Annotated in this window: 192 protein-coding genes, 2 tRNA genes and 4 pseudogenes (1 of these 198 cut by a window edge); 92 read left to right on the top strand and 106 right to left on the bottom strand. The window is 47.2% G+C overall.

Features of this window, described 5'->3' with window-relative positions:
- Positions 1-35 precede the first annotated feature (35 nt).
- Entirely contained in the window at positions 36-560 is a 525-nt protein-coding gene (locus KEF85_RS10900) for an RNA pyrophosphohydrolase (protein WP_215580437.1), read from the top strand.
- A gap of 25 nt (positions 561-585) precedes the next feature.
- On the opposite strand, the gene cpdA is transcribed toward KEF85_RS10900, so the two are convergent.
- Entirely contained in the window at positions 586-1,368 is a 783-nt protein-coding gene (cpdA, locus tag KEF85_RS10895; protein ID WP_246534882.1) for a 3',5'-cyclic-AMP phosphodiesterase, read from the bottom strand.
- Between the two features lie 239 nt (positions 1,369-1,607).
- On the opposite strand from cpdA, the gene KEF85_RS10890 reads away from it, so the two are divergent.
- The 4 genes from KEF85_RS10890 (at position 1,608) to KEF85_RS10875 (ending at position 5,436) form a co-directional block, all read left to right on the top strand.
- Positions 1,608-2,573, top strand: a complete 966-nt coding sequence (locus KEF85_RS10890) for a PQQ-dependent catabolism-associated beta-propeller protein (RefSeq protein ID WP_215580435.1) — start codon at positions 1,608-1,610, stop codon at positions 2,571-2,573.
- Positions 2,570-3,307, top strand: a complete 738-nt coding sequence (locus KEF85_RS10885) for an ABC transporter ATP-binding protein (RefSeq protein WP_215580433.1) — start codon at positions 2,570-2,572, stop codon at positions 3,305-3,307. The genes KEF85_RS10890 and KEF85_RS10885 overlap by 4 nt, the downstream gene beginning before the upstream one ends.
- Complete coding sequence (locus KEF85_RS10880; RefSeq protein ID WP_215580431.1) at positions 3,304-4,113, top strand: ABC transporter permease; 810 nt, start codon at positions 3,304-3,306, stop codon at positions 4,111-4,113. The genes KEF85_RS10885 and KEF85_RS10880 overlap by 4 nt, the downstream gene beginning before the upstream one ends.
- Positions 4,114-4,395: 282 nt before the next feature.
- Entirely contained in the window at positions 4,396-5,436 is a 1,041-nt protein-coding gene (locus KEF85_RS10875) for an OmpA family protein (protein WP_215580429.1), read from the top strand.
- Between the two features lie 622 nt (positions 5,437-6,058).
- Here KEF85_RS10875 and KEF85_RS10870 read toward each other — a convergent pair.
- The 4 genes from KEF85_RS10870 to KEF85_RS10855 all read right to left on the bottom strand — a co-directional run bounded on the left by KEF85_RS10870 (position 6,059) and on the right by KEF85_RS10855 (position 10,205).
- A complete protein-coding gene (locus tag KEF85_RS10870) occupies positions 6,059-7,765 on the bottom strand; it encodes an AAA family ATPase (RefSeq protein ID WP_215580427.1) in 1,707 nt (568 codons plus the stop codon).
- Positions 7,734-9,104, bottom strand: coding sequence for a (Fe-S)-binding protein (locus tag KEF85_RS10865; protein ID WP_215580425.1), 1,371 nt, complete (start codon positions 9,102-9,104; stop codon positions 7,734-7,736). Before KEF85_RS10865 ends, KEF85_RS10870 begins: the two co-directional genes overlap by 32 nt.
- A gap of 127 nt (positions 9,105-9,231) precedes the next feature.
- Positions 9,232-9,888, bottom strand: a complete 657-nt coding sequence (locus KEF85_RS10860; protein ID WP_246534880.1) for an alpha-ketoglutarate-dependent dioxygenase AlkB family protein — start codon at positions 9,886-9,888, stop codon at positions 9,232-9,234.
- Entirely contained in the window at positions 9,810-10,205 is a 396-nt protein-coding gene (locus KEF85_RS10855) for a bacteriohemerythrin (RefSeq protein ID WP_215580424.1), read from the bottom strand. Before KEF85_RS10855 ends, KEF85_RS10860 begins: the two co-directional genes overlap by 79 nt.
- A 173-nt stretch (positions 10,206-10,378) precedes the next feature.
- On the opposite strand from KEF85_RS10855, the gene KEF85_RS10850 reads away from it, so the two are divergent.
- The 3 genes from KEF85_RS10850 to KEF85_RS10840 all read left to right on the top strand — a co-directional run bounded on the left by KEF85_RS10850 (position 10,379) and on the right by KEF85_RS10840 (position 14,341).
- Positions 10,379-11,119 (top strand): hypothetical protein, encoded by a 741-nt coding sequence (locus tag KEF85_RS10850; protein WP_215580422.1) that lies wholly within the window; start codon positions 10,379-10,381, stop codon positions 11,117-11,119.
- A gap of 160 nt (positions 11,120-11,279) precedes the next feature.
- The gene (locus KEF85_RS10845) at positions 11,280-12,998 is read left to right on the top strand and encodes a L,D-transpeptidase family protein (protein ID WP_215580420.1); all 1,719 of its coding nucleotides are present in this window, start codon (positions 11,280-11,282) and stop codon (positions 12,996-12,998) included.
- An 89-nt stretch (positions 12,999-13,087) separates the two neighbouring features.
- Positions 13,088-14,341: a glutamate-5-semialdehyde dehydrogenase gene (locus KEF85_RS10840; protein WP_215580418.1), complete on the top strand. Its 1,254-nt coding sequence runs from the start codon at positions 13,088-13,090 to the stop codon at positions 14,339-14,341.
- 267 nt (positions 14,342-14,608) lie between these two features.
- Here KEF85_RS10840 and KEF85_RS10835 read toward each other — a convergent pair whose 3' ends face one another.
- From KEF85_RS10835 to KEF85_RS10825, 3 genes are all read right to left on the bottom strand, one after another.
- Positions 14,609-14,902 carry a hypothetical protein gene (locus tag KEF85_RS10835; protein ID WP_215580417.1) on the bottom strand — a complete coding sequence of 98 codons (294 nt, stop codon included), beginning with the start codon at positions 14,900-14,902 and terminating at the stop codon, positions 14,609-14,611.
- Positions 14,899-15,177: a BrnT family toxin gene (locus tag KEF85_RS10830; protein ID WP_215580415.1), complete on the bottom strand. Its 279-nt coding sequence runs from the start codon at positions 15,175-15,177 to the stop codon at positions 14,899-14,901. Before KEF85_RS10830 ends, KEF85_RS10835 begins: the two co-directional genes overlap by 4 nt.
- A gap of 144 nt (positions 15,178-15,321) precedes the next feature.
- Positions 15,322-15,912, bottom strand: a complete 591-nt coding sequence (locus tag KEF85_RS10825) for a TetR/AcrR family transcriptional regulator (RefSeq protein WP_215580413.1) — start codon at positions 15,910-15,912, stop codon at positions 15,322-15,324.
- 243 nt (positions 15,913-16,155) lie between these two features.
- On the opposite strand from KEF85_RS10825, the gene KEF85_RS10820 reads away from it, so the two are divergent.
- From KEF85_RS10820 to fae, 4 genes are all read left to right on the top strand, one after another.
- Entirely contained in the window at positions 16,156-16,416 is a 261-nt protein-coding gene (locus KEF85_RS10820) for a (2Fe-2S) ferredoxin domain-containing protein (protein ID WP_215580411.1), read from the top strand.
- Positions 16,417-16,453: 37 nt separating this feature from the next.
- Positions 16,454-16,843 carry a hypothetical protein gene (locus tag KEF85_RS10815; protein ID WP_343222196.1) on the top strand — a complete coding sequence of 130 codons (390 nt, stop codon included), beginning with the start codon at positions 16,454-16,456 and terminating at the stop codon, positions 16,841-16,843.
- 174 nt (positions 16,844-17,017) lie between these two features.
- A complete protein-coding gene (locus tag KEF85_RS10810; RefSeq protein WP_215580407.1) occupies positions 17,018-17,302 on the top strand; it encodes an SAM domain-containing protein in 285 nt (94 codons plus the stop codon).
- Between the two features lie 134 nt (positions 17,303-17,436).
- Positions 17,437-17,985, top strand: a complete 549-nt coding sequence (fae, locus tag KEF85_RS10805; RefSeq protein ID WP_215580405.1) for a formaldehyde-activating enzyme — start codon at positions 17,437-17,439, stop codon at positions 17,983-17,985.
- Between the two features lie 160 nt (positions 17,986-18,145).
- Here the strand turns inward: fae and KEF85_RS10800 are convergent, their stop codons facing one another.
- Entirely contained in the window at positions 18,146-22,231 is a 4,086-nt protein-coding gene (locus tag KEF85_RS10800; RefSeq protein WP_215580402.1) for a PAS domain S-box protein, read from the bottom strand.
- Between the two features lie 98 nt (positions 22,232-22,329).
- On the bottom strand, positions 22,330-22,893 hold the full coding sequence (locus KEF85_RS10795) for a biliverdin-producing heme oxygenase (RefSeq protein ID WP_215580401.1): 564 nt from the start codon (positions 22,891-22,893) through the stop codon (positions 22,330-22,332).
- Positions 22,894-23,129: 236 nt separating this feature from the next.
- On the opposite strand from KEF85_RS10795, the gene KEF85_RS10790 reads away from it, so the two are divergent.
- Positions 23,130-23,462 (top strand): DUF167 domain-containing protein, encoded by a 333-nt coding sequence (locus KEF85_RS10790; RefSeq protein WP_215580399.1) that lies wholly within the window; start codon positions 23,130-23,132, stop codon positions 23,460-23,462.
- A gap of 4 nt (positions 23,463-23,466) precedes the next feature.
- Here KEF85_RS10790 and KEF85_RS10785 read toward each other — a convergent pair whose 3' ends face one another.
- From KEF85_RS10785 to mepK, 4 genes are all read right to left on the bottom strand, one after another.
- Positions 23,467-23,775: a hypothetical protein gene (locus KEF85_RS10785; RefSeq protein ID WP_215580397.1), complete on the bottom strand. Its 309-nt coding sequence runs from the start codon at positions 23,773-23,775 to the stop codon at positions 23,467-23,469.
- A gap of 90 nt (positions 23,776-23,865) precedes the next feature.
- Entirely contained in the window at positions 23,866-24,111 is a 246-nt protein-coding gene (locus KEF85_RS10780; protein WP_215580395.1) for a hypothetical protein, read from the bottom strand.
- Positions 24,112-24,149: 38 nt separating this feature from the next.
- Positions 24,150-24,350, bottom strand: coding sequence for a hypothetical protein (locus tag KEF85_RS10775; RefSeq protein WP_215580393.1), 201 nt, complete (start codon positions 24,348-24,350; stop codon positions 24,150-24,152).
- Positions 24,351-24,640: 290 nt separating this feature from the next.
- Entirely contained in the window at positions 24,641-25,234 is a 594-nt protein-coding gene (gene mepK / locus KEF85_RS10770) for a peptidoglycan L,D-endopeptidase MepK (protein ID WP_215580390.1), read from the bottom strand.
- Between the two features lie 371 nt (positions 25,235-25,605).
- On the opposite strand from mepK, the gene KEF85_RS10765 reads away from it, so the two are divergent.
- A complete protein-coding gene (locus KEF85_RS10765; protein WP_215580388.1) occupies positions 25,606-26,013 on the top strand; it encodes a hypothetical protein in 408 nt (135 codons plus the stop codon).
- A 1,334-nt stretch (positions 26,014-27,347) separates the two neighbouring features.
- On the opposite strand, the pseudogene KEF85_RS10760 reads toward KEF85_RS10765, so the two are convergent.
- The 4 genes and pseudogenes from KEF85_RS10760 to dcd form a co-directional block, all read right to left on the bottom strand.
- Positions 27,348-28,918 (bottom strand): annotated as a pseudogene (locus tag KEF85_RS10760) (IS3 family transposase).
- A 510-nt stretch (positions 28,919-29,428) separates the two neighbouring features.
- Positions 29,429-30,412 (bottom strand): glucokinase, encoded by a 984-nt coding sequence (glk, locus tag KEF85_RS10755; protein WP_215580386.1) that lies wholly within the window; start codon positions 30,410-30,412, stop codon positions 29,429-29,431.
- 21 nt (positions 30,413-30,433) lie between these two features.
- On the bottom strand, positions 30,434-33,646 hold the full coding sequence (locus KEF85_RS10750; protein WP_215580384.1) for a phosphorylase b kinase regulatory subunit alpha/beta: 3,213 nt from the start codon (positions 33,644-33,646) through the stop codon (positions 30,434-30,436).
- Between the two features lie 174 nt (positions 33,647-33,820).
- Positions 33,821-34,387 (bottom strand): dCTP deaminase, encoded by a 567-nt coding sequence (gene dcd, locus KEF85_RS10745; RefSeq protein WP_215580382.1) that lies wholly within the window; start codon positions 34,385-34,387, stop codon positions 33,821-33,823.
- Positions 34,388-35,297: 910 nt separating this feature from the next.
- Here dcd and KEF85_RS10740 point away from each other — a divergent pair.
- Positions 35,298-35,825 (top strand): REP-associated tyrosine transposase, encoded by a 528-nt coding sequence (locus tag KEF85_RS10740; protein ID WP_215580380.1) that lies wholly within the window; start codon positions 35,298-35,300, stop codon positions 35,823-35,825.
- 416 nt (positions 35,826-36,241) lie between these two features.
- Here the strand turns inward: KEF85_RS10740 and KEF85_RS10735 are convergent, their stop codons facing one another.
- From KEF85_RS10735 to KEF85_RS10680, 12 genes are all read right to left on the bottom strand, one after another.
- The gene (locus tag KEF85_RS10735; protein ID WP_215580378.1) at positions 36,242-36,814 is read right to left on the bottom strand and encodes a hypothetical protein; all 573 of its coding nucleotides are present in this window, start codon (positions 36,812-36,814) and stop codon (positions 36,242-36,244) included.
- Between the two features lie 24 nt (positions 36,815-36,838).
- The gene (locus KEF85_RS10730; protein ID WP_215580376.1) at positions 36,839-39,433 is read right to left on the bottom strand and encodes a tetratricopeptide repeat protein; all 2,595 of its coding nucleotides are present in this window, start codon (positions 39,431-39,433) and stop codon (positions 36,839-36,841) included.
- A gap of 917 nt (positions 39,434-40,350) precedes the next feature.
- The gene (locus KEF85_RS10725; protein ID WP_215580374.1) at positions 40,351-40,725 is read right to left on the bottom strand and encodes an HVO_A0114 family putative DNA-binding protein; all 375 of its coding nucleotides are present in this window, start codon (positions 40,723-40,725) and stop codon (positions 40,351-40,353) included.
- A gap of 284 nt (positions 40,726-41,009) precedes the next feature.
- Complete coding sequence (locus KEF85_RS10720; RefSeq protein WP_215580372.1) at positions 41,010-42,233, bottom strand: VOC family protein; 1,224 nt, start codon at positions 42,231-42,233, stop codon at positions 41,010-41,012.
- 19 nt (positions 42,234-42,252) lie between these two features.
- Entirely contained in the window at positions 42,253-45,537 is a 3,285-nt protein-coding gene (locus tag KEF85_RS10715; RefSeq protein ID WP_215580370.1) for a transglutaminase family protein, read from the bottom strand.
- A gap of 34 nt (positions 45,538-45,571) precedes the next feature.
- Positions 45,572-46,336, bottom strand: a complete 765-nt coding sequence (locus tag KEF85_RS10710; protein ID WP_215580368.1) for a proteasome-type protease — start codon at positions 46,334-46,336, stop codon at positions 45,572-45,574.
- A gap of 7 nt (positions 46,337-46,343) precedes the next feature.
- Positions 46,344-47,348: an alpha-E domain-containing protein gene (locus tag KEF85_RS10705; protein ID WP_215580366.1), complete on the bottom strand. Its 1,005-nt coding sequence runs from the start codon at positions 47,346-47,348 to the stop codon at positions 46,344-46,346.
- A 2-nt stretch (positions 47,349-47,350) separates the two neighbouring features.
- The gene (locus KEF85_RS10700; RefSeq protein WP_215580364.1) at positions 47,351-48,778 is read right to left on the bottom strand and encodes a circularly permuted type 2 ATP-grasp protein; all 1,428 of its coding nucleotides are present in this window, start codon (positions 48,776-48,778) and stop codon (positions 47,351-47,353) included.
- Positions 48,779-48,916: 138 nt separating this feature from the next.
- Entirely contained in the window at positions 48,917-49,597 is a 681-nt protein-coding gene (locus KEF85_RS10695; RefSeq protein ID WP_343222076.1) for a proteasome-type protease, read from the bottom strand.
- Positions 49,598-49,972: 375 nt separating this feature from the next.
- On the bottom strand, positions 49,973-50,932 hold the full coding sequence (locus KEF85_RS10690; protein WP_215580360.1) for a DHH family phosphoesterase: 960 nt from the start codon (positions 50,930-50,932) through the stop codon (positions 49,973-49,975).
- Positions 50,932-51,552: an adenylyl-sulfate kinase gene (gene cysC / locus KEF85_RS10685; RefSeq protein WP_246534879.1), complete on the bottom strand. Its 621-nt coding sequence runs from the start codon at positions 51,550-51,552 to the stop codon at positions 50,932-50,934. Before cysC ends, KEF85_RS10690 begins: the two co-directional genes overlap by 1 nt.
- Positions 51,553-51,559: 7 nt before the next feature.
- Complete coding sequence (locus tag KEF85_RS10680) at positions 51,560-53,191, bottom strand: tetratricopeptide repeat-containing sulfotransferase family protein (RefSeq protein ID WP_425515600.1); 1,632 nt, start codon at positions 53,189-53,191, stop codon at positions 51,560-51,562.
- A gap of 966 nt (positions 53,192-54,157) precedes the next feature.
- Here KEF85_RS10680 and KEF85_RS10670 point away from each other — a divergent pair.
- From KEF85_RS10670 to KEF85_RS10655, 4 genes are all read left to right on the top strand, one after another.
- Positions 54,158-54,994 (top strand): hypothetical protein, encoded by an 837-nt coding sequence (locus KEF85_RS10670; protein ID WP_215580355.1) that lies wholly within the window; start codon positions 54,158-54,160, stop codon positions 54,992-54,994.
- Positions 54,995-55,271: 277 nt separating this feature from the next.
- Entirely contained in the window at positions 55,272-57,488 is a 2,217-nt protein-coding gene (locus KEF85_RS10665) for a cytochrome-c peroxidase (RefSeq protein ID WP_246534878.1), read from the top strand.
- Positions 57,489-57,532: 44 nt separating this feature from the next.
- Positions 57,533-59,782, top strand: a complete 2,250-nt coding sequence (locus KEF85_RS10660) for a cytochrome-c peroxidase (protein ID WP_215580353.1) — start codon at positions 57,533-57,535, stop codon at positions 59,780-59,782.
- 30 nt (positions 59,783-59,812) lie between these two features.
- Positions 59,813-60,550 carry a hypothetical protein gene (locus KEF85_RS10655; RefSeq protein ID WP_215580351.1) on the top strand — a complete coding sequence of 246 codons (738 nt, stop codon included), beginning with the start codon at positions 59,813-59,815 and terminating at the stop codon, positions 60,548-60,550.
- A 106-nt stretch (positions 60,551-60,656) separates the two neighbouring features.
- Here the strand turns inward: KEF85_RS10655 and KEF85_RS10650 are convergent, their stop codons facing one another.
- Positions 60,657-62,831, bottom strand: a complete 2,175-nt coding sequence (locus KEF85_RS10650; RefSeq protein WP_215580349.1) for a glutamine synthetase III family protein — start codon at positions 62,829-62,831, stop codon at positions 60,657-60,659.
- Positions 62,832-63,438: 607 nt separating this feature from the next.
- Between KEF85_RS10650 and KEF85_RS10645 the strand changes: the two genes are divergently transcribed.
- The 3 genes from KEF85_RS10645 to KEF85_RS10635 are packed head-to-tail and all read left to right on the top strand — an operon-like array spanning position 63,439 to position 65,819.
- Positions 63,439-64,143 carry a proteasome-type protease gene (locus KEF85_RS10645; protein WP_215585132.1) on the top strand — a complete coding sequence of 235 codons (705 nt, stop codon included), beginning with the start codon at positions 63,439-63,441 and terminating at the stop codon, positions 64,141-64,143.
- 5 nt (positions 64,144-64,148) lie between these two features.
- Complete coding sequence (locus tag KEF85_RS10640) at positions 64,149-64,931, top strand: N-formylglutamate amidohydrolase (protein WP_246534875.1); 783 nt, start codon at positions 64,149-64,151, stop codon at positions 64,929-64,931.
- 51 nt (positions 64,932-64,982) lie between these two features.
- Positions 64,983-65,819, top strand: coding sequence for a transglutaminase-like domain-containing protein (locus KEF85_RS10635; protein ID WP_215580347.1), 837 nt, complete (start codon positions 64,983-64,985; stop codon positions 65,817-65,819).
- A 127-nt stretch (positions 65,820-65,946) separates the two neighbouring features.
- On the opposite strand, the gene KEF85_RS10630 is transcribed toward KEF85_RS10635, so the two are convergent.
- Positions 65,947-66,381 (bottom strand): NUDIX domain-containing protein, encoded by a 435-nt coding sequence (locus tag KEF85_RS10630; protein ID WP_215580346.1) that lies wholly within the window; start codon positions 66,379-66,381, stop codon positions 65,947-65,949.
- Positions 66,382-66,577: 196 nt separating this feature from the next.
- On the opposite strand from KEF85_RS10630, the gene carA reads away from it, so the two are divergent.
- Genes carA through greA form a run of 3 tightly spaced genes read left to right on the top strand, consistent with a single transcriptional unit; the run spans position 66,578 to position 71,452 of the window.
- Positions 66,578-67,711, top strand: coding sequence for a glutamine-hydrolyzing carbamoyl-phosphate synthase small subunit (gene carA, locus KEF85_RS10625; RefSeq protein WP_215580344.1), 1,134 nt, complete (start codon positions 66,578-66,580; stop codon positions 67,709-67,711).
- A gap of 18 nt (positions 67,712-67,729) precedes the next feature.
- Positions 67,730-70,957, top strand: coding sequence for a carbamoyl-phosphate synthase large subunit (gene carB, locus KEF85_RS10620; protein ID WP_215580341.1), 3,228 nt, complete (start codon positions 67,730-67,732; stop codon positions 70,955-70,957).
- 18 nt (positions 70,958-70,975) lie between these two features.
- On the top strand, positions 70,976-71,452 hold the full coding sequence (gene greA / locus KEF85_RS10615; RefSeq protein ID WP_215580328.1) for a transcription elongation factor GreA: 477 nt from the start codon (positions 70,976-70,978) through the stop codon (positions 71,450-71,452).
- Positions 71,453-71,653: 201 nt separating this feature from the next.
- Here the strand turns inward: greA and KEF85_RS10610 are convergent, their stop codons facing one another.
- The gene (locus KEF85_RS10610; RefSeq protein WP_215580326.1) at positions 71,654-71,920 is read right to left on the bottom strand and encodes a YhbY family RNA-binding protein; all 267 of its coding nucleotides are present in this window, start codon (positions 71,918-71,920) and stop codon (positions 71,654-71,656) included.
- Between the two features lie 50 nt (positions 71,921-71,970).
- Here KEF85_RS10610 and rlmE point away from each other — a divergent pair, with 50 nt between their 5' ends.
- From rlmE to tnpC (KEF85_RS10550), 12 genes are all read left to right on the top strand, one after another.
- Positions 71,971-72,588, top strand: a complete 618-nt coding sequence (gene rlmE, locus KEF85_RS10605) for a 23S rRNA (uridine(2552)-2'-O)-methyltransferase RlmE (RefSeq protein WP_215580324.1) — start codon at positions 71,971-71,973, stop codon at positions 72,586-72,588.
- A 310-nt stretch (positions 72,589-72,898) separates the two neighbouring features.
- Positions 72,899-74,806, top strand: coding sequence for an ATP-dependent zinc metalloprotease FtsH (gene ftsH / locus KEF85_RS10600; RefSeq protein WP_215585128.1), 1,908 nt, complete (start codon positions 72,899-72,901; stop codon positions 74,804-74,806).
- 76 nt (positions 74,807-74,882) lie between these two features.
- On the top strand, positions 74,883-76,223 hold the full coding sequence (gene glmM / locus KEF85_RS10595; RefSeq protein ID WP_215585126.1) for a phosphoglucosamine mutase: 1,341 nt from the start codon (positions 74,883-74,885) through the stop codon (positions 76,221-76,223).
- Positions 76,224-76,277: 54 nt separating this feature from the next.
- Positions 76,278-77,024 carry a triose-phosphate isomerase gene (tpiA, locus tag KEF85_RS10590; RefSeq protein ID WP_215580322.1) on the top strand — a complete coding sequence of 249 codons (747 nt, stop codon included), beginning with the start codon at positions 76,278-76,280 and terminating at the stop codon, positions 77,022-77,024.
- 22 nt (positions 77,025-77,046) lie between these two features.
- A complete protein-coding gene (secG, locus tag KEF85_RS10585; RefSeq protein ID WP_246534873.1) occupies positions 77,047-77,469 on the top strand; it encodes a preprotein translocase subunit SecG in 423 nt (140 codons plus the stop codon).
- A 10-nt stretch (positions 77,470-77,479) separates the two neighbouring features.
- A tRNA-Leu gene (locus KEF85_RS10580) sits at positions 77,480-77,564 on the top strand.
- 187 nt (positions 77,565-77,751) lie between these two features.
- Complete coding sequence (locus KEF85_RS10575) at positions 77,752-79,005, top strand: tyrosine-type recombinase/integrase (RefSeq protein ID WP_215580320.1); 1,254 nt, start codon at positions 77,752-77,754, stop codon at positions 79,003-79,005.
- Between the two features lie 267 nt (positions 79,006-79,272).
- Positions 79,273-81,324: an AAA family ATPase gene (locus tag KEF85_RS10570; RefSeq protein WP_215580318.1), complete on the top strand. Its 2,052-nt coding sequence runs from the start codon at positions 79,273-79,275 to the stop codon at positions 81,322-81,324.
- 158 nt (positions 81,325-81,482) lie between these two features.
- Positions 81,483-81,869 carry a hypothetical protein gene (locus KEF85_RS10565; protein WP_215580316.1) on the top strand — a complete coding sequence of 129 codons (387 nt, stop codon included), beginning with the start codon at positions 81,483-81,485 and terminating at the stop codon, positions 81,867-81,869.
- 246 nt (positions 81,870-82,115) lie between these two features.
- Entirely contained in the window at positions 82,116-82,499 is a 384-nt protein-coding gene (gene tnpA / locus KEF85_RS10560; RefSeq protein ID WP_215579380.1) for an IS66 family insertion sequence element accessory protein TnpA, read from the top strand.
- The gene (tnpB, locus tag KEF85_RS10555) at positions 82,496-82,855 is read left to right on the top strand and encodes an IS66 family insertion sequence element accessory protein TnpB (protein WP_215579383.1); all 360 of its coding nucleotides are present in this window, start codon (positions 82,496-82,498) and stop codon (positions 82,853-82,855) included. The genes tnpA (KEF85_RS10560) and tnpB (KEF85_RS10555) overlap by 4 nt, the downstream gene beginning before the upstream one ends.
- Before the next feature lie 77 nt (positions 82,856-82,932).
- Positions 82,933-84,546, top strand: a complete 1,614-nt coding sequence (tnpC, locus tag KEF85_RS10550; RefSeq protein ID WP_215579386.1) for an IS66 family transposase — start codon at positions 82,933-82,935, stop codon at positions 84,544-84,546.
- A gap of 18 nt (positions 84,547-84,564) precedes the next feature.
- Here the strand turns inward: tnpC (KEF85_RS10550) and mobI (KEF85_RS10545) are convergent, their stop codons facing one another.
- Positions 84,565-84,906, bottom strand: a complete 342-nt coding sequence (gene mobI, locus KEF85_RS10545; RefSeq protein ID WP_215580314.1) for a conjugative transfer protein MobI(A/C) — start codon at positions 84,904-84,906, stop codon at positions 84,565-84,567.
- Positions 84,907-85,743: 837 nt separating this feature from the next.
- Between mobI (KEF85_RS10545) and KEF85_RS10540 the strand changes: the two genes are divergently transcribed.
- The 11 genes from KEF85_RS10540 (at position 85,744) to KEF85_RS10490 (ending at position 94,114) form a co-directional block, all read left to right on the top strand.
- Entirely contained in the window at positions 85,744-85,962 is a 219-nt protein-coding gene (locus tag KEF85_RS10540) for a helix-turn-helix transcriptional regulator (protein WP_215580306.1), read from the top strand.
- Positions 85,963-86,096: 134 nt separating this feature from the next.
- Complete coding sequence (locus KEF85_RS10535; RefSeq protein ID WP_215580299.1) at positions 86,097-86,408, top strand: hypothetical protein; 312 nt, start codon at positions 86,097-86,099, stop codon at positions 86,406-86,408.
- Positions 86,392-87,894, top strand: coding sequence for a DUF3631 domain-containing protein (locus KEF85_RS10530; protein WP_215580297.1), 1,503 nt, complete (start codon positions 86,392-86,394; stop codon positions 87,892-87,894). The genes KEF85_RS10535 and KEF85_RS10530 overlap by 17 nt, the downstream gene beginning before the upstream one ends.
- Before the next feature lie 134 nt (positions 87,895-88,028).
- Complete coding sequence (locus KEF85_RS10525; RefSeq protein WP_215580295.1) at positions 88,029-88,487, top strand: hypothetical protein; 459 nt, start codon at positions 88,029-88,031, stop codon at positions 88,485-88,487.
- Positions 88,488-88,682: 195 nt separating this feature from the next.
- On the top strand, positions 88,683-88,922 hold the full coding sequence (locus KEF85_RS10520) for an HTH-like domain-containing protein (RefSeq protein ID WP_215580285.1): 240 nt from the start codon (positions 88,683-88,685) through the stop codon (positions 88,920-88,922).
- A 28-nt stretch (positions 88,923-88,950) separates the two neighbouring features.
- On the top strand, positions 88,951-89,178 hold the full coding sequence (locus tag KEF85_RS10515; RefSeq protein ID WP_246534865.1) for a type I restriction-modification system subunit M N-terminal domain-containing protein: 228 nt from the start codon (positions 88,951-88,953) through the stop codon (positions 89,176-89,178).
- Positions 89,168-91,801 carry a TrlF family AAA-like ATPase gene (locus KEF85_RS10510; RefSeq protein WP_215580283.1) on the top strand — a complete coding sequence of 878 codons (2,634 nt, stop codon included), beginning with the start codon at positions 89,168-89,170 and terminating at the stop codon, positions 91,799-91,801. Before KEF85_RS10515 ends, KEF85_RS10510 begins: the two co-directional genes overlap by 11 nt.
- Entirely contained in the window at positions 91,780-92,949 is a 1,170-nt protein-coding gene (locus KEF85_RS10505; RefSeq protein ID WP_215580281.1) for an RNA-binding domain-containing protein, read from the top strand. Before KEF85_RS10510 ends, KEF85_RS10505 begins: the two co-directional genes overlap by 22 nt.
- Positions 92,949-93,125: a hypothetical protein gene (locus KEF85_RS10500; protein WP_215580279.1), complete on the top strand. Its 177-nt coding sequence runs from the start codon at positions 92,949-92,951 to the stop codon at positions 93,123-93,125. The genes KEF85_RS10505 and KEF85_RS10500 overlap by 1 nt, the downstream gene beginning before the upstream one ends.
- A 26-nt stretch (positions 93,126-93,151) precedes the next feature.
- Positions 93,152-93,331 carry a hypothetical protein gene (locus KEF85_RS10495; RefSeq protein WP_215580277.1) on the top strand — a complete coding sequence of 60 codons (180 nt, stop codon included), beginning with the start codon at positions 93,152-93,154 and terminating at the stop codon, positions 93,329-93,331.
- Positions 93,332-93,511: 180 nt separating this feature from the next.
- The gene (locus tag KEF85_RS10490) at positions 93,512-94,114 is read left to right on the top strand and encodes a group II intron maturase-specific domain-containing protein (RefSeq protein WP_215580275.1); all 603 of its coding nucleotides are present in this window, start codon (positions 93,512-93,514) and stop codon (positions 94,112-94,114) included.
- Positions 94,115-94,304: 190 nt separating this feature from the next.
- On the opposite strand, the gene KEF85_RS10485 is transcribed toward KEF85_RS10490, so the two are convergent.
- Positions 94,305-94,757 (bottom strand): type II toxin-antitoxin system YhaV family toxin, encoded by a 453-nt coding sequence (locus KEF85_RS10485; protein ID WP_215580273.1) that lies wholly within the window; start codon positions 94,755-94,757, stop codon positions 94,305-94,307.
- Complete coding sequence (locus tag KEF85_RS10480; RefSeq protein ID WP_215580271.1) at positions 94,757-95,077, bottom strand: type II toxin-antitoxin system PrlF family antitoxin; 321 nt, start codon at positions 95,075-95,077, stop codon at positions 94,757-94,759. Before KEF85_RS10480 ends, KEF85_RS10485 begins: the two co-directional genes overlap by 1 nt.
- Before the next feature lie 483 nt (positions 95,078-95,560).
- Between KEF85_RS10480 and KEF85_RS16945 the strand changes: the two genes are divergently transcribed.
- On the top strand, positions 95,561-95,689 hold the full coding sequence (locus KEF85_RS16945) for a hypothetical protein (protein WP_281413632.1): 129 nt from the start codon (positions 95,561-95,563) through the stop codon (positions 95,687-95,689).
- Positions 95,690-95,733: 44 nt separating this feature from the next.
- Here the strand turns inward: KEF85_RS16945 and KEF85_RS10475 are convergent, their stop codons facing one another.
- The 3 genes from KEF85_RS10475 to KEF85_RS10465 form a co-directional block, all read right to left on the bottom strand.
- Complete coding sequence (locus KEF85_RS10475) at positions 95,734-96,153, bottom strand: type II toxin-antitoxin system VapC family toxin (RefSeq protein ID WP_215580268.1); 420 nt, start codon at positions 96,151-96,153, stop codon at positions 95,734-95,736.
- Positions 96,150-96,395, bottom strand: a complete 246-nt coding sequence (locus tag KEF85_RS10470; RefSeq protein WP_215580266.1) for a type II toxin-antitoxin system Phd/YefM family antitoxin — start codon at positions 96,393-96,395, stop codon at positions 96,150-96,152. The genes KEF85_RS10475 and KEF85_RS10470 overlap by 4 nt, the downstream gene beginning before the upstream one ends.
- Before the next feature lie 401 nt (positions 96,396-96,796).
- Positions 96,797-96,946, bottom strand: coding sequence for a type II toxin-antitoxin system ParD family antitoxin (locus tag KEF85_RS10465; protein ID WP_215580264.1), 150 nt, complete (start codon positions 96,944-96,946; stop codon positions 96,797-96,799).
- A gap of 536 nt (positions 96,947-97,482) precedes the next feature.
- Here KEF85_RS10465 and KEF85_RS10460 point away from each other — a divergent pair.
- Entirely contained in the window at positions 97,483-98,250 is a 768-nt protein-coding gene (locus KEF85_RS10460) for an SDR family oxidoreductase (protein ID WP_215580262.1), read from the top strand.
- A gap of 403 nt (positions 98,251-98,653) precedes the next feature.
- On the opposite strand, the gene pqqA is transcribed toward KEF85_RS10460, so the two are convergent.
- The 4 genes and pseudogenes from pqqA to KEF85_RS10440 form a co-directional block, all read right to left on the bottom strand.
- The gene (gene pqqA, locus KEF85_RS10455; protein WP_215585123.1) at positions 98,654-98,728 is read right to left on the bottom strand and encodes a pyrroloquinoline quinone precursor peptide PqqA; all 75 of its coding nucleotides are present in this window, start codon (positions 98,726-98,728) and stop codon (positions 98,654-98,656) included.
- A 69-nt stretch (positions 98,729-98,797) separates the two neighbouring features.
- Positions 98,798-99,373: a c-type cytochrome gene (locus KEF85_RS10450; RefSeq protein ID WP_215580260.1), complete on the bottom strand. Its 576-nt coding sequence runs from the start codon at positions 99,371-99,373 to the stop codon at positions 98,798-98,800.
- Positions 99,374-99,452: 79 nt separating this feature from the next.
- Positions 99,453-100,208 carry a substrate-binding domain-containing protein gene (locus tag KEF85_RS10445; protein ID WP_246534864.1) on the bottom strand — a complete coding sequence of 252 codons (756 nt, stop codon included), beginning with the start codon at positions 100,206-100,208 and terminating at the stop codon, positions 99,453-99,455.
- A gap of 80 nt (positions 100,209-100,288) precedes the next feature.
- Positions 100,289-101,782, bottom strand: a pseudogene (locus KEF85_RS10440) (outer membrane protein assembly factor BamB family protein); the annotation flags it as partial.
- Positions 101,783-101,856: 74 nt separating this feature from the next.
- Here KEF85_RS10440 and KEF85_RS10435 point away from each other — a divergent pair.
- Positions 101,857-103,427, top strand: a pseudogene (locus tag KEF85_RS10435) (IS3 family transposase).
- Here the strand turns inward: KEF85_RS10435 and KEF85_RS10430 are convergent.
- On the bottom strand, positions 103,424-103,759 hold the full coding sequence (locus KEF85_RS10430) for a hypothetical protein (protein WP_215580256.1): 336 nt from the start codon (positions 103,757-103,759) through the stop codon (positions 103,424-103,426). The pseudogene KEF85_RS10435 and the gene KEF85_RS10430 sit on opposite strands and share 4 nt — an antisense overlap.
- 552 nt (positions 103,760-104,311) lie before the next feature.
- On the opposite strand from KEF85_RS10430, the gene KEF85_RS10425 reads away from it, so the two are divergent.
- The 4 genes from KEF85_RS10425 (at position 104,312) to KEF85_RS10410 (ending at position 109,222) form a co-directional block, all read left to right on the top strand.
- Positions 104,312-106,534 carry a spermidine synthase gene (locus KEF85_RS10425; RefSeq protein ID WP_215580254.1) on the top strand — a complete coding sequence of 741 codons (2,223 nt, stop codon included), beginning with the start codon at positions 104,312-104,314 and terminating at the stop codon, positions 106,532-106,534.
- A gap of 8 nt (positions 106,535-106,542) precedes the next feature.
- Positions 106,543-107,571, top strand: a complete 1,029-nt coding sequence (lpxD, locus tag KEF85_RS10420) for a UDP-3-O-(3-hydroxymyristoyl)glucosamine N-acyltransferase (RefSeq protein WP_215580252.1) — start codon at positions 106,543-106,545, stop codon at positions 107,569-107,571.
- A 268-nt stretch (positions 107,572-107,839) separates the two neighbouring features.
- The gene (gene rpiA / locus KEF85_RS10415; RefSeq protein WP_215580244.1) at positions 107,840-108,517 is read left to right on the top strand and encodes a ribose-5-phosphate isomerase RpiA; all 678 of its coding nucleotides are present in this window, start codon (positions 107,840-107,842) and stop codon (positions 108,515-108,517) included.
- A 228-nt stretch (positions 108,518-108,745) separates the two neighbouring features.
- Entirely contained in the window at positions 108,746-109,222 is a 477-nt protein-coding gene (locus tag KEF85_RS10410) for a peroxiredoxin (protein ID WP_215580242.1), read from the top strand.
- Between the two features lie 71 nt (positions 109,223-109,293).
- Here KEF85_RS10410 and KEF85_RS10405 read toward each other — a convergent pair whose 3' ends face one another.
- The 4 genes from KEF85_RS10405 to KEF85_RS10390 form a co-directional block, all read right to left on the bottom strand.
- Positions 109,294-109,863, bottom strand: coding sequence for a c-type cytochrome (locus KEF85_RS10405; RefSeq protein ID WP_215580239.1), 570 nt, complete (start codon positions 109,861-109,863; stop codon positions 109,294-109,296).
- A 72-nt stretch (positions 109,864-109,935) separates the two neighbouring features.
- Positions 109,936-110,466: a hypothetical protein gene (locus KEF85_RS10400; protein WP_215580237.1), complete on the bottom strand. Its 531-nt coding sequence runs from the start codon at positions 110,464-110,466 to the stop codon at positions 109,936-109,938.
- A gap of 32 nt (positions 110,467-110,498) precedes the next feature.
- Positions 110,499-110,906, bottom strand: a complete 408-nt coding sequence (locus tag KEF85_RS10395) for a hypothetical protein (protein WP_215580235.1) — start codon at positions 110,904-110,906, stop codon at positions 110,499-110,501.
- 36 nt (positions 110,907-110,942) lie between these two features.
- Entirely contained in the window at positions 110,943-111,401 is a 459-nt protein-coding gene (locus KEF85_RS10390; RefSeq protein WP_215585114.1) for a DUF302 domain-containing protein, read from the bottom strand.
- Positions 111,402-111,418: 17 nt separating this feature from the next.
- On the opposite strand from KEF85_RS10390, the gene mobA reads away from it, so the two are divergent.
- Positions 111,419-112,009: a molybdenum cofactor guanylyltransferase MobA gene (gene mobA / locus KEF85_RS10385; protein WP_215580233.1), complete on the top strand. Its 591-nt coding sequence runs from the start codon at positions 111,419-111,421 to the stop codon at positions 112,007-112,009.
- Here mobA and htpX read toward each other — a convergent pair.
- On the bottom strand, positions 112,006-112,881 hold the full coding sequence (gene htpX / locus KEF85_RS10380) for a protease HtpX (protein ID WP_215580231.1): 876 nt from the start codon (positions 112,879-112,881) through the stop codon (positions 112,006-112,008). The genes mobA and htpX overlap by 4 nt on opposite strands.
- Before the next feature lie 112 nt (positions 112,882-112,993).
- Between htpX and KEF85_RS10375 the strand changes: the two genes are divergently transcribed.
- From KEF85_RS10375 to KEF85_RS10355, 5 genes are all read left to right on the top strand, one after another.
- Entirely contained in the window at positions 112,994-114,109 is a 1,116-nt protein-coding gene (locus tag KEF85_RS10375) for a PQQ-dependent sugar dehydrogenase (protein WP_215580229.1), read from the top strand.
- Positions 114,106-114,711 (top strand): NUDIX domain-containing protein, encoded by a 606-nt coding sequence (locus tag KEF85_RS10370; RefSeq protein WP_215580227.1) that lies wholly within the window; start codon positions 114,106-114,108, stop codon positions 114,709-114,711. The genes KEF85_RS10375 and KEF85_RS10370 overlap by 4 nt, the downstream gene beginning before the upstream one ends.
- A gap of 212 nt (positions 114,712-114,923) precedes the next feature.
- Positions 114,924-116,642, top strand: a complete 1,719-nt coding sequence (locus KEF85_RS10365) for a multicopper oxidase domain-containing protein (RefSeq protein WP_215580225.1) — start codon at positions 114,924-114,926, stop codon at positions 116,640-116,642.
- 10 nt (positions 116,643-116,652) lie between these two features.
- Positions 116,653-117,486, top strand: coding sequence for a cupredoxin domain-containing protein (locus tag KEF85_RS10360; RefSeq protein ID WP_215580222.1), 834 nt, complete (start codon positions 116,653-116,655; stop codon positions 117,484-117,486).
- A gap of 5 nt (positions 117,487-117,491) precedes the next feature.
- Positions 117,492-118,922 (top strand): aminotransferase-like domain-containing protein, encoded by a 1,431-nt coding sequence (locus tag KEF85_RS10355; RefSeq protein WP_215580220.1) that lies wholly within the window; start codon positions 117,492-117,494, stop codon positions 118,920-118,922.
- A 94-nt stretch (positions 118,923-119,016) separates the two neighbouring features.
- Here KEF85_RS10355 and KEF85_RS10350 read toward each other — a convergent pair whose 3' ends face one another.
- The 8 genes from KEF85_RS10350 to KEF85_RS10315 all read right to left on the bottom strand — a co-directional run bounded on the left by KEF85_RS10350 (position 119,017) and on the right by KEF85_RS10315 (position 125,999).
- The gene (locus tag KEF85_RS10350; protein ID WP_215580218.1) at positions 119,017-120,276 is read right to left on the bottom strand and encodes an MSMEG_0569 family flavin-dependent oxidoreductase; all 1,260 of its coding nucleotides are present in this window, start codon (positions 120,274-120,276) and stop codon (positions 119,017-119,019) included.
- 90 nt (positions 120,277-120,366) lie between these two features.
- The gene (locus tag KEF85_RS10345; protein ID WP_215580211.1) at positions 120,367-120,654 is read right to left on the bottom strand and encodes an MSMEG_0570 family nitrogen starvation response protein; all 288 of its coding nucleotides are present in this window, start codon (positions 120,652-120,654) and stop codon (positions 120,367-120,369) included.
- Positions 120,647-121,822: an MSMEG_0565 family glycosyltransferase gene (locus tag KEF85_RS10340; protein ID WP_215580209.1), complete on the bottom strand. Its 1,176-nt coding sequence runs from the start codon at positions 121,820-121,822 to the stop codon at positions 120,647-120,649. Before KEF85_RS10340 ends, KEF85_RS10345 begins: the two co-directional genes overlap by 8 nt.
- Position 121,823: 1 nt before the next feature.
- On the bottom strand, positions 121,824-122,792 hold the full coding sequence (locus KEF85_RS10335; protein ID WP_215580207.1) for a sll0787 family AIR synthase-like protein: 969 nt from the start codon (positions 122,790-122,792) through the stop codon (positions 121,824-121,826).
- Positions 122,789-123,331, bottom strand: coding sequence for an MSMEG_0567/Sll0786 family nitrogen starvation N-acetyltransferase (locus KEF85_RS10330; protein WP_215580205.1), 543 nt, complete (start codon positions 123,329-123,331; stop codon positions 122,789-122,791). The genes KEF85_RS10335 and KEF85_RS10330 overlap by 4 nt, the downstream gene beginning before the upstream one ends.
- Position 123,332: 1 nt before the next feature.
- Positions 123,333-124,445 (bottom strand): MSMEG_0568 family radical SAM protein, encoded by a 1,113-nt coding sequence (locus tag KEF85_RS10325; RefSeq protein ID WP_215580203.1) that lies wholly within the window; start codon positions 124,443-124,445, stop codon positions 123,333-123,335.
- The gene (locus KEF85_RS10320) at positions 124,423-125,445 is read right to left on the bottom strand and encodes a Nit6803 family nitrilase (RefSeq protein ID WP_246534859.1); all 1,023 of its coding nucleotides are present in this window, start codon (positions 125,443-125,445) and stop codon (positions 124,423-124,425) included. The genes KEF85_RS10325 and KEF85_RS10320 overlap by 23 nt, the downstream gene beginning before the upstream one ends.
- 71 nt (positions 125,446-125,516) lie before the next feature.
- Positions 125,517-125,999 carry an MSMEG_0572/Sll0783 family nitrogen starvation response protein gene (locus KEF85_RS10315; RefSeq protein WP_215580201.1) on the bottom strand — a complete coding sequence of 161 codons (483 nt, stop codon included), beginning with the start codon at positions 125,997-125,999 and terminating at the stop codon, positions 125,517-125,519.
- A 465-nt stretch (positions 126,000-126,464) separates the two neighbouring features.
- Between KEF85_RS10315 and KEF85_RS10310 the strand changes: the two genes are divergently transcribed.
- Together KEF85_RS10310 and lnt are read left to right on the top strand one after the other, a co-directional pair.
- Complete coding sequence (locus KEF85_RS10310; protein ID WP_215580199.1) at positions 126,465-130,382, top strand: DUF3683 domain-containing protein; 3,918 nt, start codon at positions 126,465-126,467, stop codon at positions 130,380-130,382.
- A 90-nt stretch (positions 130,383-130,472) separates the two neighbouring features.
- On the top strand, positions 130,473-132,044 hold the full coding sequence (lnt, locus tag KEF85_RS10305; protein WP_215580197.1) for an apolipoprotein N-acyltransferase: 1,572 nt from the start codon (positions 130,473-130,475) through the stop codon (positions 132,042-132,044).
- Between the two features lie 50 nt (positions 132,045-132,094).
- Here lnt and KEF85_RS10300 read toward each other — a convergent pair whose 3' ends face one another.
- From KEF85_RS10300 to glgP, 5 genes are all read right to left on the bottom strand, one after another.
- Positions 132,095-132,823 carry a c-type cytochrome gene (locus tag KEF85_RS10300; RefSeq protein ID WP_215580195.1) on the bottom strand — a complete coding sequence of 243 codons (729 nt, stop codon included), beginning with the start codon at positions 132,821-132,823 and terminating at the stop codon, positions 132,095-132,097.
- Between the two features lie 222 nt (positions 132,824-133,045).
- Positions 133,046-133,948, bottom strand: coding sequence for an ornithine cyclodeaminase family protein (locus KEF85_RS10295; RefSeq protein ID WP_215580193.1), 903 nt, complete (start codon positions 133,946-133,948; stop codon positions 133,046-133,048).
- A gap of 282 nt (positions 133,949-134,230) precedes the next feature.
- Positions 134,231-135,403: a cation:proton antiporter gene (locus tag KEF85_RS10290; protein WP_215580191.1), complete on the bottom strand. Its 1,173-nt coding sequence runs from the start codon at positions 135,401-135,403 to the stop codon at positions 134,231-134,233.
- 22 nt (positions 135,404-135,425) lie between these two features.
- The gene (locus KEF85_RS10285; protein ID WP_215580189.1) at positions 135,426-136,016 is read right to left on the bottom strand and encodes a hypothetical protein; all 591 of its coding nucleotides are present in this window, start codon (positions 136,014-136,016) and stop codon (positions 135,426-135,428) included.
- A 457-nt stretch (positions 136,017-136,473) separates the two neighbouring features.
- Positions 136,474-139,023 (bottom strand): alpha-glucan family phosphorylase, encoded by a 2,550-nt coding sequence (gene glgP, locus KEF85_RS10280; protein ID WP_215580187.1) that lies wholly within the window; start codon positions 139,021-139,023, stop codon positions 136,474-136,476.
- 506 nt (positions 139,024-139,529) lie between these two features.
- On the opposite strand from glgP, the gene KEF85_RS10275 reads away from it, so the two are divergent.
- The 6 genes from KEF85_RS10275 to tnpC (KEF85_RS10250) all read left to right on the top strand — a co-directional run bounded on the left by KEF85_RS10275 (position 139,530) and on the right by tnpC (KEF85_RS10250) (position 143,861).
- Positions 139,530-140,447: a YfdX family protein gene (locus tag KEF85_RS10275; protein WP_215580185.1), complete on the top strand. Its 918-nt coding sequence runs from the start codon at positions 139,530-139,532 to the stop codon at positions 140,445-140,447.
- A 67-nt stretch (positions 140,448-140,514) separates the two neighbouring features.
- Complete coding sequence (locus KEF85_RS10270) at positions 140,515-141,099, top strand: HdeD family acid-resistance protein (RefSeq protein ID WP_215580183.1); 585 nt, start codon at positions 140,515-140,517, stop codon at positions 141,097-141,099.
- A gap of 132 nt (positions 141,100-141,231) precedes the next feature.
- Positions 141,232-141,390, top strand: a complete 159-nt coding sequence (locus tag KEF85_RS10265; protein ID WP_215580181.1) for a hypothetical protein — start codon at positions 141,232-141,234, stop codon at positions 141,388-141,390.
- Between the two features lie 78 nt (positions 141,391-141,468).
- Positions 141,469-141,798, top strand: coding sequence for an IS66 family insertion sequence element accessory protein TnpA (tnpA, locus tag KEF85_RS10260; RefSeq protein WP_215579477.1), 330 nt, complete (start codon positions 141,469-141,471; stop codon positions 141,796-141,798).
- An 8-nt stretch (positions 141,799-141,806) separates the two neighbouring features.
- Complete coding sequence (gene tnpB, locus KEF85_RS10255) at positions 141,807-142,160, top strand: IS66 family insertion sequence element accessory protein TnpB (protein WP_215579475.1); 354 nt, start codon at positions 141,807-141,809, stop codon at positions 142,158-142,160.
- A 45-nt stretch (positions 142,161-142,205) separates the two neighbouring features.
- Positions 142,206-143,861 carry an IS66 family transposase gene (gene tnpC / locus KEF85_RS10250; RefSeq protein ID WP_215580179.1) on the top strand — a complete coding sequence of 552 codons (1,656 nt, stop codon included), beginning with the start codon at positions 142,206-142,208 and terminating at the stop codon, positions 143,859-143,861.
- Between the two features lie 175 nt (positions 143,862-144,036).
- Here tnpC (KEF85_RS10250) and tnpB (KEF85_RS10245) read toward each other — a convergent pair whose 3' ends face one another.
- Together tnpB (KEF85_RS10245) and tnpA (KEF85_RS10240) are read right to left on the bottom strand one after the other, a co-directional pair.
- A complete protein-coding gene (gene tnpB, locus KEF85_RS10245) occupies positions 144,037-144,390 on the bottom strand; it encodes an IS66 family insertion sequence element accessory protein TnpB (protein WP_215579475.1) in 354 nt (117 codons plus the stop codon).
- 8 nt (positions 144,391-144,398) lie between these two features.
- Positions 144,399-144,728, bottom strand: coding sequence for an IS66 family insertion sequence element accessory protein TnpA (tnpA, locus tag KEF85_RS10240; RefSeq protein WP_215579477.1), 330 nt, complete (start codon positions 144,726-144,728; stop codon positions 144,399-144,401).
- Positions 144,729-144,798: 70 nt separating this feature from the next.
- Here tnpA (KEF85_RS10240) and KEF85_RS10235 point away from each other — a divergent pair, with 70 nt between their 5' ends.
- Positions 144,799-145,203 carry a ferritin-like domain-containing protein gene (locus KEF85_RS10235; RefSeq protein ID WP_281413630.1) on the top strand — a complete coding sequence of 135 codons (405 nt, stop codon included), beginning with the start codon at positions 144,799-144,801 and terminating at the stop codon, positions 145,201-145,203.
- Between the two features lie 149 nt (positions 145,204-145,352).
- Here KEF85_RS10235 and KEF85_RS10230 read toward each other — a convergent pair whose 3' ends face one another.
- The 20 genes from KEF85_RS10230 to leuS form a co-directional block, all read right to left on the bottom strand.
- A complete protein-coding gene (locus KEF85_RS10230) occupies positions 145,353-145,592 on the bottom strand; it encodes a DUF883 domain-containing protein (RefSeq protein WP_215580167.1) in 240 nt (79 codons plus the stop codon).
- A gap of 87 nt (positions 145,593-145,679) precedes the next feature.
- The gene (locus tag KEF85_RS10225) at positions 145,680-145,979 is read right to left on the bottom strand and encodes a four-helix bundle copper-binding protein (protein WP_246534858.1); all 300 of its coding nucleotides are present in this window, start codon (positions 145,977-145,979) and stop codon (positions 145,680-145,682) included.
- On the bottom strand, positions 145,972-147,585 hold the full coding sequence (gene tnpC, locus KEF85_RS10220) for an IS66 family transposase (protein WP_215579386.1): 1,614 nt from the start codon (positions 147,583-147,585) through the stop codon (positions 145,972-145,974). Before tnpC (KEF85_RS10220) ends, KEF85_RS10225 begins: the two co-directional genes overlap by 8 nt.
- Before the next feature lie 77 nt (positions 147,586-147,662).
- On the bottom strand, positions 147,663-148,022 hold the full coding sequence (gene tnpB, locus KEF85_RS10215; RefSeq protein ID WP_215579383.1) for an IS66 family insertion sequence element accessory protein TnpB: 360 nt from the start codon (positions 148,020-148,022) through the stop codon (positions 147,663-147,665).
- Complete coding sequence (gene tnpA, locus KEF85_RS10210; RefSeq protein ID WP_215579380.1) at positions 148,019-148,402, bottom strand: IS66 family insertion sequence element accessory protein TnpA; 384 nt, start codon at positions 148,400-148,402, stop codon at positions 148,019-148,021. Before tnpA (KEF85_RS10210) ends, tnpB (KEF85_RS10215) begins: the two co-directional genes overlap by 4 nt.
- Before the next feature lie 476 nt (positions 148,403-148,878).
- Complete coding sequence (locus KEF85_RS10205; RefSeq protein WP_215580165.1) at positions 148,879-149,079, bottom strand: hypothetical protein; 201 nt, start codon at positions 149,077-149,079, stop codon at positions 148,879-148,881.
- Positions 149,080-149,201: 122 nt separating this feature from the next.
- Positions 149,202-152,300, bottom strand: coding sequence for a type I restriction endonuclease subunit R (locus KEF85_RS10200; protein WP_215580162.1), 3,099 nt, complete (start codon positions 152,298-152,300; stop codon positions 149,202-149,204).
- Positions 152,300-153,316 (bottom strand): PDDEXK nuclease domain-containing protein, encoded by a 1,017-nt coding sequence (locus tag KEF85_RS10195; protein WP_215580160.1) that lies wholly within the window; start codon positions 153,314-153,316, stop codon positions 152,300-152,302. Before KEF85_RS10195 ends, KEF85_RS10200 begins: the two co-directional genes overlap by 1 nt.
- Entirely contained in the window at positions 153,300-154,439 is a 1,140-nt protein-coding gene (locus KEF85_RS10190) for an ATP-binding protein (RefSeq protein ID WP_215580158.1), read from the bottom strand. The genes KEF85_RS10195 and KEF85_RS10190 overlap by 17 nt, the downstream gene beginning before the upstream one ends.
- Position 154,440: 1 nt before the next feature.
- Entirely contained in the window at positions 154,441-155,580 is a 1,140-nt protein-coding gene (locus KEF85_RS10185) for a restriction endonuclease subunit S (protein WP_215580156.1), read from the bottom strand.
- A 2-nt stretch (positions 155,581-155,582) separates the two neighbouring features.
- Positions 155,583-156,188 carry a protein adenylyltransferase Fic gene (fic, locus tag KEF85_RS10180; RefSeq protein WP_215580154.1) on the bottom strand — a complete coding sequence of 202 codons (606 nt, stop codon included), beginning with the start codon at positions 156,186-156,188 and terminating at the stop codon, positions 155,583-155,585.
- Positions 156,185-157,735 (bottom strand): type I restriction-modification system subunit M, encoded by a 1,551-nt coding sequence (locus KEF85_RS10175; protein WP_215580152.1) that lies wholly within the window; start codon positions 157,733-157,735, stop codon positions 156,185-156,187. Before KEF85_RS10175 ends, fic begins: the two co-directional genes overlap by 4 nt.
- Positions 157,736-157,869: 134 nt before the next feature.
- Positions 157,870-157,946: transfer RNA gene (locus tag KEF85_RS10170), tRNA-Arg, on the bottom strand.
- A gap of 58 nt (positions 157,947-158,004) precedes the next feature.
- Positions 158,005-158,469, bottom strand: coding sequence for a HugZ family pyridoxamine 5'-phosphate oxidase (locus tag KEF85_RS10165; protein ID WP_215580150.1), 465 nt, complete (start codon positions 158,467-158,469; stop codon positions 158,005-158,007).
- Positions 158,466-159,026 (bottom strand): DNA-3-methyladenine glycosylase I, encoded by a 561-nt coding sequence (locus tag KEF85_RS10160; protein ID WP_215580147.1) that lies wholly within the window; start codon positions 159,024-159,026, stop codon positions 158,466-158,468. Before KEF85_RS10160 ends, KEF85_RS10165 begins: the two co-directional genes overlap by 4 nt.
- Complete coding sequence (locus tag KEF85_RS10155; protein ID WP_215580145.1) at positions 159,026-159,388, bottom strand: YajD family HNH nuclease; 363 nt, start codon at positions 159,386-159,388, stop codon at positions 159,026-159,028. The genes KEF85_RS10160 and KEF85_RS10155 overlap by 1 nt, the downstream gene beginning before the upstream one ends.
- Before the next feature lie 23 nt (positions 159,389-159,411).
- Positions 159,412-160,419, bottom strand: a complete 1,008-nt coding sequence (gene moaA, locus KEF85_RS10150) for a GTP 3',8-cyclase MoaA (RefSeq protein ID WP_215580143.1) — start codon at positions 160,417-160,419, stop codon at positions 159,412-159,414.
- Positions 160,420-160,583: 164 nt separating this feature from the next.
- The gene (holA, locus tag KEF85_RS10145; protein WP_215580141.1) at positions 160,584-161,609 is read right to left on the bottom strand and encodes a DNA polymerase III subunit delta; all 1,026 of its coding nucleotides are present in this window, start codon (positions 161,607-161,609) and stop codon (positions 160,584-160,586) included.
- Between the two features lie 2 nt (positions 161,610-161,611).
- Complete coding sequence (locus KEF85_RS10140) at positions 161,612-162,109, bottom strand: LPS-assembly lipoprotein LptE (RefSeq protein ID WP_215580139.1); 498 nt, start codon at positions 162,107-162,109, stop codon at positions 161,612-161,614.
- 24 nt (positions 162,110-162,133) lie between these two features.
- Positions 162,134-164,716: a leucine--tRNA ligase gene (gene leuS, locus KEF85_RS10135; protein ID WP_215580137.1), complete on the bottom strand. Its 2,583-nt coding sequence runs from the start codon at positions 164,714-164,716 to the stop codon at positions 162,134-162,136.
- Between the two features lie 84 nt (positions 164,717-164,800).
- Here leuS and KEF85_RS10130 point away from each other — a divergent pair, with 84 nt between their 5' ends.
- From KEF85_RS10130 to KEF85_RS10110, 5 genes are all read left to right on the top strand, one after another.
- On the top strand, positions 164,801-165,286 hold the full coding sequence (locus tag KEF85_RS10130) for a zinc ribbon-containing protein (protein ID WP_215580135.1): 486 nt from the start codon (positions 164,801-164,803) through the stop codon (positions 165,284-165,286).
- A 59-nt stretch (positions 165,287-165,345) separates the two neighbouring features.
- Entirely contained in the window at positions 165,346-166,119 is a 774-nt protein-coding gene (locus KEF85_RS10125) for a ParA family protein (RefSeq protein WP_215580134.1), read from the top strand.
- A gap of 124 nt (positions 166,120-166,243) precedes the next feature.
- Positions 166,244-167,632: an ethanolamine ammonia-lyase subunit EutB gene (locus KEF85_RS10120; RefSeq protein ID WP_215580132.1), complete on the top strand. Its 1,389-nt coding sequence runs from the start codon at positions 166,244-166,246 to the stop codon at positions 167,630-167,632.
- A complete protein-coding gene (gene eutC, locus KEF85_RS10115; RefSeq protein ID WP_215580130.1) occupies positions 167,629-168,372 on the top strand; it encodes an ethanolamine ammonia-lyase subunit EutC in 744 nt (247 codons plus the stop codon). Before KEF85_RS10120 ends, eutC begins: the two co-directional genes overlap by 4 nt.
- A gap of 168 nt (positions 168,373-168,540) precedes the next feature.
- Positions 168,541-168,942: a hypothetical protein gene (locus KEF85_RS10110; protein ID WP_215580128.1), complete on the top strand. Its 402-nt coding sequence runs from the start codon at positions 168,541-168,543 to the stop codon at positions 168,940-168,942.
- Between the two features lie 65 nt (positions 168,943-169,007).
- Here KEF85_RS10110 and KEF85_RS10105 read toward each other — a convergent pair whose 3' ends face one another.
- Positions 169,008-179,174 (bottom strand): filamentous haemagglutinin family protein, encoded by a 10,167-nt coding sequence (locus tag KEF85_RS10105; RefSeq protein ID WP_215580126.1) that lies wholly within the window; start codon positions 179,172-179,174, stop codon positions 169,008-169,010.
- A gap of 420 nt (positions 179,175-179,594) precedes the next feature.
- On the opposite strand from KEF85_RS10105, the gene KEF85_RS10100 reads away from it, so the two are divergent.
- From KEF85_RS10100 to KEF85_RS10090, 3 genes are all read left to right on the top strand, one after another.
- Positions 179,595-180,386 (top strand): hypothetical protein, encoded by a 792-nt coding sequence (locus KEF85_RS10100; RefSeq protein WP_215580124.1) that lies wholly within the window; start codon positions 179,595-179,597, stop codon positions 180,384-180,386.
- Positions 180,387-180,635: 249 nt separating this feature from the next.
- Entirely contained in the window at positions 180,636-182,270 is a 1,635-nt protein-coding gene (locus KEF85_RS10095; protein WP_215580122.1) for a hypothetical protein, read from the top strand.
- A 195-nt stretch (positions 182,271-182,465) separates the two neighbouring features.
- Complete coding sequence (locus KEF85_RS10090) at positions 182,466-183,479, top strand: molybdopterin-binding protein (protein ID WP_215580120.1); 1,014 nt, start codon at positions 182,466-182,468, stop codon at positions 183,477-183,479.
- A gap of 123 nt (positions 183,480-183,602) precedes the next feature.
- On the opposite strand, the gene KEF85_RS10085 is transcribed toward KEF85_RS10090, so the two are convergent.
- From KEF85_RS10085 to KEF85_RS10075, 3 genes are all read right to left on the bottom strand, one after another.
- Positions 183,603-184,565: a DUF4124 domain-containing protein gene (locus KEF85_RS10085; RefSeq protein WP_215580118.1), complete on the bottom strand. Its 963-nt coding sequence runs from the start codon at positions 184,563-184,565 to the stop codon at positions 183,603-183,605.
- 252 nt (positions 184,566-184,817) lie between these two features.
- A complete protein-coding gene (locus tag KEF85_RS10080; RefSeq protein ID WP_215580116.1) occupies positions 184,818-185,453 on the bottom strand; it encodes a hypothetical protein in 636 nt (211 codons plus the stop codon).
- Positions 185,454-185,575: 122 nt separating this feature from the next.
- A complete protein-coding gene (locus KEF85_RS10075) occupies positions 185,576-185,815 on the bottom strand; it encodes an EexN family lipoprotein (RefSeq protein ID WP_215580114.1) in 240 nt (79 codons plus the stop codon).
- Positions 185,816-186,711: 896 nt separating this feature from the next.
- Between KEF85_RS10075 and KEF85_RS10070 the strand changes: the two genes are divergently transcribed.
- Positions 186,712-187,500 (top strand): hypothetical protein, encoded by a 789-nt coding sequence (locus KEF85_RS10070; RefSeq protein WP_215580112.1) that lies wholly within the window; start codon positions 186,712-186,714, stop codon positions 187,498-187,500.
- Between the two features lie 146 nt (positions 187,501-187,646).
- Here the strand turns inward: KEF85_RS10070 and KEF85_RS10065 are convergent, their stop codons facing one another.
- Both KEF85_RS10065 and KEF85_RS10060 read right to left on the bottom strand, forming a co-directional pair.
- On the bottom strand, positions 187,647-187,883 hold the full coding sequence (locus KEF85_RS10065) for a toxin-antitoxin system HicB family antitoxin (RefSeq protein WP_215580110.1): 237 nt from the start codon (positions 187,881-187,883) through the stop codon (positions 187,647-187,649).
- Positions 187,880-188,290 carry a putative toxin-antitoxin system toxin component, PIN family gene (locus tag KEF85_RS10060; RefSeq protein WP_246534856.1) on the bottom strand — a complete coding sequence of 137 codons (411 nt, stop codon included), beginning with the start codon at positions 188,288-188,290 and terminating at the stop codon, positions 187,880-187,882. Before KEF85_RS10060 ends, KEF85_RS10065 begins: the two co-directional genes overlap by 4 nt.
- A gap of 467 nt (positions 188,291-188,757) precedes the next feature.
- Here KEF85_RS10060 and KEF85_RS10055 point away from each other — a divergent pair, with 467 nt between their 5' ends.
- On the top strand, positions 188,758-190,071 hold the full coding sequence (locus KEF85_RS10055) for a tyrosine-type recombinase/integrase (RefSeq protein ID WP_215580106.1): 1,314 nt from the start codon (positions 188,758-188,760) through the stop codon (positions 190,069-190,071).
- Positions 190,072-190,400: 329 nt separating this feature from the next.
- Here KEF85_RS10055 and KEF85_RS17120 read toward each other — a convergent pair whose 3' ends face one another.
- A complete protein-coding gene (locus tag KEF85_RS17120; RefSeq protein WP_425515599.1) occupies positions 190,401-190,817 on the bottom strand; it encodes an RloB family protein in 417 nt (138 codons plus the stop codon).
- A gap of 105 nt (positions 190,818-190,922) precedes the next feature.
- On the opposite strand from KEF85_RS17120, the gene KEF85_RS10045 reads away from it, so the two are divergent.
- Positions 190,923-192,287, top strand: coding sequence for an IS1380 family transposase (locus KEF85_RS10045; protein WP_215580104.1), 1,365 nt, complete (start codon positions 190,923-190,925; stop codon positions 192,285-192,287).
- 210 nt (positions 192,288-192,497) lie between these two features.
- On the opposite strand, the gene KEF85_RS10040 is transcribed toward KEF85_RS10045, so the two are convergent.
- The 6 genes from KEF85_RS10040 to KEF85_RS10015 all read right to left on the bottom strand — a co-directional run bounded on the left by KEF85_RS10040 (position 192,498) and on the right by KEF85_RS10015 (position 198,608).
- Positions 192,498-192,773, bottom strand: a complete 276-nt coding sequence (locus KEF85_RS10040) for an RloB family protein (RefSeq protein WP_215580102.1) — start codon at positions 192,771-192,773, stop codon at positions 192,498-192,500.
- A 26-nt stretch (positions 192,774-192,799) separates the two neighbouring features.
- Positions 192,800-194,047: an AAA family ATPase gene (locus KEF85_RS10035; RefSeq protein ID WP_215580100.1), complete on the bottom strand. Its 1,248-nt coding sequence runs from the start codon at positions 194,045-194,047 to the stop codon at positions 192,800-192,802.
- 177 nt (positions 194,048-194,224) lie between these two features.
- Positions 194,225-194,845 (bottom strand): hypothetical protein, encoded by a 621-nt coding sequence (locus KEF85_RS10030; protein ID WP_215580098.1) that lies wholly within the window; start codon positions 194,843-194,845, stop codon positions 194,225-194,227.
- Positions 194,846-194,970: 125 nt separating this feature from the next.
- Positions 194,971-195,834, bottom strand: a complete 864-nt coding sequence (locus KEF85_RS10025; RefSeq protein ID WP_215580096.1) for a hypothetical protein — start codon at positions 195,832-195,834, stop codon at positions 194,971-194,973.
- Positions 195,797-198,358 carry a RepB family DNA primase gene (locus KEF85_RS10020; RefSeq protein WP_215580094.1) on the bottom strand — a complete coding sequence of 854 codons (2,562 nt, stop codon included), beginning with the start codon at positions 198,356-198,358 and terminating at the stop codon, positions 195,797-195,799. The genes KEF85_RS10025 and KEF85_RS10020 overlap by 38 nt, the downstream gene beginning before the upstream one ends.
- 7 nt (positions 198,359-198,365) lie before the next feature.
- Positions 198,366-198,608: a helix-turn-helix transcriptional regulator gene (locus tag KEF85_RS10015; RefSeq protein WP_215580092.1), complete on the bottom strand. Its 243-nt coding sequence runs from the start codon at positions 198,606-198,608 to the stop codon at positions 198,366-198,368.
- Positions 198,609-199,218: 610 nt separating this feature from the next.
- On the opposite strand from KEF85_RS10015, the gene KEF85_RS10010 reads away from it, so the two are divergent.
- Together KEF85_RS10010 and KEF85_RS10005 are read left to right on the top strand one after the other, a co-directional pair.
- Positions 199,219-200,583, top strand: coding sequence for an IS1380 family transposase (locus KEF85_RS10010; RefSeq protein ID WP_215580090.1), 1,365 nt, complete (start codon positions 199,219-199,221; stop codon positions 200,581-200,583).
- Positions 200,584-201,104: 521 nt separating this feature from the next.
- On the top strand, positions 201,105-203,678 hold the full coding sequence (locus tag KEF85_RS10005; RefSeq protein WP_215580088.1) for an ATP-binding protein: 2,574 nt from the start codon (positions 201,105-201,107) through the stop codon (positions 203,676-203,678).
- A 237-nt stretch (positions 203,679-203,915) separates the two neighbouring features.
- On the opposite strand, the pseudogene KEF85_RS10000 reads toward KEF85_RS10005, so the two are convergent.
- Positions 203,916-205,271: pseudogene (locus KEF85_RS10000) on the bottom strand (IS1380 family transposase).
- 94 nt (positions 205,272-205,365) lie between these two features.
- Here KEF85_RS10000 and KEF85_RS09995 point away from each other — a divergent pair.
- Positions 205,366-206,973, top strand: coding sequence for a tetratricopeptide repeat protein (locus tag KEF85_RS09995; RefSeq protein ID WP_215580086.1), 1,608 nt, complete (start codon positions 205,366-205,368; stop codon positions 206,971-206,973).
- Between the two features lie 208 nt (positions 206,974-207,181).
- On the opposite strand, the gene KEF85_RS09990 is transcribed toward KEF85_RS09995, so the two are convergent.
- The 8 genes from KEF85_RS09990 to KEF85_RS09955 form a co-directional block, all read right to left on the bottom strand.
- Positions 207,182-209,281: a hypothetical protein gene (locus tag KEF85_RS09990; RefSeq protein WP_215580084.1), complete on the bottom strand. Its 2,100-nt coding sequence runs from the start codon at positions 209,279-209,281 to the stop codon at positions 207,182-207,184.
- A gap of 181 nt (positions 209,282-209,462) precedes the next feature.
- On the bottom strand, positions 209,463-210,251 hold the full coding sequence (locus tag KEF85_RS09985) for a hypothetical protein (protein WP_215580082.1): 789 nt from the start codon (positions 210,249-210,251) through the stop codon (positions 209,463-209,465).
- 2 nt (positions 210,252-210,253) lie between these two features.
- On the bottom strand, positions 210,254-211,468 hold the full coding sequence (locus KEF85_RS09980) for a hypothetical protein (protein ID WP_215580080.1): 1,215 nt from the start codon (positions 211,466-211,468) through the stop codon (positions 210,254-210,256).
- Positions 211,461-211,766 carry a hypothetical protein gene (locus tag KEF85_RS09975; RefSeq protein ID WP_215580078.1) on the bottom strand — a complete coding sequence of 102 codons (306 nt, stop codon included), beginning with the start codon at positions 211,764-211,766 and terminating at the stop codon, positions 211,461-211,463. Before KEF85_RS09975 ends, KEF85_RS09980 begins: the two co-directional genes overlap by 8 nt.
- Before the next feature lie 123 nt (positions 211,767-211,889).
- Complete coding sequence (locus KEF85_RS09970; protein ID WP_215580076.1) at positions 211,890-212,384, bottom strand: hypothetical protein; 495 nt, start codon at positions 212,382-212,384, stop codon at positions 211,890-211,892.
- Positions 212,374-214,470, bottom strand: a complete 2,097-nt coding sequence (locus tag KEF85_RS09965; protein WP_215580074.1) for a DUF927 domain-containing protein — start codon at positions 214,468-214,470, stop codon at positions 212,374-212,376. The genes KEF85_RS09970 and KEF85_RS09965 overlap by 11 nt, the downstream gene beginning before the upstream one ends.
- Positions 214,467-214,919: a hypothetical protein gene (locus KEF85_RS09960; RefSeq protein WP_215580072.1), complete on the bottom strand. Its 453-nt coding sequence runs from the start codon at positions 214,917-214,919 to the stop codon at positions 214,467-214,469. Before KEF85_RS09960 ends, KEF85_RS09965 begins: the two co-directional genes overlap by 4 nt.
- A gap of 17 nt (positions 214,920-214,936) precedes the next feature.
- On the bottom strand, positions 214,937-215,152 hold the full coding sequence (locus tag KEF85_RS09955) for a helix-turn-helix transcriptional regulator (RefSeq protein WP_215580070.1): 216 nt from the start codon (positions 215,150-215,152) through the stop codon (positions 214,937-214,939).
- A gap of 1,028 nt (positions 215,153-216,180) precedes the next feature.
- On the opposite strand from KEF85_RS09955, the gene mobI (KEF85_RS09950) reads away from it, so the two are divergent.
- From mobI (KEF85_RS09950) to drmB, 8 genes are all read left to right on the top strand, one after another.
- Positions 216,181-216,645, top strand: a complete 465-nt coding sequence (mobI, locus tag KEF85_RS09950; protein WP_215580068.1) for a conjugative transfer protein MobI(A/C) — start codon at positions 216,181-216,183, stop codon at positions 216,643-216,645.
- 157 nt (positions 216,646-216,802) lie between these two features.
- The gene (drmD, locus tag KEF85_RS09945; RefSeq protein WP_215580066.1) at positions 216,803-219,964 is read left to right on the top strand and encodes a DISARM system SNF2-like helicase DrmD; all 3,162 of its coding nucleotides are present in this window, start codon (positions 216,803-216,805) and stop codon (positions 219,962-219,964) included.
- The gene (locus KEF85_RS09940) at positions 219,961-224,103 is read left to right on the top strand and encodes an Eco57I restriction-modification methylase domain-containing protein (RefSeq protein ID WP_215580064.1); all 4,143 of its coding nucleotides are present in this window, start codon (positions 219,961-219,963) and stop codon (positions 224,101-224,103) included. The genes drmD and KEF85_RS09940 overlap by 4 nt, the downstream gene beginning before the upstream one ends.
- On the top strand, positions 224,015-226,261 hold the full coding sequence (locus KEF85_RS09935; RefSeq protein WP_215580062.1) for a KAP family P-loop NTPase fold protein: 2,247 nt from the start codon (positions 224,015-224,017) through the stop codon (positions 226,259-226,261). The genes KEF85_RS09940 and KEF85_RS09935 overlap by 89 nt, the downstream gene beginning before the upstream one ends.
- A 118-nt stretch (positions 226,262-226,379) precedes the next feature.
- On the top strand, positions 226,380-226,607 hold the full coding sequence (locus KEF85_RS09930; protein WP_215580060.1) for a DUF2281 domain-containing protein: 228 nt from the start codon (positions 226,380-226,382) through the stop codon (positions 226,605-226,607).
- Complete coding sequence (locus tag KEF85_RS09925) at positions 226,604-226,990, top strand: type II toxin-antitoxin system VapC family toxin (RefSeq protein ID WP_215580057.1); 387 nt, start codon at positions 226,604-226,606, stop codon at positions 226,988-226,990. Before KEF85_RS09930 ends, KEF85_RS09925 begins: the two co-directional genes overlap by 4 nt.
- Positions 226,987-230,463, top strand: a complete 3,477-nt coding sequence (gene drmA, locus KEF85_RS09920) for a DISARM system helicase DrmA (protein ID WP_215580055.1) — start codon at positions 226,987-226,989, stop codon at positions 230,461-230,463. The genes KEF85_RS09925 and drmA overlap by 4 nt, the downstream gene beginning before the upstream one ends.
- A gap of 10 nt (positions 230,464-230,473) precedes the next feature.
- Positions 230,474-230,686, top strand: partial view of a DUF1998 domain-containing protein gene (gene drmB / locus KEF85_RS09915; RefSeq protein ID WP_215580053.1) — the beginning only. Its footprint extends 1,635 nt past the window's final position; 213 of the gene's 1,848 nt are visible here — the first part of the coding sequence; the start codon lies at positions 230,474-230,476; its stop codon lies beyond the right edge, outside the window.

Here is a 230,686-nt window from a genome sequence, read left to right as displayed (position 1 = left end):
TTAAAACCAGCCGTAAGAATACAGGTTTTTTTGACATGATAGACTCGAAAGGATACCGGCCCAATGTCGGCATTATCCTTTGCAATGACCAGGGTCGGGTGTTTTGGGCCAAGCGCAAAGGCGCTAATTCATGGCAATTTCCGCAAGGCGGAATAGATTGCGATGAAGATCCGGAAACCGCGATGTATCGGGAGTTGTGGGAAGAAACTGGCTTACGCGCCGAGCATGTGCAAATGCTTGGCCGCACCCGCTACTGGTTGCGCTATAAGCTGCCGGATAAATACGTGCGCAAAAATTCCATGCCCTTGTGCATAGGCCAGAAACAAATCTGGTTTATCCTGCGCCTGTTAAGCGATGAAACCAATGTGCGTTTCGATTGCGGACACAAGCAGGAATTTGATAACTGGAAATGGGTGGAATACTGGTATCCCTTAAAAGACGTAGTGTATTTTAAGCGCCGGGTTTACCGCAAAGCCCTGGATGAATTAGGCATGTTGTTAGTGGACGACGAAGTGCAGGTCAATGCGGAAAGTTATCTGGCCGGTCGCCACCAGCTTTAAATTATGTAGGGCGGTTCACCGCTAATTAATAACCATGCATCCGGCAGTCTAAGCCTTGCAGCGGCTCCGTCAATCTAAAACAAGCCGATGTCAGCGTGCCATCACTTTTCAACTGGAAAACCCGGTAGCCGGGCGGCGTATCGGTCACCGCAAACGCCACCGATAGCGGTTTAAATTCAAAACAGGTAGCCGGTGCGGCAAAATACCAAATGCCGTCTATCTGCCGGGCCAGTTCCTGATGAATATGGCCAAAAGTCACGGCTTTTACCTGATGATGCTGTGCCAGCACGTCCAGCAGAACAGCGCTATTGCGGATTTGCATGGTATCCAGCCAGGTGCTGCCGCTGGCAATACAGGGATGATGTACCGCAATCAGACAGGGCAGTTGCGGATGGGCTGCCAGACTGTGCTGTAAAAAATCAAGTTGCTCATCAGCCAGCTCGCCTGCCGGGCTGTCCACAATCTGACTGTTCAGACAAATGATCTGCCAACCCTGTTTTTGCATAGCCTGCCGGCAACTGACCAAACCGGTATTGAGCTGAACTTGCATCAAGCCAAAATCATCATGGTTGCCGGGCAGGCACAGCGTTTCGGTGTCATAGCGCTGCAGAGTCTGGGCAATCCGTTGATAACTGGCCGCGCCGGGCTGCTGGGCCAGATCGCCGCTGACCAGAATCAAATCAAAGCGGCCATGCGCCAGATGCGCCTGTTTTAGCACTTGCTGAAAATAATACTGGGTATTCACCCCCAGCAAAGTATCATTTTCATCCGCCATAATATGCAGATCGGAAATTTGCAGAATTTTCAAAGCAGACCTGGGTAAGGTTTAAATATCAGACTATTATAACCGCCTACATCAGCTTTTTTGTATAGTTCCCATAGGCATAAATGCAACACAGCCACGTAGGGCGGATTCGCCGCCAGCAATCCGCCTGACGGTTTGGGCGCGACTCGCCAGAGCACGAAGTGAAAACGCCCTACATCAGGCAAACAGGTATAATTAGCGCCGGATTACAGACCCTTTCGCAACAGAATTTAGGCAACACCATGCAACTGATAAAAATGGCCGGATTCACTATGGCCGCTATGTATACCACCGTATTACCAGCCGAAACCGTATTTGTCAGCCTGGAAAAGGATAATGCCATTGCCGTTGTCCAGTCCCAGGATGGCGTATTGCAAAAAACCGTTAACGTAGGCCAGCGCCCCAGAGGCCTGGCGCTGAGCCCGGATGCCAAATTCCTGTATGTGGCCACCAGCGACGAAAACACCATTAAAATTCTGGATAGCAATAGTTTGCAGGAAATTGGCCGGCTGCCGTCCGGTGAAGATCCGGAAACCTTTGCCGTTAGCCCGGACGGCAAATTGATGTATGTCTCCAACGAGGATGACAGCGCCGTCACCGTCATAGATATTGCCGCCAAAAAAGCCCTGCAGCAAATCAAGGTTGGGGTAGAGCCGGAAGGTATTACCGTCAGCCCCGATAACCGCTGGTTGATCAGTGCATCGGAAACCACCAATATGCTGCACTGGATAGATATCAAAACCCGGCAAATCGTCGAAAACACCCTGGTCGACCCCCGGCCGCGTGCTGCCGCCTTTACTGCCGACAGCCAGCAACTGTGGGCCACCTCCGAAATGGCCGGCACCGTCATGGTGCTGGATACCGCCACCCGCCAGATCCAGCATAGCTTAAAGCTGGAAGTACCGGGGCTGAGTGCCGACCTGATCCAGCCGGTCGGAGTAGTGATAGACGCCGAGCGACATTATGCCTATGTAGCGCTGGGCCCGGCCAACCGGGTGGCGGTGATCAATGCCCAAACCTATCAGGTCGAAAAACTGCTGCTGGTTGGTCAACGAGTCTGGAATCTGGCGTTCTCGCCCGATCAAAAACGCCTGTATACCACCAATGGCGTCAGCAATGATATTTCCATCATTGATCTGACTGAACAAAAAGTGCTTAAATCCGTCGCGGTAGGCCGTTACCCCTGGGGTGTGGCGGTTAAACCATGAGCCGCTACGCATTGAATATAGCCGAGCTGAGTTTTGCCTATGGCCAGAAAAAAGCCTTGGACAACGTCAATATCCAGGTCGAGCCAGGCGAATGCACCATATTATTAGGCCCGAACGGGGCCGGCAAGAGCACCTTGTTTGCCTTGATCACCCGCTTGTACGACAGCCGCTTGGGCCGGATAGAACTGTGCGGCTATGATGTTAAAACCAATAGCCGCCAGGCCCTGGCCAAACTGGGTGTCGTGTTCCAGCAAACCACCCTGGACCCAGATTTAAGCGTCACCCAGAATTTACGCTACCATGCCGCCCTGCATGGCCTATCCCAAAAAACCGCTGATTTGCGCATCCAGGAAGAACTGGAACGCCTGGACATGTATGAACGCCGCCATGAAAAAGTCCGCCAATTGAACGGCGGCCATAAACGCCGGGTGGAAATTGCCAGAGCTTTGCTGCATAAACCCAGCTTGCTGCTGCTGGATGAGCCTAGCGTGGGGCTGGATGTGCCCAGCCGCGAAGTCATCGTCCGCCATGTCCACCAACTGGCTGGCCGGCAAAATCTGGCGGTATTATGGGCCACCCATCTGTTTGATGAAATCGGTGCGGATGACAGTCTGGTCGTACTGGATAAAGGCGTGGTCAAGGCCCAGGGTAAACTCAGCAGCGTCTTGTCAGCCACCGGCACCAGCAGCGCCGGACAGTTGTTCTCACAATTAACCCAGGGCAAAAGCTCATGAAAATTTTGCATTACTGGCGGGCGCTGTCCGGTATCGTCGGGCGGGAAATATTAAGATTTTTACACCAGCGCGAACGCTTTATTTCCGCACTGGTGCGGCCTTTAGTCTGGCTGTTTGTGTTTGCCGCCGGTTTTCGGGCCGCCTTGGGCGTAGCCATCAGCCCGCCTTATGAAACCTATATACTTTACGAAGTCTATATCACGCCGGGACTGATCGGCATGATCCAGTTATTCAACGGCATGCAGAGTTCATTATCAATGGTTTACGACCGGGAAATGGGCAGTATGCGCATGTTAATGGTGTGTCCCTTGCCGCGCTGGTTTTTATTGTGCAGCAAGCTCATCGCCGGCACCGCCGTATCGGTACTGCAGGCCTATGCCTTTTTGGCTATTGCCTGGGCCTATGACATCCGCGCCCCACTGGCCGGCTATCTCTATATATTACCGGCCCTGCTGATCTCCGGCATGATGCTGGGTGCCTTAGGTCTGCTGTTGTCCTCGTTCATCAAACAACTGGAAAACTTTGCCGGGGTAATGAATTTCGTGATTTTTCCGCTGTTTTTTATGTCCACCGCCCTGTATCCACTGTGGAAAATCAAGGAATCCAGCACTGTGTTGTACCAGTTGGCCCAGTACAATCCGTTTTCCCAGGCCGTAGAGTTAATCCGATTCGCCCTGTACGAACAATTCAACCTCACCGCCTTAATCTTTACCGCCGGCGCCTTCCTGATTTTTATGACCGCTGCGATCATGGGGTATAACCCATCAAAAGGCATGATGGTCCGTAAAGGCGGTGGCCCCGAATAATCCGCCATAAAATCCGCCTAACTAGCCGATTTTTAACTAATGTGTTATTTTTTGTAAATTATGTAGTGATAAAGCAACAAAATGCTATCGGTTTTGGTTTTTTTATTGTATAGTTTGAACTGTATCGATTAATAGCATGATCTTAAAGGTTTTGCTGTTGCCCAGACTTGAAATTCCTGATAGCGTAGCAGGTGACAGCTTGGGCAAACTAATCATTTTGCAACTGGTAGCCGGCAGTTGGTGCGATTAACTGAATTCAAACTTTTTATAGGGTAGGTAAATATGCAAAGAAATAAATTAATCCCGTTACTAGCCATTATTGGCGCCGGTGTACTGCCGTCAGCTCATGCTGATCAGTTTCTGGACAACCGCTGGTATGCAGCTCCATTTGCGTCATATATACGTGCCGGCGGCGACCGTGATTCCAAAGACGGTTTCGGCGGCGGTTTGGCTGTTGGTAAAATCCTTAACGAACAATTCAATGTGGAATTAAGAGGTTTTTATAACGGTTTAAACGGCAAGCAGGGCAATTGGAACCTGGAAGGCGGCACCGTTGATTTGCAATACTACTTTACCCGTAACAAATTTGCCCCTTATGCCGTGTTGGCAGCAGGTGGTCTGAATACCTGCGTATCCGCAACTTGCGGCGCCGGTATCCTGGCTGAAGGCGGTGTGGGTTTCACCTACGAAGTACACGATAACTTCCTGTTACGCAGTGATGTACGTTATCGTTACAACAACAACTATCATATCCAACCGGGCAACACCGACTACAACGATATGGTGGTCAACGTTGGTTTTGTAATTCCTTTCGGTGAAAAACCTAAAGCAGTTGCTAAATTGGACATTCCAGCCCCAGCGCCTGCCCCGGTTGTAGCAGACTGCTCAACTAAAGACAGCGATGCTGACGGCGTCAACGATTGCCTGGATAAATGCCCTAACACCCTTAAAGGCAGCAAAGTTGATTTCAACGGTTGCCCAGTCAGGCTGATCCTGAAAGGCCAAAACTTCAAACATGATTCAGCAGAATTGACGCCAGAGTCCAAACTGATCCTGGATGAAGTGGCTGCCAGCCTGAATTCATACCCAGAGAAAAATGAGATTGAAGTTCAAGGCCACACCAGCAGCGAAGGCAGCGATGCTTACAACCTGAAATTATCCCAAAAACGGGCTAACTCAGTGGTAGCGTATCTGAAATCCAAAGCAGTTACCAACAAACTGACTGCTAAAGGTTTTGGCGAATCTCAACCGATTGCCGACAACAAAACCGAAGCCGGCAGATCTGAAAACCGCCGTGTAGAGCTGATCTGGATCACCAACTAATCCCGATCACGCCGGTTTAATCGGCACAAAACAAAGGGGCGGTTCATCCGCCCCTTTTTTTTACCCAAAAAAAATGGGGTCAGGTACAATTTACAAATGTTTGCGTAATAGCGGATGCCTGCGCCCTCGATATTGTAGAATGTGCTAAACCCAGTGCAGCGCATCATTCAAAGCCAAGTACTCGTGTAAAAGAACAGCTGTTTTGTGTCGTTGTAGCCTCGATGTAACGCAGTGGAATCGAGGGATTCGCAGCGTAACCTTCCCCCCGCGAAGTTACCTGTAGAATGTGCTAAACCCAGTGCAGCGCATCATTCAAAGCCAAGTACTCGTTTAAAAGAACAGCTGTTTTGTGTCGTTGTAGCCTCGATGTAACGCAGTGGAATCGAGGGATTCGCAGCGTAACCTTCCCCCCCGCGAAGTTACCTGTAGGATGTGCTAAACCCAGTGCGGCGCATCATTCGAAGCCAAGTACTCGTTTAAAAGAACAGCTGTTTTGTGTCGTTGTAGCCTCGATGTAACGCAGTGGAATCGAGGGATTCGCAGCGTAACCTTCATCAAACGCAGCTTATAGCTATTTACAATGGCCTCTGAAAAAATGAAAAAATTTCCAACCCCCAAAACCCTAATCCGCAATATAAGCTATCTCCAGCCCCCGAAACACCGAACAGCGCTTAAATACTTCCAAATCCAGCGGCAACTGTTTTTGCTGGCAGAACTTGGCGACCAGTTTGGTCAGTCCCTTGATATCGCGCCCGGTGGCACCCGGAAAGCACACCGCCAGATCAGCAATCAGCTGTTCATCCAGCGCCAAACCAAATTGTTCCGCCATCACCCGCCAGATTTTGCGCCGGTCTTCGGCATTGGGCGCATGATATTTAATCATGGCGATACAGCGCGAGATAATGGCTTCGTCAATATCATCCACCCGATTGGTGGTCAGAAACAGCAGACCGTTGAAATATTCCAGCACCCGTAAAAACACCCCAACCACCGCATTGGTAGCCAGATTATCGTTGCGGCGCTTGATATAGACATCGGCTTCGTCAATCAGCATCACCGCCCCCCAGCGCTGGGCGCGGATCAGGGTGTCCTTCAGCACTTTTTCCATCTCCGCCACATTCAAACCCAGTTGCCCGGAATGCACCCGGTATAAAGGTCGTTTAATGATTTCCGAATAAACCTCGGCAGTCAGGGTTTTACCCACCCCCGCCGGTCCGGCGCATAACACCGTAGTGCCACCGGATTTACCGGCCACAATATCGTCCATCAGCATATCCATTTCCGCCGTCAAAATGTCGATCAAATCGGTTTGTTCCGGCGGCAGAATCAGCTTCTGCTTCAGTTCCGGCTGATACCGGTAAGGCTCAATATCATCCACATGCACCCAGACATGATGATGCAATTCCAGATGAAACATCAGGATATAGCCATGCACCGGCAACTCAGTAAATGCGCCGGCGGGAATATCAGCCTTGCTGGCGGCCACCGCATCTTCGGCTTTGCAGTCATAGCGCATACTATTGCCGGCTTTACGCAAATACTTGCCCAGAATATCCCCGGACGCCTCCAGACTCAGCGCCCGGTCATTGATGATATTCTCATCATTCACCAGCCGGCAGGCCCCGCCGCCGGAAGACAGCACCACCGTGTTTTTGCGGGTCCAGTCGCTGCTGCGGTGGCTGGCGCTGGGGTCTTCGGCATAAATCCCGGTACCCCAGCCGGAAAACTGCTCACCGTAACGGCCCCGCCAGTCGAAATAGCGCTGCGCCACCTCGGCGTAACCGCCAATCAACTCTGGCGTTTCGCGTAAAAACCCCTTGGCGGCAAACATTTCCGCAATCGTCACCCCGGCAATATCTTTACCGCGTATCAGCAGCTGTTCCACCTGGATCTTGCCTTTGGAGTTGGCTTTCAACTCCACGATAATCCGCCCGGCTTCTTCCTCGCCCGGCGGCGTATAGTCCAGCCGAGTGATCAGATAGGCGCTGGTGCGGCCTTTAGCATCAGCCTGAAACAGCCAGCCGCGTATGGCAGAGTCGATCAGATACCGGGCCAGGGCCGGCAGAAACTGTTCCAGCTGCTCGGCTGTCCAGCGCTGGGTATCGGCAGTCATGGCCTGCTGTAAACTACCCAGCAGCGTAGCCTGATGCTGCATACCGGTGTCGGGCTGAGCATACAACTCCTGCAGAAAAGTCCATTCGTTGGCAGCCAGCTGCCGATAACTGACTTCAGCCTTATTACCCAAACGCAGCTGTTCCTGCAGTGGGCTCAGATGCGGAAATTCCGTCAGCAGGGCGTTAACGTAGCGGCGTTCTATCTGTAATTTCATCAGCTCTCTCCGGGGGTTGGGCAATGGCGGCGTACAACAGTTCGGCAATGTGTCGGGCCGGGCCGAAACCGCCGTGGTCAATTTGTAACTGGCAGGAAAAACCATTAGCGATAATGCCGGCCTCTGGTTCGGCACGCAGCGCCGGAAACAAAGCTTGTTCGGCCATTTCCTGAGCCTGGGCATAATGTTCGCTTTCCAGACCAAAATGGCCGGCCATCCCGCAGCAGGACGTTTCCACCAATTCAAAATCCAGACCGGCCACACTTTTCAGCACTTTGCGCATCGACTTCATCGCCCCCACCGCTTTTTGATGGCAATGGCCATGCACCAGCAGGCGCTGGCCGTTACTGGTAAAGGCCAGCGGCCAGCGTTGGGCGGTTTGCTCACGGGCGATGAACTCTTCCAGCAGAAACACCCGTTCCGCCAGTTTCGGCGCATTTGGCCCCAGGCCCAGTTTCAGATATTCATCGCGTAAACTTAAAATACAGGACGGCTCCAGGCCGATAATCCAGCGCCCGGCCTCGATATGCGGTTGCAGCGCCGCCAATAATTGGTGCGCCTGGTGACGGGCTTCCGGGATCATGCCGTTGGCAAAATAGGTACGGCCACAGCACAGCGCCTGCTGTTCCCCCGCAGGATTGCTCAGCGTAAACACCGTATATTGAGCGGCACTGAGCAAATCCAGAGCCGCCTGGGCGGCCTGAGGGTGAAAATGGCGATTAAAAGTATCGACAAACAACACCACTTCCGGACGTGATTCAGCGCCGGCCAGCGTCACCGCTGCGGCGCGAAACGCCGCTTGCGGGCTGGGCAAGCGCATTTGCGGGGCAATGCCCAGCCTGCGCCCGGCGCTGCTGATCAGACGACTGCGATTGCGCCAGCTAATCAAGGTAGCAGTCAGCGGCCAGTTTAATAATTTGGGCAAATTGGCAAACAGCCGGCTGCGGAGCGACAGGCCGTTTTTTTTCCGAACCTGGGCCAGATATTCAGCTTTAATAGTGGCCATATCAACCGCATTTTCACATTCGCGCTGGCAGCCTTTGCAACTAACGCATAAGCTCATGGCTTCGGCCAGTTCCGGGCTGAACAGGGCAGGGCTGTCACTATCGGCATTCAAGGCGGATTTCAGCAGTTTTACCCGGCCACCCGGAGACAGCAAAGGATTTTGACTGATACGGAAGCTGGGACACATCACGCCTTTGCCATCGCGTTCGCACTGGCGGCTGGCAATGCACACCGCCACGGCTTTACCGAAATCGCCGCCCTGTTTGGGGATATCGGCATAAGCATCACCCATGCCGGCATTTTCGTAAGCAGACCAGTCCAGTTGCAGTTTCATGAGCTCAGCTAAAATCCAAATATCAAACATCAAGCAAAATTAACGCCAGTGCTTAACTAATTGAATTTAATAGCAGGGTAATGCTAAAACTGTGTCGCAAAGCCGACAATCGCTCTGGGGTAGTGGCTTAGCCTGTGGCCGGGCCGGGCAATACTTTGCGAAACGTTAAATTGATTCTGCCGCCAACCGGCTCGGCGCTGCCGGGTACACTATGCAGCCAGTGGTGCTGAAATTCAGGCTGCATCACCAGCAGGCTGCCGTCGCTCAATAGCAGCGAGCCGTGGCGGGCAGATTTTTTCTGCCGGTAAGCAAACTGACGGCTGGCGCCGAAACTCAGCGAAGCGATCAGCGGCTGGGGGCCTAGTTCCGGCTCGTCATCAGCGTGCCAGCCCACATAATCATCACCGTCCCGGTAATAATTGACCAGCACCGCATTAAAACCGGCTTGCAGATAATCCTCAAGCTGCTGTCTAAGTTCAGTCAGCAACGGACTCCAGGGCCGGGTTTCCAGCAAATTATTACTATAGCTGTAAACGATGCCGGGATCAGCATGCCAGGTCTGTAAGCGCGGCAGGGTAAACTGGCGGCCGGCCACCAGATAATGATTGTCCGGCCAATTCTGTTCCGTTACCAGGCGCTGATAAATCTGCCGACACTGTGCCGCCGGGTAAAACCCTGCAATTAAACTCAGCGCAGAACCCGGCATTAACGGGGCGATCTGGTTTTGATATGGCTGACCAAAGCGCTGTCCATAGTGCTGATGTGCAACACAAACCACTGGCACAGGCGTTCTCTGGCAAAAACCCGGCCAAAGCTGATCAGGCCTTTATTGACTCTGAGCTGAAATTGTTTGAATTCGCCCAGCACCCGCTGATGTTCTGCCTGATGATCGGCGGCTCCCGGATATTCATGGCTGGTCATCAAATCATCCTCCATCTCAAAATGCGCTTCGGTTAACCGGTATAATTCCTGAAAATGCGCCGGAAAATCGGCATTATCCACCTGTTCCAGTGACTTTAATAAATCGTAAAACTGCTGATGATCCTGATCAATTTCGCTGTGATCAAGCTGGTCGAGGTTGTCATGGGTAAACCAGTTCATAAATCCCTAAATAATCAATTATTAAAATCCAGTCCGCATAGAACCTTTTCACTGCAAGCTCAAGCGATTCGCTGTACCGCCACCCGTAGCCTCGATGCAACGCAGTGGAATCGAGGACTTCGCAGCACAACCTCAATCAAATCAGCATCAGCACAATTCAACCACACCACGCAATGGTCTACCATAACCAATATCACCGCCCCCGTAGCCTCGATGCAACGCAGTGGAATCGAGGAGTTCACCGCACAACCTCAATCAAACCAGCATCAGCGCAATTCAACCACACCACGCAACGGTCTACCATAACCAATATCATCACCACCCGTAGCCTCGATGCAACGCAGTGGAATCGAGGAATTCACCGCACAACCCCAATCAAACCAGCATCAGCACAATTCAACCACACCACGCAATGGTCTACCATAACCTACATCAGCGCCACCCGTAGCCTCGATGCAACGCAGTGGAATCGAGGAATTCACCGCACAACCTCAATCAAACCAGCATCAGCGCAATTCAACCACACCACGCAACGGTCTACCATAACCAATATCACCGCCATCCGTAGCCTCGATGCAACGCAGTGGAATCGAGGAATTCACCGCACAACCTCAATCAAACCAGCATCAGCACAATTCAACCACGCCACGCAATGGTCTACCATAACCAATATCACCGCCATCCGTAGCCTCGATGCAACGCAGTGGAATCGAGGAATTCACCGCACAACCTCAATCAAACCAGCATCAGCGCAATTCAACCACACCACGCAATGGTCTACCATAACCTACATCACCGCCACCCGTAGCCTCGATGCAACGCAGTGGAATCGAGGAATTCGCAGCGCAGCCTCAATCAAACCAGCATCAGTACAATTCAACAATGCTTCAACCATTAGCCCAAACATACCCTAAATTATCGGAATTACCAGGTCAAGTATAGTGCCTGACCGGCAAATATTGATTCCTTAATTGGGCAACTGGCTAAAATTTGCATTGCAAAACAAGCCTAGCAGTGTTTTCATAGTCACCATTGACTGCCATATCCGTTAATTTGCCAACCCAGGCTAGCGAAATGCCTATTTCCAAAATATCCCGCGACCGGAAGTTTTTCTGGTTATCCGTGTCCTGCCTATTGTTATGGCTGGCGGCTGCGCCTGGCGTTCAGGCCGGTGCCGATGCCAATCTGAGCCGGGCGCTCAGCAACCTGCTCAGCGGTAAACAGCCGCCCCTATTGCAGGATATGGATTTCCCCCGTTATCAAAAAGAGCTGGGCCTGCTGTATCGCAGCAATGCCATGCAATTGGTCTGGGTCGGGCCGGGCGGATCGCAAACCAATTTGCAGGACGCCCTGCAGGTGCTGCAAAATGCCGAAGCCGATGGCTTAAATCCCTTAAATTATGCCGCCGAACGCCTGCAGCATTATTTTCAGGACCTGGCCGTGCAGCCCAATACCGATCTGCAAACCCTGGCCAGCTATGATATGGCCTTGTCACTGGCCTTATTGAGCTATCTTCACGATGTGCACCAAGGCCGGGTAGACCCGCGCGGTTTTAACTATCCGGAAACATTCGGCGTTAACAGCCTGTTTGACGCGGTACGGGTGTTAAAAACCCATATCGACCAGCAAACCCTGCACCGCTTACCCGACGATGTGGCACCAAAAACCTATCAATACCAACAATTGAAACAGGCCCTGGCTTATTATCGCCACCAAGCCGAGGCCGAGCCGCCGGCGGATTTGCAGTTTACCAAAACCCTGCATCCCGGAGAAGAAGACGAACATTTGCCGGAATTGCGCCTGCGCCTGCAGGAACTGGGTGAACTGTCCGCCGCCCAGCTTGCCGACATCGCGGCAAATGTCAGCCGTTACGACGAAGCCACCACCGCTGCGGTGATGCGCCTCCAGCAACAGCAAGGCCTGCATGCCGATGGCGTCATCGGCAGACAAACCCAGGCCTTGCTCAATCTCAAACCCAAACAAAAAATCGCCCTGATCAAATTGGCACTGGAGCGCTTGCGCTGGTTGCCCAAACAACCCGATGGTCGTTTGATCGTGGTGAATATTCCGGCTTTTCAATTATGGGCGTTTAATTCCCCGGAAGATCAAAATGCTTTAACCATGAAAGTCATCGTGGGCAAGACCGGCGACACCCAAACCCCCATACTGTGGGAGCAAATGAATGCGCTGGAATTCATGCCGTACTGGAATATTCCCAAAAGCATCATGGACAAAGAGATTCTGCCCAAACTCAAATCCGACAAACGCTATCTGGCGGCTCAAGACATCGAACTGGTGGAGCGCTTTGCTGAAGACGACAGCGATCTCACCCTGGACCCGCTGGATCATTTACAACACGGCTTGCTGCGCGCCAGACAACGGCCCGGCGACAAAAACCCCCTGGGTAAAGTCAAGTTTATTTTCCCCAATAAAGCCGATATCTATATGCACGACACCCCAGGCCGTGGCGCTTTCAACCGGGACCGGCGGGATTTGAGCCACGGCTGTGTGCGAGTTGCCGAGCCGGCCAAGCTGGCCGAATTTGTGCTGGGCAATCAAACCGGCTGGGATAAACAAACCATAGAACAGGCCATGTCCGGGCCAAAAACCCAGCGCGTCACCCTTAAAAAAACCGTACCGGTGCTGTTTTTTTATAACACCGCTTACGCCGGCCAGGACAACAAACTGCGCTTTTATCCCGATATTTACGGCTATGACGAGCAACTGCAGTCAGCCATTAACAAATCCAATCTGGCAGTCAAGATCGAAAAGTCTGTGGCAAGTGACGGCTGAAGGCCAGTGATTTTAAGATTAGCTTAGCGGGTTTGACGCTGTATAGTGATGGTTTTTTCTGGCAAACCCCCATCCCCATTTAGAAAGTGATGAGTATTAACCAAGTACACAGCATTGCCCAACAAAGCCGTCTTGCCGCACGCCGGTTAGCCTTTGCACCGGAGTCGGTGCGTAATCGGGCTTTACTGGAAATGGTGGCGGCGTTGGAGTCTGTCAAACCACAGGTTTTGGCGGTCAACGCCGAGGAAGTCGGCACAGCCCGCGATCAAGGCCAGTCGGATGCACTGCTTAAGCGCTTGACCATCGATGACAAAACCTTCGAATATATGCTGTCACGCTTAAAGAAGGTAGCACAATTACCTGATCCGCTGAATCGGGTACTGGCGGGACATACCAATCCTGCCGGGCTGCGCGTCTACAAAAAGTCAACACCACTGGGAGTGATCGGCATTATTTATGAATCACGACCCAATGTCACCACCGATGCAGCCGGCGTCTGTATTAAAAGTGGCAATGCGGTTATTCTGCGGGGCGGATCGGAAGCCCTTAAAACCAACACCTTGCTCACCGATGCCATGATAGCCGGCGCGGTCAAAGCAGGATTGCCGCAACACGCCATACAAATCATCCGTACCCCAGGTCACGAAGCCGTGGGTGAATTGCTGAAAATGGATGAATATATCGATGTACTGATTCCGCGTGGCGGTAAAAGCCTGATCAAACGTATCGCCGAAGGTACCCGGATTCCGGTCATCAAGCATTACGACGGTATCTGCCACCTCTATATCGCCGCCGATGCCGACCCTGCCCAGGCCATCGCCATAGCTGTTAACTCCAAATGCCAAAGCGTGCAGGTTTGTAACGCCTTGGAAACCCTGTTAATCGATCAACACTGCTCCGCAGCACTGTTAGCACAATTGCAATCGGCATTTGCCGCCAACAATATAGCGCTGCGCGGCTGCCAGCAAATCCAAGCCCGCTGGCCCAATATCGCCGCTGCCGGCGAAACCGATTGGCAGAGTGAATATCTGGCGCCGATCTTGGCAGTCAAAATGGTCGATGGTATCGATCAGGCCATAGCCCATATCAATCATTACGGTTCCGGCCATACCGATGGCATTGTCACCAGTAGCCTGAGTCTGGCAGGACAATTTGAAGCCCAGGTCGATTCGGCTTCCGTGATGATAAACGCCTCAACCCGATTATCCGGCGGCGGCGATTATGGTCTGGGATCGGTAGTGGGCATCAGCACCGATAAACTGCATGTGCGTGGCCCGGTTGGCCCCAACGAACTCACCAGCTATAAATGGGTAGCCTATGGGGAAGGGCATTTGCGCAGTTAAGGCCGTCAGGCAAGCCACCAAACTTTTTTAGCTATCGGCATTTTGCAATCGCAACTCGCCAGAGCACCAAGTTCAAAACACCCTGTGGCCTGGATGCAGCGTAGCGGCATCCGGGATTCGAAGCCAAATGCCGTAATTGTGCAGATTTCTAATTAAGCCCATAAGCCTGGTAGGGTGGATTCGCCGCCAGGCAATCCACCAAGCTTTTGTTAGCTGGTCCAGCGTTTTCCTAGCCCTAAAACGCCCTGCGCAGCCAAGCGACTCCCATCACCCGGTATTTTTCACTGCCGACACATCGCGCAAACTACCCGAAACATATTTGTATAACACACTGGCCACCAGTGTTTGATAAGGCAAGCCTTCTTCCAAAGCGCGACGCTGTAATGCCGCTAAATCCCTGGACGAAATTCTGATATTGATACGCTGGTCTTTTTTAAACACCGCCGTGGCGGCGTCTGCCAAATAGGCCTTACGCTCATTGCTCAAATCCGATTCAAATTCACCGGCTTCAAATGCCTCTAACAAAGCTTGTTCATCTTGATCTAGTTCTTGCTTATTCATTCGCCACCCCTTAAATATTTTTTGGTCGCTTTTCGACTGGGAATAATGGTTTTCAGAAAAATATCGGTGCTGGTTTCCACATAAGGCACCAAATAGGCGTAATCATTAACATTAACCACAAATACCCGTTGATGGGCATATTTCCCATTATTAGGATGATAAACATCATCCAGTACAGCGCCTGACTGTAGTGCAAACAAAATATCTTCAAACGAGACGCCCCATTCTGATATTAAAAGCTGATTTTTCTCAGCATTCCAATTAATGATCTTCATGCTGTAAAGACTAGCATAATGGATGCTAATGTCATCAACCACAAGCCTGGTAGGGCAGATACACCGCAAGCAATCCACCATGCTTTTGTTAACTGTCCGGCGCGATTCGCCAAAACACAAAGTGAAACCACCCCCCACCAAAAATTATTGCCCACCGGCAAGCCGGCTTGATCCCGGCACCGCGACATTAATCAAAATTTCGGCCGCCTGACGCGCGCTAACGCTGGCCCCACCGCCTCTTTTCATTTGTTCCGACACAATCGCGCCTTCGATCAGCAAAGCCAGTTGTTGCGCCAGATTATCGGGATGTTCCGCCCCGGCCTGCCGGGCCAGATCGGCAATATAATCTCTAAACTTTTGATAAAATTCGGCAGACACCTGTTGCACCGGATTATTTTCCACTGGAAACTCTGCCGAAGCATTAATAAAAGCACAGCCACGGAATTGCGGGATATCCAGCCATAGGCCAATGATGTCAAAAATGGCCAGTAACTGGTCTTTGGGCTGCTGCGCCTTACTATTGACCTGCTCGACAAACCAACTGGTAAAATCCGCATCGCGCTTGCGCAAAAAGGCAATGATTAAGTCATCCTTGGCTGGAAAATGTTTGTACAGCGTCATCTTGGTGGTACCCGCCGCCTTGACGATAGTTTCCACGCCGGTGGCCTTAATGCCCTGGCTGTAAAACAGTTCGGAAGCGGTTTCCAGGATTTTGGCTTTCAGATTGTGCGACATAAATACCATGAGTGCCTATAAGATCTAACAGTATGCCGACAGCGACATTCATGAGCAACCGGATTTAGCGATAGCCGCAAATGACGGGAAAAACTGGTATATCGGCACTGCTGATCAGCAAATCCGCCAACACCGGTTCCGTCAGCAACAGCACTGATTATGACATAGATAAGCCTATAAACTTGCAAAAACTATACTGACCGGTTAGTGTATGACCCGTTCAACTTTTCAAAGGCCGTGCAAATGAAGTTAAGTGTATGCACCCTGCAACGCTATGCGCCTAATCCACATTCGTGTGGTAACAGCGGTAGTGTTGAGATAGCCAAAAAACTGGAGCAAGCCCTTGCTGAGAACCGGCTGGATGTCGCCCTGGAGCGGATCGGCTGCTTTGGTGCGTGCCTGAAAGGGCCCAATGTCAAGTTAATGCCGGCAGGCAAAAACTGGCATGGGGTCAGTATCGATGATGTAGATCAAATCATTGCCTACATCAAACACCAACCATAAAAATTAACAATAATAGAGGAGTAACACCTTGGAAATTATGCTGAAAATGGGCGTGATCTTGATTTTCTGTTCACTTACCTGCGCCTGGTTGGGCACGTTTAGCCGCTGGTTCCCGATCAAGGGTTTGGAAGGCGGCTTTATTAAAGATTACGGCCTGCTGATTAAAGCCCATATTGACTACATCCTCATGGCCGGCCTTAATCTGACCATATACGCGGTGGCTAAAGTAGCCAATATCGCCTTGCCTATCGAAGCCTGCTGGCTGATCGCCATCGGCGGCTTTACCAACCCTACCGTATTTACCATTGCCATGCTCAAACCGGATTTCTGGCAATATCAATGGGCCAAAATCTATACAGCCGCCACGTTTGCCCTGTCAACCATCGGCTTCGTCTGGGCCGGTGTGGTGATGTTCAACGCCGCTTAGGCTGTGCGGTGATGCTGCAAAACCAGCATCACCGGCGTTTATCTATCCATCTGTGCCTGCAGCTGCCAAAGCTGATATCCATCTTTATATAGATGGTACCAGCTTGCTGCGGAAGCACCATTAAAAAGCGCGTTACCGAGTGGCTTAGAAATCCAACACATTTCCGCTCCTTTATTGATAGCAACAAAAATTGAATCATTCTATGGTCGTGGTGCCGGCGATTACCTTCATCATGATGTTGAAGATATCATTAATCTTGTCGCTGGCCGGCCAGAATTGATAAATGAACTACAGCAAGCACCTCAACAGCTACGTGACTTCGTTGAACAGGAAATTGATGATCTACTCGCGGATGAGAACTTCGTTGACAGTATTTCAATGCATCTCGGTCCTAGTCAATCAGAGCAGGCGAGGGTGAATATAGTGATAGCACGACTGCGGCAAATTGCAGGTCTGTAAGTGGGATACACCGCAGGCCATCTACCAAAACCTCCCAGCCTCCCCAACATTACCATCGCAAAAACACCCCACATCGGCTAAATAAAGCTAATATAGCCTTTTCCAACCACTTTTTACCTGAAGAGGAAACCACAATGAGTGAAAGAATCGTGTTGCGCAGCGGAGAAGCCCTGGTTGCCGGCGGCCCGCCCGGTACCGCTGCAGAACCTGAAGTGATAATTGGCGAACTTGACGGGCCGGTCGGCACCGCGATTGCTTCCCTGACCGGCGACCAGGTTAAAGGCCACACCAGGGTATTTGCGCTGTTAAACACCGATATTCAGGTCAGGCCACTCACCCTGATGGTCAGCAAAGTCACCGTCAACAACAGCCGCTACACCAATATCCTGATGGGTACCGTACAAGCCGCCATAGCCAACGGCGTATTGGATGCGGTGCGGGCGGGCGACATCCCCAAAGAAAAAGCCAACGACCTGGGCATCATCGTCTCGGTTTGGCTCAACCCCAGTGTGATTACCACCGAAAATCTGGATCACAAAATCCTGTTTGATCTGCACCGCAAAGCCACGGCAACCGCCATCCACAAAGCCATGCACAACCAGCCGGATATCGACTGGTTATTGGAAAATCAGGACAAAATCACCCACAAATATTATCAACTGGGTCTGGATGGTAAAATTTAGGCTGAGCGGCGTTTTGCATCGCGAAAACACCCTACTGGTAGGGTAGGGTGGATTCGCCGTCAGGCAATCCGCCGTAAACCTTTAAGGCTGTCTGGCGTTTTGCTATCGCGAAAACACCCTACTGGTAGGGTGGATACACCTCCGGCAATCCACCCAGCACTTACAAATTCTGCAAAATATCGGCAAACTTGGCAAAATTCAGCGGCTTAAGCAAATGATGGTTAAAGCCCGCAGCATAGGCCTGCGACCGGTCATTTTCCTGGCCAAAGCCCGTCAAGGCGATCAGGATGGCACCCTGGATTTCTGGAATGCTGCGTAGCTGTTTGGCTACCTCATACCCCGAAATATCAGGCAGGCCAATATCGATCAGCGCTACCTGCGGCCGGAAAACCAGCGCCTGCTTAATTCCCGCCAAGCCGCAATCGGCAATCTCCACCTGATGCCCTTGCAACCTCAAATTCATCGCCAGCCCATCCGCCACTTCCGGATAATCATCCACAATCAAAATCCGGAGTTTATGAGGCGCTAGTTCAGAATTAGCGCTGCCGGATCCATTATCGGCAATCGGAGTAGCCAATATCGGCAAGCGTACACTAAAGGTACTACCCAGACCGATACCATCACTGGCCGCGCTTATCGCGCCGTCATGCATTTTTACCAGCCGGTTCACCAGCGCCAGCCCCAGGCCTAAACCGCTAGGCGCATCGGCTTGATTATGTCTGATCTGAAAAAACAGGTCGAAGATATCATTTATGTCATTAGGTGCAATACCAATGCCGTTGTCTTTGACATCAATCACGGCCTCGGCCTGATCCCGTCGGGTAGTCAAAGTGATTTTCCCTTGTTTAGCGGTGTACTTGGCGGCGTTATTCAACAGATTTGATATCACCTGAGTCAGGCGGGCCGGGTCGCCTTTAATCCATAATGGTGTGGCGTCAAGATCAATTATCAGCACTTGCTCGCGCTCCAGGATCAGCGGACGGCAGGCATCTATGGCATTATTCACCACATCGTTCAGCAGCACAGGCTCCTTTTTCAGCGTAATTTTACCCTGGGTAATCCGGGCCGTATCCAGCAAGTCATCAATTAAGCGGGTAATATGATCAACCTGACGATCAATAATATCGTAATTCCGGGTAATCAAAGGATCACTGACATCCTGATTTTTTAACCAATACACTGCGTAGCGAATCGGTGCCAGCGGGTTACGTAATTCATGCCCCAGCATGGCCAAAAACTCATCTTTACGCCGGTCACGCAGCTCCAACTGGGTTTCAATACGCTTACGTTCGGTAATGTCATGCAGCACAGAACGGCTCATCAGGAAATTTCCGTCCGCATCTCTGATCGCCGTGGCGTTCAAGATAATATTACGCACCATGCCGTTTTTGCCGACCAGCTCAAATTCCAGATCGCCGATATGACCATCCTCCAACAGCCCGGCAAAAGTGTTATGGTATTGATTGGGATTGCTGGATGTCAAAAACTCGCCGGATTTTCGCTTGCCCTCAATTTCTTCCCGTTCATAGCCCAGCCATTTCAGTTCGGTATTGTTAATACGCAGGATAGTGCCGTTGCTATCCACAGAATGGTAACCGCACGGTGCATTATCATAAAGATCCTGGATTTCCTGAGCCGATTCCTGCAGTTTTCTTTCCAGTAATTTCCGCTTTGTGATGTCTCGCGCAGAGTTATATAAGCAGCGCAAACCATCAATGACTATGCCCCTGGCATGAATCTCTACATCGAACACCGAACCGTCTTTACGCCGATGCCTGGTCTCAAACCTGCGGCTTTCTTTGAATAAATCTTTAATAAGTTCAGAAAGTTCCGTATGCGGTATCTCAACATCCCAATCAAATACACTCAAGTTGGCCGTTTCTGCTCGGCTATAACCCAACATCTCGGCAAAAGAATCACTAAACTCAAGGAGTTTGCCGTGTTCATCCAATATATGAATGCCGTCACTAGCGGCGTTGAGCAAATTGACATATTTTTGGCTTTCATTAAGAATGCGTTGCTTGGCTATCTTGCGCGCGGTGACATCGTGGCCTATGGCCAGAATACCCAATAAATTGCCCTGAACATCGCGCATCGCTGAGCGGGTGGTTTCCAATACAATCTGGCGACCATCAATAGCATTGATTATCGATTCATTATTATGCTCAATGGCATTCAAGCGATTAGTGACCAGTATCTCACTACGGAAAAAATCAGATTTGGCTTTAAGCATAAAATCCGTATCGGTCTTGCCAACTATTTCAGCTTCAGAAACGCCGGTTAATTGTTCAAAAGCCCGATTGCAAGTCATATAGACACCGTCCGGATCTTTTAACCAGACCAGATCCGGTATGGTTTCCAGCAGGGTGCGTAACTGAGTATGCTCATATTCAAGCTGTAATTCAGCAAGCTTGTTGTGAGTAATGTTTTCATGCAATACCGCCACGCCTTCACAAGGCGGGCGCATCGGATAAACATGCATGCGAAACCAGCGCGGCTTGGTTTGCAAGTGGCAAGGATAATCCAGTGAAAAATAGCTCAGTTCACCGTTCAATACTGCTTTAATACCGAGTAAGGCATCAAAGGGATCAATCTCTCCCGAATAATAGTCCTTGGTATCGCAGATATGCTGGTAATTTTTACCCACTGGGTTAATATTTAACTCCGGCATTTCATCCACTGCCGCGGCTCGTTTCCAGGCTTCATTTACCAGCACGATAATGCCTTGCTTATCGAGAATAGCGATTTTTTCCGGACTGGAATTAAGCAGGGTAAGGGCAAAAGCCTGTTCTTTACGGATCTCCTCAATTTCAATTAAAGTACCCAACTCTTGGGCGGAGCTTAATTCTGCTTCCTGCCAGGGTAAGCTTGTTCCGGAAATATTCTGCAAAAACTGGGCGAAGGATTTTCTGGGCGAAATCTGACCGCTTTCGTCTATCAGATGGGCATGCGCCGGGTCGCCGCCCCAGCGTATCGAATAGGATCTTTCGCGGCGAAACCAGATCAGATGGCTACGAGGATATTTGAAAATCGTCACAAATACCGCCCCGGCTATGCCGCTGTCATCATCAAAGCCAAGATCGGTGTGCAGGTTAGAAGATGCATACAGGCTGGTGTTTTTTTCAGCTTCAAAGCGACGCAGCAGCAACGCTTTGATCTGGTGGGGTTCAGGGGTAATACCACAGCTATAAATGTTGTCATCGGTTACTAAGGCCAGACCATCTGCACTAATGACTGCCAATATCTCGTCACAATCTTCCTGCTGCATTAACACCGTTAAGTCGATTTCCCGTACCGTATTGAGCAGTTTTTGCCGATGATAGGCTAGACTATCCAGCATTTCCCGGTGTAGCCGGCTTTGTGTGGTTTCGATTAACAAGGAGAGATCTTCGCAAAACCAGCTCAGTACCTCCCGCTCAGCGAGATCAAAATACTTTGGTGTATTGAGTTGATGACAGGCCACCAGCCCCCACAGCCGGTCAGCTACCACCAGGGAGCCAACCAAACTGCCTCTAACCTGCATATTAGCCAGATACTGGATATGCATGGGTGAAACACTGCGCAGGCTGGATAGCCCCAGGTCGATAGAGCGGCTGTCCTGGCGGGCCAGCAAAGCCGATGGGGTATAAAGGGCGTCAGAAATCAGCCGGATTTTACTGGACTGGAACAAATCGCGGGCCTGTTTGGGGATATCGCTGGCCGGAAAGTGCAAACCCAGAAACGGCTCAGTGTCTGAGTCACAGGCTTCGGCAATCACCTCGCCGTTCCAGTCCGCGTCAAAACGATAAATCATCACCCGGTCATAGCCGGTGAACTGGCGAATCTGCTGCACAGCTTCCTGACTAATCGCACTCAGATCAGTCAAAGCCCGCAACTGTTTCAGCGCTAAGCGCAAGCCATACTGCATATCCAGTGCCGCATTAGCCTGATTTTGCACTTCGATATCCAGCAACAGCTGACCATTGCTATTCACATGCTGTCTGCACAGGAATTGGCGGCCATTCAGCGCCAAGGGCACCAGGGCCGATTGGCCGGCCAGGCGGGCGGCATCGTCCCCCAAAATCAGCGTCAGACTTTGCCCCAGCAAACTTTCTGCGCTAAAGCCAAACAACCCCTGACAGGATTCACTGGCCGCTTCGATAATCCCGGAGTCGGGCGCTACCACCAATAATACACCATGCGGCTGAACACTGCCAGGAAAGCGGATCGGCTCGGATTCACAATTGGTGATATCAACATTCATCATATTAGCGCAGGACAGTTGGCAAAAGTAACCCGTATGCCACAATAAATTCAAGTGTCAACATGGTTTCAGATAAAAACAGTCACGGCTATCTGTCGGGCTCATAAGATATCAACTGTTGAAAACTGCTTAAGGTAAGCTGAAAATACTGCACAAGCAGCATTTTCAGCCTCTGGTCTGGATTCAACCGCAATCCTGTCCAGGCGTTCCACAAAAACCTGCCAGTTATTAGGGGTTTTTTGCCCATATACGCTTATAAAGCGGCTGGCTTGTGCTAAATCATGGTCTTCAGGATTTAAACGCTTTTTAAGTAGCATCAGGCCTAAAGTGCTGCCCTCAAGCACATACTGAACACCCAAAGCCTGAGCCGGAGACGAGATAGAGGGAACATCGGCAGCCAATAGCGGCTCATCGCAACCCAAGGCCTTAAGATCGGCCAATAACCATTCCGACTTGACCAGCCGCAGTGCCGACCAATCAGCGGATTCCCACAAACGCAATTGCGCTTCTAAAGGTGCAATCAGGGCTAACTGCGCAGACAGATACTGCCGATATTGCTGCCGGGTAGGGGTGCCGGCGGCCATGATTTTCAGCAAAGCTGTCTGTTCCAGCGCTTTATGCAATGAGGCAGTGCTATGCTGTAGTTGCTGCCTGAAACTTACCATCAAAATTAATCCTGCCAAAATGAAGCGATAAAAATTTTAACATTCATATTTTGACGGATATCACGTAGGATGCGCTGAACGCAGTGATGCGCATCAGTCGCGCACCATACCCCCCAAGAGACAGCACATCCTCTAGCACTTCCGTCAAAGTAATGTTGGGCAACCACTGGCTATACTAAGTGAAAGTGATTTACCAATCTGATAACTTTAATATATCATCAATTATTTCAATCAAAATGTCACGCAGCGCATCATCAAGCAAATCATTTTGTAGTTGGGAAGGCGAGATACTGGTTCTCAATATACTCGGCACACCCAGCGCCAAAAAAGACGCCATAGGCAAGCCCAAAGGTCATCAGCTAAAAGTCAGCGTCACAGCAGCGCCTGTGGCAGGCAAAGCCACCGATCACATGGTCAAATTTCTGGCCCAGGAGTTTGGCGTCACCCCCAAGGACATTGAAGTGGTATTTGGCCGTTATAACATCAATAAACAATTGCGTATCACCTCACCCAAGCACCTGCCGGTTGTGATCAGCAAACAGCTGGCGCTGCAGGCCGCAGACGCTTAGCCTTTCAGGCCTCAAAGCCGATCTGGAAAGAACCAAGATCAGCGGCATCCCCGCTGATCAATGTCAAACCGGCCGGGTCCGGCATCTCAGTCTGATGCGCCGAATAAGCGTCCAATAAGGGGATAATATGGCGTACTGATTTAGGTGTGGTATACACCAGATAGCGGGTGCCATCCTCATTCCAGCAGCCAAACATCGCCATGCCCTCCGGCCCGTTTCTGGCAATATAAGCTGCCCGAAATGCGCCCAGCAGCACATTTAGTTCCCCGGACAGGTATTCCTGGCGCGAGAGCGAGATACGGTGCCAACTCATGCTTTTGATCATTTCCTGTTTGCCCTCACTAAAAAATCACCTTGGCTGTAGTGGGTCGGGTGGATACGCCTAGCCAATCCACCAAAACGGCTAATTCAGCCTATGGGCAGATTTAAGCACATTAAATTCCTGATGCCGAGTTTTTTCCTTTTCATCCACCCGAACCCGGTTGGCCGCTTCGGTCAACGTATCCGCCAGCCCTAAAAACTCCCGCACTTCCAAACGCATAGCCAGATTTTGGATATGCAGATGCACAATACCGCATTCCTTGCAGATTAACACTCTGGCAGATTCTGTAGCCGCTAAATATTCATGGGTACAAGGTTTCTTACGCATGGGATTACTCACTTAAAGGTTGAGGAGAGATGGCTGGACTAACCGCTGATCAGGTTATTGAGTTTTGCTTTTGCCAGGGTCAGGAATATCTTGCCGACGATATGTTTTGAACCTAAATCCAGGCATTTAAAATCCGTGGCATGAAGCTGGCCTTTTTCAATCAGCTCAGCCAGCACATCCGGCGTAATCGCCAGCTTTACCACTAAAGGACCACGCAAAAAACCGAATAAATTTTTCATAATAAGCGTCGGCAGTATTGATTTGTTGTTAATGATAATCATTATCATTTAAAAAGTAAAGCCCAGGCTAGCTAAAAATTTGTCTAATTATTCAGCGTCCAAGCATTTCTTTAAAAAATTACCGGCGATTTATGATGGATGCGTAAAAATTACGCCAAGTCATGACCAAATTTATAAATTCAGACAGAAAATTAAGCACTAAAGCCGGAACGGCAAGACTTTACAGCAAACAGGGAGTTTAGCCCCAAAGCAACTGATAGCGCTTGGAGCTTAAGCAGGGGAGTACTAACTTACCAGGTTCTGGGCTTACCGGTGTCCAGGTGCACGAAGTCAGAGTCAGGATAATAACCGACACCGCCGCGATTCATGGCCAGAGCCGCATGGCGGATGCGGCGGCTGTCTATGCCTTCGACGCGGATATCGATGGCGCGGCCCTGCATATGCAGGCTGTTGGTAGCAACGCCGGAAGTTTCATTGTGCAGCCAGCTATTGGTCTCAGGCGAGCGGTAGCCGGAAATGATGTGAAAGGGCCGGTTGCCCACGCCCAGCATGGCTTTAATATCGTGTAACTGGTCGATTAAATCAATATCGATGGGGTAGATATCGCCGGAGCGGAAATCACGGAGGATGTAATCTATTTCGCGTAAAGCCGATTTAATATAACGGCCTTTTTCAAAATAAGTCAGTTTCAGTTTGTCGCCGGTGTGGGTATGTTCAAATGCCAGAGTCTTGTGCATCGGCAGTCGCGATCGGGCCGCTTCGGCGATAGCCGGGGTCGCCATAGTCAGCAGCGTGCCGCAGGCCAATTGCCGCATGAAACGGCGCTTGGATAGCACAATATCATTGTCGCCTTGGTCAGGCTGTTCAAAAAAACGCTTTAACATGAATCTTTCCTCAGTTCGGACTCAATCCTGTGGGGTTGAGACTGGCAATAGCAGAATCTGTAATGCTGCCTAAAACACAAATCCCGAATTTTACCAATAAATTTCAGTTAGCAGAATGTTATAACAATTCTCCGGATTTGTCATGTCCAGCCGGCTTATCCGGGCAAAATGCTCAAACTGGGTTAAAATAAAACCATATCCCGGATAGCTGCTAGTAGTGTACCAATCAATTTTGACGGATACGGCATAGGATGTGCGGAACGCAGTGATGAGCATCAATCGCGCCGCAAAGATAGTAAAGACTGTACCGATTATCAAGCCAAGTCTGAATAACAACCCAAATTAAGCTCAATACCAAAAGGAGAATTCTCGTGCGGATCAGTAAAATCTTAGCCTGCCTGTTAAGTCTGGTTTTTTCCGGCGCACTATGGGCGCAGGCGGCGCCCAGTCATGGTGGACATGGCGGCGGCAGTGGCGGCGATGATGCCTGCATCAAAGCCAAAATCACCCGCTTCAAACCCGAACATCTCAGCACAGTGGCACCCGGCGCCGAATTTCAGTTCACCGTATCCGGCAGCAACGGCCCCGGCCATATCCACGTCACCATCAGACAGCAAGCCATCCCGCTGACAGTAGAAGACAAAGACAGCTTCTATCTGGTAAAAGGCAAACTGCCGGACACCATCAAAAACGAAACCGTGCGAATTTCGGTCAAAGCCAAAACCAAAACCACAAAATGTGATGCCGACGAAGGCATTCTGTTAAAAGTCACAGAATAAAAAATGGGGTCAGGTTACATTTCCAGGGCTAGGGTGGCTCGCCGCCAGGCAAGCCACCAAAACACCTATCACCGCAACCCGTAGCCTCGATGCAACGCAGTGGAATCGAGGAATTCGCAGCGCAACCTAAATCAAACCAGCGTCAGCGCAATTCAACAATACCCACTGCAACCAGAATAAACTATCACCGCAACCCGTAGCCTCGATGCAACGCAGTGGAATCGAGGAATTCGCAGCGCGCCTAAATCAAACCAGCGTCAGCGCAATTCAACAATACCCACTACCACAGCAACCAGAACCAACTCTCACCGCAACCCGTAGCCTCGATGCAACGCAGTGGAATCGAGGAATTCGCAGCGCAGCCTAAATCAAACCAGCGTCAGCGCAATTCAACAATGCCCACTACCACTGCAACCAAAATCAACTCTCACCGCAACCCGTAGCCTCGATGCAACGCAGTGGAATCGAGGAATTCGCAGCGCGCCTAAATCAAACCAGCGTCAGCGCAATTCAACAATACCCACTACCACAGCAACCAGAACCAACTCTCACCGCAACCCGTAGCCTCGATGCAACGCAGTGGAATCGAGGAATTCGCAGCGCAGCCTAAATCAAACCAGCGTCAGCGCAATTCAACAATGCCCACTACCACTGCAACCAAAATCAACTCTCACCGCAACCCGTAGCCTCGATGCAACGCAGTGGAATCGAGGACTTCGCAGCGTAGCCTAAATCAAACCAGCATCAGCGCAATTCAACAATACCCACTGCAACCAGAATAAACTATCACCGCAACCCGTAGCCTCGATGCAACGCAGTGGAATCGAGGACTTCGCAGCGCAACCTTAATCAAACCAGCATCAGCGCAATTCAACAATGCCCACTTCAACCAAAATCAACTATCACCGCAACCCGTAGCCTCGATGCAACGCAGTGGAATCGAGGAATTCGCAGCGCAACCTTAATCAAACCAGCGTCAGCGCAATTCAACAATGCCCACTACCACTTCAACCAAAATCAACTCTCACCGCAACCCGTAGCCTCAATGCAACGCAGTGGAATCGAGGACTTCGCAGCGTAGCCTAAATCAAACCAGCATCAGCGCAATTCAACAATACCCACTGCAACCAGAATAAACTATCACCGCAACCCGTAGCCTCGATGCAACGCAGTGGAATCGAGGACTTCGCAGCGCAGCCTAAATCAAACCAGCATCAGCGCAATTCAACAATGCCCACTTCAACCAAAATCAACTATCACCGCAACCCGTAGCCTCGATGCAACGCAGTGGAATCGGAAATTGTCAATGTAGTTGTCGCCTCGACGTTTAAATCTTAAGCGGCATTTTTGTTCTGAGTTGTCTCCTCTGTATTAGGTTTACTGTTAGTCACTGGCTTATCAGGATTAAGGTGGACTGCTTGGATGCAATCCCAATTCCGCGTGTTACCAGTCCATCGCTTCGGGTTTCGATCACGGGCAGCCTCATAAACGGCTTTACGCTTAACCAGTAGGCCTTGATCTAAGCCTTCATGGCGTTGCGCTGGCGTGACAAACCGGATGGCGCTGTGGCGATGCTCGTGGTTGTACCATTCCACCAGTCTCGTTACCCAGTCACGAGCATCCGTCACCTTTGCAAACGGCTTTAACGGATAGTTTGGCCGGTATTTTAAGGTCTTAAAGAGCGATTCTGAGTAAGGATTGTCGTTGCTAACCGAAGGCCGACTTAACGAGGGCATGACACCGAGTTGTTGCAAGGTTGCCAGCATGGTAGCGCCTTTCATGGGGCTACCGTTATCAGAGTGCAGTATCAGCTGTTTGGGCTGTATCCCCTCACGATGGCACAGGTCACGTAACAATTCGCCTGCCAAGGTACTGCTTTCCTCTTCAAACACCTGCCAACCCACGATCTTTCGGCTGAAAATATCCACAAACAGGTAAAGATAGAAAAACTGTCCACGGATTGCTGATGGCAGATAGGTAATATCCCAGCTATAAAGTTGGTTAGGTACGGTGGCACAGAGGGCACGCGGTTTAGTGCGGGATTGAGCAGGGCGTTCACTGCGACGGTGTGCCAATTGGTTTTCTGCTCGCAGTACGCGATAGAATGTCGATTCAGAAGCCAGATAGCGGCCTTGATCGGCCAGCCGAGGTACGATCTGACTCGGCGGCAGATGCCCAAATTCATCGGAATTGGCAACAGCCAACACCTCGGCTCGCTCCATGACGGTAAGCTTATGCGGCGGTTGATATTCACGTAATGGACGTTGATCACAATGAACGGTCTCACCGGTCTGCCAGCGCTGCAAGGTGCGTTCGCTTAAACCCAGCACTTCACAAGCTTGGGCTTGCCGCGCACCCGCTATTATCGATTCATTCAGTAAAACAATTACTTGCTTGCGCTCTTCGTGGGCAGTCATTCGACCTCTCCCCCCAAGAGCGCTCGGAACTTTTTTTGCAGAACCAACAGCGCGGCGGCTTCTGCTAAGGCTTTGTCTTTGCGTAACAACTCTCGCTCCAGGGTATGAATTTCCGCTTTTAGGGTATGCACTTCACCTTTTTCAGATACGCCACCCTGACGACAGAATTCAGCTTTCCACTGCTCAAGCTGATGAACGAATAACCCTTGTTCACGGCACCAGGCATTCAAGTCTTCCCCGTTCAAGCCATAAGATTTCTGTAACGCTGAGAGACGTTCTTCAGGACGCCAATCATCAGGGCGTTTCGATTTCGACGGTAGATCTCGGGAGTTATGCAATTTAGCTTTTTTCATCCATGTTTTTAGGGTTTGCCAGCAAACGTTCAAGTCCTTCGCAATATCCTGAATCGATTGGTCGTTTCCACGGTTGTAAACTTTTCTCAGAGCTTGCTCTTTGAAGTCTTCAGAATACCTTGTATATGTTTTCATCTCTAATCTCAAATTTTATTGGCTTTAAAAATTTGAGACGACAACTAGTCTGACGCGGGGGGGAATCGAGGAATTCGCAGCGCAACCTAAATCAAACCAGCATCAGCGCAATTCAACAATACCCACTGCAACCAGAATAAACTATCACCGCAACCCGTAGCCTCGATGCAACGCAGTGGAATCGAGGACTTCGCAGCGCAGCCTAAATCAAACCAGCGTCAGCGCAATTCAACAATACCCACTACCACAGCAACCAGAACCAACTCTCACCGCAACCCGTAGCCTCGATGCAACGCAGTGGAATCGAGGACTTCGCAGCGCAGCCTAAATCAAACCAGCATCAGCGCAATTCAACAATGCCCACTTCAACCAAAATCAACTATCACCGCAACCCGTAGCCTCGATGCAACGCAGTGGAATCGAGGAATTCGCAGCGCAGCCTAAATCAAACCAGCGTCAGCGCAATTCAACAACACCTACTTCAACCAAAATCAATCATTTACCCAAACATTAGGCATAGTAATACATCGCCCCCAATAACGGCGTTTTCGGATTTAAAGCCAGCCTGACCGGCACTTTTTCCAACATGGTTTTAAACCGGCCTTTAGCGGTAAAAGCCAGCATAAATTCCTCAGTCGCCAGCGCCGAGCGGATTTTCGGGCCGATGCCGCCGCCGATATAAACCCCGCCGGTGGTAAAACCTTTCAGGGCCAGATTGCCGGCTTCACCGCCATAAATTTCCGCGAACAGCCGCACCACTTCCTGACACAGCACATCTTCACCGTCTACGCCCAGCCGGGAAATCACCGCATTGCGGTCTATACCGGTGGTTTTGGCATATTCCAGGCTAGGTACCGCCAGACAGGCCGGGCCGAAACCACTCTCGACCAGAAAATCGTAAAGATTACTAAAGCCCAGGCCAGACAACAGCCGCTCATAACTCACATGCTCCGGATAGCGCTGACGCAAAAACGCCAGTAATTGATCCTGCTGACTGTTTTGCGGGGCAAAATCACTGTGACCGCCCTCGGTGGCCAGCGCATGATGCTTTTCCCCATCCCAATACAGCAAGGCTTCACCCAAACCAGTCCCGGCGGCAATCACTCCAATGTTACCGGCTTGCGGCTCGGCTCCCGGATTGAGTTCAATAAAATCATCCGCCTCCAAATGCAACATACCAATAGCCATAGCTTCCAGGTCATTCAGCAACTTCACCCGCTGGGTGCCGAGTCGGATTTTCAGGCGTTCGCCATCCAGAATCCAGGGTAAATTGGTGGTTTGGCAGCGTTGATTAATCACCGGCCCGGCAATCCCGAAACAAGCCGCACTGATCTGGGGACTATTACTCAAAAACAGTTCCAGAATATCATCAAATTCGGCAAATTCGCCGCTGGCAAAGGTTTGTTCAGTGATGCTGATCAGCGCGCCGCTGCTGTCGGTATCAATTAGGGCCAACACAGTTTTGGTGCCGCCAATATCGCCTGCTAAAATCATATGCTTTCCCGGTTGTTATTATTAGTGGTTGTTGAGCAAATAGATCAAGGCATCCAAAATACCGTTAGCCACGGCATGCGGAGGCAGTTGGTAGAAGGCCTGCCACGCCAGCGATACATAATTTTCGTATTCCTGCTGATGCTCGGGATACATTTGCAGCCAGCATAACCGCACCGCATGACCAATCAGAATATCGGTAAAAATAGTATCGTCCAGGCGCAGCTCAGGGTTATCCTGGAAAATCATGGCCAGAGCCCGTAAGGCTTCCACCGTCAACTGCCGGTACACCGGCGCCTGGATTTTATTCAGCAAATGATTAACGTGCAATTTAAAAGTCTGTTCGCCCGGCGTCATCTGCGACAGCGTGGTTTCACTGTCAATCCGGCGCTTGCTATTAATTTTTTCGCCTATCATCAAACCGTGGCAATGCGGCAGCAAAGACCACACCCCAGCGTAAAAAGCATCATTTTCCCGGCCGATATTACCCTGCTGTTCGCGCCATTCATGCCAGTCATCGGCACCGCCGCGATCCTGGGGGTTCAGACTGCTGGGGAAGCGCGCCGAACTCAATTCGCGCTGCTGACCATCGTAATGCAGGCTTTCCACCGCACCCAGCTGATTTTTACTGCTGGCGTAGTCTTCCAGCGTTTCTTCCAGCAACTGCGAGAGCTGAAACGGTGCCAAAGCCAGAATCTCATTAAAAGCCTTATCCAGCGGACTGCCGGTGCGGCGTTTTTGGCGGGCAATAATCAACTGCAGAATATGTCCAACCCGGATGGTATGCATATCGGCAAACAGTTCCGGTTTTAGCTTGATCAGCATACCCAGGTAAATAATCAACTCCTGAATAATAATATGCTGGCTGGTATCGGCACTATTGAAATTGCGGATGGTTTTCAGAATTTCCCAAGAGTCGGTAGGCCGACGCAAAGTGGCTTTACCGCTATAAGCATGCCCCACCGTCAAACTATGCTGGCGCACCAGAATTTCCGTAGCCGCCTGTTCCAGATTAATATCATATTTACCCAGCAGACCGGCGCAGCGCCGCACAATTTGCCATAAATGCAAATCCCCGGCCCTGGCATACACCTCTTCCAGCAAATCCTGCACTCGGCAGGGCAGGCCGTCTTCAGTCAGTAGGCCGGTCACATATTCCAGGCCGTGGCGCTGGCCCAATAGACTTAGCGCTTCCATTTGCGCATACAGATTACCATTGTGCTGCAGCGTATAAATCAGCCCGGCCTCAGAGCCGATTTCCCATTCAGTCAGGGTATAAGCATTAATCGGCACCAGTTCGGCAGAATTATCGGGCAACACCTTGGCGTAAGCCCGTTCAGTTTCGTCCCAACCGTGTTCCGGAAACTTGAAATCATGCAGATAATTAATTTTTTCCCGGCAGGCAATCTTAATAAACTCGCTCAACACCCCCAGTTTCACCGCAACGCCATTGACGCTATTGGCACTCAGCTGGGCGATAAAGTCCAGCAACACCTGACGGCTCTCGCCGTCCAGCATATTTTGCTTGATATTGATCACCAGCAAGGGCGGCTCGGCGCTGTCCCAATGCCGGCTGATATAAGTCAGCTCCAGGCGTAAACGCTGGATCAGCAAACGGTTATCCATAGCAATATAAAAACCCTTCTGGTTCATAAATTGCGGTAAAAAAATCAGATATTCACCGGCCAGTTGATACAAACGCGAGGTGGACAAAGTGCGCAGCTGTCTAAGCGGCCGGCCGCTTAAGCCCATCCGGTCATTACGGCCCACATGGGTATAAGCTTCGGCCAACTCACCGGCATCGCGTACCTGCAGCGGGGCAATTTCGCTATGAGTCTGGCTGGAAATGCCCAGATCCTGCAATTGCTGCTGCACGGCTTCATCTTCAGCCAGCAGCGCAATCTGCAGCGTAGTGGCCGTACTCTGGCGCAGGGTTTGGCGGTGCTGGTAACGGCCCAGCGGATCGATATCTTCGGCAGTAATCAAACCTTCCTGCAGCAGGCTGCCCAAAATAAACAGACTTTGCGCCCATACCAGCGGCACGTTTTCATTGGCAATCCGGGTCTGGCTTTTCGGGTGCTGCTTCTCGGCGGCAATCGCCTCGTGCGGCACAATATACAGCTCCGGCAGCAAATCCTGGCCGTTTTGCTGCACCAGCAGACTATGCAGGCGTTGGCTGTATTCCGCAGCGGCTTCCTTATTACCGGCCAGCAAATGATTCAGCAACAAATAGCAGAAAAACAGCGGCCATTCACATTCAATATCCATAAACTGCTTTAATTCATGGGGTTCGTAATGCAGGCGCTGATGATCTTCCAGCACGGTTTGATGACCGTCCAGCAAAAAGCGTTTACAGCCGTAACGGCCTTGCAGTTTAGTCACGATCGCGGCTTCGGTTTTTTCCCGGAGCAGGGCATTATCCACCGCAAAAGCCGGGAAACCGGTAATACTCAGCAGCGCCGCATCCACCTCTTTGGAAATCGATTCCCTGGGCAACAGCGATTCCAGCGTTATTCGGGTGCGGGCAATATCGTCGCGGATCACATGAATCACCGCCGCCTGACCACTGTTATTACCAAACAGATTACAGCCGGCCATGGCTTCCAGCGCCGCTTTGGCCATGCCGATGGAACTGGCGTTCAGCTCAGCGACACCGTGATTCATCTTATTGCCGCGTTCCCAAATCCCGTAATCCGGGGTGCGGTAAGCGCGGCTGATATAATGCACCAGATTCTGCACAAAATTCACTTCCTCGTTACTGAACACAATACGCAACCCGGAAGCCGTCATCTGCGCCAACATCAGCAAAAACAGCGAAGTGGCATCCAACTGCAAATGCCCCCATTCCTTATCACCCACCACCACTTCCCCGGTCTGGGTATTATATTTGGCGTGCAGCGCATCCAGCGGATCCTGAGTATGCTTAAATTTTTCCACCTTAGGTGTCTGACGCATCATCGCCGTTAACAAACCGCGCATCAGCTTAACCACGCTTTGCTCCAGCAGATAAGTCCGATCCGGCTGATCCTGAGTTTTCCGGTAAGCCAGCGCCAAACCCCAGGCCGCCAGAATACTGTATACATTGTCCCGCACCCAGGCATCGGTGTAATTGCCGTGGGTATTAACCGCCGTACTGGCCGGCAGCAAGCCGCTGATCCAGTCCTGACGTTTAAGAATAATATCGTTTACTTCCTGATAGAAATAGTCTAACTGCTCGGCTTTGGTTTTGGTGGTCATCTATGGTTTTAAATAGTGCTGTTCGGCAATCTAAAAAAATGGTTTTAGGTTGCGGCCGGACTAATAGTCGCCGCGACATTCCCTGTGACTGACTGATTCCAATTAAACGCTGACATCAAAAAACGCTACAAAGCTGATTATTCCCGGATATGCACACCCAGTGCAACCGATATTTTATGCTTTAGGCAAAGTAACGCCCAATTGGCCCTGATATTTACCGCCCCGGTCTTTATAAGAAGTTTCGCAAACCTCATCACCGCCAAAGAACAGCATCTGCGCCACCCCTTCATTAGCGTAAATTCGCGCCGGTAACGGCGTGGTATTAGAAAACTCCAACGTCACATGGCCCTCCCATTCCGGCTCCAGCGGCGTAACATTAACAATAATGCCGCAACGCGCATAAGTGGATTTGCCTAGGCAAATCACCAGCACATCGCGCGGAATTCGAAAATACTCCACCGTGCGGGCCAGTGCGAAAGAATTGGGCGGAATAATGCAAACATCGGATTTCACATCCACAAAACTGCCTTCATCAAAATCCTTAGGATCAACGATAGTAGAATTAATATTGGTAAAGATCTTAAACTCATTGGAACAACGCACATCATAGCCATAACTGGAAGTACCATAAGAGATAATCCGGCCCTGAGCCGATTCCCGCACCTGCCCGGCCTGAAACGGCTCTATCATCCCTTGCTGCTCGGCCATCCGCCGTATCCATTTGTCTGATTTAATACTCATGCTTTAACTTAACCGGATAAAAAAATTTTGGCTTCAACCATAGCACAACTGGCCCATGCTCGAAAGAGGCTGGCCGCATTAATTTAAACAGTCCAACATTGCGCCTGCCACGCAAACCGCATGGGTAGGGTGAATTCGCCGCTAGGCAATCCATCAAAACTTCTGCATCAAGGTAACTTTTATTGTTTAGAGTTGTTTAGAGCTAGAAAATCGGCTAGATGGAGGCCCGTAGCTTCGATGCAACGCAGTGGAGGATCGTACGGTGGATTCGCCGCAGGCAATCCACCGCAAACCTCCAAGCCTGCCCAGCGTTTTGCTGCGCGACCCGTTACATTACAAAGTGAAAACGTCCACACCCTGCCGATATTGCCTTGGATCGTAGGGTGGATTCGCCGCAGGCAATCCACCGTAAACCTCCAAGTCTGCCCAGCGTTTTGCTGCACGACCCGTTATATCTCAGTGAGTCGCTATTTTTGCGAAAGCTTGTTTAGGGGCATCCCAGCCCCAACAAGCGGCAAAAATTACGCGACCGCTAATGCCTCCGGCGGCCCCGATTCGTCCTCCTCACCTCGTTCCGACCCAACAAGGGGATCGGAACTTCGGCTCCAAGTGACTGGACGGCGTTTCGCGATGCCTTGCAGGTTTTCTCCGCTTCGCTTCGAAAACCCGCCCGGCGCTACGCCTATCGGGGACTAAAAATCTTCGCTCCACTTACGTTCCGCTTCCAAGATTTTCAGCGACAAAGTGAAAACGTCCACGCCCTGCCGATATTGCCTTGGATCGTACGGTGGATTCGCCGCAGGCAATCCACCGTAAACCTCCAAAGCCCGCCCCGGCGTTTTGCTATCGCTAAACCCCCCTACGTTCTGCTATTATTTTCCTTGGTTTATATGCAGATACCGGGGTTATCATGCCAAATTACCGACGAAACTTTGTGGATGGCGGTTGTTATTTTTTTACCGTCAATTTACATGATCGGCAAACCACATTGCTGACCGACCATATCGATTTATTAAGAGATTCGGTAAGAACGGTAAAACGTACATATCCCTTCCATATCGATGCATGGGTAGTATTGCCTGAACATATCCACTGCATATGGACACTACCGTCCCATACCAATGATTTTCCACTACGCTGGCGCCTGATCAAACTAATGTTTTCCAAAAGCTTACCGCGTACCGAACGGCTTACCGCAACTCGGCGTAAACGCGCCGAACGCGGAATATGGCAACGCCGCTATTGGGAACATACAATCACCACCGAATTGGATTACGCCAGACATATTGATTATATCCACGTCAACCCGGTAAAACATGGCTATGTAAGCCGGGTACAGGATTGGCCATATTCCACATTCCACCGCTATGTCCATGACGGCATTCTCACCGCAGATTGGTGTGGCGATACCAGCGACTTGTCAACAGCACAAGATTAAAAACCCACGAACAGTGGATTACCTTGGATCGTAGGGTGGATTCGCCGCTAGGCAATCCACCGCAAACCCCCAAGTCTGCCCAGCGTTTTGCTGCACGACTCCGTAAGAGCACGAAGTGAAAACGTCCACGCCCTGCGGATATTGCCTTGGATCGTAGGGTGGATTCGCCGCTAGGCAATCCACCGTAAACCTCCAAGCCTGCCCAGCGTTTTGCTGCAAGACCCGTTATATCACAAAGTGAAACGTTCACGCCCTGCGGTCATTGCCTTGGATCGTAGGGTGGATTCGCCGCAGGCAATCCACCATAAACTCCCCAGACTATCCGATGACTTTAGACCAAGAAGTGAAAACACCCTACAGACAAACGTATTCTCCCGCGCCAAAGCCAGAATGCATTTCTTTACACCGGCATTTGCTTATTTAATCGTCAGCCGTACGTCCTTAGCGTTTTCTATATAAACAGATTTATCACCTTGTATTATGCTTCTGCTGTTTCCTGATGCCGTGCGATGTACATTTAACTTAAATCCCGCCAATTCCAGCCTATCCAGCTCCAGATTGAACTGCCGCCATAAATCATCAAACCCGATATATTGGGTATAAAAATGATCCAGAGATATAAGCCGTTCTTTAAACGCCTGTAAACTAGCGTCGCTTGTGGCCTGTGTGTCTTTAAAGTAAGTAAAAATAAACGGCTTTCGGGTTTCTTGAAACCGACCAAAAGCCTGTTCAAACTCCTCTGCAGTATACATGCCCACTTTGTTGTAAGCTAAAAGTACAAAAATATCGCTCTCGGCTATTTTTCGATTATATTCATCCTGGGATCGGGTAGCCGACATGCGCGCAGACAAATCCTCCCAAATCTCCAGATGCAGAAAAATACCTCGATCTATCCAGGCCTTACATTTTCGGTAGATTTGAATTTCAAATTGCTCACGTTCAAATTGCAATTCGTTTGAGGAAGCCAGAAAAATAGTAATTTTATTCACAGTCTTTCATTGAATAGTTAATCATCATAATCCTGATAATCTCTGTACAACCCAGTCATTGAGCTGCTTGAACTTGACATACAAAGGTGAGCTATTAACTAACTCGTCCAGAAACAGCTTTGCTGTTTGGTAATACTCTTTAGCTTGCTGATTAAGGCCGGCTCTTTCAAAAAGTCTACCCAAATTTGTGTAAGAAATAGCCAAACCGTTTTTAATGGACACATCACTAGGGTGGGCCTCATACAGTTCTTTGCTTAGACCAAATTGTTCTTCAAAAAAGTCCAAGGCCTGCTCCCAATTTTCAAGTGCGAAGTGTACTTTACCCAGTTTCTCGTAGGAAATCGCCAATCCGCGTTTGAAGGCTACGTTGGTAGGGTAGGCATCATACAGTTCTTTGGTTAATTGAGTATCAGCTGTAAAAAAGATCAAGGCCAGTGCCAAATTGCCCAGCGCGGCGTGCGCAGTGCCCAATTTTTCGTAGGAAATCGCCAAATTGTTTTTTAAGGATACATTGTTGGGGTGGGCCTCATACAGCTCATTACTTAATCTAAAATACTCATCAAAAAAAACTAAAGCCTGATTTAAATTGTCCAGCGCGGCGTGCGCAGTGCCCAATTTTTCGTAGGAAATCGCCAAGCTGCTTTTAAAAGATACATTATCGGGGGTGGCCTCATACAGCTCGTTACTTAATCTAAAATACTCATCAAAAAAAACTAAAGCCTGATTTAAATTGCCCAGCGCGGCGTGCGCAGTGCCCAATTTTTCGTAGGAAATCGCCAAGCTGCTTTTAAAAGATACATTATCGGGGGCGGCCTCATACAGCTCGTTACTTAATCTAAAATACGCATCAAAAAAAACTAAAGCCTGATTTAAATTGCCCAACGCTGTGTATGTGTTACCCAATTTTTCGTAGGAAATCGCTAAGCCACGTTTAAAGGGCAAGTTGTTGGGGTTGGCCACATACAATTCTTTGAACAAATCAGTTTCATTTTTATAAAAATACAAGCACTGAGTTAAATTACTTAATATAGTGTGTGTATCGCCCAGTTTCGAGTAGCAAATCGCCAGACCATTTTTAAAGCTCACATCGTAGGAGTAGTTTGCATGGAGTTCTTGGAATAACAGAATTTCAGCTTCAAAAAGACCTAATGCCTGTTCCAAATTGCCCAGCATAGCATGCGTATCGCCCAATTTTTCGTAGGAAATCGCTAAGCAGTTTTTAACGGACACTTTGTTGGGGTAGGCCTGATACAGAGCTTTATAGGATCTAAAATAAGCTTCAAAACAGTTCAATGCATTAACTAGATTACCAGTGGTCTTGTGAAAATTTCCCAGTCTGTCACATAGCAAAGCTAGATATTCGTCAGGTTCAATCAAGCGCTGGATAATCTGTTCGCCATAATGCGTAAGCACAGCAGCTTCTGTATAACTGATTTGAACCGGGTGTCCAATACCAGGTTCGTAAATAAGTTGATCTATCAGTGAGGCTATCAACTGCCGGCAATCAGCCAACAAGCGCCGCCGGTTTTTGTCCAAGGTAATTTCCTGCACTACCGGGCTGATTTTAAAATTGCTATCGGCCTGGTTTGCCAACCAGCCTTTTTGAGCTAAGTCCAGCAGTACGGTATCCAAATTTTCCTTGTCTGGCAGCAATGTTTCCAGTACAGCATAGTCAATATTTTCCGCCGGCAGCACGGCAAACACAGACAGCAAAGCGGTTTCTTGATCATTAAGCTCCCCCATATCGTACATGGCGGAGATAATCGCCGCCGGGCTTGCCGCGCGTAACGCTTGGCCATCGCTGTGGTAAGCCGTGTTGACTACTTGACTCTGTATCGCCAGCAGGCCTTTTTGTTGCAGATCGGCCAGCAGCTCAGCCAGGCGATAGCGGGTTTTCAGCCGATTGCTGATCGCCAGATTTTTCGCCAGCAGTTCAATCACCAAAGTGTTGTAGCCCACTGCCGCCAGGATGCTGTGCAATAAGGGATTTTCTGCGCGCTGATGTTGCGGATAATGTTCAACAAACAACTGAGTGGCTAGCTCAACCGGCAATGGGGAAATGGCATATCGGGCTGCCTGCTCAAATTCAGTAATGCGAGTGGTCAGTAGAATATGAAAATTTGGGCAACTGGATAACGCCAGATAATAATCATTAAGCTCAGCTAAATTATTGGCGTTATCAATCACCAGCAAACAGGGGGACGCCAAATTAGCCATACCGGCCAATAAGGCATTAAGCCGTTGTTGTGAAGAGCATTGCGGAGCAAATTCCAGTTGTAGAGGGCTAGCCAAGCTTAATAAAGCCTCTAGCAGACTGCTTTCAGCGAAAACCCAGGCCACATGCTGATAATCATGAGCATATTGCTGATAATAATGCGCCGTCAGTGTGGTTTTGCCGATACCGCCTTCGCCATTGACCAGCAGTAACAAATGACCATTCTGCAACTGCTGACGTACAGCCTTAATTTCAGCTTCCCTGCCGATAAACACCTTGGAAATAAATGGCGGCGCGGTCAGGTTTTTGGGTATCGGCTGGTTGCCGTGATTTATGTTAATGTTGCCGCTTTCAGCATAAATTCCATAGTTTGCTTGGCTAATTTCGCGGTGGTGTTGATTCATGAAATTGGATTTAATGATTAAACGTCGGGCTTCAAATTCGGATTTTGCTGCGCACTCATGCAGTATCCTTATAATATCTATGCCTTAAGTTCACGGCATAAAGACAACTTTTCCAACCATAGCACATAGTTATCAATGCTAGAAAGAGCTTATCTCATTAAAGTGGATTTTAATTTCAAGTATGGTCGATTCCCCACCTGCAATCCACTACAGACATCCAAAACTGCCTGGCGTTTTGTCACTCGACTCGTTAGAGCACGAAGTGAAAGCGCCCAGCTCTGCAGTTATTTTTGTTGGATTGTCGGGATCGGGTCGGGATGATAGCGATAGCGCACAAGGCCCTGCAAACAGCCACGAGTAAAGCCACAGTCCCTGATGTTCCGAGACACCGAGACAAGACGCTAGAAGCCAGTCTGAAGACGATTAATGAATGGTATATAGGCTGGTCGAACTACTATAGTTTGACCCACTCTACTATCAAACAAAGGGTTCGGGGATTTTACTATGACTTCTACCTTATTCTGCCCAAATCAACTATTAACGCCAACATAGCTTTAAAAAACAGTTAGTTGTTGAGAGCATTATCAAGATGCGCCAATGTCAGGGGCAGTATAGCCTTCATCAAAGTGCGTAAGGTGGCTTCGCCGCTAGGCAATCCACCAAAACTTCAGCATCAAGGTAACTTTTACTGTTTAGAGTTGTTTAGAGCAAGAAAATCAGCCACATGGCGGCCCGTAGCCTCGAAGCCAACTACTTGTTCATAAAGGATCATCCAGCGTTATGCTGAATAAATTACAAAAGATAAAAAAGACAATGCAAAAATTGGGCTGCGTAATTGGAAAATGCAATCGTAATTTATCGACTTATTTATCTTTGATGCCAATTACCGATATCGGGCATGGATTCATGCTCGAAGTTTAAGCCAAAGTAGCCGTAATCTCAATTTTGTTGGCCACAGCCTGGACTAATTTGTGTACGCCGTGACCGGGATTGGCTTCAACTTTTGAAACCAGCAAGCCGGCTTTTTCAAGTAAATTAACATCTTTGCTGATTGCCGAGCGATTTCGATTCAATTTAATCGATAATTCGTTAATAGTTTTAGGTTGTTGTATCAATTCATGCATTAAATTGCGTCTGGCCTTGGTCAATACACTAAACATGCGTTGCGGGTCTGCAAAAGACAGTGTTATGCTTCCATCAAACTGGTCGCCTTGATCTGCACGTTTGGCGGCAGCTTTTGCGCGGGTAAAAAAATCATCAGGCTCACTGCTGCGAATCACAACTTTATTCATTTTTGTTTGCCGCTTTGCTTGGCTTTAGGCTATAAGCGTCATTATTCCAACCGTGCTTCCGAGATCATGTTTGACATTTCAGCACCAATTTCAGGTGTGACTCATCGTAAAATAGCTGAGAATACTTGGTAAGTTGAGCATACAGTCAACCTCGCTTTAAATAACTACGAGGCAAAGCGAAGGCAGGGATGTTCGTGTTATGAAAGTGACAGGAATGATCCGCCAAGTCATTCAGAAACATTACCCCCCAGCCGGATCCCCCGGCTGGAGGCTGAAGACAGAATTTATTCCACCTGACTCCGCACGCCTTCATCCATGCCGGCCGCAAAAGTCAGCTGGGCGACATTGTCTTTAGCGAAAAAGCCTTCAAAATCGCCGAATCTTTGTACATATTCGATGATCAATGAAGAATAATCCGAGGCGGAGGAGAAGATTTGTTTCAAACCTTCTTCGCGGGAACCAATGGTGTCCAGCAAAAAGCCTTTACCTTGCGCGGTAATGGCATCCACCACCACATCGATATTTTCCTTGCCGTTGGTCTGGCCGTCTTTAACATCGACTGCCATATGGTGTAAACGCGGGCCAAAGTTGCGCACAAAGGTTTCGGTAGGGCTGGGCAGCTGGTCTAGATGATTCACGCAATAAGGGTGGTTATTGGCGGTAAATACTTTGGCCGGACTGTTGGATTCCGGCGTGCCGCGAACGTTTTTGGTGACGTTGGTCGACGAGTTCTGATCTTTAATATCATAACTGCCCCAGTAGTAATAACTGGATAAGGCCAGATATTCCAGAATAGCGGCTTCGCGGTTTTGGCTATATACCCTGGTAGCCAGATGGTCGATAGGCAGAATCAGGTCTTTAATGCCCAAACGCTCCTGCATTTCTTTTCCTCTGTCGTTTGCCGCTTGAGCAGTGGGCAGGATAACACAGGTGCCGTGATGGTAAACCCGGATGCCGTCTACCGGGCGTTCCATATAACCGATCACATTTTGAGTGTAAGGCGAGGGTTTGGAAATACTCACATTCAGGGGTAAATCCAGTTCGGACAGCTGGCCGATCGGGAAAAAACGAAATTCGCGTTGCTGTTGCAAAGCCACCACTTGATGACGGTCAGTACTGAGCAGGATTTCACCCAGATAACGGCTGTGCGGACGTCTGGCGCCCACCGGGTACAGGTCGTTAAGGCTGCGAAAAATGTCGTTATGTTCAGGTTGCTTGACTTCGCGGAGCAGGATGTCCGGCGAATTCATGTCGATACGCAATACATGAGTCAGATGCTTTTCGCTGTCCAGCGTCACCAGATACTGATAAGGCGTCATCAGCGCCAGTTCGGTAATGTATTCCACCGAGTTACCGGGCTCTACGCTGATCATCAGCGCTTCGATGCCGCCTATCATATCGGTCAGGCCGCTGCGGTCCCGCTCTTCCAGCAGGCGATACACATACTCCTCAAAAAAAGGCGAGTTTTGTTTATCCCCAAAGCGGGGATGATTGGTTGAGCACAACATAGGGTTTAGTCCTTAAATTTTATGGTGTTTGCCAACGTAAATCCAGGGTCAATGGAAAGCGCGGATTGAGAGCTTCCGGTTTGACTTGCAACGATCCGGCACTATGGCCATGTTCCCAAAAACGGGCACGGCGGCGGGCTTCGGCTTCGTTGGCGTTGACGGGGAATGTCTCGTAATTGCGACCGCCCGGATGGCTGACATGATAAGTACAACCGCCAATGGAACGGCCATTCCAACTGTCGAGCAAATCAAACACTAAGGGTGCATGAATGCCGATGCTGGGGTGTAGGGCAGAAGGTGGGGCCCAGGCTTTAAAACGCACGCCGGCGACAAATTCGCCGGGGATACCGGTTGGATGTAGCGGTAAGGCTCTGCCGTTGCAAATCACTTGATGGCGGCTGCCTATCATATTGCTGACTTTGATTTGCAGACGCTCTACAGAGGAGTCGACATAACGCGACATACCGGAACCGCTGATTTCTTCGCCCAGTACATGCCAGGGTTCGATAGCCTGTCTAAGTTCAATTAGCACGCCTTCGTAAGCAACTGAACCGTAATGCGGAAAGCGGAACTCCAGAAATGGGGCAAACCAGTTATAGTCAACCGGGAAGCCGGCACTATGCAAATCACGGCAGATGTCACGCAAATCCTGTTCAATGAAATGCGGCAGCATGAAACGGTCATGCAGCGAGGTATCCCAATACACCAGTTTGCCGTGGTAAGGGTCATTCCAGAATCGTGCAACCAGCGCCCGCAGCAATAAGGATTGCACCAAACTCATGCGGTAATGCGGCGGCATTTCAAAAGCGCGCAGTTCCACAAGGCCTAGCCGTCCAGTAGCGGAATCGGGCGAATAGAGCTTGTCGATACAAAACTCGGCACGGTGAGTGTTGCCGGTTAAGTCGATCAACAGGTTACGCAGCAGCCTGTCAACCAGCCAGGGCTGCAGGCTTTCCTGACCGATGCCGATTTTTTGCTCGATTTGCTGAAAAGCAATTTCCAGTTCGTACAGGTTATCGTCTCTCGCCTCATCGACACGCGGTGCCTGACTGGTGGGGCCGATAAACTGACCGGAAAACAGATAAGATAAAGCCGGATGCTGTTGCCAGTAAGTAATCAGGCTTTTCAACAAATCGGGACGGCGTAAAAAAGGGCTGTCAGCCGGGGTTGCACCGCCTAAAGTGATATGGTTGCCGCCGCCGGTGCCGGTATGGCGGCCATCAAGCATAAATTTTTCGGTGGCCAGCCGGGTGAGGCGGGCTTCGGCATATAAGGCTTCAGTTCTGGCTTCCAGGGTTTCCCAGTTTTCAGAAGGATGAATATTCACTTCAATTACGCCGGGGTCTGGTGTCACCGACAGTGACTGCAGGCGCGGATCATAAGGCGGTTGATAGCCTTCCAGACGTATGGTTTGGTTTAAGCCGGCAGCGGTGTATTCAATGGCGGCCAGCAGTTCCAGCCAGGCTTCCAGGCTGGTGGTCGGCGGCATGAATACGTATAAAATACCTTCGCGAACTTCCAGCGTCAGCGCGGTATGGATGATCTCTTTTGCCTCTGGGCTGTCGATAAACGCTGCTGGCACACTGGTTTTGGCGTTACGCGGGAAATCGCTCAAATTTTCGCGGCTGGCAAACGGATCGACCGGTACTTCGGCCTGCTGTTTTTGGGCAGGCGCAACCCAGGGTAGGCTGCTCAGCGGCAATCTTAATCCCAGTGGTGAATCGCCGGGCAGCAGATACAGACGGTCATGTCTAAGCGGCCATAGGCTGGATTGCCAGCTGAGATTGGTATCGCCGACCGATTTGATCGGCAATACATAACCAACCACCGAGTTTAAGCCGGCCCGCAGAATTTTGGATAAACCTTTGCGAACTTCAGCCTTGTTCAAATCAGCTTGGTGTGGATCAACATTGGCCGGTAAACGGCTTTCTTCATCAAGGGCCAGCCAGGGGTCTTCAAAGGCGGGTATCAGATATTGGGGGTTGACACTCAGCCGCTTGGTCAGCGTTTCGGCAAATTTTTGCAAATCTGCACTGTTGATAATGGTCGGTTCTTCGGCGATTAAGTTTAAATCCTGCCAGACAGGTACGCCGTCTTTACGCCAGTACACATTCAGCGCCCAACGGGGCAAGGGTTCACCGGGGTACCATTTGCCTTGGCCGAAGTGCAATACGCCGCCGGTGGCGAATAGTTTCTGCAAACGCCGTACCAAGTCATTGGCCAATTGCCATTTTTCCGGGCCTAGCGCGGTAATATTCCATTCCTGGCCGTCCATATTATCAACCGAGACAAAAGTGGGCTCTCCCCCCTGAGTCAGGCGCACATCGGAATTCTGCAGCACTTTGTCGATATTCAGACCCAAGCTGCGGATGGCTTGCCACTGTTCTTCGGTATACGGTTTAGTCACGCGCGGGTCTTCGTGGATGCGGGTAACGCGCATCTCCACATTCAGATCCGATTCGCAAACGCTGGTCATGCCGCTGATCGGCGCGGCAGAAGCCGGGATGGCTGTTACGGCCAGTGGGATATGACCTTCACCGGCCAGCAAGCCGGAGGTGGCGTCCAGTCCAATCCAGCCTGCGCCGGGAACATAGGCTTCGCACCAGGCATGTAAATCGGTAAAATCGGCGCTGGGTCCAGATGGACCATCCAAAGGCTTTTCGTCTGCCGCTAACTGGATCAGATACCCGGATACAAAGCGGGCGGCTATACCTAGGTTGCGCAGGATTTGCACCAATAACCAGGCACTGTCACGGCAGGAGCCGGATTGATTGTGCAGGGTTTCTTCCGGGCTTTGCACACCTGGTTCCAGCCTGATCAGATAACCAACCAGACTCTGCACTTTTTGATTGGCCTGCACCAGAAAATTGGTGGTGGTAATTTTTTTGGGGGTTTCCTGCTTAATTTCTTTAAGCAGCGCTTCCAACAATGGCCCAACCGGTGTAGTTTCCAGAAAGGGTGCCAGTTCAACCTTCAGACTGGGTGGATAGCTGAACGGATATTGCTCTACCGCTTCTTCCACAAAAAAGTCAAAGGGATTAACCACCGTCATATCGGCCAGCAAATCCACGGTCACTTCCAGTTCGCGGGTTGGCTCAGGGAAGGTTAAGCGAGCGACAAAATTGCCATAGGCATCCTGCTGCCAGTGGACAAAGTGTTTTTCAGGTTTAACGGTTAAGGAATAGCCGGTAACCGGAGTGCGGCTGTGGGCGGTCGGGCGCAGACGGATTTCGTGCGGCGCAGCAACGACTGGCCGGTCAAAAACATAATGCGATTTATGGTGTAAGGCAACGCGGATTGTCATGGCTGGCGGCTCTGCTGTGTTACTGATTCAATGGTTAACTCGGCGGAATAGGATCTGAGTCATGAATTTCGGTTAGCCAGTCGGGATTGGGTAAAGAGGCAAACACACCGCGTAAGCCTTCACTCCAGCGTCGACTGATCTGGGAAAAATAGGGGTCATCCTGAGTAATATGTTGCTGTAAATCCAGGCAAAAACTGGAATGTTTGTAGCAGGCCAAGTCGATAGGCAGGCCAACTGACAGGTTACTGCGCATCGTAGAGTCAAAGGATACCAGAATGCATTTCACCGCATCAATTAAAGCGGTATCCGGTTTTATCACACGATCGATAATCGGCTTGCCGTATTTGGTTTCGCCGGTTTGAAAATACGGGGTTTCGTCGCTGGCTTCAATGAAGTTGCCTTCGCTATAAACCAGAAACAGGCGCTGGCGCTCATTCTGAATCTGGCCGCCGACAATAAAATTGGCGTTGCAGTCCACATTACTTTGTTGCAGAAATTGGCCATCATGTTCGCGAACTTCGCGCAAGCATTCGCCGAGTAACTGGGCAACGTCGAACAGTGATTCGGCATTCCATACATTACGCACTGCTGGATTACGGCCATAATGTTCCAGACGGTTAACGGCATTTTGGGTAATGGAGAGATTGCCCGAGCTTAAAATCACGATGGCTCTGTCTCCCGCATTTACAAAAGTGCGCATTTTTTTGAAGCTGGAAATTTGGTCTATGCCGGCATTGGTGCGGGAGTCGGACGCAAACACCATGCCGGCATTCAGTTTTAGGGCAACACAATATGTCATAAGGATTTTAATTAACAAAAGCGATCTGCTGGGTTTGTGACTGTTTTTTTATCGGAGCAGAGATAATGTAATCACGTCTGGATAAATAAGCATCACGAATTTCCTGGCCCAACAGGCTGGCATCATTTAGAAAATCGGTCAGATAATCATGCAGGCCTTGTTCAAACACATCTTCTATCCGGCCAAAATGCAGGGCGGCATGGATTTCTCCCGCTCGGCGCCGGGCTTCACGGCCGGATGAACCGTTTATGTCTATGATGGCGGCCTCGACTTCGTTCATGCAGTTATGCAGAGAGCGCGGCATATCATCACGTAATATCATGATTTCCGCTACTTTAATAGGCGTAATCACATCCCGATAAATTTTGCGGTAAGCTTCAAAAGCACTGACCGATTTGAGCAAAGCTCCCCATTGATAGAAGTCGGCTGCACTCATCACCGAATTATTCTCGGAAAACAGAATATGATATTTTACATCTAATATGCGGGCAGTGTTGTCTGCCCGTTCCAAAAATGTGCCGAGTTTGATGAAGCTTAAGGCGATATCTTTGATGATGGTACCCAAAGTTACGCCGCGAAACAGATGAGAACGGTCTTTTACCCAGTCGAAGAAGTCGGTGAATCTTTCGTTATCCAGATCGCGTGAAACTCGGTTAAGTTCCAGCCAGGTGGCATTGATCACTTCCCACATCTCCGAGGTAATGGCCCCCCGTGCGGCTCTGGCATTTTCGCGGGCCAGGCGCAGGCAGTTATAAATACTGGCCGGGTTTTCCGGGTCTAATGCCAAATAGCGGTTTACTGTGCTGCCCCGCGCTAAACCGTGTTTAAGTTCGTAACCGTTGGCACAACCGGTAATGTTTAAGGGGGCATACCATAAATAGGCTTCGGGGCCTTCTATGTCCAGGGGGAGTAAAGATGTACGGTGGGCAACATCCAAAACCCGGGCGGTATTTTCGGCGCGTTCGATATGACGCGCCATCCAGAATAAATTGTCGGCAGTTCTAGAAAGCATTTTTAGTCCTCCAGTACCCAAGTGTCTTTTGTGCCGCCACCCTGTGATGAGTTAACCACCAGCGAACCTTCGCTGAGGGCTACCCGGGTCAAACCGCCGGGGACTAAACGCACTTCTTTGCCGGATAACACAAATGGCCGTAAATCGACATGGCGCGGCGCTACCCCGGATTCGACCAGAGTAGGGCAGGTTGATAAGGCAAGGGTAGGCTGAGCAATAAAATTGGCTGGTTCGGAGAGAATGCGTTGCCGGTATGCCTCTATTTCAGCTTTTGAGCTGGTTGGGCCAACCAGCATGCCGTAGCCGCCGGAGCCTTGTACTTCTTTGACCACCAGTTCCGGCAGATTGGCCAGCACATATTTCAGGTCGTCTTTATCACTTAAGCGCCAGGTTGGCACATTGGATAGCAGGGGTTGTTCATCCAGATAAAACCGGATCATATCCGGAACATGCAAATAAGTGGATTTGTCGTCGGCAACCCCAGTACCCACGCCATTGGCCAATACCACGTTACCGCTGCAATAAGCATCCAGCAGGCCGCGTACGCCTAAGGTGGAATCGGGGCGGAACGCCAGCGGGTCGAGATAATCGTCATCAACCCGGCGGTAGATAACATGGACTTGTTGCGGGCCTTCCGTGGTGTGCATATAGACTTTTTGCTGATGCACAAATAAATCCTGACCTTCCACCAGTTCCACGCCCATCTGACTGGCCAGAAAAGCATGTTCAAAGTAGGCGCTGTTATAAGCGCCTGGGGTCATAACCACAATGACAGGGTCAGATACATAAGCTGGCGCCGCCTCACGCAAGGTATCCAGCAGCATTTGCGGATAGTGTTCCACCGGCTCCACAGTGTGATTGGCAAACAATTCCGGGAATAAGCGCATCATGGCCTTGCGGTTTTCCAGCATATAAGAAACACCGGATGGCGTGCGCAGATTGTCTTCCAGAACATAAAACTCGTTTTCGGAAACTCTGACCAAGTCTATGCCGGCAATGTGGGCATAAACCTGATTAGGCAGGTCTACGCCCTGCATTTCCGGTCGATACATGGCATTGTCCAGCACCTGATGGGCGCTGATGATGCCGGCTTTGATGATATTTTGCTCGTGATAAATATCATGCAGAAACGCGTTTAGGGCTTTGACTCGCTGTTTAATACCTAGCTCCAGACGCTGCCATTCGGCCGCACCAAAGATACGCGGCACAATGTCAAACGGAATCAGCCGTTCGGCTCCATCCGCTTCGCCATATACGGCAAAAGTAATGCCCATGCGTCGGAACAGCAATTCTGCTTCTGCACTTTTTCGCTCCAGCGTGCTGTTGGGCAGGCCCTGTTGCCATTGCATATACTGCTGGTAAATATCCCGCACATCACCACTATTGGTGAGCATTTCGTTAAAGTATTTTGGGGTAGGCTGTGTATTCATATAGTTAGTCCAGCAAGAGATATGCCATAGGTATTTGAACCGTTTTTGGCAGAATTTGGACTAGGTTGAGCGTTGTTTGCACTAATTTGGGTAGTTATGGGGTGCATTAGTGCTTTAATGGTGCGCTCGCTCGTCTGGTTAATCCTGATAGTAGGGTAATGTGTGCATTTCATTATTGCCAATGTGCGGCAGCGCTGCAAAGCTTTCCTTGAGTTTTTCATGCCAAAGTCGGCGTAACTGAAGCAGATAATCATCATCTTCCTGAAAGCAGTAATATTCCTGCAGATGATAACTGTCTTTGCGGTAGATTAATAGGTCTACCGGTGCGCCAACGCTGACATTGCTGCGCATCGTGGAATCCATTGAGATCAGGCAGCAGCGTCCGGCTTCGTGCAGGCTGGTGTCGACTTTTAGAAATCGATCCAGAACCGGCTTCCCGTACTTGATTTCGCCGATTTGCAGATAGGGGGTATGGCTAGAAGTGGTAATAAAATTACCTTCCGGATAAATCAGATAAGCACCATGAGCGGCGGGGGCAATCTGGCCGGCCAATATAAAAGTGGCCGCTGGGAAAAAGCCATTTTGACCGGCATTGGCATTAGTATGGCGATTCTGTTTACAGACGCTGATCTGACCCAGATATTCCGCTGCTTCTGCCAAACTGGCGACAGTGTTCAGATTAACGGCGGCATTTTCCTTCATGTCACGCGCCAGCTGATCCACCACCGCTTGAGTGGTCGCCAGATTGCCGGCACTCAACAGCACGATGGTGCGATTGGTATGAGTGGGCAGTGCGTGCATTTTTCGGTGAATGCTCACGTTGTCTATGCCGGCATTCGTCCTGGAATCCGATGTTAAAACTAAGCCTTCCTTGACTGATACAACAATACAATAAGTCATGGTGTATGCTACCTAACCAACTATTTTGAGCTTTTTACGGCCTGAACATTGAATAAACATATTACCCTGCTGGTAATTGCGCTTATCATAGCAACCACTTATTGTGATACCTAACGTTTTTAATCCTTTTTGTGCAGTTAAATGTGATTCGGTTTAGGTAAATATATAGTTATCATTATGTTATGAAAACTATTTAATTTTGATTATTAAGTGTCGATCAGCTGTAATTTATGCTGTTTTTTCCCGGGTTTTTTGAAATTTTGGCGTATGTTCAGTTGCTTATCGTCGCAATTTCTAACCGTAAGCCAATTCCAAAGCCTGTATCAACTCATCCAGGCGATGTCTTTCCAAATGATTGATCCCGGCAGCGGCTTGGCGGCCACCGCCTTCAGCAAATCCCGCACAAACGGCATCAGCACCGGTTCTATTGCTTAACGGTGCCCGCACACTAATCTGATAACCACCGCGCTGATTATGGCTAATAACGGCGTGCGCTCTGTCTGGATATTGATTGGCCAACTGATTACCCCAAACGCCATTAACCCTTCTGGCCCATTTCTGATCCGGCAGAATATAAACAGCAATACGCCCGGTTTGATACTCAGGTTTAATAGTTTGGGTGAGAGCCATATCTTCCTGGTAAGCACTTTGCAATAGATTGAAAACCCCTGGATTGTCGGCAATAAAATCCAGCGGCGAAGCATAGCCAGTCAGCAACTGATACAAATGATCCGGAGCCATATGCAAATCGGCCAGACTTTCGCCGTAGGCATTATAGTTAATGTATATCCCTAATTGCTGGAGTTGCACGAGCTGTCGGTCAGTTAATCCCAGCGGCTGGGCAGCACTGATGGCGCTGTCGATAAGATTGTCGCCAAACGCCCCGGTCACTGCCCAGCCTATCCAACACTGTCGGACATACTGGTTGATAAGTAAGCTGGTGCAGATATTGGCATCGGTGTTGATAATAGGGCTGAATCCGGCATGATGCGGTATCTCACCCGGCGCATGATGATCGACATAAAATATTTCAGCTTGCTTGTCCAGCAGATCCATCAGCGCCGGACGATTTTTCGGTAGCGCAATATCCAGGACGCTGAGTTGATCTCCCGCGCCGCCAGGCACTCGTTGCAATAATTCAATATCACGTTTGCAGCCGGTAATCAGTTGGGCTTTGCGCGGAAATGCCTGACGCAATTGGATCAGGGCGCAAATGCCGTCGGCATCGCCATTAAAGATGTCGAAATAAGCCATCAATCGCTCACTATGCCCTTGCGTTTCAGCAGCACCATGATTTGCTCAACACATTCCCCTAGATCCAGCCTGTCAGTTTCCAATACCAACTCTGGATTAATCGGAGCCTCGTAAGGTGAAGAAATGCCGGTGAACTTTAAAATCTCACCGTTACGAGCTTTTTGATACAGGCCTTTTACATCGCGTTGTTCGCAAACATCAAGTGCGCATCGACAATAGATTTCGATAAAATCCCCAGGCTGAACTAACTGTCTGGCCAGTTTTCGTTCTGCCAGGAACGGAGAAATAAAGGCGGTGAGGGTAATAAGGCCGGCTTCCAGCATTAATTTGGACAGCTCGGCGATGCGCCGGATGTTTTCCCGGCGGTCTTGATCGCTAAACCCCAAATCACCACACAAGCCTTGGCGTACATTATCACCATCCAGCACAAAAGTGCGGTAGCCTTGGCAATGCAAGCGTTCTTCAAGTGCATGAGCCAGTGTGGATTTGCCGGCTCCGGATAAACCGGTGAACCATAAAATAACCGCTGGATGACCATTAAGCAGTTGTCGGCAGCCACGAGTGACGGTGGCGTGATGCCATGCAGTGTTTGCCGATGCGCTTATGGTTGGTAATGCCATGCTTAAATTAGCTGGGTTGATAGTCATAAGCTTTGATGAAAGGTTCAAGTATGGGCAGAATGGCAGCAAAATGCTTTTGATAGTGCCGCCAGCGATATGCTGAGGAATGATACAAAGGTTGGGTTACCTGAGAAAAACTGGGGGTTTTAATGATTTTGCGCTGAGACTTAAGATAAAACTCTTCGCATTCAGCCGACCATTCCAGACCGATTTTAGCGAATATCGGTGAGAATTGGCCTGCCAAATCGGCCAATAAATCTTCGTAACGCAGTTCGATCCAGTTCAGAGACAGCTGGTCACGAATTGATAGCCAGTAGGCCATGATCAAGGCATAAAAACGGGCGCAGTCTGTCCAGTTCAGAAAATGAATGGTTAATGTCGACAAACCGAAAGACTGCATAAAGCAGCTTAGGCATACATCGCGCGGATCGCGTACGGCAAATATCACCACGGCCTCCGGAAACAAAGCGTTGATCAGTTCAATATTCAGGGTATTCAGGGCGGTTTTATCAACCAATACCTTGTGCTGGATTTGTTTCCCCAAAGCGGCTTGGGCGGTTTGCCAATACAGTTTGCGTAACCGGCTGATATCGGTATGGCTTAGTGATTTAATGCGTTCCGGCAGAGTTATACCCGGTTCCCCCAATTTGCTTAATTCAGCTAGAACGGCCGATAGTAAAGGGGCCTCGTCGCTACTAATAATCTGCCGGTGAGCAGCCAAAATTTGTTCAATCAGCGTGGTACCGGATCGATAAAAACCCAGGATAAAAACCGGTGTCGGTAATCCATCATCCGCTTTAAGGTTGGCGCTGGATTGTAAAAACGTCGGATCATAAGCTTGTTGGTATAGATTGATATCACGGTAAACCGCAGTCTTGTCCAGTGCTTGGGTTGCGGAACACTTTAAATTCTCCGCTCCAGCCAAACTCAACTGTTGGAATGCCGAATCATATTCCCCTATTTTATCCAGTATCACGCCAAGTTCTGTGTGGGCGCGGGCCATATTCGGCTGGCCGGTTGCCAGCAAATTTTCCAGGCGTTGTCTGGCGCGACTGAGTTCCCCTTGTTTTGCCTCCAGCACTGCCAGAAGAATAATGGCATTGGCTTCCCGTGGTGCCAGTTCGACAGCTCTTACAGAAAACGCCAAGGCTTCGGTATGCCGGTTCAGGCCATGTAGGCAAAGGGCAATTATATGGTTGGCGTTGGCAGAATTACCGTCAATGGCTAAAGCCAGTTGCGCCAGATCTAGGGCCGGTTCCAGAGCGTGCCAGTGTGATAACTGAAAAGCCAGATCAAGCACATATTTTATGTCTTTGCTTAGTTTTGCCTGTTTAAGTAGTACTTTTCCGGCTTGTAGCAGAAAAACGATGCCTTCATTGATCCGGTTTAACCGACATAAGCTTTGGCCTAAACCAGCGAGCGCTTGAGCTGAGTTTTTTTGCCGGCTCAACGCCCGACGAAAGTGGGCGGCTGCACCGGCAAAGTCTTGCTTAAATACAGCTTGTTGCGCAAAGTTTAAATCAGTCTGAAATGCATTGCTTGCCGATACCTGAGGATGATTCGGGCTATCTAGACAACATTTTTTAAATTTCTTGCCGCTGCCGCATGGGCATGGTTCATTTCGGTGAGGGCGAGTAATAATCTTGTTCTCCTATCAATTAACACTTTGTTTCGCAATGCATTTATTAAGCCAAAATTCTTAAACAGAAACATGGTCAATTTAAAAGTATTGCAGGCAATGTGCTAAGGCCTTTATTTCATGATGTTTGTCTGAAAATCTGATCGGAAATCGGCGATAAATCTGCCGAGAATAAACAGAAAAATTGGTTATACCCGAACTATCTATAGGTGATTTAACCTATATATGACATTAAATAACACAGTTTAATTAATGTTCAGGGTGATAGTTACCATGTGATGTAAGGTATTTTTTTAAAAATTTAACTTTAAAATTGATTGCGTGCTGTGGTCGTTGTTTAATAATTATTCTGGTCGTTGAGGTGAAATAGCGTTTTTACTGTATTGTTATTCCTATGTTGTCGCCTTGTTTTTCATTTAGATAAAGTCTGTATGATTAATGGTTTTATAATCTGTCTGTGGGTTTTAGGTAGTGATATACCTGGCTTGTCATGCTTTATAACTAATTGAAATTAAAAATAAATTATTTTTAGTTTTCTATTGTCTTTATTTGTTATTAAGTTGTTAATAAGGAAATATACTTGTGGTTTTTAATATTATGATGTGATTAATTTTTTAGGCTTTATAAGCAGAAATATAAAATTAGCCTGCTAAACGTATTTAACTAATTTATATTTTTTACTGAATACATGATATGTAATTTTTCTATTGGCATGCTGTTTGCTTACGATGTTGTGCCGCCAAAAAATCATGATGCATAGCCACATCTGGTCAAAGCATTTTGTATTCTGCTCGGCAAAAGAGCCATATCTGACGTGAAACATACTAGCAAATCAATGTTAATCTTCCTGTATGTCGATTGTTTCCGGTGTACAGGCCGCTTACCAGTTTTTGTGTTAATTATTCTAAATCAGAGGTGGTTTATCGTTAAATACTTAGTGGTGCGCAAGCACAATGGAGATTAGGAATGAGTTTGAAATTAAAAACTGCTATTAATTCAATACTGGCAGGAACCGTATTATCGGTAGTCAGCAGCACTTCTTTTGCGTCTGGGGCCGTTGGTGTTCAAGCGCTGTCAGCTTGGATAGGCAGCAATAATGTGTTGGGTGCCAATAGTGAAATTCAGACTATTAATACCTTAGGCCTGAACAAAAATGCATTCACCGACAATGCCGCCTTATTGGATTCATCCTGGGGACACACCGGTAAGTGGTTTACCTTTGATGTCACAGCGGCTAATCAAACCGTAGATATTAATGCCACTGTATTAACCGGCAATGCCAGTGTGGCTTTTACGGTATGGGCTAGCGGCAATAGTGCTTTTAATGGTGGAACGACGGCGCCCGGTGAGCTTAGTGCCGTGGGCAATGCCCCGCATGTGTTTAATTCAGTTGGTCAACTCGGCAGTGCCGGTACCGTTTGGGCAACCGATCCTTCAGTTAATGCTGCAGGTGGCGGCAATTTGTTGGAAACCCTGGCTTATGTCAATACCGGTATTGCTCATGCTAGTGGTTCCTGGGGAGAAGTCATCAATGCAGGAGTTAATCAGGTGGCTGCAGACAATACTTATTTCTCCGGTACTGTGGCTGGCGGCACTACCAGTAATTCGGCTGATCTGGTGTTCCAGAATTTGGCGCAGGGTTTTTACGCAATTTATGTCGGCGGAGCGGATAGCAGTAAGACCCTGGCATCGACTTATCAACTCAGTATTTCTGCAGTGCCAGTACCTGGCGCAGTTTATTTGTTCGGTTCAGCGCTGGCCGGAATGCTTGCTTGCGGTCGCAAAAAGTTGAGAGCGGTTTAAGTAAGTTACTGTGAGCGCTTATTATCTGAAGTTCTTGCTGTCAAAGCCATAGTATCAATTATGCCAACATAATTTTAGGGAATGAAATTATCGGTACGAGACAATTCGTCATAGGGGGGATGTTTGAATGAACATCTGGGTAAAACACAGGTATCACAAAAGCCGTTTTATCTGCTTTGGGTGTGTGTCTCACTGCAATGGTGAGGCACATCCTGTTTGGTCAGATCATCGATCTGGCAAATCTAGCGCTACACATTAGAAAATCCGGAGTCTTAGTATGTTTTTTCGTTTAATCAACCCAATTATGCTGGTTGGTCTGATGCTGCTTGGCATTGAAACCTCTGTACTGGCAGACGGTTTTGGTCCTTTGCCGATCAGTCTTAAAGGCACACCTTTGCCTGCCGTACCGGGTTTGCTGGATGGGCCTGATCCGATTGTGGTTGATAAAGATTCAGCAATTGCCTTGGGTAAGGCCTTGTTTTGGGATACCAATGTCGGTAGTGATGGTATGGCTTGTGCAAGTTGCCATTATCATGCCGGCGCTGATGGAAGAACCAAAAATCAATTGGCGCCAGGCGGCAAATTTTCTACTCTGGCCACTGCGCAAACCTTTACCCACACCGCCAGTAATGGTGTCGGAGGGCCGAATGCCTCACTCAAACAAGCTGACTTTCCGTTCTATCAACTGGCCGATCCTTTGGATCCCGGTTCAACTATTAACTTTCAGAGTGATGATGTATTCGGATCGTCCGGCACATTTGCCGGCAAGTTTTTGTCAGTAACGCCAAGAGATTTTTCTTTGTCGGTGCAAACCGGCAGCAACGACACCTGTAATCGCGCAGCCGATCCGGTATTTCATGTCGGGGCCATTGGTACCCGCAAAGTCACCCCGCGTAATGCCCCTACGGTAATCAATGCCGTATTTAACTTCCGTAATTTTTGGGATGGTCGGGCTAACAATATATTTAACGGCAGCAGTCCTTGGGGTGATCGTGATCCAAACGCCGGTATTTGGGTAAGAACCGGTGCCACGACAATTGCAAAGCAACGTCTAACACTCATCAACTCTTCGCTGGCATCGCTGGCGGTTTCACCACCACTAAACGATTCCGAAATGAGCTGTAGTCAGCGCACCTTTAAAGATCTGGCCCGCAAGATTCTGAATCGTGCCCCGTTGGAACAACAAATTGTGCATTATCAGGACAGTGTACTCGGCGCTTTAAGTCTTAGCTCACCGGGTAATCTCCAGCCCGGTCTGAATACTTATTATCGGGCGCTGGTAATGGATGCGTTTAATTCAAAATATTGGTCTTATCCTTTGCGGGATAAGTTTGGTGCTCCCGCAACCCCTGGAGCAATGCCTTATGCCCAGATTGAAGCAAATTTTTCCATGTTTTTTGGCTTGGCCATCCAATTGTACGAATCTACTTTGGTTTCCGATGACTCACCTTTCGATCGAAGTGGCCGCAATGCCCAAGGCTTGCCGACAGATTTAAGTGCAACTGAATTAAGTGGTCTGGATCAGTTTAGAAACAGCAATTGCGCAATGTGTCATATCGGCCCAGCTTTTACCAGCGCGGCTATTGCTATTAATGCTCAATTGGTGAAAACGCATCCCGAAGCCTTTGGTAGTCCGGACATTATCATTAAAACCTCAAATAATGTTGTGACCCGCTCTCTGAGTAATGCCGGTAATACCCTGATCGATACCGGTTTTGGTTCGACTGGTGTTACTCCTATTGAAGCAGATATAGGTTTGGCTGGGGTTGATGATTTGGGTCTGCCATTGTCATTCAGTCAGCAATATTTGCAGTATTTGGCAGGTAATAATGCCGCTGTTTACGATGCTGTCGTCAAAACTATCAGACCATGTGATTTTCAGGTAGCGTTGGCCCTGAATGTACCCACAGCCATTCCCCGATTTTTCACCCAGGCCGATGGCGTAATCCCTCAAGCACAAAGCACAATTGATTGCGCAACCCCAAGCTATGCCTATCAGCCCACAGCCGCCGCCACAAAGACGGAATTAGCTAAAACCAATAGCGGTAAAACACTGGCGGTAGTATCCGGGGTATTAAAAATACCGAGTTTGCGTAATATCGAATTGACCGGCCCATATATGCATAATGGCAGCATGTCAACTCTGGATCAGGTTTTGGAGTTTTATGCCAGAGGCGGAAATTTTGAGACTCCGGCCAAAAACTTTGGTTTTATCTTTGAGCAGGCTGATTTAGCCACTAATGCCGGCAATCGGGCTGCCATCGTGGCGTTTTTGAAAACTTTGACAGATGAACGGGTGCGCTATGAAAAAGCCCCGTTTGACCATCCGCAAATCAATATAACCCATGGCCATCCAGGTGATGATATTGCTGTGAGTAAAACCAATCCATTATCTGCTGCATTAGGCGCTGACCAATATCTGGTCATAGACGCGGTGGGAGCCAATGGCAGGGCGACAGCGGTGAAAGCGTTTGATCAAACTTTGCCGCATTAAGTTGGCAGCTAATCAGTTATTCATATTTTCAGGTAGTTTAAGTCATGCAAATCACTAAACTGATTTTTCAAGCTATTTTGCTTATACCGGTAATAGCATCGGCACACGGCCCACAACCGACGCCATTACAAAATGTGCCTATCCCGTCAGTACCGGGGTTGTTGGATAGCAATGATCCTATTGTGGTAGATAAGGCCAAAGCTATAGTGTTGGGTAAGGCGCTGTTTTGGGATGTTAATGTCGGCAGTGACGGTATGGCTTGCGCATCATGTCATTTTCATGCCGGTGCTGATCGGCGGGTAAAAAATCAACTGAATCCAGGCCAGAAAGGTTTGGATACCAATAGCCAGACATTCCAGCCATTAGCGTCAGGAGTGGTCGGCGGCCCAAATTACACTCTATCCGCTGCTGATTTCCCCAGCTTTGACTATCATGACCCTTTGCTTCAGTCTAGTGGGATCAGTTTTACCAGTGATGATGTAGTGGGTTCGGCGGGAACCTTCAGTGGCGAATATGCCAGCGTTAATCAATTTAGCGGCATGAATGATCAGTGTAAACGTGCTGCTGATCCAATATTTCATATCGGTGCAGTCGGCAGCAGGCGGGTAGAACCTAGAAATGCACCTTCTGTGATCAATGCTGTATTCAATCATCGTAATTTTTGGGATGGTCGGGCTAATAATATTTATAACGGTTTCAGTCCCTGGGGTGAGCGCGATCCCAATAATGGACTTTGGTTAAAAACCGGTGCTCGTAGTGTGATTCCGTATCGCTTGCATTTAGAAAATTCCTCTCTAGCTTCTCAGGCGATGGCTCCGGCACTGAATAATGTGGAAATGTCTTGTAATCAGCGTAACTGGCCAGAGATTGGTCGCAAATTATTGCTGAGACAACCTCTACAGAATCAGGCCGTACATCATGCAGACAGTGTGTTGGGTGTATATAGCTTAAGCAGTCTCGACAAGCAGCGACCGGGGTTGAATACCACTTATAAAAATTTGATCATGCAGGCATTTAATACCAAATTCTGGTCTTTCAGTGGCTCAGTCCCTATTCAGGTGCCCAGTGGTCATACGCCCTACAATCAAATGGAAGCCAATTTCTCCATGTTCTTTGGCTTGGCCCTGCAACTTTATCAAAGTACGCTGATATCTGATCAGTCGGAATTTGATCTTAGTCCGCGCGACCCCATTACGCTGGAGCCTACTTGGCAGGGGTTGGGTAAGACAGCGGATGAAATTAGTGCTTTGACAGATGGCTACGAAACCTTTTCTGCCGTGCATTGTAATCTTTGCCATTCCGGTCCGGCTTTTACTAAAGCGGCCATCGTTTTAAACAGCACACTGGTCACACCAAAGGCCAACTCCTACTACGGTTCGGCGGATTCACCAATTGCTTATGGATTGAACGCATTTGGTGATGGCTTGGCTGGGCAGGCTGCCGGCATTAGTCAAAATATCAGCCTGATCACGCGTGATACGGTGACGGCAGGCAGTCGGCTGCTGGATTTTGGCTTTGCCAATTCTGGCGTAAATGACCCCAACACAGATCCAGGGATTGCCGGTATCGATGATTTTGGTCATCCATTATCATTTGCCGATCAATACGTCGATTATTTGTTGGGTCAGTATGCTGCCGTGTTGGACCCAGGCGTTAAGACTGTACGAAGCTGCGATTTTATTGTGCCGCTCTCGGTTAATATCCCTGCAAGTTTTCCCGATAAATTCAGCAGTAGCGATGGTATTCAATTGGACGGTAGCCGGGAAAACAATTTGAGACAGCAAAACTGTAACTACAGCGCATATATTCCAACCATAGCAGCAGCCAATGCCGCGCTCATCTCCGCTCCGGCAAAACTGGCCGTGTCTAAGCAAGGTGTGTTCAAGGTGCCGAGTTTACGCAACGTGGAACTTACCGGCCCGTATATGCACAACGGCGGTATGGCGACACTGGAACAAGTTGTGGAGTTTTATACTAGAAAAGGCAATTTTAATAATCCTGACAAGCATTTAACTGTTAATCAGGTGCTTTTGCAGTTTGATGCCGGGCAGCGTGCGGATCTGGTGGCGTTTTTGAAGTCATTGACCGACAACCGGGTTCGATATGAAAAAGCACCATTTGATCACCCAGCGATTGCTGTACCGAACGGTCAAGTTGGCGATAATCGAGCGTTGATAGCTGGTAATGCCATGGCTGCGGGCTTGGCTAAAGATGAATATTTGCTGATTCCGGCGGTGGGTGCAGATGGGTCGCCAACTCCCTTGCTGGGCTTTGATACTTATCTGGCTCAATAATCACCAGCCTTAACCATTAGGTAGCTATATATGAACTTGAATTTTATTAACCCTAAATTTACCGGTGCGCTGCTGATATTTTATCTGCTCCATCCCGGTTTCAGCCAAGCCAGCAGCGCATTTGATTCTCAGGTTGCGTTAAATTTTTATGTAGACAGCATAACCAATCATAATGCATCCGGCGATCTAAGCGGTTTGACCATCCAGGCATCATTTCAGCAGGCAGATGCACCTGCGTCTTATGCATTGGTCAGTGGTGATGGCGAACTGACTGCGAACAATCCTAGTATAAATCCTACAGTACTCTCGCTTAGCAATCCTTTTCAAAACACATTTTCGGTTATAGGTAATGCAACCGATGGGGCAATTCAGTCCAGTACTGTTGGTTGGTATAGTGTGTTGTTGACCAATACCAGTTTGACCGATGTTTATAGCGTTGATTTATCGCTTGGCTATCATATTTCAGCTAATACTGGCGGTGAATTTGCGGATAGCGATGTGATTCTGGATGTGTATAGCGATACTAATCCCGACTTGGGGCAAGTATTTATCAACGCCAATACTATCAATCCATTGAATGCCCTTGCTGATGATGTATTTTCACCGTACCAACTTGATATTCCAACAAATTCATCGTTGGGTTTTTATGTGGATGTCACTATCAATGCAACGCTGCAAGCAAGTCCGGTACCTTTGCCGACAGTAACTTGGTGTTTTTTGTTGGGTGTACTTGGGTTTTTGGGTTTAGCCAAGCGAAACAGAACCTGAAAGATTAGTTTGTGATTGAGACCAGCAGTATAAGCCAGGCCAGCTATTATTGCTGGCCTGGCCTGGTTGGCTATGGTTAGCCTAGACAAATGCTTTGAGACAGCTGTTATTTAATAAACAGCATTTCCTGATAGGTTGGGAAAGGCCATAACTCATCAGAAATTTCACTTTCCAGCGCATCGGCGTACACGCGCACCTCGTCCATTAGCCGTCGGATGGTTTGTGCGCAGAATTGCAAGTGCTCCTCAATCGTAGCAAAATCATGCTGTTTCAATACAGCGCTTAATTTTGCCGAACTATCGGTCAATGAGCTTACCAGACTTGAAATTTGCACCAGACTGGCATTATCCAACTCCACTCCATTGCTTTTCAGGCTGGTCAGGGTAGTAGACAGATCAGACAAGTATTTAACCGCCGCCGGATAAATACCGGTTTTAGTCATGCTCACAACCAGTTTGGCTTCCACTTCTATTGCCAGGATATATTGCTCAGCGTAGATTTCAAAACGGCTGGCTAGTTCGACTGGTGATAACACGCCTAGTTTGTCGAATAAAGCTTCAATGTACGGTTCTTTGAGAATAGGCAGCGCATCCGCGGCGGTTTTCAAGTTTAATAAGCCGCGCTCTTCAACTGCTTTTTTATGCCATTCGGCAGAATAACCGTTACCGCCGAAGACTACCGCGCCGTGTTCATCGATAATGATTTTCAGTGTTTCCAAAATGGCAGTATCCAGTTCGGTACCGGCGGCCAATTTGCTTTCCAGGGTATCGGCAACCCAGCCCAGCGAATCAGCCAGAATGGTGTTCATGGTTACCAATGGGCCGGCTACTGATTGACCGGAACCCACAGCGCGAAACTCGAAGCGGTTGCCGGTAAAGGCAAAAGGTGAAGTCCGGTTGCGGTCGCCGGCATCTTTGCTGAATACCGGCAGGGTGGTGATGCCCAAATTCATCTGACCAGCATTGAGTGAGCCGGTAATCTTGCCATTGCTGATTTGTTCAAAAACGTTATCAAGCTGAGTACCCAGATAGACCGACATAATGGCTGGCGGAGCTTCATTAGCACCCAAACGATGGTCGTTGCTGGCGGTGGCGACCGCAGCACGCAATAATGGGCCGTATTTGTGTACGCCGCGTATAACTGCGCCGCAGAACAGCAGAAACTGAGTGTTGGAATGCGGGGTATGGCCGGGGTCAAGCAAATTGCCTTGCGTGGCGTTGCCCACCGACCAATTCACATGTTTGCCAGATCCATTAATGCCTTTAAACGGTTTTTCATGCAGCAGACAGACCAAACCGTGTTTTTTGGCGGTATTTTTTAAAACCGTCATTAACAATTGTTGATGGTCAGTGGCGACATTGGCAGATTCAAAAAACGGGGCTATTTCAAACTGACCAGGTGCAACTTCGTTATGGCGGGTTTTGGCAGGTATTCCCAGACGATATAGTTGCTCTTCCACATCTTGCATAAACACTTGGACGCGTTCTGGAATGGCGCCGAAATAATGGTCGTCAAATTGCTGGCCTTTAGCAGCAGGGGTACCAAACAGCGTGCGGCCAGCCAATAACAGGTCAGGACGATTGTTGACAAAATTAGCATCAACCAGAAAATATTCCTGTTCGGCACCACAGCTGGAATTAACCGGGGCAATGTCGGTATGACCCAGCAGCGATAGCACACGTTTTGCGGCTTTGTTCATTGCGGCATTGGAGCGCAGCAATGGTGTTTTCTTGTCCAGGGCTTCGCCGGTCCAGGAAATAAACACCGTAGGGATGCAAAGAGTTGCACCGTTATCGGTGGTCATAATATAGGCTGGGCTGGTGACATCCCATGCGGTATAACCGCGCGCCTCAAAAGTAGAGCGGATGCCGCCGTTAGGGAAAGATGAGCCGTCTGGCTCACCTTGAACCAGGACTTTGCCGCTGAATTCTGAAATGGTGGAACCATCGCTTTGCACGGAGATAAAACCATCATGTTTTTCCGCTGTAGCATTGGTCAAGGGATAAAATACATGAGCGTAATACAGTGCGCCTTTGGAGAGCGCCCAATCTTTCATGGCCAGAGCGACTACGTCTGCAATAGACACATCAAGCTCGGCACCGGCCTCTATGGTTTTCTTGACCGATTTAAAAACTTCTTTTGGTAAACTTTCCTTCATCTTGCTTAAGGTAAACACATCGCTCGACCATAAGCTGCTCAATGGCTCAGGCGCTTTGGGGGGCATGGGTTTACGATTGGTGATGTTTTGTACTGCTTGAACCCGCACTAAATTTCCAGTCATTTTTTTACCCTTAGTACTAAACTTTGATAATTAAGAATTAATTCCAACAGTTAGTATGCAATATTCGAACCTATTTTTTTGAGTTGTATCAACTTGTTCGCTATCATGCGCCAGCGCGTCATTGCTGGGGGTGTGTGAAATTATCGATGTCAATTAACGGGCATAATGGTGGTCTTTTTTAGTGCAAAAAATAAATTAATACTCATTTTGGTGCGTATGCTGGTTAAGCGGGAGGGCAGTGCCGGCTAAAAATATGTGTAATCAATGTAAATTGGCTGATTGGCCGGTATTGTCGAAGATAAGAGATTATAGGGCTATTGGTAGCCAATAAATCAATTCAGGAAAGTCGGTAGCCTGGTAAGCTTTAGCCGGGATATATGTGCGATAACGTACAGATTGGCTGCCGGCAAAACGGTAGACTCTTGCTAAGTCTTAAGTTCATATTATTGCCACCCCCTGGACGTTTGGGCGGGCATACTGAAAGATAATGCAATTTAGCAGGCTTGCTTATTTCGCCTGCTGATTTTTAGTTTTGGGTAAATGCCATAGGTTTAATTTTGATGAATCTGCACGCAGAACTGCGGTTTTGACCTACTGTATAGGTGTGATGTTAGATACTGGTCTGGTGTTCGCTTCGGATTCACGTACCCATGCCGGGGTGGATAATATTGCAAAATTTTGCAAAATGACCGTATTTTCACAAACGGATCAGCGCGTTATCGTACTGTTAAGCTCCGGTAATCTGGCGGGAACCCAAGCCGTTATCAGTGTGCTGAAACAGCGCAACGCCAAGCCTGGCGTGGCCAATCTGAGCAATGCCGAGTCTATGTTCGATGCGGTCACGCTGGTATCGGATGCTATGCGGGATGTTGATCGGCGTGACGGTCATTATCTGCAAGCCAGTGATTTGCATTTTAACGCTTCATTTATCATGGGTGGACAGATAGCAGGAGAAGTGCCGCGCTTGTTCAGGATTTACGCTCAAGGCAATTTTATTGAAGCCAGTCTGGAGACACCCTATTTGCAAACTGGGGAAACCAAATACGGCAAACCTATCATGGATAGAGTAATTACTCGTTCTACCTCCTTAAACGATGCGGCAAAATGTGTGCTGGTTTCTTTTGATTCCACAATGTGCAGCAATTTATCGGTGGGGATGCCGATAGATTTACTGGTCTATCAGCGTGACAGTCTGCAAGTGCGGATGTGCCGTCGTTTTGAGGAGAGAGATGAATATTTTATGGCACTGGGTAAGCAATGGACCGAAGGTACTCGCCAGGTGTTTAGGCACTTGCCCGATTTGGACTGGTAATTGTTTTGTCCAGTCCCGCTAATCCTTTGGCGTTTGCTCAACCGGATCGTCGGCAGCAGCGCCCTGGTTTGGTGATTAGTTGTGAGCATGGCGGCAATCAGATTCCGGCTCAATATCGTGAACTGTTTTCAGATCAGCAGGCACTGCTGGATAGTCATTGCGGTTTTGATGCTGGAGCGCTTTGCATAGCCAAGGACTTTGCAAAATCCTGTGCAGCGCCGTTGTTGAGCTCTACCACCAGTCGTTTATTGGTTGATCTAAATCGTTCTATTGGTCATCGCCGGCTACATGGTAAAACCATTGCAGAACTGCCGCCGACACCACGTCAGCAAATTTTAAGGCAATATTATCAGCCGTATCGAGAGCAAGTCGAGCGCTTGGTCAGGCAGGCCGTGCTTGAACATGGCCAAGTGCTGCATTTGTCCGTACACAGCTTTACCCCGGAACTGGAAGGTAAAGTCAGAAACGCCGACATCGGTTTGTTGTATGACCCTTGCCGGGTCGGCGAACTGGCCTTCTGCGCGCGTTGGCAGGCCGATTTGCACAACTGCCTACCTCATTTTCAGATTAGACGCAATTATCCTTATGCTGGTAAAAACGATGGTTTAACCACCTGGTTGCGGCGGCAGTTCTTAGCCGATGTTTATATTGGTATAGAACTGGAAATCAACCAAAAACATATTGTCAAGGCAGGCAGGCGCTGGAATGCTCTGCGTAAAGTGTTAACCGCATCACTATGCAGGGTGCTGGTCAACTCGTGTCTAGAGAATACCCATACCTCACAATAATTCAACTGTCAGAGTCTGCCGCAACGGCAGTGCTGGCTAAGGAGCATCACTATGAAAATACGCATTGGTTACGAATTGATTTATCATTGCCCCAAGCCCACTCCCATGATCTTAACCCTGAGTTTGCACTATACCCGCTTATCAGACATTATTATTCCGGACTATCTGGTTACGGATCCGCCGGTTGCGTTATCGGCTTATCGGGACAATTTTGGTAACTGGTGCAGCCGTATTGTTGCGCCGCAGGGGCGGTTGAAAATTTCTACGGATGCCTTGATTCGTGATACCGGTTTGGCGGATCAGGTGGCGCCGCAAGCCAGACAAATACCCATAGAAAATTTACCGGACGATACCCTGGTCTTTCTGTTAGGCAGTCGGTATTGTGAGACCGACCGGCTGTCTGAGATTGCCTGGCAGTTATTTGACAGAGCACCAACCGGATGGCAACGGGTACAGGCTATTTGTAACTTTGTTAATCAGCATATTACCTTCGGTTATCAATATGCCCGGAATACCAAAACGGCTTGGGAGGCCTATCAAGAGCGCAATGGGGTTTGTCGTGACTATGCGCATTTAGCCATTGCTTTTTGTCGCTGCATGAACATACCGGCCAGATATTGCAGCGGGTATTTAGGTGATATGGGTATCCCGCCTCCCTATGGTGTAATGGATTTTGCCGGTTGGTTTGAAGCTTATCTGGATGGTCATTGGTACACTTTTGATCCGCGCAATAACATACCTCGTATCGGCCGAGTGTTAATTGCCAGAGGCCGAGATGCTGCCGATGTGGCTATCAGTTGTAGCTTTGGTCCTAATACCCTAGAAAGCTTTACGGTTAGAACTGATGAGGTGCTTGAATTTGGCACTGGCTTAAAAGCAGTTGGATAAATTTAACACCCTAAATTTCTTGGCAGTGATAAATGTTAAGGTTTGGGCTGGTGGGCTGGAGCGTATACCATTGACTCGGCTTTCAATTTTTTGATTGAGGTCGGCAAAACCGCTAGTAAAACGGACATTATACTCGCAACGGGGTTAAGGCTCCGGTTTCCCGATAACGCCGGTAATCTGCCAAGACCAGGGCGTGGTCAAAGGCTAATGCCGGCAGATTGTCAAAAGTGAACAATCCGTAGTTTTTGGCATCATCAGCGGCCAGTGGCGTACCATGGGCCTGAGCAACATACACCGCAGTAGCGGTATGATTGCGCGGATCGCGAGCTGGATTGGAGTAAATGCCCAGCAAAGCTGTTAAGTTAACTGTCAATCCGGTTTCTTCCCGCATTTCCCGGATCGCCGCATGTTCTACCGTTTCGCCGACATCAACAAAGCCGCCCGGAATCGCCCAACCCAGTGGCGGATAGGCTCGTTCAATCAGTACAAAAGGCCGGTTAGGGTAGTCCAGTAATTCGATAATGGCATCGGCAGCTAATAAAGGTGTAATCGGTTTCGACATAAAGACCTTGAGATGAACGTTAAAACTGCCAATAATAGTAACCCGGATGCCAACTTGTCGGAAAGAGATTTCCCCGGCAAAAAATTGTTAGTGACCTGATGGCTATTATTTCGTAAAATTAGCGGCGTATATATCTTACCAGAACGGGATTAGTCGTCAGGCTTGTCCCGTTTTCTACATCTAAAGGTGACCAATTTTGAATAAACCCGCATTACTGGTATTGGAAGATGGGACAGTTTTTCACGGCAAAGCCATTGGTGCCGATGGCTGTTCTGTTGGGGAAGTCGTCTTTAACACGGCATTGACCGGCTATCAGGAAATTCTCAGCGATCCTTCTTACGCTCGGCAAATCATCACGCTTACTTATCCGCATATCGGCAATGTCGGCACTAATCCCGAGGATGATGAGTCAATTGGGGTATTTGCCAGTGGTTTGGTGATCCGAGATTTACCGTTATTAGCCCAAAATTGGCGCAATCGCCAAAATCTGCCGGAATATCTGCGCCAACGCAATGTAGTGGCCATCGCTGATATTGATACCCGTCAGTTAACCCGTATCCTACGCGATAAAGGTGCACAACGCGGCTGTATCATGGCTGGGGATTATGTTGATGTTGATGCCGCCCTGCAATCTATTGCCGGTTTTTCCGGACTTCAGGGCCTGGATTTGGCCAAGGAAGTGACTACCTCAACTCAGTATGAATGGACAGAAAATGTTTGGGATTTGACTGATGGTTACAGTCAGGCCAGTAATCTGCCCAGACATGTGGTGGCTTACGATTTTGGCATCAAGCGCAATATTTTGCGCCTGCTGGTTAATCGGGGCTGCCGGGTTACCGTAGTGCCTGCCACCACGTCGGCTGCAGATGTGCTGGCTTTAAAGCCGGACGGTGTATTTCTCTCAAATGGCCCAGGGGATCCAGAGCCGTGTACTTATGCTATCGAGGCCATCAAAACCATTCTGGCCGAAAAAGTACCGGTGTTTGGCATTTGTTTGGGGCATCAATTGCTGGCATTGGCCAGTGGTGCAAAAACGCTGAAAATGAAATTCGGCCATCATGGTGCCAACCATCCTGTGCAGCATATCGACTCTGGCCGGGTCATGATCAGTAGCCAGAATCATGGCTTTGCTGTGAATGCCGATTCACTGCCTGCCAATGTTCGCGCCACCTACATTTCCCTGTTTGACGGCAGTTTGCAAGGCATAGAACGTACCGATTGCCCAGCCTTCAGTTTTCAAGGCCATCCAGAGGCCAGCCCAGGGCCGCATGATGTTGAATCCTTATTCGATGATTTCGTGGCTTTGATCAACTCATCGCCTTCCGCCTAGTTTGACAGACAGAGTAATATGCCAAAAAGAACTGACATAAAATCGATTTTATTAATAGGTGCCGGGCCCATCGTTATTGGACAGGCCTGCGAATTCGACTACTCCGGTACTCAGGCCTGTAAGGCCTTGCGTGAAGAGGGTTACCGGGTGATTCTGGTCAACTCCAATCCGGCCACTATTATGACTGACCCCGATATGGCCGATGTGATCTACATTGAGCCTATCAATTGGCAAACCGTCGAAAAAATTATCGCCAAAGAAAGACCGGATGCGATTTTGCCCACCATGGGTGGCCAAACTGCACTGAATTGTGCGCTGGCGCTGGATAAGCACGGTGTGCTGGAAAAATACGGCGTGGAAATGATAGGCGCAACCAAGGAAGCCATCAACAAAGCCGAAGACCGCGCCCTGTTTAATGTGGCTATGCGTAAAATCGGTTTGAATGTTGCCAAATCCAATGTTGCCCACAATATGGAAGAGGCCTTTGCTGCGCAGGAACAAGTCGGTTATCCCACCATTATCCGTCCATCATTCACCATGGGCGGCAGCGGCGGCGGGATTGCCTATAATCGTGAAGAATTTATTGAAATTTGCGAACGCGGCCTGTCCTTGTCGCCTACCAATGAGTTACTCATTGAAGAGTCGGTACTGGGCTGGAAAGAGTTTGAAATGGAAGTGGTGCGTGATCACAAAGACAATTGCATCATTGTCTGCGCCATCGAAAACTTTGACCCTATGGGGGTTCATACCGGTGACTCCATCACTGTGGCGCCGGCTCAAACCCTTACCGATAAAGAATATCAAATCCTGCGTGATGCTTCATTGGCAGTGTTACGCGAAATTGGGGTCGATACTGGTGGTTCCAACGTCCAGTTTGCCGTCAATCCCGACGATGGCCGGTTGATCGTGATTGAAATGAACCCCAGGGTATCACGCTCTTCAGCGTTGGCCTCCAAAGCCACCGGTTTCCCTATTGCCAAAGTTGCTGCCAAACTGGCAGTCGGCTATACCCTAGACGAACTGCGTAACGAAATTACCGACGGTAAAACCCCTGCTTCATTCGAGCCATCGATAGACTATGTGGTAACCAAAGTGCCGCGTTTTGCATTTGAAAAATTCCCGCAAGCTAACGACAGACTGACCACTCAAATGAAGTCTGTGGGTGAAGTCATGGCTATAGGCCGCACCTTTCAGGAGTCCTTGCAAAAAGCCTTGCGTGGTCTCGAAGTCGGCGTATTTGGTTTGGACGAAATCACCGATTTAAACGATGAGGGCAGTCAGGACACCATACTCAGGGAGCTGCGTTATCCTGGTCCCCAACGTATCTGGTATCTGGCCGATGCTTTTCGCAGTGGTCTCAGTTTTGAGGAAATTCATCAGGCTTGCAAAATTGATCCCTGGTTTTTAGCCCAAGTCGAAGATTTGATACTCACCGAACAAGGCTTGGCCAGCAAAACCCTGGCTACTCTGGAAGTAGGCGAATTATACCAATTAAAACGTAAAGGCTTTGCCGATGCCCGGCTGGCCAAATTGCTGGGTACCCAGGAATCTGATGTGCGGAACAGTCGCCACAAACAGGGAATTCGTCCGGTATATAAACGTATTGATTCCTGTGCGGCCGAATTCAGTTCAGATACCGCCTACATGTATTCAACCTACGAACAGGAATGTGAAGCCAACCCTTCAGATCGGGAAAAAATCATCATTCTAGGTGGCGGCCCCAACCGTATTGGTCAGGGTATAGAATTTGATTATTGCTGCGTACATGCTGCATTGGCTTTGCGTGAAGATGGTTATGAAACTATCATGATCAACTGCAATCCAGAAACCGTTTCCACCGATTTTGATACGTCTGACCGGCTGTATTTTGAATCATTAACACTTGAAGACGTGCTGGAGATTGTCGATCTGGAAAAGCCCAAAGGTGTTATCGTCCAGTATGGTGGCCAAACGCCGCTGAAACTGGCCAGAGCCTTGGAAGCTGCCGGCGCACCGATTATCGGTACTTCGCCCGACTCCATTGATTTGGCTGAAGATCGCGAACGCTTCCAGAAATTGCTGGAACGTCTGAATTTATTGCAACCGCCCAACGCCACTGCCCGATCAGTAGAGCAAGCCCTGGTTGCGGCCAAAGAAATCGGTTTTCCCTTGGTTGTGCGACCCTCCTATGTTTTGGGTGGTCGAGCGATGGAAATCGTTATCAACGAAGAAGGCTTGCGGCGCTATATGAAAGAAGCCGTCAGCGTTTCCAATGATTCACCAGTGTTACTGGATCGTTTTCTGGATGATGCAGTGGAAATGGATGTCGACGCCATATATGATGGCGAAACAGTGCTGATTGGCGGCTTGATGGAACATATTGAGCAGGCTGGCGTGCATTCCGGTGACTCGGCTTGCTCCATTCCGCCCTATGATTTACCGGCCCATATTCAGGATGTTTTGCGCACCCAGGTGGCTAAAATGGCAGAAGCCTTGGGTGTGCGCGGCTTAATGAATACCCAGTTTGCCATTCAAGGCGAAACTGTCTACGTACTGGAAGTGAATCCACGTGCTTCCAGAACGGTGCCGTTTGTTTCTAAAGCCACTGGTTACCCATTGGCCAAAATTGCCGCACGCTGCATGGCGGGGCAGACCCTAAAGCAACAGGGTGTTACCAAAGAGCGAATCCCCAGCTTTTACTCCGTGAAAGAAGCGGTATTTCCATTTATTAAATTCCCTGGTGTTGATCCATTGCTGGGTCCAGAAATGAAATCCACCGGTGAAGTCATGGGCGTGGGTAAAACCTTCGGCGAAGCATTTGCCAAATCCCAATTTGCTGCTGGCGTGGAATTGAATCATACCGGTAAAGCTTTAATCAGTATCCGCGATGCCGATAAGGCCAAATTGCCCGAACTGGCGCGGATGCTGATTGCTAAAAACTATGAAATTGTGGCGACTCCAGGTACAGCCAAGGTATTAAAAGAAGCTGGAATAGCCTGCCAGGAAGTGTACAAGGTTAATCAAGGTAGGCCACATGTGGTTGATATGATTAAAAATGGCGAAATACACCTGGTGTTAAATACCACTGAAGGCGTTAAAGCTGTGGCGGATTCCTTTACCATGCGCCGTGAAGCCTTACAACGCAAAGTAAGTTATTACACCACCATGGCCGGGGCTAAAGCAGCTTGCTTTGCCTTGGGTGAGCTTTCTGCCGGTGATGTAAATCGCTTGCATGATTTGCACGCTACATTTTTGACGGAAGAATAAAGTTTTCAGGAGTTGTATATGATCAAGGTACCGTTAACCGTGGCTGGAGCCAATAAATTACGGGCAGAACTCGATGAATTGAAATCTGTGGTCAGACCCAGAATCATTCAGGCTATTTCTACCGCACGTGAACACGGCGATTTAAAGGAAAATGCCGAATATCATGCTGCCCGGGAACAACAAAGTTTTGCCGAAGGTCGAATTGCCGAAATTGAAAGCAAGTTGTCCAATGCCCATATCATCGATGTCACCAAAACCGATGCCAATGGTAAGGTGGTATTTGGGGCGACTGTGGAAATAGAGGCTGTAGATAGTGGTAAAGTCGTTATCTATCAGATCGTTGGTGAAGATGAAGCCAGTATCAAAGAGGGGCGGATTTCGGTAGGTTCGCCGATAGCAAGGGCGCTGATCGGTAAACGGGTTGAAGACAGCGTTATCGTCAAGGCACCTGGCGGCGATGTGGAGTATGAAATCATTTCCATCCAGTATATTTAACTGCTAACACAGCAATAGCCTGTTACATACCATATAGCAGGCTATTGAATGCAAAAATATAGGTACTGAACAGTGGTTTGTTGGTAAAGCAGGTACGAGAACAATCATCGCTTACTAAGATCAAAAGATTTCAGCCCCTTAGGTTACATCAACCATGCAAATGCAGCGGCAGATATAACCGGTACAGCTTGATATTGCGGCTTATTTCTGCGGATTTTTCCGGTACAACACTGCTATTTGGCCGATAGCCTGAATCTGTTCAGCCAGAGTCTGACTGCAAATTTCTGCTGATATCAGTTGACGATCCACTTTTTCGGCACGAATTTTCACTTTTATAAGTTCGTGTGTATCCAGTGCCAGATTAATTTCCTTTAACACTGCATCAGTCAAACCCGCCTGACCGATCATCACTACCGGGTTTAAAGCATGGGCCAAGGCTTTTAATTTTTTCTTTTCAATAGGACTCACTCTGTTTCCTTAAACGTAATTAACTCGACAATTTTACACCAATCGAAAATATGGCACGCAGCAAAAGCAGTCCACAATGGTTGCAGGAACATTTTCACGACGAATATGTCAAAAAAGCCCAAGCTTTGGGATACCGTTCAAGAGCTGTATTCAAACTTATTGAAATTCAGGAAAAAGACAAAATTATCCGGCCAGGCATGAATGTAGTCGATTTGGGTGCTGCACCGGGGGGTTGGTCGGAATATGCCAGCAAGATAGTCGGTAAAAATGCCAAAGTGGTCGCGCTGGATTTGCTGGATATAGAGCCAATTCCCGGTGTCGATTTTATCCAGGGCGATTTTCGCGAACAGGAAGTACTGGATCAACTCTATAAAGTTTTGGACAATCAACCGGTGGACTTGTTATTGTCGGACATGGCCCCCAATATAAGTGGTAACCGGGAAATGGATCAACCAAAATCCATTTATCTTGGCGAGCTGGCATTGGATGCTGCGCAAGCAATTTTGCACAAAGGCGGTACGTTTTTGATCAAAATGTTTCAGGGTGCTGGTTTCGATGCCTATCATCAGCAGGTGAAGCAACAGTTCAACAGTGTAGTGATTCGTAAACCTAAAGCCTCCCGACCCCGCAGTAATGAAGTATATATATTGGCAAAAGGCTATAAATAATACGCCACAGTCCATAATCAGGAATTTTTGCTAATACGTGGTATGTTATAAATTAGTGGGTGTTCTATTAGCGGTATAGGCTGGGTTAAATTTGATTGATGGCTTAACTGGTGTGTTTGGTGTTTTTGTGCGCCAAATTGGGCTGCACGGCTTGAAGTGTAACGGGTTTAAGAGTATCTTTGCTCGATATAAGAGCAAGTCGCTTGTCATAGTGTTTGGATGCCAGGCTGGAACGCAAGTAATCCTGATATAATTACTTGGTTTTTAAAATCTAGGGCCAATTAAGGCCGGAGCGCGTAACTTGAGCGATATGTTAAAAAATGTGGTGTTGTGGGTGGTCATCGCCGTGGTATTAATGGCGGTGTTCAATAATTTCGGTTCCAGAACCGTCAGAACCGACTCAACCTTGTCTTATTCGCAACTGATAGACGCGGTCAAAGCTGGACAGGTACAGCAAGTACAGATCGCCGACAATACTGTCAAGGGTCGTATGCAGACCGGCGAAAAGTTTAAAACCTATATGCCGAATGATCCGCACCTGATCGACGATTTATTGGGCAATGGTGTGGAAATTAATGTCCAGCCGCCTGAAGAACCGTCCATGCTTATGCAGATTTTCGTCTCGTTTGGGCCGATCTTGCTGCTGATAGCGGTATGGGTGTTTTTTATGCGCCAAATGCAGGGTGGTGGTGTTGGTGGTCGTGGCGGTGCAATGGGTTTTGGCAAAAGCAAAGCTCGCATGCTGGATATGGATCAAAACAAAGTCACCTTTGCCGATGTTGCCGGTTGTGATGAGGCCAAAGAAGAAGTCGAAGAAATGGTCGATTTCTTGAAAGATCCGGCCAAATATCAAAAACTTGGCGGTAAAGTACCGCGTGGCGCACTGATGGTTGGTCCTCCTGGAACAGGTAAAACCTTGTTGGCCCGGGCTATTGCCGGCGAAGCCAAAGTACCGTTTTTTACCATATCCGGTTCGGATTTTGTGGAAATGTTTGTTGGTGTGGGCGCATCGCGGGTTCGGGACATGTTCGAACAAGCTAAAAAACATGCCCCCTGCATCATATTTATTGACGAAATAGACGCAGTAGGCCGCTCACGTGGCGCTGGTCTGGGTGGCGGCAACGACGAACGAGAACAAACGCTTAACCAGTTGCTGGTGGAAATGGACGGCTTTGAAGGTCACGAAGGCATTATCGTTATCGCAGCCACTAACCGTGCAGATGTGCTGGATAAAGCTTTGTTACGTCCGGGCCGTTTCGACCGTCAAGTGGTAGTCGGTTTACCGGATGTGCGGGGTCGTGAACAAATTCTTAATGTGCATTTGAAAAAAGTGCCTGCATCAGACGATGTTAAAATTAAATATATCGCTCAAGGCACACCAGGTTTTTCCGGTGCCGATTTAGCCAATCTGGTTAATGAGGCTGCTTTGTTTGCTGCGCGTTTGAATAAACGTCTGGTCAGTATGGTGGATTTGGAAAAAGCCAAAGACAAACTGATTATGGGTGCGGAAAGACGCTCCATGGTGATGGACGAAAAAGAAAAACGCATGACCGCTTACCATGAAGCTGGTCATGCCATCGTCGGTCGTCTGGTGCCGGAACATGATCCAGTATACAAAGTCAGCATCATGCCGCGTGGCCGCGCTCTGGGTGTGACCATGTTCTTGCCTGAGCGTGATCAATACAGCGCCAGCAAATGCAAGTTGGACAGCATGATCTCCAGCCTCTACGGTGGTCGGATTGCCGAAGAACTGATATTCGGCTGGGAGCAGGTATCTACCGGAGCCTCCAACGATATCGAACGGGCCACCGAACTGGCACGCAATATGGTTACCAAATGGGGCTTGTCGCAACGCCTGGGGCCATTGGCGTATAGCGAAGAAGAAGGAGAGGTGTTCCTGGGCCGTTCCGTAACTCAGCATAAATCAGTGGCTGAAGAAACTTCGCATACCATAGATGAAGAAATTCGCTCTATCATTGACAGAAACTATGAAAGAGCGGAAAAAATTCTCAAAGAAAATGAAGATATTCTTCACGCTATGTCAGCGGCTTTGATGAAATATGAAACCATAGATAAATATCAAATTGATGATTTGATGAATCGCATTCCAGTGCGTGACCCTAAAGGTTGGGACGACACTCCATCCTCTAGCGGTGGTGTTACCGTTGATCATTGGGATCAAGGTGCGCCATTGGGTGGAGCCACTGAACAAGGTTAAGATTTAGTATTAAACTGAATCGAGAGAGGCTTAGGCCTCTCTTTTTTTTGTGCAGGAAACGTAGTAATAAATGAGTATGGCTAAAAAGTATTTTGGAACCGATGGGATACGCGGCAAAGTTGGTGAATATCCCATCACTGTTGATTTTATGTTAAAACTGGGCTGGGCTGCCGGACGGGTATTTGCCAAAGAAGGCAGCGGCTTTGTGCTGGTGGGTAAAGATACCCGTATTTCCGGCTATATGTTTGAATCGGCACTGGAAGCCGGTTTATCGGCGGCTGGTGTGGATACCCGCATGTTAGGGCCTATGCCCACCCCGGCTATTGCCTATCTGACCCGTACCCTAAGGGCCCGGGCCGGTATAGTGATTAGTGCTTCGCATAATCCTTATTACGATAACGGCATCAAATTTTTCTCGATTAACGGCACCAAGCTACCGGATGAAATTGAGAAAAAAATAGAACATTATCTGGATGCACCAATGACGACTGTTGAGTCGGCCAGACTGGGCAAAGTCAAGCGTATTACTGATGCCGCGGGCCGTTACATCGAATTTTGTAAGGCCACCGTACCTACCCAGCTGGATTTTAAAGGCATGCGACTAGTCATCGATTGTGCCAACGGCGCCACCTATCATATAGCGCCTCATGTGTTCCGCGAAGTCGGCGCAGAAGTGGTAGCCATTTCTGCTGAGCCTAATGGTCTGAATATTAATGATGAATGCGGTGCTACCAAACCCGAAACACTGGCGCAAAAGGTGCTGGAATTTCGGGCAGACTTGGGTATAGCCCTGGATGGTGATGGCGACCGGGTGATTATGGTAGATGACAAGGGCGAAATTGTCGATGGTGACGAATTAATCTATATCATCGCCAAATCCCTGATAGATCAAGGCAAATTAACCGGCCCGGTGGTCGGTACGCTGATGTCCAATCTGGGGATGGAGCATGCCCTGGGCAAACTGGGCATCCCCCTGCTGCGCGCCAATGTTGGCGATCGTTATGTCATGGAAATGCTGCTGGAACACGGCGGCAAACTGGGTGGCGAAGGTTCTGGGCATATTATCTGCCTGGATAAAACCACCACCGGCGATGGAATTGTTGCCGCCCTGCAGGTGCTGGCGGAAATGCAGCGTACCGGTAAAAGTCTGCACGAACTGAAGTCGGGCATGAGTAAATATCCGCAGGTACTACTCAACATCAAAACCGACAGAAAAGTCCAGATTGATAAACTGACCGGCATGAAAGCCGCTGTGGCCGATGTCGAGAAAAAACTGGGTGACAAGGGCAGGGTATTGCTCAGATCATCTGGTACCGAGCCTTTGGTCAGAGTTATGGTGGAAGGCGTGGATGCCGATGATGTGAAAAAATATGCTCAGCAACTGGCGAACGATGTTAAAACCGCAATCGCATCTTGAACAGAAACGCTGCAGCGTATATCATAGTCTGCTTTATTCAGTTTGGAGTAAGTAATGCGCCGGTCTTTGATAATGGGGAATTGGAAAATGAATGGCTCTCGTGAAGAGGGAATTCAACTTGCTACCGCCTTAGCAGAAGGCTTGGGTACGGTAGAGCAGGAAGTTGCTGTTTGTGTTCCTTTCATCTACCTGACAGATATTCGTAACGCTTTAGCCGGTTCTGCCATCGCAGTCGGCGCGCAAAACGTTGCTGATCAAGCTGCCGGCGCTTACACTGGTGAAGTTTCTGCTGCCATGCTGGCTGACTCTGGCATCAAATATGCGCTGGTTGGCCACTCAGAAAGACGCAGCTATTACGGCGACACCAACCAGTCTGTTGCCAACCGCTTTGCCCAAGCGCTTAAACAAAACATCATCCCAGTATTGTGTGTTGGTGAAACCTTGGCAGAACGTGAAGCTGATCAAACTTTCAGCGTTATCGACGCCCAACTGGATGCCGTGATCAACACCACCGGCATTGAAGCATTTGCCAATGCTGTTATCGCTTACGAACCCGTGTGGGCCATCGGCACCGGCAAAACCGCTACCGACGAGCAAGCTCAGGAAGTGCATGCCTACATCCGTAGCCGCATTGCTGCGCTGAATCCGGAAATTGCCGCCAAGCTGCAAATTTTATACGGCGGTAGTGTTAAAGCAGACAACGCCAAAGGCTTGTTTGCCCAGCCCGACATCGACGGTGGCCTGGTAGGCGGAGCCTCACTGGATGCCAAAGGCTTTTTGCAAATTAGTCATTCAGTCTAGTTTTTTACAGTTTAGGATTTATATGTTGTACCAAATTATTATTGTTATTCACATCCTGTTGGGCATAGGCATAATCGGCCTGGTGCTGATCCAGCATGGTAAAGGCGCAGACGCCGGAGCTGCCTTTGGTAGCGGTTCATCCGGTTCCGTGTTTGGTGCCCAAGGCTCTGCCTCTTTCCTGTCCAGAACCACTGCCATTTTTGCCGGTCTATTCTTTGTGACCAGCCTGGGTTTGGCGTTTTTAAGCGGTTATCACAGCAAAAAAACTGATTTGATCGATACCATCAGCGTCGAACAATCTGCTTCCGATGTGCCTTTATCAAGCGTAAAGCCCGCTGAAGATGCGGCACCTACTGCTGCCGCGCTGCCGGAAACTGCTGTGCCTGCCGCACCGGCCTTAAAACAGGTAGAACCTGCTCCGGCTGAACAACCCAAGGCCAACTAAACAGTTTTAAGCCGATGTGGTGAAATTGGTAGACACGCCATCTTGAGGGGGTGGTGACGCAAGTCGTGCCGGTTCAAATCCGGCCATCGGTACCATTTCAGCATCCAGTGTGATGCAATAAAGTCCAAAAACCCGCAAGCTGTCTGGCTTGGCGGGTTTTTTGTTGTCCAATGGAATCCGGTAAAAACCAGTGCAATGCAGTCAAAATCGTGCCATTTATTGTTACAACTCTTAAAATGTGTTTAAAATTGGCATAATAATTGGCACGATTTGGGTGGATACATGGCATTAAAACTCAATAAAGACGTGGTTTACAGGGCTGCAAAGCCTGACACAAAAGATCGGATGATCAACGATGGTGGCGGTCTTTACTTGCTCGTTAAAGTGAATGGCTCCAAGTGGTGGCATTTCATTTACACCTTTCAGGGCAAGCGCAAAAAAGTTTCCTTGGGCGTGTATCCAAACGTTTCTTTGGAGACAGCTAGACGCAAAGCAGAAGAAGCTCGCGAAAACATAGCCAACGGCATTGATCCAGGCGAAATCAGAAAAGTAAGCCGGCAAACAAAACAGCTTGATAAATTAAATGAAGAACGGGTTAGCGATGGCCTGCCAATTCTAAACAGCTTTGCTGATGTCGCCAGAAAATGGCTGGACTCAATCGCCCATCTCACCACCGCTACCACGCATATCAAAAAAACCAGCCGGATCGAGCGCTTGGCATTTCCAACGCTTGGCGACAAAGCCATCAATGCCATTAAGTCAGCAGAAGTTTTGGCAGCTCTCAAACCCTTAATCGATAAAGGTCAGCTGGAAACAGCACATCGCCTGCATGCCGAAATTAGCGCCATATTTGCCTACGCGGTAGTGCATAACTATACGGAATACGATCCAGCCCATCCGGTGGCCAAACAGATTCCCGCCCAAAAAGTTAAGCATCGCGCAGCAATTATCGATCCTAAACAGGTCGCACAATTACTGCGAGATATTAGCAATTACCAAGGCACTTTTGTTGTCCAGTCAGCATTTAGGCTGTCGCCATTGCTGTTTCAAAGACCAGGTGAAATCAGGCAAATGCTTTGGGAGGATGTCGACCTGACAGTTCGGGAATGGCGACCCTATATTTCTAAAACGGATTTTCACCATATCGTGCCGCTATCTACCCAGGCAGTAGCAATACTGGAAGCCATCCATCCGCTAACTGGTAACGGTCAATATGTATTTCCATCCAGTAGAGGCGATGGCAGGCCAATGTCCGATAATACCATCAGAACGGCACTAAAATCTTTAGGTTACGATAGTGATGTTATGACTGCCCACGGTTTTAGAACCACTGCCTCAACCTTGCTAAATGAGCAAGGCTGGAATCCAGACGCGATTGAGCGGCAATTGGCCCATGCGCCACGGGATCAGGTTAGAGCAGCTTATAATCGGGCGCAGTATTTAGATGAGCATCGGCGCATGATGCAGTCTTGGGCGGATTATCTGGATGGTTTGAAGTCAGGGGCTCAGGTGATACCGTTTAGGAAATTGGTGTGAGATATTGGATGTTAGCAAAGCAAAAGTAACTGAATAGAATTAGCATTCTAGTAATTTTTGAAAGGCAAGGTAATTACCTGTTGCCCGCAAGCTCTATGGCAAGTTTGTGTGGCTTAAGCCGTCGATAGCAACTCTTGCTTTGTTTGATAGAATATGCATGAATTCTAGAGTATGCCATTGTTACCATTTGTGGTTTCATGTCACTAAGTTATTTGATAAGTGTGAGAAAACTATTTTCAAATTTAACAAACTAAGGAAAAAGGCCAAATGAAATTAAAAAAAATTTATATAAACAATTTCAGACGGTTGGCGGAGATTGAGTTTGAACTAAGTAAAAATATCGCTGTGGTTGTCGGCCCAAATGCAGTTGGGAAAAGTTCAATATTTGAAGCAATTCGTCTAGCAAAAGCAATTCTGTTCCCAAGAATGCAAGATGAATTGCGGAACGTCCTAATTAATCTTGGAGCTACAAGCGCTCACTTCTTTCAGAACACATTTCAATTTGATATTTCTGCTTTGGCGGGTGACCCTAATCAATCCTTGAAAATTTCATTGTTCATAAGTTTTTCAGCTGAAGAAATTGAAATGCTTAGGCAAGCCAAACCTCAAATTGCTCGGAGTCTTACTACTATTTTACTTGGACGAACGCCCGATGATCCTCAGTTTGATCTTAGAGCGTATTTTTCTACTTCTCAAGGGAAGGAAGCTCTGCAATCTGCAACTAATGAAGTTGACAGGGCTTGGGAACAGTTAAACCCAGACAAAGCTATCGAAATGTCAGTTGATATATCTGCCCAACAAATGAACAGCTCATCTGCTGTGAATAATTTGTTCGCTGGCTTCTTAGAGCAAAGATTACAACCCGATCGAGCAATTTTAAGCTATTTTCCAGCCGATAGATCGATGCCTCAGGGTGAGATTGCTATACAAGTAGGAGCACAAGATTTCAAAGCCCAGGCTGATAGTCATCTTGCTCATGCAACGTCCAAATATGGACGATTAAAACAAACAGTTGTTAATCAAGCAGTATTGGCAGGAATTGAGCATCGTGACTTAAAAAAAGACTTTGACTCAATATTTGAAACGCTCTTACCTGGTAAAGAGTTTGTTGGATTAAGACAAAAACAAACAGGACTCGTTTCTGTTCTAATACGCGATACTAAATCAGATCGAGTTTTTGACATAGATAGCTTAAGTAGTGGTGAAAAAGGTTTAATATTAAGCTTTCTTCTATATAGAACCGCATCTGTACCGGGCAGTATAATTCTAGTAGACGAGCCAGAATTGCATTTAAACCCTGCGGTTTGCAAAAAAATTCTTCCATATCTTGTAGATTACATAATTAGAGAAACCGATTGTCAGTTTTTGATTTCAACTCATAGCGTAGAAATTCTTAAAGATGCATATGAGAATCATAATTCTGAATTATTTCATCTTCGCAACGATCGTGATATATCTCCGGTATTATTACAAGATACTGATGAAATGCGCGAGGCAATGAGTAGATTGGGGGTTAGTGCAGAACAAGCACTCACATCAAAAGGTACTATCTTTGTTGAAGGTGATACTGATGTTGCTATTCTTGAAGTTGGATTTCAAAAAATTCTTTCTGGAATATTGGTCAAACCATTAAATGGCAGAACTGAAATTGAAAAATCAATTCGTGATTTACAAGCCGCAGAAAAAAAAGGGGGCGTAAAAGAGCGACATGCATTTCTTTTTGATCATGATTCGAAACCATCTGGTTTACCAAGCACAGCTCTTGTAAAAGTTGAGCAACTTCAAAAATACTGTATTGAAAATTATTTAATCGATGAAACTTGTTTATTCAATCTAATTAATATGCATGGTAAAACACCTCCAGAATCAAGAGGCGCGTTTGCTCGTGAGCTTAAGCAATTAGCATTAGACCAATTGGATGAGGTAGTTCAGCAAAAGCACTTAAATCCATTTAGATCTCTTAGGGTTGGCCTATTAAAGAAAGATATTAATCGTAAAACAAACATTGAGATTGCTGAATTACAGTATAACCAACTTAATGAAACGCTTTCTGAAATAAAAAATATTCTGAACCAAGAAAATTGGGAGGAAAATTTTGTTGAGAGATGCAATACCACAAGAACAGAACTCGAACCCATTTGGGAAAATGACTGGAAGAAACTTTGCAGCGGCAAACGTCTATTTGATGATCTTCAACGAAAATATCAAATAAACTTTGATCTTGTCCGATTCAAAAAAACACTTATTCAAGAGCTAGTGAAACATGAGACAGATGACATTACAGCCTTACAAGGAATTTTGGATCGCTTATTAGCATAAGTTGTATTACCGGTAAGGCCATCTATTTGCTGAAGGGATGTTAAAAATGCTCAAACAATCAAGCATACTTTATGTAATTTATATTCCTCCAGAAATTTAGAATAAAACTTGACCCTATCCCGATTACCCAAAGCATCCATCCTCATTAGGAGTTATCTATGCAAGAATATATGCCAATATTCGCAGCTATTTTAGGCGGGTTAGTAGTCTCTTTTGGTTGGTATCGAACCGGGAAACTAAACCGCGAAAACAATATACATTTGAAACGCCTTGACTTTAGGATTAAGGCTCTTGAATCATTTTTGCCAGTTTGGCGCGAAATTCAGAAAAATGGTAATGCGTTTGCTAATCCAGACGTAGTAGAGAAACTTGCCGCCGCACGAGAATCCTTCCATCTATACGGTACACAAAATGACATTGATTTGATAGAGAAACTCGTTAACGCAATTGAGACTAAAGACTTGGAAGCAGCAAACAAAGCACTTCCAGCTCTAGTGAATCTTATCAAGCAAGGTGTTCGAAACGAGCTTCAAATCGATGCATAACAAGGCGAATACAACTTAATTTAATCCAATTTGTTTTCCTCCATCAATTTGGAATAAAACTTGACCCTATCCCGAATTTTACCCAAAGCATCCATACTCTTACGGATTTTGGCAAATTCCGGCTCGTACTCCTCAACCAAAGTTGCCTCCCAACCTGGCTCGTTGTAAGCGCTTAACAAACCCCATCTACCCATAATTAATTGAATTTGGGAAAGTATCGTCACCGTCAATTGATGAGGATACCCGATGAACCAGCCCCTTTCAGAAAATACCCAGCCAACGGATGCTGTAAGTCTAACCGATACGCAGCGCTTTTGGTTTGCCCATGTCGAGCAATGCCTGGCGTCAGGTTTGAGTATTGCCGTGTATGCCCGGCAACACCAATTGGCCGATAAATCTTTATATCACTGGATCAAGCGTAAGCGTGAGTGGCCAAGCCGTGCTGTGCAGACCGGCGCTGGCACAGCGACTTTTCATCCTGTGCAGATGGTACAGCCGGTGACGAGTGGCTCACTTGAACGGCCAACGCTGTGGCTGCGCCTACCCAATGGCATTGAATGTCAATTTCAAGCCATTGATACCGAGCATTGCCTGGCGGTGCTGACCGGGTTGTCGAGGTTGCCAGCATGATGCGGCCCCTTTCCGTCGATTGGGCAGTTTATTTATGCGAACAACCGGTTGATTTCAGGAAGGGCGCTGCCAGTTTGGCGGTCCTGGTGGAAGCGCAGTTGAGTTTAAATCCGTTTGCTGATTGTTTGTATGTGTTTAGAAATCGGTCAGCCACGGCTATCAAGTTGCTGTATTGGGAGCGTAATGGTTTTTGTCTATGGCAGAAGCGTTTGGAGAAAGCACGGTTTTTCTGGCCAAAACCCAGCGAGTCTGGCACGGTGACGTTAAGCGTACAGCAACTGAACTGGTTGTTGGAAGGTTATGATATTAATCGCATGAAGCCGCATCCGGTGCTGGATTATCAGTCGGTTTTATAATCTTTTGCCGGCTTTGAAGCGTCTATTTTCTGAATTTTCAATGGCTTATTATGGCGTAAGTTGCTATAATAAGCCTTATGGAACAAGAGCTTGAATTGCCTTCAGATGTCGACAGCCTGCAGAAAATGCTACGTACGCTGACGCGTGATTATCGGCAATTACAATCAAAACACGATATTCTGCAAGAGCAAATCAATCTCTTGCTACATAAACGCTTTGGCGCCAATAGCGAGAAATACCGGGCAGAGCAAGCGGATATGTTCAATGAGGCGGAAGCCTATGCCGAAGAGTCGGATGAAACGACCGCTGAAACGGCGACGGCCACCTCTGAAGTGGTGGCCGCCACCGAAAATGCATCAGCGCCTATCGCTTCCGCAGCCCAGCCCGGCCAAACTGTACCGGTCAAGCCTGGCCGTAAAGCCCTGCCTGCTGCACTCCCCCGCGTTGAGATCATCCACGACCTACCGGAAGCGCAACGCCGTTGCTCAGCCGGCCATGCGCTAAAAGAAATCGGTACTGAAGTGTCCGAACAACTGGACATCATTCCAGCCAAGGTGCAGGTGTTACGCCATATCCGCATCAAGTATGCCTGCCCTTGCTGTCAGGCCGAGGTGAAAACCGCGCCACTGCCGCCGCAACCGCTGCCTAAAAGCAATGCTTCGCCCGGTTTACTGGCTTATCTGATCACCAGCAAATTCCTGGATGCCTTGCCGTTTTACCGGCAAAGTAAACAGTTTCAGCGTATCGGCGTTGAGCTATCACGCGGCACCCTGTCTTTATGGGCGATTCGTTGCGGCGAGCTGATTCAAGCTTTGTGCAATTTGATGCAGGAACACCTGCATCAGTACCCCATTCTGCAAATGGATGAAACCACGCTACAAGTCTTGAAAGAAGAGGGCAAAGCCGCTAGCAGTCAGTCTTATCTGTGGGTACAGCGCGGTGGCCCACCTGATCAACCAGTCGTGCTGTTTCACTATGCACCCACCCGCAGCCAGGCCGTGGCAGACCAACTGCTACAAGGTTACAGCGGTACGCTGCAAACCGACGGCTACGCCGCTTACCCGACCGTGTGCGCTAAAAACGGCTTGCGCCATGCCGGGTGTTGGGCACACGCCAGACGTAAATTCGATGAAGCCTTAAAAGCCCAAGGCAAAGCTCAGCCTAAAGCCGGCAAAGTCAGTAAGGCCTTAATCATGATCCAGAAACTGTACCGGATTGAGACGCAAATCAAATATCTGTCGGTCGATGAAAAATACCGGATTCGCCAACAGCAGGCCGTGCCGATCCTGCATGAAATCAAAGCTTGGTTGGATATCTCCTTAACCCAAGTGGCCCCCACCAGCTTAACCGGCAAAGCCTTGGGCTATCTGGCTAACCAGTGGTCAACACTCACCGTCTATTGCCAAGATGGGCGGTTAGACATTGATAACAATGCCGTGGAACGCGCCATCCGGCCCTTTGTCATTGGTCGTAATAACTGGCTATTCGCCGATACCATAAAAGGCGCCAAAGCCAGTGCCAATCTCTATAGCCTGATTGAAACCGCCAAACTCAATGGACTGGAGCCGTATCGCTATCTGCATCATATTTTTAAAGAACTGCCCAAGGCTCAGACTCTGGAAGATATTGAATCACTGCTGCCCTGGCAAGTGGATAGGGAGCATATTAACAGCGGATGGAAAAATGGCTAGATGGGGTTTGATAACCGCTTACGGCTCGTTTTGCAGAAAACGCCCTAGTGGGTAACTGAAGCCTGCGCCTTTGCGGACATACTCGGCTATCGTTTTGTTTTTGCCGTTGATCATGATCGAGGAAATGCGAAACCACTCGATGCTAAAGGAAAGCGATTTTTCTCTGGTCCTGATTCTGACGCCAATCCGGCCTTGTTTAAACCGTCGGTTTTCTTTCTGCCCGCGTTTAAACATACGCCAGTAATCATCGACCAACATTCTGGCGACATTATATTGCTTATGGGTTTCTACTTCTATCCACTGTAGAAGATCGGCTTCGGTCAGTTGGCTGTCAAGATCATTTCTATCATTTTCAAACATGCTGTTTTCCTAGTTTTAAGTATAGGGATTTAGTTAGTTCGTCCCTAGTTGATTTTTTAAAGACATTTTTTGGATATAAAAAATTAATCGCTTTCGTTTGCAAATTAGGTTTTGTAGACAGCAATTCCTATATTTATTAGGGATTCATTTTTAATAAATCCATCACCTTTGTAACCAGTCATCCTATTTATTCAAAACAAACAAAACTCACTAATTAGGCTTACTTATATCTGCATGTTTTCTGGTTCTGAATTCACAATCCCTAATAAATATAGGAAGTGGCAAGGCTATCCCCTAATTTGTGCCACATAACGCAGTTATTCCGGAGTCCTGCGTTTAGTCGGTATCACATTTTGACTGAAAATATTTCCACCTCTTCTGCTAAAAATCGCAAATTCGCGATTTTTTGCGAGCATGCCTTAAAAATTTTCAAGGACAATTTCATGCAGAGATAGCGATATTGAAAAACCGATCCAGAGTTAAAAATGCGACAGTTTTCAGCTCATCCGTATTCTAAATTGAATTTTTTTTAATCATGTTGCAGCTAATGTCAAATACGACATTTGCTGCAACACACTTACAAATTAATTTATGCAAAATAAGGCACTGACAAAAAACGCATTATTTGCCTGGCATGAAGCCATAAGTTCTCAGTTTCGTAACTCTCGATGCGCTCAAGTCGAATAACAATTGAAACGGTTTGATAACAAGTTGCGACGTGCATTTTCCTGACGCAGATGGCCGTTTTGGCTAGCTGCGGCGGATAAATGGCATTTTGATTTAGGCAAAATAACGGATACGTCAAATTTTCAAACTTTTGGATTTAGGAGAATGTCTATGCCCCAACTGCCAGAAACCGGTTATCTGCGTTTGGCGCAGATTATCGGTAACCCCAAAGCCAATCCGCCGATACCGGCTCTTATTCCGGTCAGTAAATCCACTTGGTGGGCGGGGGTTAAATCAGGTCGCTTCCCGGCACCAGTCAAACTCGGGCCAAGAATCACCGTTTGGCGTGTTGAAGACATTCGCGCTCTGATCAATAACGGGGTGTGGTAGTGCAATCGGGTTCTAGCAAAAAGCTCCCGCCCTTTGGCAGAGCACTGGCGGACAAATTGCATTCAGAAAATCCACCGTGGCTGGTGATAGTTTGTTTTGGACATGATTGCTGGCGACGTGCCAGACACTGGCAGATGAACACTTCTGTTTGGGCTTTAGTGATGCCTCAATATGATTCGGTTGCCGGTTTTATTTGGCTGGTGAATGAACTGTGTGTGTTGATAGACTGGGACAAAGGCCCAAGTACAGAGCAGGTTATGCAGCTTGTCAAAGTCCTATTGGCTTCAGGTGCTTACCAAGTCACGGTTCGGCCATGCTGGGTAGATTGCAGCGAGCCTGCTTTTACTTATGATGTATCAAAAACGCCAGGAAAACGCTGGGTCCAGATAAGAGAGCAAATCGTCACTTATCCAGGTAAGGGAGGCCGGTATGGAGTTTCTGCCTGAAACACTGGATGACTTTGATGAGCTGTTGCCGACAGAAGTTGCAAAATGCCTCGAAAATAATGAAACAACTGAAGTACAAAACCGACCAGCAAAACCCCATATAGACGATGCCGCCACGCTACGTTATTTAGCATCTATTTCGCCAATAGAATATGACCGGGTTAGAAAGGAATATGCCAAAACCTTGGGAGTGCGTCCTGTTACGCTGGATAAGTTAATCCAGGCAGAACGTAAAGGCCAGGATAGGCAGAGTATCGATTTTGAAGCCATTGATGCCTGGCCGGAACCAGTTAATCCTGCTGAACTATTAACCGAAATCCGAGACAGTATTCAGCGTTTTATCGTATGCGATGCGGAAATAGCCATTACCGCCAGCTTATGGATAGCCATGACCTGGTTCATCGACGTCATTCAGATCGCGCCACTGGCAATCATTACCGCGCCGGAAAAACGTTGCGGAAAATCGCAATTGCTATTCTTGTTGGGACGGATGGTTTGTCGGCCATTGATGGCGGCCAATATTTCTCCGGCAGCTTTGTTTCGGGCAATTGATGCCTGGCAGCCAACTTTGCTGGTCGATGAAGCCGATGCCTTCATGCGCGAAAACGACGAATTGCGCGGGCTGATTAATTGCGGACATACCCGCGAGAGCGCTTATATCATACGGGTGGTTGGCGAAAACTTTATACCCACCCGTTTTAACGTTTGGGGCGCAAAAGTTATTTCCGGTATCGGACATCTGGCCGATACATTGATGGACAGAGCCGTGATATTGGAGCTGCGCCGCAAGTTGCCACATGAACAGGTTGAGCGCTTACGCCATGCCGAACCGGAATTATTCAGCACACTGTCCGCTAAGCTGGCAAGGTTTGCTGAAGATTATCATGAGCAAATCAGAACCGCCCGGCCACATTTACCGGAAGCCCTGAATGACCGGGCGCAAGATAACTGGGAAGCCTTGCTTGCTATCGCCGATGTCGCCGCAGGACAGTGGCCGGAACTAGCCAGAACAGCCGCCTTAAAACTTGCCGGAGCCGAGGACGCGCAAATGAGCCGGAATCAGGAACTGCTGGCTGATATCCAGGCCATATTTTCCAGCCTGCATACGGATAGGATTTTTACAGTCGACCTGATTACCGCATTATGTCTGGATGAGGCGAAAGGCTGGGCCAGTTGCAATAAAAATCAGCCTATCACAGCTAAACAAATTGCAGACAATCTCAAAGGTTATAAAATTCAACCCAAGGATGTCCGCATCGGCCACCAGGTAAAAAAGGGCTATAGTCTGGAAGAATTTACCGATGCCTTTAATCGCTATTTATCCAACAAAATAATTCCGGACGATATTCCCCTTTCTGCCGCTACAACGCTACAAGCCAATGCAGACAAGGCTTGCAGTGTAGCGGATGAAAATCTCCAAACGCTACATCCCGCTTCAGCCAGCATTAGCGCTACACAAAACCTAGGACAAGGTTTTTCAGAATGATGCCACCCGTTGCGGCAACAACCTATCAGGGGCAACACTCAAACCCGCAGTGGTTAAGACTTGTAGCGCTGTAGCGGATAAAACTGCCGAAACCGTTACTCAACTTCTACAGGATGATGTGGAGTGGTTCTGATATGGGCGCACTGCAAAAAATCCGTGAAGCCGGTTTTAACATTGCACTGAAGGGCGATGCTCTAGCCATCAGTCCGGCCAGCGCTCTGACACAAAATCAGCGGGAATTTTTAAAGCAGCATAAAGCCGAAATTGTTTATGAACTCCAAGTTGAATCTACTCACTTGTTTCAATTAGACAAGGCAAAAATCCTGGCTTATATGGAGGCCATAGGCGAATCTGATAAGGAAATCATAGCAGAAGTGCTATATGAATGCGCCCGTAACCCAGACAAACTTTATTGGCTATTGAATTGGGTGGACAAGCAACTACAATCCAAATTGCCGGTTAAATTTCCGGACGATAGGCGTTTTTGCACTGAATGCCGGCACCTGCGAAATAGCTATTGTACTAAACAGCAATTTAGGCCATTGGACGATATTCCAAGAAGATGTAATGACTACGGCGATAGAATTTTCTAATTGCGGCTAATTACAAAAATTTAATTTCTTATACTTGTTTTTAACGATATGTATAGAAATTAGCAGTTTTATATATATCAATCACTTATGTGCTCTGAAAAAACTGAGAACAAAAATTTCTACGGTTTCTTGCTATATGAATCAAATTTAGCTAAATTAGCTAAGTTAGCTATTCATTAGTCTGATTAATCACCAATGGTTGAAATAGAAATTTACGACAACATAAAACGCGCCTTGGCTGAAGCCCAACGCAATCAATATACCGTTGAACTTCATCTGCAAATGATCAAATATGCCGATGAACTCCAGCATATTACGGCTAAGGAATTTTGTGAAGGTGTTGGCCTGCGGCAAAGTTTTGGAACTGAATTCAGCAAAATGCGTAATTTGACTCAACGGCTTAAGGCTGCCGGCCTAAACACCGATTTGCTGTAACGGACGATGAGTTAACGGAAAACCAAAAATGGCGCTTAAAAATACCGAATTTTATTCTTCTTTGTGGACCAGTTGTGATGAACTGCGCGGTGGCATGGACGTCAGCCAGTACAAGGACTATGTGCTGACCCTGTTATTTATGAAGTATGTGTCCGACAAATACAAAGGCGACCCGTACGGCATGATTGTCATTCCGCCAAAACCGCAATTAAACTTGGGGGTAATTAAGAATAAGGAGTTTGCAAGTGACCGATGAATTTTTCTTATATGGTAGTCGTTGGCTGAAAGCCGATTTTCATCTTCATACCCATGCCGATAAAGAATTTAGATATCAGGGTGCGGATAATGATTATTTAAAAGCTTATGTTGGTGCGCTGGTTGAGGCAGACATAGGATTAGGCGTGATTACCAATCATAATAAATTCGATTTGCAAGAGTTCAAATCTCTTCGAAAAGCGGCACGTAAGGCGGGTATTGGTTTATTGCCCGGTATCGAGCTGTCGATAAAAGACGGTCAGGCTGGAGTTCACACCTTGGTGGTGTTTTCTAGCGACTGGATAGACAATTTGCAGCAAGGGAATTATATCCAGAGCTTTCTCAGTGTGACTTTTGCTGGACAAGCAAATTTTGAACAAGAAAACGCCCGCTCAAATCATGATATTGTAGAAACGATTCGCGAACTGGATAAGTTTCATAAAGAGTATTTTTTGATATTTGCGCATGTGGAAGCTCCAAACGGTTTGTGGGGTAGTTTGTTGCCGGGGCGAATTAAGGAATTATTTGCTAATGAAACGGTAAGCCGCAGAGTGCTTGGATTCCAAAAAGTTCGCACTCATAACGAGCGGCAGAAAATAAAGCAGGAATTGGGTTGTGATTACCCCGCCGAGGTTGAAGGCTGTGATGCAAAGCAGTTTTCCGATATGTCTGCAAGAAAAGATGCATGCTACCTGAAGTTGGGTGCTTTCAATTTTGAGGCAGTTAAATTTGCGTTGATTGATCATGTTAATCGTGTTCGCAAGGAAAAGCCTAGTTATAGCCACTCATATATTTCAAAGATTTATTTTGAAGGGGTAGGCGCTTTGGGTGGTACCGAAGTATGCCTGTCTCCAGAGCTAAATACATTAATCGGCATTAGGGGCAGTGGCAAATCTTCTGTATTAGAGGGAATTCGTTACGCGTTAAATATTCCTTTTGGAGATAAGGCATCGGATATTGAATATAAGGAAGGATTGGTTAAGCACCTATTGCGTAGTGGCGGTAAAATTACCATTGATGCTGTAGATCGTCGTGGTCAGCCTTATCAAATACGCCGAATATTGAACGAACGCCCAGATGTTTATGTTAATGGCCAGCTTCAACCGGGTGTATCTATACGCGAAACGGTATTGCATAAGCCCATCTACTTTGGGCAGAAAGACCTTTCTAGTACTGGTGCTGGCTTTGAAAAAGATTTAATCGAAAAGCTGGTCGGTGAATCATTGGCTCCGATAAGGCAAAAAATCGAAGCTGGAAAATTATCGGTATTGGATGCCATTGCTCATATCAAGCGGCTTAAACGCGCCTCCGAACAAAAGCAGGAATGGGCCCAAAAAAAACAGGATGCCGAATTCAAGCTAAGGTTTTATCAACAGCATGGCGTTGAGGAAAAACTTCAAAAGCAGATTGACTTTGATCGCGACGAACGTAAAGCCGGTCAGGTGATACAAGAAACACAGAATTATTTAGAGCAACTGGTTGGTTTTATAGCTAGCAACGAAGACGAATTAAAAAATCAGCTCAGCTATAAATCAGCTAATAATCAGGCCTTTTTCGATGATTTTTTTGCGACCTTTAAGCAGGTATTGCAAGGCTTAGAAACTATCAAACATGTTTCAGCTCAAGGGAAGCCGTTGCTAACAGAGCTGCGACAAAAGTTAGCTCAGTTCAACCAGAAAAAGCAGGCGCTCAAGGAAGAGTTCGCGGAAATTGAGCGAAAACTGGCGGGTGAATTGCAGCAAGCTGGCGCACAAGCAATCAGTCCACAGGAATTTAAGCAATTAAAAACACTGTTGGATCAAGCAGATCAAATGCTGGCTGTGCTGGATAAAAGCGAGAAACAATATGCCGACTTGAAAAAGATGCTCGAAATCGAGCTGAGTAAATTAAATGAGCTTTGGCTTGAAGAATATCGGGTTATTGAAAAAGTTTTAGCAAGCATCAATCGAAACGATTCACCTTTGCGGATAGTGCCTCAATTCAAAGCGAATAAGGACGCCATGCTTAAGCACATGCAAGACCTTTTTCGGGGCAGCCGTATTAGAGAAGCTACGTTACAGGGTATGATTGATCAATACAGCGATTTTGGTGCAATGTGGCGTGATTATGATTCGGTTGACGCCGCTATAGCGTTAATAAATTCAGCGGAAACGTTTTGGCGATACTTTGAAGACAATATTGAGGCATTGTTAACGTGGCAAGTGCCCAATACTTTTACCATCGAATTTCACGGTAAGGCTTTAGCGCATCATTCCCTTGGTCAACGGGCCTCGGCACTTATGTTGTTTGTTTTAAGTCAGCGAGACAATGATGTCGTTATTATCGATCAACCCGAAGACGATTTGGATAATCAGACCATATACGACGATGTGATTAAGCTTGTCCGTACACTTAAACCGGAAACACAATTCATCTTTGCGACTCACAATGCCAATATTCCTGTTTTGGGGGATGCTGAACAAGTGATTGCATGCCAGTATATTGATGAACGGATTTCTACTGTCAGCGGAAGTATAGATTGCGTAGAAATTCAAAAAAATATCGTCGGCATTATGGAAGGTGGTGCAGAAGCCTTTGAGAGACGCAAACAGGTATATGAAGCATGGAAACCCAAGAATTATTAAGCATTATCGCCAACGGCGAGGATAGTAGGCACCAGTTTAAGGCAGATTTAACCAACGCAAACGCAGTTGCTGCGGAAATGGTCGCCTTTAGTAATTCTAAGGGCGGTATTTTACTTATCGGTGTTAACGATGATGGAAGTATTGCGGGATTAGATGCTGGTGATATGAGAAGGCTCAATCAGTTAATTTCGAATGCGGCAAGTCAATCGGTGCGCCCGCCCATCAATCCCATTACTGAAAATATTGCCCTACCAGATGGTATGGTCATGGTCGTTACGATAGATCAGGGTATCAGTAAACCTTACATGGACAATCAGGGTTTTATTTGGGTAAAAAACAGTGGAGACAAAAGAAAAGTCACTGTCAGGGAAGAATTGCAGCGTATGTACCAGGAAGCAGCCTTAGTACATGCTGATGAAATCCCTGTTCAAGGTACGTCTGTTGCTGATGTTGACATGGATTTCTTCGCATCGTTTTTTGAGAAATTTGTTGGAGAGCCTTTAGTTGAACAAGCAATCTCATTGCCGCAACTGATGGAGAATATGAATTTAATGAGGTCGGGTCAGCTCAATCTTTGCGGGGCTCTTTTATTTTCCCAAAGACCGCAGCTTCGTTTACCAGTTTTTATTGTCAAAGCAGTAGCGTTTCCGGGAGAAGATATTGCCGATACTATTTATAGCGATAGTCAGGATATTCTCGGTAAATTGTCCGATATTTTCCAAAAAACCTTAAGTTTTGTACTGGGTAATATTCACCACCAACAGCGAGAACAAGGGGTAAATTCATTAGGTGAGCCGGAAATCCCAAGGATTGTTTTGGAAGAATTAATTGCTAATGCACTTATTCATCGGGATTATTTCGTTTCGGCTCCAGTAAAAGTATTAGTGTTTTCTAATCGTATGGAAATCATCAGCCCAGGTCATTTACCCAATAATTTAACTGTCGAAAATATTAAATTGGGCAATTCAAATGTTAGAAATCCTATTCTTGCTTCGTTTGCACCGCGAGTTTTGCCATATCGCGGGTTGGGAAGTGGTATTTTGCGAGCGCTAAAGGCTTACCCGGATATTGAATTCATTGATGATCGTGATGGTAATGTATTCAAGGCAGTGATTTTACGGAAAGCGATCTTGAGAGGAGTTAAATAGTGTCAGCTGAAAACGAACATTTATTCATATTGAAAATTTCCAAGCCCAGGAAGCCTCAAGGCATTACAGAGTCTGTAAAGGATTGGAAACAATTTGTCGGGGTGCTTAGATCCTCGCCTAATTTGAATGGTGACCCGTTGCTTATTCAACAGGAAATGCGCAATGAGTGGGATTAAATACCTTCTAGACACCAATATGGTTATTGGTTTACATAAAAGGACATGATGCCGCGATTGAGCTTGCTGAACAAGCAGAGCTGGTTATTGAAAAAACCGGCATTAGTCAGATCACCCGGATGGAACTGCTTGGACAAAGTGAGGCAAAACCCAAATTTATGCCGATTATCGTTACAACTTTTAAACTTCAAAAAATAAGACCATAAAAATCATATTACTACAGTCAATTCAAATCCGGCCATCGTACCAATTCAAGGTTCTAAGCAAGCCGAATAAGTCCAGAAACCCGTAAGCTGTAAGGCTTGGCGGGTTTTTTGTTGTTTGGGGTAATACCAGGAAATGCGGTAACACTCGACAAGTTTTGCTGTAAGTTTTAGAGTAAGCGCATGCTAGGGGTAAAAGGTGACTGTAGGGGATGTGCCTCCTTTGATTTTGTCGTCTTGTGTAAACAGGATGTAGAGGAGCCGTTAAAAGTAGTGCGCCACGTACTGGAACGACTGGGTCTCAGCCTCAATGAGACCAAGACCCATAGGGTGGACGCCAAGCAAGCCAGCTTCAACTTCCTAGGTTTTACGATTCAGATGAGTCAAGGGGCACGCACCGGAAAACCGTATCCGAATGTCAGACCGGCAGATAAATCGCTAAAGAAAATCAAGGCGAGATTAACGGAGCTGACAGCCAGGAATCTAACCGCTATCCCACTGGAGGATGTGGTGGGAAGAATGAACCGTAGCCTGAGAGGGTGGGCGAATTACTTCCATTACCGCAATTCAAGTCAAATAATGGGTAAGGCTAGGCAACATGCGGAAGACCGACTGCGAACCCACTTGCTGAAACGCTACAAGGTCAAAAACAGGAAAGCGGCTTTAATCCGATTTCCACGCCGCGATCTTTACGAGCAATACGGGCTATATAAAGTTCCGACAGTTGCAGGTTGGAACTCAGCGCATCCCTCGGTATCAAGAGCATCGGAAAGCCGTGTGCGTTAATAGCGCAAGCACGGTTTGATGAGGAGGGGCAGGCGTAAGCCTGTTCCTTACTCTACCCTGTTTATGTAGGCAATTTTGATTGGGTGGCGATTTTTCATATCTTGTGCTTCGTATCCAATTCTAGCTATATGTTCTCCATCAGTGGGCCTTAAAGTCATTTTTTGATCTAGTTATTAAGTTAATCGTTCAATTAATCTAAAAAATCTTCCTGACATGCCGCAACCAAATTTTTCCAATCATTCGGAGGATTGCCCCGTTCCAGCATTTTTTGAAACACAGTATAGGGATCGGTCTTGCTGCCGGCTGAGCGCAGGGTTTGTTCATCATTAACCCAGGCATAAATAATCAATTTTGCTTTAGAGTCATACCGAAAAAACAATCTGAATCGCCGACCGATTTTTGCGCGCCGCCAATGGCGGTAATTGGCGCCCATTGTATTCCCTTGGCGATATTCCTCCCGCGCCGGGTCGCTGGGTATGGTTTCTAAAATAAGCTGGCTTAAAGCTCGTAACAGCTTGACGTTGGCATTACTTTCAAAACCTTCAGGATCAGATTCGATAGCCCGATTAGCGGCAGCATTCAGTTTTTGTAGTTGCTCGATCAAACAGGCGTGAAAGAGCAGTGTCCATCCCTGTTTCTGCATTATAGTTCGACATCGCCCAAAATTTCCTCATCAAGATCGATACTGTGATCTTGATGATTAAGCATCGCTAATTTTAAATCATCCGGCAGAGAGCTTAGGTGGCTTCCTGATTGAATGTCTTGCTCCAGCAAGGATAAAAAAGCCACGATGGCAGGGTCTACATGTTCGGATTCTTCTGCCTTGCTTACGATGACCTCTGTTCCTCTCAAATCAAAGGCAATCCTTTCGCCGACTGAAATACCTAATGCCTGGCGGATAGGTTTGGGCAGGGTGATCTGGCCTTTTGATGTGACGGTAGCGGTTTCATGAATGTGCGGCATCTTTGTGTTTCCATAAACTGTAGATTGATAATGTAAGGAAAAAATCTTACCTTGTCAATCTAATTGCACTATTCCTAAGCGTAGATCTTAGGATGCTATTCAAGAACGTCTTTAGGAATTGAACCGGCTCGATAAATAATGCTGAGTGTTGGCAGTCAAATAATTGCTGTCGTTCATGTCAAAAATGCAGCATGATGATTTTTTTAATTGCATCAGAATTGCATCAATACTTATATAACTATATGAAAGTAAAAGATTGTTAAAATCCGGCCATCGGTACCAATTCAAGGTTCTAAGCAAGCCGAATAACTCCAGAAACCCGTAAGCTGTAAGGCTTGGCGGGTTTTTTGTTGTCCAGAGAAGTACAAGGAAATGCAGCAACACTCGGCAAATTTTGCAGTAAGTTTTACAGTAATGCCATGCCAGTGATAAAAAGGTTACTGCATTTGTACTGCTCAGTTACTATAAATCGAGGGATTCTGCATGGCAAAACATCTACTTAACGATGCAGGCTTACGCAAGGCGAAGCCGGAAGCGAAAGATAAACACCTGAATGCTGGGACGGCCTTTATCTGTTGGTTAAGCCCAACGGCTCAAGGAAAAGGGACGTAACACGTTTTAGCATGCATTCATGCAAAAAATATGTTCTGTAGAGCTTATAGCCATGGATTATTCAAATTGATCGGCAGATTTTTGAAGTCTTCCAAATTTCTTGTTACAAGCGTCAAGTTATGACATTTTGCGGTTGCTGCGATCAGGCTATCTATGACTGGTAATGTCGTTCCTGAGCGAATCGCTTGTCCTTGCATGTTTCCCCATTCAAGTGAGATTTCAGCATCTACAGACAAGATTCTGCCCGAAAATCGGGCGGCCAAATCTTGTTCCAGCCAAATTTGGAGTGATTGTTTCTTTTTTGAATTCTCCAGTCTAGAGATTCCCTTTTGAATTTCGCCCATAGTCAGAGCGCTGATGTACAAATGGCACTCCTGAATTTTTTCAATCCAGGTGGCGACATTCTGGTTGGGCTGTGGTTTTATTAATTCGGATAAGACACAGGTATCCAAAAGGTAATTCATAGCTCGATATCTCTGCCACTCTCCTTGGATCGCGTCAAATCAAGCTCTACATCAGTCAAGGGTGATTCCTGGAAGAATTTGAGTAATGAGTCTTTTTTATCTGTCAATTTTTGATAGTCTGCAGCCGAAATTACAACTGCGGTCTCTTTTCCGCGTACGGTTATGGTCTGTGGACCTGTGGTTTGTGCCTCGTGGATGACCTGGCTCAGCTTGTTTTTTGCTTCTTGTAATTGCCAATGCATAATTTTCTCCCATATCTGTCTAGACTGTCTAGGTATTATACGCACAAAATTTGATTATTCTGTTTTTGGTTTTACTGAAGGCTTAAGAGATGGATGGCTTTGCTTGATGGATAGATTGGTAATCAGTTGTCCGTATTTTGTTCAAAATAACTGGTGCTGTCCATGCTTTAGTGAGGTACGCCAATAGTAACAATACTATTTTCTGCTATGGTATAGAAAATTAAGTGTTTCCCTTCTGGGAAGCAATGGTATCCAGATTTGCTCCAGATCGTTGGTCGCATATTGGCGAATCCTGTACGGCGCAGTCATTTAATGTATTTTTTATGCATTGCGGCAATAAATTCCTCGCCGTCAAACTTGCTTACAATTGGGCTATCTTCACCGGCTTGTAGCTGCATTCTTTATGCTCGTAATTTGGTATCATCCTCTTCAAGCTTCCTCAAGCCGGCTCGCACAATTTCACTGACAGATTGAAAGCGGCCTTCTTTGATTTTGTCAGAGACGAATCGATCAAAATGCTCGCCCAGTGTGACCGAGGTATTTCTTGGCATAACGCTGTCCTCATTTGATGATTGTATTAGATATTAATACATTTGAGAGGAAGGCTGTAATGGTTTTAGGTTTCTGTCGGCATAGACCAGTGTTGTCATGAGTAACCAAATTTATGCCAATTATTGTTACAACTTTTAAACATCAGAAAATAAGCCATTAAATATCAAAATATTACAACCATTTCAAATCCGGCCATCGTGCCAACTTAAAGTAATGTCATTTAATCAATATGTTATGTGGCTAATTCAAGTCCTAGTATAACAAAATGAGGCTGGTCGTATAAATATTACAGCCTGTTTTTACAGGGTTTTTTATCTCAGTATGCTGAATTTTTTTTAAAATTGCATCATAATGCATTATGTGTGCTTAAAGGTAATCAACATAAATTAAGCCCTTTTGTTGGTTTAAAAAGCTGCTCTGGCAATAAAATCATCCAAACTACTGACATTCAAGCGTTGAATTCATCAATTTTATTACCACTGAAACTATGGTTTTTATGGTCGTATCTCATTAATATCTGAATTTGGAGAGCATTATGAAATTAACCGGCAATACGATTTTAATTACCGGAGGCGGGAGTGGTATTGGCCGAGGGCTGGCTGAAGCTTTTCACCACAGAGGCAATAAAGTCATCATTACTGGGCGGCGGCTAGCCTTACTGGAGGAAACGGTAAGGGCTAATCCCGGAATCAGTTATCTGACGCTGGATGTGACTGACTCAGCAGCCATTAGCCAATTTACCGTACAGCTTTTAGATCAGTATCCAGATGTGAATGTACTGGTTAACAATGCCGGGATTATGGAGCCTGAAAATTTACTGGCATCCGAAGTGGATCTTAATGTGGCCGAGAATACCATTGCCACCAACTTGCTTGGGCCGATCCGGCTAAGCGCCGCATTGTTACCCCATTTACAAAGCAAAGAAAATCCGGCCATTATCAATGTTACCTCTGGACTGGCGTTTTTGCCGCTGGCCATGACGCCGACTTATTGTGCAACCAAAGCAGCTATTCATTCCTATACCCAATCGCTGCGTTACCAACTCAGAGAGACTCCAGTGCAAGTGATTGAAATAGCACCTCCTTACGTGCAGACGGAATTGATGGGTGCGCAACAGGCAAGCGACCCGATGGCCATGCCTTTGCATGATTTCATATCGGAAACATTGGAGTTGCTGGAAGAAAATCCGGCAATAATCGAGGTCTTGGTGGACAGGGTCAAACCGTTACGCTTTGCCGAAGCTAATGGCGGTTATAACGAATTTTTCATTCAATTCAATCGCTTGATTGAGGCGGCGCATTAACCGTCGGTAACGATTCTTTGTTGTCTCGCACATCGTGCTCCGCCGGGAAAAATGCATAAACTTCAGCCGTACTTTTGAAAGTGGCAGGTATTTTTTCGATTAAATCAGTTAAGAAAGCATCATCGTTGTGTTTTTGTTGGAAACAAGTACACAAACCTTGAAATCATTCTCGCCTTGATCAAGTTGATAGGCGATATTGAAGAAGAAACTCGCGTTATGCGCGAGCAGTTAACCCAGGAAACCCTGGTGCTGTTTGATCTGTTGCATAAACCTGAGTTGAACAAAAAAGAAACTGATCCAATAAAAAAGTTGCGGTCGAGCTACTGGAAGTCTTTAAAGCCGAGCGCCTTAAAATTGCCAAAACGGGGCAGTCTCTCAACATAACCCCGTTCTAAATTTAGCGTTAACGGTTATAGATATACATGGTTACTTCAAAACCAAAACGCAGATCGGTAAAGCTAGGTGTTTCCCAATTCATAAATATTTCCTCAAAAACAGATTTAAAAGATTTGCTGAAAGCGCCAAACAGTCGGTTATTAACCGGCTACTAAGGGGCGCTGTCCACAAAAGGGGCCGGAGGGTTGGTGACCCACCAGTCCGTGAAGTCCGGCGAAGCTTTGGAGCCCAGTGTATTAATATAAGCGGTAAGATCGGCAATATCATTAGGGCATAAATATTTTTTGAATGATGGCATACCGCCTTCTTGACCCTGGGTGACCGCTTCGGCCACATCGCCACCAGCGTCAACCAGACTTGGCCCCATAGTACCGCCATGACCGGTGCTTGAGTGGCAAACGGTACAATTCAGTCGTACATAAGCTCTGCGGCCATTTTCGATCGCATCAGCCTTAGGATTTCTAGTGCTGCAATTAAAATTGAAATTACTGGGAATAGTGTAAGTTGTAGCAGCTTTGTTAGCACTACCAGTAGCAGTAGTACTGTTACTGGTAGTTCCAGTATTTCCGGAGCTGCCGGTGTTTCCACCTGAACCATCTTCGGTTTCCGCAGAATTCCGGGCTTTATAGGTACTGATTATTTTTGGGTCGGCATTTGCCGCACTAACCATCAATATTAGGGTCATTGCCCCTAACACATGTTTAAAAGATTTAGGTAGAGCTCTCATAATGATTTGCCTCTTAATTTTAAATTTGAGCGGTCATTCAATCTGTATTGATATCTGATACAACTGGTTCCTTAACAGCTTAAATAAGCGGAACGTTGTATGTAGAAAGTATGTTTTGGATATGGCTTTGCTGCTTTTCCAGTATTTTTTCCAATTTTTCCGCAAATGCTTGATCGGTTTTTCTAACACCCAAAGCAATTTCATAATCAAATGGCATATCAGGCAGCTTTGGGTCATGTGGTGCCAGTGTCAACTCCAGGTCATTGCCGTATTTCTTGGCGTAATAACCTGCAATTGGCCCCCACACAATCGCAACATCAATATCACCTTTAGCCACTGCATCAATCACTTGTGCCTGTGGGTTTTTCTGCGTGGTATCGCCCCACATGGAATAACCAACAATATTTTCGGTAATACCACGCACGGCAAGCGCACTGGCCGGCGGGGAATTTGAGCCGTCGTTACCGATACCATGCAGCCCAATTTTCAACTGGCGCAGTATCGGATCGTCAAAAGACGCGATAGACAAATGACGATTCCGTGCCGTGACAAATACATAGCCGGACCAATAATAAGGTTGGGTAGAAAGCACCCGTTCATAACCATAAGGGACTCCCATTACCACATCACATCGGTTGGCCCCCAGGGTTTGCCGAATAAAGCCATTTTTTTGTCGCTGCCAGGTATAACTCAGTTTGGCGTGCAATTCCTTGGCTAAAAGCGCAGCAATTTTGTTTTCAAAACCCTCTTGTTTACGATTGGAATACGGTAAATTATCAGGATCGGCACAAACACGCAGTTCCTGTTTGGCAATCACAGCTTGGCTATGGGACATAAGCAATGGCCAAAAAGCCAGAAATAGCCATACATTACAATTATGAAACTTGGTGAACATGCCGAGACCTTTTTTACTTGTTACGGAAGTTTATAGACATGAACTTTACCGCCATTCTTGCCTGTACAAGCACCACCACCAAAACCACCAGCCATTGCCCCTACACCGCTGAAAACGGCAACTCGTTGTTTGTTATCTGGGCCAGTAAAGGTGATAGGATTGCCGACTGTGCTACATTCCATTTTGGTTGACCACAACAGCTTGGGTACCCCATTAACGGCCTTATCAGGGCGGGCATCAATTGCTTTAATGACTTTGTCCTGAGTACCATAGAACACCAAGCCGCCGGCTGTACTAAGTACTCCGCCGTATATGGCGCTTGGTTCTTTTAAACCGAATACTTTTTGTCCTTTGGTGGCATCCCAGGCCACTAATTCGCTGGTATAAGTTGGATCAGTCAGTGCACCTGTAATCGCCATGTCCATCGCCATATAAGGTGCGCCATAAACATATTCAGCTCTTAACATGTGTTGTTTCATGCATAAGTTAAAAGTAGGCATATAGAACAGACCGGTACTTGGCGAGAAGGAGCCAGGCTCCCAACCTTTAGCACCCAGTGCCGAGGGGCAAATGTCATAAGTTGTTTTGCCGGTATGGGTAAGTTTGTCTGCATTTACCAATGGCCGTCCGGTAGTTAAATTAATTTGGCTGGCCCAATTCACATCGGTGACAAATTGATTCGCACTAATGATTTCACCTAATTCACGATCGAATGCATAAGCAAAGCCATTCTTGTCAAAATGTACCAGCAGCTTACGGGAAACGCCGTTGATGGTTTGATCAACTGGAATACTTTCACTAATGGCATCATAGTCCCAGTTATCATGCGGGGTAACCTGATATACCCATTTCACCGCACCGGTATTGGGATCTCTGGCAAAAATCGATGCGCCCCATTTATTATCGCCAGGACTACGAATTTCCGGATTCCATACCCCAGGCTGACTGGTACCATAAAACACGGTATCAGTTTCCTTATCGTAAGTCAGGTAGGCCCAGGCGGAGCTGCCACCTTGTTGCCAAGTATTGCCAGGCCAACTGGTTTGACCCAAATTGGTATTTTGACCCGATGTGGTATACGGCAGTTTGGTCTGACTGTTAATCAATACATCTTTATCGGGTCCGGTGTGATAACCACGCCATAATTCCTTGCCGGTAACCAGATCAAGTGCCAGCACCCAGCCGCGCACGCCCATCTCGCCGCTAACCGTGCCCACAATGACTTTGCCGTTGACAATAATTGGTGCGCCTGCCGTTGTTACGCCAGAATGTACGTCCGCTGTGGTATTGCGCCATATTTCAGTACCTTTGACCGCATCAACAGCGACAGTGGTATTGTCCAATAAATTAAACACTATCTTGCCATTGGCATATGCAGCGCCTCGATTGATGGCATCGCAACAATTCACCCCTTTGGCATAGCTGTTAACACCTGGGTTATAAGTCCAGCGTTTGGCACCTTTATTCGCCAAATCATAAGCAATTAACTTATTTGGAAAAGGCGTGACAACATATAATGTTGATCCCCCCCCGCGTCAGACTAGTTGTCGTCTCAAATTTTTAAAGCCAATAAAATTTGAGATTAGAGATGAAAACATATACAAGGTATTCTGAAGACTTCAAAGAGCAAGCTCTGAGAAAAGTTTACAACCGTGGAAACGACCAATCGATTCAGGATATTGCGAAGGACTTGAACGTTTGCTGGCAAACCCTAAAAACATGGATGAAAAAAGCTAAATTGCATAACTCCCGAGATCTACCGTCGAAATCGAAACGCCCTGATGATTGGCGTCCTGAAGAACGTCTCTCAGCGTTACAGAAATCTTATGGCTTGAACGGGGAAGACTTGAATGCCTGGTGCCGTGAACAAGGGTTATTCGTTCATCAGCTTGAGCAGTGGAAAGCTGAATTCTGTCGTCAGGGTGGCGTATCTGAAAAAGGTGAAGTGCATACCCTAAAAGCGGAAATTCATACCCTGGAGCGAGAGTTGTTACGCAAAGACAAAGCCTTAGCAGAAGCCGCCGCGCTGTTGGTTCTGCAAAAAAAGTTCCGAGCGCTCTTGGGGGGAGAGGTCGAATGACTGCCCACGAAGAGCGCAAGCAAGTAATTGTTTTACTGAATGAATCGATAATAGCGGGTGCGCGGCAAGCCCAAGCTTGTGAAGTGCTGGGTTTAAGCGAACGCACCTTGCAGCGCTGGCAGACCGGTGAGACCGTTCATTGTGATCAACGTCCATTACGTGAATATCAACCGCCGCATAAGCTTACCGTCATGGAGCGAGCCGAGGTGTTGGCTGTTGCCAATTCCGATGAATTTGGGCATCTGCCGCCGAGTCAGATCGTACCTCGGCTGGCCGATCAAGGCCGCTATCTGGCTTCTGAATCGACATTCTATCGCGTACTGCGAGCAGAAAACCAATTGGCACACCGTCGCAGTGAACGCCCTGCTCAATCCCGCACTAAACCGCGTGCCCTCTGTGCCACCGTACCTAACCAACTTTATAGCTGGGATATTACCTATCTGCCATCAGCAATCCGTGGACAGTTTTTCTATCTTTACCTGTTTGTGGATATTTTCAGCCGAAAGATCGTGGGTTGGCAGGTGTTTGAAGAGGAAAGCAGTACCTTGGCAGGCGAATTGTTACGTGACCTGTGCCATCGTGAGGGGATACAGCCCAAACAGCTGATACTGCACTCTGATAACGGTAGCCCCATGAAAGGCGCTACCATGCTGGCAACCTTGCAACAACTCGGTGTCATGCCCTCGTTAAGTCGGCCTTCGGTTAGCAACGACAATCCTTACTCAGAATCGCTCTTTAAGACCTTAAAATACCGGCCAAACTATCCGTTAAAGCCGTTTGCAAAGGTGACGGATGCTCGTGACTGGGTAACGAGACTGGTGGAATGGTACAACCACGAGCATCGCCACAGCGCCATCCGGTTTGTCACGCCAGCGCAACGCCATGAAGGCTTAGATCAAGGCCTACTGGTTAAGCGTAAAGCCGTTTATGAGGCTGCCCGTGATCGAAACCCGAAGCGATGGACTGGTAACACGCGGAATTGGGATTGCATCCAAGCAGTCCACCTTAATCCTGATAAGCCAGTGACTAACAGTAAACCTAATACAGAGGAGACAACTCAGAACAAAAATGCCGCTTAAGATTTAAACGTCGAGGCGACAACTACATTGACAATTTCCGATCCCACCACTAATGGTTCACCCATGTGACTGCCCTTGGTTCCGGTATCGACTGAGAAGTCCTCGGTCAGGGTGCCCACATTGGTGGTGTTAATTTGGTTAAGCGCACTATAACGTTGGCCGTCTAATGTACCGCCAGTGGTGGCCCAATCTGTTGCTAAAGCGGCTTCAGATAATAAGCTTGTAGATCCCAGCAAAATTGTTGCTAGTATGCCGGCACGGGATTTGGCAAACCCCGGTTTTAAAAAACAAGGCTGTATTCTGTTTTCAGTAAGCCTTTTTTTGATATACATCTAAACCTCCGCAGAGTATAAAAATAACATTAAGGATTTCTCTGAATAAAAATAAGGAAATCCGGTCAAATCAATAAAATTTTATTAATACGAATTCTTTGATGGTCATGGAGCCTATTTGAATTAGCATTGTTTTAATCAAGTAAATTATTTGTCATGCAAAGTGGTTTACACCTAAAAATATTGGCTCATTAAACTGAAATATTGGCAGGTAGAAAACATGGCAAAAGTAGCAAAAGCAATGCAACTATTCGCTATGTTGGTGAAAATTATAATTAACTAAAGAAATCGTTTCTGAGAGGAGGGTCTCATTTTCCGCATAAGGCAAATGGATTTAGCTAACACCAGAAAATGATGGTCTGTAACCTTAAAGGCGCTTCGCTAGAAAATTTAAATCTTACAACTGCTGCTTGTAGCGGTGATGTTTGATTAGAAACCCACCATACCCAGCAATGGTGGGCTGGAAACGTAGCCGGGTTTCCGAAAAAGCCACAAGGTGCATTAAATGTTTTATCATTGCACCTAGTCACTATAGCTATAATCATAATAATAATGAACATTACGTTGCAATCACCCGACAAAGCCAGGTTTTCGCCGGTTTTATTGTTTTCCGGCACCTTGTTTGCCAGTGCTGGTTTAATGTTTGTTCTACAACCGTTATTCGGTAAGTTGTTGTTGCCATTGTTGGGCGGCACGCCGGCGGTGTGGAATACCTGCATGGTGTTTTATCAAACCCTGCTTTTTCTTGGTTATTTATATGCCCACTGGCTTAGCAGTCATCACTCTGGGCAGCGTCAGGTAATGATACATTTAGCCATACTGGCTATCAGCTTGATTGCCTTGCCGGTGGCTCTGCCTACCGATCTGGCACCACCAAACGAAGGTAACCCCGCTCTTTGGTTGGTCAAAACCCTGTTTCTGGCAATTGGTTTGCCGTTTTTCATAATTTCCACCACCGCGCCCTTGCTGCAAAACTGGTTTGCGCATTGCGGTCATCATAGCAGTCATGATCCGTATTTTTTGTATGCTGCCAGCAATGCCGGTAGTTTGCTGGCCCTACTCAGCTATCCCTTTGTGCTGGAACCAAATGTCGGTTTGGCTGACCAGCGCCTATTTTGGAGTTTAGGCTATGGTGGCTTATGTTTGCTGGTGGGTTTATGTGCCTGGCTGCTATGGCGCTCACAGGCCAATCAAAATAGTCAGGCTGCCAATGACGAAGTTGAGCCACTTCCGGTTCTCGACCAACTGCACTGGTTGGCTCTGGCGTTTGTACCATCTAGTTTGCTATTAGGTTTAACCCAATTCATCAGCACCGATATCGCCTCTGTACCCCTACTGTGGATAGTGCCGCTGACTTTGTATCTGTTGACGTTCATTTTGGTGTTTTCCAAATGGGGTGATGCGCTGCACCCAGCCATGTTGGCGGCACAGCCGGCATTATTGCTGATATTTATTGCTTATTCCTTTATTAATCCAGCCTTATTACCGTATTGGCTGGATTTGATTTTACATTCTGCGGCATTTTTTCTAGCCAGTATGGTCTGTCACGGCGAACTGGCAAAACGCCGTCCGCATACCCGCCATTTGACTCGGTTTTATCTGATCATGTCGGCCGGCGGCATGTTGGGCGGTTTGTTCAACACCTTTGTGGCTCCGTTTATTTTTAATGCGGTTTACGAGTATCCAATTATGATAGTCGCCGCTTTGTTGCTGAGACCAGGTTTTTTTCAGCCTGGCTGGTATTTACAAGCCATATTTCCAGCATTGCTGCTGATAGGTGGTTTTGGCATTTATTTTAATACCGATGAATTATTCGATTATCTGGATGTGATCGGTGGGGCATTGATATTACTGGCCGGACTTTGCTATGCGTTACGCCAGTCACCGCTGGGACTGGGTATGCTGACGGCGGTGATTCTGATCTTTACCTTTGGTTTGCACAGCTTGGCATCCAACACTTTATATCAGGAGCGTAGTTTTTTTGGTGTTTTATCGGTACGAGAAACCGTGATTGCCGATGAAAACCAACATCCTGAAAAAGTCCACGAACTGTATCACGGTACTACTAAACACGGTGCCGAGCGGCTTACTGCCGCCAATATCACTACGCCCTTAACCTATTACAGCCGTCCGGGGCCAATTGGACAATTATTTAGCGAATATGATGCTGAAAATCAATACTGGCAAATTGGTGCGGTAGGCTTGGGAGCAGGAGCATTGGCCTGTTATGCCAAAGATCAGCAGCAATGGCAGTTTTATGAAATTGACCCCAGAGTGGTGTCAATCGCCAAAAATCCTGCTTGGTTTAATTACTTGCAACGCTGTAACAATCGGGCGGAAATGGTGATAGGCGATGCCCGGCTATCTTTGCAAAAAGCCCCGGATCATAGTTTTAATTTATTGATCATGGATGCCTTTAGCTCTGATGCAGTGCCCACCCATTTATTGACCCGCGAAGCCTTAGAGCTGTATTTAAGCAAGCTTACCGATGATGGCCTGTTGGCTTTTCATATCACCAATCGACACTTGGCTTTAAAGCAAGTCTTGGCTGATCACGTCAACCAATTGCATTTATCCGGGTTATTGCAGGAATTTAAACCTGATCACGTTGTCCCTTTAGTGGTTGCTACTGATTGGGTGGTAATAAGCAAACACCCAGAACGCTTGTTGCGTTTGGAGCAAAGCCAGCTTGGCCATTGGCAAAAATTGCCGCTAACCTTCGGTTTGAGATCTTGGACCGATGATTTCACTAATATATTTGGAATTTGGAAATAGGAAATATCATGCTGATTACGGAACTTGCAAAACTCTGTCAGGCTCAGGTGCAAGGTGGCAATGCTGAGCAGGAAGTTAGCTCGGCTGCTGACATTATGTCTGCTCTGGCGCATCAGGTTACCGTGTTAAGCGACAGCAAATACAAAAAATATCTTAAAGACACACAAGCGACAGCCTGCTTCATATCCGTAAAACTGGCTGATGAGCAGATACCAGATGGTTTGACTTTGCTGATTTGCGATGATCCTGAAATCAGTTTTCTTGATGCCGTTAAACTTCTGCATCCAGAACCGGCATATACCAGACAAGTATCCACCCAAGCCGTGCTGGCAGAGCAGGTTGAACTGGGTGAAGACGTGCATATTGGTCCGTTTGTCAGTATAGGTGCTGTTACCCGTATTGGTGCCGGTGCCACTATTGATGCCGGAGTCAGAATCGGCAATCATGTCAGCATTGGTAAATACAGTCGTATTCATGCCAATGCCGTCATATATGATCATTGCGTGATAGGTGATCATGTGATTATTCATGCTGGAGCTATTATTGGTGCTGATGGTTTTGGTTATAAATTTCGGAATAATCAGCATATCAAAGTGCCTCATGTCGGCAATGTGGAAATTGCTGACTTTGTGGAAATCGGTGCAAATACCTGTATAGATCGTGGGGCGCTGGGGGCAACGCGCATTGGTGCCGGGAGTAAAATCGACAATCTGGTGCAACTGGGCCATAACAATATTGTTGGGCGTAACGTCATCATTTGCGGTCAGTCCGGTATTTCCGGATCTTGCACCATAGGTGATGGTGCCATACTTGCTGGTAGCGCTGGGGTTGCCGATCATGTCAATATCGGCTCACGGGCAGTGATTATGGCGCGCAGCGGAATTTCAGCCGATGTCGAGCCTGGTGCTCAGGTGTTTGGCAGTCCAGCCAAAGACCGTAAATTGGCATGGCGGGAACTGGCGGCTCTAAGCAAATTGCCGGAGCTGTTACAAAAGTTTAAAAACCTGGAAACCAGAGTAAGTGATCTGGAACAATAAGCATAGATAATCGGATAGTTGTTTTCAAACAGTTCGGGTGCTTGGCACTGATGGTATTTTTATAGCTTAAAGCTTAATGCAACAAATTAACGGCATACTTAGCCATTAAGAAACAAGGAAATAGGTGGCCTTAGTTTTTCACCATTGCAGGTGACATTGCCATAATAAATGATGAGCTAAGATTTAAAAATAAGATAAGCCATCGACTGGGTTGTTTTGATGCGCTAGGCTTCCCCAGTTAATTGTTAAGCGCCAAAGAGGGATGTATATGAATGATAAGCAAAGAGTTGCCCATTTTGCGGCGCAACGCATAAAAAACGGAATGACTGTTGGCTTGGGTACCGGTTCTACCGCCAATTATTTCATCGAAGCTCTAGCTACTCGGGTGGTAACAGAAGGTTTGCAAGTTAAGGCCGTCTCAAGTTCAGTGGTCAGCAGTCTCAAAGCCCAGCAGTATGGTTTGCCCTTATTGGGTATAGAACACATAAGTGTGCTTGATGTTTATGTTGATGGAGCCGATGAAGTCAGCCCGGATTTAAGTCTGTTAAAAGGACGGGGTGCCGATTTGGTGCGGGAAAAACTTTTGGCTAAAGCCGGCACTGAGTTTTGGGTACTTATTGATCAAAGTAAACGTGTACAGCATATAGGCCAAAATTTCCCCATACCATTGGAAGTTATCCCGTTTGCCTGGCAAATGGTGCAGCGCGAAGTTAGCCAACTAGGCGGGCAGGGTAGATTGAGACCCAGTGGCAATGGCGATGGCTTAGCCGTTACCAGTCACGGCAGTCTGGTACTGGATGTGATATTTCCACCAGAGTTGGACACTCGCACTCTCAATGATAAACTCAACAGTATTTCCGGTATTGTCGAACACGGGATTTTTTTCGGCTTAACAACAACTTTGTTCACCGGGCATGATGGCCGGATAATTGAACAAAATCCTTAGCGTTATGTGAATTCAGCGCTAATTGAGATGACCTAAGTTTAAAAGAACTATTTTTGTGACTACTCAGGGTTCAAGTATCCCTTTAAAAAACAATTAGTTGTACGATGGGCTAAACGCAGTGCAGTGCATCGTTCGAAGCTAAGTAATTGTTTAAAAAGGGTCACGCCACGTTGAACTGAGTAAGTACCTATTTTTTAGATATTTAATGCTAGTGTTACGGAGATCACCATGTCAGAACTTTTAAAAAAAAACCAGAAAGCCCCTGATTTCAGTGTATTAAACCAAAACGATGAATTGCTGTCATTATCAGCTTATCAGGGTGAGAAAAATGTTGTATTGTATTTTTATCCTAAAGACGATACCCCGGGCTGCACCATAGAAGCCAGAGACTTTACCGCGCTGGCCGGCGAATTTGCCGCACTGGATACAGTTATACTGGGGGTCAGTAAAGACGATTGCGAAAGCCACCGCGCATTCATCGAAAAATACGACTTGACCGTACAGTTATTGGCTGATGTTAGCGGTGAGTTAACCGAAAGCTATGGGGTTTGGCAGGAAGTCGAAAAAGACGGAGTCAAAAAATGGAAGATTGTGCGATCCACCTTTATTATCAATAAGCAAGGCATATTGGTAGAAGCTTGGTACGGTGTCAATCATGATGGCCACGCCCAATTAGTGCTGGATACCCTAAAAGCACTGGCCTAATCCTCAGGCTACAACCAGTCTGGCCTTTTGGCAAACTGGTTGTAGCCACCCTTACTGTTTGTTGTGAAGGTTTAATGATTGAGATTGGCTAAATAAGCACTTAGTGTGCTGATATCCTCATCACTTAATGATTGCGCAAAAGCATTCATCGCTCCGGCTTTACGATTACCGCTCTTAAAATCGTGTAATTGTTTACTCAAATAGGCAGCCTGTTGCCCGGCCAGACTGGGAAATTGCCCGCGTCCGCTCAGTTTTTCACCGTGACAGCCCATACACATAGTCGCTTTGCCCTGACCCTGCTTGGCCAAATTTACCTCACCGCCGCTCGATTTAGCCGGTAAACCGGCATAGTATGCGGCCAGGTTTTGGATATCAGCATCACTTAAAACTGCGGCCTGTGCCTGCATGGTGGGATTAATCCGGGCGCCCGATTTAAAGTGTTGTAGCTGAGTTTCCAGATAGGCGCTAGTTTGACCAGCCAGACTGGGGTGTAGCGGAATTGTGCTGTTACCATCAGCACCGTGACAAGCCTGACAGGCGACTGCCCGGCTTTTACCGGCACTGATGTCGGCTGCATGGCCGGCAAAGCTAAATAAATATAATAGTATGATAAAACTGATTTTATAATTTTTGATGTTCATATCAATACCTCATTATTATACAAACTACTGGGCTGACTTTAGGGCAAAGCCAGCAGAGAAAACTTGGCTTGATTACTGTTTTTTCAATTTCAAAAATTGAAAAAAATCCACTTCAATAAAAGCAAATGCCGCTATCCATAACACCCCATCATAAGCATCCAGCCATGCCCCTTGCCATAACCAGGCGAATACCATTGCGATCAGACAGGCAAACACCAATATAGTTGCCAGCCAAAAGTTGTTTTGATGGGTTTTTACCCAATCCGGGGCACGAATTTCCAGTTCCAGCAAGCCGATCAACACAAACCAGAATAATGCATTTAAAGTATCCAGCCATTCACTGGTATTGACATAACTGAAAAATACCAGAGTGATTGCTACAATCAACACGTTGCGGATATGCCGCAGACGCTCAGCAGTCAACGCTGTCCAGAATTTAGTTGCCTCCAGCTCATATATTATCAGCAAGGCCAGCCAGACCAGCGCGTCTATCGTGCTGGTCAGCGTGTCGGTCAATGCATATAGAAATACATTTACAAACAGTAATGCCACGATAGCCAGTTTAAATTTTGGGTATTGCACAGTAGCTAGTGGCTTGAACATAAACACCATCGGAATAAGAGTTGAAAAATGAGTTATTTCACAAAACAGGCTTTTTCGGCCAGAGCCTCAGCTTCTTTCAAACGGGTTTTTAAATCTTTAGATTGAGCCGGGTCACGGAATGGTGCGCCCGCTTCACCTGGGGTTTTTTGCATCTGACCAAAGGTTTTGGCGGCTTCAAAATCGGCAAAACTCAACTGGTCGGCAATCTTATCCAGTTTACAGCCGCAAGCATATTGATTGATATAACTCAGACCGCCGTGTTTGGCAACGCATTCCAGTACATAATCCACTCGGTCACGGGTAGGGTATTCATTCAGAAACGTCACTGCCGGGGCAGTATCTGCAGCAGCTTGCTCAGCTACGGCAGGCGTTTCTGGGGTGCTGGCGCATCCAGACAGCAGAGTGAGCACTAAAAATGGCAAAGGCAAAAATTTATTCATGGTGTTTTAATCACTTTGTTGTTAATGTTATTAAAATTATGGTTGTGCGGCAAAATCGACTATTTGTTGCAATTGCGGATTCATGTCCCGGGCAAATTGGTTTAATTTGGCATTATCGCTATCTTCCGGCAGCAAATGGGTCTTGATGATGGTTTTACCGGCAAACTGATAGGCCACCACATTACAGGGCATAAAACCTATGGCTTGAGGGCTGATTTCCAGTACAGTTTGCGCCAGGGTCAGATTACAAAATTGAATGGTGTCATACTCCGGAAAATTCACTGCGCCACGCTCACGTATCACTTTACCGACTCGGCTATGGCCGGTGATGCGAAAATTATGTTCGGCTATTGCCACTTCAAGTTCTGCCAAAACCTCATCATAAGGTTTAAGGGTTTCCACCTGGTAAAACGGCACCAACTCGCTGGGTGGTCCTGGTGTGGCACAACTGCTCAGCAAAAACAGCCACACCGGCCAAATCAAATTCTTCAACATCATCAAAGCTTACCATTATGAGCGGGCAAAACAAAGTCAGTGGTGTAGTGCTGGCCGGCGGTCAGGCCAGACGTATGCACCGGCAGGATAAAGGCTTGGTACTGTTTAAGCGGCGGCCACTCATCAGTTCGGCTCTGGCGGCCATGTCGCCACTGGTTGATGAATTATTCATTAGCGCCAATCGCAATCAGCAAACATATCAGCAATTGGGCTATCCGGTGATCAGTGACCTTACTCAGAGCTTCGATGGTCCGCTGGCCGGTATTCTGGCAGCCATGCAAACTGCACAGTATCCGGTTTTACTGGTCATGCCCTGCGATTCACCGTTTATCGAAACCCGGCATCTCCAGCGTTTACTGGCTGCATTGACAATCGGGTATGACATCAGTGTTGCCGATGATGGAGAACGCCTGCATCCGGTGTTTTTGGCGGTGCGTAGTCAGTTGCAAACCAGCCTGCATCACTATCTCGCCGGCGGCGAACGCAAACTGCAAAACTGGCTACAGCAGCATTCTGTCCAACGGGTTGATTTTAGTGCCGAGCCGCAAATATTTGCCAACATTAATACCCTGACCGAATTAGCGGCCTGGCAGCAAAAACCTGATTAACGGCTATTTTGTAAAGCGGTAATCCGTTCCTCTAATGGTGGATGGCTCATAAACAAACGTTGCACGCCGGTACCGGTTATGCCAAAAGCGGCCAGTTGCCCCGGTAATTCAGCGGGTTCATTAACACGTTGCAAAGCTTGCAATGCCGAAATCATTTTCTGCCGACCGGCTAGATTTGCCCCACCGGCATCGGCGCGAAATTCGCGGTATCTGGAGAACCACATGACCAGCATGGAAGCCAGAATCGATAGCGCAATTTGCGCAATCATCTGGGTTACATAATAAGCCGGACCATAGCCTCGTTCGGTCTTGAACACCGTTCTGTCTACCACGTATCCAATCACAGAGGCAAAAAAGTACACAAAAGTGTTAATCACGCCTTGCATCAGTGTCATGGTTACCATATCGCCATTGGCCACATGGCTAATCTCATGACCCAATACCGCCTCCACTTCGTCAGCACTCATGCGCTGTAATAAACCGGTACTGACCGCTACCAGGGCATTATTGCGATTTGCACCAGTGGCAAAAGCATTCGGTTCCGGGCTATCAAAAATACCTACTTCCGGCATACCAATACCGGCTTGGTGTGCCAAACGCCCAACTATACTTACCAGCCATTGCTCAGTTTGGTTATGTGGATGATCGATCACCAGCACGCCCATCGCGTTTTTAGCTGTCCATTTTGACATCAACAGTGAAATGACCGAGCCGGTCATACCAATCACTGCCGAGATAGCCAGTAAGCCCTCCAGATTAATATTCACGCCTTGGGCGTCAAGTGCCCCCTTTAAACCTAATACATTGAATATGATGCTGATTGCAATCATAATCGCGATATTGGTCGCTAAAAATAAAAATATTCGTTTCATATCAAAAATCCTGTGGTGTGGATGGGTTTATACAAACACTGGGGGTGAAACCCTTAAAGTCAAGGCTATAGAGTGATAATATGCCGATAAGTTTATTGCAGAGAATCAAGAAATGAAAGTCATCAAACTCCTCACCTGCTTGTTGCTAGCCGGTTTTAGCTGTCAGGCCTTTGCCGTCAGCGCCCCAAGTCAGGCCGTATTACAGCAGTTAAAATTGCCGCCCGGTTTTCATATTTCCATCTTTGCCGATAAATTGCCCACTGCCCGCAGCCTGGCTTTAGGGGATAATGGCGTCATCTATCTGGGCAGTCGCAACGGTCAGGTTTATGCCTTGCAAGACCAGGATGGTGATGGCTATGCCGAACAGCGCCATCTACTTGCCGATCATTTAAACATGCCTAACGGTGTTGCCTACCAAGACGGCGCACTTTATGTTGTGGAAGTGCAGCGCATTATCCGCTTCGATGCCATCAGCACACAATTGGCACATCCGCCCGAACCGGTTGTGGTTTATGACAAATTTCCCAGTGATAAACATCATGGCTGGAAATATCTGCGTTTTGGTCCGGACGGCAAACTCTACACTGCTGTGGGTGTACCCTGCAATATTTGTAATCCCGAAAACCCGATCTTCGGCTCTCTGCTGCGCATGAATGCCGATGGCAGCCATCTGGAAATTCTGGCGCGTGGTATTCGCAACAGTGTCGGTTTTGACTGGCAACCCAAAACTCATCAATTATTCTTTCATGACAATGGCCGGGATTACCTGGGTGACAATCTGCCGCCAGAGGAATTGAACCATTGGACGGAAACCGGCCAGCATTTCGGTTACCCCTATTGTCATGCTGGCAGCATCTCTGATCCCGAATTTGGTGTGCAAAAACACTGTACGGACTATACCGCTCCCGTCTGGAAATATACTGCCCATATTGCTCCGCTGGGTATGCGTTTTTACACTGGTAGCCAATTCCCGGAAATTTATCGTAACCAGTTACTGGTGGCGCAACACGGCTCCTGGAATCGGAGCGACCCGCAAGGCTATCAAGTAGCGTTGGTGCGCTTTAAAAACAGCCTGCCTTATGCCGAACAAGTTTTCATCAGCGGCTGGCTGAAGCCGGACGGCGAAGTATTGGGTCGTCCGGTCGATATTTTGCAATTGCCCGATGGCAGTGTGTTGATCAGTGACGACAAGCTTGGTGCTGTTTACAAGGTGGATTATCGACCATGACAGCCAAACAGTTTGAAGTCCTGCAACACGAAACGGTTTACCAGGGTTTTTTCAGCCTGGAACGATACAAATTGAAACACACATTGTTTAATGGCGGCTGGAGTGCCGATATTAGCCGGGAATTATTTCGCCGCAACAACTGTGTGGCAGTATTGCTTTACGATCCTGAGCGAGATGAAGTCGTTATTTTGGAACAATTTCGGGTGGGAGCTATCGCTGATCCGCAGCGGGCATGGTTGTTGGAAATTGTTGCCGGAGCTATTGAAGTAGGTGAAACCGCCATAAACGTGGCCTACCGCGAAGCTCAGGAAGAAGCCGGTTGCGAAATAGTCGATTTGTTTGAAATTATGCAGTTTTACACCACACCTGGCGGCTCCTCGGAGCGTATCACTTTGTTCTGCGGTAGAGTGGACTGCAGCCGCATCGGCGGTGTGCATGGACTGGCCGAAGAAGGCGAGGATATTTTGGTTAGGGCAGTGAAAGCCGAGCAGGTGTTTCAGATGCTGGAAGACGGCAGCATCGAATCGGGTATTCCCATTGTTGCCATCCAGTGGCTATATATCCATCGCGATAGTTTACGCCGGCGCTGGTTGGCGGCGTAATGACCCAGCCATAATTGGGGGGGGGCATTTTGCCATCAGCATGTGCCTGTCCCGGCGCCAACACCATAACAGTTTTCCCGATAAATCCTCAGTACAGATCATAAGATAGTCAATCTGTTATTGGAAAAATACAAATTTCTGAATCTGTATTCAAAGTTGCCAAACACCTAAAGTAGTCACCGTCGTAACTAGCATTAAACGAGGTGATTATTATGTGGGACTTGCAATGTGGTGCGGAACAAAATTCATATAGCCTTAACTCTGCCCAACTACAGTTGCTCTGCTCCGGCTTGCTGATATTAGTTGCAAGTACGGTGCAGGCTGTTACGCCTTTACCACCAGCCAAAAAAGTCGGAATAGGCCAATCCGAGCCTTTCTGTAACAGCGGTTCGCCGCCGGAATGGCGGGAAGCGGGTAATTTGGATGGTGTCAACTATCAGGAGTCTCGACTCTGTAACCCTGATAATCCGGCCGACATAGCGGCCTTTGTCAAGGGTACTAACAATATCTCCATGGAAACCCTGATGGCGACCAATCTGGCGCCGGATGCCGTCACCATGAGCGATGATATGGATGGCGATGGTGATCCGGATCGCATCGTTATTAAACTGGAAATCATGGAAATCAACGGCCATTCTCCAGATACCCCGGAAAATGTTACAACCTTTGATATCGCCCCGGGGATACAACCGGCTTTCTGGGTTTTCGTGCCGAAAATGCGTGACATGTCCACCAAAGGCTTTGGCAGCCCGGAAGCCAATGCACTATTACGTTTGCCGTCGCCGACCATACGCATTGAACAAGGCGATACTGTCTGGCTGGAGCTGGAAAATACTCATTATTTTCCACATGCCATACATTTACACGGTGTTGATCATCCCTTCAAGGATAGAAGCGGGGAAGGTAATGATGGGGTGGGGCAAACCAGCGGCATGGATATTATGCCCGGACAAAGCAAAACCTATGTGATCAATTCCCGGCAACCCGGCACCATGTATTACCATTGCCATGTGCAGTCGCATACCCATATTGCCATGGGTATGGCCGGTCTGTTTGTCATTGAAGAAAACCGGCCCAATAATTGGGTGCAAACCTTTAATATCGGCGACGGTCAGGTGCGCCATCCCTCTGTGGCCGTGTTAGAGAAATACGCACGGGAATATGATCTGCATTTTCAGTCTTTTGACAAAGAATTACACGAAATTCCCCAGTCAGCCAATGATCCGCGACTGATTGCGCAAGCCATGAATCAGGAATATGACATTACCGAAGCCAGCGATGATTATTTTGTCCTCAATGGTCGGGCCTTTCCCTACACCTTAAGGGAATCCCTGATCGTGGTGGATAAAGACGAAAGGATCAAACTAAGAGTTCTGAATGGTCATAGTGAGAGCATGGCGCTACACATCCACGGCCACAAGGCAACCGAGACCCATTACGATGGTGTTGAGCAAAATCCTGTGGCGCAGGTAACCAGGGATGTTTACGCACTGGCACCCGCGCAACGGGTCGATCTTGAACTCAATACACATGATGACGGCTTACACAGTTATGGTTCGGGTTTATGGCTGTTTCACGACCATGTCGAAACCGCCTTTACCACAAACGGCATCGGTGATGGCGGTAATATCAGCATGGTGGCTTATCGGGAATATCTCGACCCCCAAGGCATGCCAAAAACGTTGGGCATGGACTTAACCCCTTTTTTTACCAAAGAGTATTGGGCGCGTCAGTATCCGGTATGGCAGGACTGGGATCAGGGCAGTTTTAATCAGCCGGAATCCATGCCTTCAAACCAGTTGAAAGCCGCGCAGCCGCAAACTGCCGGCGGATTTAGCTTGGGCCTGATACTGGGGAGTTTGGTTTATCTGGGCATCATGCAGCGTAACCGCGTGATTGCAATGTTAACAAGCTTGAAAAGCCACTTCTGAGAGCGTAGCCATGAAATATATTATTATTTATGCTATTTCATTATTGATGTCTGCCGCCAGTCTGGCCGGGCAAAGCAATGTTGATCACAATCCACTTTTAATGGATCATGGTTACGGTCATCTGATGGATATGGATGGCGGCATGGTGATGGGAGAAAATAAAGACCGCTTGCCGGCAGGTTGCGAAAAAATCTCTGAAGAAAAGCTTTTTACCGTGCGTGCCGGACGCCAATATGCCAAAAAATATTCCGGCACGATATTTGGATTTGATCAGCATGAGTGGCGGGTAAAACCTTGCTCCAGGGTAAGTGTTGAATTTATCAATGAAGATAAGGTACGCCACCAATGGATGTTACATGGTTTGCCAAAAAATCTGTATAACCAAGGCATGTTTCATTTGGAAATCACTGGCCCGGCTAAAATCACTGGTAGTTTCATTGCTCCCAGCGATGACAAAACCTATCTGGTGCATTGCGACATAGCCCAACACATGGAAAAGGGCATGAAAGGGCAATTAGTGGTAGGTAAGGGCAGTCTTACATTTTCATCCATACCTGGTATTAGCGATCCGCTCATTGCTGATAATTATGCAGGTAAAGCTGCGCAGGCTGTGGAGTTAACCGCAAGCCATACCCAGCAAGAATTGGGTTTTGTCAGAGTATTATCCGGGGCATTCCTGGGCTTGGTATTAATTCCGATCCTAATCTGGATTTATCGCAAGTATGCCACCCTCGAAAATATTAAATGGGGTGCTACTAAACTACTTGAGCTGGCGGCATGGGCAGGCCGGCGCATGATGCGTGTGATGAATGGCGCGGCAAAAAACCAAGACTACCCTGGATAAGCAATATGAAACACTTATATGAAACCGTTGCCGAAACGGTGATTGCCCATATCGAACAGGGTGTCTATAAACCCGGAGAAAAACTGCCCGGTGTACGACGTTTGAGCCAGCAATTAAATATCAGCATCTCAACCGCCTTGGAAGCCTACCGATTGCTGGAAGACAGTGGGCGCATCCAGGCTCGGTTACGCTCAGGTTACTACGTCAGCAGCTTTCATCGCCAAGCGGTAATAGAGCCTGAAATCTCTCTCGCTCCGGTTGTACCTGCCAAAGTTAGTGGCCAGACCTTGACCCGGCAAATATTGCGTGCTGCCAAAGATCCATATCAGATTAATCTAGGCTCATCGGTGCCGCATGCCGACTTTTTACCGGCCCATGCCCTACAACAAGCCACCGGCAAAGTGGCGCGCACCTTTGGCAAGCGCTGCTTTGATACCGATGAATTACTGGGTAATCAGGAATTGCGCCGGCAAATTGCTAAACGCATGGTGGAATTGCAGTGTGCCGACCATCCCGATGACATCGTGATCACCCACGGCGCACGTGAAGCCGTGCGTCTGGCACTAATGGCCATTTGCCAGCCGGGCGATTTAATCGCCATTGAATCACCTACTTTTTATGGCTTGTTGCAAGTCATCGAATCCTGCGGCATGGAGGCCCTGGAAATCCCTACCCACCCCCGTAATGGCCTGTCACTGGATGCTCTGCAATTGGCTATTGAACAATGGCCCATCAAAGCCTGCCTGATTGTTTCCAACTACAATAATCCGCTGGGTTCCTGCATGACGGATCAGCATAAACAGGCCTTGGTTGATTTATTAGAAAAACAGCAGATTCCGTTGGTTGAGGACGATGTCTACGGCGACCTGTATTTTGGGGGACGGCGACCTTCGGTTGCCAAGGCCTGGAGTCGAAACGGCCAAGTACTGTATTGCAACTCATTCGCCAAAACCCTGTCTCCGGGTTTGCGGGTAGGATGGCTGGTACCAGGACGATACAAGCAGAAAGTTGAAAATCTCAAATACATGCTGCATCAGGCCGTACCCACCCTAAACCAGCTCATTGTTGCCCACATGCTGGAGCAGGGCGGTTACGACCGCTATCTGCGTCAAGTACGTCAAGACTATGCGCGTAACATCGCTCTAACCGTCAAGGCCGTTAGTCTGCTGTTTCCGGAAGGCACTCGCGTGACCCAGCCGGAAGGCGGATTCGCACTGTGGGTGGAACTGCCGGCTGGTGTGGATGGCATGGAATTGCATCGCCGTGCCAGCCAGGAAAGCATTATCATCGCCCCCGGTTCGCTGTTTTCCGCAACCCAAAAAAAATATGCCAACTATATTCGTCTAAGCTGTGCTGTGCCGTGGAATGACAGACTGGAAAAAGCTTTAAAGAAATTGGGCGATATGACACGGGATTTGTTGCTGGAAAATCGCTAACTACTCAGCATCCAATTATCCCTTTCAAAAAAGGGATAATTAAGAATTTACAATTGATCAAGTCCCGCCTGTTCTGTCAACAGCCTGTCACCGCTTAGGATTTAACCAATAATTTGTCATGAATGAGGCCGGATAGATACTCAGCATCATCGGCAATGCCCAGAAAACGCCCCGATCCCCAGGTATGTAACCAGGGCAAGCCGATGAAATACAGGCCTTCGACATGAGTGACGCCGCGATCGAATTGCGGGTAGCCACGGCCATCAAATGCCGGTAGTTCTATCCAGCGGTAATTGGGCCTGAAACCGATTGCCCAGACGATGCTGGTAATGTTCTCGGCGTCAGCGTCGATGCTGACAGGATCAAATTCGGGTTCCCATGCTTTGCGGAACGGTGCTTCAACAGGTGCACTGATATTATTGCTGGCAATATAACGATCTATATCGTTGCGAATGTTGACATAGATTTCGTCGGCATCGTCCAGATTTTTGGTCAAATCTGTTTGAAACTCCAGCCGGGTGCCTTGTATATTGGCCATGCTGCCGTAAAGTTTGACGCCTGACAAGGCAAACTTGCGTAGATCGATTTCATGCCCACCGTCCCGCCCGGTCAGAAAATGATTGGTCTTATGTTTGGCCTCATCGCCTAGCGGATGGCGGTCTATGGTCAGTTCGTAGAAGCCCAGATCGTACAACCATTCAGTGGTTTCCCGGCCGCGATACATACGCGGCGAACGCGGAGCATTTCCAACGGCCAGATGGACTTTGCGTCCCGCCAAATGCAAATCCTCCATAATCTGCACACCTGATTGACCACTACCCACCACCAGCACTTCACCTTCGGGTAATTGCTTCGGGTTGCGATAATTCACAGAGTGAATTTGCTTGATATGACCGGGCAAGCTGTGAGCATAATCCGGCACGATAGGTATGTCGTAACCACCGGTAGCAATGATCAAGTGATCGGCTGTGAATTCACCGGCACTGGTCGTGACATTAAAACCGCCATTTTTACCACGGTAAACCCGGCTAACAGATACCCCTTCCATAATAGGCGGGTTAACCTTGCTGCGAAAGGCTTCGATATATTCCACGATTTCGTCTTTAAGCATAAAGCCCTGGGGATCATTACCCGGATATGGAAAATCCGGCAGTCGGCATTGCCAGTTCGGTGTCACCAGGCAGAAGCTGTCCCAGCGCTGATTACGCCAGGAATGGCCGATCCGGTGTTTTTCAAAGATCATATGATCTATACCGTGTTTTTGCAGGTAATGGCTCACCGATAAACCGGCTTGTCCACCACCAACGATAATCACCTCATAGTGCAGGCGGGTATGTTCGCGTTTTTCTTTCATAGCTTCCTCTTGTTTATTTTATGGTGGGGTAATGCTTTAAATCAGCTTGATAGGTAATAGTGGTCTGGCCGGCTCCCTGGGTAACGGTGGCTATTCAATAAATTCCTTGATAAACACTTGCGGATTTTTCCTATCCCAAAATTGGGTTGCGGTCGCTTCGATTTCGCTGAGCTGGCTCATCGCGCTGGAACAGGTATAGCCGTATTTTTGGCGCACCCGTTCGCTGGCGATTTCCAAAGCCTCCCTACTGAGGTTAACAAACTCATGGAGCGGGTAACTTTGGCCGAGGACTAAAAAATCTTTGATCACCAATGAGGGCGAATAACAGAGGCTTTCGCTTTGATCGGGCCAGCACACGCGAAAATGCATTTCAGGCATAACTGCTTCCTTGGATTTTTATGATGGATTGATAAATATTCAGATGCTGCTTGGCTGAGCTATGCCAGGAGAATTCAGCTGTCAAGCGTTGGGCAATGTCTGCTAAACGCTGCTTCGGGAAGGCCTGGATAACGGTCAGCATGGCAATAGCAATAGAGGCACTGTTTTCGGGATGGGTCCAGACACAGTCCTGAGCTTGGAGGTATTCGGTAAATGGTGGCCGCCGTGAGACCACCACCGGGGTGCCGGAGGCAATGGCTTCCAAAACCACCAAGCCAAAGCCTTCGCTTAACGATGGAAATATCAGTGCATCGGCTAGACGAAATAGTCGCGGCATATCGCAGTCGGATAATGAACCGGTTATCAGCAGTGGCTGGCTTGGTCCATTCTTGATGCCGCTAGCAGTCACAACAGCATCAAACTGTTGCCGATATTCGCTATGATCAAGCAGACTGGCGCCGCCGACGATGAGTAATTGAGCATTTGATTGCTGTTGCAGTACCGCGCAAAAGGCCGTGAAAATGCGTAAAGTATTCTTACGGGGTTCGATACCGCCGACTGCCAAAAATACCGGACCATTGCGAGTTAAGCCTAGCATCTTAGCTAATTCGTCATCCCCCGCTTGTGGTATGGGCGTGTAACGTTGGGCATCAATGCCATTGCTGACTTTAAGTGCAGCAATGGCGTAATCCCTGCTCAATTTGTCCTGCCAGTCACGACTGACGCACAGTACCTGCCTGGCCGCCTGGAACGATATTTTTTGCCAGTGCATCAGGCGGATATCGTCGAAATTATCCAGATGATGTACGGTACGCACAAAACCCGCGATCACACCTCGTTCGCTCAGTGTGGCCAAAGCGCAAGCACTGATGGCATCCTGTGCATGGTAAACATGGTAAGTGTCGGTGTTGGGGGCTGCAAAATGCTGGACATAAGCCTGAATGCGTTGTGCGATTGTATTGGTCAAATCGCCACTCAATGTCGGTAACGGTATCAAGATAGTGTTGCAACCTACCGGCCGGAAAAAACTTTTGCCTGTTTCCGCCGCCGCGATCAAAGTCACCTCGTGACCTAAGTCTTGCAGCGCCTCGGCCAGTTGCATGGCATGTACCACGCCGCCGCGAGGGTTAACGGAATGGGTTAGTATGGCTATGCGTAGTGTTTGCATGTTAAAACTGTTTTGCTACGATAGGGCCGCAAGAAGTCAGTGGAGTGACGTGCAAATCCCAGAGCAGTTGTTCGTTAGTGCCATCATTAAGCCGGAGTTGGCCGGTATCATCAGTCGCGCCGATTGGCGCGCAAACGATATCGCGTTGCCTAAACAGAGCTATTACTGTACTGGTGTGGGCAGGTTCAACGCTGAGCACGAAGCCGTAGCTGGGAAAACAGCGCAACCAGGATGATAAATCCATATCTGGTGGGCGCGGTATGGCCGTAATGTCGATCACGCCGCCCAGGCCGGATGCTTCCAGCAGCATCAGTACCGAGCCTATCACACCGGCATTGCTGATATCCTTGGCTGCAGCGCACAGGCCAGCTTCAGCAAGCTGCGGCAATATTTCCAGATCCAGGCGCAAGCGCTCTGGCGCTGCATTGCTGCTGGCATCCCACCATAAATAAGGTTCACGGAAATGGCCGCGCAAATCGATGGCGGCCAGCAAAAGCTGGCCGGGTTGCGCAGCAAAACTGCTCAGTAGCCGATTGGCCCGGCCCAGGATAGCTACCGACAATTGGGGGCGGTCATTGCGCAAATTACTGTGACCACCCACTACCGGCACGCTGTAAACCGCAGAAGCAGCGCTCAGGCCGGCTAAAATTGGTTTTGCCTGAGCTACGCCCTCACTCCACAGTGCATCCACAACTGCAATCGGCCGGCCGCCCATCGCATAAATATCACTGACATTGACCATTACCCCGCAATATCCGGCAAACCAGGGCTGGCTGGCGACAAAATCGTTCAGATAAGCTTCGGTTGCCAGTAATAAAAAACCATCACCGTCTGGAATAGCCGCACAGTCGTCGCCTATAGCTATGTCATGAATAGTGGGTAACATGCCCATTACCTGGGCAATATCGCGTTTATGCGCCAGTTCCATACTTTGCCGGATTTGGTCTGTTAATTCTGCGAGTGCATTCATGCCGCAATCCGGCCGGTCGCAACAAATCCCGTGGCACCATCAGCATAAGGTGGATACCAATCCAGATCAGCCTGCATCAGATAGTGTGGCCGGTTATGTATCGATAGTTCTTGTAAAGACTTCCAGTGCAGGCGGCGGAATAATAGCTGGTTGCGGCTTTGCACCTGGGCCAGGAAGGTGTTGCAACCCCTGGCGTGAGCGCTGCAGACCGCCAGGCGGATCAGCGCAGCACCCAGGCTGCCTTGCTTGCGATAGTCTTGATCCACTGCCAAACGCGAACCCCACCATACCCCAGGTTTTTCTGTATGAATGCGCACGGTTCCAACCACGCGATCAGGTAGACCGGCAATACAGGCAATGGCGACGATATGGGTCGCAGTGTTGTCGATATTATCAACGTCGTCGCCGGCAAAAATGCCTTGTTCCGCGCAGAACACCGCCTGACGCAGCGCCAGCATTTGTCGATACTCCCAATCCTGAGTGATGTATTTGATCAGGTATTCGTTGGCAAAAAACGGCTTAAAGTTTTCGAGCAACATTTCACACCTCATAACTGGCTAGCGCGGAACAGGCTCCGCATTTAGCGCAGCCGGCCTTGATGTCATGAGACATTAAATTAGCTTTTTTCAACATAGACCCAAGCTGTGGCAATATTTTGACCATAAATTCCGCTGTCGGCGCCGGATGCTGGGCTAACGGTGTGCCGCCTAACGGCACAAATGGCACTACAAAGGGGTAAACTCCCTTGTTGATCAATTGTTGCGAGATAGACAAGATGGCCTCAGGGGTATCGCCCAGTCCGGCCAATATATAAGTGCTGACCTGACCACGACCGAACACCACCACGGCAGCATCGAAGGCATCCATATATCGTTGGATGGAGATCCGTGCTTTACCAGGCATTATGCGGCTGCGTACTTCCGTTGTGACCGCCTCCAGATGCATACCTAAGCTGTCAATGCCGGCATCTCGCATACGCATAAACCAGCTATCGTCGTCTGGAGGCTCGCACTGTCCCTGAATAGGCAGATCGACGGCGGCTTTAACAGCGCTGGCGCTTTCGCACAGAATTTTCGCGCCTCTATCAGTCAGATTTGGTGTGCCGGTAGTCATCACCATGTGTTTGATGTGATCCAGCGCTACTGCAGCTGCAGCTACCTCGGCCAATTGTTCCGGCGTTTTGCGCAATATGGTCTGACCGGCTTCCAGCGATTGACCTATGGCGCAAAACTGGCAGGCAGTCTGGCGATTGCCATAGCGAATGCAGGATTGCAACAAAGTCGTGGCCAGTACGTCTTTGGAATGTAAGGTGGCTATGTGTGAATACGGCACACCATCTTTGGTTTGTAAACCGTAAAAACGCGGTTGGCGCGGGAATACTATCTCAGCAATCGCCTTGCCGGCGCGATGAACCACGCTGATACCATGTTGGTCCGGTGGACTGGCGATGAATGGAGATGCATAAGCCGAAGTCGTGGCGATGGGTATCATCACGGTGCGACCGGCAACTGTGACGGCCTTGTGGTCGGTAGGGCCGGCACCTCCCCGCCGGGCACTCACCCCCGCTGTGCAATCTTCCAGGCGCAGGCCTAATGATTGCAGTTCGGCAATCAGCCTGGCAGACCCGGTTTCAGATAGTCTTGATGGATTCATAAGCACCGCCTTCATGTTCAGGTTGGGAAAAAATAGTTTGTGGGTTTATAGCTGCAGGGTTTGCCGTTAAGTGCTTAAACATCGGTACAGCCGGACGGTCATCAATACGCAGGCTCAACAGTTCAGGCCGGGCATAATGTCCTACCGCATCCATCATGCGTTTGCGTTTGGTAATCAGAGTCATATCCATATCCGCAATCACAATCCCTTCACCCTCGCGCAAAGGTTCAGTCACATGCTGACCTTCCGGCGAGATAATGGCAGTACAACACCCTCCGCGCAGGGCTTTTTGTAAGCCCGGATCGCTGCTAACTGAATCAATTTGTTCATCGCTCAGCCAGCCGGTGGCGTTGATCACAAAACAGCCGGATTCCAGGGCATGGTGGCGTATCGTTACTTCGATCTGCTCGGCAAAAATAGGGCCGACCAATGATCCCGGAAACTGACTGCAATGAATTTGTTCATGCTGGGCCATAAGAGCGTAGCGGGCCAACGGGTTATAATGTTCCCAGCATGCCAGTGCGCCAATACGGCCAATGCCGGTTTCCACCACCTTTAAACCGGCAGCGTCTCCCTGGCCCCAGATCATGCGTTCGTGATAGGTGGGGGTAATTTTGCGGCGCTTCAGTGCCAGTCGGCCGGTTTCGTCGAAAATCAGCTGGGTGTTATATAGACTGCCGTGATCCCGCTCGTTAACCCCCAAAACCACTACCACGCCATGAGCTTTGGCCTGCGCTGCCACAGCATCGGTGATCGGCCCAGGTACTGTCGGTGCATAATCGTATAGTTTTAAATGCTCACGTCCAGCGGCTACCGGCGGCAGCACGAAGGAAAAATAAGGGTAGTAGGGCACAAAGGTTTCCGGAAACACCACAATTTGTGCGCCACGGGCCGCGGCATCGCTAATGGCCTGGCATACCTTGTCGCCGGTGGCGGTTGCAGAATCAAATACTGGGCTAATCTGTACTGCTGCCGCTGTAACGATATTAGAGGTAGTCACAATTGGTCTCCCGTTGCAGGTCGAAAAAGGCCCGAACATCAAGCCGGGCACAGGCTGACGATGGTTGTGGCTTACAAAGTCCAGGTATCCAGAATGAAAGCGTTGTCGCGTTGATGCAGCAGTACAATATCTAACACATCAAGTGGGCTGATTGGGCGAATGCCCGGCAACAAACTGGGTTCACCGTGCCCATACAAGGCTTGTAAAGCAAACCGGCAGGCGTAGACCTTGCCGCCTTCTTCAATGAATTTGCCAATCTGGTTGGCATAATTTTGATGTCCGGGAAACGATTCGTCGCCCAGGCGCGGAAAGCCGCGTTGAATACCCAGCGTCACCCCCGGCCCATATAGCAGAATAGAGGTTTCAAAGCCTTTGCGTTGCAAACGCAGGGCCTGTAACAGATTAACAAAGCCAATCGAACCTTCGAATGCCACGGTATGAAATTTAACCAAAGCTTTTTGGCCGGCTTGGGCCTTAACGTCTTCGAAGACTTTTTCTTCATAATCGACAAAAAAATCGCCTTTTTGGTGAGCTGGCGCTTGAACTACGGGCATGAAAATCTCCAGATGAATAAGTAAAAAAACTGCATCGCAGTGCGATGCAGTGAGAGGAATGAGCGTCAATACTTAATGTGGCTGACGGTGCATACTTTACTCACCAGTGTATTTTTAAAACAGAATCAGTCAGAGGATAAAATCCAGAATACAGTTTTACAAAATGACTGACTGTTATGATGCAAAATAATCAAAACTGTTATGTCGTTAAAGAAAACGCAGAAAGCCGGGATAATTCTCTAGAGTTGATAAAAATTCGAGACTACCCGCTATAGCCTTAATAAATAATCGTCACTTATCTATTTTTTAGATTAAATTGATCGAGAACCATTTTTAGTTGACCAGGAATTAACTAACCCAGTCACTTCTAAGGAAATCCTGCCATAAATACCAAAAGCTTTTAAGGTATTTTCACGCTAGCCGGAATGGTACAATCCACCCATTTTAACCAACGTCTAACCTCGAATGCCCGTGGATTTAAGCTCTTTGCCTCAAGTTGCCGAAACCGCCCCGCTGCGGTTGCGCGAAATTCCTTACAACTACACCTCTTTCTCAGACCGGGAAATTGTGATTCGGCTATTGGGTGAAGAAAACTGGCAAATCATAGAATCCTTGCGTGCCGAGCGGGTCACTGGCCGTTCAGCACGGATGCTTTACGAAGTATTGGGCGATATCTGGGCCGTGCGCCGCAACCCCTATCTGGAAGATGATCTGCTAGATAACCGCAAACGCCGCAAAGCCTTGCTGGATGCTTTGAAACATCGACTCAAACAAATGGAAAAACGCCAGGCTGAACTGGAAAGCCAGCAATCGGAACGGGCGCCGCGCGTGGCACAACTGATAGCCGCCGCCCACCAGGCCATCCAGGATTTTGCCAATTTTTTTGAAACCACCGAAGAAGTACGTCGTAAATCTTTAGCCTTATTATCAAAACATACCCGTAAAGATAATATTCGCTTTGATGGCTTTGCCAGGGTATCTCATGTGACCGATGCCACTGACTGGCGGGTTGAATATCCATTTGTAGTGCTATATCCCAATACCGAAGCCGAAGTCGGTTTGTTGGTAAGAGATTGCATCAAGCTGGGCTTAACCATTATCCCGCGCGGCGGCGGTACCGGATATACCGGCGGCGCAGTACCACTGACGCCTTATGCGGCAGTGATCAACACGGAAAAATTACTGGAAATCAGTCCGGTACAAACTGAGACACTCTTGCCTGGGGTTGCCGAACCCTACGCCACCATTTTTACCGGTGCCGGCGTGGTGACCCGCCGAGTGATGGATGTGGCCGAAAATGCCGGATTGGTGTTTGCCTGCGACCCCACCTCGGCTGACGCTTCCTGCATAGGCGGTAATATTGCCATGAACGCCGGCGGTAAAAAAGCCGTATTGTGGGGTACTGCCCTGGACAATTTATTGTCCTGGCGCATGGTGACACCGGACGGCAACTGGTTGGAAGTACAGCGTATCAAGCACAATCTCGGCAAAATTCACGATCAGGAGCAGGCCGAATTTTTGCTGCGCCGTTTTGCTGCCGATGGCAAACAATTACTGTCCGAACAGCCTTTGATTATCCCCGGCAGCTTTTTCCGCAAAGGCGAGTTGGGCAAGGACGTCACCGACAAATTCCTGGGCGGCTTGCCCGGTATCCAGAAAGAAGGCTGTGACGGCATCATTACCTCTGCGCACTGGATACTGCATAAAATGCCGCCGCATACCCGCACCGTGTGCCTGGAGTTTTTTGGTCAGGTGCGCGAAGCCGTACCCGCCATCGTTGAAATTCGTGATTATCTGGCAGCCCTACCCAAACAGGGTCCGGATCGGGTGATGCTGGCCGGTCTGGAGCATCTGGATGAGCGCTATGTCAAAGCCGTGGGTTATGCCACCAAAGCCAAACGCCACGGCCGCCCGAAAATGGTGTTGATCGGCGATATCGTTGGTGACGATGAAACCCAGGTAGCGCTGGCAGCTTCGGAAGTGGTTCGGCTGTGTAACGCTCGTAGTGCCGAAGGCTTTATTGCCGTCAGCCCGGACACCCGCAAAAAATTCTGGCTGGACCGAGCCCGTACTGCCGCGATAGCGAAACACACCAACGCCTTTAAAATCAATGAAGATGTGGTCATCCCGCTACCGCGTATGGGAGATTATTGTGACGGCATCGAACGTATCAATGTCGAACTGTCCATCCGCAACAAACTGCGCCTGTGTGATGCGTTAATTATATTTTTGCAAGGCGATTTGCCGTTACGCAGCTATGAAGAAAGTGTCAATCATGCTGAATTAATCGGCGACCGGCGTAATATGGCGCTAGAAGCCGTTATCCAGGTGCGTGAATACTGGCAATGGCTTTATGATAATCTGGATTTACCACTGGCTGCTGCCGAATTGGCGCTGCATGAACGCGGTATAGTGCTGGGCGAGCTGAGCAACCGTACCATTGAGCCCACATTGTTTCATCGCATTCAGGATTATTCCTTGCGCATTTCCTGGAAACAGGAATTGCTGCCCAAATTGCAGCTGATTTTCGAAGGCGACAACTTCCGGCAAATTCTGGAGCGTATCGATGCTGTGCATAAACAAATCCTGCGCGGCAGAGTGTTTGTGGCCTTGCACATGCATGCCGGTGACGGCAACGTCCACACCAATCTGCCGGTAAATTCCGACGATTACGCCATGCTCGGCGAAGCCAATGCGGCAGTAGCCCGTATTATGGCGTTGGCGCGGTCACTAGATGGGGTGATTTCCGGCGAACACGGTATAGGCATTACCAAATACGAGTTTTTAACCGCACAGGAACTAGCCGGTTTCCACGACTACAAACAGCGTGTCGATCCGGAAGGCCGTTTTAATAGCGGCAAACTGATGCCGGGCGGTGACCTGCGTGCGGCTTACACCACCTCGTTTAGCTTGATGGGCTTTGAATCACTGATTTTGCAACAAAGCGATATCGGTGCCATCTCGGAATCCGTTAAAGACTGCTTACGCTGCGGTAAATGTAAACCGGTCTGTTCAACCCATGTGCCCAAAGCTAATTTGCTGTACTCACCACGGAATAAAATTCTGGCGACTTCGCTGTTGATCGAAGCATTTTTATACGAAGAGCAAACCCGGCGTGGCATTTCCATCACCCACTGGAACGAATTTGAAGATGTGGCCGACCATTGCACAGTCTGCCACAAATGCTTCAATCCTTGTCCGGTCGATATTGATTTTGGCGATGTGTCCATGAATATGCGCAATCTGTTGCGCAAAATGGGCAAACAAAGCTTTAACCCGGTAAAAACGGCGGCGATTGCCTTTTTAACCACCAGCCACCCCAATACCGTCAAGTTTATGCGCATGACCATGATCGAATGGGCATACAAAGCGCAAAGACTGGCCAATGTGTTATTAAAACCCTGGGGGAGGGCGCAGCTCAAACAACCGCCATCCACTACTGGTAAAGGCCCGTTGCGCGAGCAAGTGATCCATTTTACCAACCGCAAAATGCCAGGCAAATTGCCCAGCAAAACCGCTAGAGCCTTGCTGGATATAGAAGATGATCATATCGTACCGATTATCCGCGATCGTCATAAAACCCGCACTGATTCGGAAGCGGTATTTTATTTCCCCGGTTGTGGTTCAGAGCGCTTGTTTTCTCAGGTAGGTCTGGCCACCCAGGCCATGCTGTATGACATTGGTGTGCAAACCGTGCTGCCGCCCGGTTATTTGTGCTGCGGATATCCACAGCGCGCCGCCGGCCAATTCGACAGCGCCCAGAAAATTACCACAGACAACCGTGTGCTGTTTCACCGGGTGGCCAATACCTTGAATTATTTGGATATCAAAACCGTAGTGGTTAGTTGCGGTACCTGTCTCGACCAATTGGCCGATTACGAGTTTGACAAAATTTTCCCCGGCTGTCGCTTGATAGACATCCATGAATATCTGCTGGAAAAAGGCATTAAACTGTCCGGTTTGAACGGAGTACCTTATGTATACCATGATCCTTGTCACAGCCCGTTAAAACAGCAGGATGCCATTAAAACCGTCAGCGAACTGGTCGGCAGTACCGTTATAAAATCTGATCGCTGCTGCGGGGAATCCGGTACCCTGGCGGTGGCCCGTCCGGATATATCCACCCAGATACGCTACCGCAAGTCATCAGAACTTCAGGAAAATACCGCCAAACTCAAGGCCGGTGGTTACGATGGGCCGGTGAAAATGCTCACCTCTTGCCCATCCTGTGTGCAAGGCTTGCAACGCTATGGCGATGAAGTGGAACAACTGGAAGTGGATTACATTGTCGTGGAAATGGCCAGACACATACTCGGTGAAAACTGGATGAAAAGCTATGTCAAACAAGTCACTAATGGTGGTATCGAACGAGTGCTGGTTTAAATTGGTAAAGTTTGTCCTCACGCTTCAGGATTGCCGGCTTAAGCAATCAGGTACAATTAGGTTTTGTATCTTAGCGTGAGACAACTGAGCATGAACCGTTTGTGGCGGACTAAAAACTCTCAATGGCTGTTGCCGATTTGGTCCGGAATCTTTATCGGCACCAGTTATATCCCTTTTCCGCCCTGGGCATCCTTATTCTGCTTTGTGCCCTTGTGGCTGTTTTGGCAAGAGCAGCATAAACTAAAATCCGTGCTGTTAAGTGGGGTGCTGACCAGCTTTATCTATACTTTGATCGGTTTCAACTGGGTGACTTATACCCTGCATGAATTTGCCAAAGTCAACTGGTTGGTATCGGGCCTGGGTATGATTTTGTTTGGGCTGCTGGGTCATCTGTTTGTGCCGGTTGCCGGGATATTGTGGTTCTGGAGTCGCAAGTATTGCCTCGGTTCTGCTGGTTTATCGTTTGGTTTGATGGCTGTATTGACGGCTTTAACCGAACTCTATACCCCAATGTTATTCAAATGGAATTTTGGCTATAGCTGGTATGGTGCCGGATTGCCTATATACCAATGGGCTGAATTTATCGGATTTACCGGTTTGAGCATGTTGACCATTCTCACCAATTTGGCGGTTTTGCTGGCTTGGCGGCAACGCAGCCAACTCACCGGCAAACTTGGCCTGGCCAGCGTGCTGATCGTTTTTCTGATCTTGAATGGCGGTGGCATCTGCTTAAAAAATCGACTGCCGATTCCCGATGCCTCTGTAACAGCATTGTTGGTTCAGGCCAATATCGGCAATGTTGAAAAAGAAGCCATGGAACATGGCAAAGGCTTTAGAGCTGAGATTTTAAAAAAATACCTGCAGGTAACCGATCAAGGTCTGGTGCAAAATCCCCACATTGATTTTGCCATGTGGTCGGAAACCGCTTTTCCGGGTCGATTGGGCGGCGATTATAACCAGTCAGAATATGCACTGGCGGTTCAGCGATTTTTGCAATCTCGGCAAATCGCCTTGATTACCGGGGCTTATGCCAAGGATCAGCAATCCGGTTTAATTACCAACTCGCTATTTGCAATCGATAAGCAGGGTATAGTAACCGAACCTCATTACAGTAAAACCAATCTGCTGGCTTTGGGCGAGTATATCCCCGGTGAACAGACATTTCCCTGGTTGAGAAACCTGTTTCCCATGGTGGCGCATTTTGGTCGTGGCCCAGGGCCAACGGTGTTATTAAGCATTAATGGTTATGCAATAGGGCCGCAAGTTTGTTATGAAAGTTTGTTTCCAGAGTTTTCCAAAGGACTGGCCGATCTGGGGGCGCAATTTATGGTTAATGCCACCAATGATTCCTGGTATGGCAACTGGCAGGAACCGTATCAACATTTATATATGACACTGGCCCGTGGTATAGAATTCAGGCGTCCGATTATACGCGCCACCAATACCGGGATTTCGACAGTATCCTTGGCAAACGGTGATGTTTTAAGCTTATCCCCACTGGATACCAGTTGGGCGGGTATTTATGCCATCCCTTATCAAACTAAACCGCAGGCAACTTTTTATCAGCGTCATTTCGACTTGATGCCTGGCTTATTGTGGAGTGCATTAGTAGCGTTGCTGGGTGTCGGCTTAGTCGGAAAATTTCGGGGTAAAGTATTTTGATGTGCTTAACCTTCAGTCTACAGGTTTTGCAGAGCCAATACTGGCAAAACCTATTCGCGATGCAACGGTTTACTGCTTGCCATCACTTTTAAATATTCGATAATATCTGCAATCAGTGCCTCGCGGTGATCGGAATTGCCCTCAAATGCTATCATCTTGCTATTAGCCCGCACGCTTTGCGGATCGGCTATAAATTTAGTAAGCCATGCCGGCTGCCAATACTCGGTAACGCTGACTGGATAATTGAGTTCCGGCCCCATCGTGCCGCCGTTACCATTAATGGCATGACATTTCATACAATGTTGTCGAAATCCTAAAAAGCCATTTTTAACGGATTCAGGGCTGGAGGCCGGTGGTGTCGACTGCGGATATTCCCGCTCGAACGAAGTTAATTCAATAGACGTCAACTGCCAGGGCCAACTCAGCCAGGGATCTGTTTGGGCAGCGTTATCCTGGATATTTTCCCAGACCAGATAAAACGGCCCCGGATCGACAGTTTCGGTATTTTTTCGCAGCAGCGGCGTAAACCTGCTTACACCATTTTCACCTATGGCAATCAAGCCCTGGTGCTTGATAATCGCTTGCACAGGTATAATGGACTGATACCCGTCCAAGGCGGTAAATTTAATGGCATCGCGGCCTTGCCATTCTGAATTGAAAACCGCATTCAATAGCAAATTTAACCCAAAGCCCTGATAATTTTTGCTTATCGAATCGGTCGGATTATTGACAGCTAATGTTATTAATTCGCTGCCTCGTACCAGTTCTTCGATTGCCATTGTTTTCACCAGATGACCATTGTCTAAGAATGACAGAGTAGCGGAATGAGCCGAAAATCCAATTAAATAAAGCAGCAAACTCCAGAGTGGCAAAACCTTTGAGTAATTATTTAGCTTGTTAAACATGATCTTGGCTCATAAATTATCCAGATTGGTCGGAATAATGCAGTATAAGTAGCCACTTTTAACACGGGGTGACAATTAGCGGCTGATACCTGAGGCCTATCGAGTTTTGCCCTGCAGTTTTTCGTACACCAGCGTTGCCGCAGCTATGTCCTCGCAAGCCATGCCGATTGAATCGAAGACAACGGTAGCCTCTGGGTTTAATCGTCGGGTTCCGTCGAGGATTTCGCCCAGTTCGGCATAAATTTGGGCGTTGAAGCGGCGTATATTGCCTGATTCTGCCAACGTGCCTTCCCGAGAGTCTACAATAATCACATTTGCCATCGTTGCCCCATCAACCTCTGCGCTGTCGGCACCCGCCCAACCGACGGTCACAACTTTCGCACCAGGGCGCAGCCATTTTCCTTCCAGCACCGGTTCGGTTGCGGATGTCGCCACGACAACCACATCCGCATCCCGCACCACTGCTTCGCGCGACATCACCCGGCCACCAACGTGGGTAGCAAGTTCTTCTGCCTGCCGTAGCGTGCGACTCCAAATGCGGATATCTTTAAACTGGCGTACATGTGATAAAGCTTCAATATGCCGCCTGCCTTGCGCACCTGCCCCCAAAACGGCGAGAGTATTTACCTTGGCTGCCGCAACAGCGTCGATATAGGCCGCCGAGACAGCAGCAGTTCGCATCTCGGTAATTAAGCGCCCATCAAGCATAACCAATGGCTCACCGGTTTCCGGCCTAAACAGCACTATCATTGCCATAACGGCAGGAAGATTTTTCTCGGCATTATCAGGGTAGAATGTCACGAGCTTGGCACCCAAAGCATGGGCACTGGTTGCCGGCATGCTCCCAAAAAAGCCATCGTGCGATTGAACGGCAGACATTTGGCGGGGCGGCTGAGCAATGCGACCTTGTGAGAAATCAATCATGGTCTGGCGCATCACTGGAATCAGATCCTGCATACACAGAACGCTGGCAACCATTGATTCATCAACAAAATGCATCTGTATGCTTCCGTATCTTGTTTCTAAGATTAAATTAAAGGTATGCGCGTTTTAGCGCTATCCTGCATGAGTTAGATATTGGCAACAAAGAATACACAGGATTTTCTGAATATTGAAGGGCTTAAGGCAGTTTATTCTCGGACGGTAGCCCACAATTAATAATCACTGTTTTGTATGGCTGAGCCTCAGATAACCCAATGATAGACAGATCGCCATTATGATCTCGGCAAATTACAACTCAAATTTTGAATTAAACTCACTAATTTCCAGCGCTGCAATTATTCAAAGCTTATCATTATTCTTCGGCAATAAGTTTTCTGCAAGAATGGGGAATAGAAATACAGAAATCATGCCTGTACAAACCAGCACTGCGCCTTTATCGGCCGCCATAAGTCCAGAAGAAATTCCAAGTTCTGTAATGATAACGATTAAAGGTAACCCCGTGGCAGAATAAAGAGCAAATGGCAATTTATGATTTGCACAAAGAACTCGATTGTATAGTAAAACCGGTGCCCCCCTAACCAAAATCAAAAGAACTAATAGACAGATAATTTGCACTGGAACTAAAGGCGAAGCCCATAACGCGCTAAGATCAAACTTCATACCGGCTACGATGAAAAAAAATGGGATCAGGAATCCGTAACCAATCGCATCAAGCTTTTGCCGAAGCATCGCGCCACCTTCACCCGTGGAAGCGAGGCTCACCACCATGCCGGCAGCAAATGCGCCGATCACAACGTTGAAGCCAAATTCTGCGGCAAGCACCACCAATAGCGTCTGTAAAACGATACAAATTCTCACGGGTAATTGACCGCTGCTTTGCATGGTTTGTGCTAGCAAATCAATGATTTTTGAAGATCGAACCTGAGTTGCCGTGTAGGCCGAGAGCAAAATTATTCCTGCAAAAATGATCATAAACAGCGTATGTAATACTGGCGAATGTTCGGGGATAATCAGGAAAGAAATCGCCACTAGCGGGCCGAGTTCGCCTATCGCGGCGGCGGAAAGTAGTAGTTTACCAAACTTGGTTTCCAGAATCCCTTTATCACGCAGAATGGGGGCCAGAACACCGAGGGCAGTAGTTGATAAGGCCACAGCCGCTAATAACGGGGTTTTTATCAAGCCTAGCGAATTCGCAATGAACATAAAGACCATTGCTACTGTCAACGATAAAAACCAACCGCCAACGGCTAATGCTAACGGTTTTCCCCGGATTTCATTAAAGTTGATTTCCAGTCCGACCATGAACAGTAAAAAGGTTAAACCCAATTCACCCATTGTCCCCACCAAACCATCCGCATTCACCAGATTAAGGATATGAGGGCCAATAAAAATACCCAATAACAATTCAACGGCAACTATCGGCAGCCGAAAGCGATTCGGCAGTTGAGCCAAAAATGGCGCCAGAGCAGCAGCCAGGGCAATGAAAAAAAGCTCTATGCGGTATGATTCCATTTTCGTTACTTCTTAACGTCTTCTAAGATTCCTGGATTTCATTTTCTTTTGCAGTCAGATATTTTTCCAAATAAGTGGAGAACACAATGCTGGCAATTGCGATGACTAGTAAAATCCACATGTACTCTTCGACGAAAGCCGCCAAAATGGAAGTAATGGCTAAGAAAATACCGGCAAGATAAAAACGCCAACCGACGTGAAATCCATCCAGAAAGGTCGACAATGACAGTATAAGCAGAATAACCAGACCAGAACCCTCGTAAGTCATGCGGCCGGTTTTAACGAAAGCAAAGCTGAGAATAATCACAATTAGCGTCGCCCCCCAATGCAACAACTGTGTTACCCATAATTTGGTAAAGCTAACGTCTTTTCGGTGTAACAAGGTCTTTTCTATCACCACCGCAGAGGCAGCCAATGCCGTAACCATAAACATCCAATAAGCCCAGCTTTCCATAGGTGCGTAGTCGGTAATGCCTACACCGATAACCGAAAGCAGAATTATCATGAAAAATATGATTTCTTCAGTCTTGAATTCTTTTAAAAGTTCAACTGCACGGTTAGGAACCTTAACAGTAAAAGATTTATCGTCAATAAGAGGTTTGTCATCAGACATAGTATTTTTCCTTCAGAACAATTAACGGCTGAATTTTGTGCTGGGACAGTCTATATGTTGTCAACGACAGACCACGCAGATTCAATAATTCCTTTCGAGACACAATGAGGCGGATTTATCTGTAGAGCCATTATTTCCCTTCCAGGTAAATCAGTCTGTTCGTCAGCGCACAAATCTGCCAAGGTGTCATTAAATTGCCATGGCAACTCTGCTGGCTATATCTGTAGATTCTTTAGCGTTGGTCATGGTGTCTATCATAGAGCGAAGAACAGGCTTGTATGCGCAGACTAGATTTTGACTATGACCGTACTTATATCCATGTTTTTTCAGCTATTTGTGGTTTGGTGTTGTGTTCGTCATTTGAAATCATCTGGATATCAGAGCCGTTTACGGATGGATTTCAATTCCCGATGACGTTTTTCGGTAACTCTTGGATTCCTAAACCTTTTAAAACGGATCACCGCTGCCAGAGGATTAGCCGGGCCTCCTGTGGAACCGCCACGTCATCGTGGTGTGGGATAAGGCGCACCGTATAGTTGGTGGGCGAGCGAGTCGCTGAAACGGTTGTGCTGTATAGGTAATAGCTGGACAAAGTGTCGACCGGTAGACCAACTTGCTTCATTTCCAAGCGTATTGGAGTCCCGCCTGCAACGCCTTCGGCATATAACTCCACCCGCACCGCAACGGGATCAAGATCATTGAGATAGACCTGAATTTCAAATAGGTGTTGTTCGCCGTGCGTTTCAATTTTCATCTTGCCGAAGTGCAGAGTGGTCCATTTTTGTTCCAGATGCTGCTGCCATTCAGCTATTTGTTTACCGATTGCGCCTTTATCGGCAATTCGCAAGTTATAGGCTGCAGCCGCCGGCAGGTAATGTTGTTCTGTGTATTCGCACACCGCACGATTCGCAGAAAAACGCGGTGTTAACCTCGCCATGCTTTCCCGCATTCTGCTAAGCCATCGGTTGGGGATATTAGTTTCATCCCGGTCATAAAACTCTGGAATCACTTCCCGTTCCAACAGATCGTAAAGCGCGTTGGCATCGGCGGCCTCCAAAAAAGCATCGTCGCCATGTTCTAATCCATCCCCTAATGCCCAGCCCACTTCAGGTTTATAGGCTTCTGCCCACCAGCCATCCAGTTCCGACAAGTTGATGCCGCCATTGACCAGCACTTTCATGCCACTGGTGCCGCATGCTTCCCAGGGTCTTAGTGGCGTGTTCAGCCAGACGTCGATTCCTTGTACTAATTCTCCGGTTAACTGCATGTCGTAATCGCTCAGAAAGATCACATGCGCGCGAGCTTCTGGCCTGCTGATAAAATGCACCCATTGCTGAATTAGAGCCTGTCCGGCTTGGTCAGCCGGGTGGGCCTTGCCTGCCAAAATTAGTTGCACTGGCCGTTGGGTATTGGTTAACAGGCGTAATAAGCGATCCGGGTCATACAGCAGCAGATTAGGCCTCTTGTAAGTTGCGAAGCGCCGCGCAAAACCCAGTGTCAAGGTTTTTGGATTAAATAGTTGCTTGGCTTCGGCAATCGCCTCTGCCGTTGATCCACAGGCTGATAGTTGTCGGGATAAACGTTTGCGAGTGAAATCAACCAGAGACTGACTAGCTTCGTTGCGAAATTGCCAGAGTCTGGCATCGCAGATATGGCGAATGTCTTGTTCCAGGTTTTTCGCCGACCCCAGCCAGCGATCTTTGCCACAAACTTCCGTCCAAAGATCATCGGCAGCTGCCGAGTCCCAAGTTGGCATATGGACGCCGTTTGTTACGTATCCAACCGGGATTTCATCCTGCGGCCAACCTGGAAACAGCGGTTCAAACAGGCGTCGGCTGACTTCGCCATGCAAACGGCTAACGCCGTTTACGGCCCCACTTCCCCGGATTGCCAGATAGGCCATGTTGAAAGGCTCCGACAAGTCGTTCGGGTTTTGGCGGCCCATGGCCAATAAATCATGGACTGTGATGCCGAGCTTCTGCTTAGCATATGCACCGAGATATTGCTCAATAAGTGGTGGTGCGAAACGATCAAAACCGGCCGCTACAGCCGTGTGAGTAGTGAAAAGATTCCCGGCACGGGTGATCGCCAATGCTACTTCGAAACACTGAGCTGTCTCTTGCATGTAACTGCGAGCGCGTTCCAATACTGCAAAGGCGGCATGGCCTTCATTCAGATGACAGACTTCCGGACGGAGACCCAACGCAACCAGCAATCGCCAGCCGCCGAGTCCAAGCAGCATTTCCTGTTTGAGGCGTAACTCCGATCCGCCGCCATACAACTCGCTGGTAATCCCTCGGTGCTCTGGATAGTTCACTGCATCATTACTGTCCAGCAGATAAAGTTTCACTCTGCCGACCTGTACTTGCCAGGCGCGTAGCCATACCGTGTAACCGGGTAAGGCAATCTCCAATCGTAACCATTCGCCGTTTTCTTGTCGCAAAGGCATGATCGGCAACTGTCCTGGGTCGTTATAGGGGTAGAGAGCCTGTTGTATACCGTCCTTATCGATCAATTGGCGAAAATAGCCTTGCTGGTACAGTAATCCCACGCCGACTACCGGTATACCCAGATCGCTGGCGGCTTTAAGTTGGTCGCCGGCTACATTTCCCAGCCCACCGGAATAGATCGGCAAAGCTTCGCTCAGCATATATTCCATACTGAAATAGGCGACACAGTTCAGGGCACTCTGTGAATGCTGCTTTTGAAACCACGCAGGCGCCTCCAGTAATTGCCGCTTGGTATGAACCAACGCATCAACATGTTTGCGAAAAGCGGTATCGGCCAATACGCACTCAATACGGTCACGCGATACTGTCTGCAAAACGACCCACGGATTTTGGGTAATTTCCCACAGCTCAGGATCAAGCATCCGCCATACGCCATCGGTTGCATGATTCCACGACCAACGCATATCCAGCGCCAGCTCAGCCAAGGAATCAACGCCATCGATTTCCATGGGTAAATAACTGTATATAGGGTGGCTTACGCGAGGTTTTTTGCTCATAAAACCGTCCTAATTTAAATTTCAGTGGGTCTGGGTACAGCAGTCAGTGTAATGAGGGAAAACACACTACCAGCACTAAGCTGCTTATTTAGACAGGGATATTTTTGTCGCTGTTGATTCGGTTTTTCATTTGCGCTTTAAAAACAATACTCACAAAACCAAAATAGGTCTGTGCGGCAACGAACATCGATTAAATGGCTCGCTCAGCATATTAATCAAAGCCTTAGCAAGGTTTGCGGGCAGTAAGCCCCGAGGTGAAATCAATAATTATTGCAAAGCTGTAAGGTTTACTGCGATTTTAAGGCGTCAGCAATAGACAGAGACTTGGTGCATTGGGGCGTTTCATTCACGCTATGTTCGTTAATGCACTGATAAATTCTAGCGATTAACTTATTTTGTAAACCGTTAGCCATAGGTAGATCGGTGTAAGCGTTACGGCTTCTGTGCTGTTAATTGCCGCCGTGATTGGCTTGGTTCAATAAATCTCACAAAATATGGAAATGATAATGAAAATTCAAAAGTTAAAAATCAGGGCCGTTATTGGGTCTACAGTGATGCCTTTGATTTTATCTCTGCCGTTAACGGCCTTTGCGGTAGATGCGGCAAAAAATCCGCCGGCCGCAACCGCAGCGACTCCCGATCTGACGACCAGTATCAAAGATAGCTCGACCGGAAAGCAACTCGCCAAAGAAGCAGTCGATGCGGCAATTGCTACGCAAACCGCACTAAAAGCTCTGGCAAATAACCAGCCCAAAGAAGCCCTGGCGGCATTACAAGTCGCTTCCGGCGATTTACATTTACTGTTAGCTCGTGAACCGGCTTTAGAGCTGGTTCCCATTGATATTCAAGTCCAGGTCTTGGAAGGGCCTACCGATTTGAAAGTAATCAAAAGCTTGAAAAATCAATTATCCGGTTTAATTAATGATGAAAAGTTTCAGGATGCCCGGCCCATACTCGATAGTTTAGTTGATGAAATTCGGGTGACGGTGGCCTCTCTGCCGCTGGGAACCTACCTTGCCACCATTGATCAAGTGGTGCCGTTGATAGCGGCAGGAAATCTTTCCGAAGCCAAACGGGAATTAATTAAAGCACTTGATACCTTGGTTTACGAACAAGATATCACACCGCTTTCAATTTTTAGGGCGGAAGATAAATTAAATCAGGCGTTTCAAATTGAACATAAGGAAGACTTATCCAAGCAAGAAAACAAAGATAAGATTTCCCAGTTGGTCATAGAAACAAACCAGGATATCAATGTGGCAGAAGCCTTAGGTTACGGTATTAAAAAAGATTTTGAACCACTTTACAACGAAATGGACACCTTAAAAAAATCGATAGGCACTGCAGGATTTAAAGGTGAATGGCAAAAAATTAAAAATGCCCTGTCGACGTTTAAAAATAAAATCATCCACCCTCATGGCTAAAAGTAGCAAAACCAACATTGTTTGAAATAACTTAATGGTTTTAATTTAATCCGGAAAATGTTTAGTCATGAATATAAATGCACAATTTAAATCCAGTGGCGGGATCAGGCCGCTACAACTTCAAGTGCTCAGTTATTTGCAACAGCATTGGAAATGGTTTGCAGCGGAAGGCCTGTTTTTGATCACCATGGGAACAACTGCCATTATCGTTCCCAGCGTTTTTACTTTAGGTATTACCCTGTTTCTGGGTTGGCTGTTGTTGGTGTGCGGAGTATTTCAAACCGTCAGAGTTATTAGTATCAGCAATATGCCAGGGTTTGGTTTATGGCTATTTTCCGGCGTTTTACAAATTATAATCGGTTATTTCCTGGTGGCGGATCCCACGGAAGGCAGAATGACCTTAACCCTGTTACTCAGCATATTTTTCGCTATGGATGGTCTGGCAAAAGTTTCTTTGGCTGTCATGCTGCGTCCACTGGCGCGTTGGGGCTGGACAATTTTTAGCGGTCTAACATCTTTGTTTTTGGCTATTATCGTTTGGGCTGGTTGGCCTGGAACTGCAGTATGGATACCGGGTTTACTATTAGGCATTAACCTGATCTTTGCCGGATGGTCATTACTCTATATTAGCTTGCATCATAAATCACAGTAAATCCGCAGTGTTGGGCTTTGATCGCCTTGCCGCTAGAAATACTAAAAGCGGGACTTCGATTTTTCTGTCAGTAAATAAGCCCATCAATTGCAAAACACCACAGGTAAAAAAATGAATACGTCTACAAACGAAATGTCCAAAGATAATGAATCGGTTCTATCGAACATTAAGGCCTTGCGCAAGCACGCCCGCCATAATATTGAGAACGGCGCCGTCACTAAAGGCTACTCGGCGGACCGTAAAGAAGTCATCAGGCTTTTAAATGAAGCGCTTGCCACTGAGTTAGTGTAAGCGCTCAATTATCCGCGTAATTCACAACCCTTATGGGCCCTGTCAGACTATCCCCACGCTATAAACTTGGGATTTACGATGGCATCAACCGAAAGCAATACCGATCACGAATTCTGGCAACGCCATATCGAGCAATGGCACACCTCCGGGTTATCTCAAGCCAGTTACTGCCGCCAGCAAGCGCTACTTGTCCATCGATTTAGTTATTGGAAGCGCAAGTTCCTGGCAGAGTGCGAACCGATTTCGCCTGATCCAAAAAGCGGCTTTGCCCGAGTGCAAGTAGCGGCACCTGTCGCCACACCTTCCTCGCCGGGCTTGTCCTTGTGCTTTCGGGATGGCATCCGGTTGACCGGGATTACGCAGACTAATCTGGCTTTGATTAAACCCTTGCTTGAGGTATTGCGGTGACTTATATCATGCGCCCCGCCTTGGAACTGACAGAGGTCTATCTTTACCGGCAAGCCATTGATTTTCGCAAATCCCATCGTGGCCTGGCGGCGATTATTGAGTGTGAGCTCGGCCATAATCCGTTTGATGGTGGGCTGTATGCGTTCACCAATCAGCAGCGAACTAAAATCAAATGTTTGTTCTGGGAAAACACGGGCTTTGTCCTTTATTACAAGGCTTTGGTCGAGGATAAGTTCAAGTGGCCGAAGGGTGATGAGGCACTGTTAACGTTAACCGGTCAGCAGTTGAATTGGCTTTTGGATGGCTATGACATTAGCGTCATGAAAGGCCATAAAAACCGGCATTATGAATCTGTTTTTTAAGGGAAATATCAGTATTTACGGAGTGAAATCGCGTATAATATCAGCATGATTTCACCTCACTTTCCTGCCTTAGAACACGATGATTACTCGGCTGTCTTGTTGCCGGGGATGCTCGCTGAATTACTTGAAAAAGCACAACGCGTGGATGAGTTAACGCAAACCGTTGAACTTAAATCCGAAGTCATTGCCTCGCTCAAACAACGGATTGAGTTACTCGAAGAAGCGCTACGGTTATCCAAAGTCAAACGCTTTGCACCTTCGAGTGAACAGTCGGGGCAAATCTCGTTATTTGATGATGCTGAAATTGAAGCCACGGTGGATTTTGAAACCGCAACGGATGAAGCGGTCGACGAAGTCGAGGCGATTGCGTCCGGCATTGCGTCCGAATCCCCTGAGGCCGGTCAAACTAAGCAAAAACCGGGACGTAAACCGTTTGCCGACAACTTACCCCGCGAGCAAATCTTTATCAAGCTGAGCGATGAAGAAAAAGCCGGTGCCATTACGACCTTCTTTACTAAAGTCAAAGAAGAACTGGACATTATCCCCGCACAAGTACGGGTTTTAGAATACATGCAAGAAAAAGCCGTGTTTCTGGAACCGAGTCAAGATGAGATGCAACGCCGGATTATAGCTGCCGTTCTGCCCAAGCATCCTGTTCCGGGTGCAATGGGTAGCATTGACCTGATGTGCTCTGTACTCATCTATAAATACTGCGATGGCTTACCGCTTTATCGACTTGAAAACATCTTAGCCCGTTATGGCGGCGAACTCTCAAGGGCCACGCTAGCCAACTGGGTCATCGCGCTGGCCAGACCCTTGCAACCTTTGATTAATCTCCTCCGGGATCATCAACAGGCCGGCAACCTCATCATGGCCGACGAAACACGGGTGCAGGTCCTCAAAGAACCGGGGCGACCGGCGACCTCGGATAAATTCATGTGGGTGACACTGGGCGGTCCGCCTGGACAACCTAGCGTGTTGTTTGAATACGATCCGTCCCGCAGCCAGGACGTGCCGTTGCGCCTGCTTGATGGTTTTCAGGGTTATCTGCAAACCGATGGCTTTGCTGGCTACAATGCCGCGTGCCTTATTAACAACATTACCCAACTAGGTTGTTGGGATCATGTGCGCCGCAAATTTAAAGAGGCTCAAGATGCGCAACCCAAACCGAAGAAAGGTAAACCGTATAAGGCGAGCAAAGCGGATCACATCCTGGGTTTAATCAATACACTCTATATGATAGAGCGGCAGATCAAAACACTGAGCGCCGCAGAAAAATTTCAGCAACGCTGCAAAAGAAGCCTGCCTGTTTTGAAAAAACTGAAAACGTACCTGGATGACAATCAACACAAAGTGCCGAAGGACGGTTTAACCGGCAAGGCCATGACTTACCTCAGTAATCAATGGGATAAGCTGATGGTGTATTGCTCGAATGGGGAATTGAACATCAGCAATATTCTTGCTGAAAACGCTATTCGTCCCTTTGTGATTGGTCGCAAAGCATGGTTATTCAGTGATAGCCCCAAAGGCGCACAAGCCAGCGCAATCCATTACAGTTTGATTGAAACGGCTAAAGCTAATGGAATAGAACCCTACGCCTATTTAACCCAAGTCCTCAAAGCACTGCCTTATGCCGATACGGTTGAAAAAATTGAAGCCTTGTTGCCCTGGAATTTTAAAAATCAGAATTTTGCCAGATAGGGGTACTACGTGCTTTATTAAGCGCTTACTCCACGCGTTGTGCTTTTTCAAGTAATTCAGCGAGCATCCCCGGCAACAAGACAGCCGAGTAATCATCGTGTTCTAAGGCAGGAAAGTGAGGTGAAATCATGCTGATATTATACGCGATTTCACTCCGTAAATACTGATATTTCCCTTAAAAAACAGATTCATAATGCCGGTTTTTATGGCCTTTCATGACGCTAATGTCATAGCCATCCAAAAGCCAATTCAACTGCTGACCGGTTAACGTTAACAGTGCCTCATCACCCTTCGGCCACTTGAACTTATCCTCGACCAAAGCCTTGTAATAAAGGACAAAGCCCGTGTTTTCCCAGAACAAACATTTGATTTTAGTTCGCTGCTGATTGGTGAACGCATACAGCCCACCATCAAACGGATTATGGCCGAGCTCACACTCAATAATCGCCGCCAGGCCACGATGGGATTTGCGAAAATCAATGGCTTGCCGGTAAAGATAGACCTCTGTCAGTTCCAAGGCGGGGCGCATGATATAAGTCACCGCAATACCTCAAGCAAGGGTTTAATCAAAGCCAGATTAGTCTGCGTAATCCCGGTCAACCGGATGCCATCCCGAAAGCACAAGGACAAGCCCGGCGAGGAAGGTGTGGCGACAGGTGCCGCTACTTGCACTCGGGCAAAGCCGCTTTTTGGATCAGGCGAAATCGGTTCGCACTCTGCCAGGAACTTGCGCTTCCAATAACTAAATCGATGGACAAGTAGCGCTTGCTGGCGGCAGTAACTGGCTTGAGATAACCCGGAGGTGTGCCATTGCTCGATATGGCGTTGCCAGAATTCGTGATCGGTATTGCTTTCGGTTGATGCCATCGTAAATCCCAAGTTTATAGCGTGGGGATAGTCTGACAGGGCCCATAAGGGTTGTGAATTACGCGGATAATTGAGCGCTTACGAGTTAGTCTGCGTTCTACGTTATAAACGTCATTTCTTTATGGCCAAGGGAATACATTCCGAGCCGGTAAAAACCGAGTTTTTGGCCCACGCCAATGAAGAGATGCTGCATGCGGACCGTCTGGCAAAACGCATTGTCGAATTGGGGGGCGAACCCAATTATTCTCCAGATGGGTTGAGCGAGCGTAGCCACGCCGAGTACATTGAAGGCGATACGCTCAAATCGATGATCAAGGAAGATCTTATAGCTGAAAGGATCGCCATCGAAAGCTATCGGGAGATGATAGCCTATTTGGCTGAGCATGATTCAACAACACAAATCATGCTCAAAGAGATACTGGCCAGTGAAGAAGAACATGCCGAAGATCTTGCTTCGCTCATAGATGACCTATAGACCAAAAGCCGATTCGCTGGGGACGGAGAACCCCCCCCCAGCAAGGGGGTCGGCACTTTCATGCAGCGATGCCTGTAACCTTGCTCTATAGCAATAAAACTAAGTACACCAACTGCATGGGGCTACCAGCGCACCCGAATACATGATTTTTAACGGTTTAACGTACTTTTAAGTAGCTGGCTCAACAAAAAGCCTGCTGTTGCTGCAATACCCAATGCTGTAATCGGATTATCACGCACATATCTGCGGCATTGCTTTCTCAATATTTGCTCGGCAATTTTCAAGTCCTCGCCTTTATCGTAAAGTACCTCGGATGCCTTACTGCTTGCACCGGCAATTTTATCAAAAGCCTCATGTGCGTAATGAGATGCTTTATCCTTATTTTTCATGGTTGCGCTCCATTTACTATTTTGCCCAAGGGTAGAGTTATTTAGGAATTTAATAAATCCCCTCTTTTTGAAATCGGCAGATTTTTCTCAGGCTTTATTCTCGCAGCCGTCATGATGCCCAAGCGTGTTACTTGCCATGTGCCGACAACTCTCGGCGCAAGCTAGGCACGCCTTCACGCATTCATCCATACCGCCAATTTTTTCGCAACTCACCGCACAGGCTTCGCAGATTTCGGCACAAACCCCGCAAACACGCTGATGAAAAACAGAGCCACCCAGTTGCAAATTAGCCGAGGCTTGGCAAATTTCGGCACAGCTCATCATCAGTCGAAAATGTTCCGCCTCAACATGTTTACCGTAAGCGGTTATCAAACCCCATCTAGCCATTTTTCCATCCGCTGTTAATATGCTCCCTATCCACTTGCCAGGGCAGCAGTGATTCAATATCTTCCAGAGTCTGAGCCTTGGGCAGTTCTTTAAAAATATGATGCAGATAGCGATACGGCTCCAGTCCATTGAGTTTGGCGGTTTCAATCAGGCTATAGAGATTGGCACTGGCTTTGGCGCCTTTTATGGTATCGGCGAATAGCCAGTTATTACGACCAATGACAAAGGGCCGGATGGCGCGTTCCACGGCATTGTTATCAATGTCTAACCGCCCATCTTGGCAATAGACGGTGAGTGTTGACCACTGGTTAGCCAGATAGCCCAAGGCTTTGCCGGTTAAGCTGGTGGGGGCCACTTGGGTTAAGGAGATATCCAACCAAGCTTTGATTTCATGCAGGATCGGCACGGCCTGCTGTTGGCGAATCCGGTATTTTTCATCGACCGACAGATATTTGATTTGCGTCTCAATCCGGTACAGTTTCTGGATCATGATTAAGGCCTTACTGACTTTGCCGGCTTTAGGCTGAGCTTTGCCTTGGGCTTTTAAGGCTTCATCGAATTTACGTCTGGCGTGTGCCCAACACCCGGCATGGCGCAAGCCGTTTTTAGCGCACACGGTCGGGTAAGCGGCGTAGCCGTCGGTTTGCAGCGTACCGCTGTAACCTTGTAGCAGTTGGTCTGCCACGGCCTGGCTGCGGGTGGGTGCATAGTGAAACAGCACGACTGGTTGATCAGGTGGGCCACCGCGCTGTACCCACAGATAAGACTGACTGCTAGCGGCTTTGCCCTCTTCTTTCAAGACTTGTAGCGTGGTTTCATCCATTTGCAGAATGGGGTACTGATGCAGGTGTTCCTGCATCAAATTGCACAAAGCTTGAATCAGCTCGCCGCAACGAATCGCCCATAAAGACAGGGTGCCGCGTGATAGCTCAACGCCGATACGCTGAAACTGTTTACTTTGCCGGTAAAACGGCAAGGCATCCAGGAATTTGCTGGTGATCAGATAAGCCAGTAAACCGGGCGAAGCATTGCTTTTAGGCAGCGGTTGCGGCGGCAGTGGCGCGGTTTTCACCTCGGCCTGACAGCAAGGGCAGGCATACTTGATGCGGATATGGCGTAACACCTGCACCTTGGCTGGAATGATGTCCAGTTGTTCGGACACTTCAGTACCGATTTCTTTTAGCGCATGGCCGGCTGAGCAACGGCGTTGCGCTTCCGGTAGGTCGTGGATGATCTCAACGCGGGGGAGTGCAGCAGGCAGGGCTTTACGGCCAGGCTTGACCGGTACAGTTTGGCCGGGCTGGGCTGCGGAAGCGATAGGCGCTGATGCATTTTCGGTGGCGGCCACCACTTCAGAGGTGGCCGTCGCCGTTTCAGCGGTCGTTTCATCCGACTCTTCGGCATAGGCTTCCGCCTCATTGAACATATCCGCTTGCTCTGCCCGGTATTTCTCGCTATTGGCGCCAAAGCGTTTATGTAGCAAGAGATTGATTTGCTCTTGCAGAATATCGTGTTTTGATTGTAATTGCCGATAATCACGCGTCAGCGTACGTAGCATTTTCTGCAGGCTGTCGACATCTGAAGGCAATTCAAGCTCTTGTTCCATAAGGCTTATTATAGCAACTTACGCCATAATAAGCCATTGAAAATTCAGAAAATAGACGCTTCAAAGCCGGCAAAAGATTATAAAACCGACTGATAATCCAGCACCGGATGCGGCTTCATGCGATTAATATCATAACCTTCCAACAACCAGTTCAGTTGCTGTACGCTTAACGTCACCGTGCCAGACTCGCTGGGTTTTGGCCAGAAAAACCGTGCTTTCTCCAAACGCTTCTGCCATAGACAAAAACCATTACGCTCCCAATACAGCAACTTGATAGCCGTGGCTGACCGATTTCTAAACACATACAAACAATCAGCAAACGGATTTAAACTCAACTGCGCTTCCACCAGGACCGCCAAACTGGCAGCGCCCTTCCTGAAATCAACCGGTTGTTCGCATAAATAAACTGCCCAATCGACGGAAAGGGGCCGCATCATGCTGGCAACCTCGACAACCCGGTCAGCACCGCCAGGCAATGCTCGGTATCAATGGCTTGAAATTGACATTCAATGCCATTGGGTAGGCGCAGCCACAGCGTTGGCCGTTCAAGTGAGCCACTCGTCACCGGCTGTACCATCTGCACAGGATGAAAAGTCGCTGTGCCAGCGCCGGTCTGCACAGCACGGCTTGGCCACTCACGCTTACGCTTGATCCAGTGATATAAAGATTTATCGGCCAATTGGTGTTGCCGGGCATACACGGCAATACTCAAACCTGACGCCAGGCATTGCTCGACATGGGCAAACCAAAAGCGCTGCGTATCGGTTAGACTTACAGCATCCGTTGGCTGGGTATTTTCTGAAAGGGGCTGGTTCATCGGGTATCCTCATCAATTGACGGTGACGATACTTTCCCAAATTCAATTAATTATGGGTAGATGGGGTTTGTTAAGCGCTTACTGTTTACCGCCGGTATTCAGGCAGTGACCCAAAGCAATTTGTAAGCACACTTGATGGCAATGGCTACAAGCTTCTATGCAGGATTGCATGCAATGTTTTTTGTGATCCGGATCGTTCATGGAATTCCCCAAGGAAAATAATTGTGATCGAAATGTATATAGCTACCGATCAAAAACCAAGCTTTGAGTCAGCACTAAGGCATTTTGAGAATTCTAGTAATAAAACCCGTATCAGTCGGTACGGTATCCGACATATGGCTTTGAATGACGTAGAGCTGGGGGCGGTTTGGACTTGAATGGCCCATAGTTGCCTGGCAGATTTGATAGACGTTATAGTTCGCGCTTTTTTGTTTGCAGTATTGGATCGTTCAAATTTATACACCAAAATATTGGTGTCAATGCAAACGGTCGGCATAAATTTCATCGCGGGTCAAAGTGGGCTCGCCTGATGTTTGATCATCAATTGATGGCGTTTGTCCTTGTTTTGATCGCTCACTGACTTTATCGAACAATGCATCCCAATTTAAGGGGTCAATTAATACCTGATCCTTATCGATCAAAGCAGACTTGAAAGTATGGTTATTAATTGAATCCATGACGATGTCTCGCAACATTTAGGTAGCTTATAACAGGCGTAGCGGGTAGAAGCTGCCGGGCCTTGGAAAAAAAACCTGCATCTTCCTGTTCCGCCGCGCCCACATACCTTATAAGACCAGGATCACACCTGTCCACCGACACCTTTAAACTTCTCCACAAAAGCGGCTATTTTTTGGAAGACACTCTGCTTTTTTGTCAGGTACTGTGGGTTTAACGGGCTCATTTTAGGCAGAATAGCATTCAGCTCAGTGCCATTATCACTGGCAAACTCCCGTTTTAGTGAGGTGCTAATATAACGCCTCGCGGCCTCAGCATTCAGGCTTTCAGTGCTAATTAGCTCTTGCGCCTCACGCTGTTGTTCCGCTTGTGCAAAGATAAAGAAAGCATCAATAACACTGGCCTTATCGCCTATCTGATCTAGATCGGTTTGATTAATAAAATCAACCAGCAAGCTCTCTTTGGCGCGGTTGCCCAGGCTAGAGCGAATCACTCGGCGCACATCTTCAACCAGCGCCGCTTTATCTTTAACTTTCTTATTATTTTCAAAAATCAGTTCCAGAATATAATCCAAATTGATTTCTTGGGACTTGAGCAGATCCACCTCAAACACCACCTCATCCCAATCAATGGTGGATTTTTCTTTTTCAGCGGCGGATTTTTCACGCCGTAGCCAGTCGCGTATGTCGTTATAGGTGGAGCGATAATCCTGAATTTTCCGCTCGGCGGGCATTTTGATGACTTGCAGTGCGGCCAGGTCTTCATCGCTTAGATAATGTTGGGCTTTGAATGCCTCAACCGCTTCCTGGTCACTAATATCAACACTTTGCAGGGCTTTCAGGCTGGCAAATTCATCGTAGTTTTGCAGCACATTTTCCACGCGCAAATATTCCCCAAACAGTTTCACGAAGGCTTTTTTGTCGGATTCTTTAACAATCTCATCGGGGTTGGGGAAACGCTGTTCCAGCTCCGTGACTACCTCCACAAAGCCGCGTCGGGTTTCGCCGGTCACTACATCCGTAAAGCCTGCCATGTATTCCTTATAGCTCTTCTCCAGCACCACGTTTTTGGTATTGTTATTGCCAAACAGGGTAATAGCATTAATGGTGGCTTGCTCTAAATCACGGAAGGTAACGATATTACCAAAGGTTTTGGTGGCATCAAATATGCGATTGGTGCGTGAATAGGCCTGCATCAAACCGTGGTAACGCAAGTTTTTATCCACAAACAAGGTATTCAAGGTTGGAGCATCAAAGCCGGTTAAAAACATGCCAACCACAATCAGCAAGTCAATTTCCTTGGCTTTTACCTGCCTGGCAAGATCGCGGTAATAATTTTGAAAGCCATTGCTATCCACACTAAAATTGGTTTTAAACAGCGTGTTATAGTCAGCAATAGCCGCGCTTAAAAACTCTTTGGCACTGCTGTTCATGGCAGAAACATCAAAGCTTTCATCCTGAATCTCGCCTACGGCATCCTGTTCTTCATTAGCTGCAAAAGAGAATATGGTCGCCACTTTCAATGGCTTCTCACTGCCTTCTTGTAATTTATGCAAAGACTCATAATACAGCTTGGCGGCATCCACACTGCTCACGGCAAACATGGCATTAAAGCCTTTGGCCCCAGCCTGCAGGCGATGGGTTTTTTGCCGGAAATTATTCAAGATATATTGCGAAATTTCCCGAATACGCTCGGGGTGCAACAAGGCTTGCTTGTTTTCTGCCGCGTTAAGTTTTTTCTCGTCTTGCTCCCTTTCAAAGGCTTTAAACTTTGGGCGCACATCGTTGTAGTCCACTTTAAACTTCAATACCTTTTCATCGCGAATAGCGTCGGTGATGACATAAGCATGCAACTCGCGGCCAAACACGCTGACGGTGGTATCGGCACCAAGGGCATTTTGCGGGAATATCGGTGTGCCGGTAAAACCAAATTGATAAAACTTTTTAAACTTTTTCTTCAGGTTTTTCTGCGCCTCACCAAACTGGCTACGGTGCGCCTCATCAAAAATAAACACCACTTGCTTGTTATAAATCGGCAAGTCGTTTTCACCTTTCATCAGGTTGTTGAGCTTTTGGATCGTGGTGATAATAATTTTATTGTCATCTTTATCCAGATTGCGTTTAAGCCCGGCAGTGCTGTCCGAGCCATTGACACTATCCGGCGAAAAGCGCTGATATTCCTTCATGGTCTGGTAATCCAGATCTTTCCGATCCACCACGAAAAACACCTTGTCAATAAAATCCAGCTCAGTCGCCAAACGCGCCGCTTTAAAACTGGTCAGGGTTTTACCAGAGCCGGTGGTGTGCCAGATAAAGCCGCCGCTTTCCACGTTGCTCCAGTTTTCAGCTTGATAGGTGCTTTTGATTTTCCACAAGATGCGCTCGGTGGCGGCAATTTGATAGGGGCGCATCACCAGCAAAGTATCACTCACATCAAACACCGAATAATGCAGCAGCACACTGAGCAAGGTGTTTTTCTGAAAGAAAGTGGCGGTAAAATATTTTAAGTCTTTAATCGGGCCATTATCGGATTTTGCCCAGTTCATGGTGAAATCGAAGCTGTTTTTGTTGCGCTGAGTGGTGTTGGCAAAATAACGGCTATCCGTACCGTTTGAAATGACGAACAGCTGCAAATATTTAAACAACGAATGCCCGCTATTAAAACTCTCTTTGCTGTAACGGTGCACCTGATTAAAGGCCTCGCGAATGGCCACACCACGTTTTTTCAGTTCAACCTGCACCAAAGGCAAGCCATTGACCAGCACCGTGACATCGTAGCGGTTGGCGTGCGAACCCTTTTGCTCAAACTGCTTGATAACTTGCACCTTATTGCGGGCAATGTTCTTTTTGTCCAACAGGTAGATGTTCTGAATATGGCCATCATCAAACACAAAATCATGAATATAGTCATCATGAATCTTACGGGTTTTATCAATGATGCTATCGCTGGGCCTGTCCAGCCAGGTCTCCACAAAACGCAGCCATTCGCCGTCGGAAAACCGCATGTTATTCAGGGCTTGCAACTGCTCGCGTACGTTGGCCAACATCTTTTTTAGAGTGTTGAGATCGGGCAGGTATTCATAACCTTGATTTTGCAGATCACGTATAAATTCCCGCTCCAAGTCGTATTCGCTTTGGTAGCTTTCGCTAACTTTCCATTCCTTGGTATATTTATCCAGAACGATAAAGTTGTTGGATTCTGCAATGACTTTATATTCTTTCATTAGTTTGATTCAAAATATCCAATTTCAGATAATTCATGCAATTTAGCCTGAATTAGTTTTTTATCTGGCAACTGTAATTCATATTGAGCCACCATCGTCGGTGATAAGTTGCGTGATAGTGCGTATTCCACTACCTCTTCATCTTTATCTCGGCATAGCAAAATACCTATGCTTGGATTTTCATGCGGTTTTTTCACATCGCGGTCTAGTGCTTCAAGGTAAAAATTAAGCTGCCCTAAATGCTCAGGACTAAATTTGCCAATTTTTAACTCAAATGCCACCAATGCCGCCAAGCCACGATGAAAAAACAGTAAGTCAATAAAAAAATCTTGATTGCCTACTTGTAAACGATATTCTTCGCCTACAAAAATAAAGTCTCTGCCCAATTCTAGAATAAATTTTTTCATATTCCGAATTAAGGCTTTTTGTAAATGGCTTTCCTTGTGTTGCATAGGCAAGCCTAAAAACTCCAATACATGGTTATCTTTCAATGTATTGCTAATGTTTGGATGCAATTCTCTCAGCACTGCTGAGAGTTTCTGATTGCCCGGCATGGCGCGTTCAAAATGAGAGGTATTAATCTGACGCTCAAGCTCCCTTGATGTATATCGTTCTTTGATGCATACATTCAAATAATATTCACGCTCCTCAGCAGACTTACAGCGTGAAAAAATAATCGTGTTGTGGGTCCAAGGCAATTCTCTCACCAGTGATGAGAGTTTTTCATCTGCCTGATAGGTTTCAAAAAACTGCTTCATGCGCCACAGGTTTTTATCGCTAAAGCCTTTTAGTTCAGGGTTTTGCTGCGTGATAAATACCGCCAAATCAGTCACAACGCCTTTACCCCACGCTTCTGTACTGACTTTATGGCTAATGATTTGACCAATTTGCCAGTATAAATCGATGAGGGTCGTGTTAATTTGCGCAAAAATCTTCTGACGCGATTGTTGAATATGTCGTAATACATCGACAAAGTCTTGTTGGCTATGTAGAGCTGGTTTAGTTTCGATTGTCATTTTGCTCTAGCTGCTGCCAAAAACCATAGTTATCAATCAAGTTCTCCAGCAGCAGCTTAACCATTTGCTTCTCTTGTGGGGTTGGCTCGGCAACGGCTTCATTGGATAATGTGCTATGGCTAGTGAACTGAATAATGCGGTTTAAATAGAGCTGTTTATCATCGGGCAAAAGTTCTGACCATTTCGGGTAACCCAGAAAACTGGCAGTTTTCTCATACAGGTTACGCAATAGCGTGAAGTGATATTTTTGCACCTGATTATTGGCAATCGCTTGTTCAAGCGTTTGCTTTAAATACAGGTGATAAGAAAAGCTCTTGTTCGAGTCGCCTTGCTTTTCAACGAGGGCAAAAGTGCCATCTTCAAAGCGCTCTAACAGATAGCAAGTTTTGCCGTTAAGCTCATTAAAGAGGACGTTATAAAACAGCGGACTATGCGTCGTGACAATAAATTTCAGGTCGGATTGACTGGATTTAATCAAGCCAGCCAAATTGACCGCCAACTCAATCAAATGATTTTCATCCAGTGAGCTGACCGGGTCATCAATAAATACATATTCCAGTTGATCAAACTGATTTGTCTCACGCTCGCCTGGTTCGGCAACATTGAGAATGGTAATAACTTGATCTAGGAGCGTATAAAAAACACTCCAGATAAAATTACTTTCTTCGCCTTTGGAAATTTTGATATAGCCGGAACGTTCATCATCACCTCGCTCCAGGGAAAAGCCAACTTCAGTAAAATCCTCGCTGAAATGGGGTGTTAATTTGTCATTAGCATAACGCTGAAAATACTTAACAATATTTCCATCTTGACCCAGATCTTTTAGCAGGGTGAGCAACCAATCCGTATACGAATTAGGCTGAATTTTCAGTTTGGGATCGGCATCCAACTCTAAATCATTGTCCCAATAAAACAGGTCTTCAGTAAAAGCGTTGTAATAAAGGATTTTATTGCGCGACAATTCAGATTGATCACCTTCACCATCATCGTTTTTTGGTGCAATCAACTGCTTAAATTCCCGCGACAGGCGGGTTTTACCTATGCCATTAAAGGCATAGATCATCTGCACCTTTTTATTGGCGTCTCTCAGTTGCTGTGCTATTTCCGTTAGCGTCTTGCTCATGTTATGCCGCTACCTCTTCGGGCTTGGGGGAACTCAACAGCAAATTACGGTAGTACTCGTATTGCTTTTGGCGCAATTCAATTTCGCGCGGCAAGCCTTCGTTGATGGAGTTGGTAAGGGCGTCGAATTTGTCCAAAATGGTGACAATGCGCTCTTTTTCTTCGGGGGAAGGATTCGGAATGTTGATGCTTTCTAAATTCTTTTTGTTTAGCTTTGGCTGAGCTGCACCGGAGATATGAGGCGTTAAATTAATGCTATTTAAATAATATTCCACATATCTACGCTCAGCGTATGTCTCGAATTTAAGGACGTGTGCGTGATTGTTCACCCAGCTTTTCCCACTGATGCTAAAGGCTATTGGGGTATTTCGCGCCACCAAATTTGCGCCGTCTTCGGAAACAAGCAAAAAATCTCCATCGAAAATATAGCCTTTAACGTAATCGACAATGCCTGATGCACCATAGTACGGAATAGAGCCAGATTCTCTTAAGCCACTCGTTATAGGTTTTCTCATCGAATCAAGATTCTCTGCCATCCCCCCCAACGTCTTCCACTCCACGTCTCCTTCTTCAAAATTCAACAATTGGTCGCGATAGTAGTTGTATTGTTTTTTGCGAGCGGTAATCTCGGTGGTAAGTTCGGCGGTAAGCTCGGCGGTAAGCTCGGTGAATGCGTCCAAAATGCGGACGATTTCGGCTTGAATCTCAAGCGATTTTTCTGGGTTTTCAGGGCTTGGGATAGGGATAGGGATTTTATTCAATATAGCCTGTGTCAGGCTCGGTCTTCCTGAACCGGTATCTAGAGCCATCAGATCAATTGTTTTAATAAAATAATAAAGAAACTTCGGTATAATTAGTGACCTATCAATTTCTGTATAGAAAATTGTATCAACATTCCAGAATGGCGACTCAATATAGAAAATATTTGTAATCGAGCCTTTTCGAGGTATCAGAACTGATGGCTTGTTATATGAATATGCGCCGACATATCCCATAATACCGCCCGAACCGTAGACTGGAACATTGCCTGCGTCTAAGCCTTTCCAGTCTTTGCCATGCTTTATTTTCGCTACTTGCTCCAAAGGTTTCCACTCCACCTCAGTACCATCCAGCAGTTTTTCCATATAATGCAAGTTACTCACGACTACAGTTCCTCAGTTTTAAATTCACTATAGCCTTCGTAGTAATAGCTCACATCAATACCCTTCATAAACAGGGCGCGGTCATCAATTTGATCGGTTAAGGCTGGTTTGAGCAGGGCTTTAATTTCAACATCTCTCACCACACTGCGTTGCATGGCGGACAGATATTCCTCCTTGTCCACCAAGTTCCAGTCCACCACTTTTTTAATTTCTGTTTTCAGCATCAGGTCAAGCCAGATGCGGGCGGCACGACCATTGCCCTCGCGAAACGGGTGGGCAATATTCATTTCGACATATTTTTCGATAATTTCAGCAAAACTGCCTTGTGGCATAGAGTCAATATGTTTTAACGATGGCTCTAAATACATTAGCGGCGCGAAACGAAAGTTGCCTTTGGCTATATTCACGTCGCGGAGTTTGCCGGCAAACTCATAAATATCCCCAAACAAATAGCTATGGATAAATGCCAACCCGGAAAATTTACCCACATCCACCTGGTTAATATCGCCAGAGTCAAACAGCTGTCTGGCCTTTTGCTTGCTGATTTTTTCTTCCGTCTTGGCAAGCTCAACTTGATGGGTGATGTTTAGTTTATTTTCCAAAATCATGTAGTATCTCCTTTAATCTCCGCCATAATGGCATCAATCTCCGCCCGCAGTCGGTCGATTTTTGCCACCGTAATTTTCAGTTCGGCATTGAGCTGAGCAATATCCACCACTTCGCGGTTGTCTTTGGCTTCGACGTAGTTGCTCACACTCAGGTTGTAGTCGCTGGCGGCAATGGCAGCAAAATTCACCGACTTGGCAAAATGTTCAACATCCGTTTTGCTATCGAACACCTGCATGATCTGTTCGATGTGCTGGTCAGTCAGCAGATTGTTATTGGTTTCCTTTTTAAATAGGCCGCTGGCATCAATAAACTGGATATTGGTGTCGGTTTTGTGTTTGGACAGCACCAAAATATTCACGGCGATGGTGGTGCCAAAAAACAGGTTGGGCGCGAGTGAGATGATGGTCTCGACATAGTTGTTATCCACCAGATATTGGCGGATTTTCTGCTCGGCGCCACCACGGTAAAAAATACCGGGGAAGCAGACAATAGCGGCGCGACCTTTGCCGGAGAGGTAACTCAGCGCATGCAGCACAAAGGCAAAGTCGGCTTTAGATTTAGGGGCTAATACGCCAGCCGGGGCAAAGCGTTCGTCGTTAATCAGGGTGGGGTCATCGCTGCCTATCCATTTTACCGAGTAAGGTGGGTTGGAGACAATGGCATCAAAGGGTTTGTCATCACCAAAGTGCGGGTTGATCAGGGTATTGCCCAACTGAATATTGAACTTGTCGTAGTTGATGTTATGCAAAAACATGTTCATCCGCGCCAGGTTGTAGGTGGTGTGATTGATTTCCTGACCAAAAAAACCGTCGTCAATAATGTGGGCGTCAAAATGCTTTTTGGCTTGCAGCAGCAGTGAGCCGGAACCACAGGCGGGGTCATAAATTTTATTAACGCTGGTTTGCTGGTGCATGGCCAGTTGCGCAATCAGCTTGGACACGTGTTGCGGGGTAAAAAACTCGCCACCGGATTTACCGGCATTGGCGGCGTAGTTGGAGATTAAAAATTCGTAGGCATCGCCAAACAAGTCAATGTGGCTGCCGTCAAAATCGCCAAAATCCAACCCGGACACACCTTTGAGTACGGCGGCCAATCGGCTGTTTTTGTCGGTCACGGTGTTACCTAGTCGGTTGCTGGTGGTATCAAAATCAGCAAACAGGCCTTTAATATCACGCTCTGATGGGTAACTGCTGGCGGAGCTTTCGATGGCGGCAAAGATGGTGGCCAAATTCGTATTCAAGCTGTCGTTGGTATTGGCGCCCGCAGCAACATTTGTAAACAACTGACTGGGGTAGATGAAGTAGCCCTTGGTTTTGATGGCATCGTCTTTGATTTCCGGGGTGATGACACTGTCGGGAAGTTCTGCATAGTTGATGCTGCCGTCACCGCCTTCGATGTAGCCGGCAAAGTTTTCACTGATAAAGCGATAAAATAGGGTGCCCAGTACATATTGCTTGAAATCCCAGCCATCGACTGCGCCTCGTACCTCATTGGCGATTTGCCAGATTTGGCGTTGCAGTGCGGCGCGTTGTTGGGTGCTGGTCATTCTGGACTTCCTGTTTAAATACGTTTGGACAGTATTTTTGTCAAATGCTGCGGTTTTTTGATTTGAAATGTCCCGCCAGTGTCCCTTGGTCAATTATCGATGCATTGTTATTCTTGATAACGCATTGATAAACTTGGCGTCCCGGAGACGATTTGAACGTCCGACCTGCCCCTTAGGAGGGGGCTGCTCTATCCAGCTGAGCTACCGGGACTTTATATGCGGAAACAGGCGCAAGTAGCCCAAGCCGTTATTATACTATATCCAGCTGCCTACCCGGCAGCAGCCAGGCCCAAACTTAAATCCACTGTCATGGCTTTGCCAAACCCGGCCACATACAGCCCGGTTTGCGGGCTTAACTGCAATAGGTGAAAATCCGGCAGGCTGCTCAATAGCCCAATGATGTTGCCAAAGCGTTGCTGCATCAACTCTAACAGCCGGGCATAGTCTGGTAAGCCTTTGCTGATTTCCTGCACCCGGCAATTAAAGCTTAGCCGCCGCCGGGCAAAGATATTGTCGGCTTCGGCTTCCGGCTGGATGATTAACACTCCGGCCTGGCCGCTGTGCAGCATATTGGCAGTATGTTTGGCCAAGGCGCTGACATAGATATAAAACCGGTTGTCATCCAGCGTAAACGGCGCGTAACTAATGTCGGCGTTGCCGTCCGGGCTGCTGGTTGCCAGTTGCAGGCTTTTTTGGGTGCTCAGCAAAGCCTGATAATCAGTGATTTGAGTCATGACAACTGACTGTGTCGATAGCAAGTCACGGTATGATCGTTGACCATACCCACCGCCTGCATATAGGCATAACAAATGGTTTTGCCGACAAATTTAAAGCCCTGTTTGGTTAAAGCTTTGCTCATGTGTTCCGATTCCGGACTGAACGCAGGGATGTCGGCATGGCTTTGCCAATGGTTCTGGCGGGGTTTACCGTCCACAAACTGCCAGATATACTCGGCAAAACTGCCATACTGGGCCTGGATGTTGACAAAGGCCTGGGCATTAAGCGCAGCGGCGCGGATTTTCAAACGGTTTCTGATAATGCCTGGATTCAACTGCAGCTCAGCCAGTTTGGTTTCATCATAAGCGGCCATTTTTTGCGCATCAAATTGATCAAACGCCAGTCGGTAGCTGTCGCGTTTATTCAGAATGGTTCGCCAGCTCAAACCGGCCTGTGCACCCTCTAAAATCAAAAACTCGAAGAGTTTATGGTCGTCGTACAGCGGTACGCCCCATTCCTGGTCGTGATACTGTTCCTCAGCGGCACTGGCTAAAGCCCAAATACATTTTTGCATTAGTCCTTCTGCATCATTTTTTTCAGATCGGCAAATGGACTAAAGGTTGCCACCGGAGATTTGCTGTCGGTTCCGCCGCCCTTGCTGCCGTAGCGAACCTGTTCTTCAAAACGCTGGTGCTCGTTATCATGACAATACACGCATAACAATTCCCAGTTGCTGCCATCTCCCGGGTTATTGTCGTGATTATGGTCACGATGATGTACCGTCAGTTCGCGCAGGTTCTTATGGTCAAACTCGCGGGTACAGCGTCCGCAAATCCAGGGATAAAGTTTTAAAGCCTGTTCCCGGTAACCTTTTTCGCGGTCTTCTTTATAACGCCGGGCCTGGGCGATAATTTGATCGGCTTTATTGACTGACATAATCTCTTCTCTTGGGTGGCTGCTCAACCGCCGGTTGCGCTCATGTGGCGCATGATAATAGCTTGTTCGTGGATATTAAAGGTATGTTTTTCCGGCTTGATTTGCATAGCCGCTATGATGGTTTGTTTCAGCCTATCCATATCGCCGGGATAAGCTCTGACCACGGCTTTTAAGTCCACCGAGTCTTCATTGCCCAGACACAGCAATAAGCGGCCTTCGGCAGTCAGACGTACCCGGTTGCAAGTGCTGCAAAAATTGGCGCTATGCGGGGAAATAAAGCCCACACGGGTATGACTGTCCTGCACTTTAAAGTAACTGGATGGGCCACCGGTACTGTCTGTAACTGCATTCAGCTCGAAACGGTTTTGCAAGTCACTTTTGATCAAATGACTGGGGTAATAACATTCGCTGCGTTGATGTTCGTCTATCACGCCCAAGGGCATTTCTTCAATAAAGCTGATATCCAGTTCTTTATCCACGGCAAACTGCACCAGATCAGTCACTTCATGATGGTTGCGGTTTTTGAGAATCACTGCATTCAGTTTAATTTTGTTAAAACCGGCAGTACGCGCCGCATTAATGCCCATCAGTACCTGCTCAATATCACCGGTACGGGTAATGGCCTTAAACTTGGCCGCATCCAGCGTATCCAGGCTGATGTTCAGGCGTTTCACGCCGGCGGCTTTAATTTGGTCGGCCATTTGCGCCAGTCTGGAACCATTAGTGGTCATCACCAGCTCATTTAAGCCGGGTAAGCGGCCCAACTCCTGCAATAAACCTAATACACCTTGCCGTACCAGCGGTTCACCACCGGTAATGCGTATTTTAGTGACACCCAGTTCCACAAAGGTCTGACAGATAAACTGAATTTCTTCCAGCGTTAATATATGCGCACGCGGTAAAAACTGCATGGTTTCCGACATGCAGTACACACAACGGAAATCGCAGCGATCTGTGACAGACACCCGTAAATAGTTGACTACCCGGCCAAAACGGTCAATCAAGGGGCTTGTTAGCCGACTATCAGACATAAATTACACATGTAAAAATGAAAAAGCACAAAAGTGGGTCTTACCCGTGGTAAGGCCGGTTTGCCAATGCGACTCCATGCTCTGGAACTGGAATGTTAAAACCTTAACCAATTATTATAACGTCAGCCAGTGGACACCATCAAACTGGTAAAGTTCGTAACTCATCAAGCACGCAAACGCGGTAGGGCCGGCTGACAAAACAATACACAAATTTCAAATAATTTTTCCCAGCTGTCACCAGCCAGTTGACCCTTGATCTGCTGATCAGCCAGGGTGCAATTTTGCAAAATATATTGCACATCCGCCATTTTAAGCCGGGCTAGGGCGGCCTGCACCGCAGACTTGCGCATGTCCCAAACCTGTAGTTTCTTAAAAACAGTTTCTGGGTGTGCAGATGATTTGAGTTCAGTATGCAGGTTTAACAATAATCGGGCTTCTCGGCTTAGCGCCCACAATACCACGGGTGCTGCCACCGCTTCGGCCTGCAAACCATGCAGGATTTTCGTCACCCGGTTCAGGCTGCCGGCCAACAAGGCATCGCTTAGTTTAAACACATCAAAACGGGCACTGTCCGCCACATCCGCTTCGATAATTGCTTTAGTGATTCGTTGTTCACCATGCTGGATATAAAGTTTTTCTATTTCCTGCGCGGCGGCCAGCAGATTGCCTTCTATGCGCCCGGCCAATATCCGTAAGGCTTCGGTTTCAAAATGCATTCCGCGCCGTTCAGCTCGGCGTTGTAACCAGTTCAGCAAATCCTGGCCTTGCAGGGGCCAAACCCGCACGGTGCCACCCACAGCGTCTATGGCTTGATACCATTGTGCTTTTAAGGCAGTGCTTTCCAGCTTACCCATAGTGATTAACAATATGGTGTGTTCCGGTAAATTCCGGCAATAACTAACCAAGGTTTTACTGCCTTCCAGGCCGGGCTTGGCAGAAGGCAGCCGCAAATCAATCAGTTTTTTATCAGCAAAAATGGATAAACTGTCCGCTTCGGTCAGCAATTCCTGCCAGTGATTAGTATCATCTATGGCCAGCACTTCGCGATTGCCGTACCCGGCCTGCCGGGCGGCTTTGCGGATATCATCGGCAGCCTCACCCACTTGCAGGGGCTCATCGCCACTAATCAAATAAACCGGCAGCAGTTGTTTGCTCAAGCCTGCCGTCAATTGCTCAAGCTTGATCTGCATCCTTATTTTTTTTGATTTTCAATGGCAATACCGGCACGGGCCATCAACATGCGGGCTGCCTGCTTATAAATCTCGGCGCGGATGGTCAGGTCTTCGTTGGATTTAGCCAGTACTGCGGTTTGGTCGTTAAAATACTCGCGGGCAATTTCGATGGTTTGTTCGTCCATCAAAGGCTTATCCTGGTTATCATAAAACTGAAAGCGCAGATAATAATTCAATTCGGATTCGGTGGATTTACCGGTGGTGCCGATAGATAATACCCGGTTACTCATATCCTCTTTCAGCACTTTCAGAATAATACCGGCATTCATGGTGGTATCCGACAGTTTGGCTTTGGAGGCACGCAGCATGGATACCATTTCCGATTGCAATGAAGCCGATGCCCCCGCCATATAGACATTGCGCAGCGATTCCGGTAAATCCAGCGAGCCGCGCAAATGATAGCCGCAACCGCTTAGTAGTGCGCAGAACAATAATATGCCGCCGATAGCCTGTTTCATGGTTAAGCCTTGCTGAAACTGTTATTAAACAACGATATTGACCAGTTTTTGCGGTACCACAATCAATTTTTTGATGGGTTTGCCATCAATATACCGCTGAACATGTTCATCTGCCAAGACCAGCGCTTCAATATCTGCTTTGGAAGCGGTTACCGCTACCGAAAACTTGCCGCGCAACTTGCCGTTCACCTGTATCACCATCTCAATGGCATCCTGCTGCAGGGCAGTTTCATCCAGTACCGGCCAGTCAGCCGTGACAATATCGCTAGCGTGGCCCAAATGTCCCCAGAGTTGCTGGCTGATATGCGGAATAATGGGCGACAGCATCAGCACCACAAACTCCAGCACTTCCTGGCGCACGGCCAGACCATTGTTGCTGTCATCTTCAAATTTGGCCAGCGCGTTCAATAACTCCATATTCACCGCAATCGCAGTGTTAAAAGTATGGCGGCGAGCCATGTCATCGGTCACTTTTTGCAAAGTATGATGCAATTGGCGGCGCAGATCTTTCTGGGCATCGGTCAAAGTCGCCACCTCCAGTGCTGCCGGAATACCACTTGCCACATGCTGATGCACCAAACGCCACAAGCGTTTCAGGAAGCGGAAAGCGCCTTCCACGCCGGCATCGTTCCATTCCAGAGATTGCTCAGGTGGTGAGGTAAACATGGTGTACAGGCGCACGGTATCGGCACCGTATTTATCAATCAATACTTGCGGATCAACGCCGTTATTTTTGGATTTGGACATTTTTTCCACGGCACCCACCGTCACCGGCGAACCATCGCTCAATAATTTGGCGCTGATAATTTTGCCTTTGCTGTCCCGTTCCACGTCAATCTGGGTTAGATTGAAATACACTTTATGGCCGTGTTCATCAAACTGATAAAACGTTTCCGCCACCACCATACCCTGGGTCAACAGATTTTTGAACGGCTCGTCGCAAGCCACCAGACCTTCATCGCGTAGCAACTTGGTATAAAACCGTGCATACAGCAAATGCAGAATAGCGTGTTCTATGCCGCCGATATAGTAATCCACCGGCAGCCAATAATTGGCGCGTTCATCCAGCATGCCGCTAGTGGCATCGGCGCTGGCGTAACGGGCAAAATACCAGGACGATTCCATAAAGGTATCGAAGGTGTCGGTTTCACGGCGAGCTGCTTTGCCGCATTGCGGACAAGTCGTATGTGGGAAGGTTGGATGGGCAGCCAGCGGCGCTTGTGAGCCATCCAGCACCACATCACGCGGCAAAGTGATCGGTAACTGATCATCCGGCACCGGCACGGTACCGCAATCATCGCAATAAATCACCGGAATCGGCGCCCCCCAGTAACGTTGCCGGGATACACCCCAGTCGCGCAACCGGAAATTGGTTTTACGTTCGCCCTTGCCCAGGTCGGATAGTTTGGCGGCAATGGCAGAAAATGCCTCGGCAGAATTCAAGCCATCAAACTCGCCGGAATTAAACAGTACACCTTTATCGGTAAATGCCTGTTCACTAATATCGACAGCAGCGTCGGCGGCGCGAATTACTGCTTTAATAGCGATCAAATATTTTTTGGCGAACTCATAATCACGCTGATCATGTGCCGGCACCGACATCACCGCCCCGGTGCCGTAATTCATTAAGACAAAATTGGCGATCCAGACCGGTACTTCTTCACCAGTCAAAGGATGCACTGCCACAAAGCCGGAATTAATGCCGCGTTTTTCCATGGTTTCCAGAGCAGCTTCGGAGGTTTCCATGTGTTTGCATTCTTCCAAAAATGCCGCAACTTCAGGATTGGTTTCAGCCGCTTTCAGGGCAACCGGATGCTCGGCCGCTACCGCCACATAAGTTACGCCCATCAGCGTATCAGGTCGGGTGGTGTAAATACGGATCGGCTGTTCAAAACCGGCCACACCAAAATCCATTTCTACGCCTTCAGAGCGGCCTATCCAGTTGGCCTGCATGGTGCGGACCTGCTCCGGCCAACCGGGTAGGCCATCCAGTGCACTTAACAATTCGTCGGCATAAGCCGTGATTTTTAAAAACCACTGCGAAATTTCTTTTTTCTCAACCGGAGTATCACAACGCCAGCAACAACCGTCTATCACCTGTTCGTTAGCCAGTACGGTCTGATCATGCGGACACCAGTTAACCGGAGCGGTTTTTTTATAAACCAGGTCTTTGGCCAGCAGGCGCAGGAAGAACCATTGCTCCCAGCGGTAATAATCCGGATCGCAAGTCGCCAGCTCCCGCCCCCAGTCGTAACCAAAGCCCAGGCGTTTCAACTGATCGCGCATATAGTCTATATTGGAATGCGTCCAGTCAGCCGGATGTACTTTGTTGAGCATGGCGGCATTTTCCGCCGGCAAACCAAAGGCATCCCAACCCATAGGCTGCAACACATGTTTGCCCTGCAGCCGCTGAAACCGGCTGATAACATCGCCTATGGTGTAATTGCGGACATGGCCCATGTGCAATTTGCCGCTAGGATAAGGAAACATGGACAGACAGTAGTATTTTTCCTTGCCGGTATTTTCATGGGCGGCGTACACGCCTGATACTTCCCAATCGGCCTGTATTTTTTGCTCTATCGTCTGCGGGTTGTAATGCTCTTCCATCCGGTGTTCGTCTTTTCTGGTAAAAAAGCGCTAGAATACCTTACAGAAGCTTAAATCTAAAGCTTGATTTAAATCGGAGAAACCATGAGCGAACACAAACTAATAAAAACCTATGACGATCTGATGGGACATCTGTACGAAGCACTGGATGATACCTTGCACAGTGTTGCCGAAGCATTGGAGATCGCGAAGGAAAAAACCAGCGCTTTGGGGGGGCATACCCAGGAAGAAATTAATAAAATTGCCGGCTATGTCATTCGTGACATTAATCTGGCTGCAATCAATACGCCAGACAGCAAGCCGGATTCACTGAGCGAATGGTTAAAATTTGATCTTAACCTGATAGAAAATTTTGCTCTGAAAGCCTTTTTTGACATTGCCGACAAAACCCGGCTTAAACTGACCGAACTGGAGTGGGACGCCAAACAATACCATCCCTATCATAGCGGTGATATTGCCGGCCCCGGCACTTTTGTTTGCGATGCATGCGGCAAACAAATTTCTTTTAAATCCACCAGCCTTATTCCTGATTGCCCGGCATGTCAAGCCAAAAAATTTAGCCGTTGTTGATATTGCTAACATTAACCTTATAATGTCAACTTTCAGTATTTCCAGTGTTGAGGACGAATATGCGCAGGGTAATCTTTAATCAAAAAGGCGGCGTGGGTAAATCCACCATCACCTGCAATCTGGCCGCTATCAGCGCCGTGGAAGGTAAAAAAACTCTGGTCATTGATTTGGATATTCAGGGCAATTCCACTCAATATCTGTTAGGCAGTAAAGTAACGGATGCGGATAAAACCATTGCCCATTTTTTTAAAGACAATTTGGGCTTGGGTTTATTCGGTGGTGGAAAGGAAGGTCTGGAAAGCGCCATTCATGAAACACCTTTTCCCAATCTGTATATTTTGCCTTCGCATCCTGAACTGGAAGCCCTGCAAAGCCGGCTGGAATCACGTTATAAAATCTTTAAGCTCAAAGAAGCCCTGGAAAAACTGGAAGGTTACGATCATATTTACATAGACACCCCGCCGGTGCTGAATTTTTACAGCCAGTCAGCACTGATCGCGGCAGAAAAATGCCTGATACCTTTCGATTGTGACACCTTTGCCCGCGAATCACTGTATACCCTGATGCGTGCCATTGCCGAAGTCAAGGCTGATCATAACCAAGGCCTGGAAGTGGAAGGCATTATTGTCAACCAGTATCAGAAACAGGCCAATCTGCCTCGCCAGCTGGTAGAAGAATTAATTGCCGAAGGTCTGCCGGTACTGGAAGCCAAAATTTCCTCATCGGTCAAAGTGCGTGAATCACATTCCGATGCCCAGCCTTTGGTGCATTATGCCCCCACGCATAAATTAACCGAAGAGTACCGGGCTTTGTATCTGGAAATTCATAGCTGATAAATTCACTTCAGTATAAGCTTGGCTAAACGGCCAAGCACGCCTGCTCTGGAGTAGAGAAGGTTTTATAACGGTCTACACAACATGAGAAAGTCTGGATAGTTACAAAACCTTACCTTTGAATATGAGCTATTCCGCAACTGTTAAAGGCCGGCACTTTGGCTTTCACGATCTTAAAACCCTGCTGGCTAAAGCCTCACCACGGCGGGCGGCTGATGAAATGGCCGGGCTGGCCGCTGCATCAGAGCTGGAAAGAGCAATTGCCCAGCAGGTTTTAGCCGATCTGCCGTTACAAACCTTTTTAGATCAGCCTCTAATTGATCCGGAACTCGATGAAGTTTCGGCTTTAATCTATCAACAACACGATAGTATCGCCTTTGCCCCCTTCAAAAATATGTCTGTGGGGGAGTTTCGGGACTGGCTATTGGCTGATACCAGTGACCTGGCGCAAATAAAATGGGCCATTATTCCGGAAATGGCCGCGGCAGTCAGCAAGATCATGCGCAATCAGGATTTGATTGCCGTGGCCAGACGCTGTCGGGTAGTCACCCGGTTTCGTTCCACACTGGGCTTGCCTGGCCGATTGTCCAGCCGTTTACAACCCAACCATCCCACTGATGATCCGCGCGGCATTGCTGCCAGTACACTGGATGGCCTGCTGTATGGCAGTGGCGATGCCGTGATCGGCATTAATCCGGCCACCGATAATCTGGATAATGTCGCCACCCTATTGAATCTGCTGGATGAAATTATTGATAGGCATCAGATTCCCAGTCAATCCTGTGTGCTGTCGCATGTCACCACCAGTATGACCTTGATGCAACGCGGCGCACCGGTGGATTTGGTATTCCAATCCATAGCCGGTACTGCAGCGGCCAATCGAAGTTTTGGGATTGATTTAAGCCTGTTAAGAGAGGCTAAAGCCATGGCAAGCGATTTGCGGCGCAATCCCCATACCGATCATGTCATGTATTTTGAAACCGGGCAGGGCAGTGCGCTATCCGCCAATGCCCATCACGGCATTGATGCCCAAACCTGCGAAGCCAGAGCTTACGCAGTTGCCAGAGAGTTTTCGCCTTTATTGGTTAACACCGTGGTGGGCTTTATCGGCCCGGAATACCTGTATGATGGCAAACAAATTATCCGCGCCGGCCTGGAAGATCATTTTTGCGGAAAATTGCTGGGTTTGCCGATGGGTTGCGATGTCTGTTACACCAACCATGCCGAAGCCGATCAGAATGATATGGATAATCTGCTCACCTTACTGGGGGTAGCCGGCTGTAATTTTATTATGGGCATTCCTGGGGCCGATGATGTGATGCTCGCTTATCAAAGCACCTCGTTTCACGATTGTCTGTATTTGCGTCAGGTATTGGGCTTACTGCCGGCCCCGGAGTTTGCCGCCTGGCTCGACCAAATGGGTATTTTTAATGGCGCCAATGCCTTGGCTGATCAGAGCCGGCATATCCCTTTATTGGCGCAATTTCGGGGTTTAACCGGTAGAGAATCATGAAAGATCCCTGGTACCAGCTGCGCCGCTATACCCAGGCCCGAATCGCTCAGGGCAGGGCAGGATGTAGTTTGCCGACCAGCGCCCTGCTGGATTTCCAACTGGCCCATGCGGCGGCCCGCGATGCCGTGCATCAAGCCTGGAACAGGTCAGACTTTGCCGAACAATTAACCCGGCTGGGCTTGCAGACCTTGCAACTGGAAACAGCCGTCAGCACTCGCATAGAATATTTGCAAAGACCCGATAAAGGCAGAATTTTGCAGGAATCCAGCCGCCAACAGCTGGAGTGCCGTCCCAAGGTGGCGTACGATGTGGTTTTGATACTCAGTAACGGTTTGTCATCCACCGCCGTTGACAATCACGGCCTGGATTTTCTCCAGGCAGTATTGGCTGCTTTTAGCACCAGTGCATTAAGCCTGGGCCCCATCTGTTTACTCAATAATGCCAGAGTGGCAGTTGCTGATGAAATTGGCCATTTACTTAATGCGCGACTGGCAGTGATTATACTGGGTGAGCGTCCCGGCCTCAGTGCGGCAGATAGTCTGGGTGTGTATCTGACCTATCAACCTCATCCCGGCAAAACCGATGCCGATCGCAATTGTATTTCCAATATTCGCCCCCCGGAAGGCCTGTCATATCAAGTGGCAGCCGCCAAATTACTGTATTTGAGTCAGGCAGCTTTACAACGCGGTATATCCGGGGTAAACCTTAAAGACGATATGAGTTTGGATTGGCTGAAATAAACTCCCTGCTGCGCTAATCCAGCAGCAAAAACCCTCGCCAGGCGAATCTGCCCGAAACTAATCTCTGCTATACTCCCTGTTCCCGACCCCGCCGCCGGCTGGTAGGAACACAAAAACAATAAGCTACATTAATGCCTTAACAGCACCGTATGACTCTGGAGAAAAAATATGAAATGCCGCTATAAAATCCTTGCCGCAGTTGCCCTCAGTATAAGCCTGAATGTCGCTTATGCTTACAATAATACAGGTGCCACCCATAGTTGCGACCGGCCTATTTTCTCCGAATTCCAGCCATCACCAAACAAATACAATCAATCGTTTAGTGAATTTTCTTTGGTTGCCTCAGCCAATACCACCCCGACTTCCATTAACGTCGAAGTTAGCCTGGGCGGCCCAAAAATCCATTTTTCCCCTAAGGAACTGATTATCACCACTCGCGCCACCGGCCAATTTGAAGTGCGCGGCAAACTGGATCGTCCCGTGGAGCATGGCTTTGCCCGAGTTAGCGTTACCGCACACAGCAAACCCGGCTGCGAAAAATCCGATGGCTTTTTGGTGAGAATCCACTGATTAATTAGAATAAAACGGCAATATTAGGGGAGCGGTAATCAGCCGCTCCTGTCCACGTCATATGTTCAGCGTCCCCCGCACGCTTGCTTACCCTCCCGCACTTCAGCCACACTGCAACGCCCAAATCCCAAAATTTGCGTATCCAGCATAACGACTCTGGTCGTTTTGTTAGTGCGTTCTATTGCATCGCTTCTCTCTTCAATCATGTTGATGCTGGAATTGCGCGCCGCCGCTGCAGCAGCATTGCTAACCGCATCTGGAATAACAAACCCGTTTTGGGTTTGGGGTACCCCCAGCGTAGTTCCCAGGGCCTGTATATTAGTAGCGCCAATCACAGCCATGGCGGCAATGGTAATATTATCTCCAGCAATACCAGCTTCACCGGCATTGACTACCCCATGTGGTGCCAGCAGCGTGATATTGCCTATGGTTTTACTGTTATAGCCAGATTGAGCGCGAATTCCGCTACCACTGACGCTGGCAGGGTAAACCAGCAGCAAATTGCCGTAGGCATCATAATTACCAATCGGTAATTGAGTGGCCAGTGATGATTTTGTACCGCGCCCGGCATCAATATTGCCATCAGAGGACCAGACACTAATATCACCCCCCTCCAGCGTGAAAACCCGAGACTGGTTAACCTGTAGATCACCTTTGGTGAGGATATTGACATTGCCTTGGCCCTGAGCTACCACACCTAATTGGGCGGCACTTTTATCAGTAGCAATATCAGATGCCGCCAGGCCGACATTAATCTGGCCGCCTGGTGCCAGCAGATTGATATCACCGCCCTCCAGCGTCTGAATTTGACTGAAGTCCAGACTAATGTCGGCTTGGCCGGGATTGGGAAACAGCCGTTTTATAGCATCATATCCCGCCTGATAAGCGGAATTATTATGATAAATATTGACTTCAGTTGCCGTCAGCCGGAACTGGTCAAACAGAATATTCAGGGCTAATTGCCAATGGCTGTTTAGATCTGCATCCGGCAATTGCTGTTGTGCTGTAGCCAATGCGTTCAACAGACTGCGCAGATTACCTGCCAGCGCCAAATTATTGGTGCTGGGTGCTTGTCTCAATACAGAGTTCAGTTGCTGGCTCAATTGATTGCGGTATGTGTTGTCGAGGACATAGTGTTGCCAGTATGCCGATAAACTTTGACTGGTCGCGCCCACACTTGCACCAGCCAATAAGTTGATGCCGGCACCGCTGTAATTTTGCAAAGCACTATTGTATAAAGAGCCGACGCTGGTGATGCCGGCGGAAACACCCAGATCAATACTGCCACCGGCCCAGACATTCAACCAGCCGGGGCCAGCGACTTTAATCAGGCCCGAGCCCTGAAACACGCCGGTTACCGGATTGCGTTGGCTGGGGTAAAGTATATCGCCACCAACACTGATAGTGCTGACATCCTGATAAGTGCCGGGCAGATTCTGAATGAACAGGCTTAGATTGTTCAAATTCAAACCGGCAGACACATCGGTTGCTTTGGCGGCAGCAATGATTGCACCGGTACCTAAACCTATCAAGCTCCCCTGGGCGGAGGCGATCAGATTCGTACTGGTATCATTGCTATGAACTGGTTGGGCGGCATGACCCAGCACGCTGTCATAATTATTTGCTAACCAGTAATCACTGGTGATGGAAAAACTGGTGACCGGCTGCATAAGCGGTAAAAGTTGGGCAGGATTGACATCCAGCTGAGTTAACACCACACTGTCGGCAAAGCTGATATCAGCACTGGCTAATAGGTTAAAGCTACTGTCGGCAGCGGAATACAAACTCATAGAATTTTCGATCTGGATGCCGCCGGTTAAGGCCGCGGCACTCAGACTGCCGGGATACATTGCCAATAAGGGCGTAATGTCGGTAACAGCACTTAGATTGTTATAAAAATCCCCAGCCTGATTACCGGTACAACTGGCATCCAGACAAGCGACAATTTGATTGGTAACGGCACTGGTATTGTTATTTAACACAATATTACCTGCCAGACTGGTCAGCTTAACTGCGCTGTTTGCGGTATAACTACTGAAATAATCCATCTTGGGAGCTTTGACGCCGGCCTGGGCAATAATAAATGGATTAAGTACAGTACTTAATTCAATGCCATTACCGGCATTGACATTGAATTGAGTGTCTCCCAGAGCCAGAATCGGACCGTTACTGAATTGCGAGCCGCCGCTAATGGCCCCGCCTGCGCTAATATCCGCCTTACCTTTTTCATCATAAAACAGCCCACCGTTAATATCACCGCCTGCGGTTACCCTAAGATAACCGCCACCTTGTTCGGTTAATACGGTGCTGCCGTTCACTAATTGGCTGACAGCGTTAGTGGGCAATACTACCGATAAATCCTGTATATTGTTCCCGGCTTGAACAGTTACATTACCACCGCCCAAGGCGCCGATATTTTCCCGAAAGCCCAGAGTGGAATTTACATAACTGGTGCCGGTGCCTATAGCAGTTGGGTTGGTATAGCCAAAATCAATACCCCAGGCGGTCGGTAGATTATTTATACCCACAGCGGCACCCGAATTCCAGTTGCCGGAGCGTTGCAGCCAGTCCGACACCACTTGCGGGCTAGCCGCGCCGATAATATTGTTGCCGGCTATCAGCGTGACATTCCCACCTTGATCCGGATATTGCACGGCAAAACTAGTGGGCCGGTATTTGGCGTAGGGATCAGTTAATGCCGATTGGTGTCCGGCAGTGTAGACAGTAGATGTCCAATCGCTCAAGACAATATTTTTGCCAGCAGCCAGATAAATGTCGCCGGTACCGGTTCTGATGCTGGTATTGGCGGCGATGGTTAAATTACCTGTAGTGCCGTCCGTTACTATATCCTGCATGTCTGCACTGGATAGATCCGCACCAGCGGCAATGTTATAACGCCATGAAGAGCCACTGCTTAATTGCAGTTTCGCCTGATTCGGTACAAAACCATCACTGAGGGTGGTGTTGATATTAATATCGGTGCCGGAGCGTATGCTCAGCAGACCAGGTTTACTGACAGCATCACTTAACACGGTGCTAATATTCCAGCTTAAGCTGGAACTGTTTTGGATGTCCAAGCCAGGCAATAAATCAAAATTTCCCAATCTGGTTTGCAGATTGTCGTTCAATGCAGCAGCATTCAGATAGGTTTGGCTATCCGTCAGCATTTGCTGAAATTGCTGATCGCTCAAATCGACATTAACATAATGTGCCATGGCATACACATCCAAGGAAGCTGCGCCATGTACAGTGCCTGATAAAGCTATCGCGGCATCGTCTGCGCCGAGCCGATTGACAATAATATCAACTACCCCCCCGGAACCATTACTGCCGCCGCTCACATCCAGGTTTGCGTCCTTGGCTATTATTACCCCGGAACTGCTGGAATTGACCGGAGCCGAAGTCAGGGTAATATTACCGCCGCTATTAGCGTTGCCGGTAGATACAGCGGTCAATGAAGCGGTGGTTTCGATTTTGACGCCGTTATTGCCGGAAAGCCGAATATCGCCGGCCTGAGTCGCGTTGACATTCAAATTGCCGGAAATGTCCACCAGACCGTTATCAGCGGTGAGAGTAATACTGGCGGCTTGCAAAGTATAATTTTGATCCAGTGCTAGATCGCCTTGCCCCAGGCGCACGGCAAAATTGTGATTAAAACCGTCATCTTGCAGTATTTTGCTCAAAGCCGAAAACTTGCTTTCAGAAGTCCGGTTACTGTGAATAGCAATATTGCCGCCGTTTGCCCCCTGATAGCCAAATCCTTGCAGAGTGCCGGCCAGCGACACACTGCCGTCGGCCGCATTCAGCACCAGACTGCCGGCATTGCCGCCCAGTTTGGAGCCGGATACATTCAGGTTACCGGCCACGTTAATATCGGATAAAGCGCTGGTCAGACTGATCATCCCGCCGTTGCTGTACATAGCATTACCGGCCAGATTAATCACTTGCCCGGAAGTGTCTATCGAACCACTGCCGGTTATGGTTAAGCCATTGCTGGCATTAAGTACCACCTTACCGGATGCCATATCAATAGCCGTTTGCTGATTAATGCTGCCGGCATTGACAGTCAGTGCGGCTCCCAGTGCGGAATTGGTCGAGGCCGTGCCGCTAGCTGTTGTGGTAAGTTGATGAGCGCCCAGATTCAGGGTGGTGTCGGCACCGGCATTAGCTGTCCATAGCGGCGTGGTAATATTGACATTACCGTTCACATCAAGCGCACTGAGGCCATCATCAAGCAATTTGCCAGTGGCATTCAGGTTTAGCTGGCTGAAGCCGGATATCTGATATTGACCGGCTCCCAGCGTGATAGTAGTCGCTGTCAACTGCAGCGTCCCAGACCCGGCGGCCTGACCGGCAGCAACAGCAGCCAGGCTGTTTTGCAAACTGATGGTTCCAGCATTAATCTTTGCCGTATCGCCGGCATAGCCATAAATACCGGCGGCATCAATACTCAAATTATTTAACTGTAAATTAACGCCATCGGCGATGTTGACCGAGCTATAACTGTTCAGTACCAGATTATCAACATGTAATTGGTTCAGAATGGCGTTGGAAAGCTGAAAACCCATCCCGGAATCGCTACCCCCGCCTAAGGTAATTAAGCTGGAACTTAAAGTTAATTCACCTTGGGTCATTTGAATATTACCCAAAATGGTGCCGGTTTTACTGGCATCCAGCAAAATAGATCCAGCGCTGTTCAACGTAGCACCCGCCTCTATATCTAGGGTGCCGTACTGTTGATCCAGTCCTGCGGCATTACGTTCCACCAGCGCAGATGCCGCGCTGGATACTCTGAGTAAGGCTCCATCAGTGTTGGTTTTATCTGTGCTGGGGTTAGCCGAATTGCTGATTTGCAGCAAGGTGTCGCTATGCTTGAGGCTGCCTACCGCACTAATACTGGCACCCCTATCCAGCTTAACGCTATCATCGGCTGCCAAAATAATTTCCGGAGCAGTTAAAGCCACATCCTTGTCGATATCCACGCTATGTGCACTGACGGCTAGTTGGGTTTCCGTACTGGTGCGGGTACGGCGTCCGCCCAGCAAAATACTGTCTACACCCAATTGGTTAAGATTAGAGGCAAGTAGAATAATCGTATTTGGTGTATTAATAGCCGGTGCTTGATTGACCACTTCAATATTATTGGCACTAATATCCAGCATTCCACCCAGTCCTTTCCCAAGAAATGCTGTGGCATTGATTTGTCCGGCAATATTCAGAGCCTGACTAGCCAGCAAGGTCAAGTCACCGGCATCTTCCGGCAATGCGGCAGCCACCCCATTATTAGTTTGGCTGCTGTAAAACTGGCTGGCGGTACTCAATAAATAAGGTGAATAAGTGCTGATCAGCTTGCCGGATTGCACGGTAAATCCCGACCAAAGCGCTGCGGAAACTTGACTGCCCTGGTTAAACAGATAGCCGGCCACCACGGAAGCGCCATCCGGTAATGACCCGCTGCTGCCCGGTGTCATATTGGTGGTGCCTGCCGCTGGTGTAATCAGGTAAGCCCCTGGTAACAGAGCATCATAGGCCGGCAATAACACATAATTGCCGGCGGGTACTCCAGAGTCGGCGCTTAAATGAATACTTGCTCCCAAGCTCAGTCCGGAATTAGCAAATAACTGGGCATCGTAGGCGGCATAGCCGCTCTGTAGGTCGGGGAGAATGGCATAGCTTTGTAAATACGCCGGGTTGAGATAATCGATACTGCCGCCCGGTGCCGGGGTAAATTCATAAGCCAGCAAATCACCCCCACCATTCAAGTTCACCACAGAATCCGGCAACAGATTAATACTGGGGCCATGCAGAGTGATGGTTTTTTGTGGAGTGCCGCTTTGAATATTAACAGCAGTGCCCAAAGGATATATCCAGTATTTACCATTGCCCTGCGTCTGGCCGAAAGGGATAGTCAAATTGTCGCTGTCCGCAACTGAAGTCAGGCTATGGGCTTCTAAAGTTAAATTATTGCCGGCATCTAGCTCAATTTTGCCGAATGGGGCTAGTAATGCCCCTGCGTTGTCTATGATAGGCGCGTTGATGGTTAGTTGCCCGGCTGCTGATAGCGGAGTGACTGGCGTGGCCGAATTGCTTAAAATTTTCAGCGTCCCGTTTGGGTTCAGGAATGGGTCTATACTGATCTGGTATTGAGTCAGTGTGGTGGGGTAGATTTCTCTGGCACTGATGTCCAGATTACCACTCAAGTTTAAGGCCCCCAGCAAATTAGCTTGATAATTTGGATTCACCCCAATTAACTGTACATCTCCGCTGCTGTTGATTTGGGTCAGGGCAAAATCGCTGATCTGGGCGGCACCGCGCAAATCGATATTGGCAGCATTAAGCTGGAGCAATTGCGCCGGCTGGGTAGAACTGTTCAAACTGCCGATTACAGTTTGATTCTGACTGGAGCCTAAAGTCAGTGTGTCGGCCGTCAAAATCACCTGACCCTTATCTTCTGGCGTCAACCAGCTATGGGTGAGCTGCGGTGCATCCAGTTCCAGATTAAGTTTTACCGCCAAATTCACATCACCCACAAAGTTTATCGCGCCATTTTGTGGTTCCGGTTCTGATTGGGTACCGGTATTAATAAAGCTTTGTAGTTTGACACTGTCAAAACCGGCTTGAGTAATTTGATCCGTGGAAATATAAGCCTGACCGTTTAGTGCCGTGGGGATAAGCGGATTGCTGAGTTGAGAGCTGTCCAGCAAATTAACAGTCTTGCTGCTCAGATTGATAATGCGATCACCAGTAGGGAAGGGTACGTCAAATGGTTCGGCCCGGTTCTGTGCATTCAGGCTGATATTCAGACTGCCGCCGGCTGCTGTAGAGCCGCTGCCGGCAGCAGTCTCGCCGGTTCCAGCCTTAGCCAGGAATTTGCCTTGTAATATCATGCCTTCCGCAGCGGTCAAATTAATGCTACCGGCATTGCCTGGAACAAGCTGAAAATGAATGCCTTGAGTGTTGATAATATCCAGCCCGGCACTGATGCCGGATACATCCAAGGTACTGTTGCCGGCGGTGAGGATATAGCCGCGATTAGCGCTGATACTGATCGTGCCGCCATCCAGAACTTTGCCTACTGCCAGTCCTGCTGGATTGGGAGTCATTATTACTGTGCCGTGTGTGGACAAAATCGCGTCTGTCCCAAGCGTAATAGCCTGATTGGGGTTATAGCCTGGATCGGAACTGGCGTTCGGTGGTGCTACCACACTGATATTAATATTGCCGGCTGGTGCGCTCAGGCTACCATCTATATTGATATTGGCATCAGATTTCAGGCTAATGCTCGCCAGCGGGTCAGTAGTAATCGTGGCGTTTTTGGCAATGTCGATTGCCAGATTCTGGTCTACCCCTTGTACAGTTTGCAGCACATTCAATGTCAAATTTACCGCATTGCGCTGATAGTCGGGCAGCAAGGTCTCCGTAGTCAGATCAGCTAAAGAACCGCCGTTGGTATTGTAAGCAGCCGCTGACAACTGCCAGTTACTTTGGCGTAATTGTATGGCAGTATTTTCGGCAATCGTTAAGCCGCCATTATTGGCGGTCAGCGTGTAATTGCTGAACCCGCCACCGTGTAATAATTTACCGGTTGCCAGTTGTAACACGCCCACAGTGTCAATGCCGCCTGAATTACTGATATCGATGCTATTGGCAGCTATGTTTAAGCTGCCGCCGTTATATAAGGCATAGGCAGACAGTGTGGCACCCAGTTGCAATAAGGTGTCGGTATTATTCCCGGCAGAACTCAAACTGATAGCACCGCCTGTGCCGGCATTAAGTGTCGTGTTAGCTTGCAGCCAAGCCCCACCATTGGCATTTAATTGCGCTCCCTGTGACAAGATCAAATCACCCTGTGCCTGCAAACTGATATTACCGGCATTGATGGCTAAAGCAGCCAGAGCATTATTATGCTGCAAGTTGTATACATCGTTAATCCAGACACCACTGGTATCAATATTACTCTTACTGCTCAACCGTATTTCGCCGGTGCTGGAACGGGTTTTATCCTCGCCCACCAGAGTAGTTAAACTGACATTACCACCAACACTCTTGATGCTGCCCTGGACATCAATAGCACCGGCTTGCAGACTTAAATTAGCCAATGCTTGCAGGTCAATTTTAGTGTTAGGCTCAATCAGCAGATTACCGCCGGTTTTCAGATTCAGATTCAAATTCTGTTGCAGATTGTTGTGCTTAAAAACCTGAAAAAACAATGCTTGACTTAAATACAGAGGGCTGAACACACTACCGGTAGCGGGGATGATGGTATAAGTTTGGCTATTCTGAAAAATCACGTCCTGCTGATAAACGCCTGACCAGGTGGTGTCAATATTCAACTGGCCGCCGGCAGGCAAACTGGCGGCGCTACGTTGAAATTGGCCATAGCGGGTTGCTGAGAGTATATTTCCGTCCAGCACCAAATCCCGGCTATGAATATTAACTGTGCCGGCATTCATGCCCTGAGAGTAGGCTGTTTGGTAGCTAGCTAGCGTGGATATTTGTTGATAAATCCGGTTAGGGTCGGCATTGGCCAGACTGAATACCACGCCATTGGATACCAACTGCGTCATATTGATTATTCCGGCCTGATAATCCAGCCAACCCCCCGATATATTAATATCAGCCCCCTTCTGAATCAGGGTGTCGCCTTCTGAAATCAGATTAACCGTGCCCGCCGCACTATTGCGGTAATACACCGAATACTTTTCAGCTGCCACCGCTCCGGAAATATCGGCCAAGGCCGTGCCCTGACGAGTATCAACTTCAATGGTTTTACCGTATAACAAGCCATTTTTCTGAATGGGATCGTTGCGCAACTCATAGCTGTAGAGGGTCAAGTCCACTTCATTGCTGGACATCGGCATCAGCACATCGCTCGCCCCTGACACATCAATACTGCTGCCGGTTTCCAGAAAAATTCGGCTGTTATTACCGGCAGTTACCGGTGCCAAAGGTTGTGTGTCCGGGAAGTATTGATTGCTGTTGGTTGGTGACAGATTGGCCGTCATATTAACCTCACCGCCATGAGCAATAATCTTGGCCGAGGCTTTCATGTCTATATAACCGGCTTCCACGTCAAGCAGCGATTTAGGCTGAGCTTGCCCAGTCACTGTATTTCCATCACTTGCATCCAGTTTTATCTGGCTGATACTACCTTTAGCCAGCGTCACGCTAGCCTGTTGACCTAAGCCGTCACTGGCATCATGGCTGCGCACAGTGCTATTGCTGATAGGTTCCAGAATATAATTAGTCGTAGAGTTGGATGAAGTATTGACCAATTGCGCACCTTCCCGAGCCAATAGCCGGATGCTGCCGTTTAAAGCCACCGAAGTGCTGGCAGATATGACGCCTTGTTGGGATACAGCAAAACCCATCATAGTGGTATCACCGCGCTCAGTCAGAATCGTGCCCAGATTTTTGGCATCACCGCCGGTTTGTACTTCCACCAACAGCCCCCGCAACTGACTGGAACTGGATTCCTGTAGATAAACTTTATCGGTAGCAGCAGCCAAAATCACCTGGCCATCCTGTGCTCTTATGGAGCCGTCATTTTCCACTTCCGGAGCGGCCAGAATCACCCGGCCGGTATCTGCCGCATTGATATGCGCGCCTTTTTCCACCAATACCCGAATTTTTTCCTGGCCGGCCGCCGTGTTGCGGTACACCACGCCATCTGCTGTTAAAGCCGCTACCGCTGTTGTGTTAGCGTTACCGGGTGTGCTGGTGCTTGGTGCTGCATTATTGACCACATTAACAATGCCCTGTTTAAACACGGTATCAGTGATATTCAGACTGCTGACCACCAGACTATTGGTATCAACCTCACTGTGTTGCCCAAATACAAAGCCATTATTGTTGACCAGATACAACTGACCATTGGCCGATAAATTGCCCAGAATTTCACTGGCGTTAAGTTGGTGAATATTGTTCAAGGCAATTGACGTCGTATCCGGCTGCACAAATTGCACAGAATTGCCTGCGCCGATATCAAAACTGTTCCAGTCCAGTATCACTTGTTTCGTAGTTTGCTCTATGGTCAGCTTATGTCCATCGGCACTATAACTGGCCATCGCACTGCCGATATCTATGCCGGAATGTAAGGCGGGGCTGGTCAGATTGCCATCGACAGAGCCAGCCTGGGTGGCAATAGGCAAGCCTACATCATCGCTGTACACATTGCCTATACCGCTCAACATCAGAATGCCGCTGGATAACCAGTTGCAATATTGGGTCATGCCAGTTTTCAAGCAAAATTTCATCAGTCTTTACCCAAATTATCCCGAATGCAGAGCTACATCGGCAGTGGTCACAAATTATCGTATATAAGAAGATATATCGTTAGTGAATGATATTGCATGTTTTAAGCAAATAATATCGAATTTATAGCATAAGACTAGCGCTTATTTGCTATACAAGACCAAAATATTTGGTTTAACAGCTTGAAAAAACACTGTTTCCTTAGGGTAAATAATCAATTCGATATATACACTTTGACATATCATGAAAAATAACTTACGTTATTACCATAGGGACATATCGCATTAAGTATAGTTTGTAATTCTGTAGTAAGCCACCCTGGTGCGGCCTAAGGATGCTAAAGGGTATTTGATAACTATTTTTTCAGGGGCATAGCCCAAAAGAGGTGATTTATGATCATGAAGCCAGATAGATTAAAAACATTAGGCTTAAGCTTGATGTTGGCCGGCGGCGTCTCAGTGGCGCAGGCGACAACATTACCCAACAACGATTTGTTTTTAAATGCTTACGATACCTATCAAAGCACATCGTACAACATCGACCTGGGTGTGAGTTTGGCCACGTTCATCAGCGAGGACAGCAATTCTCTGGTGTTGCCAACGTCCGATTCCGGATTTTTCAGCTGGGTTAACAACACCTTAGCCAATGGCGGCAGCATTATTTACAATATTGCCGCTGCTAATTTGATCACCCCAAAAGGCACCACATTAGATGGTTTGCTGGTTAGTGAAGAACCGGGTAACAAAGCATTGGATGCTGCCCAAAACCTGTTTCAAATGGGCGGTTTACAAACTACCATCCTCAACCGGATTGCCAATATCAACGGCGTAGGTGGCGTAGGACTGGTGCCTAGCGATACTTTTAGCCAGGGTCTGGCCGGATTTTACTCAACCGGTGGCACCTGGGGGGAAGGTCAGGGCAGTCCTAGTGTTAACGACAGTACCACATTGGGCGGTACCGGCCTTAATACCTTGGAGCTGTTGTTTGAACACACCACCGGTATCTCCACTGGCCTGAAAAACTCTACCGTGATGACTTTGGAAAAACTGCCGGGAACTTTTTCCATCGACGCAGCTAATTCTCATGTTGTGTGGAATGTCGCTTCGGTACCGGTACCCGGTGCAGTATGGTTATTCTCCGGCGGTTTAATAGCGATGCTGAAGCTGCAAAAACGCAAATCAAACATTTAATTATAAATTTAGCCCCTTGGCATTTAGCTAATACTAGTAGGCGACCAATCTTATTTTGACGGATACGGCGTAGGATGCGCTGAACGCAGTGATGCGCATCCAGTGTCGGCACATCCTCTGGTGCTTCCGTCAAAGTAATGTTGGGTAACCCCTGGGTTCCGTCAGTTGTATCTCCTTCAAGCCTGGCGGAATTACTAACAGAATGATTAAGGGGCAAGTATTTAAACCAATACAGTCAGGAAATGAAAAATGCAAAATTTTAAAAAACTTGTCGCCGGTTCATTTGTGTTGAATCTGGCATTAGCATTTAATGCCTGGGCCTTGCCCCCGGATGCTACGCCCGATCTAGCCGTTTATATACCCGGATCCCAATCCAACGATCCGGCATTTGGTTTTCTGGTCAATAACATCTCCGTGGCTAATGCCGTGTGTCTGGATGCCCCCAATAGCGCTGGTACCGGTACTAGCCACATTTATTTTCAAAGCGGAATCAACGATAACTACTCGGCCATTTATTGTTACACCGACGATACCAAAATCCCTGGCCTAACGACTGGTGATGCTACCAACCATCATAAATCCAAAATCTGGATATCCAGACGCCGACTGGGTGCCTCATTTGTTGGTTTGGATGCCGTTAATCACGGTACTTTATTAACTTATCTGAAAGATCCGGTCACCGCAGGCTGTACTGCCAGCATTGGCTCATATTCATCCGGTGGTGCCACCTATCAGTATCACTATACCTGCACCACCGCCACAGCAGGCATAGCCGCTACCGCTGCGACTTCAGACGTGACACCCGATGTGTTTGGTGCGGCTGACAATGTCACGCCCGGTTCCACACCTATAAATGCTGCTCAGTTAGACAATGTGCACGCTTTGGGTGGACATATTGTTGGTATCCCCGTCACCTTGTTGCTCAGAAATGCACTGCAATATGCTGAAATTCAAAGCGGATTATTGCCCAATACCTGTACGGTTGGCGATGAGACGGCAAAATGTGTACCCAGCTTGAGCAAGGAACAATTGGTCAGTCTGTTTACCGGTGCTATTACCGACTGGAGTCAGTTCCAGGTTGATGGCAGCAATACTCTGGTTGATGTGGTTGCCGCCGGTGTTTCAGCAGGCGTTTCACCGCCCACTGGTACTAATCCGCACGGTGGTTTACAGAATCCGACCGATACTACTGTGCATGTCTGCCGTCGCGAAAACGGCGCTGGTCAGCAAGTTGCAGTGTTAGCCAATGTACTGCAATACCCTTGTTTGGGCGCTACCGCACCTGAGCTGGCTACACCGGCAACTGCCACGCTGGGCGATATTCAGTATGCCACCAGTTTGGGCGCTGTTGATAAATGTCTGGCCGACTACAATGACGGTACCAGCACTTGGTTTGGCACTACCAACCCATCGCCTTATCCAAATCCACCCTCAGCAGGCACTGCACATGGCACACAGTGGGCATTAAGTATTCAAACTACCGAACGTAATGCCACCAACAAAGCCAACTATCGCTTTATTGCTATCGACAGCGCTATCCCCACCGGTTTGGAAGCCTATCTGGGTCATTACCGTTTAGTCGGTAATTATGCCTTGTCCTGGAAATCCGCCAGTAATAGCGCTAACCAGAATGCGGCCTTAAACGCTATTGCAGCCTATAGTAAACTGCCTACCACGATCGCGGCGCGTAATATTTCTTTAAGTAATCAGTCGTTTGGCCAAGCCGGCTATATCGCCTTGAGTGATAACGGTTATACCCCACCTTTAGTTTGGGATCCAACCAATCCAGTAACGCCCTATAGCAAACTGGATGCGCACGGTAAACCCAACGCTTGTGTGCTGCCAACCGCCAACACCAATTACGGTCAGGTGCAACTGCAGTAATACATGCATCGCTCCGGCCGGTATGGTCGGATCATCTAAGCTATCGCAAAGATAGTGTTTAGCTAAAAGTTGGAATGTTCAAGCTCAGGGACATAAGGATTTGTTCCGCTTGAATCGCACACGGATGTGCAACCCTTTCTCTATATCGTTCCGTTACCTAAAATTCAATATCTAATATCAGCAGAGGTAAAGACAATGGTGAAAAATATCGCTAGTGGTCTCTATGTGCTTTTTATGGCATGTTTGATACCAGTAACTACCGCATTAGCAGACAGTTCCGTCAGTTTTAGCGGGTTTTTAAAGCCCTCAAGTCCCAGCGGATTTAATTTGGCCGATTTACAGACTTATGCCGGCACCAATCCCAACTCAGTTAAAACCGTTACGGTGGCAGGTGATACCTATACCGGGGTTTCATTGAGCAGCTATTTAGCTTCCTATGTTGCTACCGATCCCAGCGTGCCCAAAAATGACATTCTGCGTGATTATGTGACTGCCACCAGTAGTGGCGGGGCTCAAACAGTATATTCATTGGGCGAGTTGAACAGCAGTTTTGGCAACGAGAACGCCATTATTGCCTATAGCGACAGCAATGGCTCACTCAGTACGCCCAGCATTATTGCCGCAGACGGCGCCAATGTGCAGAACTTAACTAGTTTACAAGTCGGACATCTGGCTTATACGCCGGGATCTGGCGGAGTTTCCTCGCAATTTACCATTGATGGCGCTGTAGCCAATATCACCACCTATAACAGCAGCAATTTTCCTGGCAGCTTAGCAACCCAGACAGTTAGTGTTAGTACGCCGCCATTAACAGCCGGAACCAGCTTCAGTGGTGTTTCCATTTGGGATTTACTCAATCTGGCCGGTGTGGACACCAGTAGCGCCAATATTCTGCATGAATATGTAGTGGCCACTGGCACAGATGGATATCAAACAGTATTTTCACTGGCAGAACTGGATCCCTTATTCGGCAATAATAATGATCTAATCGCCTATGCCACCAACAGTGGTTCCTTAGGCGGCTCTGGATTTGCCAGAGTAGTGGTTCCGGCAGATGTAGCCAAGGCAGGTCGATATGTGTCTAATCTTAATGAACTTACAGTTATTTCCGTGGCAGCAGTACCTTTACCGTCATCATCCCTGTTTATGTTCAGTGGTTTATTGGCTATGATTATGTACAAATCCAAAAATAAACTAGCCATTGCATAAAATTTGGTAATCACCCAGGCTTAGGTTGTGGTTTGCCTGTTTTGTGTTGATCTGACCGCAAAAAGCAATAAAGCCCTTAGATACCAAGCTAAGGGCTTTATTCGCACTCGTGGGCTTTTCTATTTACTTACCATAATCAGGCACTAAAAACTGTAGCTTGTCCCAAGGAAAATTTTGCAATATCGCCCAGTTTTGCTTGCCGCCAAACAAAGCCGGATAAGGATTTGCTGAACCCTTCACGGTATAAGACAACACGTTCTCAGCACGTAAAGTAATCGCTCCGCTTTTATCCCAAACCACAAAACCGTAAGTTTGAGCGGCTTTGGCAATAATCTTACCAACCGGAGTTAGGTTTAATGTATTAACATTAATAGTGGGGTCAAGCCTGAACCGGGTGCCTTCCGGTATCTGATTAGGCAGATTTCTGAGATTTTTGCCGTCAGAACGATTCGCTGGCCAGGAATAGATACTTTTATCTGCCAAATCAACCAACGCTATACCCATAACATGATTGATCTGGCCGTTTTGCAATTCTTCTGCCGTTATTTGTCCAGCTGCCAATGGCAAACCAGTGGCAGTGACTCCGTAAGGAAAAGAGAAAATGCCGGATGATGTCAAATAATTTTCAATTTGTCCGCCCCAGCAAGCCTGCCATTTGCCTTTTACCTTATGTATTTGCCAGAATTCCCACAAAGTATCGCTGGTCGGATCATATATGATCATTTCCCCATCACTGTCTGGTGAGCTGAGGGCATTGCTTGGTATCGGAACGCTGGATAATTGGGTTTTCAAAGTTGGACTTAGGGTGCTATTTACCTGGCATTTCCATTGGTTTACAGCCACAGTTGGGGTGCCGGGTTCTACAACATATACCGGTGCATTAAAAGAATCGGTTGTTATCGAAACAGTTCCATAATGGGTATGAAACTGTCTGATAAATTCGCTGACGTAGTTATTGGAATTGGCAGCCAGCGGGGCATCTAACGGAATTGGCGTAGTCCAAAAGCTATTGGCTGGAATTGGCACTGCAGAATTAGCAACTCCAGAAACTGTAATTGCTAAAATTAAAAAGATTATTTGGTTCATATTTTTACCTTATAGTTATATGTCGAGCAATTGCGGCCTAAATTAACCGGCTATCTAAACAATGTAAGTATGGCCGGTAAAGCAAAGCTGCGCAACAGTCGCATCCCAAAGGTTTGTACGCGGAAAAATTGGATACAGAAACTTGTTTCTGCTGGTTTCTGAGCTTAGGAACTGGGTTGAAATGGTATTAACGGCTTGCAGACAATCGCATACAGATAAAACTGTATTAGGAGCGCCCAATCGACACCCGCATCAATAATTGGCGTATTGCCGGTCTTGCTGAAGAACCGTGCAGACTTGATCAAAACAGATATGCTCATCGGCGCTGTTGAGGATATGATTTGCCAAAGCGGTAATGCGTTGCCAGTTTTCAACGCGTTGCACAAAGTGAAACGCCTCTACAAATAACTCGTTAAGCTTGGTTTCGCGTTCTTTTACAGAAGGCAGGAATGACTTCAAATAGCAGCCAACTTCTTCCAGATCAGCAGAACCACCGTAATTATAAAGAGAGTCGGGTTTCAGCAAATGCACATTAAAGGCTTCATTATCGCGAATGGAGACATATTTTGCTTCGGCCAGCGGTCCAGCCAGATAATTGATGATGTCGGCCTCGTAGGCTAGTTGACAACCAACAATACTGGCGGACTCCGCCCGGCCTATCATGTTTGGATCGGCTATTTGCCGACCGCCGCAAATTCTGGTGAACAGCGGCGCAGCCAATCCATTTAACTTTTGCAGTTGGATATGAAAATACACCGCAGGCAGATTTTTGCGTTTATTTTCCAAAAAAATGGCAGCAGCATGCCCGGCCTCATGGAAAGCAGTTCTTAAATTGATTTCCAGGTGATTGGAAACGTCCATGTCCTGATGTTTATAAAATCGCTGCATACTAGTGCCATCCTTGTAAAAGCCGGGGCTTTTACCGCAAAAAACAAACATTCTGTGTTGGTGTCCGAGAACTGAACAGGCTGTTACCAGCACTCAGTCCTCGGTAGTTCTACCAATTTGACTCAATTACCGCCTTTAAAACTGATCTCCAATGCGTGCAATGAATTAACGCAATTCGCAGTCGATTGCAGGCCGGGATTACCGTAACATTCCTTGTTTTGTGCTTTGGCAGCCTGGAGGTTGGCGACATACCAAGCCACAGATTTTTCCTCAGACTTCGATTCACCTGCAATAGTGGCTTTGAAAACACTAATACCCAAAACTAAAATAATAGCAATTGTAATTAAAGTATTTTTTTTCATAACTTATCTCTTCTGTCCGTTTAAAAGGGTAGTTTCATCGCACGCCTTTATGCGATGAGAGATAAATTACCAAAAAAATTATTAATATAAAATGTGGTTAATTGTCGCGCGACAAATTGTCACAATAATATATTAAGAATGCTAAATTCAGAATAATTAAACTATGTTAAATGAAGTAATTAAAATAGGCCATATCTCTTATTTTTTCAGTTTAATGCTGTTAAATAATTAGATGGGGTTTTCTTGTTTTTGTTTATGTGGTTGTATTTTAAGGTATTTTTAACATTAAAAAAGACTTGGGGGTTTTTGCATGGCTAATAAATATTACAAACCATAATATGTTTCGTGTGTTTATAGCCATAAAAATTAATCTGAATTAAATCGTTCCAATCACAACACGATAAGCCGTAATGAATAGGGCGTCAATAGGCGATAGCCGTATTGCGCCGAATGCAAGCAATACCCGTTATTACAAACTGGTAGCATTAGGCGTAACCCATTTCTGATTACCGTCGGGGATAATGATAATCCCAATCAATCGCTGGCGGCTTATTAAACAAAGCTTTTTTAGACCATACTTGCCTTAGCGGTACCAAAATCAGCCTGCAAGCCCACCCAAAATCCGTCGTTCATGCCGAAAAAACGCGATAAACGCAAGCCGGTATCGGCGGTAATAGCGCGCCGGCCAGCGCTCTTTGAGCAAAGATGAGTTATTATTGTTTCCGGCGATTCTGGATACCACGCCAGTTATACCGGCAATGTTTTGAAGCTGTTGATTGCATCTGACGGGCAAGGGATAGAGCTATTGCTGCGGGCGGATGGGATAGATTCTGATAATGAACAATATCTACAGCAAGCCATACAGCACCCGGTACGATTGATTGCAGCCTTTCCTTATGTCGTCTAATCCATCCTTTCAACGTTACATTGGTATCGACTATTCAGGCGCCGAAACGGCTGAATCGAGTCTTAAAGGTTTGCGCGTTTATCGTGCTCAAGCAATAGCCGAACCTGAAGAAGTTATGCCGCCGCCAAGCCCTCGTAAATACTGGACCCGGCGCGGAATTGCCGAATGGTTGCGCCAAACCTTGACCCAAGACTTGCCGACACTGGTTGGCATTGATCACAGTTTTTCATTTCCGCTACGTTATTTTGAAGTTCACCAGTTACCGCCGGATTGGCCAAACTTTTTGAACGATTTTCAATGCCATTGGCCTACCGACCAGCCGTATACCTATGTCGATTTTGTACGTCACGGTTCTGCTGGTAATGGTGACGCACGCATGGGTAATCCACGCTGGCGTCGCATCTGCGAAGAACGTTGTAAAGCAAAATCCGTTTTTCAATTCGACGTGCAAGGTTCAGTGGCCAAATCCACTCATGCCGGCATTCCTTGGCTACGTTATTTACGCTATGAGTTGGGTGAGGCTGTACATTTCTGGCCTTTCGACGGTTGGGATATCCCACCTGGCAAGTCCGTCATCGTTGAAGCTTACCCTGCTTTGTATAAACAATTTTTTCCCGTAGAGAACCGGACTAGCGACCAGCACGATGCTTACAGTATAGCTGCGTGGATGCGCCAAAACGATCAAGACGGCAAATTATTATCATTTTTCACACCCAATCTACCGGGAAATCTTCGCGGGATAGCCGAGGTTGAAGGTTGGATACTTGGAGTAATTTGAACTTCTAGATCGTTAAGCAAAGGCTGGTGGCGCCAGATAAATAGAGCGTATGCAAATGGTATCCTAAATGTTACTAACCTTATTGACTGATTTGAGCTTGCCAATAAGATTTAAGCAAAAATTCGAAACTCAGTAGTCCCATCAGTCTAAAGCTTATCTTCTTCTGCAGGATCGACATCAGGAGCATGATCTAAGATCGACAAAAAGACATCTCGGCTGCCACGCTTAGCTTTCTGAGTTAAATAGTCTTCAGTCATCAATGCCGCTATTTTTTCTCCCAATGCCGAGGTAATCAATTGCTCGATTGATATTTTTTCTTTTTGAGCCAAAGCTTCTGCTCCTCTAAAAAGGGAGTCAGGAAAATCGATAACTACTTGTGTCATAAGGATACCCCTAAAATCTGCATAAATGCTTTGGGTGTGGCTAAGCGAATATTAAAACGCTCAACACCCGGAAAATCTCTTTGGTTGAAAGTAATAATAAATTCAGCTTGAGCTTCAACAGCCAAATCCAGCAAAAAATCGTCGTCAGCGTCCGGTAACTGTGGTCGCCAAAGATAAAAAATCTTGCGATGTAAGCTTACCTGGCAGATGTAATCGATAAAACTGTCAATCTGTGTATTCGAGATACCCAAGGGCGGCATCAGTCGTTTACAGACTTCTTCGTATTCCAACACCAATGGAACAGAGATCACGCATTCAAACAGCTCCTGCCCCAATAGTCTTAAAAATTGGTTAGATGCCCCCTGTTTTGAACGTAATGCAGAAATAATCACATTAGTATCAATCACTACCCGATACAATGGCTTCGCCTAATAGTTGGTCATTTCTTCAAATCATAGCACGAGATAAGAGAGCTGGTCTTAAGTGTTTGAGGTGAGAGTCAATCACCAATAATTCGATTTCCAAGGCCAATTGTCCAATCTTGGTATGGCAGCACCTGTATCTATTAATGAGCAGTAAGTATTGTGGTTTGTTGCGGCTTCTTTTCCTGAATTGCTCCACCAATGCCGAACGGGCATAAAAAAGCCCTTAGACGTTACCATCTAAGGGCTTGATTTATATGGAGCTAGTGAGGGGATTCGAACTCCTGACCGGCTGATTACAAACCACACGGCGATTAGTCCATTGTCATCCAATACAAGTCATTATATCTATTAAAAACAATAGTATGTAAAATTTCATTGTCCAATTAAATCCGGTAGGATGTATAATTATCCAACATGAACTGCCACTAAAACTGCCACTGGATTTGATTATGACCACATTCACTGCAACCCAGCTTGATGCCATCAAACCAACCGCAAAGACACAAGATGTGACCATTGAAAAACTTGGGTTGGGAAAAGGCTGTCTATTGTTAAGAGTTCAACCCGATGGCAAAAAAGTATTTTATTATCGGCACTTTCAAGAGGGAAAAAAGCGCTTTGTCCAAATTGGCAGCTTCAACACCAAAGGTAAACGCAACTGGGATGGGAACAGGGGGGCAGAAATAGGTCTGTCTGCTGCAAAGGATGGTGCTCGAGCAATTGCAAATATCGTTGAGGAGCACGGCGACATAATCAGTTACGAAAGTAAGCAGGCTGAGCAGGAGGCAGCAAAAAGGCAGCAAGGAAGTTTTGCCGATCTTCTTGAATTGTATATCCAACATCTAAATGATGCCGGCACAGTCAGAGTGAATAAGGTCGAGGGTACCATCAACAAGCATGTTCGGTCGGCTTTCCCACGGATGCTCACCAAACGAGCTAATGAAATCACGCCAACCGATATTCAAACCATACTTGCTAAATTGGTTCAACAAGGAGTCACCAGACAGGTTAACCTATTAAGGGGCTACCTGATGGCGTCATTTAACCTGGCTGCGCGTCATGACAACGATCCAAGACGTCTGGCTTCAGGTTCGACAGGATTCAGCTTAACTTCAAATCCAGTAGCGCTGGTGCCAGCTATAACGGTATTTAATCGTGCCGGCGAGCGCTCGCTGAGTAAGGAAGAGTTGCTATTGTTTCTGTCGGTCTTGGAAACTGCCCCGGAAATTCCGGCTGCATTTTTGAAGTTACTGGTTGCACTTGGTGGGCAACGGATCGAACAACTGTTGCGTGCTGACTGGTCAGATTACGATTTTATCAATCGAGTTCTGACCTTAAGAGATGGTAAGGGTAGGCCGGGATTGGGTGTCCGGGATCATCTGGTTCCACTTACTGATAGGGCGTTGGAAATATTAGAGCCCTTGCGCCAAATCAATTCCGGCTGCCATCCATTTACTACCATAGGAGGAAAGCGTATGGACGTTGGTACACCATCGAAACTGGTTCAAAAAATAGCTAAACAATTAAACACTGATTATGATGTCCCGCTATTTCGAGGTGGAGATATCCGTCGTACATGTGAGACCCTGCTTGCTTCTATTGGGGTGCAAAAAGAAGTTCGTGCCCAACTCTTGAGCCATGGAAGATCTTCTGGGGTACAGGCCAAGCATTACGACCGCTATGCGTATTTACCTGAAAAGCTAGAGGCATTGGAAAAATGGGAATTTTTTCTCTGGGGAGATAATCCTGGAATAGGCAGTTGATCGCTTCGTCAACAGCTTAGCTTAAACTTGAAAAATCAAGAAAATATGTCACTTACCGTACTCAACAAAAGAGTACACTGCAAAAAAAATCTGCGCTCGTTAACATCTGGAACACTCTATGAATAATGTTTTTGCGTGTGTCTAATTATTGAAAATCGTTGGCAATGTGGGCACTCCCAATTGAACTTATTAGCCATACTGGATCCTTTTAATATTAGATTGATGTTTAGATAATATTGTGAAGCTGAACCCTTTAAGAATGACCGTTATTGATAAACAAAGGAGTTTCTCTAAATTCGCACTATGCCAATTATATTAAGCTTTAAGCTTTAAGCTTTAAGATTTATGATCTGATGGACTAGGCGATGAATATCTGTATATGGCTGTATCGAATCATAAGCTGAGAATTGCTCGGCTAAGGAAATAGCATGTTTAGTAGCTAAAGGCAAACACTGACAAGTTCTAGAAAAGTATCCGGCTTGCCCTTTTTCATAGTTATCTAGGAATTGGTTAAGCCGAGTGTAGACATCATTGCGGTGCAAAGGTGCTTGTATATTGACAAAATGAAGTAATAGCCAAAGCTCGAAGCAGGGAACAGATGCTATTGCTTCAAAACGCACTTTCTGCTTTATATCGTTATTAAACTTACCATCTAATGATTTTGCTTTATCTAAAGCATCATGATAGGTTGCGTGATCGTCACGGTCAAATACAGCATAAACTTCCTCAAAGGCGTGAGGCTCTATGTGTTTATGTTCATCCTGAATCCGTGTTCGTTTTTTTTATAAATAGTCATAAGTCAATGATAAAAAAGGTATAATATAGTTTTTCTATAGTCACCCGTTTTGATTATGGCACGTTTTAAGCTTAAAGAATCCAAAAAGGAACTTACCTCCTATGCCGGACTATCCTTGATCGGCCAGTGCCTGGAAGCGGTCAATGTCGAAGTGATGGTGGACGGTAGAATACCTGTTTCACAGGGTATCAAAACCTCGGATTTAGTCAAAACCACTGTTGGCCTTTTAAGTATAGGCAAAAGCGACTTCGAGGCTGTTGAGCCGTTTCGTGAAGATCGTTTTTTCAAGAAGGCATTGGATGTACGTAAGGTTCCCGGCAGCGTGTGGCTGCGGCAACGTCTTGATCGTGTCAGCGGCAGCCTGCTGGAGCCGGTGGATGATCTATCGATACGACTCATCGAACGAACAGAAGCCCCAATTACGCCGCATAAAGGCTACGTCTGTCTGGACATGGACACCTTCGTCATGGATCAGAGCGGTACCAAGAAGGAAGAGGTGAGTCGAACCTATCAGGGAGTGGATGGCTATACGCCTGTCGCGGCTTATTTGGGCAATGAAGGCTGGTGTATAGGATTGGAACTGCGTCCAGGCCGCTGGCATTCATCGCTGGAGATTGATTATTTTCTAGAAAGGCTGTTTCCTCGAGTTGAGCGCTTGGTTGCACCGGGTTTGCCGTTGTTATTACGCAAAGACTCAGGGTTTGATAGCGCCAAACTGTTATTTACGGTTGCGGCTGAGAAAGAACGCTGGGCAGCCATGAACAGGCGCTTTGAATACTTGATCAAGTGGAATCCAAGACGGCAAGATAAGACATCCTGGTTAGAAAAAGCGGAAGCGGCCGGCGCCTTTGTTGAAAAACGCCCCGGTAAACGGGAAGCGTTAATGACACTGACGGTGGAACGTGCTTGGAAAAAACAGACTCGCCCCTTCAGACTGGTCGTGCGGATCATTGAACGCACGAGCAATAAGCACGGCCAGATGCTATTACTGCCGGACATTCAACTGGAAGGCTGGTGGACGAGTCTGGAGGAACCCGAAGAAACCGTCATTGAACGCTACCGCGACCACGGCACCCATGAACAATTTCATTCGGAATTCAAAACTGACCTGGATATGGAACGCTTACCATCTGGAAAGTTTGAGACCAACGACTGTCTATTGAGAATGGGTATGTTTGCCTATAATTGCTTGCGACTGATTGGTCAACTGGGCTTGACTGGCGACTTGGCGCCAATACGTCATCCGGCAAAACGACGGCGGTTACGAACGGTGCTGCAAGAAGTCATGTATCGAGCAGCCCAGGTGATCCACAAAGCCCGGCAATGGTGGCTGGACTTAGGGTGCGCCTCACCCGTGGCAAAAGTATTCGCTTATTTACAAGAGCGATTGGTGGTGCAGCCTGGCTTTGCATCAGGATAAGCGGCGCGAAAGCTGAGATGCTGGTTACGAGCTGATTCTCCGGGTAGAGAAGAAGATTGCTTGTCTTGGCGTCAGGTTTTTCATCTGGCGATGCCGGCAATACCATGGAAACGATTGATTTTTGCGACTGAGGGCTTGATGAACGGCAGTTAAATTTCGATTGGTGGTAGATTTTTTTAAAAAACGCGTCTGAAACGCGACTGCCCTCACTTAAACCGAAAGGAACACGGATTCAGGTTCATCTCCATTTATCAGCAAGTGTTCGGCATAATTGACAACTTGTAATGGAGTGGTGCCGTAACCGCTTTGTTGCACTAAAACATTTACAGTACTAAGGCGATATTCAGAACGGATTTCATTAAAATAATTTGGCTCAGTTTTAGAACCTTCGCTTACGATTAAAATCCTGCTATTTCCTGTTCGTTTGCCCTGTCTACGCTCTAGTTTTCTAGCTTGACGTACCTTAGGATGATTGTCTATTGCCATGTTTGTTAGTCTGTTGGATAAACAATCTAATTGGATTCGTTAAAGAAAGGAACTGCACCATATCGCCCAATTAGGTATCCTCGCTCCCAAGCTTCATTTTCTCTTGGACTGAAGTCAGTCAGTGGATACAAATTTGTTGCCTGATTTTGATCTTTTTCAGTGAACCAAATTTGATCGCTTCGGAATAATGCTCGATCTAGTAACGAAGTGTCGTGTGTAGTAAACAGGAGTTGTGCGCCGAGTTTATTAATTTTGGTATCGTGAAACATTCTTACTAGTTTCCTGACCATCAGTGGGTGCAAACTGCTGTCCAATTCGTCCACAATTATAAGCTTTCCATATCTGAGCGCATCAAGTATTGGAGCAGCCAGGGCATAGAGATGTTGGGTTCCAATGGATTCTTCATGTAATTCAAAAGTTGCCGATCCTTTCTCTGTTTTATGAACAAATTGAGGGATAATAATTTCATTTTCCTCACTAGTTATATGAGGGCCTTCTGGGCTAAATAAAATTAGTTGACGATATCCTTGGCGTGGAACGCTAAAAATTTCACTAATACTAATATCGGCAGAAGCGAGGAATTCACAAATTTCGCGCTTACCTATGTCAGATTGTAGCAATGCTGTTGTGAGATCGGCAGATAAATTAAACCCAGTATTTAATGGAACAAGCTGTTCCACAATCCAACGATACACTGGCAGTATGAGGAGGCTATTAAATTGTGCTGCTGTTGATAGAAATAGTGCATTTGATCTAGTTGTTTTTTGCCATACCTTACGAGGACCGGATAGGTGGCTGCTGAATTCATAAACTGAGTTTTGAGTTGATTCATCATAGTGTCTGTTGAACCATTGCTGCGGTTTGGCTGCGCGATAAACCAGTAACCATTCATCAATAATTTTTTCAGGCGTAAGGCTAAAGCCATACTGATATCGGATACCATAAAGTAAGAAAGTAATTTCGAACTCTGTGGGCATCGTTACACAAGAGGAATCTAGTCGGAAAGGCTGTACGTTGAAATGTTGTCCAGATTGCATGCTGGTGGCAGATTCAGATACTACAGAACGCATGTAATTGAGAGCCTGTAGAATAGTGGATTTTCCACTAGCGTTTGGGCCATAGATCACAGCACTTCGCACAACATAGGATAAACTTTTTAGGCTAGTTGAGGTTAAATTGGTTTCGGCCAGTTTTTTATCATTTGAGGCTATAAAACTTACAATAATTTCGTCACGAATTGATCGAAAATTGCGAACGCGAAATTCCAAAAGCATAAAAAACAAGCCTAATATAAAAAATTATAGGCAATTATGCGCTTTTTATGCAAAAAATAAAGTTATTTTTAGGAATTTTCTTGTTGTAAATAAAATTTTTCTGAGTTCTTCGAAAATTCACATTTAATAAATGTCTAACGCTTGATAGTGGGAAATTGCATTTTTGCGAAACAAATTTCACTCCCCCAAAATCTTATCCAAAAACCCAAACCGTTTCGCCATTCCCCTCAAGGTAACATCCACATAAGCATCATGCTGAGCCTTTAACCGGTCATAAGTTTTCCAGTGCATACCCTTGGGCTTGTCACCATTCGGATTTAATATTCCACGCTGCCAAGCCAGTTTGTCTCGGATCCTATCAGCCTTTCTTGATGACCGATCATCCGCTGATTCTCGCTGACTTTCATAAACCAGTTTATAACAATGCCGACAGGCAAAAATACCAGAGCTACCCAGATACAACAATGCCACCCGCCGACCGCATCCATTGGCCGGACACTTAAACCAAACTCGTTTGCCACCATAGCTGCATTCAGTGCTATCCAGCATTACCGAATAGTTCTGGTTTTTCCAGTCTCCACCATTCTTGCGGTAGCGGTAATCCAGAGTAAGCCTATCGTCTTGGGTTTGAATTTGGATAGACGCCACTTTTTCATTATTTCGGCTCCAATTCAAGGTGTAGGACAGCCCAGTTCTGAGTAAATCATCCCGCTGCAATCGCCTGATATCCAGATGGTGATAGTCATTGGTGGTATTTTTTCCACCCTGATCTTGTCTGCCACTACCCATGCCGCCCATATTAATTTTTTCTCCACCAGATTTTGCCTAAATCATTAAGTAAATTAACCGCTTTGTTTTGCAAAAAATTACTTAAATCTAGAAATACCAAGGCTTACAGGCATTTTTAACTGTTGCCTTTTTGCCTAGTTTTTTAGCTCTTTTAGCTTTAAAAGCATGGCTAATGTGCGTTCAAATTTGCGGTCCAAATGGGTTTCGTAGCGATTTAGCTTCTCTAACCGATGTGCTTGCACGCCTTCACCCAAAGTTTGCGCTCGGATTGCCGGTTGGTAACGTGCTTCTTTCTCCATGCGGTAGCCGATTGGGAATAAAACGTCGTGCATAAAATCCTCCAAGCCTTCGGCCGTTGCCGGATATTCTTCTTCCTTGACACGGCTATCCCACCAATCGCGCGAATCCTCAGTCAATGCCAGCCTGGCGCGTTTATAGGCATTGGTACCACCTTTACGCAAAATCTTTGCCGCCTTATAGGTGGCTTCAAGATCTGTTTCTGCATCGCGCTGACGTTCGGCAATTTCTTCTGGGCTGGAAGTCAGCAGTTCCACCAAATCGTGGGTATCGTTTGATAAGCCCATCTCTAATGGCACCGAGGCCCGAACGGTACTTCTGTTGCTTTTTTCATGGGCGACATTCCACAGACTACTGTTGAGCGTGGCACTTTCACCCATTAATACCCGGCGTTTACGCCATAAAATACTGGCCAGCTCTTCAACCAAATGCATTTCAGTAACACCAGATGGTTGATGTTCTTCGATTAAGCCAGCCAACAGCGTATCAAATTCACTCCGGTCTTCATGTGGTAACACAACCAGCTTGGATAAAATGCCATGTTTCAACGCATTGTAACGAACCGGCGCATAATTAGGGTTTGGCAAAGCAGCTTGGTGTTCCGTAGTTTCGGAAGCTATGACCAGAGGGGTATTTTCAATAGTTTGCATGGGTAGTTCTCCTTTATTCGCCGCGACTGGCGCGGGCATATTCATCTGCATTAATTTCTGTATTGTTGACAGTTTTTTGATATGCAGGATCAGAAACCGATGGAACCGATAAAACCGATTCAACCATCCAGGCTTCAGCAGAACGGGTACCGGGAGCAGCAACAAAACGCAGGCCGTCCACAATGCGACCTGAATTACGTTTTATCCAGCGACCCAGTCTGCGGCGATTAATTTCCCCGCGTTCCTCGGCAATATCTTCAAACACTTCTTTGAGTTCGTTATGTTGAAGAAACACTCTAGGTGCCTCAAAGACAGCTTGGCGCACCATGGTGGGCTTGTTACCAAACCTCTGGTGCCATGCATTCAACAACCGGGACAAGTTTTCGCGCTCTGGATCTTCAGCCATGGCTTCAAATACCGATACAGCTGGATCGGCACAGCCAAGCCAAAGCAAGGGTTGTCGGCAAAGTGCTGACCATTCACCAAAGCTGTTCACCGATTTGACTTCAGTTATTGGTCTGCCGGCAAATATCCAGGCACGTATAATAGTCAATGCCGCACAGACATAAACACTGCGCAGATTCAGTACATCCTGTATCAAATCCGGTCTTTTAAAATTACGGGTTGCCGGTATTTCACATTGAGGTGATAAATTAATCGTAATGCAACGTCTGGACATATCCTGGATCGGCCCGACATTGTTACCACTGGATAAAAACAAGGTGCGGGTATTCACGGTTGCCATTTTGGAAATACCTAAAATACGGCCACTGAAATGTTCAGAGGTTAGCACCGTACATAAACTCTTATGCGCCAGCAAATCACAAGTCAAATTATCAAACTCTATGACTGCCGGACTGCACAACAATTCTGCCAACAGCATTTTGCGGCATTCCTCATCATCAGCAGGAAAGCTGGAAGGTGAGCCTTTGCGAGGTGTAGCAAATGCGGTAAACAATTCACAGAGATAAGATTTACCTGAACCGACCATGTGGGCACGAACATGAAACATCGGGGCATGGGGTAAGCTCGGACGTACCGTGGCGGTCAAAATGGCAGCGAGTGCGGCAGCAAGATCGGTTTCACGAGCAAAGCTGAATTCCTCGAACAGGCCTTTCAATAATGCTAAAGCCTCTTCAGCATCTTTACGGCTAGGATTTTCTGGTACATAGAACTCACGTGCATCAAACATCCCAAACATTTGGGTATCAGGGTCATATCCTGCTTTGGTCATCAAGCTGCCGTTACCACGCAAATAAGGTTGACGAGTCAATCCTTTGATGACATTTAGATGTTTGTACTCGATAGAATCATACAACACACCGGCATGTCTGCCAGGCGGATCAGTAGCCACCCAATCCTGACCACGAGCATCATACTTTTCCCAGCGTGCCACGCCTGCCAAAGCTCTGACCAAAGCTGGTTGCCGGACATCCTGTACTCGGGTTTCAAATGTACCCGGATCAGTGATTACCGTAACGATCAATCCACCTTGCTGATAATAGAGTCCAGATTTTGCCAATTCCAGTTCGGCAGCATCCACAACCCGATGGATTTCACCATTCACCACCCGGATAGTAGGCTTCATACGTACCGCATTAGCCTGCAAATCAAGATAGTCCAGCAGATTGCGAATATTACGACCAGCACAATGGCCATGCATACATTTAAAACCACCGATCGCCCAGTTGGCATCCGGCTCAAAGTAGGCCGTACCACTATCTACCGCATCAGTATGTTCTGAAACCCATGGACAGGTAATATCGTGCTTACCAGTGCCCAAGGGTGTTTTATACAAACCGCTATGCTTCAAAGCCGTTAGCACGGGATTAACCTCCGGCTGCGGCAACCAAACAGGATCACCTTCCACATGTGGTTCCTGAACTTCCTTTTTTGATTTAGGTTTTGGGCGTTTGCTTTCCAGCAGCTCTAACTGAAAACCCTCAACCAAATCCTCAACTGAATAACGCAATTCAGGATTCCACTTTTCCAATCTGCAAACAAAGGGCGGGCTATGCTTACCATTCACCCCGACTGGTAAACGAGCCAAGCGAGCCCGCGGGCCATTGTTGCCAGGATCGCACAACTGTGCAGTAATAATGGCATTCACTAGTCGATCAGCCAAAAGGCCATCAGTTAAGGGTACATCCAACAGATAGCCTGCTTGATAATTTCCAGGTGATGTTTCCAGTAGCCAGCTTGGCAACAGTATCAACCTATCAATATCAACCTTGCTGCCTACATCATCCAACACCACGGCATACAACGCATTAAATTGTGTTTTTTTGCGCCGGTATTCACCAGAATCATTTGGATGAAAGTCTGCCAGACTAAAATAATTATTGGAATCTACCGAAAACACTGTCTTGCCTTGCTGATACACCTGGCCAAACCAAACGCCTTTAGTGACTTTGTTAGGATTACCAGAGAACCCAACTACGATAGGCTTGGTATCTTTTGCATCGCCACCAAACACTGTCTGCAAAAAATCTGCATTGCTTACAAAATAGGTTTCAGCGGTTTTATCGGTTTCCAGCGTACTGATGGGAAAAACTGTCAGGGGAGCATTCATCATATACTCCCTATAGCGCAGTCTTGCGTGCAGCTTCCAGTTTTACAACCAGTGCGCGGATTTCTTCATCAGATTTGCCCGCAATACGTGCTGCGTTCAAGGCTGTCAATTCAGCATCAGGCCAACCGACCGCACGGGTGCCAATCTGTACTGGTTTGGTGAACAGGCCGTTTTGAATATCGAGATAATGGGCGCTACGGGACCGGCCTCGTTCTTTTAAAATGGCTGGAAGTCTTAATATTCTATGTGACATTTTGGAACCTCTCTAACTACTAATGGAATGTTGAGAGAGATGGTAGTTGGGCGATTTGGGCAATAAAACAGCGGGAATCGCACCAGAATATTGTACGGAAAGTCAATTAAAACAATTATTTATGATTGGCGGCTAATGAAAAATTTATTATGCATTAGGGCAATCCTTTGCGTCTAGTTGGTTGAAAATACTGGGTTGGGAAAGGCGAAAATCTGGGCGAAAAAATTCCGCCCAACTTTTACGAAAAAATAATAGACTTATACCAGTTACAGTTCCAATTTGCCCAATTCGCACGGTTCCTAACCAATAGGGGGGGGAGATATATGTTCTGGTTACTTGATGCTTTTCGCGATGCTTTACAGGTTTTGTCCGTTTACGAATCTAAAATTCGACCATTCTTCGGAAAGGGGGCTAAAAATTTAAATTACGATTACGATTACGAACCGTTTCCAAGAATTCAGTTATTGAAATATTAATCAACTAAAACAGGTAGCTATAAAATGAGTATTTGTTACATTTCCCTGAATCCGTGTTCAGGCTCGCATAATAACGCATAAGCCAATGATAAATAAGGTATAATATAGACTTTCTGTGTTCACCCAATTTGATTATGGCACGTTTTAAGCTAAAAGAATCCAAGAAGGAACTGACTTCCTATGCCGGGCTGTCGTTAATCGGCCAATGCCTGGAAGCCATCAATGTCGAAGCGGTGGTGGATGGACAAATTCCGGTATCCCAAGGGATTAAGACCTCTGATTTATTGAAAACGATGGTCGGTCTGTTATGTATAGGCAAAAGCGATTTCGAAGCAGTTGAACCGTTTCGTGAGGATCGTTTTTTCAAGAAAGCATTGGATGTACGCAAGGTTCCTGGCAGTGTCTGGCTGCGGCAACGGCTTGATCGTATCAGCGGTAAGCTACTGGAACCGTTGGACGAATGTTCGATTCGACTCATTGAGCGAATACAAGCCCCGATCACACCCCATAAAGGTTACGTCTGCCTGGATTTGGATACCTTCGTCATGGATCAGAGTGGCACCAAGAAGGAAGAGGTCAGCCGAACCTATCAAGGTGTGGATGGTTATACGCCGGTTGCGGCGTATATAGGCAATGAGGGCTGGTGTGTCGGCTTGGAGTTACGCCCCGGTCGCTGGCATTCATCGCTGGAGATTGATTATTTTTTAGAGCGGCTATTTCCTCGCGTTGAGCGTTTGGTTGCACCGACTTTACCGGTACTGCTTCGCAAAGATTCAGGGTTTGATAGCGCCAAGCTGTTGTTTGCCATCGCCGATGAGAAAGTGCGCTGGGCGGCTATGGATCGGTGCTTTGACTACTTGGTCAAATGGAATCCCAGAAAACAGGACAAAACAGCTTGGGTCGAAAAAGCACAAGCAGCCGGAGCCTTTGTTGAAAAACGACCCGGTAAACGGGAAGCGTTAATGACGTTGATCGTAGAACGCGCCTGGAAAAAACAGATTCGTCATTTCAGACTGGTCATACGGGTCATTGAGCGCACCACGAATAAACATGGACAGATGCTGTTGTTGCCGGAGGTAGAACTGGAAGGTTGGTGGACAAGTCTGGAGGAAGCGGAGGAAATGGTCATTGAACGCTATCGCGATCACGGTACACATGAGCAATTCCATTCGGAATTCAAAACCGACCTGGATTTGGAGCGGTTACCCTCAGGTAAGTTTGAGACCAACGACTGCCTGTTGAGAATGGGCATGCTGGCCTATAACTGCTTGCGGCTGATTGGTCAACTGGGCTTGACGGGTCACTTGGCACCGATACGCCATCCTGCAAAACGTCGGCGGTTACGAACCGTGCTGCAAGAAGTCATGTATCGAGCCGCTCAGGTCATCCATAAGGCCCGGCAATGGTGGCTTGATTTGGGGCACGATTCGCCAGTCGCTAAAGTATTCGCTTTTTTGCAGGAGCGATTGGTGGTACAGCCTGGCTTTGCATCGGGATAATCCTGGGAAACAGAAACGGAAACGCAAGGTTTGAGCTGATTCTCAGGATTGAGAAGAGGATTGCTTGTCTGGATGTCTGGTTTTTCACTCGTGGAGAGCGGCAAAGCCGGAGAAACGTGGGATTTTTACCGTCAGGGGGTTGATGGGCGGCAGTTAAGCTGTGATGGGGGAACGTTATTTTTTAAAAAAAGCGTAAAAAACGCAGTGGCTACCCCGTAAACCCAAAGGAACACGGATTCAGGATTTCTTAACACATTGAAAAAAAGTGATATTTGCATTTCGATGTTAACAAACGTAAGATTTTATATGATGTAGCAATAATTTCTGCCGCTTGTGATCATCAAGATCAAGGCAAAATTATATCTTATACTAAGAATAGCATTGAAAGTCACCGTATTATACAACTAATTTATTTGTCAATTACTTTTTTAAGCGAGCTCTATAGTCCCCGATATTTATTAGATTCTCGTCACTTAAGGTTATGAAAAATTGTTATTTTTATTTTCTATACAAAATTACTTATGAATGAATGGGAAAAAGAAAGATTAGAGCTTAATTCTTTTCTAGAACAAGTAGAAATTCAATTATTATTTGAAGATGATTTAAGAGAATTAATTAAAGCACAAAAACACGATCCTGTAATGTGGAGATCTCGTAGAATATTAGAACATATTGTTTACAATTTATGTGAAAGTATTTTAAATCGTAATTTTAGCAAAAAAGATAATCTGGAAACCGCAATTAGCCAGCTTAATAGCCACATTGACAATATAATTATTATTCACATGCATCATGTTCGATCTCTTAGTAATATTGGCGTGCACCCAAGACGAGACAATAATATTAAAACTGTAATCGATAAATATGAATTAGATAATATAAAATCTGTATTCCGCTCTCTGAGAATTATATTGGAATGGTTTATAGATATTAAAGGCAAAAATAATTCACCTAAAGCGTCATTTGCAAATGAATTAAAAAATAAAAATCCATATATGGGTTTATATTTTTTTGATGAAAAAGATGCTGGTATTTTCTTTGGACGTAATCAGTTTTTGGAAGAACGATTATTTCCATTTTTTAAGACTATAATGACATCCTCTACTAAGTTATTGGCATTAATTGGGCCTTCTGGATCAGGAAAATCTTCTGTTGCCCGAGCAGGACTTATACCTTTAATTAAAAAGTTTTATCCAGAATATGAAATTGCTGTAACTGTTCCGACAGCCAAGCCATTAGAGGCGCTGGCATTTAGTTTAGCAAAATTAGTTGAAGTAGAAGATAAATTACCAGCAAAAAAATCTCATGAATTTTTGGAGTTAATGCAAAATGATTATGAAAGTCTTAGGCGTATTGTTAGTCAAATGTATGAACAAAATGGTAAAACGTTAATATTAGTGATCGACCAGTTTGAAGAATTTCTCCAATGTAATGATAAAGAAATGGAGAAGCGATATTTATCTAATTTGTGTGCTGCAATAAATAACCCTATTGCAAATTTTTGTTTATTGATTACACTTCGTAGCGATTTTCTATCGGAAACTCAAATAAATCCAGATTTTAATACTTATTTAAGCCAAAACTCAATCATCGTTCCAGTACTTGACGAACAGTGTCTTCGAGAAGCAATAACTGAGCCTGCGCAATTGTCAGGTCAAATATTGGAGGAGGGTGTTGTACAATTATTAATAGATCAAAGTATTGGTCGAGAAGGTGCTTTACCACTGTTGCAGCACGCACTTAGTGAAATTTGGCAGGGTATTACACAAGGCACATCCGCAACAGAAACACTAAACAAAATTGGTGGCGTTGGTGGGGCATTAGCTAGATGTGCACAACAAATTTATGAACAACTATCATCATCCGAGCAAAAAATCGCCCGAAATGCTTTTGTCAAGTTGATACAATTAGGCGAAGGGACACCTGATACAAGACGTAAGCTACTTGTTAATGATTTAGTCACAAAAGACGACAATCGCGAAACTATACGCATTGTACTAAGTAAATTTGCAACGCGTGATTCACGTTTACTCACATTTGGAGCTAGCAATGATGGTAAAGAGCTTATTGAAATTACACATGATATTTTAATCAATAATTGGTATGAATTACGAGAATGGTTAGAGTCTTGTCGTGAAGATAAACGTTTACTTGATAGAATTGATATAGCAGCTAAAAGTTGGAGTAATACAGGTCGTAAAAGTGGATCGTTGTGGCGACCACCTGATCTAGATTTAATGAATACATTTGTAAAAAATAGCTCATTAGGAAAGCTAACGGAATTACAAGATGATTTTTATGTTGCCAGTAAAAATGTGCATAGTAGAAGTTTATGGTTAAATCGACTTTTGCTAATATCTCTCTTTATATTAACTCTTATTTCTGTGGTTTTTTGGAAAACCGCAAGCAAACAGGCTGACATAGCAGAAAATCAAGCCACACATGCAAAAGAGAATATGAATAAAGCTAGAAAGGTAATTCATGATTTTTTATTAAGTGTTGCAGAATCAACACTTCTTAATAAACCGGAATCTGAAAGTTTGCGTAATTCTTTAGTAATCCAAGCAAAGCAAGCTTATGATGAATTGGCAGAAAATGCTAAAGATAGCGTAGATTTTAAACGTGAACAAATCGAGGTTGAATTAAAATCCGCACAATTAAGTGACGATATTGACAACAATAAAGACACAGAAAAATTATATATTAATTTAATAAATAACTTGGAAAGTTTATCAATAAGTAATTCTGATGTAAGTTATATTTTTAGGTTGGCGCAAACATATACGAATTTAGGAAATCTATATCTTGATGAAAACGATGTGATAAATGCAAAAAATGTATATGAAAAAGCAAAATCTATATTAGATGATTTGATAGATAAGTCACCCGGCATTAGTGATTACCAAGATGCCTATGCCTTGAATTTGATTGCTCAGGCAAAACTTTTAATCAAAACAGATAAAAATATTAATGCTAAAAAATTAATAGAAAATGCTATTTTTTTACAAAAACGACTTTTTTTTGAACATCCAGATAACATAAATTACCAATTTAATTTGGCAGTCAGTTATTATGAACTTGAGAATTTAACCTGAATCCGTGTTCCTTTGGGTTTACGGGGTAGCCACTGCGTTTTTTACGCTTTTTTTAAAAAATAACGTTCCCCCATCACAGCTTAACTGCCGCCCATCAACCCCCTGACGGTAAAAATCCCACGTTTCTCCGGCTTTGCCGCTCTCCACGAGTGAAAAACCAGACATCCAGACAAGCAATCCTCTTCTCAATCCTGAGAATCAGCTCAAACCTTGCGTTTCCGTTTCTGTTTCCCAGGATTATCCCGATGCAAAGCCAGGCTGTACCACCAATCGCTCCTGCAAAAAAGCGAATACTTTAGCGACTGGCGAATCGTGCCCCAAATCAAGCCACCATTGCCGGGCTTATGGATGACCTGAGCGGCTCGATACATGACTTCTTGCAGCACGGTTCGTAACCTTTGCAGGATGGCGTATCGGTGCCAAGTGACCCGTCAAGCCCAGTTGACCAATCAGCCGCAAGCAGTTATAGGCCAGCATGCCCATTCTCAACAGGCAGTCGTTGGTCTCAAACTTACCTGAGGGTAACCGCTCCAAATCCAGGTCGGTTTTGAATTCCGAATGGAATTGCTCATGTGTACCGTGATCGCGATAGCGTTCAATGACCATTTCCTCCGCTTCCTCCAGACTTGTCCACCAACCTTCCAGTTCTACCTCCGGCAACAACAGCATCTGTCCATGTTTATTCGTGGTGCGCTCAATGACCCGTATGACCAGTCTGAAATGACGAATCTGTTTTTTCCAGGCGCGTTCTACGATCAACGTCATTAACGCTTCCCGTTTACCGGGTCGTTTTTCAACAAAGGCTCCGGCTGCTTGTGCTTTTTCGACCCAAGCTGTTTTGTCCTGTTTTCTGGGATTCCATTTGACCAAGTAGTCAAAGCACCGATCCATAGCCGCCCAGCGCACTTTCTCATCGGCGATGGCAAACAACAGCTTGGCGCTATCAAACCCTGAATCTTTGCGAAGCAGTACCGGTAAAGTCGGTGCAACCAAACGCTCAACGCGAGGAAATAGCCGCTCTAAAAAATAATCAATCTCCAGCGATGAATGCCAGCGACCGGGGCGTAACTCCAAGCCGACACACCAGCCCTCATTGCCTATATACGCCGCAACCGGCGTATAACCATCCACACCTTGATAGGTTCGGCTGACCTCTTCCTTCTTGGTGCCACTCTGATCCATGACGAAGGTATCCAAATCCAGGCAGACGTAACCTTTATGGGGTGTGATCGGGGCTTGTATTCGCTCAATGAGTCGAATCGAACATTCGTCCAACGGTTCCAGTAGCTTACCGCTGATACGATCAAGCCGTTGCCGCAGCCAGACACTGCCAGGAACCTTGCGTACATCCAATGCTTTCTTGAAAAAACGATCCTCACGAAACGGTTCAACTGCTTCGAAATCGCTTTTGCCTATACATAACAGACCGACCATCGTTTTCAATAAATCAGAGGTCTTAATCCCTTGGGATACCGGAATTTGTCCATCCACCACCGCTTCGACATTGATGGCTTCCAGGCATTGGCCGATTAACGACAGCCCGGCATAGGAAGTCAGTTCCTTCTTGGATTCTTTTAGCTTAAAACGTGCCATAATCAAATTGGGTGAACACAGAAAGTCTATATTATACCTTATTTATCATTGGCTTATGCGTTATTATGCGAGCCTGAACACGGATTCAGGTTTAATGCAAATTACTTTTGATACTGATTCAGCATTCAAAGTGGGTGAAGAAGGCTTAGTATTAATTGATTCTTTATTAGCTAAATATCCAGATGTGGCAAGATATAAATTCATAAAATCTGTAACTCTCATGAAATTAAACTTTGGTGAAATACAAGCTAGTTTCTTGCCTATGCTTATAAATTACCGCGATTTTGAAACATCTCCATCTGTAGATTATGATAATGGCTTGACACTTTTAAAATCATTGGTAGCCGAGCATCCTAAATTAAAAAAATATAAATTTGAATTAGCTTTGTCTTTATATAAAAGGGGGGTGATTTCAACCTTAATGGAAGGATATGACCCAGAAAAAAGTTATTTTAAAGAGTCTAAAAACTATCTCAGTGAGTTATCCAATGAGTTTCCAGATAATCCAGATTATCATGCCTATGATTTATATTTTGGCTTTTATTCCCAGGTATATAACCAAAATGGCATAGAAAATATCGTAGATAATTTGGTTAGTGAATTTGAAAACCTCACTAAAAAATATCCAGAAATACCATTTTATGAAAATATATTATCTGCAATTTACTCTCAGTACTATAGGACTACCATGCTCTCGTCCGAGAAAAGTTTAGCTAATGAAAAAATGGTTAAAATATTAGATCGGCTGAAATCAAACAGCCAAAATATGCCTGGTTATGTTTATTCTAAAATTTTCTCAATATTAGGTTATCAAGATAGTTACGAAATAGTTTTTTCTACTCAAAATAATATACAATTTTACAAAAATATGCAATATTACAATAATTTTGATTTAATGATAGATAAGTATAACGAAGCTTTGTCTGAGCTTGAAATACTATCTAACGATAATCAAGATAATAAAATCCATCGACTGTATCTTTCAAGGCTTTATAATAAAATAGGATTTTATTACTTCTCAAAACAAGATAGTCATAAAGCCATAGAGTCTTATAAAACTGCTCTTGAAATTCTGGAGAATTTAAATGATAAATATCCTAATTCATACCAAATTGTCTTTGCCCTTTGTAGAAATTATCATGACTTAGCTAACGTAAGTATAGATCGTGGGTTTTCGGGATTGGCTAAAGCAACTCGCCTGTTGGAAAAATCAGTAGGACTTTTGGAGCATGATATTTTGGCAAAGTCTGAGCGTATCTCTACTAAAAGGATTTTGGCAGATCAATATGAATTACTTGCAAGGATCAATATCACCAATCATCAATTTATTGAGGCGATTCAATCAGCAAAGAAAGCTATTTCCTTTTTGCCAGACTCTCTATCAGCTAATGGATTATTAGTGATAGCATATTCATTAAATAATAAATATAATCTTGCGGAAGATATCTTAAATAAATACAATAAATATCCGAAGGATATCCATAATGTTTTTAACTCAGAACTATTAAATAGAATTGCAATATTTAAGAATTTTCATATATACAATACTGATATTGAAAAAATTGAAAAATTACTAAATGCACAGCACAATATACAAGATAAATTCTGGCACTATTGCAAAAAACCAAAAGGCTATTATCCATACATAAGTAATTGCCCTGGAGGCTGGGAACTAGTAGAGCCAGTAACAGAGAAAAAATAGGATTATTTCTAATTTCTCAAGAAATTAGTATTGATTTTTGTTTCATAGGTTAAGTTTCACCCTATAGGTTATAAAACCATATTTTATTCATAGATAATTGTTTACCAAGTCATCAACCTGTTGTTCATGGTATTTTAACATGTCTAATTTAAATACTAGGGTTAATCTTTGTGAAGTGAGTTTTTATAATCTTTTCTTCTCCAGTATCTTAGCCATCATCTGTTCTTGATTGCGAAATTCTTTTATTTTTGATAATGGGATCTTCACGACGTTTCCATGCAGAGAACACTGATAATAAAAAAATAAAAATCGCTGTTGCAGAAATTAAAATATGCTCACCAAATGCATCAGCTTGTCCATTGCTAACTTTCATTATTTTTTCGCTGAACTTTGCGACTGGTTCAGCTAAACCTAGGGCGACTACTAAGGCAAAACCTTGAACTCCTATCCAGCGATTAATTTGGTTCGTACCCAACTCAATCAAAGTCCGCATTGAATTTTCCAACGCTTGAGCTTCAGAATCAATCGCGGCAAGTCTTTGAACAAGTGCCCACCTATTTTCAAGTGCGTTTTTTATAGCGCAAGCATCAATATCCTCGGGAGGAATTACATGATTACCCCGAAGTTCAGCTAGTGTTGTTCTAACCATACTTGCTTCATATAAAGCTTCACTAATACCGCTACGATTCCCTTTTTTTCTTAAAATTATGCTTACGCGCTCAAGCAATGGCTTTAACTGTTCAATATTCAGCGCACGCAATTTATTATCTAAGATTGCGGCAGAATTGAAAGTATCACGTATCGCCTGGATGTTAAGTTTGTTTTGACTCCAATCATCAAGTACAAACAGTCCTTTTCCTGTAACTAGTGCAAATCCACCACTTAGCGATATGAATTGCCAAGTATCTGGATTTGGAAGATCATCAAGTGAATGATGCTCATTAGGATTATTTTGAATCATCCCGGCAAGTATTCGGTAAGTAATTGGCGCGTTTGAAAGTGCGTATGTTGTAACTCTGCTTGAATTCCCATGTGGCCAGTGTGCTATCAAAAATCGCTTCGAATATGTATTGTCTTGACCAGTATCTGAAATTGATTCATATCTTAAATTATTCAAAGGTACCAAAATGGAACTGCCTGGTATCGTGTGTACCATTGCATCCTGTAGCGGATAATACACACGCCAAATTGCTTCTCTTACATCATTCCAAGAAAGTTTTGAACCTGGACGGCCTTCACTTAGTTCTCTTGGTGCAGCAATCAATGTTTTGTCTAAATTAATGAACCATGGTTCATTAAATGTATTCCCAATAATTGTGTTTACAAGACGTGGATCATCCGTCGGTCTAATTTCCCCAGCGGCTTGCCAAGCTAAACTCTCTAGATGTTCAAGTTCAGTCCATAATTCATAAAGGTTAGTCCCTGTAAAAGGATCAACAGATATAGTAATATTATCACCGGGTTTTGCTGTTGGTCGATAGTGCGCTGCAAAGCCAAATCCTTCTCCCATTGGTGAATTCTCTCGATCATTACGATAGTAGGTCTTGGCTGCACCAGTTGCTTCGTCTTCTACGAAGATAAGTGCATCAAGCAGGCGCCTTCGAAGACCATGGCTAAGTGGTAATGAAACCTGCACGATAGTGGCATGAGTTAACCAATCTAGATAAGCAAGTCTCTCTTGTTTTAACGCTGCGTTAGCAGCTCTCCATTGCTCAAGATGAAACATACTCGGGAGATTTTCTGGATTATGATTCTCACTTATACATTCAGAAAGAAAACGTAAAGCATCTTTCCATGTGGTTCTATAAATTGTGTCATCAATTGGATGATTTTTAGGAAAACGGGCATGAATAAGTGATGAAGAGAGGGCGCACCATGATGTTTCAGGATTAAAAGCATTTCCTATTTTCTCCCAGTTATCAATAGCAGCTAGCCATTTTGCTGGAATCTCTGAAGAATCTACCCCGTTGAGTTTGGCCAATAAGATGAATAGAGTTAAAATAGAATCTGGACTCGCATCTTCAACAACAAGTACAATTTTTTCTAGTGTTTGAACAGGAGTGAGAGGTCTTTGGTGCCATACCACCCAGTTATCCAAAATGTCATCTGGCATATCTAAGACTAGCCTCGTTACAGATGAATATTTCATTTCGTTTACTTTGTTGTTAAGAAGTAACCCTTTGGCAGGTGAATTTCCACATCCTATGTAAACGTAATTATCATATTCAACTAAGTCTTTACGATAAGGAATAGCATTAATGTTGTCTATGTTTTGAATTTGTAAAAGGAATTCACTAAATGAAGGCATGGTTAAACTCTCAAGCTTGATATTTACTCTTAATATTAAATAAGAATTAAGGTTGGACAATACATACACTATGTTCACTGAAAACAAATTATTATTTTCAAGTACACATTTTCAAAACTTTCTTGTAAAAACACATATATTGAGTGTGTGACAACGTTACTTAATTCAGTATTTTTTTAAATCACTTCACCATCCATTTCCGGATGGTATCCGCACTTCGACCACTTGCAATGACCATTCGGGAAATCTTCCTAGCAATATCCGTATCTTTCATATTCGTATTCGCACGCTTTAACTTCTTATATTCCTTCTGCCAATCCCTATACATCTCTTGGGTTTCCTGCTTTCGCACCTCCTGTTTGGCAGTACTTGGCGTATAACGATCATCAGCAGTATTGGCAGTGTCGACCAACTTAGTGAGCATACCGACATCCAGTGTATAAAGCTCACTATCGAATCTAATAAAATCCGCAAGGGGTAAAGCGTTACCCCCAGCCACCAGCATACAAAAATCATCAACCTGCAAACATAACATTTGGCTGCGTTTATTCCCGGTAGCCACGCCAATATACCAATGGTTAGCCAAGTCTGAAGTTTGTTCAGTGCGCCTGAGACCCAAAGCATCAGCAATAAACCGGCATATCGCTTCGGCATTACAATACCATTGCATTAAATCTGTTGCCTTTATCTTTACCCGGTTGGTGTCACTACGCTTATCGCATAATACAAACAGTTCTGGAGTTCGGTAATCATCAGGTAACACATGTACCGGCATAATGCATTCTTGCTCACAACCAGGACACACAGCACTTTTTGCAGCTTTCGCCTTGCTGATGATACGTTGCTTTTTCATTGCCGAATAAGCAGCAATAGGCCAATCAGACAGTTCCGCTTCAGTTATGAATACCTTTTCGGTTTGGTAAGCTGCAAATCGGTCAAAAAGTTCAATCACTGCGTCCACTGGTCTCATGACTAATCGCTATCCCATGGGATAGCAATTTCGGATTCAGGTTTAGGCTCAATTCCAGAATCCGCTAACATTTTGCGTAATTGTAAATCTACTTCATCATATTTCAATGAACAAGAATTTGGATGACTAATCCGGATAGTTATGGACTTGGTTGGTTTTTCAGGATCGGACTGTAATATTGCTATAAGCTCAACCTGGGAAACATTAAATTGATGTAGCGGAATTGATTTACCTAATTTTTCCAACAAAGCATAAATTGCTTTAGAGTCATCATTGGTATCGGCTTCAACGGTAATCCGATCACCTTTCTTATGGCGAGAGGACAACCTTAGCTTTTTTACTGTCACTGATTGAATACGACTACTCATTCTATATACAAAATTAAAACTTTTAGATCGCAAAGGATTTAGGTTATAAACCCGAACATCTTTTGGGTCAGGAGGTAATTCCTTTAATTTAAGGATCGTCGTACAGAACATCCCCTGTAAAATTTCCAATGGTTTTTTGGAACCGCGAAAATTCAAGTCCAAAGAACCTTCTTTTTGTGAATAAACAAAAACCACTTCAAGAGCAGGATTATGCGGGCGATGATTGAAGTCACCATCCACCCATTCAATGCTTCGTTGAGAGTAATCTTCTGGATAAGCAAAGAAATAATCTAACTCTCCACGACGAAAAGGCTCAACTACACAGTTTTTGCCTCGACCTTCAATAGTGTGGTAGTAGTTTGCAATCTCCATTGCTAATTGTTTAAGGCTGTCTTCATCGACTGCTGCTGGTTTATTAGGTAGATGGTTACGTTTACGCCAGTAGGTAAGCACATCGGCATGGTGAAACCGAACCGCTCCTGGCCAGCACATAGTGAATGATAAAAAAGTAAACATCGCCCGTTCAAAATGGTTGGGCAAGGAGGATAATAATTCTACATAAGCGACTATTTCTTCTGGGTAATTGCGAAACTGCCAATGCATTTCATCAATGATCGCCTGAAATCCTTTAGCATTACACATCTCGAAAATTTCGAGCAACTCGGCATCAAGATGTTTACGTTGACTATCTGATAACTCTAACCATGCATCAAATAGGGCATCCGGTTTTGTCTCTTTCATTGCTGAAAAATCCAAATCAACAAACATACCTTTGCTTTTAAAATACAAATCCAGCCAAGCATTAGGCATTTGCCGAAAGAAACTCCTTGTCGAATAATTTTTAGCCATGAGTATCTTCAATTGCCTGGAGAAAATGGCTATCCAGATGAAAACCTGCCTCATCAGCCAAAGCGGTAATACCACCTTTACAGGTCATGCCATCAATGTTCTGGCATTCGGCTTCAATCGCCAAATGTTTCTCTTCAGATAAGGCATTAAACCCTTTAAAAACAAGCTCTACCTCAGTTTCTTTTAGCTTAGTAAAATCAACGTCCAGCAAAACCCCATGCTTATCCTGAAAATAACGCGCCAACAGCGCATTGGGAACCCTCCGGAAAAACTGGGTATGTGAATAAGGTCTGGCCATGGGTTCATTCCTTGAGGCAGAAAGACCTTAATTATAAACGCAGATTGCTTAAATCAGGATAAAAGGCAGCCTAAATGTGTTAGAGCCAGATCCGATTGCCGGTCTCAGAGAAATACAGCCAAATTAAATTATCGGTCCATCTCTATTTTGATCAAAATCCGCACACCGCCGCCATTTATCAAGCACAATCCGCCAGCCAAACAAATTACAGGTATCAACAGTTAAGTGCTTACACCCCATGCAACGCACCAAGCCAGCGGTATCGCCACGCCTAACCCGTAAAGTATCCTCAGCCAACTGCAAGGAATATATCAAAATTTCCGGATTACCGGCGCATTCGTCCAAAAAATCATTGATCATTTCCTGATCAGTTTCGCCGATGGCGTCGAGGTATGACAATAGTTTTGCCTTATCCGATGCTAACAGCTCGTTTTTGGATTTTGTTTGCGTTACTCGTTTTTCAGGTGTTACCGGTATTACCGCCTGTGCTGCTGCGGCTTGTAGCGGTAATACCGAATTTATGGCGGGTGTTACTGGTGTTACCGTATTTTCAGGGAAAGCGGTCACTGCAAGCGTTTCGGCTGATTGCAGATAATAATTGATCACTTCATCCAGCATGATCGTCATCCTGAAGCTGAATCACGTAAAACCAGTCTGGTACGCCCAGGATTTTCACCAGCGTGACGTACTTTTTTGGGCCACGTTTCAACACGCCTTCCTTGATCAATAGTTGCACGGCTGGCTGGAAATCCGTATTCCCAATCGCCTTTTTCAAACCGGCAGAGCTGAACAACCATTGTTTGTAGCCTTGGTCTGTCATACGCCAGTAACCGGAACGTTCACCATGTAAACGAGAATTGTCATCCGTTTTAGTAAAGCGTGAGTCGCCATACAGTTCAATATACTGGCGGACAGCTTCGATCAGTTTTTTGGGCTCCAGCTCACCGGGGCCACGATGTTTGCGCCACTCGCCAAAACATACCAGCGCGGCATCCATTGCCGCTCGTTCCGGCCAGCCGGTTACGCCATATTCGCTAGCCAGTTCACCGGCCAGGCCGATCAAGGCAAATCCCCGTGCCGCCCGGCCTTCTTGCGGTGATAATGGGCCATGCTGTTTTTCGAAGATAGCCAGAAAACGATCCAAATATTCAGAGAAATCGCGTTCATCCCTTGTGAGTTTTTCCAGAAAGGCCAGCCCGGCGCTACCGTGAACGTGCGCCGCATTGCGGGCCAGCAGCGCCGAAAACTCCCGACCGGACTTCATGCCATGCAGTTCACTGAAAGCACCATACAGACCAAACACCGGCAACTGCAGAAAACGCACCAGTTCCCCGGCTTTGGCGGATAGGCCGGCTTTCTGCAAATGCGCCTCTATCGACTCTTCGCCATTGGACAGGATCGACACCCGCCAGATGTGCAAAGCTTTAGTCTTTCCACTGATAGTAGAACGCTGTTTTCCCATGCCGTTAGCCAGCATATACAGGGATTTGCTCACATCTGCGGCATCGGCCTTGCTCATTTCGTCCAGGCATAACAAACCGTCATTGACGCTGAGTGCTGCAGATTCCAAGCCATTCAGGGTAGCCGTCCAGGAGCGGTTATAGCGTTTCGGTTCGCCCCAGATACTACCCGCCAGCAACATGCCGCTGGTTTTGCCTTGACTCGAACCACCAAATACATGCACAGCCACACAGTCCAACTGGCATTTACCCAGTAAAGCGCCACTAAACGCTTGCGAGACGTTCAACAACAGCAAGGGATTACCCAGACAAAACCGGGCGACCTGATGTTGCCATTCAAGCAGCGAACCGGACGCCCGATAACCATTCGAAACCAAATTTGGCGCTGAGTCCGCTTGAAACCAAACGTCTTCGGTGGCATCCCCTACCACCCGATGCGGTAATACAAATACCTGGTCAAACCAACCACAGACTGATGTTGTCCAGACCGTTTTTGCCGGAGATTGCCGGCTGATGTAGTCGGCCAGTTTACTACGTTGCAGATAATTGATGTCCAGGCCGTTATCGAACAATTCCTTCTGCAATTCATCGCCGCGACCGCCCAACAAACGGCTAGGCATATTCCAACGTTTAGGCTGGCCGAGTTTATCCTTGAATTCTAAAATCAAGCCAAATTCATGCCCTTGTTTGTTCCGGGCAATCGCGGTGACATGGAGGACGCCGCAAAGGCGCACATCATGGAGGATAGGCGGCGCTTTTGGGGCGGACTTGCCAAAACAGTGATAATACACGCCGGGAGGACAGCTTAAATTCGGGCCGCAGCCAGTTTCATAGACACGGTAACAAGGACGGCTGCCGGGATCTGGAAACTGGTTTTGATCTATCGAGTTTCCGCTAGCTATTCCGGTAACACCAAAATCATGCGATGTTACTATCGGGTTAGCGCTGGAAACCTTGAATTCACTGGCGGTAGCACCGGTAACACCAGTAACACCGGTATATTCATCCATGTTAAAAATACTTTGTGGCTCAGCACTGGCTGACGCAGGTTCCTTACTTAAAGCAAGTTTGTCTATCGGCGGTAACGAGGTATTTCCCCGCAATGGCTCTGGAAGCACTACCAACCCCATCCGCGAGCCATCAACCGGTTTAGGGTCAGACAGAGGTTTTTTGCCATATCTCACTGCAGTGTGGCTATCATCCGGAAAATCCAGCTCAATGGTCTCTGGCAGAAATTCATTCATAGCGCCCTCGCCATGCCGGTCTGCGGACAACGAATATAGGTGACGATCTGCTCTCGCACCTGAACCCAACGCTCACCCACCGGTTTTGACGCATCATACTCGACAGCCGGTTGCCGGACATCAACCCAGCAAGGCCGGACGGTGACTTGCTCAGCACCGGAGAGCAATAGGATTTTCACCAGTTCAATAATCTGATCACGACTCGGGCCTATATCCCAGTCTATCAGCACACACAGTTCAAGCACCTGCCAGATATACCAGGAAGCCGGCTTGGACGCCGGCATGACCAAAGCCCATAGGGTTTGATTTTTCTGCCAGTGTCTTGCCCGCTGCCAGCAATCGCGGCCAATGCAGACCACCACCAGCCAGGGCGGATGAACGGATTGCAGTCTGCAAGCCAAGGCTCTACCGAAGGGAGGCAATTTCGGGTAATAATGGGTTTGCAGCATATTTCAGCCATCCACCCTCAGGCTGTCCGCTCTATCAATGCCCGAATGTCTTCCACCCGCCAAGCACTGATACGCGGCCCCAATTTCACCGGGGCCGGATAGCGCCCGGTTTTAATGCCAGCCCACCAAGTGGATTTACTGACCGGAATTATGGCCGGAATCGGTGGTTGCACTTTGGAATTGCCGATGATTTGCACCAAGCGCAGATAACCAGCCTCGGGTAGACGGGACATAATTGTTCTCCTAACTTCAGGTAAGTTATATTTTTGAAGGCTTTCAATAAAGTTTTTGATCCGCAGTAACGAAATTTTGATAAGCGTCATGAGTCGTCCTATTAAGTAGTTTTGATATGTGCCTATTGTCCATAAATTGATTGCTATTACGATTGCAGCAAATGTCGTATTTGCCATTAGCTGCAATAGGGTTAAAAAAAATTAAATTAAAATGCCAATGCGCCGAATTCGTCGCTGATTCCAACTGAAATCAATTTTCAAAGCCTTTGGACTGTCCTGGATTATTGTCCTTGAAAATTTTTCATAGTCTTCTGCAATAAATCGCTAATTTGCGATTTTTCGCAAGCAACACGAAAAAAAATTCGTTACACAATGGCAATGTTGGCTAAAGGTCTGCGGCAATAGCATGAACGTGTTTTGGTAATGCCTATTTAGGCTTTGTAAGAGGTAAATCCCAAATACTGAGGGATTTCTATCGGCAAGAAGGGTGAAATAACTCAGTCTAAAAACCAAGCTAGGGAACCCGAAAATAAATTTTATTAGGGAAAACAGTTTGAAAACTAGCTGTCTAGCGCTATCAGCTATCCCAAATACTATAGGGATTTAAGGGTAAAAATCCTAAGTAGGTTTTTAGCAATATTGCCGGTAATGACCGGCAAAATACTCTGCGCTTGCCGTTTTGAAGACCTACAGTTTTAGGCTTAAAAACCCTAAGAAAATCGGTTAGCGCAAGCTGTTGATTTGAAATAACAAATATCAGTACAACACAAATTATGGCTTTAGCAAAAACCTATTATAGGGAAAACTGAAAATTTTACCAAAAACCCTATATTAGGGAAAACCACCAAAAATACAAAGATAGGTTGCGTCAATATTGCCAATGAAATCAGATACTAATAAGCAATTAGTTTGCTAGGTTTTTGCGTTAAATTTTTCCGGCAAAACTCAGAGACAGAACCGACTTTTGCACGTTTTTTCACTAGGGATTTACATGCTAAATCCCAAAAGTTAAATATAGGTTTTTTACGATGTTGCACAATGACGATTTACAGATAGTAGCCGATCTTACTGAAGAACATTTTCTGGCCTGGATAGAGCTGAAAATTGAGGATCTTTATCAGCAAGCCAAGTTGCTAGTAGACGATTACTGGGCCAGATTGGCGCAAGGCCAAAAACAGCATGACAAATCGGAACGGGGACATATTGGCGTCAGAATCCGCCGCAGAGAGCACTGCCTGTCCTTCAGCATTGAATGGTTTCGGATCAAGAAAATTCGGAAAGATTTCGAGGACAAAGTGATTGCCATCTATATCCGCAAAGGCCGCAGTTACCGCTATCCGCTGGAGAAAATGCTAAAAAACGAACCGGACTGGGAGGCGGAGATTATCGAAGAGCTGGAAACCGAATTTGCCGAAATCAGGCGGCAAGTGGATATGCTGGGCAAGATTCGGGATAAGGTGCAGGATTATTCCAAGTGGGTCGCGCCAAAATGAACGAAATTAGCGATTTAACCGGAAGATGCAAGGTTTGATCATAAATCGAACACTGTTTTGTTATCGAAACACCTATTAAAAGCCTTATTGGTTTAAAATGGACTTAATAAGATGCTAGCCCACAATTCAGTTAGAGATCGCTTATCAGGGAGAGAAAATGCAGACGACACCAGAAATCGGACAGCTTGCCATCGTGCGTAAGCGCCCCTTCGTCGTCACTGAAATCATCCCATCAGCCCCTGGATTGGTAACAGAATCAGGTAAAACCAGTCATCTTATTAAACTTTCTTCAGTAGAGGACGATGGTCTAGGCGAAGAACTGCAAGTAATTTGGGAACTGGAACCTGGAACCTCGGTTCACGAAAAATCCACACTTCCTAACCCAGACAGCTTTGATCACCCGAAACGCCTTCAAGCTTTTCTGGATGCGGTTCGCTGGGGTGCAGTCTCTCAAGCCGATGATCGCGCACTGCAATCCCCATTTCGTAGTGGTATCGAAGTAGACGATTACCAGCTTGATCCGGTAGTCCGGGCGCTGTCTATGCCGCGTGTCAATCTGCTGATTGCCGATGACGTTGGTTTAGGCAAAACCATAGAAGCCGGCTTGGTAGTCCAGGAACTGATCTTACGCCACCGGGTACGCTCGGTGTTAATAGTCTGCCCGTCTTCCTTGCAAGTGCAGTGGAAAGAAGAAATGCGCGATAAATTTGGCTTGGAATTCCGTATTATCGATAGCGCCGCCATCAGCCAATTGCGACGTAAGCGCGGTATACACGTCAATCCCTGGACGCATTTTCCGCGGCTGATTACCTCTACCGATTATCTCAAGCGTGAACGGCCTTTACGTTCATTTCGGGAAACCTTGCCCGCGGGTGATGAGCCAACTTACCCTCGCGCTTACGATTTGTTGATCGTCGACGAAGCCCATAACATCGCTCCCTCAGGCCGCGGCAAATACGCGACCGATTCCATGCGCACCCAGGCCATGCGAACAATAGCTCCGCATTTTGAACACAAACTATTCTTATCCGCCACCCCACATAACGGCTACAGAGAAAGTTTCGCCGCGCTGCTGGAATTGCTGGACAGCCAGCGTTTCGCCCGAGCCATCACACCGGATCGCGCCCAGCTCGAAGCAGTGATGGTCAGGCGCATGAAGTCAGAACTCAAGCTACGCTGGGACGGCAGCCGGCGCTTTGCCGAACGTATAGTTAAACATCTGGAAGTTCCTTATACCGAGGAAGAGCGTCAGGCCCATAAAGCCTTGCAACGCTATTCGGAATTACGACTGAAACAGGCGACCAGTGACGGCGAACGCATGGCCGCCGAATTTGTGCTGAAACTACTCAAAAAGCGTCTCTTTTCATCCCCGGCGGCCTTCGGCAGTACCTTGGAAAAACATATTGCCAGTGTTGGCAGTAAAACCAAAGCCATCAATTATAGCCGCGACATCACTGATTTTTCCGACGATTACGCCGACGATGAAGAATACGAACTAGAAACCGCCGAAGCGGTCAGCTCCATCAGTCAGGCGCTATCGCCCTTGCTTGCCGAAGAACAGCAACTGCTGCAGCAACTCAGTAACTACGCCGTCAAGAACAGCCAGCGCCCGGACAGCAAAGCCGATACCCTGATTAACTGGCTTAAAAACACCTTACGTCCTGAGGGTGTCTGGAATGAAGAACGCGTTATCATTTTTACCGAATACCGCGCCACGCAAAAATGGCTGTTCGATTTGTTTGCCAGACAAGGATTTGCCGAAAATGACCGGCTAGCCATGATTTACGGCGGTATGCCTAATGATCAGCGCGAAGCGATCAAAGCCGCTTTTCAGACCCACCCTAAAGAGTCCACGGTGCGGATACTGTTGGCAACCGATGCCGCCTCGGAAGGCGTCAACCTGCAAAACTACTGTTCGCGCTTAATCCATGTTGAAATCCCCTGGAACCCTAATCGCATGGAGCAACGTAATGGCCGGGTAGATAGGCACGGACAAAAAGCTGATGAAGTGCATATCCACCATTTTGTCGGCAAAGGCTTTAAAACCGCGCAATCAGTCGGCAAAGTAGGGGAGTTGGAAGCGGATTTGGAATTCCTGATGCGCGCCGCGCTAAAAGTGGAAACCATCCGCGAAGATCTTGGCAAAGTCGGCCCGGTGATTGCCCAGCAAGTAGAAGAAGCCATGCTTGGTAAACGCAAGCAACTGGATACCAGTCGCGCGGAACTAGACGCGGAACCGGTGCGGCGCATGCTCAAATTTGAGCGCAAACTGCGTGAACAACTGGAAAAACTCGCCGGCCAGTTACACCAGACCCAGCACGACCTGAATCTTACCCCTGAGCATGTCGAAAATGTTGTGCGTGTCGGCCTGGAACTGGCCGAGCAGCCCGCCTTAATCCCCCTAGAGATAGACGGTATCTGGCCCGATCCCACCGGTCTACGTAAAACCTGCCCGGTATTTCATTTGCCGGCCCTATCCAATAGCTGGGCGCACTGCGTCGATGGTCTTGATCATCCACACAGCAAAAAACGCCGACCCATAGTATTTGATGCCTGCTTAGCCACCGGCAGAGACGATGTGGTGCTGGCGCACCTTAACCACAGACTGGTGCAAATGTGCTTGCGGCTGCTCCGCGCCGAAATCTGGTCGCTGGATAGTCAAACCAAGCATTTATCCCGCGTGTCCGCCTGCATAACCGACGATTCTGCCTTAAGCCATCCGGTGCTGATCGCCCATGGCCGTATCGTGGTATTAGGCGGCGATAACCATAGATTGCATGAAGAAATCATTATTGCCGGTGGCGCTCTTAACGGTGGTAAATTTAACAGGTTAAATGTTGGTCAAACCAAAACCGCCTTTGAAGCCACTACGGAAATTCCCGCGACGGCCGTAATTGAAGCCCGATTTCAAAACCTTTGGCCCAATCATAAAGAGGCATTGCTGGCAGCCTTAGATGCTCGCTGTAATGAGCGCACCAAAAACCTGGAAAAAACTCTGCAAGAACGTGCAGAATCCGAAGTTAGCAAGATGACTGCCATCATGACTGAATTACTCCGCTCCATTCAGGCCGAACTGGCCCCGCAACAAATAGAGCAACTCGATATATTCTTAATGGATGACGACCTAGGCAAGCAACAGCATGAACGCGATTTGTCCGCCTTGCGCCGTCGGGTAGCGGAAATCCCGGACGAAATCGCCCGCGAAGCTGAGCATATCCGCGCCCGCTTCGCCAACCCCAGTGCCCGTTTATTTCCGGTGGCGGTCACCTGGTTGATACCGCGTAAAGCTGTGCTGGAAATTACCGGGGGTAAGCTATGAGCCATCCCAGTATTCCCCGCCATCATGCCGATTGGTTGTCTTTAGTAGAGGTTTCCGGCCCGTTCGTCTCGCTACCAGTGTTACTGCGGGTGTTTCCGCAAGGTCTGGATGTCCGTGACCCGATACAAGCCAAAGCCTTACGCGCCGTTTATCAGCAATGGCAGGAAGCACCCAATGCGCCCGGCATTCAACACGCCTGGATAGAGCATGTGCTTAGCCAGTTATTAGTCTTTCCGCCGGAACTGCTTGCTCAAGGTCAAGCCATACCCGGAGGATTGCAAGCCAGTCTGCCGGAAATGGCAGAAACTTTGCGCCCGGATTTTGCTTTGCTGTCACCCGCAAGTACAGAAAACGCCGGCCAGGCGCAACTGCTGATTGTCTGTTATCCGCGGGAACAACTGCTCGACAAACCCCTGATTGGCAAACACTGGAAAGCCACACCCGCCACCCGCATGATGGAACTGTTGCACGGTGCTGGGGTTGCCTTGGGTTTAGTTACCAATGGCGAACATTGGTTGCTGGTCTATGCGCCGCGTGGCGAAATCACCGGCTATGCCACATGGGATGCCAGTCTCTGGCTGGATGAAGCGATTACCCTCCGCGCTTTTCATTCCCTGTTGGGTAGCCACCGTTTTTTCGGTGTTGCCGCGGATAACACTTTACTGGCTATGCTCAAGGAAAGCGCCCAAGACCAGCAAGAAGTTACCGACCAGCTGGGCAATCAGGTACGGGAAGCCGTGGAAGTATTGGTGCAATCTTTTGATGCATTGGACAGAGAAAACAATCAAAACTTATTGCAAGGCGTCAGCGCTAAAAATCAATATGAAGCCGCTCTGACTGTGATGATGCGGTTGGTATTTCTGTTTTCCGCGGAAGAACGCGAGCTGTTACACCTAGGCAAGCCGCTCTATGATGAGAATTATGCCGTCTCCACCTTGCAGGAACAATTGCAGGAAGTCGCTGACCGTTATGGTGAAGAAGTGTTGGAACGCCGTTACGACGCTTGGACACGACTGCTGGCAAGCTTCCGCGCTGTGCATGGCGGGGTAAATCATCAGGATTTGTTGATGCAAGCCTATGGTGGCTCCTTGTTCGATCCTGACCGTTATCCGTTTCTGGAAGGTCGTGATAGAGGCAGTCACTGGCGCACTAGTCTGGCCGAACCTTTGGCGGTCAATAATCGGGTGGTTTTGCATTTGCTTAACTCTCTGCAACGCTTGCGCAGCAAGTCCAGCGCCGGCGGCGTTACCGAAACCCGTCGCGTCTCTTTTCGCGCCTTGGGTGTGGAGCAAATTGGTCATGTTTATGAAGGTTTGCTGGATCATACTGGAGTCCGCGCCGGTGAAATCATCTTAGGCATTAAATGCGCCGCAAAAAAACAGGCGGAAATCCCTCTGGCCACGCTGGAAGATATATTGGCGCAAGGGCAGGATAAATTAATCGATTTTCTCAAGGAAGAAACCGGACGTTCCCCGGCCGCACTGCGGAAAGCCCTGCAGTCGGATCTGGAACTGGATCAGCACAAACTGTTGATTGCCTGTCATCACGATCAGGATTTATTCACCCGGCTGTTGCCTTTCGCCGCATTGATTCGGGAAGATTCTTTCGAGCGCCCCTTGGTGGTATTAGCTGGCAGCGTCTACGTCACCGCCGGCAACACCAGACGCAGCACCGGCACGCATTACACGCCGCCGTCGCTGACGCAGCCCATAGTCCAACATACCTTGGAGCCGCTAGTTTACCAAGGCCCGGCGGAGGGCTGGCCGCGGGAACAATGGCGATTGAAGACGCCTAAGGAAATACTGGAACTCAAAGTCTGCGATATGGCGATGGGCTCCGGCGCTTTTCTGGTGCAAGCCTGCCGCTTTCTGGCCGAACGCTTGGTGGAAGCCTGGGAAAATCAGGAACGTATACATCCCGGTGAAGTGCTGATCAGCCCGGAGGGCGAGTTTTCCAAAGCCGAACCCAGCGAACGCTTGATTCCCGATGATGCTGATGAACGCATAGCCATAGCCCGGCGGGTGGTGGCGGATCGCTGCCTGTATGGTGTGGATATTAACCCGATGGCGGTGGAAATGGCTAAGCTGTCCATGTGGCTGATTACCATTGATAAACATCGACCATTTACCTTCTTGGATCATGCCTTCAAATGCGGTGATTCTCTATTGGGCATTACCTCGGTAAAGCAACTGGAGTATTTCAGTTTACGACCGGAGGAAACCAAGCAAACCTCGTTTGCGACTATGAATTTATGGAGGCACATCGACGATGCAAAAACCAAGCGTGAAGCGCTGGAAGTGATGCCGTCAGACACGCCGGATCAGATCGCAGCGAAAGTGGCGTTGTTTGTCGAAGCCGAAGAGACTGTCGCCAAGCTGAATGCTGCCGCTGATGTGTTGATTGTGTTGGAATTACAGGGTTTAAGCGATAGGGCATACGATGCAAAACGTGACGAATTGGTCGATCATATGATGGTGTACTGGGCTCAAGGGTTGTCCGAGCTACAAGGTTATGCACAACAGCAATTGGGTAAACGGGATTGTTTTCATTGGGCGTTGGCGTTTCCGGAAATTACCGGTGCAAGCGGTTTTCATGCCTTTGTTGGCAATCCGCCGTTTGTTGGTGGAAAAAAATTTTCCGCATCTTTGGGATCAGATTATAAGGAATATTTGGTTGCACATCTTGCTAAAGGAATAAGAGGCAGTGCAGATTTATGCGCTTATTTTTTCTTGCGTATCCGGCAATTGTTGAAAGAAAAAGGCACAGCTGGATTGCTGGCTACTAACACCATCTCACAGGGCGACAGCAGGGAAGTAGGCTTAGATCAACTGACGGAAGCGGGTTTTAGCATTCCGCGAGCCGTGCCATCCCGGCCTTGGCCGGGTGAGGCGACTTTAGAAGTGGCTCACGTTTGGCTTTATCGCGGCGTTTGGGCGGGTGATTTCGTTCTAAATGATGCGTTGGTAGCCGGCATCACGCCGTTCTTAACGCCACCAGGACGTTTACATGGTAAGCCATATCGCTTAAAAGCCAACGAAAATAAGTCATTTCAGGGATCTATTGTTTTGGGTATGGGTTTTGTGCTTGATCCTGAAGAAGCCACCGAATTGATTGTTCGAAACCCGAAAAACAAGGATTGTCTACTTCCTTATCTAAACGGTGAAGATTTAAATAGCCGTCCCGACCAATCGCCGTCACGTTGGGTCATCAATTTTCGCAATTTTCCACTTAATCGCACAGTAGATGGTGCGTGGGTTTCAGCAAATGAAGAACAGCGAAAACAGTGGTTACGAGCCGGTTATGTACCTTTTGATTATCCTGATCCAGTTGCAGAAGATTATCCAGATTTGATTGAAATTGTGAACGAAAGAGTTAAGGCAGATAGGGATATACTTGTTGCAAAAGGTAAACAAATCCACGAATACTGCTTTTGGAAGTTTTGGGACAGAAGGGATAAGCTTTATACGGCTATAGCGGATAAGCAGCTAGTTTTAGTTGTTGCCGCGACAAGTAGAACTCTAGCTTTTAGTATGTCAGAAGCTTCACCAGTTTTTTCTCATGCGACATATGTGTTTGCCTTAGATAAACCGAAACACTTTGCTGTTATGCAAAGTTTTATACATGAAATATGGGTTAGAAATCTGGCATCTTCAATGAAAGGAGATTTGAGGTACACTGCCTCAGATTGTTTCGAAACTTTCCCATTCCCCGCAACTTTAGATGATTTGGAAACCATAGGCGAATGCTATTGCCAATATCGGCAGCTCATAATGCAAATGCGTCAAGAAGGTTTAACCAAAACTTATAACCGTTTTCACAACACCGGTGAAACTGCCGCCGACATAGCTGAAATGCGACGCCTGCATGTGGAAATGGACAAAGCTGTAGCAAACGCTTATGGCTGGCAAGACTTAAATCTTAACCACGGTTTCCACGAAACCAAACAAGGCATCCGCTATACCATCAGCGAAGCCGTCCGCCTTGAAGTGTTTGACCGACTGCTGGAACTGAATCACAAGCACTACGCCGAAGAGGTCGCGGCCGGTTTGCATGAAAAGAAAGTCGCAAAAACTTCTGGATCTGGAGGCAAACGGAAAACTAAAGCGACCGAGAATAGCGGTCAAATGGACTTATTTTAATGAACAGGGGTATTTAACTATGACTGCTCTGTCTGCAGACCGCCCAAGCATAGACCCTGAAGATGATCTGTTCGGTCATGCTCCATTCGCTAAAAACCTGGCACAAAGTATCAGTCGTTATCCAAGTAATGATGGTTTGGTTCTTGCACTTTATGGTCCATGGGGGTCAGGGAAATCAACTGTATTAAATTATGTACAACATTATCTTGATCAACAAGATGAAGACAAAAGGCCTGTAGTTGTCACTTTTAATCCTTGGTGGTTTTCAGGACAAGAAAATCTGGCGCGTGCATTTTTAGGACAGTTGCAGGCTGTATTGCCTGAAAAATATGCTGGATTTAAAGGGTTAGCTGGTATTTTGGCGGATTTTTCAGAAGGTATTGGTGGTTTGGTTGAACTTGCCGGAGCGGTAGCTGGCGTTGGCGGCGTGGTTGGGCATGGTTTAAAACTGATTGCGCCCAAACCCAAAGACGTGCCAGCCCTTAAGAAAATGATTTCTGAGGTTTTGTTAAAAGAAAACAAACGAGTTCTGGTAATTATTGATGATATTGATAGATTAACACCTGAAGAAGTGCGTCAGCTATTCACAGTGATTAAGGCGCTGGCTGATTTTCCTCACATCATATACCTCTTGGCATTTGATCGAGAAGTGGCCGTTAAGGCTATAAATCAACAGACAGGTTTACCCGGTGAACGGTTTCTGGAGAAAATAATTCAAGTACCCTTTGAAATGCCACCAATTGATCGAGTCTCGTTACAAAGTGCATTATTTAAACGGCTAGATGAAGTCTTGATTGCAACACCAGACGGTATGTTGGATCACTCGTACTGGACCAATGTTTTTTATGAAGGCATTAATCAGCTAATAAAAGTGCCTAGAGATATTGTGCGTTTTATAAATACCTTGTCAGTAACTTATCCTACGGTCGTCGGTGAGGTAAATCCAGTTGACTTTATTGCCATCGAAGCTTTACGGGTTTTTCTGCCTGGTGTATATGACGTTGTTCGATCTAATCAGGATAAATTTGCTGGCCATAAACCAGACAATCGTTACGGCGGAAGCAGGGACAATACTACGCAGGAATTTCATGCGGCTTGGCAAAAGAATGTCCCTGAAAACTTGCAAGCAAGTACCATGGCTTTAATTCAGAGGATATTTCCAAAAACTGAGGATACAGGGTATGGTGGAGAATGGATAGCAATTTGGCGTAAAAGTCAGCGTGTTTGTGTTCCAGACTTATTCCCAATTTACTTCCGATTATCTATCGCCGATGGAGAAATAAGAAGAAGCGAAATATTGGATATTCTCAATTCAGTAATAACGCCAAACTTATTTGGTGAAAAATTATGTTCCGCTTGTCTTGTAAAAAGACCTGATGGGCTTTCAAAGGTTCGAGCAATACTTGAACGGTTGATGGATTATGTAGAACAAGATATTCCTGCTGAACATATTTCAATTATTTGTAATGAGCTTTTAAATATTGGTGACAAGTTAAGTTTGCCAAGCGATAACACTGGTGGATTTGATTTAAGAAATGAACAAAGGGTTGGAAGAATCATTTATCACCTGCTCAAGCGAGTAGAAAACTTTCAACGTTCGGAATATTTTAAAAATGGTTTTAACCAAGGCCACGCGATAGGTGTTCAGAGCTATATGTTGGGGATTTTTGTGGAGGAAATTTCTAAACAATCTGAAATTAATAGTTTTTCGTTACTGGATATAAACAGTGTCGATGAATTAAAATCCATTTGGATTGAAAAAATAAGAAGCATTGATTCATCTGAATTATTGAGCAATTCACAGTTTTCAAGGATATTGCGTTTATGGCAAAAGTTTGGTTCTCCTGATGAGGTAAAAGTCTGGTGTACGAATGAAGTTAACTCTGATGAGCAACTACTCATATTCCTATCTCATTTTTTAACTCAGTCAAGAGGGCAAGCTTTTGGTGCTTGGGCAGTACATAACCAGCCTAGACTAAACCCGAAATGGTTGGATGAATACCTAGAAATTGATACAGTGGCTGAAAGACTTCAGAAAATTGAATCAGAGGGACGGGTTCCAGAATTTGCTACAGTTGCGGTTTCTCAGTTTCTTAAAGAATTTACAATGCTTAAGGATGGCAGGAATCCTGACGGTTTTGGGGCTTTTGATGATTGAAGACAATTTAATCGTAATCAGAAAAGCAATAATATTCTATGAAAATGGTCAAGGTACGGTAGAACCGGGGTGGCTATGCTAAAAATGCAACAAACTTTAATCTATTCAAGGGGTCGCCATGCAAGCCATTGAACTACACACCACCATTGATGAAAATCACCAGATACATTTGCAATTGCCTGAGGATTATCCGCCGCAAGCAGCAAAAGTCATAGTCTTGCTGGAAACTATAAGCCCCGTGCCGAGCAAAAAGCGGCAATTCGGCCAGTTTAAAGGCAAAATTCATATGGCGGATGATTTCGATGCCCCATTGCCGGACGAGTTCTGGCTGGGTGAGGCTAGATGAAGTATTTGCTGGATACGCATATTTTTCTCTGGCTAAATGAGGAACCTGACAAACTATCGCCGACCATGCGTCAGGTTTGCGATGATCCGGCCAACACACTGGTTATCAGTCTAGTTTCATTGTGGGAGATCCAGATCAAACAACAATTAGGCAAACTGCAACTTGATCTGCCCTGGCGGCAGATGCTGGAGACGCAACAGCAGGACAATGGTTTGCTGCTATTGCCTATTGAAATTAAGCATATTAGCGCTTTGGAAAATCTCCCGTCTTTCCATCGCGACCCGTTTGATCGTTTGCTGATTGCTCAGGCCCTGCAAGAAAATATGACTATTTTGTCTGTAGATGCCGTTTTTACCCAATATCCTGCTCCGCTAATCTCATGACGCTTACTACTGCCACTCCTGTACAAATTCGTGATGAACTCACGCAAATGGTGATCCGTGATTTACTGGGTCCTGCCGGCGGCCCGGGAGAGGAACTGAGTCAGTATGAGGATAACGCCTATCAACGCTATCTGGTGGGCATGTTAGCGCCTAAAGATAAAGAAGTGGCTTCAGGCGAACTGGATGAACTGGCAACTGCTGATGGAGAGACCGGTGAAGACGGCAATTCTGATGCCGGTGTTCCGGCTGGCGCTACTTATTTTCCATCGTCTATGGGTTTGAGCTTTGTCGTCAGCACCGAAGTGAACGAAATCATCGTGGCTGCCGAGTGGGGCCAGTATCAGGTGATTAAAAGCGAAACCCAGCAGAGAAAAGACGGGAATCCGGCGACAGTCAGGAAGCGGCAGCCGATAATTGCAGATGAACTGTCTTTGCAACTAAAAGAGGGCGGTATTTCCCCTAAGTTATTGCATCCCGGGCATCCACTGGTGGTGCTGCAAGGCCGAATGCGTTTAAGTAAAGACGGCTGGATAGTAACGTTGTTTATGATCAACCAGCAGGTAGAACCAAAAGGCCGAAAGGACGAAGCCTGGGTGTTTCAGCCAAAATTACGAATTTATGGCGCTGATCAACAAGCTGTTTTTGTGCAGCGTAAAAATGCCAAAGCTGATTTGTCCAAGATGGACCCGTTGACACGCGAGGAATCGGAAACTTTAGAAATGCTCTACCGCCATCAGCGCGAATTTGCAGTAGGCCATGGTATTTCCATCCATGCTACCTTGCCTGAACCCTTAGCAGAGCGCGCCATCCAGGTGGAAACCGAATGGGTGCCTTGTTTTGAAGTACCGCAACAAACCCCGCGGTCTGTCGCCGATGATGAAAATTTGGCAGGTATTACCATGGATATGCAGGCACTTGCCGAACTGCCTAAGGCAGGCTTGATCGCCAGTTTGCGCCATATCGAGACCGCTTATTGCCTTTGGATAAAAGCAGAAGCCAATAAGCTGACTTTGCCGAGTGAAAAACTGGCTGGTCATGAGGAAGCCGCAATCCTAGCCGTGAAGCGTTGCACCAGGGCGCAAGAACGTATTAAAGCCGGGATTGATTTGATTGAAACCGATGCTCTGGCCGAAGAAGCTTTCCGTTTTGCCAACCGCGCCATGTGGCAACAGCGGATACATTCTGCTTTTGCCCGTAAAGTGCGGAAAAAAGAGTTAAAATCCGGTGATGATATTTCAGTGTTGGATAATGCCCCAAACCGCAGTTGGCGCTTATTCCAGTTGGCTTTTATCCTGCTAAACCTACCTAGTTTGACGGACTTGCATCATCCAGACCGCAGTCATGAAACCGATGCGGTAGCCGACTTGTTATGGTTTGCAACTGGTGGTGGTAAAACCGAAGCTTATCTGGGCTTAACAGCTTACACCTTGGCTTTACGCAGGTTGCAAGGCGAGATAGCTGGCCGTAGCGGTGACTATGGCATTGCCGTGTTAATGCGCTACACCTTACGTCTATTGACCTTACAACAATTTCAACGGGCCGCGGCTTTAATTTGCGCTTGCGAAGCCATCCGCCGTGCCGATGTCCCCAAGTGGGGTGAAGCGCCGTTCCGGCTGGGTCTATGGGTAGGCAATAAAACTACACCGAATACTTTGGCTGGGGCGGCCAGCGCCTTACGCCAGCGCAATGTTGGCGGTAGACCCTCCGCTAACGGTACGCCGCAGCAAATCACTTCCTGCCCCTGGTGTGGTAGTGAGATTAAAGAAAAACATTTGCGCGTTTATGAAGCCCCTAGCGATATAGGCCGGTGTGTGACTTATTGCGGTGATGATCTTGGGCGTTGCGAATTTACCGAAGCTAAATCGCCTAAAGAGGGTTTGCCGGTCATGGTTGTGGATGAAGAAATTTACCGCCGCCCGCCGTCCTTATTAATTGCTACGGTGGATAAGTTTGCCCAGATGCCCTGGAAGGGTGAAACCCAAATGTTATTCGGTAAAGTCACGCAAGTTTGCGACCGCCACGGTTTTTTGTCGCCGGAAGTTGACGATGGACAGTCCCATCCGTCCCGGAACGGTTTGCCGGGTGTCAATAATCGCCCGCATGGCGTATTGCGTCCGCCCGATTTAATTATTCAGGATGAATTACATTTAATCAGCGGTCCGTTGGGTTCTATGGTCGGACTCTATGAAGCAGCGGTCGATGAACTCTGTTCATGGATAGTGGATCGCAAGAAAGTGCGGCCAAAAGTCGTTGCATCGACTGCAACCATTCGGCGGGCGCCCGATCAGGTGCAAAAGCTGTTTGTACGTAAGTTAGACGTGTTTCCGCCGCAAGGCACCAGCATACGGGATAGCTTTTTCGCCATCCAGCGCCCAACCGGACCTGAATATCCAGGCCGGCGCTATCTTGGCATTAGTGCTTTCGGGCGGCGTTATCCGGTAGCAATGATCCGCAGCTTTGTTGCGCATATGGCCGCGGCTCAGGCCTTGTTTGAAAAATACGATAATTTGGCTGATCCCTGGATGACGTTAACGGGCTATTTCAACTCGATACGCGAATTGGCCGGAACCCGAAGGCTGGTTGAAGATGATATACGCGCACGTTTACGCGATGCGGATCAGCGCGGTCTGGCAAAACGGCGGATTCGAATGGGGGCCGTTGAAGAGCTTACTTCACGCAAATCCGGTTCTGACATTCCCAAAATTTTAGAACGGCTGGAAGCTGTTTTTGATAAGACGCTTGAAGCTCAGCGGATGCTTGAACGCAAAACCGGGCTGCCGGTAACATCATCCATACCTTATGACGTTATTCTTGCCACCAATATGATTTCGGTCGGGGTGGATATTGAACGTCTGGGCTTAATGTTGGTAGCCGGCCAACCCAAAAACACTTCCGAATATATTCAGGCCACTAGCCGGGTTGGGCGGTCTAATCATGGGCCAGGACTGGTTTGCACAGTGTTCAATTGGGCGCGTCCGCGGGATCTTTCTCATTACGAACGCTTTGAACATTACCATGAAACATTTTATAAGCATGTCGAGGCCTTGTCAGTCACCCCTTTTTCGGCGCGGGCTTTGGATCGTGGCTTATCGGGAGTGATGGTCGCTTTAATGCGGCTCTGGGATGAGCATTTGAACGCCAATTTGCAAGCTGGACAGGTGGTTGATACTGATCAGTTCTGGAGTATGGTTTCTGATGTATTGAGTAAACGTGGCGGCAATGCCTCCGATAACCCTGCGGTCACGGCTAGAATTCTTGAAATGCTGGATAGACGACGGGATGAATGGCTGCGCCGGGTGCACAATCAGACTGATCACCAATTGGTTTATAAGCCGGAAGGCGGCGCAACAGTGGGTTTGCTTAGTCATTATCCGGTTAAAGATGATTTTTCCTGTCTTGACTCATTGCGGGATGTGGAAGGCACTGTAGATCTTATCCTGGATCAACGCAGCACAGGACTTCTTGTCGATTAAGGATAAAAAGATGAATGAATTAGGCGAAATCCGCCCCAGTCAATTAATATTTACTTTCGGCATTGGCTCTCTGGTCGATTTGCCCAATATGTCGGCTATGATCATGGGTCTTGATGACTGGGACATCCGCTATAGTCAAGAAATTGAGGAAGATCGCTTGATTGCGGCCGTGCAAAGACGTTTGGGGGCGCAAATGACTAAGCTGTATTTACCGCCTATAAAG

Source organism: Methylomonas paludis, from assembly GCF_018734325.1.
Lineage (GTDB): Bacteria > Pseudomonadota > Gammaproteobacteria > Methylococcales > Methylomonadaceae > Methylomonas > Methylomonas paludis.
The sequence above is the reverse complement of the archived record's forward strand: the minus strand, read 5'-3'. Positions and strand labels throughout refer to the sequence as shown.

What these genes read in the sequence shown, in the direction of transcription:
- KEF85_RS10900 (WP_215580437.1), top strand. Translation starts at nt 36, where the DNA reads ATGATAGACTCGAAAGGATACCGGCCCAATGTCGGCATTATCCTTTGC.
- KEF85_RS10890 (WP_215580435.1), top strand. Translation starts at nt 1,608, where the DNA reads ATGCAACTGATAAAAATGGCCGGATTCACTATGGCCGCTATGTATACC.
- KEF85_RS10885 (WP_215580433.1), top strand. Translation starts at nt 2,570, where the DNA reads ATGAGCCGCTACGCATTGAATATAGCCGAGCTGAGTTTTGCCTATGGC.
- KEF85_RS10880 (WP_215580431.1), top strand. Translation starts at nt 3,304, where the DNA reads ATGAAAATTTTGCATTACTGGCGGGCGCTGTCCGGTATCGTCGGGCGG.
- KEF85_RS10875 (WP_215580429.1), top strand. Translation starts at nt 4,396, where the DNA reads ATGCAAAGAAATAAATTAATCCCGTTACTAGCCATTATTGGCGCCGGT.
- KEF85_RS10870 (WP_215580427.1), bottom strand. Translation starts at nt 7,765, where the DNA reads ATGAAATTACAGATAGAACGCCGCTACGTTAACGCCCTGCTGACGGAA.
- KEF85_RS10865 (WP_215580425.1), bottom strand. Translation starts at nt 9,104, where the DNA reads ATGAAACTGCAACTGGACTGGTCTGCTTACGAAAATGCCGGCATGGGT.
- KEF85_RS10855 (WP_215580424.1), bottom strand. Translation starts at nt 10,205, where the DNA reads ATGAACTGGTTTACCCATGACAACCTCGACCAGCTTGATCACAGCGAA.
- KEF85_RS10850 (WP_215580422.1), top strand. Translation starts at nt 10,379, where the DNA reads ATGGTCTACCATAACCAATATCACCGCCCCCGTAGCCTCGATGCAACG.
- KEF85_RS10845 (WP_215580420.1), top strand. Translation starts at nt 11,280, where the DNA reads ATGCCTATTTCCAAAATATCCCGCGACCGGAAGTTTTTCTGGTTATCC.
- KEF85_RS10840 (WP_215580418.1), top strand. Translation starts at nt 13,088, where the DNA reads ATGAGTATTAACCAAGTACACAGCATTGCCCAACAAAGCCGTCTTGCC.
- KEF85_RS10835 (WP_215580417.1), bottom strand. Translation starts at nt 14,902, where the DNA reads ATGAATAAGCAAGAACTAGATCAAGATGAACAAGCTTTGTTAGAGGCA.
- KEF85_RS10830 (WP_215580415.1), bottom strand. Translation starts at nt 15,177, where the DNA reads ATGAAGATCATTAATTGGAATGCTGAGAAAAATCAGCTTTTAATATCA.
- KEF85_RS10825 (WP_215580413.1), bottom strand. Translation starts at nt 15,912, where the DNA reads ATGTCGCACAATCTGAAAGCCAAAATCCTGGAAACCGCTTCCGAACTG.
- KEF85_RS10820 (WP_215580411.1), top strand. Translation starts at nt 16,156, where the DNA reads ATGAAGTTAAGTGTATGCACCCTGCAACGCTATGCGCCTAATCCACAT.
- KEF85_RS10815 (WP_343222196.1), top strand. Translation starts at nt 16,454, where the DNA reads ATGCTGAAAATGGGCGTGATCTTGATTTTCTGTTCACTTACCTGCGCC.
- fae (WP_215580405.1), top strand. Translation starts at nt 17,437, where the DNA reads ATGAGTGAAAGAATCGTGTTGCGCAGCGGAGAAGCCCTGGTTGCCGGC.
- KEF85_RS10800 (WP_215580402.1), bottom strand. Translation starts at nt 22,231, where the DNA reads ATGATGAATGTTGATATCACCAATTGTGAATCCGAGCCGATCCGCTTT.
- KEF85_RS10795 (WP_215580401.1), bottom strand. Translation starts at nt 22,893, where the DNA reads ATGGTAAGTTTCAGGCAGCAACTACAGCATAGCACTGCCTCATTGCAT.
- KEF85_RS10790 (WP_215580399.1), top strand. Translation starts at nt 23,130, where the DNA reads ATGTCACGCAGCGCATCATCAAGCAAATCATTTTGTAGTTGGGAAGGC.
- KEF85_RS10785 (WP_215580397.1), bottom strand. Translation starts at nt 23,775, where the DNA reads ATGAGTTGGCACCGTATCTCGCTCTCGCGCCAGGAATACCTGTCCGGG.
- KEF85_RS10780 (WP_215580395.1), bottom strand. Translation starts at nt 24,111, where the DNA reads ATGCGTAAGAAACCTTGTACCCATGAATATTTAGCGGCTACAGAATCT.
- KEF85_RS10775 (WP_215580393.1), bottom strand. Translation starts at nt 24,350, where the DNA reads ATGAAAAATTTATTCGGTTTTTTGCGTGGTCCTTTAGTGGTAAAGCTG.
- mepK (WP_215580390.1), bottom strand. Translation starts at nt 25,234, where the DNA reads ATGTTAAAGCGTTTTTTTGAACAGCCTGACCAAGGCGACAATGATATT.
- glk (WP_215580386.1), bottom strand. Translation starts at nt 30,412, where the DNA reads ATGATTTTAGCAGGCGATATTGGCGGCACCAAAACTGTGTTGGCCCTA.
- KEF85_RS10750 (WP_215580384.1), bottom strand. Translation starts at nt 33,646, where the DNA reads ATGACCACCAAAACCAAAGCCGAGCAGTTAGACTATTTCTATCAGGAA.
- dcd (WP_215580382.1), bottom strand. Translation starts at nt 34,387, where the DNA reads ATGAGTATTAAATCAGACAAATGGATACGGCGGATGGCCGAGCAGCAA.
- KEF85_RS10740 (WP_215580380.1), top strand. Translation starts at nt 35,298, where the DNA reads ATGCCAAATTACCGACGAAACTTTGTGGATGGCGGTTGTTATTTTTTT.
- KEF85_RS10730 (WP_215580376.1), bottom strand. Translation starts at nt 39,433, where the DNA reads ATGAATCAACACCACCGCGAAATTAGCCAAGCAAACTATGGAATTTAT.
- KEF85_RS10725 (WP_215580374.1), bottom strand. Translation starts at nt 40,725, where the DNA reads ATGAATAAAGTTGTGATTCGCAGCAGTGAGCCTGATGATTTTTTTACC.
- KEF85_RS10720 (WP_215580372.1), bottom strand. Translation starts at nt 42,233, where the DNA reads ATGTTGTGCTCAACCAATCATCCCCGCTTTGGGGATAAACAAAACTCG.
- KEF85_RS10715 (WP_215580370.1), bottom strand. Translation starts at nt 45,537, where the DNA reads ATGACAATCCGCGTTGCCTTACACCATAAATCGCATTATGTTTTTGAC.
- KEF85_RS10710 (WP_215580368.1), bottom strand. Translation starts at nt 46,336, where the DNA reads ATGACATATTGTGTTGCCCTAAAACTGAATGCCGGCATGGTGTTTGCG.
- KEF85_RS10705 (WP_215580366.1), bottom strand. Translation starts at nt 47,348, where the DNA reads ATGCTTTCTAGAACTGCCGACAATTTATTCTGGATGGCGCGTCATATC.
- KEF85_RS10700 (WP_215580364.1), bottom strand. Translation starts at nt 48,778, where the DNA reads ATGAATACACAGCCTACCCCAAAATACTTTAACGAAATGCTCACCAAT.
- KEF85_RS10690 (WP_215580360.1), bottom strand. Translation starts at nt 50,932, where the DNA reads ATGGCTTATTTCGACATCTTTAATGGCGATGCCGACGGCATTTGCGCC.
- cysC (WP_246534879.1), bottom strand. Translation starts at nt 51,552, where the DNA reads ATGGCATTACCAACCATAAGCGCATCGGCAAACACTGCATGGCATCAC.
- KEF85_RS10670 (WP_215580355.1), top strand. Translation starts at nt 54,158, where the DNA reads ATGAGTTTGAAATTAAAAACTGCTATTAATTCAATACTGGCAGGAACC.
- KEF85_RS10665 (WP_246534878.1), top strand. Translation starts at nt 55,272, where the DNA reads ATGTTTTTTCGTTTAATCAACCCAATTATGCTGGTTGGTCTGATGCTG.
- KEF85_RS10660 (WP_215580353.1), top strand. Translation starts at nt 57,533, where the DNA reads ATGCAAATCACTAAACTGATTTTTCAAGCTATTTTGCTTATACCGGTA.
- KEF85_RS10655 (WP_215580351.1), top strand. Translation starts at nt 59,813, where the DNA reads ATGAACTTGAATTTTATTAACCCTAAATTTACCGGTGCGCTGCTGATA.
- KEF85_RS10650 (WP_215580349.1), bottom strand. Translation starts at nt 62,831, where the DNA reads ATGACTGGAAATTTAGTGCGGGTTCAAGCAGTACAAAACATCACCAAT.
- KEF85_RS10645 (WP_215585132.1), top strand. Translation starts at nt 63,439, where the DNA reads ATGTTAGATACTGGTCTGGTGTTCGCTTCGGATTCACGTACCCATGCC.
- KEF85_RS10635 (WP_215580347.1), top strand. Translation starts at nt 64,983, where the DNA reads ATGAAAATACGCATTGGTTACGAATTGATTTATCATTGCCCCAAGCCC.
- KEF85_RS10630 (WP_215580346.1), bottom strand. Translation starts at nt 66,381, where the DNA reads ATGTCGAAACCGATTACACCTTTATTAGCTGCCGATGCCATTATCGAA.
- carB (WP_215580341.1), top strand. Translation starts at nt 67,730, where the DNA reads ATGCCAAAAAGAACTGACATAAAATCGATTTTATTAATAGGTGCCGGG.
- greA (WP_215580328.1), top strand. Translation starts at nt 70,976, where the DNA reads ATGATCAAGGTACCGTTAACCGTGGCTGGAGCCAATAAATTACGGGCA.
- rlmE (WP_215580324.1), top strand. Translation starts at nt 71,971, where the DNA reads ATGGCACGCAGCAAAAGCAGTCCACAATGGTTGCAGGAACATTTTCAC.
- ftsH (WP_215585128.1), top strand. Translation starts at nt 72,899, where the DNA reads ATGTTAAAAAATGTGGTGTTGTGGGTGGTCATCGCCGTGGTATTAATG.
- glmM (WP_215585126.1), top strand. Translation starts at nt 74,883, where the DNA reads ATGGCTAAAAAGTATTTTGGAACCGATGGGATACGCGGCAAAGTTGGT.
- tpiA (WP_215580322.1), top strand. Translation starts at nt 76,278, where the DNA reads ATGCGCCGGTCTTTGATAATGGGGAATTGGAAAATGAATGGCTCTCGT.
- secG (WP_246534873.1), top strand. Translation starts at nt 77,047, where the DNA reads ATGTTGTACCAAATTATTATTGTTATTCACATCCTGTTGGGCATAGGC.
- KEF85_RS10575 (WP_215580320.1), top strand. Translation starts at nt 77,752, where the DNA reads ATGGCATTAAAACTCAATAAAGACGTGGTTTACAGGGCTGCAAAGCCT.
- KEF85_RS10570 (WP_215580318.1), top strand. Translation starts at nt 79,273, where the DNA reads ATGAAATTAAAAAAAATTTATATAAACAATTTCAGACGGTTGGCGGAG.
- KEF85_RS10565 (WP_215580316.1), top strand. Translation starts at nt 81,483, where the DNA reads ATGCAAGAATATATGCCAATATTCGCAGCTATTTTAGGCGGGTTAGTA.
- tnpA (WP_215579380.1), top strand. Translation starts at nt 82,116, where the DNA reads ATGAACCAGCCCCTTTCAGAAAATACCCAGCCAACGGATGCTGTAAGT.
- tnpB (WP_215579383.1), top strand. Translation starts at nt 82,496, where the DNA reads ATGATGCGGCCCCTTTCCGTCGATTGGGCAGTTTATTTATGCGAACAA.
- tnpC (WP_215579386.1), top strand. Translation starts at nt 82,933, where the DNA reads ATGGAACAAGAGCTTGAATTGCCTTCAGATGTCGACAGCCTGCAGAAA.
- mobI (WP_215580314.1), bottom strand. Translation starts at nt 84,906, where the DNA reads ATGTTTGAAAATGATAGAAATGATCTTGACAGCCAACTGACCGAAGCC.
- KEF85_RS10540 (WP_215580306.1), top strand. Translation starts at nt 85,744, where the DNA reads ATGCCCCAACTGCCAGAAACCGGTTATCTGCGTTTGGCGCAGATTATC.
- KEF85_RS10535 (WP_215580299.1), top strand. Translation starts at nt 86,097, where the DNA reads ATGAACACTTCTGTTTGGGCTTTAGTGATGCCTCAATATGATTCGGTT.
- KEF85_RS10530 (WP_215580297.1), top strand. Translation starts at nt 86,392, where the DNA reads ATGGAGTTTCTGCCTGAAACACTGGATGACTTTGATGAGCTGTTGCCG.
- KEF85_RS10525 (WP_215580295.1), top strand. Translation starts at nt 88,029, where the DNA reads ATGGGCGCACTGCAAAAAATCCGTGAAGCCGGTTTTAACATTGCACTG.
- KEF85_RS10520 (WP_215580285.1), top strand. Translation starts at nt 88,683, where the DNA reads ATGGTTGAAATAGAAATTTACGACAACATAAAACGCGCCTTGGCTGAA.
- KEF85_RS10515 (WP_246534865.1), top strand. Translation starts at nt 88,951, where the DNA reads ATGGCGCTTAAAAATACCGAATTTTATTCTTCTTTGTGGACCAGTTGT.
- KEF85_RS10505 (WP_215580281.1), top strand. Translation starts at nt 91,780, where the DNA reads ATGGAAACCCAAGAATTATTAAGCATTATCGCCAACGGCGAGGATAGT.
- KEF85_RS10490 (WP_215580275.1), top strand. Translation starts at nt 93,512, where the DNA reads ATGCTAGGGGTAAAAGGTGACTGTAGGGGATGTGCCTCCTTTGATTTT.
- KEF85_RS10485 (WP_215580273.1), bottom strand. Translation starts at nt 94,757, where the DNA reads ATGCAGAAACAGGGATGGACACTGCTCTTTCACGCCTGTTTGATCGAG.
- KEF85_RS10480 (WP_215580271.1), bottom strand. Translation starts at nt 95,077, where the DNA reads ATGCCGCACATTCATGAAACCGCTACCGTCACATCAAAAGGCCAGATC.
- KEF85_RS16945 (WP_281413632.1), top strand. Translation starts at nt 95,561, where the DNA reads ATGGCAAAACATCTACTTAACGATGCAGGCTTACGCAAGGCGAAGCCG.
- KEF85_RS10475 (WP_215580268.1), bottom strand. Translation starts at nt 96,153, where the DNA reads ATGAATTACCTTTTGGATACCTGTGTCTTATCCGAATTAATAAAACCA.
- KEF85_RS10470 (WP_215580266.1), bottom strand. Translation starts at nt 96,395, where the DNA reads ATGCATTGGCAATTACAAGAAGCAAAAAACAAGCTGAGCCAGGTCATC.
- KEF85_RS10465 (WP_215580264.1), bottom strand. Translation starts at nt 96,946, where the DNA reads ATGCCAAGAAATACCTCGGTCACACTGGGCGAGCATTTTGATCGATTC.
- KEF85_RS10460 (WP_215580262.1), top strand. Translation starts at nt 97,483, where the DNA reads ATGAAATTAACCGGCAATACGATTTTAATTACCGGAGGCGGGAGTGGT.
- KEF85_RS10450 (WP_215580260.1), bottom strand. Translation starts at nt 99,373, where the DNA reads ATGAGAGCTCTACCTAAATCTTTTAAACATGTGTTAGGGGCAATGACC.
- KEF85_RS10445 (WP_246534864.1), bottom strand. Translation starts at nt 100,208, where the DNA reads ATGTCCCATAGCCAAGCTGTGATTGCCAAACAGGAACTGCGTGTTTGT.
- KEF85_RS10430 (WP_215580256.1), bottom strand. Translation starts at nt 103,759, where the DNA reads ATGTATATCAAAAAAAGGCTTACTGAAAACAGAATACAGCCTTGTTTT.
- KEF85_RS10425 (WP_215580254.1), top strand. Translation starts at nt 104,312, where the DNA reads ATGAACATTACGTTGCAATCACCCGACAAAGCCAGGTTTTCGCCGGTT.
- lpxD (WP_215580252.1), top strand. Translation starts at nt 106,543, where the DNA reads ATGCTGATTACGGAACTTGCAAAACTCTGTCAGGCTCAGGTGCAAGGT.
- rpiA (WP_215580244.1), top strand. Translation starts at nt 107,840, where the DNA reads ATGAATGATAAGCAAAGAGTTGCCCATTTTGCGGCGCAACGCATAAAA.
- KEF85_RS10410 (WP_215580242.1), top strand. Translation starts at nt 108,746, where the DNA reads ATGTCAGAACTTTTAAAAAAAAACCAGAAAGCCCCTGATTTCAGTGTA.
- KEF85_RS10405 (WP_215580239.1), bottom strand. Translation starts at nt 109,863, where the DNA reads ATGAACATCAAAAATTATAAAATCAGTTTTATCATACTATTATATTTA.
- KEF85_RS10400 (WP_215580237.1), bottom strand. Translation starts at nt 110,466, where the DNA reads ATGTTCAAGCCACTAGCTACTGTGCAATACCCAAAATTTAAACTGGCT.
- KEF85_RS10395 (WP_215580235.1), bottom strand. Translation starts at nt 110,906, where the DNA reads ATGAATAAATTTTTGCCTTTGCCATTTTTAGTGCTCACTCTGCTGTCT.
- KEF85_RS10390 (WP_215585114.1), bottom strand. Translation starts at nt 111,401, where the DNA reads ATGTTGAAGAATTTGATTTGGCCGGTGTGGCTGTTTTTGCTGAGCAGT.
- mobA (WP_215580233.1), top strand. Translation starts at nt 111,419, where the DNA reads ATGAGCGGGCAAAACAAAGTCAGTGGTGTAGTGCTGGCCGGCGGTCAG.
- htpX (WP_215580231.1), bottom strand. Translation starts at nt 112,881, where the DNA reads ATGAAACGAATATTTTTATTTTTAGCGACCAATATCGCGATTATGATT.
- KEF85_RS10375 (WP_215580229.1), top strand. Translation starts at nt 112,994, where the DNA reads ATGAAAGTCATCAAACTCCTCACCTGCTTGTTGCTAGCCGGTTTTAGC.
- KEF85_RS10370 (WP_215580227.1), top strand. Translation starts at nt 114,106, where the DNA reads ATGACAGCCAAACAGTTTGAAGTCCTGCAACACGAAACGGTTTACCAG.
- KEF85_RS10365 (WP_215580225.1), top strand. Translation starts at nt 114,924, where the DNA reads ATGTGGGACTTGCAATGTGGTGCGGAACAAAATTCATATAGCCTTAAC.
- KEF85_RS10360 (WP_215580222.1), top strand. Translation starts at nt 116,653, where the DNA reads ATGAAATATATTATTATTTATGCTATTTCATTATTGATGTCTGCCGCC.
- KEF85_RS10355 (WP_215580220.1), top strand. Translation starts at nt 117,492, where the DNA reads ATGAAACACTTATATGAAACCGTTGCCGAAACGGTGATTGCCCATATC.
- KEF85_RS10350 (WP_215580218.1), bottom strand. Translation starts at nt 120,276, where the DNA reads ATGAAAGAAAAACGCGAACATACCCGCCTGCACTATGAGGTGATTATC.
- KEF85_RS10345 (WP_215580211.1), bottom strand. Translation starts at nt 120,654, where the DNA reads ATGCCTGAAATGCATTTTCGCGTGTGCTGGCCCGATCAAAGCGAAAGC.
- KEF85_RS10340 (WP_215580209.1), bottom strand. Translation starts at nt 121,822, where the DNA reads ATGCAAACACTACGCATAGCCATACTAACCCATTCCGTTAACCCTCGC.
- KEF85_RS10335 (WP_215580207.1), bottom strand. Translation starts at nt 122,792, where the DNA reads ATGAATGCACTCGCAGAATTAACAGACCAAATCCGGCAAAGTATGGAA.
- KEF85_RS10330 (WP_215580205.1), bottom strand. Translation starts at nt 123,331, where the DNA reads ATGTTGCTCGAAAACTTTAAGCCGTTTTTTGCCAACGAATACCTGATC.
- KEF85_RS10325 (WP_215580203.1), bottom strand. Translation starts at nt 124,445, where the DNA reads ATGAATCCATCAAGACTATCTGAAACCGGGTCTGCCAGGCTGATTGCC.
- KEF85_RS10315 (WP_215580201.1), bottom strand. Translation starts at nt 125,999, where the DNA reads ATGCCCGTAGTTCAAGCGCCAGCTCACCAAAAAGGCGATTTTTTTGTC.
- KEF85_RS10310 (WP_215580199.1), top strand. Translation starts at nt 126,465, where the DNA reads ATGCCCGTGGATTTAAGCTCTTTGCCTCAAGTTGCCGAAACCGCCCCG.
- lnt (WP_215580197.1), top strand. Translation starts at nt 130,473, where the DNA reads ATGAACCGTTTGTGGCGGACTAAAAACTCTCAATGGCTGTTGCCGATT.
- KEF85_RS10300 (WP_215580195.1), bottom strand. Translation starts at nt 132,823, where the DNA reads ATGGCAATCGAAGAACTGGTACGAGGCAGCGAATTAATAACATTAGCT.
- KEF85_RS10295 (WP_215580193.1), bottom strand. Translation starts at nt 133,948, where the DNA reads ATGCATTTTGTTGATGAATCAATGGTTGCCAGCGTTCTGTGTATGCAG.
- KEF85_RS10290 (WP_215580191.1), bottom strand. Translation starts at nt 135,403, where the DNA reads ATGGAATCATACCGCATAGAGCTTTTTTTCATTGCCCTGGCTGCTGCT.
- KEF85_RS10285 (WP_215580189.1), bottom strand. Translation starts at nt 136,016, where the DNA reads ATGTCTGATGACAAACCTCTTATTGACGATAAATCTTTTACTGTTAAG.
- glgP (WP_215580187.1), bottom strand. Translation starts at nt 139,023, where the DNA reads ATGAGCAAAAAACCTCGCGTAAGCCACCCTATATACAGTTATTTACCC.
- KEF85_RS10275 (WP_215580185.1), top strand. Translation starts at nt 139,530, where the DNA reads ATGAAAATTCAAAAGTTAAAAATCAGGGCCGTTATTGGGTCTACAGTG.
- KEF85_RS10270 (WP_215580183.1), top strand. Translation starts at nt 140,515, where the DNA reads ATGAATATAAATGCACAATTTAAATCCAGTGGCGGGATCAGGCCGCTA.
- KEF85_RS10265 (WP_215580181.1), top strand. Translation starts at nt 141,232, where the DNA reads ATGTCCAAAGATAATGAATCGGTTCTATCGAACATTAAGGCCTTGCGC.
- tnpA (WP_215579477.1), top strand. Translation starts at nt 141,469, where the DNA reads ATGGCATCAACCGAAAGCAATACCGATCACGAATTCTGGCAACGCCAT.
- tnpB (WP_215579475.1), top strand. Translation starts at nt 141,807, where the DNA reads ATGCGCCCCGCCTTGGAACTGACAGAGGTCTATCTTTACCGGCAAGCC.
- tnpC (WP_215580179.1), top strand. Translation starts at nt 142,206, where the DNA reads ATGATTTCACCTCACTTTCCTGCCTTAGAACACGATGATTACTCGGCT.
- tnpB (WP_215579475.1), bottom strand. Translation starts at nt 144,390, where the DNA reads ATGCGCCCCGCCTTGGAACTGACAGAGGTCTATCTTTACCGGCAAGCC.
- tnpA (WP_215579477.1), bottom strand. Translation starts at nt 144,728, where the DNA reads ATGGCATCAACCGAAAGCAATACCGATCACGAATTCTGGCAACGCCAT.
- KEF85_RS10230 (WP_215580167.1), bottom strand. Translation starts at nt 145,592, where the DNA reads ATGAAAAATAAGGATAAAGCATCTCATTACGCACATGAGGCTTTTGAT.
- KEF85_RS10225 (WP_246534858.1), bottom strand. Translation starts at nt 145,979, where the DNA reads ATGGCTAGATGGGGTTTGATAACCGCTTACGGTAAACATGTTGAGGCG.
- tnpC (WP_215579386.1), bottom strand. Translation starts at nt 147,585, where the DNA reads ATGGAACAAGAGCTTGAATTGCCTTCAGATGTCGACAGCCTGCAGAAA.
- tnpB (WP_215579383.1), bottom strand. Translation starts at nt 148,022, where the DNA reads ATGATGCGGCCCCTTTCCGTCGATTGGGCAGTTTATTTATGCGAACAA.
- tnpA (WP_215579380.1), bottom strand. Translation starts at nt 148,402, where the DNA reads ATGAACCAGCCCCTTTCAGAAAATACCCAGCCAACGGATGCTGTAAGT.
- KEF85_RS10205 (WP_215580165.1), bottom strand. Translation starts at nt 149,079, where the DNA reads ATGGATTCAATTAATAACCATACTTTCAAGTCTGCTTTGATCGATAAG.
- KEF85_RS10200 (WP_215580162.1), bottom strand. Translation starts at nt 152,300, where the DNA reads ATGAAAGAATATAAAGTCATTGCAGAATCCAACAACTTTATCGTTCTG.
- KEF85_RS10195 (WP_215580160.1), bottom strand. Translation starts at nt 153,316, where the DNA reads ATGACAATCGAAACTAAACCAGCTCTACATAGCCAACAAGACTTTGTC.
- KEF85_RS10190 (WP_215580158.1), bottom strand. Translation starts at nt 154,439, where the DNA reads ATGAGCAAGACGCTAACGGAAATAGCACAGCAACTGAGAGACGCCAAT.
- fic (WP_215580154.1), bottom strand. Translation starts at nt 156,188, where the DNA reads ATGATTTTGGAAAATAAACTAAACATCACCCATCAAGTTGAGCTTGCC.
- KEF85_RS10175 (WP_215580152.1), bottom strand. Translation starts at nt 157,735, where the DNA reads ATGACCAGCACCCAACAACGCGCCGCACTGCAACGCCAAATCTGGCAA.
- KEF85_RS10165 (WP_215580150.1), bottom strand. Translation starts at nt 158,469, where the DNA reads ATGACTCAAATCACTGATTATCAGGCTTTGCTGAGCACCCAAAAAAGC.
- KEF85_RS10160 (WP_215580147.1), bottom strand. Translation starts at nt 159,026, where the DNA reads ATGCAAAAATGTATTTGGGCTTTAGCCAGTGCCGCTGAGGAACAGTAT.
- KEF85_RS10155 (WP_215580145.1), bottom strand. Translation starts at nt 159,388, where the DNA reads ATGTCAGTCAATAAAGCCGATCAAATTATCGCCCAGGCCCGGCGTTAT.
- moaA (WP_215580143.1), bottom strand. Translation starts at nt 160,419, where the DNA reads ATGTCTGATAGTCGGCTAACAAGCCCCTTGATTGACCGTTTTGGCCGG.
- holA (WP_215580141.1), bottom strand. Translation starts at nt 161,609, where the DNA reads ATGCAGATCAAGCTTGAGCAATTGACGGCAGGCTTGAGCAAACAACTG.
- KEF85_RS10140 (WP_215580139.1), bottom strand. Translation starts at nt 162,109, where the DNA reads ATGAAACAGGCTATCGGCGGCATATTATTGTTCTGCGCACTACTAAGC.
- leuS (WP_215580137.1), bottom strand. Translation starts at nt 164,716, where the DNA reads ATGGAAGAGCATTACAACCCGCAGACGATAGAGCAAAAAATACAGGCC.
- KEF85_RS10130 (WP_215580135.1), top strand. Translation starts at nt 164,801, where the DNA reads ATGAGCGAACACAAACTAATAAAAACCTATGACGATCTGATGGGACAT.
- KEF85_RS10125 (WP_215580134.1), top strand. Translation starts at nt 165,346, where the DNA reads ATGCGCAGGGTAATCTTTAATCAAAAAGGCGGCGTGGGTAAATCCACC.
- KEF85_RS10120 (WP_215580132.1), top strand. Translation starts at nt 166,244, where the DNA reads ATGAGCTATTCCGCAACTGTTAAAGGCCGGCACTTTGGCTTTCACGAT.
- eutC (WP_215580130.1), top strand. Translation starts at nt 167,629, where the DNA reads ATGAAAGATCCCTGGTACCAGCTGCGCCGCTATACCCAGGCCCGAATC.
- KEF85_RS10110 (WP_215580128.1), top strand. Translation starts at nt 168,541, where the DNA reads ATGAAATGCCGCTATAAAATCCTTGCCGCAGTTGCCCTCAGTATAAGC.
- KEF85_RS10105 (WP_215580126.1), bottom strand. Translation starts at nt 179,174, where the DNA reads ATGACCCAATATTGCAACTGGTTATCCAGCGGCATTCTGATGTTGAGC.
- KEF85_RS10100 (WP_215580124.1), top strand. Translation starts at nt 179,595, where the DNA reads ATGAAGCCAGATAGATTAAAAACATTAGGCTTAAGCTTGATGTTGGCC.
- KEF85_RS10095 (WP_215580122.1), top strand. Translation starts at nt 180,636, where the DNA reads ATGCAAAATTTTAAAAAACTTGTCGCCGGTTCATTTGTGTTGAATCTG.
- KEF85_RS10090 (WP_215580120.1), top strand. Translation starts at nt 182,466, where the DNA reads ATGGTGAAAAATATCGCTAGTGGTCTCTATGTGCTTTTTATGGCATGT.
- KEF85_RS10085 (WP_215580118.1), bottom strand. Translation starts at nt 184,565, where the DNA reads ATGAACCAAATAATCTTTTTAATTTTAGCAATTACAGTTTCTGGAGTT.
- KEF85_RS10080 (WP_215580116.1), bottom strand. Translation starts at nt 185,453, where the DNA reads ATGCAGCGATTTTATAAACATCAGGACATGGACGTTTCCAATCACCTG.
- KEF85_RS10075 (WP_215580114.1), bottom strand. Translation starts at nt 185,815, where the DNA reads ATGAAAAAAAATACTTTAATTACAATTGCTATTATTTTAGTTTTGGGT.
- KEF85_RS10070 (WP_215580112.1), top strand. Translation starts at nt 186,712, where the DNA reads ATGTCGTCTAATCCATCCTTTCAACGTTACATTGGTATCGACTATTCA.
- KEF85_RS10065 (WP_215580110.1), bottom strand. Translation starts at nt 187,883, where the DNA reads ATGACACAAGTAGTTATCGATTTTCCTGACTCCCTTTTTAGAGGAGCA.
- KEF85_RS10055 (WP_215580106.1), top strand. Translation starts at nt 188,758, where the DNA reads ATGACCACATTCACTGCAACCCAGCTTGATGCCATCAAACCAACCGCA.
- KEF85_RS10045 (WP_215580104.1), top strand. Translation starts at nt 190,923, where the DNA reads ATGGCACGTTTTAAGCTTAAAGAATCCAAAAAGGAACTTACCTCCTAT.
- KEF85_RS10040 (WP_215580102.1), bottom strand. Translation starts at nt 192,773, where the DNA reads ATGGCAATAGACAATCATCCTAAGGTACGTCAAGCTAGAAAACTAGAG.
- KEF85_RS10035 (WP_215580100.1), bottom strand. Translation starts at nt 194,047, where the DNA reads ATGCTTTTGGAATTTCGCGTTCGCAATTTTCGATCAATTCGTGACGAA.
- KEF85_RS10030 (WP_215580098.1), bottom strand. Translation starts at nt 194,845, where the DNA reads ATGGGCGGCATGGGTAGTGGCAGACAAGATCAGGGTGGAAAAAATACC.
- KEF85_RS10025 (WP_215580096.1), bottom strand. Translation starts at nt 195,834, where the DNA reads ATGCAGATGAATATGCCCGCGCCAGTCGCGGCGAATAAAGGAGAACTA.
- KEF85_RS10020 (WP_215580094.1), bottom strand. Translation starts at nt 198,358, where the DNA reads ATGATGAATGCTCCCCTGACAGTTTTTCCCATCAGTACGCTGGAAACC.
- KEF85_RS10015 (WP_215580092.1), bottom strand. Translation starts at nt 198,608, where the DNA reads ATGTCACATAGAATATTAAGACTTCCAGCCATTTTAAAAGAACGAGGC.
- KEF85_RS10010 (WP_215580090.1), top strand. Translation starts at nt 199,219, where the DNA reads ATGGCACGTTTTAAGCTAAAAGAATCCAAGAAGGAACTGACTTCCTAT.
- KEF85_RS10005 (WP_215580088.1), top strand. Translation starts at nt 201,105, where the DNA reads ATGAATGAATGGGAAAAAGAAAGATTAGAGCTTAATTCTTTTCTAGAA.
- KEF85_RS09995 (WP_215580086.1), top strand. Translation starts at nt 205,366, where the DNA reads ATGCAAATTACTTTTGATACTGATTCAGCATTCAAAGTGGGTGAAGAA.
- KEF85_RS09990 (WP_215580084.1), bottom strand. Translation starts at nt 209,281, where the DNA reads ATGCCTTCATTTAGTGAATTCCTTTTACAAATTCAAAACATAGACAAC.
- KEF85_RS09985 (WP_215580082.1), bottom strand. Translation starts at nt 210,251, where the DNA reads ATGAGACCAGTGGACGCAGTGATTGAACTTTTTGACCGATTTGCAGCT.
- KEF85_RS09980 (WP_215580080.1), bottom strand. Translation starts at nt 211,468, where the DNA reads ATGGCTAAAAATTATTCGACAAGGAGTTTCTTTCGGCAAATGCCTAAT.
- KEF85_RS09975 (WP_215580078.1), bottom strand. Translation starts at nt 211,766, where the DNA reads ATGGCCAGACCTTATTCACATACCCAGTTTTTCCGGAGGGTTCCCAAT.
- KEF85_RS09970 (WP_215580076.1), bottom strand. Translation starts at nt 212,384, where the DNA reads ATGCTGGATGAAGTGATCAATTATTATCTGCAATCAGCCGAAACGCTT.
- KEF85_RS09965 (WP_215580074.1), bottom strand. Translation starts at nt 214,470, where the DNA reads ATGAATGAATTTCTGCCAGAGACCATTGAGCTGGATTTTCCGGATGAT.
- KEF85_RS09960 (WP_215580072.1), bottom strand. Translation starts at nt 214,919, where the DNA reads ATGCTGCAAACCCATTATTACCCGAAATTGCCTCCCTTCGGTAGAGCC.
- KEF85_RS09955 (WP_215580070.1), bottom strand. Translation starts at nt 215,152, where the DNA reads ATGTCCCGTCTACCCGAGGCTGGTTATCTGCGCTTGGTGCAAATCATC.
- mobI (WP_215580068.1), top strand. Translation starts at nt 216,181, where the DNA reads ATGTTGCACAATGACGATTTACAGATAGTAGCCGATCTTACTGAAGAA.
- drmD (WP_215580066.1), top strand. Translation starts at nt 216,803, where the DNA reads ATGCAGACGACACCAGAAATCGGACAGCTTGCCATCGTGCGTAAGCGC.
- KEF85_RS09940 (WP_215580064.1), top strand. Translation starts at nt 219,961, where the DNA reads ATGAGCCATCCCAGTATTCCCCGCCATCATGCCGATTGGTTGTCTTTA.
- KEF85_RS09935 (WP_215580062.1), top strand. Translation starts at nt 224,015, where the DNA reads ATGAAAAGAAAGTCGCAAAAACTTCTGGATCTGGAGGCAAACGGAAAA.
- KEF85_RS09930 (WP_215580060.1), top strand. Translation starts at nt 226,380, where the DNA reads ATGCAAGCCATTGAACTACACACCACCATTGATGAAAATCACCAGATA.
- KEF85_RS09925 (WP_215580057.1), top strand. Translation starts at nt 226,604, where the DNA reads ATGAAGTATTTGCTGGATACGCATATTTTTCTCTGGCTAAATGAGGAA.
- drmA (WP_215580055.1), top strand. Translation starts at nt 226,987, where the DNA reads ATGACGCTTACTACTGCCACTCCTGTACAAATTCGTGATGAACTCACG.